The organism is Pseudomonas sp. 32A, from assembly GCF_052682255.1.
In genome coordinates this window covers 228,193-458,878 of sequence record NZ_JBQYLY010000001.1, presented here as the reverse complement: position 1 = coordinate 458,878, position 230,686 = coordinate 228,193, and the positions used below count along the sequence as shown (strand labels likewise).

187 protein-coding genes, 2 tRNA genes, 4 pseudogenes and 1 riboswitch (2 of these 194 running past the window's edge) are annotated in these 230,686 nt (G+C 61.2%); of the genes and pseudogenes, 77 read left to right on the top strand and 116 right to left on the bottom strand.

The genetic code is table 11. From position 1 onward, the window contains the following. A protein-coding gene (locus tag ACUN0G_RS02000) for a dermonecrotic toxin domain-containing protein (RefSeq protein WP_445572577.1) crosses the window boundary here: on the bottom strand, positions 1–4,605 show its 5' portion. It extends 555 nt beyond the left edge of the window; the window shows 4,605 of its 5,160 coding nt (coding positions 1–4,605); the start codon lies at positions 4,603–4,605; the stop codon falls past the left edge of the window. A 283-nt stretch (positions 4,606–4,888) separates the two neighbouring features. Between ACUN0G_RS02000 and ACUN0G_RS01995 the strand changes: the two genes are divergently transcribed. Next, the gene (locus ACUN0G_RS01995) at positions 4,889–10,801 is read left to right on the top strand and encodes an NEL-type E3 ubiquitin ligase domain-containing protein (RefSeq protein WP_445572576.1); all 5,913 of its coding nucleotides are present in this window, start codon (positions 4,889–4,891) and stop codon (positions 10,799–10,801) included. Positions 10,802–10,806: 5 nt separating this feature from the next. On the opposite strand, the gene ACUN0G_RS01990 is transcribed toward ACUN0G_RS01995, so the two are convergent. Together ACUN0G_RS01990 and ACUN0G_RS01985 are read right to left on the bottom strand one after the other, a co-directional pair. Further along, positions 10,807–11,115, bottom strand: a complete 309-nt coding sequence (locus tag ACUN0G_RS01990; RefSeq protein WP_003217397.1) for a chaperone modulator CbpM — start codon at positions 11,113–11,115, stop codon at positions 10,807–10,809. Between the two features lie 2 nt (positions 11,116–11,117). Further along, positions 11,118–12,065 (bottom strand): DnaJ C-terminal domain-containing protein, encoded by a 948-nt coding sequence (locus ACUN0G_RS01985; protein WP_445572575.1) that lies wholly within the window; start codon positions 12,063–12,065, stop codon positions 11,118–11,120. 288 nt (positions 12,066–12,353) lie between these two features. On the opposite strand from ACUN0G_RS01985, the gene ACUN0G_RS01980 reads away from it, so the two are divergent. Beyond that, the gene (locus tag ACUN0G_RS01980; RefSeq protein ID WP_093202293.1) at positions 12,354–13,622 is read left to right on the top strand and encodes an Hsp70 family protein; all 1,269 of its coding nucleotides are present in this window, start codon (positions 12,354–12,356) and stop codon (positions 13,620–13,622) included. Between the two features lie 118 nt (positions 13,623–13,740). Here the strand turns inward: ACUN0G_RS01980 and ACUN0G_RS01975 are convergent, their stop codons facing one another. The 3 genes from ACUN0G_RS01975 to ACUN0G_RS01965 form a co-directional block, all read right to left on the bottom strand. After that, positions 13,741–14,754 (bottom strand): AI-2E family transporter, encoded by a 1,014-nt coding sequence (locus tag ACUN0G_RS01975; protein WP_076018014.1) that lies wholly within the window; start codon positions 14,752–14,754, stop codon positions 13,741–13,743. A gap of 190 nt (positions 14,755–14,944) precedes the next feature. Next, positions 14,945–15,259 (bottom strand): PsiF family protein, encoded by a 315-nt coding sequence (locus ACUN0G_RS01970; RefSeq protein WP_010173948.1) that lies wholly within the window; start codon positions 15,257–15,259, stop codon positions 14,945–14,947. 71 nt (positions 15,260–15,330) lie between these two features. After that, the gene (locus ACUN0G_RS01965) at positions 15,331–16,119 is read right to left on the bottom strand and encodes an AraC family transcriptional regulator (RefSeq protein ID WP_445572574.1); all 789 of its coding nucleotides are present in this window, start codon (positions 16,117–16,119) and stop codon (positions 15,331–15,333) included. A gap of 97 nt (positions 16,120–16,216) precedes the next feature. Here ACUN0G_RS01965 and ACUN0G_RS01960 point away from each other — a divergent pair, with 97 nt between their 5' ends. Continuing rightward, positions 16,217–17,113 carry a DMT family transporter gene (locus ACUN0G_RS01960; protein ID WP_177025926.1) on the top strand — a complete coding sequence of 299 codons (897 nt, stop codon included), beginning with the start codon at positions 16,217–16,219 and terminating at the stop codon, positions 17,111–17,113. Here the strand turns inward: ACUN0G_RS01960 and ACUN0G_RS01955 are convergent. Together ACUN0G_RS01955 and ACUN0G_RS01950 are read right to left on the bottom strand one after the other, a co-directional pair. After that, entirely contained in the window at positions 17,106–17,411 is a 306-nt protein-coding gene (locus ACUN0G_RS01955) for a DMT family transporter (RefSeq protein WP_177025925.1), read from the bottom strand. The two genes, ACUN0G_RS01960 and ACUN0G_RS01955, sit on opposite strands and share 8 nt — an antisense overlap. A 1-nt stretch (position 17,412) precedes the next feature. Then, positions 17,413–18,054: an FMN-dependent NADH-azoreductase gene (locus ACUN0G_RS01950; RefSeq protein WP_445572573.1), complete on the bottom strand. Its 642-nt coding sequence runs from the start codon at positions 18,052–18,054 to the stop codon at positions 17,413–17,415. Between the two features lie 124 nt (positions 18,055–18,178). Between ACUN0G_RS01950 and ACUN0G_RS01945 the strand changes: the two genes are divergently transcribed. Both ACUN0G_RS01945 and ACUN0G_RS01940 read left to right on the top strand, forming a co-directional pair. After that, positions 18,179–19,090: a LysR substrate-binding domain-containing protein gene (locus tag ACUN0G_RS01945; RefSeq protein ID WP_445572572.1), complete on the top strand. Its 912-nt coding sequence runs from the start codon at positions 18,179–18,181 to the stop codon at positions 19,088–19,090. A gap of 98 nt (positions 19,091–19,188) precedes the next feature. Then, the gene (locus tag ACUN0G_RS01940; protein ID WP_003217418.1) at positions 19,189–19,719 is read left to right on the top strand and encodes a ferritin-like domain-containing protein; all 531 of its coding nucleotides are present in this window, start codon (positions 19,189–19,191) and stop codon (positions 19,717–19,719) included. Between the two features lie 137 nt (positions 19,720–19,856). Here ACUN0G_RS01940 and ACUN0G_RS01935 read toward each other — a convergent pair whose 3' ends face one another. Then, positions 19,857–21,926, bottom strand: a complete 2,070-nt coding sequence (locus tag ACUN0G_RS01935) for an AsmA family protein (RefSeq protein ID WP_445572571.1) — start codon at positions 21,924–21,926, stop codon at positions 19,857–19,859. Positions 21,927–22,294: 368 nt separating this feature from the next. Between ACUN0G_RS01935 and ACUN0G_RS01930 the strand changes: the two genes are divergently transcribed. Together ACUN0G_RS01930 and ACUN0G_RS01925 are read left to right on the top strand one after the other, a co-directional pair. After that, complete coding sequence (locus tag ACUN0G_RS01930) at positions 22,295–22,744, top strand: hypothetical protein (RefSeq protein ID WP_258343446.1); 450 nt, start codon at positions 22,295–22,297, stop codon at positions 22,742–22,744. A gap of 151 nt (positions 22,745–22,895) precedes the next feature. After that, complete coding sequence (locus ACUN0G_RS01925) at positions 22,896–23,528, top strand: TetR family transcriptional regulator (RefSeq protein ID WP_017478372.1); 633 nt, start codon at positions 22,896–22,898, stop codon at positions 23,526–23,528. A gap of 1 nt (position 23,529) precedes the next feature. Here the strand turns inward: ACUN0G_RS01925 and ACUN0G_RS01920 are convergent, their stop codons facing one another. Further along, positions 23,530–24,018, bottom strand: a complete 489-nt coding sequence (locus ACUN0G_RS01920) for a C40 family peptidase (protein ID WP_177025921.1) — start codon at positions 24,016–24,018, stop codon at positions 23,530–23,532. A gap of 338 nt (positions 24,019–24,356) precedes the next feature. Here ACUN0G_RS01920 and ureE point away from each other — a divergent pair, with 338 nt between their 5' ends. From ureE to ACUN0G_RS01895, 5 genes and pseudogenes are all read left to right on the top strand, one after another. Then, positions 24,357–24,857: an urease accessory protein UreE gene (gene ureE / locus ACUN0G_RS01915; RefSeq protein ID WP_076018025.1), complete on the top strand. Its 501-nt coding sequence runs from the start codon at positions 24,357–24,359 to the stop codon at positions 24,855–24,857. Then, on the top strand, positions 24,854–25,528 hold the full coding sequence (locus tag ACUN0G_RS01910) for an urease accessory protein UreF (protein WP_445572570.1): 675 nt from the start codon (positions 24,854–24,856) through the stop codon (positions 25,526–25,528). The genes ureE and ACUN0G_RS01910 overlap by 4 nt, the downstream gene beginning before the upstream one ends. A 23-nt stretch (positions 25,529–25,551) precedes the next feature. Continuing rightward, positions 25,552–26,166 (top strand): urease accessory protein UreG, encoded by a 615-nt coding sequence (gene ureG / locus ACUN0G_RS01905; RefSeq protein ID WP_003217431.1) that lies wholly within the window; start codon positions 25,552–25,554, stop codon positions 26,164–26,166. A 24-nt stretch (positions 26,167–26,190) separates the two neighbouring features. Further along, the gene (locus ACUN0G_RS01900) at positions 26,191–26,763 is read left to right on the top strand and encodes a HupE/UreJ family protein (protein WP_421551947.1); all 573 of its coding nucleotides are present in this window, start codon (positions 26,191–26,193) and stop codon (positions 26,761–26,763) included. A 184-nt stretch (positions 26,764–26,947) separates the two neighbouring features. After that, positions 26,948–28,077, top strand: a pseudogene (locus tag ACUN0G_RS01895) (AGE family epimerase/isomerase). Here the strand turns inward: ACUN0G_RS01895 and ACUN0G_RS01890 are convergent. The 9 genes from ACUN0G_RS01890 to amaB form a co-directional block, all read right to left on the bottom strand. Then, positions 28,049–28,954: a cation diffusion facilitator family transporter gene (locus ACUN0G_RS01890; protein WP_258343436.1), complete on the bottom strand. Its 906-nt coding sequence runs from the start codon at positions 28,952–28,954 to the stop codon at positions 28,049–28,051. The pseudogene ACUN0G_RS01895 and the gene ACUN0G_RS01890 sit on opposite strands and share 29 nt — an antisense overlap. Positions 28,955–29,178: 224 nt before the next feature. Then, positions 29,179–29,946, bottom strand: coding sequence for an SDR family oxidoreductase (locus ACUN0G_RS01885; protein ID WP_003217437.1), 768 nt, complete (start codon positions 29,944–29,946; stop codon positions 29,179–29,181). 805 nt (positions 29,947–30,751) lie between these two features. Beyond that, the gene (locus ACUN0G_RS01880; protein ID WP_445572569.1) at positions 30,752–31,468 is read right to left on the bottom strand and encodes an ABC transporter ATP-binding protein; all 717 of its coding nucleotides are present in this window, start codon (positions 31,466–31,468) and stop codon (positions 30,752–30,754) included. Beyond that, the gene (locus tag ACUN0G_RS01875) at positions 31,465–32,340 is read right to left on the bottom strand and encodes an ABC transporter ATP-binding protein (RefSeq protein WP_063033375.1); all 876 of its coding nucleotides are present in this window, start codon (positions 32,338–32,340) and stop codon (positions 31,465–31,467) included. The genes ACUN0G_RS01880 and ACUN0G_RS01875 overlap by 4 nt, the downstream gene beginning before the upstream one ends. Beyond that, positions 32,337–33,614 (bottom strand): high-affinity branched-chain amino acid ABC transporter permease LivM, encoded by a 1,278-nt coding sequence (gene livM / locus ACUN0G_RS01870; RefSeq protein ID WP_167664835.1) that lies wholly within the window; start codon positions 33,612–33,614, stop codon positions 32,337–32,339. Before livM ends, ACUN0G_RS01875 begins: the two co-directional genes overlap by 4 nt. Before the next feature lie 2 nt (positions 33,615–33,616). Next, the gene (locus ACUN0G_RS01865) at positions 33,617–34,531 is read right to left on the bottom strand and encodes an ABC transporter permease subunit (RefSeq protein WP_003217447.1); all 915 of its coding nucleotides are present in this window, start codon (positions 34,529–34,531) and stop codon (positions 33,617–33,619) included. 209 nt (positions 34,532–34,740) lie between these two features. Next, a complete protein-coding gene (locus ACUN0G_RS01860; protein WP_421551950.1) occupies positions 34,741–35,877 on the bottom strand; it encodes a branched-chain amino acid ABC transporter substrate-binding protein in 1,137 nt (378 codons plus the stop codon). A gap of 387 nt (positions 35,878–36,264) precedes the next feature. Then, the gene (gene amaA / locus ACUN0G_RS01855) at positions 36,265–37,548 is read right to left on the bottom strand and encodes an L-pipecolate oxidase (RefSeq protein ID WP_445572568.1); all 1,284 of its coding nucleotides are present in this window, start codon (positions 37,546–37,548) and stop codon (positions 36,265–36,267) included. Positions 37,549–37,716: 168 nt separating this feature from the next. After that, complete coding sequence (gene amaB, locus ACUN0G_RS01850; protein ID WP_226475853.1) at positions 37,717–39,207, bottom strand: L-piperidine-6-carboxylate dehydrogenase; 1,491 nt, start codon at positions 39,205–39,207, stop codon at positions 37,717–37,719. A 154-nt stretch (positions 39,208–39,361) separates the two neighbouring features. On the opposite strand from amaB, the gene ACUN0G_RS01845 reads away from it, so the two are divergent. The 3 genes from ACUN0G_RS01845 (at position 39,362) to nadE (ending at position 42,518) form a co-directional block, all read left to right on the top strand. Next, positions 39,362–40,258: a LysR family transcriptional regulator gene (locus tag ACUN0G_RS01845; protein ID WP_218263935.1), complete on the top strand. Its 897-nt coding sequence runs from the start codon at positions 39,362–39,364 to the stop codon at positions 40,256–40,258. Positions 40,259–40,472: 214 nt separating this feature from the next. Beyond that, positions 40,473–41,687 (top strand): nicotinate phosphoribosyltransferase, encoded by a 1,215-nt coding sequence (pncB, locus tag ACUN0G_RS01840; protein WP_076018037.1) that lies wholly within the window; start codon positions 40,473–40,475, stop codon positions 41,685–41,687. A 3-nt stretch (positions 41,688–41,690) separates the two neighbouring features. Continuing rightward, positions 41,691–42,518 (top strand): ammonia-dependent NAD(+) synthetase, encoded by an 828-nt coding sequence (gene nadE, locus ACUN0G_RS01835; RefSeq protein ID WP_177025915.1) that lies wholly within the window; start codon positions 41,691–41,693, stop codon positions 42,516–42,518. Positions 42,519–42,629: 111 nt separating this feature from the next. On the opposite strand, the gene azu is transcribed toward nadE, so the two are convergent. Further along, positions 42,630–43,076, bottom strand: a complete 447-nt coding sequence (azu, locus tag ACUN0G_RS01830) for an azurin (RefSeq protein WP_445572567.1) — start codon at positions 43,074–43,076, stop codon at positions 42,630–42,632. 336 nt (positions 43,077–43,412) lie between these two features. On the opposite strand from azu, the gene ACUN0G_RS01825 reads away from it, so the two are divergent. Together ACUN0G_RS01825 and ACUN0G_RS01820 are read left to right on the top strand one after the other, a co-directional pair. After that, complete coding sequence (locus tag ACUN0G_RS01825; protein ID WP_177069980.1) at positions 43,413–44,000, top strand: LOG family protein; 588 nt, start codon at positions 43,413–43,415, stop codon at positions 43,998–44,000. A gap of 68 nt (positions 44,001–44,068) precedes the next feature. Continuing rightward, positions 44,069–44,248, top strand: a complete 180-nt coding sequence (locus ACUN0G_RS01820) for a hypothetical protein (RefSeq protein ID WP_017478355.1) — start codon at positions 44,069–44,071, stop codon at positions 44,246–44,248. A gap of 130 nt (positions 44,249–44,378) precedes the next feature. Here ACUN0G_RS01820 and ACUN0G_RS01815 read toward each other — a convergent pair whose 3' ends face one another. The 13 genes and pseudogenes from ACUN0G_RS01815 to rnr all read right to left on the bottom strand — a co-directional run bounded on the left by ACUN0G_RS01815 (position 44,379) and on the right by rnr (position 62,675). Beyond that, positions 44,379–45,269 (bottom strand): transglutaminase family protein, encoded by an 891-nt coding sequence (locus tag ACUN0G_RS01815; RefSeq protein WP_017478354.1) that lies wholly within the window; start codon positions 45,267–45,269, stop codon positions 44,379–44,381. Next, entirely contained in the window at positions 45,269–47,755 is a 2,487-nt protein-coding gene (locus ACUN0G_RS01810; RefSeq protein ID WP_421551955.1) for a circularly permuted type 2 ATP-grasp protein, read from the bottom strand. The genes ACUN0G_RS01815 and ACUN0G_RS01810 overlap by 1 nt, the downstream gene beginning before the upstream one ends. Before the next feature lie 152 nt (positions 47,756–47,907). Continuing rightward, entirely contained in the window at positions 47,908–51,201 is a 3,294-nt protein-coding gene (locus tag ACUN0G_RS01805; RefSeq protein WP_445572566.1) for a transglutaminase family protein, read from the bottom strand. A gap of 187 nt (positions 51,202–51,388) precedes the next feature. After that, entirely contained in the window at positions 51,389–51,838 is a 450-nt protein-coding gene (locus ACUN0G_RS01800) for a hypothetical protein (RefSeq protein WP_445572565.1), read from the bottom strand. Continuing rightward, a complete protein-coding gene (locus ACUN0G_RS01795) occupies positions 51,835–52,767 on the bottom strand; it encodes an NAD synthetase (protein ID WP_445572564.1) in 933 nt (310 codons plus the stop codon). The genes ACUN0G_RS01800 and ACUN0G_RS01795 overlap by 4 nt, the downstream gene beginning before the upstream one ends. Positions 52,768–52,988: 221 nt before the next feature. Continuing rightward, a complete protein-coding gene (locus ACUN0G_RS01790) occupies positions 52,989–55,292 on the bottom strand; it encodes a YgiQ family radical SAM protein (protein WP_008439091.1) in 2,304 nt (767 codons plus the stop codon). A 99-nt stretch (positions 55,293–55,391) separates the two neighbouring features. Beyond that, on the bottom strand, positions 55,392–56,786 hold the full coding sequence (gene dnaB, locus ACUN0G_RS01785; protein WP_003217484.1) for a replicative DNA helicase: 1,395 nt from the start codon (positions 56,784–56,786) through the stop codon (positions 55,392–55,394). Between the two features lie 120 nt (positions 56,787–56,906). After that, positions 56,907–57,353: a 50S ribosomal protein L9 gene (gene rplI, locus ACUN0G_RS01780; protein WP_003171376.1), complete on the bottom strand. Its 447-nt coding sequence runs from the start codon at positions 57,351–57,353 to the stop codon at positions 56,907–56,909. 18 nt (positions 57,354–57,371) lie between these two features. Further along, positions 57,372–58,259, bottom strand: a complete 888-nt coding sequence (locus tag ACUN0G_RS01775; RefSeq protein WP_445572563.1) for a hypothetical protein — start codon at positions 58,257–58,259, stop codon at positions 57,372–57,374. A 36-nt stretch (positions 58,260–58,295) separates the two neighbouring features. Next, positions 58,296–58,526 (bottom strand): 30S ribosomal protein S18, encoded by a 231-nt coding sequence (gene rpsR, locus ACUN0G_RS01770; protein ID WP_002551829.1) that lies wholly within the window; start codon positions 58,524–58,526, stop codon positions 58,296–58,298. Positions 58,527–58,554: 28 nt separating this feature from the next. Further along, positions 58,555–58,977, bottom strand: coding sequence for a 30S ribosomal protein S6 (gene rpsF, locus ACUN0G_RS01765; protein ID WP_003217491.1), 423 nt, complete (start codon positions 58,975–58,977; stop codon positions 58,555–58,557). Between the two features lie 314 nt (positions 58,978–59,291). Then, positions 59,292–60,047: a 23S rRNA (guanosine(2251)-2'-O)-methyltransferase RlmB gene (rlmB, locus tag ACUN0G_RS01760; protein WP_003217493.1), complete on the bottom strand. Its 756-nt coding sequence runs from the start codon at positions 60,045–60,047 to the stop codon at positions 59,292–59,294. Continuing rightward, positions 60,044–62,675 (bottom strand): annotated as a pseudogene (gene rnr / locus ACUN0G_RS01755) (ribonuclease R). The gene rlmB and the pseudogene rnr overlap by 4 nt, the downstream one beginning before the upstream one ends. A gap of 224 nt (positions 62,676–62,899) precedes the next feature. Here rnr and ACUN0G_RS01750 point away from each other — a divergent pair. The 4 genes from ACUN0G_RS01750 (at position 62,900) to ACUN0G_RS01735 (ending at position 66,012) form a co-directional block, all read left to right on the top strand. Then, a tRNA-Leu gene (locus ACUN0G_RS01750) sits at positions 62,900–62,986 on the top strand. Between the two features lie 178 nt (positions 62,987–63,164). Beyond that, positions 63,165–63,251: transfer RNA gene (locus ACUN0G_RS01745), tRNA-Leu, on the top strand. 170 nt (positions 63,252–63,421) lie between these two features. Then, positions 63,422–64,447 (top strand): extracellular solute-binding protein, encoded by a 1,026-nt coding sequence (locus ACUN0G_RS01740; protein WP_445572562.1) that lies wholly within the window; start codon positions 63,422–63,424, stop codon positions 64,445–64,447. After that, on the top strand, positions 64,447–66,012 hold the full coding sequence (locus tag ACUN0G_RS01735; RefSeq protein WP_445572561.1) for an ABC transporter permease: 1,566 nt from the start codon (positions 64,447–64,449) through the stop codon (positions 66,010–66,012). The genes ACUN0G_RS01740 and ACUN0G_RS01735 overlap by 1 nt, the downstream gene beginning before the upstream one ends. Positions 66,013–66,120: 108 nt before the next feature. On the opposite strand, the gene ACUN0G_RS01730 is transcribed toward ACUN0G_RS01735, so the two are convergent. The 12 genes from ACUN0G_RS01730 to ACUN0G_RS01675 form a co-directional block, all read right to left on the bottom strand. After that, positions 66,121–68,055, bottom strand: coding sequence for a methyl-accepting chemotaxis protein (locus ACUN0G_RS01730; protein ID WP_445572560.1), 1,935 nt, complete (start codon positions 68,053–68,055; stop codon positions 66,121–66,123). A gap of 139 nt (positions 68,056–68,194) precedes the next feature. Beyond that, positions 68,195–69,484 carry an adenylosuccinate synthase gene (locus tag ACUN0G_RS01725; protein WP_258343426.1) on the bottom strand — a complete coding sequence of 430 codons (1,290 nt, stop codon included), beginning with the start codon at positions 69,482–69,484 and terminating at the stop codon, positions 68,195–68,197. A 54-nt stretch (positions 69,485–69,538) separates the two neighbouring features. Next, on the bottom strand, positions 69,539–70,726 hold the full coding sequence (locus ACUN0G_RS01720) for an ATP phosphoribosyltransferase regulatory subunit (protein WP_258343425.1): 1,188 nt from the start codon (positions 70,724–70,726) through the stop codon (positions 69,539–69,541). A 301-nt stretch (positions 70,727–71,027) separates the two neighbouring features. After that, on the bottom strand, positions 71,028–71,894 hold the full coding sequence (gene hflC, locus ACUN0G_RS01715; RefSeq protein ID WP_017478342.1) for a protease modulator HflC: 867 nt from the start codon (positions 71,892–71,894) through the stop codon (positions 71,028–71,030). Beyond that, positions 71,894–73,072: an FtsH protease activity modulator HflK gene (gene hflK / locus ACUN0G_RS01710; RefSeq protein WP_421525268.1), complete on the bottom strand. Its 1,179-nt coding sequence runs from the start codon at positions 73,070–73,072 to the stop codon at positions 71,894–71,896. Before hflK ends, hflC begins: the two co-directional genes overlap by 1 nt. Positions 73,073–73,168: 96 nt before the next feature. Then, on the bottom strand, positions 73,169–74,470 hold the full coding sequence (gene hflX, locus ACUN0G_RS01705) for a ribosome rescue GTPase HflX (RefSeq protein WP_258343423.1): 1,302 nt from the start codon (positions 74,468–74,470) through the stop codon (positions 73,169–73,171). A 12-nt stretch (positions 74,471–74,482) separates the two neighbouring features. Then, a complete protein-coding gene (gene hfq, locus ACUN0G_RS01700) occupies positions 74,483–74,746 on the bottom strand; it encodes an RNA chaperone Hfq (RefSeq protein WP_003217515.1) in 264 nt (87 codons plus the stop codon). A 94-nt stretch (positions 74,747–74,840) separates the two neighbouring features. Further along, positions 74,841–75,812, bottom strand: a complete 972-nt coding sequence (miaA, locus tag ACUN0G_RS01695) for a tRNA (adenosine(37)-N6)-dimethylallyltransferase MiaA (protein WP_258343422.1) — start codon at positions 75,810–75,812, stop codon at positions 74,841–74,843. Beyond that, positions 75,812–77,710 (bottom strand): DNA mismatch repair endonuclease MutL, encoded by a 1,899-nt coding sequence (gene mutL / locus ACUN0G_RS01690; protein ID WP_258348720.1) that lies wholly within the window; start codon positions 77,708–77,710, stop codon positions 75,812–75,814. The genes miaA and mutL overlap by 1 nt, the downstream gene beginning before the upstream one ends. A 14-nt stretch (positions 77,711–77,724) precedes the next feature. After that, the gene (locus tag ACUN0G_RS01685; protein ID WP_201264131.1) at positions 77,725–79,158 is read right to left on the bottom strand and encodes an N-acetylmuramoyl-L-alanine amidase; all 1,434 of its coding nucleotides are present in this window, start codon (positions 79,156–79,158) and stop codon (positions 77,725–77,727) included. A 3-nt stretch (positions 79,159–79,161) separates the two neighbouring features. Beyond that, positions 79,162–79,632: a tRNA (adenosine(37)-N6)-threonylcarbamoyltransferase complex ATPase subunit type 1 TsaE gene (gene tsaE, locus ACUN0G_RS01680; protein WP_258343421.1), complete on the bottom strand. Its 471-nt coding sequence runs from the start codon at positions 79,630–79,632 to the stop codon at positions 79,162–79,164. Further along, positions 79,620–80,480, bottom strand: a complete 861-nt coding sequence (locus ACUN0G_RS01675) for an NAD(P)H-hydrate dehydratase (RefSeq protein ID WP_445572559.1) — start codon at positions 80,478–80,480, stop codon at positions 79,620–79,622. The genes tsaE and ACUN0G_RS01675 overlap by 13 nt, the downstream gene beginning before the upstream one ends. 62 nt (positions 80,481–80,542) lie before the next feature. Here ACUN0G_RS01675 and queG point away from each other — a divergent pair, with 62 nt between their 5' ends. After that, positions 80,543–81,625, top strand: coding sequence for a tRNA epoxyqueuosine(34) reductase QueG (queG, locus tag ACUN0G_RS01670; RefSeq protein WP_421551959.1), 1,083 nt, complete (start codon positions 80,543–80,545; stop codon positions 81,623–81,625). Here the strand turns inward: queG and ACUN0G_RS01665 are convergent. Together ACUN0G_RS01665 and orn are read right to left on the bottom strand one after the other, a co-directional pair. Continuing rightward, positions 81,604–82,221, bottom strand: a complete 618-nt coding sequence (locus tag ACUN0G_RS01665) for a trimeric intracellular cation channel family protein (RefSeq protein ID WP_173860422.1) — start codon at positions 82,219–82,221, stop codon at positions 81,604–81,606. The genes queG and ACUN0G_RS01665 overlap by 22 nt on opposite strands. A 198-nt stretch (positions 82,222–82,419) precedes the next feature. After that, positions 82,420–82,962 carry an oligoribonuclease gene (orn, locus tag ACUN0G_RS01660; RefSeq protein ID WP_003217529.1) on the bottom strand — a complete coding sequence of 181 codons (543 nt, stop codon included), beginning with the start codon at positions 82,960–82,962 and terminating at the stop codon, positions 82,420–82,422. A 106-nt stretch (positions 82,963–83,068) separates the two neighbouring features. On the opposite strand from orn, the gene rsgA reads away from it, so the two are divergent. Both rsgA and ACUN0G_RS01650 read left to right on the top strand, forming a co-directional pair. Beyond that, on the top strand, positions 83,069–84,100 hold the full coding sequence (gene rsgA, locus ACUN0G_RS01655; RefSeq protein ID WP_258343418.1) for a small ribosomal subunit biogenesis GTPase RsgA: 1,032 nt from the start codon (positions 83,069–83,071) through the stop codon (positions 84,098–84,100). A gap of 300 nt (positions 84,101–84,400) precedes the next feature. Further along, positions 84,401–84,796 (top strand): type II toxin-antitoxin system PemK/MazF family toxin, encoded by a 396-nt coding sequence (locus ACUN0G_RS01650; protein WP_445572558.1) that lies wholly within the window; start codon positions 84,401–84,403, stop codon positions 84,794–84,796. 60 nt (positions 84,797–84,856) lie between these two features. Here the strand turns inward: ACUN0G_RS01650 and motB are convergent, their stop codons facing one another. Further along, a complete protein-coding gene (gene motB / locus ACUN0G_RS01645) occupies positions 84,857–85,879 on the bottom strand; it encodes a flagellar motor protein MotB (RefSeq protein WP_258343416.1) in 1,023 nt (340 codons plus the stop codon). 3 nt (positions 85,880–85,882) lie between these two features. After that, on the bottom strand, positions 85,883–86,734 hold the full coding sequence (gene motA, locus ACUN0G_RS01640) for a flagellar motor stator protein MotA (RefSeq protein ID WP_258343415.1): 852 nt from the start codon (positions 86,732–86,734) through the stop codon (positions 85,883–85,885). A gap of 166 nt (positions 86,735–86,900) precedes the next feature. Between motA and ACUN0G_RS01635 the strand changes: the two genes are divergently transcribed. Genes ACUN0G_RS01635 through asd form a run of 3 tightly spaced genes read left to right on the top strand, consistent with a single transcriptional unit; the run spans position 86,901 to position 90,187 of the window. Further along, complete coding sequence (locus tag ACUN0G_RS01635) at positions 86,901–88,436, top strand: HDOD domain-containing protein (RefSeq protein WP_421525265.1); 1,536 nt, start codon at positions 86,901–86,903, stop codon at positions 88,434–88,436. Between the two features lie 58 nt (positions 88,437–88,494). Continuing rightward, positions 88,495–89,310 carry a rhodanese-like domain-containing protein gene (locus ACUN0G_RS01630; protein WP_102367974.1) on the top strand — a complete coding sequence of 272 codons (816 nt, stop codon included), beginning with the start codon at positions 88,495–88,497 and terminating at the stop codon, positions 89,308–89,310. 16 nt (positions 89,311–89,326) lie between these two features. Then, positions 89,327–90,187, top strand: coding sequence for an archaetidylserine decarboxylase (gene asd / locus ACUN0G_RS01625; protein ID WP_445572557.1), 861 nt, complete (start codon positions 89,327–89,329; stop codon positions 90,185–90,187). 120 nt (positions 90,188–90,307) lie between these two features. On the opposite strand, the gene serB is transcribed toward asd, so the two are convergent. Further along, positions 90,308–91,522, bottom strand: coding sequence for a phosphoserine phosphatase SerB (serB, locus tag ACUN0G_RS01620; protein WP_003217536.1), 1,215 nt, complete (start codon positions 91,520–91,522; stop codon positions 90,308–90,310). Between the two features lie 134 nt (positions 91,523–91,656). On the opposite strand from serB, the gene ACUN0G_RS01615 reads away from it, so the two are divergent. Then, on the top strand, positions 91,657–93,189 hold the full coding sequence (locus tag ACUN0G_RS01615; protein WP_063033400.1) for an AhpA/YtjB family protein: 1,533 nt from the start codon (positions 91,657–91,659) through the stop codon (positions 93,187–93,189). Between the two features lie 188 nt (positions 93,190–93,377). On the opposite strand, the gene ACUN0G_RS01610 is transcribed toward ACUN0G_RS01615, so the two are convergent. The 9 genes from ACUN0G_RS01610 to ACUN0G_RS01570 all read right to left on the bottom strand — a co-directional run bounded on the left by ACUN0G_RS01610 (position 93,378) and on the right by ACUN0G_RS01570 (position 102,943). Next, a complete protein-coding gene (locus ACUN0G_RS01610; RefSeq protein ID WP_026078082.1) occupies positions 93,378–94,085 on the bottom strand; it encodes a PqiC family protein in 708 nt (235 codons plus the stop codon). A gap of 177 nt (positions 94,086–94,262) precedes the next feature. Further along, a complete protein-coding gene (parC, locus tag ACUN0G_RS01605; protein WP_003217539.1) occupies positions 94,263–96,527 on the bottom strand; it encodes a DNA topoisomerase IV subunit A in 2,265 nt (754 codons plus the stop codon). Between the two features lie 10 nt (positions 96,528–96,537). Further along, positions 96,538–97,059 carry a retropepsin-like aspartic protease family protein gene (locus tag ACUN0G_RS01600; protein ID WP_076018074.1) on the bottom strand — a complete coding sequence of 174 codons (522 nt, stop codon included), beginning with the start codon at positions 97,057–97,059 and terminating at the stop codon, positions 96,538–96,540. After that, entirely contained in the window at positions 97,056–98,060 is a 1,005-nt protein-coding gene (locus ACUN0G_RS01595) for an esterase-like activity of phytase family protein (RefSeq protein ID WP_445572556.1), read from the bottom strand. The genes ACUN0G_RS01600 and ACUN0G_RS01595 overlap by 4 nt, the downstream gene beginning before the upstream one ends. Next, positions 98,060–99,964 carry a DNA topoisomerase IV subunit B gene (gene parE / locus ACUN0G_RS01590; RefSeq protein ID WP_003209518.1) on the bottom strand — a complete coding sequence of 635 codons (1,905 nt, stop codon included), beginning with the start codon at positions 99,962–99,964 and terminating at the stop codon, positions 98,060–98,062. Before parE ends, ACUN0G_RS01595 begins: the two co-directional genes overlap by 1 nt. Positions 99,965–100,008: 44 nt before the next feature. Beyond that, positions 100,009–100,617, bottom strand: coding sequence for a YqiA/YcfP family alpha/beta fold hydrolase (locus ACUN0G_RS01585; RefSeq protein WP_177071121.1), 609 nt, complete (start codon positions 100,615–100,617; stop codon positions 100,009–100,011). A gap of 353 nt (positions 100,618–100,970) precedes the next feature. After that, positions 100,971–101,786, bottom strand: coding sequence for a 3',5'-cyclic-AMP phosphodiesterase (cpdA, locus tag ACUN0G_RS01580; protein WP_445575507.1), 816 nt, complete (start codon positions 101,784–101,786; stop codon positions 100,971–100,973). Between the two features lie 99 nt (positions 101,787–101,885). Continuing rightward, on the bottom strand, positions 101,886–102,335 hold the full coding sequence (locus tag ACUN0G_RS01575) for a DUF1249 domain-containing protein (protein WP_003209507.1): 450 nt from the start codon (positions 102,333–102,335) through the stop codon (positions 101,886–101,888). Then, a complete protein-coding gene (locus ACUN0G_RS01570; RefSeq protein ID WP_421526067.1) occupies positions 102,326–102,943 on the bottom strand; it encodes an NUDIX domain-containing protein in 618 nt (205 codons plus the stop codon). The genes ACUN0G_RS01575 and ACUN0G_RS01570 overlap by 10 nt, the downstream gene beginning before the upstream one ends. Positions 102,944–103,154: 211 nt before the next feature. Between ACUN0G_RS01570 and ACUN0G_RS01565 the strand changes: the two genes are divergently transcribed. Next, complete coding sequence (locus ACUN0G_RS01565) at positions 103,155–103,901, top strand: RsiV family protein (RefSeq protein ID WP_063033406.1); 747 nt, start codon at positions 103,155–103,157, stop codon at positions 103,899–103,901. Here the strand turns inward: ACUN0G_RS01565 and cytX are convergent. Continuing rightward, positions 103,870–105,159 carry a putative hydroxymethylpyrimidine transporter CytX gene (gene cytX, locus ACUN0G_RS01560; protein ID WP_445572555.1) on the bottom strand — a complete coding sequence of 430 codons (1,290 nt, stop codon included), beginning with the start codon at positions 105,157–105,159 and terminating at the stop codon, positions 103,870–103,872. The two genes, ACUN0G_RS01565 and cytX, sit on opposite strands and share 32 nt — an antisense overlap. 136 nt (positions 105,160–105,295) lie before the next feature. Beyond that, positions 105,296–107,200 carry a phosphomethylpyrimidine synthase ThiC gene (gene thiC, locus ACUN0G_RS01555; RefSeq protein ID WP_445572554.1) on the bottom strand — a complete coding sequence of 635 codons (1,905 nt, stop codon included), beginning with the start codon at positions 107,198–107,200 and terminating at the stop codon, positions 105,296–105,298. Between the two features lie 145 nt (positions 107,201–107,345). After that, a riboswitch (TPP riboswitch) is annotated at positions 107,346–107,451 on the bottom strand. Between the two features lie 196 nt (positions 107,452–107,647). On the opposite strand from thiC, the gene ACUN0G_RS01550 reads away from it, so the two are divergent. Then, positions 107,648–109,087, top strand: coding sequence for a TolC family outer membrane protein (locus ACUN0G_RS01550; protein WP_258343403.1), 1,440 nt, complete (start codon positions 107,648–107,650; stop codon positions 109,085–109,087). 122 nt (positions 109,088–109,209) lie between these two features. Here ACUN0G_RS01550 and waaA read toward each other — a convergent pair whose 3' ends face one another. Further along, on the bottom strand, positions 109,210–110,487 hold the full coding sequence (gene waaA, locus ACUN0G_RS01545; RefSeq protein WP_258343402.1) for a lipid IV(A) 3-deoxy-D-manno-octulosonic acid transferase: 1,278 nt from the start codon (positions 110,485–110,487) through the stop codon (positions 109,210–109,212). 23 nt (positions 110,488–110,510) lie between these two features. Continuing rightward, positions 110,511–111,401, bottom strand: coding sequence for a LysR family transcriptional regulator (locus tag ACUN0G_RS01540; RefSeq protein WP_076015520.1), 891 nt, complete (start codon positions 111,399–111,401; stop codon positions 110,511–110,513). Between the two features lie 199 nt (positions 111,402–111,600). Between ACUN0G_RS01540 and ACUN0G_RS01535 the strand changes: the two genes are divergently transcribed. The 4 genes from ACUN0G_RS01535 (at position 111,601) to ACUN0G_RS01520 (ending at position 115,084) form a co-directional block, all read left to right on the top strand. Further along, a complete protein-coding gene (locus tag ACUN0G_RS01535) occupies positions 111,601–111,936 on the top strand; it encodes a DMT family transporter (protein ID WP_003209492.1) in 336 nt (111 codons plus the stop codon). 153 nt (positions 111,937–112,089) lie between these two features. Then, complete coding sequence (locus ACUN0G_RS01530) at positions 112,090–113,265, top strand: NAD(P)/FAD-dependent oxidoreductase (RefSeq protein WP_258343398.1); 1,176 nt, start codon at positions 112,090–112,092, stop codon at positions 113,263–113,265. After that, positions 113,262–114,074: an aldo/keto reductase gene (locus ACUN0G_RS01525; protein ID WP_421524154.1), complete on the top strand. Its 813-nt coding sequence runs from the start codon at positions 113,262–113,264 to the stop codon at positions 114,072–114,074. Before ACUN0G_RS01530 ends, ACUN0G_RS01525 begins: the two co-directional genes overlap by 4 nt. 41 nt (positions 114,075–114,115) lie before the next feature. Further along, a complete protein-coding gene (locus ACUN0G_RS01520; RefSeq protein WP_258343395.1) occupies positions 114,116–115,084 on the top strand; it encodes a metal ABC transporter ATPase in 969 nt (322 codons plus the stop codon). 132 nt (positions 115,085–115,216) lie between these two features. Here the strand turns inward: ACUN0G_RS01520 and hldE are convergent, their stop codons facing one another. Together hldE and msbA are read right to left on the bottom strand one after the other, a co-directional pair. Further along, positions 115,217–116,638: a bifunctional D-glycero-beta-D-manno-heptose-7-phosphate kinase/D-glycero-beta-D-manno-heptose 1-phosphate adenylyltransferase HldE gene (hldE, locus tag ACUN0G_RS01515; RefSeq protein WP_445572553.1), complete on the bottom strand. Its 1,422-nt coding sequence runs from the start codon at positions 116,636–116,638 to the stop codon at positions 115,217–115,219. A 129-nt stretch (positions 116,639–116,767) separates the two neighbouring features. After that, a complete protein-coding gene (gene msbA / locus ACUN0G_RS01510; RefSeq protein WP_026078079.1) occupies positions 116,768–118,573 on the bottom strand; it encodes a lipid A export permease/ATP-binding protein MsbA in 1,806 nt (601 codons plus the stop codon). 160 nt (positions 118,574–118,733) lie between these two features. Between msbA and ACUN0G_RS01505 the strand changes: the two genes are divergently transcribed. Then, positions 118,734–120,611: an O-antigen ligase family protein gene (locus ACUN0G_RS01505; RefSeq protein WP_445572552.1), complete on the top strand. Its 1,878-nt coding sequence runs from the start codon at positions 118,734–118,736 to the stop codon at positions 120,609–120,611. Between the two features lie 66 nt (positions 120,612–120,677). Here ACUN0G_RS01505 and ACUN0G_RS01500 read toward each other — a convergent pair whose 3' ends face one another. The 7 genes from ACUN0G_RS01500 to ACUN0G_RS01470 form a co-directional block, all read right to left on the bottom strand. Next, a complete protein-coding gene (locus tag ACUN0G_RS01500; RefSeq protein ID WP_167662919.1) occupies positions 120,678–121,562 on the bottom strand; it encodes a glycosyltransferase in 885 nt (294 codons plus the stop codon). Beyond that, positions 121,559–122,707 (bottom strand): glycosyltransferase family 4 protein, encoded by a 1,149-nt coding sequence (locus ACUN0G_RS01495; protein ID WP_093202426.1) that lies wholly within the window; start codon positions 122,705–122,707, stop codon positions 121,559–121,561. Before ACUN0G_RS01495 ends, ACUN0G_RS01500 begins: the two co-directional genes overlap by 4 nt. 86 nt (positions 122,708–122,793) lie before the next feature. Then, positions 122,794–124,200 carry a PIG-L deacetylase family protein gene (locus tag ACUN0G_RS01490; protein ID WP_445572551.1) on the bottom strand — a complete coding sequence of 469 codons (1,407 nt, stop codon included), beginning with the start codon at positions 124,198–124,200 and terminating at the stop codon, positions 122,794–122,796. After that, positions 124,197–125,093 carry a GNAT family N-acetyltransferase gene (locus ACUN0G_RS01485; RefSeq protein WP_017478306.1) on the bottom strand — a complete coding sequence of 299 codons (897 nt, stop codon included), beginning with the start codon at positions 125,091–125,093 and terminating at the stop codon, positions 124,197–124,199. Before ACUN0G_RS01485 ends, ACUN0G_RS01490 begins: the two co-directional genes overlap by 4 nt. Continuing rightward, complete coding sequence (locus ACUN0G_RS01480) at positions 125,094–126,851, bottom strand: carbamoyltransferase family protein (protein WP_445572550.1); 1,758 nt, start codon at positions 126,849–126,851, stop codon at positions 125,094–125,096. A 154-nt stretch (positions 126,852–127,005) separates the two neighbouring features. Next, positions 127,006–127,359 carry a YceK/YidQ family lipoprotein gene (locus tag ACUN0G_RS01475; protein ID WP_258343385.1) on the bottom strand — a complete coding sequence of 118 codons (354 nt, stop codon included), beginning with the start codon at positions 127,357–127,359 and terminating at the stop codon, positions 127,006–127,008. A 53-nt stretch (positions 127,360–127,412) separates the two neighbouring features. Next, entirely contained in the window at positions 127,413–127,745 is a 333-nt protein-coding gene (locus ACUN0G_RS01470) for a YceK/YidQ family lipoprotein (RefSeq protein WP_445572549.1), read from the bottom strand. Between the two features lie 157 nt (positions 127,746–127,902). Between ACUN0G_RS01470 and ACUN0G_RS01465 the strand changes: the two genes are divergently transcribed. Continuing rightward, positions 127,903–129,993 carry a TonB-dependent receptor family protein gene (locus ACUN0G_RS01465; protein ID WP_445572548.1) on the top strand — a complete coding sequence of 697 codons (2,091 nt, stop codon included), beginning with the start codon at positions 127,903–127,905 and terminating at the stop codon, positions 129,991–129,993. Positions 129,994–130,050: 57 nt separating this feature from the next. Here the strand turns inward: ACUN0G_RS01465 and ACUN0G_RS01460 are convergent, their stop codons facing one another. From ACUN0G_RS01460 to glnE, 8 genes are read right to left on the bottom strand one after another with little or no spacing between them, the layout of a single operon-like run. After that, entirely contained in the window at positions 130,051–131,502 is a 1,452-nt protein-coding gene (locus ACUN0G_RS01460; RefSeq protein WP_445572547.1) for a lipopolysaccharide kinase InaA family protein, read from the bottom strand. Beyond that, on the bottom strand, positions 131,502–132,254 hold the full coding sequence (locus ACUN0G_RS01455; protein ID WP_445572546.1) for a lipopolysaccharide kinase InaA family protein: 753 nt from the start codon (positions 132,252–132,254) through the stop codon (positions 131,502–131,504). The genes ACUN0G_RS01460 and ACUN0G_RS01455 overlap by 1 nt, the downstream gene beginning before the upstream one ends. Then, the gene (locus ACUN0G_RS01450; RefSeq protein ID WP_258343379.1) at positions 132,251–132,985 is read right to left on the bottom strand and encodes a lipopolysaccharide kinase InaA family protein; all 735 of its coding nucleotides are present in this window, start codon (positions 132,983–132,985) and stop codon (positions 132,251–132,253) included. Before ACUN0G_RS01450 ends, ACUN0G_RS01455 begins: the two co-directional genes overlap by 4 nt. After that, positions 132,985–133,791 carry a lipopolysaccharide core heptose(I) kinase RfaP gene (rfaP, locus tag ACUN0G_RS01445; RefSeq protein ID WP_076015502.1) on the bottom strand — a complete coding sequence of 269 codons (807 nt, stop codon included), beginning with the start codon at positions 133,789–133,791 and terminating at the stop codon, positions 132,985–132,987. The genes ACUN0G_RS01450 and rfaP overlap by 1 nt, the downstream gene beginning before the upstream one ends. Then, positions 133,788–134,912, bottom strand: a complete 1,125-nt coding sequence (locus ACUN0G_RS01440; RefSeq protein ID WP_063033426.1) for a glycosyltransferase family 4 protein — start codon at positions 134,910–134,912, stop codon at positions 133,788–133,790. The genes rfaP and ACUN0G_RS01440 overlap by 4 nt, the downstream gene beginning before the upstream one ends. Then, positions 134,912–135,970: a lipopolysaccharide heptosyltransferase I gene (gene waaC, locus ACUN0G_RS01435; RefSeq protein ID WP_445572545.1), complete on the bottom strand. Its 1,059-nt coding sequence runs from the start codon at positions 135,968–135,970 to the stop codon at positions 134,912–134,914. Before waaC ends, ACUN0G_RS01440 begins: the two co-directional genes overlap by 1 nt. A 1-nt stretch (position 135,971) precedes the next feature. After that, positions 135,972–137,006, bottom strand: coding sequence for a lipopolysaccharide heptosyltransferase II (waaF, locus tag ACUN0G_RS01430; protein ID WP_258343375.1), 1,035 nt, complete (start codon positions 137,004–137,006; stop codon positions 135,972–135,974). Positions 137,007–137,060: 54 nt separating this feature from the next. Continuing rightward, positions 137,061–140,000, bottom strand: coding sequence for a bifunctional [glutamate--ammonia ligase]-adenylyl-L-tyrosine phosphorylase/[glutamate--ammonia-ligase] adenylyltransferase (gene glnE, locus ACUN0G_RS01425; protein ID WP_445572544.1), 2,940 nt, complete (start codon positions 139,998–140,000; stop codon positions 137,061–137,063). Positions 140,001–140,383: 383 nt separating this feature from the next. Here glnE and aceE point away from each other — a divergent pair, with 383 nt between their 5' ends. The 4 genes from aceE (at position 140,384) to msrA (ending at position 148,525) form a co-directional block, all read left to right on the top strand. Continuing rightward, positions 140,384–143,029 (top strand): pyruvate dehydrogenase (acetyl-transferring), homodimeric type, encoded by a 2,646-nt coding sequence (gene aceE, locus ACUN0G_RS01420; RefSeq protein ID WP_258343371.1) that lies wholly within the window; start codon positions 140,384–140,386, stop codon positions 143,027–143,029. 11 nt (positions 143,030–143,040) lie between these two features. Further along, positions 143,041–144,696, top strand: coding sequence for a dihydrolipoyllysine-residue acetyltransferase (aceF, locus tag ACUN0G_RS01415; RefSeq protein WP_445572543.1), 1,656 nt, complete (start codon positions 143,041–143,043; stop codon positions 144,694–144,696). A 417-nt stretch (positions 144,697–145,113) separates the two neighbouring features. Continuing rightward, positions 145,114–147,804, top strand: coding sequence for a putative bifunctional diguanylate cyclase/phosphodiesterase (locus ACUN0G_RS01410; RefSeq protein ID WP_258343368.1), 2,691 nt, complete (start codon positions 145,114–145,116; stop codon positions 147,802–147,804). 73 nt (positions 147,805–147,877) lie between these two features. Next, positions 147,878–148,525, top strand: coding sequence for a peptide-methionine (S)-S-oxide reductase MsrA (gene msrA, locus ACUN0G_RS01405; protein WP_017478291.1), 648 nt, complete (start codon positions 147,878–147,880; stop codon positions 148,523–148,525). 123 nt (positions 148,526–148,648) lie between these two features. On the opposite strand, the gene ACUN0G_RS01400 is transcribed toward msrA, so the two are convergent. After that, a complete protein-coding gene (locus ACUN0G_RS01400; RefSeq protein WP_093202466.1) occupies positions 148,649–149,485 on the bottom strand; it encodes a 23S rRNA (adenine(2030)-N(6))-methyltransferase RlmJ in 837 nt (278 codons plus the stop codon). Positions 149,486–149,659: 174 nt separating this feature from the next. On the opposite strand from ACUN0G_RS01400, the gene ACUN0G_RS01395 reads away from it, so the two are divergent. Further along, positions 149,660–150,937 (top strand): O-acetylhomoserine aminocarboxypropyltransferase/cysteine synthase family protein, encoded by a 1,278-nt coding sequence (locus tag ACUN0G_RS01395; RefSeq protein WP_167662934.1) that lies wholly within the window; start codon positions 149,660–149,662, stop codon positions 150,935–150,937. On the opposite strand, the gene ACUN0G_RS01390 is transcribed toward ACUN0G_RS01395, so the two are convergent. Continuing rightward, on the bottom strand, positions 150,923–151,636 hold the full coding sequence (locus tag ACUN0G_RS01390; protein WP_445572542.1) for a DUF4123 domain-containing protein: 714 nt from the start codon (positions 151,634–151,636) through the stop codon (positions 150,923–150,925). The two genes, ACUN0G_RS01395 and ACUN0G_RS01390, sit on opposite strands and share 15 nt — an antisense overlap. Then, a complete protein-coding gene (locus tag ACUN0G_RS01385; protein ID WP_445572541.1) occupies positions 151,633–153,666 on the bottom strand; it encodes a type VI secretion system Vgr family protein in 2,034 nt (677 codons plus the stop codon). Before ACUN0G_RS01385 ends, ACUN0G_RS01390 begins: the two co-directional genes overlap by 4 nt. Before the next feature lie 189 nt (positions 153,667–153,855). On the opposite strand from ACUN0G_RS01385, the gene ACUN0G_RS01380 reads away from it, so the two are divergent. From ACUN0G_RS01380 to ACUN0G_RS01370, 3 genes are all read left to right on the top strand, one after another. After that, positions 153,856–154,350: a DUF2165 family protein gene (locus ACUN0G_RS01380; RefSeq protein ID WP_421524137.1), complete on the top strand. Its 495-nt coding sequence runs from the start codon at positions 153,856–153,858 to the stop codon at positions 154,348–154,350. Positions 154,351–154,590: 240 nt separating this feature from the next. Continuing rightward, the gene (locus ACUN0G_RS01375) at positions 154,591–155,538 is read left to right on the top strand and encodes a hypothetical protein (RefSeq protein ID WP_445572540.1); all 948 of its coding nucleotides are present in this window, start codon (positions 154,591–154,593) and stop codon (positions 155,536–155,538) included. After that, positions 155,528–155,917, top strand: a complete 390-nt coding sequence (locus tag ACUN0G_RS01370) for a hypothetical protein (RefSeq protein ID WP_445572539.1) — start codon at positions 155,528–155,530, stop codon at positions 155,915–155,917. The genes ACUN0G_RS01375 and ACUN0G_RS01370 overlap by 11 nt, the downstream gene beginning before the upstream one ends. 89 nt (positions 155,918–156,006) lie before the next feature. On the opposite strand, the gene putP is transcribed toward ACUN0G_RS01370, so the two are convergent. Together putP and ACUN0G_RS01360 are read right to left on the bottom strand one after the other, a co-directional pair. Continuing rightward, positions 156,007–157,491: a sodium/proline symporter PutP gene (putP, locus tag ACUN0G_RS01365; RefSeq protein ID WP_258343358.1), complete on the bottom strand. Its 1,485-nt coding sequence runs from the start codon at positions 157,489–157,491 to the stop codon at positions 156,007–156,009. A 173-nt stretch (positions 157,492–157,664) separates the two neighbouring features. After that, a complete protein-coding gene (locus ACUN0G_RS01360) occupies positions 157,665–157,868 on the bottom strand; it encodes a hypothetical protein (protein ID WP_445572538.1) in 204 nt (67 codons plus the stop codon). An 81-nt stretch (positions 157,869–157,949) separates the two neighbouring features. Here ACUN0G_RS01360 and putA point away from each other — a divergent pair, with 81 nt between their 5' ends. Then, positions 157,950–161,903, top strand: coding sequence for a trifunctional transcriptional regulator/proline dehydrogenase/L-glutamate gamma-semialdehyde dehydrogenase (putA, locus tag ACUN0G_RS01355; RefSeq protein ID WP_445572537.1), 3,954 nt, complete (start codon positions 157,950–157,952; stop codon positions 161,901–161,903). A gap of 226 nt (positions 161,904–162,129) precedes the next feature. After that, the gene (locus tag ACUN0G_RS01350) at positions 162,130–163,932 is read left to right on the top strand and encodes an acyl-CoA dehydrogenase (RefSeq protein WP_445572536.1); all 1,803 of its coding nucleotides are present in this window, start codon (positions 162,130–162,132) and stop codon (positions 163,930–163,932) included. Here the strand turns inward: ACUN0G_RS01350 and ACUN0G_RS01345 are convergent. Beyond that, the gene (locus ACUN0G_RS01345; protein WP_017478279.1) at positions 163,929–164,222 is read right to left on the bottom strand and encodes a cell division protein ZapA; all 294 of its coding nucleotides are present in this window, start codon (positions 164,220–164,222) and stop codon (positions 163,929–163,931) included. The two genes, ACUN0G_RS01350 and ACUN0G_RS01345, sit on opposite strands and share 4 nt — an antisense overlap. Further along, positions 164,219–164,449: a hypothetical protein gene (locus ACUN0G_RS01340; protein ID WP_003209413.1), complete on the bottom strand. Its 231-nt coding sequence runs from the start codon at positions 164,447–164,449 to the stop codon at positions 164,219–164,221. Before ACUN0G_RS01340 ends, ACUN0G_RS01345 begins: the two co-directional genes overlap by 4 nt. A 223-nt stretch (positions 164,450–164,672) precedes the next feature. Between ACUN0G_RS01340 and ACUN0G_RS01335 the strand changes: the two are divergent. From ACUN0G_RS01335 to ACUN0G_RS01305, 7 genes and pseudogenes are all read left to right on the top strand, one after another. Further along, positions 164,673–165,446 (top strand): annotated as a pseudogene (locus ACUN0G_RS01335) (MCP four helix bundle domain-containing protein); the annotation flags it as partial. 33 nt (positions 165,447–165,479) lie between these two features. Then, on the top strand, positions 165,480–166,352 hold the full coding sequence (locus ACUN0G_RS01330; RefSeq protein WP_375378951.1) for a methyl-accepting chemotaxis protein: 873 nt from the start codon (positions 165,480–165,482) through the stop codon (positions 166,350–166,352). A 232-nt stretch (positions 166,353–166,584) separates the two neighbouring features. Beyond that, positions 166,585–168,326: pseudogene (locus ACUN0G_RS01325) on the top strand (potassium/proton antiporter). Positions 168,327–168,396: 70 nt separating this feature from the next. Then, positions 168,397–171,747: a mechanosensitive channel MscK gene (gene mscK / locus ACUN0G_RS01320; RefSeq protein ID WP_421524133.1), complete on the top strand. Its 3,351-nt coding sequence runs from the start codon at positions 168,397–168,399 to the stop codon at positions 171,745–171,747. A gap of 49 nt (positions 171,748–171,796) precedes the next feature. Further along, a complete protein-coding gene (gene selO / locus ACUN0G_RS01315) occupies positions 171,797–173,260 on the top strand; it encodes a protein adenylyltransferase SelO (protein ID WP_445572535.1) in 1,464 nt (487 codons plus the stop codon). 132 nt (positions 173,261–173,392) lie between these two features. Continuing rightward, on the top strand, positions 173,393–173,668 hold the full coding sequence (locus tag ACUN0G_RS01310) for a hypothetical protein (protein WP_177049102.1): 276 nt from the start codon (positions 173,393–173,395) through the stop codon (positions 173,666–173,668). A gap of 32 nt (positions 173,669–173,700) precedes the next feature. Further along, a complete protein-coding gene (locus tag ACUN0G_RS01305) occupies positions 173,701–174,852 on the top strand; it encodes an MFS transporter (protein ID WP_445572534.1) in 1,152 nt (383 codons plus the stop codon). A 19-nt stretch (positions 174,853–174,871) separates the two neighbouring features. Here ACUN0G_RS01305 and ACUN0G_RS01300 read toward each other — a convergent pair whose 3' ends face one another. After that, positions 174,872–175,099 (bottom strand): hypothetical protein, encoded by a 228-nt coding sequence (locus ACUN0G_RS01300; RefSeq protein WP_421524131.1) that lies wholly within the window; start codon positions 175,097–175,099, stop codon positions 174,872–174,874. Between the two features lie 84 nt (positions 175,100–175,183). Between ACUN0G_RS01300 and trxC the strand changes: the two genes are divergently transcribed. Further along, positions 175,184–175,618, top strand: coding sequence for a thioredoxin TrxC (gene trxC / locus ACUN0G_RS01295; RefSeq protein ID WP_003209402.1), 435 nt, complete (start codon positions 175,184–175,186; stop codon positions 175,616–175,618). On the opposite strand, the gene ACUN0G_RS01290 is transcribed toward trxC, so the two are convergent. Next, positions 175,606–175,854 (bottom strand): DUF6124 family protein, encoded by a 249-nt coding sequence (locus tag ACUN0G_RS01290; RefSeq protein ID WP_445572533.1) that lies wholly within the window; start codon positions 175,852–175,854, stop codon positions 175,606–175,608. The genes trxC and ACUN0G_RS01290 overlap by 13 nt on opposite strands. A gap of 429 nt (positions 175,855–176,283) precedes the next feature. Next, positions 176,284–177,054 carry a ParA family protein gene (locus ACUN0G_RS01285; protein WP_003209397.1) on the bottom strand — a complete coding sequence of 257 codons (771 nt, stop codon included), beginning with the start codon at positions 177,052–177,054 and terminating at the stop codon, positions 176,284–176,286. A gap of 347 nt (positions 177,055–177,401) precedes the next feature. On the opposite strand from ACUN0G_RS01285, the gene ACUN0G_RS01280 reads away from it, so the two are divergent. The 19 genes from ACUN0G_RS01280 to ACUN0G_RS01190 all read left to right on the top strand — a co-directional run bounded on the left by ACUN0G_RS01280 (position 177,402) and on the right by ACUN0G_RS01190 (position 193,684). Further along, a complete protein-coding gene (locus ACUN0G_RS01280) occupies positions 177,402–178,124 on the top strand; it encodes a beta-ketoacyl synthase chain length factor (RefSeq protein ID WP_421524128.1) in 723 nt (240 codons plus the stop codon). Next, positions 178,100–178,912 (top strand): lysophospholipid acyltransferase family protein, encoded by an 813-nt coding sequence (locus ACUN0G_RS01275; RefSeq protein ID WP_178902872.1) that lies wholly within the window; start codon positions 178,100–178,102, stop codon positions 178,910–178,912. The genes ACUN0G_RS01280 and ACUN0G_RS01275 overlap by 25 nt, the downstream gene beginning before the upstream one ends. Next, positions 178,890–179,159 carry a phosphopantetheine-binding protein gene (locus tag ACUN0G_RS01270; protein ID WP_003209392.1) on the top strand — a complete coding sequence of 90 codons (270 nt, stop codon included), beginning with the start codon at positions 178,890–178,892 and terminating at the stop codon, positions 179,157–179,159. The genes ACUN0G_RS01275 and ACUN0G_RS01270 overlap by 23 nt, the downstream gene beginning before the upstream one ends. Before the next feature lie 9 nt (positions 179,160–179,168). Further along, entirely contained in the window at positions 179,169–179,423 is a 255-nt protein-coding gene (locus tag ACUN0G_RS01265) for an acyl carrier protein (protein WP_003209389.1), read from the top strand. Then, positions 179,420–179,965, top strand: coding sequence for a COG4648 family protein (locus ACUN0G_RS01260; RefSeq protein ID WP_076015477.1), 546 nt, complete (start codon positions 179,420–179,422; stop codon positions 179,963–179,965). Before ACUN0G_RS01265 ends, ACUN0G_RS01260 begins: the two co-directional genes overlap by 4 nt. Then, complete coding sequence (locus ACUN0G_RS01255; protein ID WP_445572532.1) at positions 179,962–181,632, top strand: ApeI family dehydratase; 1,671 nt, start codon at positions 179,962–179,964, stop codon at positions 181,630–181,632. The genes ACUN0G_RS01260 and ACUN0G_RS01255 overlap by 4 nt, the downstream gene beginning before the upstream one ends. 170 nt (positions 181,633–181,802) lie before the next feature. Further along, positions 181,803–182,537 (top strand): glycosyltransferase family 2 protein, encoded by a 735-nt coding sequence (locus ACUN0G_RS01250; protein ID WP_258343345.1) that lies wholly within the window; start codon positions 181,803–181,805, stop codon positions 182,535–182,537. After that, on the top strand, positions 182,534–183,469 hold the full coding sequence (locus ACUN0G_RS01245; protein WP_177071100.1) for an LpxL/LpxP family acyltransferase: 936 nt from the start codon (positions 182,534–182,536) through the stop codon (positions 183,467–183,469). The genes ACUN0G_RS01250 and ACUN0G_RS01245 overlap by 4 nt, the downstream gene beginning before the upstream one ends. Further along, complete coding sequence (locus ACUN0G_RS01240) at positions 183,453–184,994, top strand: HAL/PAL/TAL family ammonia-lyase (protein WP_177071099.1); 1,542 nt, start codon at positions 183,453–183,455, stop codon at positions 184,992–184,994. The genes ACUN0G_RS01245 and ACUN0G_RS01240 overlap by 17 nt, the downstream gene beginning before the upstream one ends. Then, the gene (locus ACUN0G_RS01235; RefSeq protein ID WP_421524126.1) at positions 184,987–185,412 is read left to right on the top strand and encodes an acyl-CoA thioesterase; all 426 of its coding nucleotides are present in this window, start codon (positions 184,987–184,989) and stop codon (positions 185,410–185,412) included. The genes ACUN0G_RS01240 and ACUN0G_RS01235 overlap by 8 nt, the downstream gene beginning before the upstream one ends. Beyond that, positions 185,409–186,119 (top strand): outer membrane lipoprotein carrier protein LolA, encoded by a 711-nt coding sequence (locus ACUN0G_RS01230; protein ID WP_445572531.1) that lies wholly within the window; start codon positions 185,409–185,411, stop codon positions 186,117–186,119. The genes ACUN0G_RS01235 and ACUN0G_RS01230 overlap by 4 nt, the downstream gene beginning before the upstream one ends. Next, a complete protein-coding gene (locus ACUN0G_RS01225; protein ID WP_445572530.1) occupies positions 186,109–188,427 on the top strand; it encodes an MMPL family transporter in 2,319 nt (772 codons plus the stop codon). Before ACUN0G_RS01230 ends, ACUN0G_RS01225 begins: the two co-directional genes overlap by 11 nt. Continuing rightward, on the top strand, positions 188,424–189,158 hold the full coding sequence (locus ACUN0G_RS01220) for a class I SAM-dependent methyltransferase (RefSeq protein ID WP_003209370.1): 735 nt from the start codon (positions 188,424–188,426) through the stop codon (positions 189,156–189,158). Before ACUN0G_RS01225 ends, ACUN0G_RS01220 begins: the two co-directional genes overlap by 4 nt. Beyond that, positions 189,155–189,637 (top strand): hypothetical protein, encoded by a 483-nt coding sequence (locus ACUN0G_RS01215; RefSeq protein WP_445572529.1) that lies wholly within the window; start codon positions 189,155–189,157, stop codon positions 189,635–189,637. The genes ACUN0G_RS01220 and ACUN0G_RS01215 overlap by 4 nt, the downstream gene beginning before the upstream one ends. Next, positions 189,634–190,800 carry a beta-ketoacyl-[acyl-carrier-protein] synthase family protein gene (locus ACUN0G_RS01210; RefSeq protein WP_445572528.1) on the top strand — a complete coding sequence of 389 codons (1,167 nt, stop codon included), beginning with the start codon at positions 189,634–189,636 and terminating at the stop codon, positions 190,798–190,800. The genes ACUN0G_RS01215 and ACUN0G_RS01210 overlap by 4 nt, the downstream gene beginning before the upstream one ends. Further along, the gene (locus tag ACUN0G_RS01205) at positions 190,797–191,258 is read left to right on the top strand and encodes an ApeP family dehydratase (protein WP_445572527.1); all 462 of its coding nucleotides are present in this window, start codon (positions 190,797–190,799) and stop codon (positions 191,256–191,258) included. The genes ACUN0G_RS01210 and ACUN0G_RS01205 overlap by 4 nt, the downstream gene beginning before the upstream one ends. Continuing rightward, the gene (fabG, locus tag ACUN0G_RS01200) at positions 191,255–191,983 is read left to right on the top strand and encodes a 3-oxoacyl-ACP reductase FabG (RefSeq protein WP_258343333.1); all 729 of its coding nucleotides are present in this window, start codon (positions 191,255–191,257) and stop codon (positions 191,981–191,983) included. The genes ACUN0G_RS01205 and fabG overlap by 4 nt, the downstream gene beginning before the upstream one ends. After that, positions 191,983–193,209, top strand: coding sequence for a beta-ketoacyl-ACP synthase (locus tag ACUN0G_RS01195; protein ID WP_445572526.1), 1,227 nt, complete (start codon positions 191,983–191,985; stop codon positions 193,207–193,209). The genes fabG and ACUN0G_RS01195 overlap by 1 nt, the downstream gene beginning before the upstream one ends. A gap of 25 nt (positions 193,210–193,234) precedes the next feature. Continuing rightward, a complete protein-coding gene (locus ACUN0G_RS01190) occupies positions 193,235–193,684 on the top strand; it encodes a hypothetical protein (protein WP_445572525.1) in 450 nt (149 codons plus the stop codon). Positions 193,685–193,844: 160 nt separating this feature from the next. On the opposite strand, the gene ACUN0G_RS01185 is transcribed toward ACUN0G_RS01190, so the two are convergent. After that, positions 193,845–194,738, bottom strand: a complete 894-nt coding sequence (locus ACUN0G_RS01185; RefSeq protein ID WP_076015463.1) for a LysR family transcriptional regulator — start codon at positions 194,736–194,738, stop codon at positions 193,845–193,847. Positions 194,739–194,862: 124 nt separating this feature from the next. On the opposite strand from ACUN0G_RS01185, the gene ACUN0G_RS01180 reads away from it, so the two are divergent. Further along, positions 194,863–196,131, top strand: coding sequence for an MFS transporter (locus tag ACUN0G_RS01180; RefSeq protein ID WP_445572524.1), 1,269 nt, complete (start codon positions 194,863–194,865; stop codon positions 196,129–196,131). Here the strand turns inward: ACUN0G_RS01180 and gspM are convergent. From gspM to pilM, 22 genes are all read right to left on the bottom strand, one after another. Beyond that, on the bottom strand, positions 196,128–196,577 hold the full coding sequence (gene gspM / locus ACUN0G_RS01175) for a type II secretion system protein GspM (RefSeq protein WP_445572523.1): 450 nt from the start codon (positions 196,575–196,577) through the stop codon (positions 196,128–196,130). The genes ACUN0G_RS01180 and gspM overlap by 4 nt on opposite strands. After that, on the bottom strand, positions 196,574–197,674 hold the full coding sequence (gene gspL, locus ACUN0G_RS01170) for a type II secretion system protein GspL (protein ID WP_445572522.1): 1,101 nt from the start codon (positions 197,672–197,674) through the stop codon (positions 196,574–196,576). The genes gspM and gspL overlap by 4 nt, the downstream gene beginning before the upstream one ends. After that, positions 197,674–198,522 (bottom strand): type II secretion system protein GspK, encoded by an 849-nt coding sequence (locus ACUN0G_RS01165; RefSeq protein WP_445572521.1) that lies wholly within the window; start codon positions 198,520–198,522, stop codon positions 197,674–197,676. The genes gspL and ACUN0G_RS01165 overlap by 1 nt, the downstream gene beginning before the upstream one ends. Continuing rightward, entirely contained in the window at positions 198,519–199,067 is a 549-nt protein-coding gene (locus tag ACUN0G_RS01160; protein ID WP_445572520.1) for a type II secretion system protein GspJ, read from the bottom strand. Before ACUN0G_RS01160 ends, ACUN0G_RS01165 begins: the two co-directional genes overlap by 4 nt. Further along, positions 199,060–199,452, bottom strand: coding sequence for a type II secretion system minor pseudopilin GspI (gene gspI / locus ACUN0G_RS01155; protein WP_445572519.1), 393 nt, complete (start codon positions 199,450–199,452; stop codon positions 199,060–199,062). The genes ACUN0G_RS01160 and gspI overlap by 8 nt, the downstream gene beginning before the upstream one ends. Next, positions 199,445–199,912: a type II secretion system minor pseudopilin GspH gene (gene gspH, locus ACUN0G_RS01150; protein WP_445572518.1), complete on the bottom strand. Its 468-nt coding sequence runs from the start codon at positions 199,910–199,912 to the stop codon at positions 199,445–199,447. The genes gspI and gspH overlap by 8 nt, the downstream gene beginning before the upstream one ends. Positions 199,913–199,916: 4 nt before the next feature. Then, positions 199,917–200,375, bottom strand: coding sequence for a type II secretion system major pseudopilin GspG (gene gspG / locus ACUN0G_RS01145; protein WP_445572517.1), 459 nt, complete (start codon positions 200,373–200,375; stop codon positions 199,917–199,919). Further along, positions 200,376–201,581, bottom strand: a complete 1,206-nt coding sequence (gspF, locus tag ACUN0G_RS01140; protein ID WP_445572516.1) for a type II secretion system inner membrane protein GspF — start codon at positions 201,579–201,581, stop codon at positions 200,376–200,378. A 2-nt stretch (positions 201,582–201,583) separates the two neighbouring features. Continuing rightward, positions 201,584–203,044, bottom strand: a complete 1,461-nt coding sequence (gspE, locus tag ACUN0G_RS01135) for a type II secretion system ATPase GspE (RefSeq protein ID WP_445572515.1) — start codon at positions 203,042–203,044, stop codon at positions 201,584–201,586. After that, positions 203,041–204,939, bottom strand: coding sequence for a type II secretion system secretin GspD (gspD, locus tag ACUN0G_RS01130; RefSeq protein WP_445572514.1), 1,899 nt, complete (start codon positions 204,937–204,939; stop codon positions 203,041–203,043). Before gspD ends, gspE begins: the two co-directional genes overlap by 4 nt. A 4-nt stretch (positions 204,940–204,943) precedes the next feature. Then, positions 204,944–205,462: a type II secretion system protein N gene (locus tag ACUN0G_RS01125; RefSeq protein ID WP_445572513.1), complete on the bottom strand. Its 519-nt coding sequence runs from the start codon at positions 205,460–205,462 to the stop codon at positions 204,944–204,946. Positions 205,463–205,915: 453 nt separating this feature from the next. After that, positions 205,916–207,376 (bottom strand): N-acetylglucosamine-binding protein GbpA, encoded by a 1,461-nt coding sequence (gbpA, locus tag ACUN0G_RS01120; RefSeq protein ID WP_445572512.1) that lies wholly within the window; start codon positions 207,374–207,376, stop codon positions 205,916–205,918. Between the two features lie 343 nt (positions 207,377–207,719). After that, positions 207,720–208,787, bottom strand: a complete 1,068-nt coding sequence (gene hemE, locus ACUN0G_RS01115; protein ID WP_177071096.1) for a uroporphyrinogen decarboxylase — start codon at positions 208,785–208,787, stop codon at positions 207,720–207,722. 252 nt (positions 208,788–209,039) lie between these two features. Further along, positions 209,040–210,458: an FAD-dependent oxidoreductase gene (locus ACUN0G_RS01110; protein ID WP_003209353.1), complete on the bottom strand. Its 1,419-nt coding sequence runs from the start codon at positions 210,456–210,458 to the stop codon at positions 209,040–209,042. Between the two features lie 32 nt (positions 210,459–210,490). After that, complete coding sequence (gene gltB / locus ACUN0G_RS01105) at positions 210,491–214,936, bottom strand: glutamate synthase large subunit (RefSeq protein ID WP_445572511.1); 4,446 nt, start codon at positions 214,934–214,936, stop codon at positions 210,491–210,493. Between the two features lie 352 nt (positions 214,937–215,288). Then, positions 215,289–216,854, bottom strand: a complete 1,566-nt coding sequence (locus ACUN0G_RS01100) for an SPOR domain-containing protein (protein WP_445572510.1) — start codon at positions 216,852–216,854, stop codon at positions 215,289–215,291. Positions 216,855–216,864: 10 nt separating this feature from the next. Then, positions 216,865–217,965: a 3-dehydroquinate synthase gene (gene aroB / locus ACUN0G_RS01095; protein ID WP_167662966.1), complete on the bottom strand. Its 1,101-nt coding sequence runs from the start codon at positions 217,963–217,965 to the stop codon at positions 216,865–216,867. A gap of 147 nt (positions 217,966–218,112) precedes the next feature. After that, on the bottom strand, positions 218,113–218,631 hold the full coding sequence (gene aroK, locus ACUN0G_RS01090) for a shikimate kinase AroK (protein WP_003209345.1): 519 nt from the start codon (positions 218,629–218,631) through the stop codon (positions 218,113–218,115). A gap of 4 nt (positions 218,632–218,635) precedes the next feature. Beyond that, entirely contained in the window at positions 218,636–219,973 is a 1,338-nt protein-coding gene (locus tag ACUN0G_RS01085; RefSeq protein WP_445575506.1) for a type IV pilus secretin PilQ, read from the bottom strand. A 69-nt stretch (positions 219,974–220,042) separates the two neighbouring features. After that, on the bottom strand, positions 220,043–221,056 hold the full coding sequence (locus ACUN0G_RS01080; protein WP_445572509.1) for a pilus assembly protein PilP: 1,014 nt from the start codon (positions 221,054–221,056) through the stop codon (positions 220,043–220,045). Beyond that, positions 221,053–221,604 (bottom strand): PilN domain-containing protein, encoded by a 552-nt coding sequence (locus ACUN0G_RS01075; protein WP_445572508.1) that lies wholly within the window; start codon positions 221,602–221,604, stop codon positions 221,053–221,055. Before ACUN0G_RS01075 ends, ACUN0G_RS01080 begins: the two co-directional genes overlap by 4 nt. Next, complete coding sequence (gene pilM, locus ACUN0G_RS01070; RefSeq protein ID WP_445575505.1) at positions 221,604–222,257, bottom strand: type IV pilus biogenesis protein PilM; 654 nt, start codon at positions 222,255–222,257, stop codon at positions 221,604–221,606. Before pilM ends, ACUN0G_RS01075 begins: the two co-directional genes overlap by 1 nt. Before the next feature lie 220 nt (positions 222,258–222,477). Between pilM and ACUN0G_RS01065 the strand changes: the two genes are divergently transcribed. After that, complete coding sequence (locus ACUN0G_RS01065) at positions 222,478–224,943, top strand: penicillin-binding protein 1A (protein WP_445575504.1); 2,466 nt, start codon at positions 222,478–222,480, stop codon at positions 224,941–224,943. Between the two features lie 195 nt (positions 224,944–225,138). Here the strand turns inward: ACUN0G_RS01065 and ACUN0G_RS01060 are convergent, their stop codons facing one another. The 3 genes from ACUN0G_RS01060 to rpmE all read right to left on the bottom strand — a co-directional run bounded on the left by ACUN0G_RS01060 (position 225,139) and on the right by rpmE (position 227,650). Continuing rightward, on the bottom strand, positions 225,139–226,407 hold the full coding sequence (locus ACUN0G_RS01060) for a malic enzyme-like NAD(P)-binding protein (RefSeq protein WP_017478238.1): 1,269 nt from the start codon (positions 226,405–226,407) through the stop codon (positions 225,139–225,141). Positions 226,408–226,589: 182 nt separating this feature from the next. Next, a complete protein-coding gene (locus ACUN0G_RS01055) occupies positions 226,590–227,378 on the bottom strand; it encodes a thermonuclease family protein (RefSeq protein WP_445575503.1) in 789 nt (262 codons plus the stop codon). 41 nt (positions 227,379–227,419) lie between these two features. Further along, a complete protein-coding gene (rpmE, locus tag ACUN0G_RS01050) occupies positions 227,420–227,650 on the bottom strand; it encodes a 50S ribosomal protein L31 (RefSeq protein ID WP_003209330.1) in 231 nt (76 codons plus the stop codon). A 306-nt stretch (positions 227,651–227,956) separates the two neighbouring features. On the opposite strand from rpmE, the gene ACUN0G_RS01045 reads away from it, so the two are divergent. After that, positions 227,957–230,176, top strand: coding sequence for a primosomal protein N' (locus tag ACUN0G_RS01045; protein WP_218263227.1), 2,220 nt, complete (start codon positions 227,957–227,959; stop codon positions 230,174–230,176). Between the two features lie 151 nt (positions 230,177–230,327). After that, positions 230,328–230,686: the beginning of an arginine--tRNA ligase gene (argS, locus tag ACUN0G_RS01040; protein ID WP_177028678.1), read on the top strand. The gene runs 1,378 nt beyond the window's last position; the window shows 359 of its 1,737 coding nt (coding positions 1–359); its start codon is at positions 230,328–230,330; its stop codon lies beyond the right edge, outside the window.

Genomic DNA, 230,686 nt, shown 5'->3' with positions numbered 1-230,686 from the left:
GCCCTGTTGGTCATACTCCGTATACCTGGCGCCTTGACTGATCAGTTCTGCCACGCGCTCATGAGCGATCCGCCCCAACTCATCCAGCCGCCACTTGCCCCTGGCCAGCTTGAGCACGCTGCGTCTCACCACATTGATGTCCTCGCTGGCATAGGCCGAGCGCAACAACACTTCAACCCCCATGGCATTGAACAACTGTGCGCCCGCATCCACGCAGGCGGTGGGGAATTGCGCCATGCGAAACAGCTCCTCTCGCAACTCGGCGTCTTCGCCCATGGCCTCCAGCATGCGCCACACTTTCGCAGTCAGCTCCGGCAGGTAGCGCTTACCCTCGATCACGGCATCCCCTGATTTGGACAGGTTGCGAATCTCTTTGAAAAACGCTTCGGAACCGAAGGCGTCCTCCAGCATTTGCCACAGTCGCTGCTTGGATTGCCATTCATCTTCGGTCAATCCTGTTTTCCAGAGCTTGCTATCGGCCTGACCTTTGGCAGGAAGCTCACGATCCGGATCATTACCGGCCGCCTCGATGTACAACCTGAAGCTGTTCAATTCTTCAGCATCCAGCAACTCACGGGAGAGCGTGGTGCGCGCGATGATCCGAGCGTTATCAGAACCCGGCGCAAATACGGGCACGCGGATAAGGGCGTTGTCACGCAAATCCAGAATGAAGCGCCGTGGTCGCGGCAGGCGAAACACACTGGCAGGCCACTCCTCCAAATCTGTTTCAGCCAGCCACAGCTGGCTCAAATGAGGCATGCGACTCACGTCCGGCGCCAGACCCAACGGATTGCTTTCAAGCGACAGCTCCCTGAGCTGTTTCAGGTTGCTCAAAACCATGACGCTTTGCGGATTCAGGACTATTTCATTGCCTCCCAGATACAACTCGGTCAGGTGCGGCATGGTGGCAACGGCCGGCGGCAACCGCGTCAGCCGGCAGGCTTGCACGGCCAAGCGGCGCAGGCCGCGGAAGTTGGAAACAAACCCGTCGACGTCGTCACTGGTCAAGGCCATGCTGCGCAGGGTCAGCTTGCTGACGTGACCAAAGTCGGCCTGCAATGGCGGCAGGGTGCGCAACTGCTGACGCAATTCAACCTCCGCCCACTCGATGGCCTGGCCGCGATATTGACCGTTGTGGTCAATATCCCGAGGGCCGATTCTGCGCCAGGCCTTATCGATGGCCTTGACGATCCGCCCCCTGGCCCGGTAGATCCGGTCGGCAGCGGGGCCGCTCGTCAACTCACCTTCGCGGGCGCTGATCTGCCAGGTCCGCAATGTCTGGGTCAGGTTGCTGAATTCGCTTTCGAGCGCCCTCAGCCAGCTGTCGTTGAGTGGATTGCCGAAGGGGCGCAACTGGGCAATTTCGTCGGAGGTGATGTCCGGATACAAGTAACGAATACGTGCTTGCAACTCCCGCTCAAACGCCCACCCACCGCGTACGCTTAAAGGATACCCACGCCTGCCACCCGACAGCTGGGATAACGGTTTGAAAAACGGTTGAGCGGATTGCATTTTCAACACCTTGCGCAAGGCACTGCGAGACAGGGCGTGGTCCTGCAGTTTCACTCTTAACTGCGCGCCTTGTCCGACATGGGGCAACCCAATGGACTGCCGGTAGGCATCCGGCAGTGCGTGCTGTAAGGAATCGTACAAGCTATCGACCCCGTGCAACTCGTTGCCTTGGGTGTCCAACGCCTGATACTGACCCTCACCCACTCGCACCAGCAGCCTGACGTTAGTGGCCTCAGGTGAGCCATAGCTGGCACGCAAGCGTCCGCTTACCGAGCCTTCATGCACTTCAATGCGCAGGTTGTCCCGCCAACCGGGAAGGCGCTCCAGGGTATTGAGCACCAGGGCTTCAGTGTCCGCATTGGCCAATGCATCCAGGTACAGCCCCTCATACGCCCGGGCCAGGCGCAATTCGCCGAGTTTGCGGCGCGCTTGCTGCGCCAGCTCCAGGGGAATCTTGCCTTTGGTAACCAAGGCCGCCCGCTGCTTGACGGTGGCACCGTCCAACAGCTCCTGCACCATCAATGTGGGCAAGCTTTTGAAGTCGCGTGCAAACAGTTGCAGTTCAGCGCTGCCAGGTGATGACCGTCCGAGGTAAAGGCTGTCGAAGACCCGCCGCAGCGACTGTTTTGCATGGTTCCCCAGCCGAGTCTGCAACGCTTGGCTACGCAGCCCGGCCCCGTAAGGCATGTTCTGACCGAGCAGCGCTTTAAGTTGCTCCTCGGACAAACTCTCGACGACCAACGCGGGCAGCTTGCCGCCGAACAGGTCTATGCGGCTGATGCTGATCAACTCCGTCCCGGGTGCATGAGGTTGGCCGTACAGGGCAGCCGTCCTGCTTGCGCCCTGGCCTTCAAATACTTCGATGGTCCTGCCGGAGGGCCAGCCGGGCATTTCCACCATCAACGACGCCGCGTAGCTGCCCAGCTCCATCGACATCGACCCCGCAAGAATCTGCCGGCTCAAACTTTCGGCACGCTCGTAAGCCCGCAGGCGTACTGCCGTATCGAGTGTGATTGCTGGAGTAGGCTCGCTTTCCACGTGCAGCCGGCGCAGCACGCTTTCGTCGGTGTCACTGATCTTGCGCACCTGCTCCAACTGCGTATCGCTCAGGCCTTCCATCACATGGCCCAGTCTCCGCATCAGCGGGGCGCCTTGCCACGTCAGGGGCTCATCGGCCTCATGAGTCCAGGCGCCTGAGCCGTTGTTGACGATTTGAGGTTCATACGCACCAGGCCTGTTGGGGTGCCGGACCCGATATACGCCCGGGTCGTCTTGGGCGCTCACAACGTAGCGATTGCCATCCACCGACACCACCTGCCGCCCGTTGACAGTATGCAAGCCCGCCGAGTCGGGAATCGAGCCCGCAGGCAGTCGGATGTCCTGCACATAGGGCGCGAGGTCCGGCTTCCACAAGCGTGCCTTTCCCGACGGCAGCCTGACCGCCTTGAGCCCTTCAATAAACGGCGACACGCTGAAATGCAAGACCGCGCCGCCCACTGCCAACTGAGCAAGGTTTTCCATGACATCACCGATATGCGCCCAGCCCGCCTCGCGGTCACCCTGGCCGAGTTCAACCACGCCCTCCAGCACTTCGTACAGCAGTTGCCCGGCCGTGACCACCGCCATCAATGCCCCCAAGGGCGGAATGAACATCGACACCAGGTTCAAGGTGAACAGGCCGATGTTCATCAGATGCGCCATCCGCCGCTCGCCGCCAGCCGCATCGGCTTGAGCGGTAGGTATCGCCATGCTCAACGCATCGTCGAGTGCGCGTTTGCGCATGTCCACATACAGCTCGTCCCACAGGTCGACATCGATCCACAGGCCCCTGATCGGGTGGGCGTTGAGATTCAGGTTGGGCTGGTCCTGCGGTGTGCGGCTGATATGTCGCGGGGACTTTATGACGGCATTGATCGCCTGGAGCTCAGCAACCGACCTTCTTGCGTAGTACCTTCGCCATTCCGGATCAGGACCAAGGGCCACGCGCCTGAGTGGTTCATCGGCGCGTTTTTCGGTGAAACGTCCGTAATAGTAAGCGAGGGATTTGTGGCCGATAAACCGCGAGAAAAACTGTTGGTGCGCCGTAACCTGAACGCCTCGGCTATCCCAGTAATCCTCGGTTTTATAAGTAGTCAGCTCGCGAGTGGTTTCTTCTGCATAGTCGGCAAAGGTTTCGTAGCGTTTGATGGGGTGCTCGGGGTGGTCGGGGATGTAGACGATAAGCCAGCTCCCATAGCGGTGCTCCACGCTCGGGTCGATCATGAGGCAGCCGTGCATTTGCAGTTCCATGATACTGGGCCAGCGGTGCCAGACCTGCTTGTCGCCGAGCTTGATGCGCCGCTCGCCATTGGCGATGCGCATGAGTAGCGCGTGGTCGTCGCTGCCAATATCCCCCTTGAGCAACGCCACGTAGGCGGCGGCCCTGAAGGCGTCCTTTTGCCGGTTGATAAAGCGCTCACGCAGCAGGTTCCTGGACACGGTTTGCAACGGCAGCAGGTAGGTAGTGAGGTGTTCCTGGTACAGCCTGCCCAGGTCAAGGTCGCGGCATAACCGGGCAAAGGCCTCGATCGTCAGGGTCGTGGTATAGCGTTCGAAACGACCATCCGCGCCGGGAGCGGTGATAAACCCTGAATCGCTGCTGAAGAACCCGGCGCCGGTCTCGCGCGCTTCAAAATTGTTCAAGGCCGCTTGCAACAGGGACAAGGTCTTGGTCCGGTAGCCTGTCGCGAGTCCTTCGACCGGAACATAGAGGCGCAGATGCACCTGGTTGACGTCCAGCTCAAACCCGGCGGCCTTCAACGCGGCTTCAAGCAATGGCCGGGCGAAGGCGTTGACCTCTTGCACCTTGCCGGTCGCTTGCTCCAGTGCAGTGTGGGATTTGATGCTCGCCTCCAACAGGTTTTGCAGCGCGGCCTTCTGTGCCGGGGTGGTGGCCGCATACCAGGCGGGGATCTCTGGCTTGGCCTGCGTGATGGCTGCACGCAGGGCAGGAGATGCGCTGATCAGGCTTTCGGGGATGGCGGCTTTGATCTGTGCATAGTGACGCCCTTCGCCGCCCGGCAGGAGCGAGGCGGAAGCTTGAGGTGCTGGCATAAACGAGTACCGATAGGGAAATTAAGGCAATGACCTTAATCAGTCGCCCCCGGCACTCGGCGGTAGCTATTTGAATGGATTTGCCCATGGGCAAGCACTCAAAAAGCGCTGACAGCGCTGGATGCACACGGGGGGATTTCCATGGGGTAATTAAGTCGTCGATCCATAGGTAATCCGCGGCTGATGCGTTAACTATTGCGTGCTATCCAGCGGCTTTTCGACTTATTAATCCACAGCGGTTTTCAGTAGCCTTTTTCCTTTGCTTACCCAAAGGAATGCCCCCATGCAGGATGCCCCCTCCGTTACTCCCCTCTCATCTTCCGACGACAACAGTGCGTTGATTCGCCAGGCCATTCCGGATTGGCTGGTGCAGGCGCCGGCCCACCGCATTGAAGCGTTGAAACAGGCCAGGCTCGAACAGGCGCAGTGGATGGACAGGTTGTCGCCGCTGCAGCGAAGAACGTTGAAGGCGTTCAATGAAACCAGTTTCAAATCCCAACATGCGGTGGATCAACACCTGGCCAGCGTCCAGGCACTCAAGCCCTTCGCCATAGGCCTGCTCAGCGGCGCGCTGAAAGAACAGTTCAACCTCACCGTGGATGTCGAAGGCACCTCTCTTCGTTTGTATGAGCCGCTGAGGCTCGGCACCCTGGGGATCAAGGCCGGCGAATACAAAGTACTGGAGGTGTCGCTGGTGCAGGCTGCCCTGCATAACTTTGAAGCCAGTGAGGGTGAAGACGGCGCATTCGACCCCGCCTCCGGGTTCACCCAATACCCGGACCGGGAAGGCGCCTCTCCCAGAATCGGCCCGGCGCTGACCGTACCCGCCTTTATCAGGCTGTGCCGTACGCTGGACGTGGGTGCCCGCTACCAGGCGCACCTCAAGGAAACATTACTGCCCACCGACGAGACTGCCGCCACCCGGTTGCGCGACGCGGTGATCACCAGCCAGAAGGATGCCCTCAGGGCTGCGGCGTACCTGGCGCTGCTCAAGCAGGACATTCTCCCGGATGACTTCACCATGGTGCTCAAGGTGGTCGACGGCGAACGCAACCCGACGCTGGGCGGCAAACCGGTGTGGTTCAGTTGCCTGAGCGTGATAGACCGCGCGCTCATGGGGAGCGTGGTGTTTACACCGGTGGAAAAATATCGCTATGCCACCGACTTCATCGTCTACCTGCCCCACGATCCGGAGCACCCGCTCAAGCGCTACAACAGCCTTGATGCGCTGAAAACCGAACTGAACCGCCAGTGGGTGGCGCGCGACAAAGCGCCAAGCGAATCCGGCAATAACAACCGCCCGACGCCCACGAGCTACCAGCATTTTTTCAGCCAGTTTCTCAATGAGCATGACAAGCCGGCGTTCTTCAACCGGTTTACCGAACCCGCTGCGGACGCCACCGCCGCCGTCGACGCAGTGGTGCGCTCGCCGGTGACCCAGACGATGCTGCAACTGGCCTTCCCGGCATTGACGGCGACGGTCGTGCCCCAGACGCTTCCCCCCCCGAAAACCGGCTGCAGGGTGGTGAAGACGGACGCTCCCGACCTGTACCTGATGGTTGTATCAAGAGGCGCCCTGTGGGCAGACAACGTCGACCTGTGGACCAACCTGTTCGAGCATGGCCGCGACAAGGCCCTCGACGATGCGCGCGACCAGGCAGTGCCCACGGCCGATGTCGACGCCCGGGTGCGCGCGCAAAAAATCGCCCGTTGGCTGGAGGCCGGCGCTACCGTGCTCGGCCTGGGACTGGCGTTCGTCCCGGTGCTCGGCGAAATCATGCTGGCGGCCATGGCGGGCCAATTGCTCTACGAAACCTTCGAAGGCGTGATCGACTGGGGCGAAGGCGACCGGGACACGGCCAAGGCGCACTGGTTCGACGTCGCCCAAAACCTGGCCGCCATGGCGCTGCTGGCCGGCGCGGGGAAAGGTCTGCAAAAGCTCGCTGCACCGCCAACACCCGCGTTGGTACAAGGGCTCAAGCCGGTTCGTTTGCCAAGTGGCGAGCAACGGCTGTGGAAGCCCGACCTGGCCCCTTATCACAGCCCCGTCGTATTGCCCAAGGACGCCACGTTTGATGACCTGGGCTTGCACAGCCACGACCAGCAGCCGCTGCTGCCCCTCGACGATCAACTCTATGCCGTCAAATCCGAGCCCGACGGCGACACCTATCGCATACAACACCCCACGCGCACCGACGCTTATGCCCCGCAGGTGGCGCATAACGGCGCGGGCGCCTGGCTGCATGAAGGTGAAGAGCCGCTGACGTGGGACGGCCCGACGCTGATGCGTCGCCTGGGTTACCGCACCCGAGGCTTGAGCGACGCGCAACTGGAACAGGTGCGCCTGGCCAGTGGCACTCGCGCCGATCAACTGCGCCAACTGCATGTAGACCTGCAACCGCCGCCCGCCCTGTTGAGCGACAGCCTGGCGCGCTTTGGCATCCATCAGCGGATCGAGACGTTTATCGAGAAGATGGGCAGTGACGACCCGCTGGATTACGCGCTGGCCGACCCGGCGATCACCGAGCGCGTGCTGGCGCACCGAGGCTTGACCTATCCGGCGGTCCTCGACCCGACTCCCCGGGTACTGGACGAACAGACGCTGCTGTGGCGCCGCGAAGTTGCCCAGGCCGCCCGGGACAGCCGGACCTCGCTGTTCGACGCGGATTACCGCGCCCATAACCTGACCCGCTCGCCCCCGGTACAGCAGCTCATGGACAGGTTTTCCGGCCTGCCGGCGGAGGTTGCCAGACAGTTGCTGGAAACCGCCACGGACGCGGATTTAACCGCGCTGAGTGGCCATCAGCCGTTGTCACCAAGGCTCACCGCCCTGGCGCGCGAAAGCCAGCAGCAAGTGCGCATGGCACGGGCCTATGAAGGCTTGTTCCTCGACACCCTGCAGAGCCCGGACAGTCGGCGTCTGGCCCTGCATACCCTGCCCAGCTTGCCGGGTTGGGACCCGAGCCTGCGGGTGGAAATCCGCTTGGGCAGCGAACAGGGCCCACTGATCGACGCCGTCGGTCCAGAGGCCGACGCACCGCCGCTGGTGCTGGCGATGGGTGAAGACGGATCGTTCGGCGCCACCGACCTGTATGGCGCCGTTCTGGCGCGACTCGAGCAAGGCCAGCGCCGAGCCCTGGGCGAAGCGGCATGGGACGCCGACACCCTGAAGCAGCGAGTGCGACAAACGCCATTGGCCCGGGATGAGCTGCGCTCGGTGCTGCTGGAACACCCGGTATTGCGCAAACCCTTGGCGGGAAACCTGCGCCTGCGGGGCGGCTCCCCGCTGCACAAACTCAATCAGTTGCGCAGCCCGCATACGCGGGTGCGCAAGCTGTATCCGGGTTTCAGCGACGAACAAGCCAGCGCCTTCATTGAGACTCTCGGGAGCGATGTGCGCAGTGAGTTAACGCGCCGGGAAAACCAATACGCCGCCCTCGACCGCGCACTCAAGGACTGGGTGAAACGCAGTGCCCGTGAAGATACGAGCCGGCGTCCATTTGAAGTAAACCCGGGAGGCCGAGAGCAGTCGGTGGCCGATGCGTTGAGAGCCTGCTGGCGCCGACAGACCGTGGACCGTGCTGGGGCATTTACCGGGCACCGACTGGAAATCAGTGCCCAGGTGAACCTGCCCAAACTGAACGCCGACTTTGGCCATGTCGAGGAGTTGGTTCTCGACTACGTGAATTTCACCGAAAACCCCGAGCAGTTCCTTGGAAACTTCCCCCATCTGAAACGGTTGAAGCTCATGCAAATCGGCGGTTTCGGACGCCAGACACTGACCGAACTGCCCGAAGCCATCACCGCAATGAAGGAGCTGACGCACCTGGACCTGTCCGCCAATGCCATCCGCCTGACCGAAACCAGCGCCGGCCAACTGGCCGCCCTGAGCCGCCTGGAAGAACTGTGCCTGAACGACAACCCCTTGGGCACCCTGCCCGATTTCAGCCCGCTGCTGCGATTGCGCAAGCTGGAGCTGCGTAACACCCGGATCAACCAGTGGCCCTCGGGCCTGCTGGAATTGCCGGAGCTGAGGGAGGTCGACCTGTCCGGCAATTACCTGAGCGCGGTGCCCGACAGCCTGCTCAACCCAGCCCCCGAAAATGTGGAAGCCAGCATCCGTCTCAACCGCATGACCCGCCTGCGCGACAACCCGTTCACCCCGCAAGCCAACCGGCAGATGCGGGCGTACATCGCTCGCCTTTCACAAACTCGCCCGGGCTGGCGCAACGGCGGCCAACCTGGCGCCTTTGAAGTCCCCCTGAGCCACACCGACGAAATGCTGCGGGCAAGGGAGCTTTTCCCCGGATTCAGCGAGGAAGAAAACGAGCGACTCGTACTGAATGCAGGTGACGGGGCGTCGGCCGAACTGACGCGTCTGGAAGGCCAATGGCACACCTTGAACACCCAACTGGACGCCTGGGCCACACAAAGGTTCCTGGTATCCGCCGACGACGCCAACCTTCGCGTAGGGGATGCCAGCCACCGCAGGCAATTCGCCCGGAACCTCAAAGAATGCTGGCGGCGCATGACACCCAAAGCCCTGGCCAGTGATGGTTCTCCCTTCGGTTACACGCTTGAAGCACTCGGCTTGAGCATCGGTGACTTGCCTGCGCTGGAAGCGGATTTCAGCCACGTAGGGTCAATCAAACTGCAGGGCATGCGATCCCTGTACAGCCTGGATGAGTTTCTCGGCCATTTCAGCCACACCCGCTGGCTCGAACTGTCGAACGACGAGTTGCGTTCAATCCCGTCCAGCGTTGCCCGGATGAACCGGCTCACCCGTCTTGACCTCAAGGGCAACCGGCTGTCTCTGACCGAGGCCGACACGGATGTGCTTGACGGACTCACCTCACTCAAGATGATCAGACTGGACGGCAACCCCCTGGGGCGCACCCCCAACTTCAGTACCCTGCCAAACCTGCGCGGGGTGTGGTTGAGAAACACCGGGATCACCGAATGGCCGCAGGGGCTGGAGCCGCGCCAGGCATTGGATATCATCGACCTGAGCGATAATCGCATCACGCAGCTGCCCGCCGCCCTCGTCAACCCGGCGCCCGAGCACGCCGTCTCTACCATCCGCACCAATAACGTCACATTTATCGTAGGAAACCCGTTGACCGTGGAAGCCCGGGGGCAACTGGCTGAATATTGGCTCAATGTTGCCTCACGCTACCCCGAGACAGAAGAACGCCGACACCCACTCGCGATGCGCTATCGGGCGCCCCGGCCCGCGGCGGGAGTCAGGGCACCGCAAGTACAGGTCGTGGACAATATTCCGGAGCCGGCCTTCCAGCACTGGATGGTTAAGCTATCCCCCGGGGAAATCGCCGAAAAGCGCACGTTGTGGGAATCGATCGCCGAAAAACCCGGCTCGCAAGCCTTCCTCGACATACTCAACAACCTCAAAGAATCGGCGGATTACCGCAGGCACTATGCCGGCCTGCAAACGCGTCTGTGGCAACTACTCGATGCGGCCCAGGACGATGGCTTGCGTGAAGAGCTGTTCAACCTGGCAAGTGACCCGCGCTGCGGCGATCGGGCGGCCCTGGTGTTCAGTGACATGGAAATCAAGGTGCTGACGTGGCGAGCCATACAAGGGGCCAGCGATGGCGAGGCGGGGCCGGCACTCTACAAATTGGCCAAAGGCCTTTTCCGCCTGGACGAGGTGGAAAAGTCGGCCAGCGGCGACATTCGGGTTCGAGAAGGTGCGATTCGCATGTCGGCCATGAGTCCGGCACAAAAAGTCGCCGCCCTGGAAAAACTGGAGGATATTGAAATCCGCCTGGCCTACCGCATTGGCTTGACCCAGCGCCTTGACCTACCCGGTCAGCCCATCGAGGCTCGCTACCTCGCATCCGGAGACGTGACTGAGCAGATGCTGGAAAACACCGCTGTCAGAATCAAACGGCTGGACGACTCAAAGGAGTTCGTCCAATCACTGTTGGGACGCGAATTCTGGCAGGCCTTTATTCGCAACCGTTATGACGATGAGTTCAGCGCCCTGAGGGAGCCCTATCACGTGCGCTTGAATGCGTTATCCGAGGAACACGATGCGGGCGCCCTGGGCGATGAGGCCTACGCAACCCAGGCTGAAAATGTGCAGCTGCAACTGGCCGTGGACGACGCACAGCTGATTCGCTCGCTGACCCAGCGCGACTGGGTGCCGTGCAAGGAGCGCTGCAGCATCACCTGATGGATTCAGGGCGTTTGCACCAACCGCCCCAGCCGTTGCTTGAGCATCTGGTTCTCGGCCCGCAGTTGCTGGACTTCTTCCAGCAGGTCGAGCGCCAGGGCGACGCCTTCCCATTCCAGCTCCAGGTCCTTTTGCAGCGCCGAGGCGCGCTTGGCCAGGGCCAGTTCGTAATCGGTGAAGCGCCAGGACTCGGGACTGGTCCCCACCGGTTCAACGATGCCGTGCTCGACGATTTCGATCACGTAGGCCACCGACAAATCGGTGGCCTCACAGAATTCTGCCATGTTCACTTGAACCAAACGGGGACTGCTCATCGTTAGCTACTCCATGATTCTCTTGGATCGAAGGCGGCTTTTTGTGCCAGTTCCTGCCACAACGCCTTGACCTCGTCGTCGGTGTTTTTCGGCATCACCGCCTTGAGTTGCACAAACAGGTAACCGCGCTGCCCGGCCTTGTTCAACAAGCCGTGGCCCTTGGCGCGCATGCGCTGGCCGTTCTGGCTGCCGGCCGGCACCTTGAGGTTGATCTTGCCGGTGAGGGTCGGCACCGCCACTTCCGTGCCCAACGCCAGTTCCCACGGGGCCAGCGGGAGGGTGATGATCAGGTTCTCACCTTCCACATCGAATTTTGGGTGTGGCGCAAACTTGATGATCAAGTACAGATCACCATTGGCACCACCGCCAATCCCCGGCGCGCCCTGGCCCTTGAGGCGAACGCGCTCGCCGTCGGCCACACCGGCCGGGATCTTCACGTTCAGGCTCTTGGTGGTGTTGCTGACGTGCTGGCCGGCCGCGTTGTATTGCGGCACCTGGAAGTTGACCTGCTTGGACTCGTTGGACAGGGTCTCCTCAAGGAAGACCGGCAGTTCCATTTCCACATCTTGCCCCCGGCGCCCGGCGCTACGGCCCTGGGCACCACCAAAACCATTGCCGCGCGAACCGAAGATCGAGCTGAAGAAGTCCGAGAAGTCGCCGGTGTCCTGGCCACCGCCACCGTAGCCGCCACGGCTCTGCCAGCCTGGCGGGCCCTGGAACGGCTGGCCATGCTGGCCGTATTTGCGCAGATCGTCGTATTCGGCGCGTTTGTCGGCGCTTTTCAGCGCTTCATAGGCTTCGGACGCGTCCTTGAACTTGGCTTCGGCGTCCTTTTCCTTGCTCACGTCCGGGTGATATTTGCGCGCCAGCTTGCGATAGGCGGCCTTGATCGTTTTGTCGTCGGCAGTCGGCTCGACGCCGAGAATCTTGTAATAGTCTTTGAAGTCCATCGGGAGTATCACCGTCCGTTATCGATATCGCACTGCCAGCGTCACAGCATGCGCCTGTTTGCGGCGTCTGGATTGACCGATCTCAATCTTGTGACCGAAGGGTGCGTCAGAAGTTTATCGGCGCTGCGGGCAGAATCCTGCAGCCACCAACCGTATGGGGAGGATTTGGGGGCAAACACCGGGCTTTCAAGGTAACAAGTCCGTTGTATTTAGCGGATAGTCGGCCTACGCATCTGCACGCGGGTGGCATACACTGCGCGGCCGTTTTTCAACCGGAACCCGATTGACATGAAAAACCCATCCCCAGCCCGTGCCTGCGGTATCGACTTCGGCACGTCCAACTCCACCGTCGGCTGGATTCGTCCCGGCATGGAAACGCTTATCGCGCTGGAGGACGACAAGATCACGCTGCCGTCGGTGGTGTTCTTCAACTTCGAAGAACGCCGCCCGGTGTACGGTCGCCTGGCCCTGCACGAGTACCTGGAAAACTACGAAGGCCGGCTGATGCGCTCGCTCAAGAGCCTGCTGGGTTCCAAGCTGATCAAGCACGACACCAGTGTATTGGGCACGGCCATGCCGTTCACCGACCTGCTGGCGCTGTTTATCGGCCAACTCAAGAGCCGTGCCGAAACCACCGCCGGGCGTGAGTTCGACGAAGTGGTGCTGGGCCGGCCGGTGTTCTTCGTCGACGACGACCCGATGGCCGACCAGGAAGCCGAAAACACCCTGGTGGACGTGGCTCGCAAGATCGGCTTCAAGGACATCTCGTTCCAGTACGAACCGATTGCCGCGGCTTTCGACTACGAGTCCACCATCGAGAAAGAAGAGCTGGTGCTGATTGTCGACATCGGCGGTGGTACCTCCGACTTCTCCCTGGTGCGCCTGTCGCCCGAGCGCCGCCAGATCGATAACCGCCACGACGACATCCTCGCCACCGGCGGTGTGCATATCGGCGGTACCGACTTCGACAAGCAACTCTCCCTGGCCGGCATGATGCCGCTGTTCGGCTACGGCAGCCGCATGAAAAGCGGCGCCTACATGCCCACCAGCCACCACATGAACCTGGCGACCTGGCACACCATCAACTCGGTGTACTCGCAGAAATCCAAGCTGGCGCTGGGCAGCATGCGCTACGACATCGAGGACACCGGCGGCATCGACCGCTTGTTCAACCTGATCGAACAGCGCGCCGGGCACTGGTTGGCGATGGAAGTGGAAGAAACCAAGATCCAGCTGACCCAACAGGACAGCCGCCATGTGCTGCTGGACCGGGTTGAGCCAGGGTTGAGCGTGGAATTGAGTCGGGCATTGTTCGAGTCAGCCATCGATGGCTTGCTGGAGCGGGTGCGCAACAGCGTGACCCAGTTGCTCAACGATGCCTCGGTGGACGTGGCTCAGGTGGACACAGTGTTCTTTACCGGGGGTTCCAGCGGGATTCCGGCGCTGCGCCACAGCATCTCGGCGATGCTGCCGAATGCGCAGCATGTGGAAGGGAATATCTTTGGCAGTATTGGCAGTGGTCTGGCGATTGAGGCCAGCAAGCGCTACGGCTACTGATTACAGGGCTTGTGTGGCGAGGGAGCTTGCTCCCGTTGGACTGCGTAGCAGGCCCGGTTTTTTGGGGCCGCTTCGCGCCCCAGCGGGAGCGAGCTCCCTCGCCACAAAAAGCGGATCCCTAAACCATCCCCGCCAGCTTCAACTCACTCTTCAAGTACGCATAATAAATCGGCCCCGCCACCACCCCCGGCAGGCCGAACGCGGCTTCGAACACCAGCATCGCCAACAGCAATTCCCACGATTTGGCACTGATCTGCCCGCCGACAATCCGCGCGTTGAGGAAGTACTCGACCTTGTGGATCACGATCAGGTAGCCCAACGCCGCCACCGCCACCCAGATCGACAGCGACAAGGCCACGATGGTGATCAGGGTGTTGGACATCAGGTTGCCGATCACCGGCAGCAGGCCCAGCAGGAACGTCAGCACGATCAACGTCTTGGTCAGCGGCAGGTGAATCCCGCACAGCGGCAGCACCACCGCGAGGAAGATCGCGGTGAACGCAGTGTTCAGCGCGGCGATCTTGATCTGGGCGAAGACGATGTTGCGAAAGGCCTGGACCAGCAAATGCAAGCGATCGAACAGCGCAGCAGCCAAGGGTTTACGCTTGGTGACGTCCGGTACCCGCTGCAGGGCGATGATCGCGCCCAGCACCATGCCGATCAGCAAGGTCACGAACATGTGCGCAGCGTCTTTGCCCACCAACTGCAATTCGCTGAGGTGCTTGCTCAGCCATTCGCCGATGGCCACGCGGAACTCGGCGGCGCTGGCCGGCAGGTAGGCATCGAGGAACGGCGGCAACTGGCCGCGGGCACGGTCGACCACGCCCATGAATTTATCCAGGGAAGCCCCGGGGTTTTCCGCTTCGTGCAGCAGGAAGCTGATGGCCCCGGCGAAGATCAGGGTCAGGATGCTGACGATCAAAGTCCCCAGCAACGCCACTGCCAACCAGCGCGCACGCCGGCCTTCTATCAGCCGCTGCAACTGCGGGGTGAGCATGTTGACCAGCTCATACACCAGCAGCCCGGCCAACAGGCTCGGCAGCAACTTCAACGGCAAAACCAGCAGCAGCCCGCCAAAAATCAGCACGCAACTGACCAACAACAACACGTGACGCTGAGAAAACGTTGGCATACAGCCTCAAAACGAACGGCGTTAAAGGATGCTGTTACTTGTAGGCGCGAGCTTGCTCGCGAAAAACGCAAGGAAGCCACGTTTATTCAGGATGAACGCGTTTTCGTTGACGTTCTTCGCGAGCAAGCTCGCGCCTACAGATAACAGAGGGCTGTGTACGAGTGTCGCAGCCTTCTATGGCACCCGGCTATTATTTCTTCAGGCAGGTGCTCATAAACGTTTTACGTGCATCGCCAGTCAGCGCCTGGGTTTTCGCCGTGGCGTTGCAGTCTTTCATTTTTTGCTGCTGGGGCGTGAGGGTCTTGGCGTCGTTGGCCGCCGGGGCCGCCTTGAGGCAGGTGCTCATGAATGCCTTGCGTTCATCACCGGTTTTGCCACTGGTCTTGGCTTCGGCGTTGCAAGTGGTCATTTTTTGTTGCTGAGCCGTCTGTGCAGCAGTTGCGGCAAAGCCTTGGGAACACAACAGCAAGCCCATCATCAACAGCGGAATACGCAGCATCTTCATGGAGTTTTCTCCCTGTTACCGTGCCGAGGGGCACGGCCTCCCCAGCAGTGTAGTCAAACCCTGTTACACGTTCACCTGCTACGAATATTCGTCCGACGGTACTGCTCCGGGGTGCAGCCGGCCTGGCGCTGAAACATCGCAATAAACGCCGAGGCGGTGCTGTAGCCCAGGTCAAACGCTACTTCCTGGACGCTGCGCGGGCTGTCCAACGCTTCGATGGACGCAAGGAAACGCAGGCGTTGGCGCCATTCGCCGAAACTCATCCCCAGCTCACGCACAAATTGCCGCGCCAGGGTGCGCTCGCTGACATGTACCTGCCCCGCCCACCGGGCCAGCGCGCGGTTATCCCCGGGATCGGCCTGCATACCCTCCAGCACGCTGAGTAACCCGGGATGGCTGGCGTACGGCAGGAAACAATCATGCACCGGGGCCTGCCGAAGCTGGTCCACCAGCACCTGGGCCAAGCGCACATCGGCTTCATTCTCGGGAATGTTGACGTCACGTTCGGCGAAATCACTGAGGATCGCCTTGAGGATATCGCTGATGGTCAGGGTGCACGGCTGCGCTGGCAATTGCTCGCACAGCGCGGGCGCCAGGTACACCGAGCGATAGACAATCGCCTGGGCATTGTAGGAACTGTGTTGGGTATTCGGCGGGATCCACACCGCGTATTGCGGCGGCGACATGAAGCGGCTGCCGGCCACTTCAAAGCGCATCACGCCTCGGGCCGAGTAGTCCAGAGAACCCCAGGCATGCTGGTGCGCACTGGCATGGGTGTCGGCTTCGAATTCCGAATAGCGGAAATACACCGGGGACGGCAACTGGTCGAAATCGGGAAGGTTGATGTACTTCTTCGGCATATTGTCTGGATACAAAGGTCGGATGGCTGGATCGAAGTATAGGCTTCGATCCAGACAAAGGATAATCGCCGCTCATAGACGCAACAGGCTCCTTTCGATGCAATACGCTTATCCGTTACTGGCCATTTTTATCTGGGCCGGCAATACCGTGGTCAACAAACTCGCGGTGGGGACGATTTTCCCTGCCGAGATCGGCTTTTATCGCTGGCTGCTGGCCGGCGTGCTGTTTACCCCGTTCATGCTCAAACCCGTCATCGCCAATTGGTCGCTGATTCGCCCCAACCTGGGCAAGATCTTCATCCTCGGCGTGCTGGGCATGGCGGTGTATCAGAGCCTGGCGTATTACGCCGCGAACCTGACCTCGGCCACCAACATGGGCATCATCCTGTCGCTGATGCCGCTGATGGCCCTCACCGCCGCCATCATCAGCCTCGGCCAACGCCTGACCTTCGGCGCCCTGACCGGTGCCGTGCTGTCGTTCGCCGGCGTGGTGGTGGTGGTTTCCGCCGGCAGTCTCAGCGCGCTGCTGCAACACGGGCTGAACATGGGTGATGCGATGATGCTGGTGGCCACGCTGGCCTACGCGGTCTACAGCACCCTGCTGAAAAAATGGCAGCTGCGTTTGCCGCCGCTGGTGTTGCTGTATTTGCAGGTGCTGGTGGCAGTGGTGGTGCTGTTTCCACTGTTCCTGCTCTCCGACAAAGCCGGCCTTGGCTGGTCGAATATCCCGCTGGTGCTGTACGCCTGCCTGTTGGCCTCGATGCTCGCGCCGTTGGCGTGGATGCATTCGGTGAAGACCCTCGGCCCGAGCCGCACCACGCTGTTTTTCAATTTGCTGCCGCTGATCACCGCGTTGATTGCCTCAGTGGTGTTGAAGGAGCAACTGGCGATGTACCACTTGGTGGGCGGCTTGCTGACCTTGGGCGGGGTGATTTTGTCGGAGCGCTGGACGACACCGGTTCGCAGCAATGTCGGCGCGCCTGAAGCTACTTAAGGCCGACCACGCCGGCGACGATCAAGCCCACCGACACCAGCTTGATCAGCGTCAGGCTCTCGCCCAGCAGCGCAAACCCGAGAAACACCGTGCCCAGTGAACCAATGGCGGTCCAGATCGGGTAGGCCACGCTCACCGGCAGTTCACGCATGGCCAAGGTCAGGAAATAGATCCCGCCCACCGCCGCGATGACGGTGATCAGCGATGGCCACAGCCGGGTGAAACCGTCGGCGTACTTCATGCCCATGGCGAACGTCACCTCAAACCCGGCAGCGATCAGCAGGAAGAGCCAGGACACCTCAAAAGCTCCCGGCCAGATCGCGCAGTTGGCCTTCGACCGCATCGCAGGAGCGACGGAAAACACTCGGGTCGGACTCCTCGCCCTCTGCGGCGATCACTGTGACGTCTTCAATGCCGATGAACCCCAGCGCGGTCCGCAGGTGCGGATCGGCGTGGTTCATCGCCTCGTTTTCCCCGCCCGGGCCAAAGCCACTGCCGCCGCGGCTGGTGATGATCAGCGCCTTTTTGCCCAACAGCAACGGCTGGTAGTGGGCGATGCCCTGGCTGTCCTGAGTGATATCTACGGTGTGGCCCATGCGCACGATCTGGTCGATCCAGGCCTTGAGGCCGCTGGGAATCCCGAAGTTGTACATCGGCACGGAAATCACCAGCAGTTCGTGCTCGACCAGCTCGGCCACCAGTTCATTGCTCAGTTGCAAATCAGCGTGCATGGACAAGGGCATCGACTGCGGCTCGGGGTGAAAACTGGCGGCAATAAACGCTTCGCTGACATGGGGAATCGATGCACGGCCGACTTCGCGGCGGCTCAGGTGTGCGTCAGGGTTAGCGGCGTGCCAGGCGGCCAGGAACACCTCGGCCAGGCGCCGGGAATGGGAACGTTCACCGCGGGGACTGGAATGGATAACAAGCATTTTTTTCATCTGTAGGCCTTCACACGCTAGACTCAGGCAACCTGACTGGCCGCCTCTCTTGCCCACAAATCTAGAGATGCCAGGCTAACCTCACAAATGAGCAATAGTTGTTCTGGATGATTTTAATTCATCCATGGAGCCTCATATGTTTGCCTCGCTGCCCCTGACCGCCCTGCGCGCCTTTGAATCGGCGTCGCGCCTGCTGAGCTTCAAGGCCGCCGCCAAGGAGCTGTCGGTAACGCCAACGGCCGTGTCCCACCAGATTCGCTCACTGGAAACCTGGCTCGGCGTGCCACTGTTCGAGCGCCTTCCGCGCCAGGTGCGCCTGACGGAACGCGGCGAGCGCTTGTTCCACAGCCTGCACGGCGCCCTGCTGGACGTCGCGCAAAGCCTCGACACCCTTCGCCCGCAGCGCAGCGCCAGCAATCTCACGCTCTCCACTACGCCGGCGTTCGCCGCTCTGTGGCTGGTGCCGCGACTCGGGCGCTTCTATGCCGCCCATCCGGATATCAGCCTGCGCCTGGACACCAACTGCGCCGTGGTCGATTTGCAGCAGGACGCCAGCGTCGACCTGGTGATCCGCTACAGCATCGACGACTACACGAACCTGTACGGTTTGTGCCTGTTCGACGAATGTTTCGCCGTGTATGGCTCCCCCGAACAAGTCGCCCTGGCGAGCGAACGCACCCCGACCCTGATCAGCGTGCGCTGGCACAACTCCAAGCTGTACGCCCTGGGCTGGCAGGCCTGGTGCGAAAAGGCCGGGGAAGATTGGTTGCAACCCGCCTCGCCACTGCGCGAATACGACGAAGAACACTATGCCCTGCAAGCAGCCATCGCCGGCCAGGGCCTGGTGTTGGCCAGCAATATCCTGGTCTCGGAAAGCATCGCCAGCGGGTTGCTGGTGCAATACCGGCCACAGATACGCGTCAACGGCGCCGGCTACAGCGCCCTGTGCGTACCGGGCCGTGAACGGCACCCGCCAGTCCGCGCGTTTTTTGAATGGCTGCAGGAGGAAGCGCGGCTGTCGGGGCACGCTCTGTAAAATCCGATAAAACTTTTTGCGTTGCCTGGGACTCACAACTTGGAGCGATCACGCCAGCAGAGCGTGGCGCAAAACCGGATTAGTACCAGGAGAATGAGATGACTGACTCACATTTGTCTGACGTAGCCACTTTACGTGACCGCGCCCGCAAGAACGTCGAAAACGGTGCCGTGACTGAAGGCTATGACGCCGACCGCCAGGAAATCCTGCGTCTGCTCAACGAATCACTGGCCACCGAACTGGTGTGCGTGCTGCGCTACAAGCGCCATTACTTCATGGCCAATGGCGTCAAGGCGCATGTCGCCGCCGAGGAATTCCTCGAGCACGCCACCCAGGAAGCCGAACACGCCGACAAGTTGGCCGAGCGTATCGTGCAGTTGGGTGGCGAGCCGGAGTTCAACCCCGACCTGCTGTCGAAGAATTCCCACGCGCAGTACGTGGCCGGCAATACGCTGAAGGAGATGGTCTACGAAGACCTGGTGGCCGAGCGCATCGCGGTAGACAGCTATCGCGAGATCATCCAGTACATCGGCGACAAAGACCCGACCACTCGCCGGATCTTCGAAGACATCCTGGCCCAGGAAGAAGAACACGCTGACGACATGGCGGATATTCTGAAGGACCTGTAACTAACACAGCTAACACCGCAAAACCCATGTGGGAGCGGGCTTGCTCGCGAAGGCGGTGGATCAGTCGGCACATTCTTGACTGGTCCACCGCCTTCACGAGCAAGCCCGCTCCCACATTTGGTTCCCGGTTTTGTCAGCTAGCCCTTCACTGTTTTTGGTGCCTTGCCTTCCTTCATCTGTTGCAGCAACGGCGCACACTGGTTCGGCTCATCGCCGCTCGGCGCCACCAGCGCCAGTAAACCTGCTGCCGGGCCGGCAATCACACCCAAGGCAACCATGCCCGCACCACGCAGCATCAGCGGCACCGCCTTCACGCCAGCGTTCGGCTTGATAAACGGCCCGTTGACGTACAACGGCGAGCGCAGGGAAAACAGGCGGAAGCCTTTGGACTCTGGGGTAATCGTCAGGTCGAGTTGCTCGCTGGCCATGTTCGCGGTGCCATCGATGTAGATGATCGCGTTCTCGGTATCGAACACAAACAGACGAGTCGTCGCCAGGCCGGACTTGATGCCAAAGTCCGCCGCCGCGCAGTTGATCTTCACTTCCTTGTCGCCAAACAGACGGCCTACCACGTAGTTGCCGACGTTGAGCCCAGCGATTTCCATCAGGCCACGGCTGATAGCGCCGTCGTTGATCAACATCTTCAGATCGCCATTCGACGTGCCCAACAGCGCTGCGACGGAGTTGCCGCGTCCGGAAATGTCGGCGTCACCGTTGAGTTCACCAAAGCTGGTTTTCATCGGCTCAAAGGTTGGGAACAACTGCTTGAGCTTGAAGTTACGTGCGGTGAGTTTGGCCTGGCCTTCCATCGGCGTGGTCCGCCCGTTAAGGCGAATCTGCGCGTCGAGCTTGCCACCGGCCACCCCGAAACGCAGGGGCTCGAGGCTCAACTGGCCGTCGTTCAACACCAGGTGGGTGTAAAGGTCGGTGAACGGCAATTCGGCACTGTGGACGATGCGCTTGCCGGTGAATTCAACGTCGGCATCCATGTCGCGCCAGCGCTCGGTGCGAAACTCTTCCACCGGCAGCACCTTGGTTGCCGGCTGCTTGCTTTCGCCGCCACGGGCTTTTTGCTTGGCGTTGGAATCGGCACCGATCAGCGGCGCCAGGTCGGCCATCAACAGCTGGTTGGAGACCAGCGCGCCGGTGAGTTTGGGCCGCGGCTGACTCGCGACGTAGCCAAGGTTGCCGTGGATGTCGCTGTTGCCGATCTTGCCGTTGAAGTTTTCATACTGGAACGACGCGCCACTGGCCTCATGCAGCTTGGCGATCAGGTGGCCGTCGGTGGAATAGGCGGGCGAGTCCGGCAGGGTCACGCCGGTGAGTGGGTAGAGGTTGCCCAGGCTGCTGCCGGAGAGCTTGAGGCGCAGGTCAAGGGCGCCGAGGTTCATCGGGTCGGTCAGGGTGCCAGCCAGCGCGATGCTGGTGTCGCCGATCCTGGCCTGGGCTTGCAGCGGGAACGGCTTGGCCGCGTCCTGCAACGCCAGCAGGCCACCGATCTTGCCGGTGCCATCGAGCTTCTGGCCGTGGTATTGGCCTTTGACCTTGAGGCCGAACGCGTAATCCTGCGGCGCCGAGCCTTTTTCCAGGGCCTTCTTGGCGTCGGCGTCCCCGACTATTTCGCCGAAGGGAATTGGCTTGCCGAGCAAATCAATCACTACGTCGAGTTGGGTCTTGAGGGTTTGGTCGTCGAGGGTCACATGGCCTTTATCGAAGCCGATGGCGCCGATGTCCACCACCCAGTTGGAGGGTTCGGCATTCGGGTCCTTGGGGTCGAACTTGAAGGTCCAGTTGGCGCGGCCGTCGGCCAGGCGCTGCAACTGCGCACTCGGTTCGGTGAGGTCGATACGCGGGATCACCACACGCTGGGCCAGCAACGCCAGGGGCGAGACACGCAATTCCACGCGTTTGAGGGTGACCATCTGCGGGGTTTTCGACCAGTCGGGGTTGCCCAGGGTCAGGTCTTCGGCAATCACGTGGGGCCACGGAACCCAGGCGCGCCAGCCGCCTTCATCGGGCTCGCGCTGCCACACCACGGCCAGGTTGCCATTGATGGCAAACGGTCGATGCAGCTCCTCGGAGACCTTGGCGTTGAGCGGCGGCTTGATCCGGTTCCAGTCAAAGAACACCAAAACCAACACCACAATGGCGATTAACAAAACGAAGCTGGCGCAGCTCCAGGCGAGAATTTTACGAGTGCGCGTCATTGCACAGGACTCCAGGTTACGACTGAGCGGGCGCATTGCGGCGCACGTTTTGACTACAGCTTATATGGCTACGACTGACAAACGGCACGGGGGTTTAACCCCATTGATGAATTAGCGCTAAAAACCGCCTTTCCTGACCAATCAGACAATTTCAATCATCAACCACGCACCGTTGTTACCCACGATCGTGTCGAAAATACCCACCACGGTGCAAAAGCGCGGGCTTGAGACCTGCGAGATAGAGCCTTCGCCGAGAACAATCAATTCTGTTGATTATTACCATTGTGTTTATGAACTTTTATATCGACTTATCAAGAGTAGCATTAGCCCTGTACCCAATTTATCGCCCTCCCAAGGAGCAACCCATCATGAAACGCCAATTACTCGCAAGCTTTGTACTTTCCGTCCTGGCCACCAGCGCATTTGCCCTGCCAGCTGCTGAACAGGCCACCCCACAAGTGAAAGCCGATGCTTCCCACGTCAGCCAAACCCTGGCGCGCAGCGGTGCTTCGGACAAGAACAACACCGACTACAACGGCAGCATCACTGAAAACGGTTCGGAACAAGCCAACAAACGCGCTTACACCGAAGGCGTTGCTGAAGGTGGCCGTGATCGTCTGGAACAGAAAGGTCTGGTTGAAGGTGGCGCTGATCGCCTGATGGAACGCAACGCTGTTGCCGAAGGTGGCCGTGATCGCCTGGAACAGAAAGGTCTGGTTGAAGGCGGTGCTGAACAAGCCAACGAACGCGCCTATGCCGGTTCCGTAGCTGAAGGCGGTGCTGACCGTCTGCAAGAACTGCATCAAGCACAGAGCTAAGCCCGTGCTGGCCCTGGAAAAAAGCCCGATCACCCGATCGGGCTTTGACTTTGTGTGAACCGCAACGCCCTTCTCCCTTTTGAAGTTCGACGCTGGCAAAGCTGATTTGCTAGAGTGCGTCGCTGTCCTTGTCCACAAAGCCCGCCTGCCAATGCTGCCCCGTGCCGAACAGAAGCAACAGACCCGACTCGCCCTGATGGACGCAGCCCGCCATCTGATGGAGTGTGGCCGTGGGTTCGGCAGCCTGAGCCTGCGCGAAGTGGCCAAGACCGCCGGCATCGTGCCCACCGGTTTCTACCGTCACTTTGCCGATATGGATCAGTTGGGCCTGGTATTGGTCAGTGAAGTCGGCCAGACCTTTCGCGCGACGATTCGCCTGGTGCGCCACAATGAATTCGTAATGGGCGGCATCATTGATGCCTCGGTACGGATTTTCCTGGATGTGGTCGCCGCCAACCGTTCACAATTCCTGTTCCTGGCCCGCGAGCAATACGGTGGCAGCCTCGCCGTGCGCCAAGCCATTGGTGCCCTGCGCGAAGACATCACCAGCGACCTCGCCGCCGACCTGACCCTGATGCCCAAGCTCCAGCACCTGGATGCCGACGGTTTGCACGTAATGGCCGACCTGATCGTCAAGAGCGTGTTCGCCACCCTGCCCGACATCATCGACCCGCCCGCCGAAGCGCTGCCTGCGCACCTCACGCCTCAAGCCAAGATCACCCAGCAACTGCGCTTTATCTTCATTGGCCTCAAGCATTGGCAAGGCTTGGGCAGCACTGAATAAATCAGCGCACGGCGTGGAAACGCTTGGCGGTGGTGTAGTTCTTGTTCCAGTAACTGTTGGCCAGTGAATCGATGCGCACGCTTTTGCCGGTGCGGGGCGAGTGAATGAATTTGCCCTCGCCTATATAGAGACCGACATGGCTGACCTGGCCGCGCCCGTTGCCCCTGAAAAACACGGCATCACCCGGTTGCAATGCATCGCGCTTGATCGTGGCCGCAGTTGAGCGGTGCATCTCAGACGTCGTGCGGGGCAGATGAATGTTAGCTTCGGTCTTGAACAGGTACACCAGAAAGCTGCTGCAATCGAAGCCCTGCCGTACCGAGGTGCCGCCCCACTTGTAGGGCGTGCCCAGCAGCGCATGGGCACGATCGATCACGTTGTCGATAGAAGGCCGCGGGGCAAATGCCGGGGCCCGATGGAGATTGGCCGAAGCGGATGAAAGGGTGAGCGACAAGCTGACAATGATTAAACAGAAAAATGACTTGTACATGATGGAACCGCTGAGAATTAAACACGGAGCGGAATCCTAATGAAACAGCGCGTAACCCGATGACCGCCTAATCCTGTAACTGCGTGGGAAAAATCCGAAACAACTCGCCACCCTCCCAAAGATGAAAGAAATTTCATGCGGCGAGCCATGGAATTCAACGCTCAGCGCCCGAATCCGGTGCTATAAATCCACTCACGCACCAAAATGAAACATTTTGGAATAATTCCCTGCGCCATCAGGTGGCACACACCGCCTGCCTACAGGGAATTCCTACTCCCCGCGTGGTTGGCAAGACCCTTGCTCTAGCTTGCTTATCGCTCATAGCTGGAAGCTTTCTGATGCTGGTGATCCACCGCCGAATCGCCCCCGAACCCGTCTGGGCCGCCGAGTTGCTGCTGAACTTCGAAGCCCGCAGCAAAAGCCGTCTGCGCTGTTTCAGTGCCGACGGAGAAGACGTCGGCCTGTTCCTGGAGCGCGGCCAATCGCCGCTGCACGATGGTGAATTCCTACAAGCCGAAGACGGACGTGTCGTACGCGTATGCGCCCGCCCTGAACAACTGTTGCACGTCACCTGCAGCAGTGCCTTTGAACTGACCCGCGCGGCCTATCACCTGGGCAATCGCCATGTCGCCCTGCAAGTGGGTGATGGTTGGTTGCGCCTGCTGGATGACTACGTGCTCAAGGCCATGCTTGATCAGTTGGGTGCGACGACTGAAACCATCGAGGCCCCCTTCCAGCCGGAACACGGCGCCTATGGCGGCGGCCACCACCACTCCCGCCATGGTGACGAAGACTTCAACTACCCGCCCAAGTTGCACCAGTTCGGCGTACGTCTATGAACCCAGCCTGGGCGCTGTTGCGTCTGGCCAGTCCGCAGCTGCCGATTGGCGGCTACAGCTATTCCCAAGGCCTGGAAATGGCCGTGGAGCAAGACCGCGTGACCGACCCGGCGAGTGCCGGGCGCTGGATCAGCGATCAACTGTTGCTCAACCTGGCGCGCTTCGAAGCGCCGCTGCTGCTCGCCCACTGCAAGGCCGCCGCTGAACAGGATTGGCCGCGCCTCGCGCAGTTGTGTGAGGAACACCGCGCCAGCCGCGAAACCCGCGAGCTGTACCAGGAAAGCCGGCAGATGGGTTATTCGCTGCATCAACTGCTCAACGGTTTGCCGGAGCTGGATGATCACGCGCGGGCGTTTCTCGCGCAGCGACCCGAACCGCACCTGGCCCTGGGCTGGGCGCTGGCCGCCCGCGCCTGGCAGATCAGCCCCGACGACGCCCTGGCCGCGTGGCTGTGGAGCTGGCTGGAAAACCAGCTGGCGGTGCTGATGAAAACCTTGCCACTGGGCCAGCAAGCCGCCCAGCGCCTGACCAGTGAACTGCTGCCGCTGCTGCAACAAGCCCAGCAGAGCGCCAGCCAACTCGACCCCAATCACTACGGCAGCGCCGCCTTTGGCCTGTCCCTGGCGTGCATGGCCCATGAGCGCCAGTACAGCCGCCTGTTCCGTTCCTAGGGCACTTTATCTTGGAGAATCATATGAACACCCAACCCCTGCGCGTCGGCATCGGCGGGCCGGTCGGCTCCGGCAAGACCGCCCTGACCCTGGCCCTGTGCCTGGCCCTGCGTGATCGCTACAACCTGGCGGTGGTCACCAACGATATCTACACCCGTGAAGATGCCGACTTCCTGGTGCGCAACCAGGCCCTGGCGCCCGAGCGCATCATCGGCGTGGAAACCGGCGGCTGCCCCCACACCGCGATTCGCGAAGACGCCTCGATCAACCTCGAAGCGGTAGACCAGTTGAACCGGCGCTTTCCCGGCCTGGACCTGATCCTGGTGGAATCCGGCGGCGACAACCTGTCGGCCACCTTCAGCCCGGAACTGTCGGACCTGACCATCTACGTGATCGATGTGTCGGCCGGCGACAAGCTGCCGCGCAAAGGCGGGCCGGGGATCTGCAAATCCGACCTGCTGGTGATCAACAAGATCGACCTGGCGCCGCTGGTGGGCGCGTCCCTGGAGCTGATGAACAGCGACACCCAGCGCATGCGCGGCGGTAAACCTTTCGTCTTCAGCAATCAGAAAACCGGCGTCGGCCTGGAAGAAATCGTCGCCTTTATCGAACGCCAGGGCTTGCTGACCGCAGCCTGATCAACCTCAACAAGGAGCCTGTCCATGCGCCTCAATACACTTTTTGCCGCCGCAGCGTTGCTGCTCACTCCCGCCCTCGCCTTTGCCCACCCCGGCCATGGCGACAACGGCCTGGTGGCCGGTATCAGCCACCCGCTGGGCGGCATCGACCACTTGCTGGCGATGGTCGCCGTGGGCCTGTGGGCCGCACAACAGAAAGGCGCCGCACGCTGGGCGCTGCCGTGCACCTTTGTCGGCACCATGCTGATCGGCGGAATGCTGGGCTTTGAAGGCCTGGCATTGCCGGCGCTGGAAAGCGGGATTGCCGCGTCGGTGCTGGCGCTGGGCCTGGCGGTGGCGCTGGCGGTGCGTCCACCGTTGTTCGTGGCAGTGGCGGCCACTGCACTGTTTGCGCTGTTCCATGGCGTGGCGCATGGTTTGGAGCTGCCGGACATGTCCAGCCCTTGGGCGTATGCCGTAGGGTTTGTGGGTGCGACGGCGGCTTTGCATGCGGCGGGTTATGCCGTGGTGCGTTTCCTGCCGGCGGCGGCAGCGCCGTTGGTGCGGGTGGCGGGTGCGGTTTCGGCGGCGACTGGGGTTTGGTTGCTCGCCGCCTGAGATTTTCAGCGCTCCTGAGGGCCTCTTCGCGAGCAAGCCCGCTCCCACATTCGACTGCATTCCAACAATGGAACTCGATCGAATGTGGGAGCGGGCTTGCTCGCGAAGGCGGCAGTAAAGACAACACCGATCCCAAGCCTGATACCATGTCGCGCAAACACCCCTGCCGTGACGACGCCAGCCGATGCCCATCGCTCCAAGCTCCGCCCTCAAGCCTCAATTGACCGCTGTGTTGACGCACTTCCACGACCTGATCGTGCCGCTCTGGCATGGCCCGGGCTGGAATGCCGACCTGGCGCTGCCCTATGAGGCCCTGGACGCCGACCATCGGCCTTTGCCCCCGCAACGCTACCGCGCCATGGCCTGCGCACGGCAGTTGTACCTGTTCGCCAGCCTGATCGGCGAGCCCGGCGCCGCCTTTGCCGAGGAGCGCGCCGCCGCGCTGTTCCGTTCCCTGCAACGGCACTTCCACGACGCCGAGCACGGCGGCTGGTTCTACAGCATCGACGCCCACGGCAAGCCGCTGGATAAACGCAAGGACCTCTACACCCACGCCTTCATCATCTTCGCCTGCGCCCACTATTGGGCCAAGGTGCGTGAATCGCTGGTGGAGTCGGTGCTCGATGCCGCCCTGGAAGTGGTCGCCGAACGCTTCGCCACCGGCGACGGCCTGTACGAAGCGGTGCTGGAACGTAACTGGTCATCCCTCAAGTCCGGCCCTCTGCAAAACCCGTTGATGCACCTGGCCGAAGGCTTCCTTGCCACGCTGGCCGTGCGTGAAGACGCCGTCACCCAGGACGCATTGCTGGACCTGGCCAACGCCATGCAGAAGCGCTTCATCGACCGCCAGCACGGCGTGATGATGGAAAAACCCCTGGGCGCTGTGGATAACTGGTTTGAGCCGGGACATCAGTTCGAATGGTTCTTCCTGCTGGAGTCTTCGGACTTGTTGCGGGGCACACCGCTGCACGCATCGTTGAACAAAGCGTTCAGCTATGCCGAGCAAAAGGGTGTGGATAACCTGACTGGCGCGGTCAGCGGCATGCTTGCCCTGGACGGCAGCGTACGCGACGGCACCCAGCGTATCTGGGCCCAGGCCGAATACCTGCGGGCGCTGCCTTGCGGCCCAGCAGTGAAGCCGTGCTGCACCGCCAATTGCTGGCGTTGCAGCAGCGCTTCCTGCACGACAAAGGCTGGAATGAATGCCTGGATGCCAAGGGGCAAGTCAGCCGACGGGATATGCCGTCGACCACGCCTTACCACTTGGCGACGTGCTACCTGGGCCTTACGCAATCCATTTGCGATCCCCGGTAAAACTGATCGTCAGCCAGCGCGCCGCGTCCGGCTTGCCCAGCCCTGTGGATATTTCTTCGCGCAGCCCGTCCAGGGTGGCGACGTTATCCACCGGGTAATCCGCCGGCAGCACCACATGAATCTCGATAAACCGCGCCCGCCCGTGCTTCTGTACGTAGGACACGTAATCATCGAAACCATGCTTGGCCACCACCGCCTCCATCACTTCGCGGACCTTGCCGTCCAGTTGGTCCGGCACAATCCCCAGCACATCCCGCAGCGCCGGGCGCAGGATCTTGAAGGCCGGTGCCAGCATGCTCAGCGCCAGCAGAATCAGGATCAACGGGTCGACGTATACCGCCCACTGCCCATAGCCCTGGGACTTGAGCAACAGCGCCGCCAGGAAGCTCACCAGCAGCCCCACCGACAGCATCGCGTCCACCAGCCAGCTGATGTTGTCGAACTGGATCAGCGACGACTTGAGCGTGCGATTGCGGTAACGCACATAGAAGAAATAGGCGAACTCGACGACGGTAAATACCGCCGCGTAGATGATCACCAGGCCCAACTCGATATCGCGCCCGCCATTGATAATGCCGAACACACCGTTGAGAAACGCATAGATGGCGATCAACAGCAGGAAACTGCCTTCGATCAGCAGCACCATGGGTTCCAGGTGCCAGTAGCCGAACTGGAAACGTTCGTTGCTTTTCTTGGCGATCAGCTTGGCCGTGATCAGCATCAGCACCTTGATGGCGGTGGCGATCAGCGAGAAAAAGCCGTCGAATAAGATCGATTGGGCGCCCGACACCACACCCGTGACAATCCCGGCGATCGCCACGGCGAACATCAGGATGGTCGATTGTTTGAGCAGCGACTGCTCACCTCGGTTACTCACATATCCTCCTGTCAAAACCTTTGAACCGCACAGCGCGGCGGGGTTTTCAGGGGTGGAGTGTACCTTATGTCCTGTTTTGGCCGATTTGCCGCATATTCAAGGCTGACAAAAACCTGTGGCGAGGGAGCCTGCTCCCGCTGGGGCGCGGAGCGGCCCTGGCATTTTTTGGGGCCGCTTCGCAGCCCAGCGGGAGCAAGCTCCCTCGCCACACCAGCTCGACGAACTTAAGCCTTGGCGCCACGCTCAATCGCAAACCCGGCCCAGGTCTGGCTGACCGGCATCAGTTCCAGACGGTTGATGTTCACGTGTGCCGGGGTGTTCAGCACCCAGAAGATCGTGTCCGCAATGTCCTGCGGCTGGATCGGCTCGGCGCCGGCATAGGTCGCGTCATAACGCGCCTGGTCACCGGCAAACCGCACCAGGGAGAACTCGCTTTCGCACAGGCCGGGCTCAATGTTGGTCACGCGCACGCCGGTGCCCTGCAAGTCGCACCGCAGGTTCAGCGAGAATTGTTTGACGAAGGCCTTGGTGCCGCCATACACGTGGCTGCCCGGGTACGGGTAGCTGCCGGCGATGGAACCAAGGTTGATGATGCCGGCGCCACGGCCGTGGGCGATCAGGCGCGGCAACAGCAGGCTGGTGGTGGTCAGCAGGCCTTTAATGTTGGTGTCGACCATGGTTTCCCAATCGTCGAGGCTGCATTTGGGCGCAGGGTCGGTGCCCACCGCCAGGCCGGCGTTGTTGATCAGCCCGCGCAGCGTGGCAAAGGACGGCGGCAGGTTGGCGATTGCCTCTTCCATGGCCTTGCGGTCACGTACGTCCACCACCAGGCCGAGTACTTCGGTCTGCTTGGAGAGCTCGGCGCACAGGGCGTTCAGACGCTCTGCGCGGCGGCCGGTGAGCACCAGTTTCCAGCCGGCTTCGGCAAAACGGCGGGCACAGGCTTCGCCGAAACCGGAGGTCGCGCCAGTAATAAACAGCGTATTGGACATGGTGTTCTCCTTGCAGGGCTACGAGGTAAAAAATCAGCCAGCAGAATGCCCGGCTGCCGGGCTGGCGGCAACTGATACGCGCTGTGGACAGCGGTGAAGGCGGCTCATACTGTACGAAATTCAACCAATCCCTTGGGAGCCATACAGGCTGTGGCGTGCAGCCATGTGCGCGCACCTTATCCACAGCCCCGTCCACAGTCTTTGGGGGCAAGTACAAAAGCTGAAAGCCACGGTGTACAAGGCTTTCAGCGCGATTCAAAAAGTTTTTTGCTTGACCTGGACCCAGCCATATGTAGCCCGGTTCAAAACAGTGCACTCAGGACGATGGCTACAGGCCAGTCATTCCGGCCTCTGCGGCACTCTTTCCAGAGTTTAGTCACAGACTTATCCACAGGCCGAAGTGACATATTCCGGTCATATACCTGTGTCTTTAAACAGGTTGACAAAACCCTCGGGTGGTCGCGAAAAACTCACTGATCAATAAACAACCACCGCGCTACAAGCCACGGAAACAAAGGCCTCCAGCCAGCTACTCCCACGTTACCCACAGCCGGTTCCACAGTGGTTGGGGACAAGTCAAAACTGTGACAAAACAGGGATTTGCGGCGGCTATATGTCGCGCTTTGGCAGGTGTCTGGATTTGTTGTCCACAATTTCAGGAAAGCGCTGTGGATGATCGTTCCCACGCTGATCGTTCCCACGCTCTGCGTGGGAATGCAGGCCGGGACGCTCCGCGTCCCAAAGCGTGACGCAGAGCGTCACAAGAGGCGTTCCCACGCGGAGCGTGGGAACGATCAGAGTTACATCAGTGCCCGCCGAGGTAGGCGTTGCGCACCTCTTCATTCACCAGCAGCTCCTTGCCGGTGCCTGTAAGGCGAATCTCGCCGTTGACCATCACGTACGCCCGGTCCGACAAGCGCAGCGCATGGTTGGCGTTCTGCTCCACCAGGAAGATGGTCATGCCGGTAGACGCCAGCTCCCGCAGCGTGGAAAAGATCTGCTTCACCACAATCGGCGCCAGCCCCAGGCTCGGCTCGTCCAGGAGCAACAGCTTGGGTCGACTCATCAGCGCACGGGCGATGGCGAGCATCTGCTGCTCACCACCGGACATGGTCATTGCCCGCTGGTTACGCCGCTCCTTGAGCCGCGGAAACAGCTCGAACATCCGCTGCATGTCCTCGGTAGCGAACTTGTCGCCAATCGGGATAGTGCCCATCAGCAGGTTTTCCTCGACGGTCATGTCGGGGAACACCCGCCGCCCTTCCGGCGACTGCGCAATGCCGTTGGAGGCGATGTAGTGGGACGACTTGTGGGTAATGTCGACGCCGCGATAGATGATCTGCCCGGACTCGGCCCGTGGCTGGCCAAAGATCGACATCAGCAGCGTGGATTTACCCGCGCCGTTGGAGCCGATCAGGCTGACGGTTTCGCCTTCGTTGACGTGCAACGAGACTTTTTTCAAGGCCTGGATCGGGCCGTAGTACACGTCCAGGTCTTTCAGTTCGAGGATTGGCTCACTCATACCAGCTCCTCTTCATCAGCGCCCAGGTAAGCCGCGATCACTTTAGGATCGTTGCGGATTGCTTCAGGGCCGCCCTCGGCAATCACGTTGCCGTGGTCCAGCACCACGATGTGGTCGGAAATACTCATCACCATGCCCATGTCGTGTTCGATCAGCACCACCGTCAGGTCGTGCTCGTCCCGCAGCAGGCGAATCATCGCGCTGAGGGCTTCGGTTTCCTGGGGGTTGAGGCCGGCAGCCGGTTCGTCGAGGCAGATGATCTGCGGCCGGGTGCACATGGCGCGGGCGATTTCCAGGCGGCGTTGTTGGCCGTAGGACAACTCGCCGGCCAGGCGGTTGGCGCAGTCCACCAGGTCCACCACTTCCAGCCAGTAGAAGGCATGGTCAAGGGCATCGCTTTCAGCCTTGCGGTAACCCTTGGTGTTGAGGATGCCCGCGAGCATGTTGCGGTTGACCCACATGTGCTGGGCCACCAGCAGGTTCTCCACCACCGACATTTCCTTGAACAGGCGAATGTTCTGGAAGGTGCGCGCCAAACCGGCACGGTTCACCAGGTGGGTGCCGCCGAACATCTTGTAGAACACCCGGCTGACGAAGCTTTTCGGTGAAACAAAGTCGGTGGCCTTGAAGCGCTCGCCCAGCAGCTGGATCACGTTGGTCTGCTTGCCACGCACATTGAGTTCGATCTTGCCGCCGGAGGCTTTGTAAAAACCGGTGAGGCAGTTGAACACCGTGGTCTTGCCGGCACCGTTGGGGCCGATCAACGCGAAGATCGAGTTGCGTTCGACCTTGAGACTCACATCGCTCAAGGCCTTGATGCCACCGAAGTGCATCATCAGGTGTTCCACGGAGAGGACGACTTCCTTGCTCATGGCGCCACTCCTTTACGTGGGACTACACCGGTACGGCTGATACGAATCAGGCCTCGTGGTCGCCAGATCATCATCACCACCATCAACACGCCGAACAGCAGCACGCGGTATTCAGAGAAGCTGCGCAGCAGTTCCGGCGCCACGGTCAGCACGAACGCGGCAATCACTACGCCGACGGTCGAGCCCATGCCGCCCAACACCACGATGGCCAGGATCAGCGCCGACTCGAAGAAGGTGAACGACGACGGGTTGACGAAGCCCTGGTAGCTGGCGAAAAACACCCCGGCCAAGCCGGCAGTGGACGCGCCGATGGTGAAGGCCGAGAGCTTCACCAGCACGTGGTTGAGGCCCATGGAACGGCAGGCGATTTCATCTTCTCGCAAGGCTTCCCAGGCGCGGCCCACCGGCATGCGGGTCAGGCGGTGCTTGATATACAGCACCAGCAGCACCACCAGGAACAGCACGATGTAGATGAACAGGAATTTGAAGTTGGGGTTGTAGTCGATGCCGAAGAACTCGTGGAACGGCACCCCACCATCCTTCGCCTTACGCACGAACTCCAGGCCGAAAAAGGTTGGCGACGGCACCGGCATGCCATTCGGGCCACCGGTAAACGACAGCCAGTTGTTCAGTACCAGGCGGATGATTTCACCGAAGCCCAGGGTAACGATCGCCAGGTAGTCACCGTGCATTCGCAACACCGGGAACCCGAGTATGCATCCCGCCAACGCCGCACAGATCGCCGCCAGCGGCAGCACCGTCCAGAAGCCCAGGCCGAGGTATTGATAACCCAGCGCCAGGCCGTAGGCACCGATGGCGTAGAACGCCACGTAACCCAGGTCGAGCAGCCCGGCCAGGCCCACCACGATGTTCAGGCCCAGGCCCAATAGCACGTAGATCAGCCCGAGAATGACCACGGTCAGCAGGTATTTGTTGGCAAAGAACGGGAACACGATGGCAATCACGATCAACGCCGGGATGATCCAGCGCAGGCGCGATTTGTAGTCGGGCTTGAGTACATGCACACCGGAGCCGGTGCTTTCAAAACCCTGCAGAATCCGCAGGCCCTTGGGGGTTTGCAGGAACAGGCTCATGGCGAACCGGCCAACCATCACGATGGCCACCAGGATGCCGACACGCGCCGGTTGCAGGTTGAAGCTGTAGCCGTCGAGGACCACGCCGACGATCGGACCGAACACGATCAGCGAAATCAGCCCGGCGAGTACCGCATCGACGACACTTTTCTTGATATCGATAGAGTAGGCAGCAGACATAGTTATACCTTCGCCACGAGTGGGCGACCGAGCAGGCCCTGGGGACGGAAAATCAGGATCACCACCAGCAGGGAGAAACTGAACACGTCTTTGTAGTCAGAGTTGATCAACCCCGAGAACAGCGACTCGGAAATACCCAGGATGATCCCGCCGAGCATGGCCCCAGGCAGGGAACCGATGCCGCCGAGTACCGCTGCGGTAAATGCCTTGATGCCGATGATGAAGCCGGCATAGAAGTCGAACGTGCCGTAGTTCAGGGTGATCAGCACACCGGCCAAGGCGGCCATGGCGGCACCAATCACGAATACGTAGGAGATGACCCGGTCGGTGTTGATGCCGAGGATCGACGCCATCTTGCGGTCTTGCTGGGTTGCGCGGCACATGCGGCCGAGCTTGGTGTACTTGATGATGTAGGTCAGCAGGCCCATGCCGACAAACGCGGCCACCAGGATGAACACCTTGGTGTAGGTCAACTGCACGAAGCCGGTGCCGATATCGACTCTCCAGGCGCCGGCCAGCAGCGTCGGGATGCCTTGTTGCTTGGCGCCCTGGGCGATCTGCGCGTAGTTCTGCAGGATCAGCGAAATACCGATGGCGCTGATCAGCGGTGCCAGTCGGGTGGAGTTACGCAGCGGTTTGTAGGCGACACGCTCGATAACCCAGCCGTAAACGCCGGTGACGACGACGGTGAAGATCAAGGTGCCAAGAATGAGCAGCGGGAAGGATTCGATGCCGAAGTAAGCCAGCAGTGCCAGACTGATCGCCGCGAGGTAAGCGGAAATCATATAAACCTCGCCATGGGCGAAGTTGATCATGCCAATGATGCCATAGACCATTGTGTAGCCGATGGCGATCAAGCCATAGACCGACCCGAGGGTCAGCCCATTGACCAGTTGCTGCAGGAAAATACCATCCATAACGCAATCTCACGCAGTGAGAGCCTGCACACGGGTGGGTGTGCGGATCTTCTAGGAGGAAAACAGAGGCTCGGCACTCGCCCACTGCAGGAGCGAGCTTGCTCGCGAAAAACCCGAGAGCGACGCATGCATCCAGGATGCCCGCGTCATCGTTGACGTTCTTCGCGAGCAAGCTCGCTCCTACAGAGAGGTCATGCAGTCAGTTCGGATTACTTCTGCTTTTCCAGCTGGTGATACTTGCCGTCCTTGTCCCACTGGTAAACCACGTAGTCGGAGATTTTCAGGTCGCCCTTGGTGTCCCAGTTCTTCTCGCCCATAACGGTTTTGACCGGGTGGGCCTTCAGCCACTTGGCAGCGTCTTCGCCCTTGTCGGACTTGGCGCCGTTGAAAGCAGCCGCCAGGGCCTGGACCGACGCGTAGGCGTACAGCGTGTAGCCTTCAGGCTCGGTGCCATTTTTGCGGAACTCTTCCACGACGGTCTTGCTGTCTGGCAGCAGGCGCGGGTCGGCGCCGAAGGTCATGTACACGCCATCCACATACTGCGCACCACCGGCGGTCGCCACCAGTTCGTCGGTGACCACGCCGTCATCGGACATGAACTTGACGTCTTTCAGGCCGGCTTCACGAATCTGGCGAACCAGTGGACCTGCTTCCGGGTGCAGGCCGCCGAAGTACACGACGTCAGCCCCGGTGGAGCGGATCTTGGTGACCAGCGCGCTGAAGTCTTTCTCGCCACGGGTCAGGCCTTCTTCCAGCACCGGCTTGACGCCACGCTTGGTCAGCTGAGCCGCAGTGGCGTCAGCCAGGCCTTTGCCGTAGGTGTCCTTGTCGTTGATAACCGCGATTTTCTTGCCCTTGAGCACGTCGACGATGTAGTCGCCGGCCACGATGCCTTGCTGGTCGTCACGACCACACATGCGGAACACAGCCGACAGGCCGCGCTCGGTCACCTGTGGGTTGGTGGAGCCCGGGGTGATCATGATCACGCCCGCATCGGCATACACCTCGGAGGCTGGAATGGTGTTGGACGAGCAGAAGTGCCCGACCACGCCAATCACTTTGTCCTGGTCAACCAGGCGGTTGGCGACGGCCACGGCCTGCTTGGGTTCGCAGGCGTCATCACCGGCCACCAGCTTGATCTGCTCGCCGTTGATGCCGCCGGCCTTGTTGATGACATCGGCTGCCGCCTGGGCACCTTTCATGTACTGCTCACCAAATGCCGCGTTGGCGCCGGTCATCGGCCCCGCTACGCCAATCTTCACATCAGCTTGAGCAAACGCAGAAACACCCAGCGCCGCAGCAACGGCGAGGGCTAGAAAACCTTTCTTGTAAAACGTCTGGGACATGAGTGGTGCTCCGAGGTTTTTGTTGAATTGGCATTCTTTTAACAACAGCCGGCTTCACTTCAAAAGCTTTCGGAAAGCCCAGAGCAAGCGGCGTGCCATTACGTTTTTATTATTCAAAAAGACACGGTGTCATTGTTATTACAGGTTTTTGGGCGCCTTTTGATTGGACGTGCAACCGTCTATCTCAACCGGGTGCAACCATTGGACCCACAAAGTGCAACCCGACCAATCAAGCACTGCAACCCGGCCATTAAACGGCCACCCTTGAACCTGTAACAGCGTGCGTAACGGAAGTGCACATTTACAGTGCGTTACTGCTACGACTCGCACCAATACAGATTAGTAGCCTGCTAAGAAAATGCAGGCTTCTGAGCGGTATTTCGTTGATCAGATCACGATCCGCAGGCATTGGCCCGCGTGATACAGCGAGAATCCCGCCTCATACAAACAGCTGCGCAGGCCCACACCGGCCAGCGGCTGCATGGGTGCAAAGGGGATCGGCAACGCCTGTGGATCCTGGTGACACAGGTAATCCGCGAAGGCTTTACCCACGACACTGCCGGTCGTCACGCCGCGCCCGTTGTAACCGGTGACGGCCACCAGCCCAGGCGCTGGCTCGAACAGGCGCATCAGGTGGTCCGGCGTGAAGGCGATGCAGCCGGTCCAGGTGCATTCCCACTGCACCGGCTTGAGGTACGGGAAGTAGTGCTGCTGCACCCGATCGGCCCAGGCCTTGAGGAACCAGGCGGGTTTCTGGTTGCCATTGCCCAGGCTGCCGAGTAGCAGCCGGCCCTCGGCGTCGCGGCGGATGCTGCTGAGTACCTGGCGGGTGTCCCAGGAGCCTTGGCCGCCGGGGAGGATTTGTTGTGCGGCTTCGTCGGTCAGCGGGGCCGATGCCACCTGATAGTAATAACCGGGGAAAAAGTTGCGGCGCAGCTCGGTCCACTCGCCTTCGGTATAGGCGTTGGAAGCGATCACCACCTGTTCGGCCTGCACCGAGCCCTGGGCAGTTTGCACAGACCAGTGCTGGCCCTGGCGTTCCAGTTGGGTGACTGGGGAGTGATCGAACAACTGTCCGCCGAGCCCGACTGCGGCATTGGCCAAACCACTGGTGTAGGCCATCGGGTTCAAGGTGCCGGCACGCCGGTCGAGCAAGGCGGCAGCAATCTTTTTGGTACCGGTGGCTTGCTCGCAGGCCGCGCCGGTCAATAGCTCCACCGGTGCGCCGCGACGCTTCCATTGTTCTTCACGACTGAGCAGATCCGCCTCGCCACGGGCGTTATGCGCCATGTGCAACGTGCCCTCGCGGCGCAGTTGGCAATCGATGTTGTATTTGTCGATCAGGCTGAACACCAGAGACGGTGCCGCGCCGAGCATGCGGTTGAGCTGGCTGCCTACCGCTTCGCCGAAACCGGCTTCGATCTCGTCCGGGGGTATCCACATCCCGGCGTTGACCAGCCCCACGTTGCGCCCCGAACCACCGTGGCCGGTGCGATGGGCTTCGAGTACGGCGACGCTTTTACCTTGTTCCAGCAGGTGAATGGCCGCCGACAAACCGGTGATCCCGGCGCCGATCACGCACACATCCACCTTGACCTCGCCCTTGAGCGCAGCGCGGTCCGGCCGGCCAGGGGTGAGTTGTTCCCACAAACATGCTTCGCGTAATGCCATTGCCAGACTCCGATGAGACCTAACAAACCACTTTTGTTGATGTGCGAACCCGATCAAATGTGGGAGCTGGCTTGCCTGCGATGCAGGCACCTCGGTGCATCAGTTACACCGGGGTGATGCTATCGCAGGCAAGCCAGCTCCCACATTGACCGCACTCCGAGCAGAGATTTAGTCGAAGGTAATGCCCTGGGCCAGCGGCAGTTCCAGCGAGTAGTTCACGGTGTTGGTCTGGCGACGCATGTACCCGCGCCATGCATCCGAACCCGATTCACGCCCGCCACCGGTTTCTTTCTCACCGCCAAACGCGCCACCAATCTCCGCGCCGCTTGGGCCGATGTTGACGTTGGCGATCCCGCAATCACTGCCCACCGCCGACATGAACTGCTCAGCTTCACGCACGTCAGTGGTAAAGATGCACGAAGACAGGCCTTGTGGCACGGCATTGTTCAGGCGCAGCGCCTCAGCAAAATCGGTGTAGCCGACCACGTACAGAATCGGTGCAAACGTCTCGGTGCACACCACATCACTCTGCTCCGGCATTTCCACAATGGCCGGCGACACGTAGTAAGCGTTGGGGAACGTGTCTTCCAACTGACGCTTGCCGCCAAACACCCGGCCGCCTTCGCTCAAGGCTTGCTCCAGGGCGTCCTGCATGTTTTCGAAGCTGTGTTTGTCGATCAGCGGGCCGATCAGGTTGCCTTCCAGCGGATGGCCGATGCGCACTTTGGAATACGCGGCCTTGAGGCGGGTGACGATTTCCTCTTTCACCGACTCATGGGCGATCAAGCGGCGCAGGCTGGTGCAGCGCTGCCCGGCGGTACCGACGGCGCTGAACAGGATGGCGCGCACGGCCATGTCCAGGTCGGCGCTTGGGCCGAGGATCATCGCGTTATTGCCGCCCAGCTCGAGAATGCTGCGGGCAAAACGTGCGGCGACTTTCGGTGCCACTTCGCGGCCCATGCGGGTGCTGCCGGTGGCGCTGATCAGCGCGACACGCGGGTCATCCACCAGTGCGGCGCCGGCGTCGCGGCCACCGATGATCACTTGGCTGAGGTACGGCGGCGCATCGCTGAAATTCTTCAGCACACGCTCGAAGAGCGCCTGGCAGGCCAGGGCGGTGAGCGGAGTCTTTTCCGACGGTTTCCAGATCACCGCGTTGCCGCATACCAGCGCCAGCGCGGTGTTCCACGCCCATACCGCGACCGGGAAGTTGAACGCGCTGATCACGCCGACCACGCCCAGCGGGTGCCAGGTTTCACGCATGTGGTGGCCCGGGCGCTCGGAGGCAATGGTCAAGCCGTACAGTTGGCGCGACAGGCCGACGGCGAAGTCGCAGATGTCGATCATTTCCTGCACTTCACCCAAACCTTCCTGGGTGATCTTGCCGGCTTCCCACGACACCAGCTCGCCGAGGTCGGCCTTGTACTCGCGCAACACGTCGCCGAACTGGCGCACCAGCTCACCACGACGGGGGGCCGGCACCTTGCGCCAGGCGTCGAATGCATGCTCGGCGCGACTGACCTGCTGCTCCACCTCGGCGGCGCCTTCCCAGTGCACACTGGCAATCCGGCTGCCATCAATGGGCGAATGCACGGGTTGTTTACCCGACTGGTACAGCGCCGGGTTTACCCCGAGACGATCAAGCAATGCGGCAACCATGGGTCACTCCTTCAATCCACAAACAGAAATATGCGCCGCCAGTTCACACGGCGATCCAGACCTTATTTGTAGCTGGCCCAAGACTTGCCAACAAACGACGATTAGGCGAGATATCATTCCGTTTATTCATGCTAAGAACAAAAAGAGGCGTGCCGTGCTGAATAAAAGACATTTGCCCTCGATCACCGCCTTGCAGTGTTTCGAAGCGGTTACCCGCCACCTGAGTTTTACCCGCGCCGCCGAGGAGCTGAACCTCACCCAGAGCGCCGTCAGCAAACAGGTCGCGCAGCTGGAAGAACTGCTGCAGCACCTGCTGTTTCGCCGGGTGCGCCGCCGCTTGCAGATGACCCCGGCGGGCGATCTGTACCTGGTGGAAGTCCGAAAAATCCTCACCCAGGTGGAGATGTCCACCCATTACCTGCGCTCCTACGGCGGCGAGACTGAAGTGCTGCGGGTGTCCACGCCCTACACCTTCGGCGCGCGCTGGCTGGTGCCGCGCCTCAAGGGCTGGCGACTGCGGCATCCGCAGATTCACCTGGACCTGTGCAACGAACAGGAGCCCGACGAGCTGCTGCAAGGCAAGGCCGACCTGGCCTTCTACTTCGGCCAGGGCTCACGGCCCGGCACCGAGAGCCTCAAGCTGTTCAGCGAAGAACTGGTGCCCGTGTGCTCGCCCGACAGCCTGCCGGCGCAACCATTTACCGACCCCACGCAACTCAGCGAACTGGTGCTGCTGCAAAACGCCTCGCGCCCCCAGGGCTGGCACGACTGGTTCGCTGCACAGGGCCATCACACCGAACACAGCTATCACGGGCCGCGCTTCGAAACCTTTTATATGTGCATCCGCGCCGCACAAGTCGGCTGCGGCGTGGCGCTATTGCCCAGGTTTCTGGTGGAAGAAGAGTTGGCCGAAGGCAAGCTGGTGATCCCTTGGCAGCATGCGATGCCGAGCCAGGATGCCTATTACCTGGCCTACCCCGAGCACTCGGCGGAAGTGCCCAAGGTGCGGGATTTTGTGAAGTGGATGATGGAGCAGGTTGAGTCTGATTGACCTTTTTTGCCTGCAATACCGCTATCGCAGGCAAGCCAGCTCCCACATTTTGGAATGCATTCACCTGTGGGAGCTGGCTTGCCTGCGATGGCGCCGGTAGCCATCCTCAAAAAAATCACTGGCAAAACAGCACAGGTCTATGCGCCACTAGCGCCATTCCTTAATTGTGCGTAAAGGTCGGCGCCCATCGCCGACCCGTCTGGAGATTCCCGTTATGAGCGAGAGTGTGTTTGCCGATCGCATCGTGCAGAACCTGCTCGACACCGACTTCTACAAGCTGACCATGATGCAGGCGGTGCTGCACAACTACCCGAACGTGGAAGTTGAATGGGAGTTTCGTTGCCGTAACAGTGAAGACCTGCGCCCGTACCTGGCGGAGATCCGCTACCAGATCGAGCGCCTCGCCGAGCTGAGCCTGAGCCCCGACCAACTGGGCTTCCTGGAACGCATCAGCTTCATGAAACCGGACTTTCTGCGCTTCCTCGGGCTGTTTCGCTTCAACCTGCGCTACGTCCAGACCGGCATCGAAAACGGCGAGCTGTTTATCCGCCTGCGCGGGCCCTGGCTGCATGTGATTCTGTTTGAAGTGCCGATGCTGGCCATCGTCAGCGAAGTGCGTAACCGCTATCGCTACCAGACCGTGATCCTCGAACAGGCCCGCGAGCAGCTGTATCGCAAGTTCGACTGGCTGACGGCGAATGCCAGCGTCGAAGAACTTTCCGAATTGCAGGTGGCGGATTTCGGCACGCGCCGACGCTTCTCCTACCGCGTGCAGGAAGAAGTGGTGAGCGTGCTCAAGCACGACTTCCCCGGGCGTTTTGTCGGCACCAGCAACGTGCACCTGGCCCGTGAGTTTGATATGAAGCCGCTGGGCACCATGGCCCACGAATGGATCATGGCCCACCAGCAACTCGGCCCGCGGCTGATCGACAGCCAGATCGCCGCCCTCGATTGCTGGGTACGCGAGTACCGTGGACTGTTGGGTATCGCCCTGACCGATTGCATCACCACCGATGCGTTCCTCGGCGATTTCGACCTGTACTTCGCCAAGCTCTTCGACGGCCTGCGCCACGACTCCGGTGACCCGGTGCAATGGGCCGAAAAGGCAATCGCCCACTATCACAAACTGGGGATCGAGCCGATGAGCAAGACCCTGGTGTTCTCCGACAGCCTGTCGCTGCCCAAGGCGCTGGAGATTTTCCGCGCGCTGCGTGGTCGGATCAATGTGAGCTTCGGCATCGGCACCAACCTGACCTGTGATATTCCAGGTGTGGAACCGATGAGCATCGTGCTTAAAATGACCGCCTGTAATGGCCAGCCCGTCGCAAAGATCTCTGATGAAGCGGGCAAGACCCACTGCACCGATCCGAACTTCGTCGCTTATTTGCGCCACGTTTTCAAAGTACCTGCCCTACCCAGCAAGGAGTGAATCATGCAAGCCGTACAGCGCGAGATTGCTGAACAGCTCAAGGTCCAACCACCGTTCAAGGACCAGGCCGCCCTTGAGGCGGAGGTCGCCCGGCGCGTTACCTTTATCCAGGACTGCCTGCTCAATTCAGGCCTCAAGACGTTGGTGCTGGGCATCAGCGGCGGCGTCGATTCCCTGACCGCCGGCCTGCTGGCCCAACGTGCGATGCAAGAGTTGCGGGCCGCCAAGGGTGACGACGCCTACCGCTTTATCGCGGTGCGCCTGCCCTACGAAACCCAGTTCGACGAACACGACGCCCAGGCGTCCGTGGACTTTATCGAACCCGACGAGCGTCATACGGTAAACATCGGCCCGGCGGTGAAATCCCTGGCCAATGAAGTGGCAGCGTTTGAAGGCAAGGCTGCGGTCTCCCGGGACTTCGTGCTGGGCAACACCAAGGCGCGCATGCGCATGGTGGCGCAGTACACCATCGCCGGCGCGGCCAGTGGTTTGGTGATTGGTACCGACCATGCGGCGGAAGCGGTGATGGGCTTTTTCACCAAGTTCGGTGATGGCGCCTGCGACCTGGCGCCGCTGAGCGGGCTGGTGAAGAACCAGGTGCGCGCGATTGCCCGGCACTTTGGTGCACCGGAATCGTTGGTGGAGAAAATCCCGACGGCCGACCTGGAAGACCTCTCGCCGGGCAAGCCGGACGAAGCGTCCCATGGCGTGACCTATGCCGAGATCGATGCGTTCCTGCACGGCGAGCCGGTGCGCGAGGAAGCCTTCAAGATCATCTGCGACACCTATCGCAAGACCGAGCACAAGCGGGTGATGCCGTTTGCACCCTGAGCACTGTAAGAGCGAGCTTGCTCGCGAAGATCGTCAACGAAAACGCGCCCATCCTGGATGAGCGCGGTGCCTTTGAGGTTTTCGCGAGCAAGCTCGCTCCTACAAGAGTGTTTACTTCAGGGTCACAGTGCCTTTCATCATCGAGATGTGGCCTGGGAACGAGCAAAAGAACGCATAGTCAGTGCCTGCCGCCAGCTTCGACACATCGAAGGTCACGGAGTATTTCTCGCCAGCACCGATGATCTTGGTGTGGGCGACGATGCGGGTGTCGCCGTCTTTCAGGTAGTTCTTGTCGATACCGGCGGCCATGCCGTCGCTGGCGATGCCAGGCATGTCGGCGGCGGAGCTCAGCACCCAGTTATGGCCCATGACGTTTTTCGGCAAGCTGCCGGAGTGGGTCAACTCAACGGTGAACGTCTTGCAGCTCTTGTCGATTTCGATGGCCTTGGTGTTGAAGGACATCTGGTCAGTGGAGTCGACAGTGACCTTGCACTCTGCAGCAAGCAACTGGCCGCTAGCCAGAGTCAGCAGGGAAACAGCAACGAGTTTGGCAAACATGTGAATCTCCAGGGCAGGGTTTAAAAACGCATATTGCGACAAGGGTGCCTGAGTCAGGCAGGACTTCATATGATCTGTATCAACAGATTGTATACAACTTTAGGCTATCAGACTCATCGACACAATCTACCGGCCAACGCGCTGGTACCGGCCTATGATCGGCTCATCACCCTTCCGGAGTCCGAGCCATGCACCTCAATAGCCTGTTCCGCAGCCTGCTTGCCGCCTATGCCTGTGGCGCCAGCGGCACCTGCGAAACGCCTCGACGCGAGGTTTAATCCTTTGAGAGACGCACGCCAGCCTTTACTCTTTAGCCACAACTGAGTGGAGTCAGGTATGTCTTTGAAGTCTGTCTGTGTGTTTTGCGGTGCCAGCAGCGGCACCAACCCGGCCTACCGTGAAGCAGCCGTGGCCCTCGGGCGCGCGCTGGCCCAGCGCAAGCTGACCCTGGTGTACGGCGGCGGCGCCGTGGGCCTGATGGGCATCGTCGCCGATGCCGCCCTGGAAGCCGGCGGTGAAGTGATCGGGATCATTCCCGAAAGCCTGAAAGTCCTGGAAATCGGCCACAAAGGCCTGACCCGCCTCGAAGTGGTCGACGGCATGCACGCCCGCAAGGCCCGCATGGCCGAGCTGAGCGACGCCTTTATTGCACTGCCGGGCGGCCTGGGCACCCTGGAAGAACTGTTCGAGGTCTGGACCTGGGGCCAGCTCGGTTACCACGGAAAACCGCTGGGTTTGCTCGAAGTGAATGGTTTTTACCGCAAGCTGACCGATTTTCTTGATCATATCGTCGGCGAAGGTTTCGTCCGTGCACCGCATCGTGCCATGCTGCAAATGAGCGAATCGCCGGCTGAGCTGCTTGACGTACTGGATGCCTGGCAACCGCTGGTCCTGCCCAAATGGGTGGACCAAAAACCCGATTAACCCTTGGGACGCGATTAAAGGCAGAATACGCGCCGCTCAACCTCACCTTCGACCCCAGAGGATCGCCCATGGCAAAACCTAATTACTCCTTCGCCAAACGTCAGAGAGACTTGGCCAAAGAGCAGAAGAAAGAGGAAAAGCTGCAGCGCAAGAAAATTGCAGCCGACGAAGAAGCCGGTGCACTGAACCCGGATGCTGAAGGTACAGTGGCTACAGACGACACCGAAGCACCGAAAGACGCTGAATAGGTGATCGTTCCCACGCTCTGCGTGGGAATGCATCCTGGGGCGCTCCGCGTCCCGATTTGAGATATGTGCAGGGTGACGCAGAGCGTCACAACAGGCATTCCCACGCGGAGCGCGGGAACGATCTTGTGCATTACTCCAGCGGCATCACCGTCACCCGCACTTCCGGGTCATGGCTCCCTCCCCCCAGAATCACCCCCCGCAACGGCGAAACATCGGAAAAATCCCGGCCCCAGGCCAGGGTGATGTGTTCCAGTGCCGGCTGCACATTGTTGGTCGGGTCAAAATCCACCCAGCCCGACACCGGGCAAAACACCGACACCCACGCGTGGGACGCATCCGCGCCGATCAACCGTGGCTGGCCGGGCGGTGGCTGGGTCAGCAGGTAACCGCTGATATACCGCGCCGCCAGGCCCCGGGAGCGCAGGCACGCGAGCATCAGGTGGGCGAAGTCCTGGCACACGCCGCGCCGGCGCTCCAGCACTTCCACCAGCGGCGTGGCAACCTGGGTGGCTTCGGCATCGAAGGTGAACTCGCTGAAAATCTTTTCCATCAGCGCCTGCACACCCAGCAGCAAAGGGCGACCTGCCGGGAAACAGTCTTCGGAGAACTCGACGAAGCTTTTCTTCAGATGCACGTAGGGCGATTCGAACCGATAGCGGCAGGCCTCGATCACTTCGGCCGACAGCGGCTGGCTGCTGTAGGTCAGGCCGTTGCGGGTCTGGTCCCAGGCCGGCGACAGGCTGAAATCCAGCACCGGCCGGGCCAGAACTTCCACCGTCAGCCCGGCGTTGACCAACAGCTCATCGTGGGGCCGCTCGAACGCGAGCCGGGTGATCGGGTTACCAAACACGTCCAGCTCATCCCGGCGCGAGGTCGGTTCGGGGCTGATCTCCAGTTGCTGCGAGCTGCAGCGCTGCCAGGCGCAAGGCCGCGGCCACAGGTGCGCCAGCTGCTGGGCCAGGGACACCGGGCTGTCGTAGTGGTAATGGGTATCGTGGAAAATCTGGTAGCGGGCACTCATCACACAGACACCGTTTGCTGGCTGACATCGTCCACATGGGCAAAATGGCGCAGGGCCAGACGGTCGGAGACTTGCCCGCTTTCATCGGCCACCGCTTGCAACAGGTCGGCCAGGCCGTCCAGCGCAGCGCGCACACTGGACTCGCCGAACAGCGGATTCTCCAGGCAGCCCAGGTCAAAGCGCGCCAGGCGCTCCACCAACGGCGCCAACCCGGTTTCCCGGGGCACGCTGAAATCGTCATTCAAGCGACGCAAGGTGCGGCTCACCAGTTTCAGCTGGAACAGCACCGCGTGGGGGTTTTGCTCATCCAGCAGCAACAGGTCCAGCACCGGAATCAATTGCGGTACCGCGAGGTAGCGCGAACGATAGGTGATGCTGCTGTTGCCCAGCTCCAGCAACCATTCCAGCCCGGCCTGATCGAACACCGCCACGCCGCGCAGGAAGGCGGCCAGGCTGCTGCTGAGAAATTGCAGGCGCTCGATGCGTCGGCCCATCATCAAGAAACGCCAGCCTTCGTCGCGGGTCATGTCATCAAGGGCAAAGCCCGACAGTGCCGCGAGGGACATCACCAGGCGGTTGAGGAAATCCAGCAGTTCGCCGAAGTCCGGTTCTTCGCTTTCCAGCTCCAGGGCTTCGCGCTGCAACTCCACCAGCGCCTGCCAGTTTTCCCGGGACAACTTGCCGCGCACCTGGGACGCCGCCCACTGCAAGCGCTGCAAGTTGGCCCGCAGGCTCGACGGCCAGTCGTCACCGAGCAGCGCCGCCTGAAGCCGCTCAGGCAACTCGCCCTCCTCCGGCAACAGTCGCAGGTTCTCACCCAGTTCAACCGCCGCCTGCAGCGCCAGCGGGTCGTCTCCGTCGACATAGCGGGCGAGGACGATCCGCAGCCAGCGCGCACTGTCATCACAGCGCTCGCAATAGCGGCCAAACCAGAACAGGTTTTCCACCACCCGCGACGGCAGGTACGGATCGCGCCGCACCAGGTCATGGGCACCGATGGCCCGCTGGGCGCGCCATTGCTCGGTGCCTAGGGTGCGTTCGCCGAGCACCCAGGTGTCCTTGCTCGCACCGCCGCGCTGCATCGACACCACTTCGGCATCGGCTTCCGCTGCCACGCGGGTCAAACCACCGGGCAATACCCGGTAACCGTCGGCGCTGGCCACGGCGTACACACGCATGCCGATGGCGCGGTGTTGCAGGTGATCGTCGACGGTGTGCCAGACCGGCGCCTGAGACAACTGCGCGAGTTCCTGGGCGACGTAGGCGTAAGGCCGCGCGCGCATGCGTTCGGCCAGGGCCTCGCGCTGTTCGTCGTTCAAGTCGCGACCAAACACCGGGGTGAAACTTTGCGAAGGGAACGCTGGCTTGATCAGCAGCTCCGGCAGTTTTTCCAAGGCTTCGGCCAGCACCGGCGCCTCACCGCACCACCAGGTGGCGATGGACGGCAGGATCAGTTCTTCGCCAAACAGGAATTGATTGATCTTCGGCAAAAAGCCCAGCAGGCCGGGGGACTCCAGTACACCACTGCCCAGGGCGTTGGCCACCAGCACATTGCCTTGGCGCACAGCGTCCAACAGGCCGGGCACGCCGAGGGCCGAGTCGGTGCGCAGCTCCAGCGGGTCGCAGAAGTCGTCGTCCAGGCGGCGCATGATCGCGTGCACCCGACGCAGGCCGCTGAGGGTCTTGAGGTACACCGTGGCGTCGCGCACGGTCAGATCGCCGCCTTCCACCAGCGGGTAGCCAAGCTGGCGGGCGAGGTACAAATGCTCGAAATAGCTTTCGTTGAAACGGCCCGGGGTCAGCAGCACGATCAGCGGTGGCTGGTCGTCGCTCGGCGCCTGGCGGGCCAGGGTTTCCTGCAAGGTGCGGAAAAACCCGGTGAGGTGCTGCACCTGCAAGTCGCGGTACAGGTCCGGGAAGGCGCGGGACACGATGGTGCGGTTTTCCAGGGCGTAGCCGGCGCCGGATGGGGCCTGGGTACGGTCGGCGGTGACCCACCAGCGGCCATCCGGCGTGCGCGCCAGGTCCACGGCGTACAGGTGCAGAAACGCGCCGTCGGGCGGTTGGATGCCCTGGCACGGCCACAGGAAATTGTTGTGGCCGAATACCAGTTCTGCCGGCAGCAACCCTTCGGCGATCAAGCGTTGCGGGCCGTAGAGGTCCGCCAGTACCGCATTCAGCAGGCGTGCGCGCTGGGCGATGCCGGCGGCAAGTTGCTTCCATTCATCGGCCGCCAGCACGTGGGGCAACAGGTCCAGTTCCCAGGGGCGATCGGCGCCCTTGGGGTCGGCGTAGACGTTGTAGGTCACGCCGTTTTCCTGGATCTGCCGGGTCAGCAAGGCCTGGCGCTGGGCCAGTTGCGCCGGGGTGCTGCGTTGCAGGTGATCGAGCAGGCGCTGCCAATGGGCGCGAACCGCGCCGCTGTCGTCCAGCAGTTCGTGATAAGTGCCCGCAGTCAGCGGGTAACGGTCGAGCAAATCGGGCATGGAACGCTCGGCAGGGCAAGGGAAGTCAGTATGTGGGAGCCGGGCTTGCCCGCGATGCAGGCACCTCGGTGTATCTGGTGTACCGAGGTGATGCTATCGCAGGCAAGCCAGCTCCCACATTAGAGATTTGTCGCTTTCGGGATTATGTACATTCAATCCTCTGTCTTTTTTGCAAAGCGCCGCAAATCCAGGGTCATCGGCAATTCATCATTGATCACCACACTCGGCACCGGCAATTTCCCGGGGCTGTGTCCCAAACGGAAAAACCGCGCCATTCGCCGGCTTTCAGCTTCATTGGCATTCACCGGCAGGCTGTCGTAATTGCGACCGCCCGGGTGGGCGACATGGTACTGGCAACCACCCAGCGAACGCTGCATCCACGTGTCCAAAAGATCAAACACCAGCGGCGCATGCACCGGGATGGTCGGCTGCAAACAGTTGGCCGGCTGCCACGCGCGATAACGCACGCCAGCCACAAACTCGCCGACACGCCCGGTGGGTTGCAGCGGCACCGGGATGCCGTTGCAGGTCAGCAGGTAACGCTGGGGCGGCAGGCCGCTCAACTTGACCTGCAAGCGCTCCAGGGACGAGTCCACGTAACGCACCGTGCCGCCCACCGCGCCCTCCTCGCCCAGCACATGCCAGGGCTCCAGGGCCTGGCGCAGTTCCAGTTCGATACCGCTGACGGCATAGTCACCCACCTTGGGAAAACGGAATTCCAGGTGCGCGGCAAACCATTCAGCCCGCAGCGGATAACCGGCCGCGTTCAGCTCGACGATCACGTCGGCAAAATCCTGCTCGATAAAGTGCGGCAGCAGGAAGCGGTCGTGCAGTTCCGTGCCCCAGCGCGCCAGCTTCGGCGGCGCATAGGGTTCACGCCAGAAGCGCGCGACCAGCGCCCGCAACAGCAGTTGCTGGGTCAGGCTCATGCGCGCGTGGGGTGGCATTTCAAAGGCACGCAATTCCAGCAGGCCCAGGCGGCCGGTGGCGCCGTCCGGCGAGTAGAGCTTGTCGATGCAGAACTCGGCGCGGTGGGTGTTGCCAGTGACGTCGATCAGCAGGTTGCGCAGCAGGCGGTCCACCAACCAGGGCGGGCATTCTTCACCCACTTCGGGCATCTGCGCGAAGGCGATTTCCAACTCGTACAACGCATCGTTACGCGCTTCGTCGACCCGTGGCGCCTGGGAAGTCGGGCCGATGAACAAGCCGGAAAACAGGTAGGACAACGACGGGTGGTTATGCCAGTAGCTGATCAAACTGCGCAGCAGATCGGGACGCCGCAGGAACGGCGAATCCTTCGGCGTGGCGCCACCGAGCACAAAATGGTTGCCGCCGCCGGTGCCGGTGTGGCGGCCGTCGATCATGAATTTTTCTGTGGTGAGACGGGTTTGCCGGGCTTCCTCGTAGAGAAACTCGGTGCGCTCCACCAACTCGTCCCAGGTGGCGGACGGCTGCACGTTGACCTCGATCACGCCCGGGTCCGGTGTCACCCGGAAGTTGCTCAGGCGCGGGTCGCTCGGCGGCTCATAACCTTCCAGCAGCACCGGGCAATGCAGTTCTTCGGCAGTGGCTTCGATGGCCGCCACCAACTCCAGATAATCCTCGACCCGCTCCAGCGGCGGCATGAACAGGTACAGCCGGCCTTCCCGCGCTTCGGCACACAGGGCGGTACGGGTCAGCCAGTCGGCGGATTCGTCGATTTTCGGAATGCGGTCTTTGCTCTCGGCCGCCTCCCCGTGGCTTTGCAACTGTGAGGGGGTCGGCAGGTCGGCCAGGTCCTGGTTGGGATCGGTGGGATGCACGAACGGATAGTCCGCCGCCGTCACCCACGGCTGCGAGGCCAGTGGCAGACGATAACCCAGGGGCGAATCACCCGGCACCAGGCGGCAATGGTTGTCCCGCAGGTACCAGCGGCCGCTCTGCCAGCGGTCATTGGCCGCCGTGCGTGCCAGCGGCAGCACCTGGCCGATGACTTTATCCAGGCCCTGGCTGAAGACTTTGCGCAGGCGTTCGCGCTCAAGCTTGTCCTCCAGGCGTGGATCTTCGGCGCTGACGTTTTGCGGCAAGGCGCCTTCGCGCCACAGGTAATAGAAATTGTCTTCGTAGGCCGGGAATACAAACTGCGCAGGCAGTTTCAGGCGTTCGGCGACGCTGGCCAGAAAACGCCCGGCCATCACGCCGTCGGCGCCATAGCTTTGCTGCTCATCGGCGATCAGCGCGCTGTTGTGCCAGATCGGCACGCCGTCGCGGCGCCAGTAGCAGTTGAGGGACCAGCGCGGCAGTTGCTCGCCGGGGTACCACTTGCCCTGGCCAAAATGCACCAGGCCCTTGGGCGCGTAGTGCTTGCGCATGCGCTGGAACAGCTCGGCAGACAGGCGGCGTTTGTCCGGGCCCAAAGCGGCGGTGTTCCATTCCGCACCGTCGGGGTCGTCAATGGAAACGAAGGTGGGTTCGCCGCCCATGGTCAGGCGCACGTCGTCCTTGAGCAGGTCACCGTCGATCTGCCGGCCCAGGGCCTGGATCGCCAGCCACTGCTCTTCGGTGTAGGGCTTGGTAACCCGCGGGGCCTCCCAAATGCGCTCCACGGACATCTCGTGGGTAAATTCGCACTCGCAGGGTTCCACCAGGCCACTGATGGGCGCTGCTGAGGATGGATCAGGACTACAAGCCAACGGGATATGCCCTTCACCGGCGAACAAGCCGGAGGTGGCATCTAGACCGATCCAACCGGCGCCGGGCAAATACACTTCGCACCAGGCATGCAGGTCGGTGAAATCCACTTCGGTGCCGGACGGGCCGTCGAGGGCTTTGACGTCGGCGGTCAGCTGGATCAGATAACCGGACACAAACCGCGCCGCCAACCCGAGATTGCGCAGCAGTTGCACCAGCAACCACGCTGAATCCCGGCAGGAACCGGAGGCGTTTTCGAGGGTGAACTCCGGGGTCTGTACGCCCGGTTCCATGCGGATCAGGTAGCCGATGTCGGCCGCCAGACGCTGGTTGAGGCCCACCAGGAAATCCACCGCCGGCAACGGCGTGCGGTCGATACCCGCCAGATACGCGGCGAATCGCGGGGTCAGCGGCAATGTTTCCAGGTACGGCGCCAGCTCGCGCTGCTCATCGGCGGCGTAGCTGAACGGGATTTTTTCGGCGTAGGGCTCCAGGAAAAAGTCGAACGGGTTGAACACCGCCATCTCGGCGACCAGGTCGACTTCAATGCGCAACTCGTCAGTTTTTTCCGGGAACACCAGACGCGCCAGGTAATTGCCCTGGGGGTCTTGCTGCCAATTGATGAAGTGCTGTTCCGGCAACACCTTCAACGCGTAGGAAAGAATCCGCGTGCGGCTATGGGCCGCCGGACGCAGGCGAACAATCTGTGGGCCGAGTTCGACCGCGCGGTCGTAGCGGTAATGCGTAACGTGGTGCAACGCGACATGAATCGACACGGCGGCCTCCTGCGAGCCAGGGCATGAAAACAAAGCGCGCAAGACTTATGCCAGAGCAGCAGTCATTGCGCTTTATCGTGGGACCCGGTGCAGTACAGCACCAAAACGGCGCGATGGCTGCCGTCGTGGTGCGAGGGTTGCACATATTTGTGGCGGGAGTGTGAGGGTGGGTGGTGAATCTACCCAGTCAACGGGCTTTGTGCTTGGCGATCACGGCTTCGCGCAGGTGGCGCACTTCGAGCAGTTTCTGGCGCATTTCGCGGTGGCGGTTACTGTTGAGCAGCAATAACCCCAACAACGGGAAGAGGACAGCCGAGCCATAGACCAGCACGTGAGAGGTGTATTGAATCATCGGCAATACGAACAGCAGGCAACATCCCAGGTAACCCGCCATCAAGCCGGTGGCCCACGAGCGTCCGCGCGCGATCATTACGTTGCCAAACACTATCACCGTGACCAACACCAGAATGGCAATCCCGGAGTAGCTGGATTTGAGCCCCGGATCAACGCCACGTAAATAAGTCACGCCCGCCAGGGATACAGCAGACGCCCCGGAAAAGATCGCCATGAAGATCGTGCCCATGAACACCGGGAAATAGCGTGCGAGAAAACTGCTCATGTCGGGAAAACCGTTCATTCCGTCAGGTCCTCGTACAAGCCAATTGCAAGGGTGCTGGCGGCGCCAACATTACCGGTACGGTAACTGCCGGTGAGGCCTAATATGCCACCCAGCGCATCTTTCATTTGGGTCAGGGTTGCGTGGCGAATTTCGGTGGAGCTGAAACTCTTCGTCAGCTTACCTGTGCGCTGCTGCAACTTGAGCAACTTGGGCGTCAGGCTGGGATCCCTCAGGCTTAGCAGTTCCTTGGTCAACTTCTTGCGTTCCTGGCGGCTCAAGCCCTTGAGCAGTTCGTACCAACTCTTGCCCAACGCGGCGGCCTTGTTGGCCTTGAGCAATCTCACCGTCGTCAGAGCGCCGGTGCCGATACCCACCAAAGAAGCGGCATCAAGGACTGGGGAAACAGCGCCGTACCATTCGGCGTCATCCATACGGTCATTGGCATCGGGGTCAAGGATTTCGTTGTAGGTACGCGCTACGCCAAACCCACATTGCGCGCTGCTGGCCAGCGCCGCCGTAACACCAATGCCGACCACAAAGGCACTGGCACCCGCCGTAAACGGTACGGCAACACTGCCGCTGAAGACAACGATCCAGCCGATCACTGCAGCGGAGCATGACAACCCCATATCGAACGTCTCGCTCATGAGGCGCCCTTCCCGAGGGTTGGTCTTCACCTGCTCCACAAACTGTGCGGGGGCTATGTATTTTTGCGCCTCACGCAAAATGATGCGCTTGGGCCTGATGCTGCAAATCGGTTTGAATTCGCGCAGGGTGACGACATTGAAGTCAGCATCGATATACACCACGCCCGCCCCCACAATGCCGGGGTCGGCGTCGATGGCAGCAAACAGGCGTGGCAGGTTGATCTGGCTTTCGATGCGCTGGCGGGCCATGAACTGGGAGCGGTTGGAGTCCATGCCGATGCCAAGCAGGGGGCTGCTCATGGGGGTGTTCTTCCTTGAAATGGGTGGTGTCTGAACTGGCGCTTTCGCGAGCAAGCCCGCTCCCACATTCGACCGCATTCTCATGCTGAAACCCGGTCAAGTGTGGGAGCTGGCTTGCCTGCGATGGCGCTCGAATGGGCGCCACCTTAGCAAACAGGCTACCCACCCGCTAGAAAGCAAAACGCCAGCACGAGGCTGGCGTTTTGCGTTTCAGGCTGCGATCAACGCGGCACGACCGGCTTGCGGGCTGGCTTCTTGCCTTTGCCCTTGGCGGCGTCGGTGCGCTCCTTGGCGGCCTGCTTGTTGCGCGCCATGGCCGCGGCCTTGGCTTGCTCACGCTTGTCCCACGGGTTGCTGCCGTCACTGCCACGGGGCGGCAAGCCGGTATGCTGGGTGAGGATCCTGGTGGTGGTTTCCTTCGCAACCTTGTGGCTGCCAGCCGGCGTCGAGTTCTTGCGACGAGCGCTCTGGTAGCTGTCGGTGGACGGCTGATGCAACGGGATCAGTTGCTCCTTGCCCGGCCCGATCAGGTCGGCACGGCCCATTCGGGTCAAGGCTTCACGCAGCATCGGCCAGCCTTTGGGGTCGTGGTAGCGCAGGAAGGCCTTGTGCAGACGGCGCTGTTCTTCGCTCTTGACGATGGTCACCGCGTCGCTCTTGTAGGTGACCTTGCGCAGCGGGTTCTTGCCCGAGTGGTACATCGCCGTGGCGGTGGCCATTGGCGACGGGTAGAACGCCTGCACCTGGTCGGCGCGGAAGCCATTGCCCTTGAGCCACAGAGCCAGGTTCATCATGTCTTCATCGGTGGTGCCCGGGTGGGCGGCGATGAAGTAAGGAATCAGGTACTGCTCCTTGCCCGCTTCCTTGGTGTACTTCTCGAACATGCGCTTGAACTTGTCATAGCTGCCGATGCCCGGTTTCATCATCTGGTTGAGCGGACCTTCCTCGGTGTGTTCCGGGGCGATCTTCAGGTAGCCACCAACGTGGTGGGTCACCAGCTCTTTCACGTATTCCGGCGACTCGACCGCGAGGTCGTAGCGCAGGCCGGAAGCGATCAGGATCTTCTTCACACCCGGCAACGCACGGGCGCTGCGGTACAGCTGGATCAACGACGAGTGGTCAGTGTTCAGGTTCGGGCAGATGCCCGGGAACACGCAGGACGGCTTGCGGCACGCGGATTCGATTTCCGGGCTCTTGCAGGCGATGCGGTACATGTTCGCGGTCGGGCCGCCGAGGTCGGAGATGACGCCGGTGAAGCCTGGAACCTTGTCGCGGATCTCTTCGATTTCGCGAATGATCGACTCTTCGGAACGGTTCTGGATGATCCGGCCTTCGTGCTCGGTGATCGAGCAGAAGGTGCAGCCGCCGAAGCAGCCACGCATGATGTTCACCGAGAAGCGGATCATGTCGTAGGCCGGGATCTTTTCCTTGCCGTACGCCGGGTGTGGAACACGGGCGTAAGGCATGCCGAACACGTAGTCCATTTCTTCGGTGGTCATGGGAATGGGCGGCGGATTGAACCACACGTCCACTTCGCCGTGCTTCTGTACCAGGGCGCGGGCGTTGCCCGGGTTGGTTTCCAGGTGGAGCACGCGGTTGGCGTGGGCATACAGCACCGAGTCGCCACGGACTTTTTCCACGGACGGCAGACGAATGACCGTCTTGTCACGGGTCATGCGCGGGCTGGCCAGGATCTGTACGACCTTGGCCTCTTCCGGGTCTTCAACCGGGCCCTTTTCCTGCTCGATGGCGCAGGCCTGGGTGTCCTGGGTGTTCACGTACGGGTTGATGATCTTGTCGATCTTGCCCGGACGGTCGATACGAGTGGAGTCCACCTCGTACCAGCCTTCAGGCGTGTCACGGCGAATGAACGCAGTGCCGCGCACGTCGGTGATGTCTTCGATCTTGTGGCCCCACGACAGGCGCTGGGCAACTTCGACAATGGCCCGCTCGGCGTTGCCGTACAGCAGGATATCGGCGCAGGCGTCGATCAGGATCGAGTTGCGTACACGGTCCTGCCAGTAGTCGTAGTGGGCGATGCGGCGCAGGGACGCTTCGATGCCGCCGAGCACGATCGGCACGTGCTTGTAGGCTTCCTTGCAGCGCTGGCTGTAGACCAGGCTCGCGCGGTCCGGACGTTTGCCGGCCATGCCACCGGGGGTGTAGGCGTCATCGGAACGGATTTTCTTGTCGGCGGTGTAGCGGTTGATCATCGAGTCCATGTTGCCGGCCGCGACGCCGAAGAACAGGTTCGGCTCGCCGAGCTTCATGAAGTCGTCTTTGGACTGCCAGTTGGGCTGGGCAATGATCCCGACGCGGAAGCCCTGGGACTCCAGCAGCCGGCCGATGATTGCCATGCCGAACGACGGATGGTCCACGTACGCATCACCGGTGACGATGATGATGTCGCATGAATCCCAGCCAAGCTGATCCATCTCCTCCCTGCTCATCGGCAGGAATGGCGCAGGACCGAAACATTCGGCCCAGTACTTGGGATAGTCAAATAACGGCTTGGCTGTTTGCATGACGGTGACCGGTGTTGAGATGAAAAATCGCGGGCGCGGAATATAGCACAAATTTTGACCAATTCCGACCTTTGCAGTCGGAATTGGCGGGACGGCTTTTTACTCGTCTTCGAAGTTGTAGCTGCCCGGCGCCAGGTTTTCGAAGCGGGTGTATTTGCCGATAAAGGCCAGGCGCGTGGTGCCGATTGGCCCGTTACGCTGTTTACCGATGATGATTTCGGCGATGCCTTTATGCTCGGTTTCCGGGTGATACACCTCGTCCCGGTATACGAACATGATCACGTCAGCATCCTGCTCGATCGCGCCGGATTCCCGCAAGTCGGAGTTGATCGGGCGTTTGTTCGGGCGTTGCTCCAGGGACCGGTTGAGCTGCGACAGGGCAACCACCGGGCAGTTGAATTCCTTGGCCAGGGCTTTCAACGAGCGGGAAATCTCGGAAATCTCGTTGGTCCGGCTATCACCGCTGGAGCCCGGGATCTGCATCAGCTGCAGGTAGTCGATCATGATCAGGGCGATGTCGCCATGCTCACGCACCAGGCGTCGGGTACGCGCGCGCATTTCCGACGGACTGATGCCCGCGGTGTCATCGATAAACAGCTTGCGGTCGTTGAGCAGATTGACCGCCGAGGTCAGGCGCGGCCAGTCGTCGTCTTCCAGGCGGCCGGCACGCACCTTGGTCTGGTCGATGCGGCCCAGGGACGACAACATACGCATGATCAGCGATTCACCTGGCATCTCCAGGGAGTACACCAGGACAGCCTTGTCGCTGCGCAACACGGCGTTTTCCACCAGGTTCATGGCGAAGGTGGTTTTACCCATGGACGGACGGCCGGCGACGATGATCAAGTCGGCAGGCTGCAGGCCGCTGGTCATGCCGTCGAGGTCGGTGTAGCCGGTGGACAGGCCGGTGATGGCGTTGTCGGTGTTGAACAGGGTATCGATACGGTCGATAGCCTTGGTCAGCAGGTCGTTGACGCTGACCGGGCCGCCGGTTTTCGGACGGGCTTCGGCGATCTGGAAGATCTGCCGCTCGGCTTCGTCGAGGATTTCTTCAGCGGTACGGCCTTCCGGGTTGAAGGCACTGTCGGCGATCTCGGTGGCGATACCGATCAGCTGGCGCAACGTGGCCCGCGCACGGACGATCTGCGCATAGGCCTTGATGTTGGCGACCGATGGCGTGTTTTTCGCCAGCTCGCCCAGGTAACCCAGTCCGCCCACTTGGGACGTCTGGCCTTCCTTGTCCAATTGCTCGGCCAGGGTCACCACGTCGATCGGTGAGTTCTGGTCGGCCAGCTTGGCAATGGCGCGGAAGATCAGGCGGTGGTCATGACGGTAGAAATCGCCGTCCGAGACTTGATCCAGCACGCGTTCCCAGGCGTTGTTGTCCAGCATCAAGCCACCGAGCACGGCCTGCTCGGCCTCGATGGAATGCGGCGGCACCTTCAGGGCAGCAGTTTGCAGATCATATTGCTCAGGAGCGGAGATATCGTTCATGGCCACTTGGAATAGTTGGAGAATCAGGAGCTACAGAAAAACAAAAGGCACGACCTGTGAACAGGATCGTGCCCGATGTTAACTGCCTGGCACGCGAGGTGCCAGTCAGTTAGGTGCTGCTTAAGCTGCTACCACAACAACGCGTACGGTTGCTTCGACTTCAGCGTGCAGGTGCACGGCTACATCGAATTCGCCAACGTTGCGGATGGTGCCGTTCGGCAGACGAACTTCGCTCTTCTGCACTTCAACGCCGGAGGCGGTCAGTGCATCAGCGATGTCGTGGGTGCCGATCGAACCGAACAGCTTGCCTTCGTCACCGGCGGTGGCAGTGATAGTCACTTCCAGCTCAGCCAGTTGGGCAGCGCGAGTTTCGGCCGAAGCTTTTTTGTCTGCTGCTGCTTTTTCCAGCTCAGCACGACGCTCTTCAAACGCAGCCAGGTTGGCAGCGGTTGCAGCGGTGGCTTTGCCGTATGGCAGCAGGTAGTTACGACCGTAGCCGGCCTTAACGTTCACTTTGTCGCCCAGGTTGCCCAGGTTGGCGACTTTTTCCAGAAGGATCAGTTGCATGTGAAAATCCTCTAACTTTTAACCTTCACCGTTCGCGTTATCGGCGTCTTTCGGCGCCAGACGACCGCGAAAATCAATCAGGCCGTCGACAATGGCCAAGACCACGAGTAACGGATAGATCAGCTGCATGAACAGCAACAGCGTCACGTACAACCCCACCAGCCAGAATCTGCCCAGTCGCTTTTGCGCCACCAGCCCATGAATCAGGGATAGCCCGGCGAATACCAGCGGTACGCTGCACAACGGCACCAACAGCGCCAGGCCAAACGTCGGCCCGACCACCATGAACGCCAGCAGCAACATCGCCGGTCCAGCGGGGATTCTGATACTGCGAAACTCGCGACCAAAACCACCCGGGTTATACAACAACGCCTGCCAGTAACGCCCAAGAATCAGGCTCAGCACGCTGACGATCTGCAACAGTGCCGCTATCAGGCCGGTCAGCATCGGTGCAACCACTGACGCAAAGCGCGCTCGCCCCTCTACCGATAACTGCTGGTAGAGATCCCCGAGGGCCAGCGGCAGGATCTTTATGATCTCCTGCGCCAGCGCCTCGATTTGCGGGCGGAAAGCCGCGCCAAGCGCCAGTGAATACACCAACCCCAATGCCACGCTGACCAGCAGCGTACGGACCCAGGACTCACTTGCGCGTAAAACCAACGCAAGGGCCGATGAACCGAGCAGTACCAGAAGTACCCGTGGATCATCGAATTTCAACCACCAGACCAAGGCCGGCAGTATTCCCAGGGCAAGAACGCCAAGGGCGTCCTTCAAACCGCGCCGCAGGAGCACGAGGCAACCTGCAGCAGCACCCAACCAATACAACAGCGGCAACGCTGCACATCCAGCCACTACCAGAGTGGCCTGCACACGACCGCGCATGATGAACTCAGCTAAGGCGCGCATGCATTCAATCCCTTACTACTTGTCGACTGCCCGGTCTCAGCGGCCGTGGCTGTCGGTGTAGGCCAGCAGGGCCAGGAAGCGGGCGCGCTTGATAGCGGTGGCCAGCTGACGCTGATAACGAGCTTTGGTACCGGTGATGCGGCTTGGAACAATTTTGCCGGTCTCGGATACGTAGGCTTTCAGAGTGTTGAGATCTTTGTAATCGATCTCCTTCACGTCTTCAGCGGTGAAGCGGCAGAATTTACGACGACGGAAGAAACGTGCCATTTGATAGGCTCCTTAAAAGGTCCGTGGATTACTCGTCAGCGTTATCGCTGTTGTCGCTGTCATCACTATCAGCGCTTTCAGCGCCTTCGTGCTCAGGACGGTCGCGACGCTCACGGCGCTCACTGCGGTTTTCTTCAGCCTTGAGCATCTCGGATTGGCCGGTAACGGCTTCTTCGCGACGGATGACCAGGTTACGGATCACTGCATCGTTGTAGCGGAAGTTGTCTTCCAGCTCGGCCAGGGCCTTGCCAGTGCACTCAACGTTCAGCATCACGTAGTGAGCCTTGTGAACATTGTTGATTGCGTAGGCCAGTTGACGACGGCCCCAATCTTCCAGACGGTGGATTTTGCCGCCGTCTTCTTCGATCAGCTTGGTGTAACGCTCTACCATGCCGCCGACTTGCTCGCTTTGATCCGGGTGGACCAAAAAGATGATTTCGTAATGACGCATGAATGCTCCTTACGGGTTGTAGCCTGCCGCTCAAAAACGGTCAGACAAGGAGTGAATGACACTTATGGATCTTGCCGAAGGGAGGCACATGCGTGCCTGCCATGAAGGCAAGGGGCGCAATTGTAGAGAAGGGGGAGAAAGGGCGCAAGGTGATTGGTGATTATTTGAACAACGCAGAATCAAGGCAAACACAAAACAAATGTGGGAGCTGGCTTGCCTGCGATGACAATGGCACAGACAACATCTCTGCTGACTGACACACCGTCATCGCGGGCAAGCCCGACTCCCACAGGGTCTTGCGTCGCTCTTAAGCCTTATTTCTTGGCTTTAGCCTTGGCGCCACGCTGGCGCTGGGCTTCGAACAGGCAGACGCCCGTTGCGACTGAAACGTTGAGGCTGCTGACGCTACCGGCCATCGGCAGGTGCACCAGGTAGTCGCAATGCTCGCGGGTCAGGCGGCGCATGCCCTTGCCTTCGGCTCCCATGATCAGGATGGTCGGGCCGGTGAGGTCCTGGTCATAAATGCTGACCTCAGCCTCCCCCGCCGTACCCACAACCCACAGGCCGCGCTGCTGGAGTTTCTCCAGGGTACGCGCCAGGTTGGTCACGGCCACCAGCGGAATCACTTCCGCCGCACCGCAGGCGACTTTACGCACGACAGGCGTCAAGGTTGCCGACTTGTCTTTGGGCACAATCACCGCCAACGCACCGGCAGCATCCGCCGAACGCAGGCAGGCGCCGAGGTTGTGCGGATCGGTCACGCCGTCGAGCACCAGCAACAGCGGCGCGCCTTCGGTGCGATCGAGCAGCTCGTCGAGCATCGCTTCGCCCCAGACCTGGCTCGGGCTTACGTCCGCCACCACGCCTTGGTGAACGCCTTCGACCCAGACGTCCATCTCACGACGCTCGGCCTGGCCGATGGCAACCTTGTTCTGATTGGCCAGTTCGACCAGCGCTTGAACACGCGGCTCACTGCGGCCTTCTGCCAACCACACCTGCTTGACGCGTTTCGGGTGGTGACGCAGCAATGCTTCTACGGCGTGTACGCCGTAGATTTTTTCCAGACTCATGACTTGGCCTTAGGTTTGCGCGACCCGCTGCTTTTCGCAGGGGCCGAACCCGCTTTTGGCGGGCCTTTACGGTGTTTACTCGGCTTGCTCGACGGTTTTTCCGCCTCGCGGGACTTTCCCCCAGACGCCGCTTTACCACCGCTTTTGGCTTCGTTGAGCAACTGCTGCTTTAATTCGCGGCTCTTGCGCAGCTCGGCGTTTTTCGCCGCAGCATCGCTTGGGCGGTAGGCTTCGGGGGCCTTGTCCTTGGCAGACGAACGACGAGCAGGCTTGGCTGGCGCAGGCTCGGCGACCGCTGCTTTCGCAGGAGTACCTTTGCCTTTGCTGGCCGGCGCAGTCGTTTCGCCGCCACGTTTTTTACGGCCAGTCGGCTCGGCTGGCTTGTCGGGCATGCCGAAGTCAATCTTGCGCTCGTCGAGGTCGACGCGCATGACCTGCACTTCCACGGTGTCACCCAGACGGAAGCTGCGACCGGTGCGCTCGCCCGCCAGGCGGTGATGCACAGGGTCGAAGTGGTAGTAGTCACCCGGCAAGGCGGTGACGTGCACCAGACCCTCGACGTAGATATCGGTCAACTCGACGAACAGGCCAAAGCCGGTCACGGCGGTGATCACACCCGGGAACGACTCGCCCACGCGGTCTTTCATGAACTCGCACTTGAGCCAGTTCACTACGTCGCGGGTCGCTTCGTCGGCACGGCGCTCGCTCATGGAGCACTGCTCGCCCAGCTGTTCCAGGGCCGCTTCGTCGTACGGATAGATCCGTGCCTTCGGAATGGTCATGGCACCGGCGCGCTTGACGTGCGGGGTGTTCTGCTTGGAATGGATCACGCTGCGGATCGCCCGGTGCGTGAGCAAGTCCGGGTAACGGCGAATCGGCGAGGTGAAGTGGGTGTACGCCTCGTAATTCAGGCCGAAGTGGCCCTGGTTATCAGCGCTGTACACCGCCTGGCTCAGGGAGCGCAGCATGACGGTCTGGATCACGTGGTAATCCGGACGGTCCTTGATGCTCGCAAGCAGAGCCTGGTAGTCCTTCGGCGTCGGGCCGTCCTTGCCTTTGTGCAGGGACAGGCCGAGTTCACCGAGGAACGCGCGCAACTTCTCCAGACGCTCCGGCGGCGGGCCGTCGTGCACCCGGTACAACGCAGGAATCTCGTGCTTTTTCAGGAATTCTGCAGTGGCCACGTTGGCCGCCAGCATGCATTCCTCGATCAGCTTGTGAGCATCATTACGAGTGGTCGGGGTGATCGCGGCGATCTTGCGCTCGGAACCGAAGACAATCCGGGTTTCCTGAGTTTCAAAGTCGATCGCGCCACGCACGTGACGAGCGCCCAGCAGCACTTTGTACAGCGCATAGAGCTGCTTGAGGTGCGGCACGACATGGCCGTACTCACCGCGCAAGGCTTTGGCTTCGCTGGTTTTCGGCTGTTCCAGGATGGTGCTGACCTTGTTGTAGGTCAGTCGAGCCTGGGAGTGGATCACCGCTTCATAGAACTGGTAGTCGGTCATTTCGCCGGTTTTCGAGATGGTCATCTCGCACACCATGGCCAAACGGTCGACTTTCGGGTTCAGGGAGCACAGGCCATTGGACAACTGCTCAGGCAGCATCGGGATAACGCGCTCGGGGAAGTACACCGAGTTGCCGCGCACCTGGGCTTCGTTGTCCAGGGCCGAACCGATCTTCACGTAGCTGGACACGTCGGCAATCGCGACGAACAACTTCCAGCCGCCCGAGAACAGGCGCAGCTTGCCAGGCTTGGCTTCGCAGTAGACCGCATCGTCGAAGTCGCGAGCATCTTCGCCGTCAATGGTGACGAACGGCAGATGACGCAGGTCGATGCGCTTCTCTTTGTCTTTTTCTTCAACTTCCGGCTTGAGCTTGGCGGCTTCTTTGAGCACAGCCTCAGGCCACACGTGAGGGATATCGTAGGTGCGCAGCGCAACATCGATTTCCATGCCCGGCGCCATGTAGTTGCCGACCACTTCGACGATATCGCCCTGTGGCTGGAAGCGCGCAGTTGGCCAGTGGGTGATTTTCACCTCGACGAACTGGCCGACCTTGGCAGCGCCATTGCGGCCCGGGGTGATCAGCACTTCCTGCTGGACCTTCGGGTTATCCGGCACGACAAAACCGATGCCGCCTTCTTCGAAGTAGCGACCAACGATGGACTCGTGGGCACGGGACACCACTTCGACGATCACGCCTTCGCGGCGACCGCGACGGTCGAGGCCGGAAACGCGCGCCAGGGCACGGTCGCCATCGAACACCAGGCGCATTTGCGCCGGGCTCATGAACAGGTCGTCGCTGCCGTCGTCCGGGATCAGAAAGCCAACCGTCACGGTGGCCGGCAATGCGACCGAGGATCAGGTCGAGCTTGTCCACCGGCGCATAGGTGCCTCGGCGGGTGTAGATCAACTGGGCATCGCGCTCCATGGCGCGCAGGCGGCGACGCAGGGCTTCGAGTTGGTCTTCGGTGGTCAGACCGAATTCTTCAACCAGCTGCTCGCGGCTAGCAGGCGAACCCCGATCGGCGAGATGCGCCAGGATCAGTTCGCGGCTAGGAATAGGGTTTTCATATTTTTCCGCTTCACGAGCGGCCTCGGGATCGAGGGACTGCCAATCGGCCATTAGAGAGTTTTCACCTTGTCTATATGCGGGTTAGTTTGGCATACGCGTATTGAAACGGGAAATTTCAGGTGTCGACAAGCCCGTAAAAGCACTTTGTAGCCCTCGGAATGCACCTTGCGCGACCGCCTGCGAAATTTTCCAGACTTTTTTGATAACTGGGCTTTACAGCGCAAAAAGTGGTCCGTATAGTGCGCGCCATCGACGACGGCAACGTTGACGATGCTGCCCAGATGGTGAAATTGGTAGACACGCCAGCTTCAGGTGCTGGTGACCGCAAGGTCGTGGAAGTTCGAGTCTTCTTCTGGGCACCAATTCCAAACTTGAGGTTTTAACCTTGAGTCTCACAAAAACCCGCGAAAGCGGGTTTTTGCGTTTCAGGCCTTTGATTTTTAACCATAAAGTTGATTTATAAAATCAAATCAGGGGTTTACAGATCAAAAAGCCCTCCGTATAGTTCGCTCCATCAACAGCGGCAACGTTGCTGATGCTGCCCAGATGGTGAAATTGGTAGACACGCCAGCTTCAGGTGCTGGTGACCGCAAGGTCGTGGAAGTTCGAGTCTTCTTCTGGGCACCAATTCCAAACTTGAGGTTTTAACCTTGAGTCTCACAAAAACCCGCGAAAGCGGGTTTTTGCGTTTCCGGGGTTTGAAAACTTCCAGACCGATTTGCCCCATGACCGCACCTGAGAAACTTTATCGTTTATCCTAGTAACGATTTGTTGCACTCAAGTGAGGAACACCCCGGATGATGATCCGCGATACCCGTCTCAAGACATCCCTTCTGCGTGGCCTGACCATCACTCTGCTCGGCCTGACCCTGCTCTCGCCCGCTGCCTATTCTGCCGACAAGGTTGCGCTGACCTTGTACAACGGCCAACACAAGGAGGTCGGCGATGAACTTGCCAAGGCCTTCGAAGCCAAGACCGGCATCCACGTCAATGTGCGCAAGGGCAGCAGCAACCAGCTGGCCAGCCAGGTCGTCGAAGAAGGCGACCGCTCCCCTGCCGACGTGATCTACACCGAAGAATCACCGCCGCTGAATAAACTCGGCGAGCAAGGCCTGCTGGCGACCATCGACGTCAGCACCCTCGACGTTCTGCCCAAGGAATACGTGGCCGCCAACGGTGCCTGGATGGGCGTGACCGCACGCACCCGCGTCGTGGCGTTCAACCCGAAACTGATCGCCGAGAAAGACCTGCCCAAGTCAGTACTGGATTTCGCCGGACCTGAATGGCAAGGCAAGGTCGGTTTCGTACCCACCAGCGGCGCATTCCAGGAACAGGCCGTGGCGATCATCAAGCTGCACGGTCGCGAAGCCGCTGAAGAATGGCTGACCGGCCTGCGCGCCTTCGGCAAGGTCTATAGCAACAACATGGTTGCGCTCAAGGCCGTGGAAAGTGGCGAAGTCGCCACCGTCCTGGTGAACAACTACTACTGGTTCGCCCTGAAGAAAGAAAAAACCAACCTGGATTCGCAGCTTCACTACTTCACCGACGGTGATGCCGGCGGCCTGATCACCGTGTCTGCCGCTGCGGCGCTGAAATCCAGCAAGCATCCAAAGGAAGCCCAGCAATTGTTGGCCTTCATGGCCAGCGAAGAAGGCCAGCGGGTGATCACCAACACCTCCGCCGAATACCCGTTGCGCAAGGGCATGGAGTCCAACCGCGGCCTCAAGCCTTTCAGCGAGCTGCAACCGCCGAAAGTCACCCCTGCCGACCTGGGCAACGCCGAAGAAGCCCTGGAACTGGAACGTGACGTTGGCTTGAACTGATGAACCCATCGCTCCCCGCCCCCGCCTTGCGCGGGGGTTTTACGCCGAGACGCAAACGTCCTTCAATCTGGTTGCTGCTGCCGGTCCTGCTGCTGGTAGGCCTGAGTCTGTTGCCGCTGGCGTATGTCGGCCTCAAGGCCTGGCAAGCGGGTTGGGCCGAGGCGGTGCATTTGCTGTGGCGGCCTTATGTGTTCGGGTTGCTGCGCAACACCCTGGCACTGATGGTCGGCGTGACCGTGGCCTGCGGCGTGATCGGCTTGTCCCTGGCCTGGCTGCTGGAACGCAGCAACTTGCCGGGACGGCGAGTCTGGGGAGTGATCCTGTGCCTGCCGTTTGCGGTGCCCGCATTTGTCAGCAGCTTCACCTGGGTTTCGTTGAGCGCCAATTTCGAGGGGCTGGGCGGGGCGATCCTAGTGATGACCCTGTCCAAATACCCGCTGGTGTTTCTGCCGGTGGCGGCGACCCTGCGCAATCTTGATCCATCCCTGGAAGAATCGGCCCGCACCCTGGGACTGAATCGCTGGGGCGTGTTCTTTCGCATCACGTTGCCGCTGCTGTGGCCATCGCTACTGGCGGGGGCGCTGTTGATTGCCCTGCATATGCTGGTTGAATTCGGCGCGCTGTCGATCATCGGCCTGCAGACGTTTACCACCGCGATCTATCAGCAATTCGAGCTGGAATTCAGCAACGCCAATGCGGCGATGCTCTCGGCGGTGCTGCTGGTGATGTGCCTGACGCTGCTCTGGCTGGAGTTGCGGGTACGCGGCAAAGGCCGGCATGTGCGCACCGGCCAGGGCGCGGCGCGACATGCCGAGCAGGTCCGGCTCGGTAAATGGGCACCACTGGGGCAGTTGTATTGCCTGCTTCTGGCAATCATTGGCAGCGGCATTCCACTGGGCATGCTCGGTTACTGGCTGGCAGTGGGCAGTTCGGCGGCGTTTCCGGTTGCAGAGATCAGCGAGGCGCTGCTTTCTTCCTTGGCGTTGTCCTTGGGCGGCGCTGCGCTTTGCCTGTTGTTCGCAGTGCCGGTGGGCTTGCTGGTGGTGCGCTACAAGGGTCAGCTCGCGCTGTGGGCCGAACGCCTGCCGTACCTGCTGCATGCCCTGCCCGGTCTGGTGATTGCGCTGACACTGGTGTACTTCGCGCTGCATTACGTACCGGCGCTGTATCAGACGTCGGCGTTGTTGCTGATCGCTTACGCGTTGCTGTTTTTGCCGCTGGCCCAGGCGCCGATCCGCACGGCACTGAATAAGGCGGCACCCCAGCTGGAAGAGGCCGCGAGAACGCTGGGAGCTTCGTCGTTCAGTGCGTTTTGCCGGGTGACACTGCCGATTATTTTCCCGGCATTGGGCGCGGCGTTTGCGCTGGTGTTTCTGGATGCGATGAAGGAATTGACGGCGACGCTGCTGCTTAGTCCTACAGGGTTGAACACACTGGCGACTGCCGTGTGGGCGCATACCTCGAATGTGGAATTTGCGGCAGCGGCGCCTTATGCGGCGTTGTTGATTCTGGTGTCGGGGTTACCGGTGTATCTGCTTACGACGCGGATGTATCTGAGCCGCTGAATCCGCCATCGCAGGCAAGCCAGCTCCCACATTCGACCGCATTCCAGAGCTGGAACTCGGTCGAATGTGGGAGCTGGCTTGCCTGCGATGAGGCCGGAACAGCCAACATCAAGCCCTGAACTGCCCCAGGCTCGCCTTCAACTGCGCTGCCAACCCATCCAGCACCTTGCCACTGGCGGTGGTCTCCACCACTGCCTGAGCCGCGCGCTCGGCCTGGGCATGAATGATCTCCACCCGCCCACGCACCGCATGCGCGCCTTGCGCCTGATGCTCAGCTGCACGCGTCGCCAGGCCAATCGCTGCATGCACCTGCTCTACCGAGGCTTGCACGGACTGCTGCAGCCGCACACTATCGCGCAACACCAGCAAACCTTCGCTGGCCTGACGCCCGGCCTTGCCGATGGTTTCCACCGCTTCACGGGCGCCTTGTTGCAAGGCCACGATGTGCGCCTGGATATCACCGGTAGAACTCTGGGTTTTGCTGGCCAGGGCACGAACCTCGTCCGCCACCACCGCAAAACCGCGACCGGTCTCGCCGGCTCTCGCCGCCTCAATCGCCGCGTTGAGTGCCAGCAAGTTGGTTTGCTCGGCAATCCCGTGGATCACCGTCAACACCACCTCAATCTGCTCGCTCTGCTGCGCCAGACGCTCGATCACCTTGGACCCCGCCTGCACCTGCCCCGCCAACGCCTCGATCAGGCTGCCGACTTCGGCTGAAGTACGTGAGTTCTCATCAGTGGCCTGGCGAATATCCACCACCTGCTGCAAGGCCGCCTGCATCGCATGGCTTTCTGCCTGGGCCTCGTCGGCCATTTGCGACAGCGCCCGCAGGCTTTCGGCAACCTCATCACGCTGCAGGCCGGCGGCGGCATCGGCCCCCGCATTGCGCAGGGTCATAGCACCGATTTCCACGCCGGTACGCTGGGCCACGTCACCCGCTTCGCGCACGATGGGCTGCAACTTATCCACAAAGCGATTGACCGCCGAGGCCATGTCGCCGATTTCGTCCCGGCTGTTGATCTGCACGCGCTTGGTCAGGTCGCCCTCGCCTGCCGCCAGGTCGTCCATCGCTGCAATCAGCAGCTTCAGGCGATTGACCACCCGACGCCCGAGCACCACGGCAATCAACAACAGCACGCCAAAACCTACAATCGCCAGGCCCATGCCGATGCGCCAGCGCAAGGTACCTGCCGCCTCTTGCACGGCATTGGTGGTATTGGCGGTCATCTGGGTGGCCGTTGCTTGTGCCGACTGCAAACGCGCGCCCATGGCGGCAGCACTGTCAGCGGCGGCACCTTTGAGGCTGTCGCCCACCAGTTGATCACTGCTGGCGATCAACGCGGCGAAGCGCTTATCCAGCGCCGCCAGATCAACGTCTACCGAAGCGGTCGAAACGCCCATGATGACCTTGCCGATTTCCACGCCATTGGGGCTGATAGACGCCTCGAGGTAGTAGACCGCCGGATCGCTTTTCGCCGCATCCAACACCTTATCCAGGGCTCGCTCACCCTGCCCTTTCTCGAGCAACGCTGCGTTAATCGGGTTATCCCGGTTCAGGTAGCGCGTCAGGTGCTGGCCCGTGGCATCGTCGTAGACCACGAACAACACATTGGGATTGCGCTGGGCCCGCCGAGCAAATTCCGACAGCGTCGGCACGTCACTGTCCCACATGGCGCGGGGCGCCACCGAGGCCAGCAGTTGCGCCATATCGTTGGCGGAGTCCTTCAGGTCTTTTTCCAGGGTCGCACGCAGTTGCTTCTGCTCGTCCTGCAGGCGCGTGGAAAGCCCCGCGGTCAGACGCTGGCGAGTGCTGGAAGACAGGCTGTCCAGACTGGAGGTGACTTCCTTGCCGGCCTGGGCCAGTTCACCGGAAAGCTTTTGGCTGTCAACACCCAGCCGATTGTCTAAATCGGCTTCCAGGGCGGTGACCGTGCTCCGGGTCAGAGCGACAGCCACCAGTACTTGCACCAAAAGAGCGATACCTAGGGTAACGAACACCGGCCGCAACAGCCGGCTTTGTAACAATGAGAGAACGGCAGACACTGGGAATCCCTCCACCACGGGTGCCATTAATTTGATAGCACCGCGAAAGAAAGAACCATAGCAAGGGCCGTGCCGTTTACCAGCCGGAAACGACAAAGGGCTCCCGAAGGAGCCCTTTGCTTTTTACATCAACAGCTTATTAAGCGAACGGGTGACGCAGAACGATGGTCTCGTTGCGGTCCGGGCCCGTCGAAATAATGTCGATTGGCGCACCGATCAGCTCTTCAACGCGCTTGATGTAAGCACGAGCGTTGGCTGGCAGTTCTTCCAGGGTCTTGGCGCCCACGGTCGATTCGGTCCAGCCCGGCACTTCTTCGTACACAGGCTGCAGGCCTACGTAGCTGTCAGCGTCGGTTGGGGCAACGTCTTTGCCTTCCGCATCTTTGTAGCCGATGCAGATGTTGATGGCTTCCAGGCCGTCGAGTACGTCCAGCTTGGTCAGGCAGATGCCCGAGATGCTGTTCACATCGATAGCGCGACGCAGGATAACGGCGTCGAACCAGCCACAACGACGAGCACGGCCGGTAGTTGCGCCGAACTCGTGACCTTGTTTGGCCAAGTGCGCACCAACGTCGTCGAACAGTTCAGTCGGGAATGGACCCGAACCCACACGCGTGGTGTACGCCTTGGTGATGCCGAGGATGTAGTCCAGGAACATCGGGCCAACGCCCGAACCGGTCGCAACGCCGCCAGCGGTGGTGTTGGAGCTGGTGACGTACGGGTAGGTGCCGTGGTCGATGTCCAGCAACGAACCCTGGGCGCCTTCGAACATGATGTCTTTGCCCGCACGACGCAGGTCGTGCAGCTCGGCAGTCACGTCCAGCATCAGCGGCTTGAGCAGCTCAGCGTATTCCTTGCACTCAGCCAGGGTCTTTTCAAACTCGATGGCCGGCTCTTTGTAGTAACCCACCAGCATGAAGTTGTGGTAATCCACCAGTTCACGCAGCTTGTCTTCGAAGCGCGGCATGTTGAGCAGGTCGCCCACACGCAGGCCACGACGTGCAACCTTGTCTTCGTACGCCGGGCCGATACCGCGACCGGTCGTGCCGATCTTCAGCTCGCCGCGGGCCTTTTCACGGGCCTGGTCCAGCGCAACGTGGAAGGACAGGATCAGCGGGCAGGAAGGGCTGATACGCAGGCGCTCGCGCACTGGCACGCCTTTCTCTTCCAGCTTGGTGATCTCGCGCAGCAGGGCGTCAGGTGCAACCACCACGCCGTTGCCGATCAGGCACTGCACGCCTTCGCGCAGTACACCCGACGGGATCAGGTGCAAGACGGTTTTTTCGCCATCGATGACCAGGGTGTGGCCAGCGTTGTGGCCACCTTGGTAGCGCACTACGGCGGCAGCATGTTCGGTCAGCAGATCAACGATCTTGCCTTTGCCCTCATCACCCCATTGGGTGCCCAGGACTACGACATTCTTACCCATAACACTTGTCCTCATTCGCGCAAACTTGGTGCCGGCAGCGGCCGGCAGGAAAACTCAAGAAGCCAGTGGCGATACTTGCCAAAGCCCGTTCTGCTGAATCAATTGCCGGTCGCAGTCCGCTTCACGGGCGGCGGCCAATGGCTGCCCAGGCAGGGCCTGGACCACACGTTGACCCTCACTGCGCAACTGGCAAACCTGCTGCCAGAGTGCTGCGTCCGTACTGTCGGGCATCCAGATACCACCAGACGGCAGCACGACCTCAGCACGCCCCAGGGTCACCAGGGTTTTCAAATCGGTGGAAAAGCCGGTCGCCGGACGGGCGCGACCGAAGTCGGCGCCGATATCGTCATAACGACCGCCCTGGGCAATGGCTTGGCCAACACCCGGGACAAACACCGCAAACACCACACCGGTGTGGTAGTGGTAGCCGCGCAGCTCACCCAAATCGAAATACAGCGGCAACTGCGGGAAGCGCGCAGACAACTGCTCGGCAATCGCCACCACATCGTCCAGGGCCGCCAATACATCAGCTGGCGCGTTCGCCAGGCGATCACGGGCGGCGGTCAGTACTTCACGGCCGCCACACAGATCCACCAGCGCACGCAGCATGCCGGCCAGGTCAGCAGGCACGCCCGCCGTCAGGGCGATCACTTCATCGATGGCCTTGCGTTGCAGGGCATCGAACAACTGTTGTTCCACTTCACCCGACAGACCGGCCGCACGGGCCAGGCCGCGGTAGATGCCGACATGCCCGAGGTCCATGTGCACATCCGGCACATCGGCCAATTGCAGCATGGCCAGCATCAGGCTGATGACTTCCACGTCGCTGCTCGGGCTCGCATCGCCGTACAACTCGGCGCCCAACTGGATCGGGCTACGGGAAGACGACAAGGCACGCGGCTGAGCATGCAGCACGCTGCCGGCGTAGCACAGGCGGCTTGGCCCTTCGCGACGCAGGGTGTGCGCATCAATGCGCGCGACTTGCGGCGTGATGTCGGCACGAAAGCCCATTTGCCGGCCCGATTGCGGGTCGATGACCTTGAAGGTGCGCAGATCCAGGTCCTGGCCCGCGCCGGTCAGCAGGGATTCCAGGTACTCGATATGGGGGGTCACGACAAACTCGTAACCCCAGCTCTGGAACAGATCCAACACCTGGCGGCGCGCGATTTCAATGCGCGCAGCTTCTGGTGGCAGTACTTCTTCGATGCCATCTGGCAGCAGCCAGCGGTCTACCGTTGCCATTACGCCATTCCCCTATGATCCGGGCGGCCAGCCCTCGGGCGAGCCTTGAGTGAAGCAGAAAATACCCGGCCCCTGCATAAACCACGCGCAAGAGCGACGTGACGAACGACCAACAATCGGCCTCGTCGGGCACTTTCCTCGAAAAACCTGTGGCGCCTGCGGAGCAAAACCACAATCAAACATGCAGACGCAAAAAAGCCGGGAATTTCCCGGCTGCCGCATCATACACCCGTTTTCTGAAAGGATCACCCCGCCCGGCATTTTAGCCGCCCGACGGAGTGATTCTCAGACTACATGCGGGTTACTTGGACTTTTCCAGGTAGCGGAAGAAATCGCTACTTGGGTCCAGCACCATGACGTCGGTTTTGTTCGCGAAGCTTTCACGGTAGGCACGCAGGCTACGGTAGAACGCGTAGAACTCCTGATCCTGGCCGTAGGCCTTGGCGTAGATCGAAGCGGCTTGAGCATCACCATCACCACGAGCCTCTTCAGACTCGCGATAGGCTTCTGCCAACAGTACGCGACGCTGACGGTCGGCATCCGCACGGATCCCTTCTGCCAGTTCGTTACCCTTGGCGCGGTGCTCACGAGCCTCGCGCTCACGCTCGGTGCTCATACGCTCGAACACGCTGCGGTTCACTTCCTTCGGAAGGTCGATAGCCTTGACCCGAACATCGATCACTTCGATGCCCAGTTCTTTTTCCGCCATCGTGTTCAACGAACGCGTGATGTCAGCCATCAGCGCATCACGTTCACCCGATACCACCTCGTGCAGGGTGCGCTTACCAAACTGGTCACGCAGGCCCGATTCCAGACGGCGCGACAAACGCTCGTCGGCAATCTGCTTGAGGCCGGAGGTCGCGGTATAGAAACGCTCGGCATCCTTGACGCGCCACTTGGCGTAGGCGTCAACCATCACGGCTTTCTTTTCCAGGGTCAGGAAGCGCTGTGTCGGTGCATCCAGGGTCATCAGGCGGCCGTCGAACTTGCGTACCTGGTTGACGTAGGGGACTTTCACATGCAGGCCCGGCTGGACATCTGCCTGGACCACGCGACCGAATTGCAGCAACACCGCGCGCTCGGTCTGAGACACGATATAGAAGCAGTTCCAGGCAGCGATGACCACGACGACGCCCACAATCAGGGCGGTCAGCGATTTATTGCTCATCAACGACTCTCCCTGGTACGTGTTTGCTGTTGCAGCAAGTCAGCGGCCGCACGGGCGCTCGCTTCGTTGGCAGCGGCAGTTGAGCCGGAGGCCGGTGCGCTGGTGCTGCTACGACCACCTTCGATCATCTTGTCCAGCGGCAGGTACAGCAGATTGTTCTGCCCGCCCTTGCTGCCGGTCACGAGAACCTTGCTGGTGTTGCTGAAGACTTCCTGCATGGTGTCCAGGTACAGACGCTCACGGGTGACTTCCGGTGCCTTGCGGTACTCGGCCACCAGCTTGGTGAAGCGATCTGCCTCACCCTTGGCACGGGAGACCACTTCGTCGCGGTAACCGTTGGCATCTTCAAGGATACGCTGGGCCTGACCACGGGCTTCCGGCACCACGCCGTTGGCGTAGGTTTCAGCCTGGTTGCGTGAACGCTGCTCGTCTTCACGGGCACGGATCACGTCATCGAACGCTTCCTGTACTTCACGCGGTGCGGCTGCGCTCTGTATGTTGACCTGGGTTACGGTGATACCGGTGCGATAGGTATCGAGGAACCGTTGCAGGCGCTCCTTGATCTCGCTGGCCATCAATTCACGACCTTCGGTCAACACCTGATCCATTGCGGTGGAACCCACCACGTGGCGCAGGGCACTTTCGGTCGCTTGTTGCAGGCTGATTTCCGGCTGATCGACGTTCAGCACGAAGTCCTGCAGGTTGCTGATCTTGTACTGCACGGTCAGCGGCACTTCGACGATGTTCTCGTCTTCAGTCAGCATCTGGCCCTGCTTGGTGTAGGCACGCTCACGCGTGACGTTTTCCATGTACTTCTTGTCGATCGGCGGGAAGTAGATGTTCAGGCCGGGGCCGACGGTCTCGTAGTACTTGCCGAAGCGCAGCACCACGGCTTGCTCCTGCTCGTCCACCACATAGACGGCGCTGTACAGCCAGACGGCCGCCAGCACAACGAGGCCGATGCCGAGCAGGCCGTAACCACCGCCCTTGCTCGTACGACCGCCTTCGTCACCACCACCACGTTTTTTTCCACCACCGAACAACCCATTCAGGCTTTCCTGCAGCTTTCGGAAGGCCTCGTCGAGATCTGGTGGCCCCTTGCGGTCGCCATTATTGCGGCGCTTACCACCCCAAGGATCCTGATTATTCGAGTTGCCACCCGGCTCATTCCAAGCCATAGCGCTCTCCATCTGATAAAGCAAAGACGCACCCACGGCGCGCCGACCAATGCTACAGAATGCCTGTCACAGCGGCACAACCGCTTTCTCAGGCTTTTATTGCAAAGTGTGTTGTTCGATGAACTCCGCCGGCACAACACCTTCCCGACTGACCAGCCGATTCAGCTCCGTGCGCGGCAATCGAACGGCCAGCAAGCTGACACCTTCTTCGTCGTGTTCTTCTTTCTGTACCGCGCCCAGCTCGAAAAACTGTGCACGCAGTCGAGCAAAACGCTGAGGCAAGCGCAAGGTGCCAACAAACAAATCGCTGCCCAACAACTCGGCAATGGCTTGTTCAAGCAATTCCAGACCACTGCCATCACGCGCCGACAGCCAGACCCGCTGGGGCTTGCCGTTTTCGTCGCGCTGGATTTGTGGCTCAACGCCTTCAAGCAAATCGAGTTTGTTATAGACCTCGAGTATCGGCAAGTCCTGGGCACCAATCTCGCCCAGTACCACCATGACCTGTTCAATCTGCAACATGCGATCCGGTTCAGCCGCATCGATCACGTGCAGCAGCAGGTCGGAATTGCTCGACTCTTCGAGCGTAGACCGAAATGCCTCGACCAGCTTGTGGGGCAAGTGACGAATGAAACCCACGGTATCGGCCAGGACAATCGGCCCCAGGTCGTCCAGTTCCAGACGGCGCAAGGTCGGGTCGAGGGTCGCGAACAGTTGGTCGGCCGCGTACACGTCCGATTTCGTCACGTTGTTGAAGAGCGTAGATTTGCCGGCGTTGGTATAGCCCACCAGGGAAACGGTAGGGATATCCGCACGCATTCGGCCACGTCGCGATTGTTCGCGCTGGCTGCGCACCTTCTCCAGGCGGCCCTTGATCTGTCGCAGGCGCACCCGCAGCAGACGCCGGTCGGTTTCCAGCTGGGTTTCACCCGGGCCACGCATGCCGATACCGCCACCCTGACGCTCAAGGTGAGTCCAGCCACGAACCAGCCGGGTGCTCATGTGGTCAAGCTGGGCCAGTTCTACCTGGAGCTTGCCTTCATGGGTACGGGCGCGTTGAGCGAAAATATCGAGAATCAGACCCGTGCGGTCGATCACGCGACACTCGAAGACTCGTTCGAGGTTACGTTCCTGACTGGGCGTGAGGATGTGATTGAAAATCACCAGATCGGCCTTTTCGGCATGGACTAGGTCGCGCAGTTCCTCGACCTTGCCGCTGCCAATCAGGAATTTGGCGGTTGGCCGATGACGCGGCACGTTAAAAAACGCGACGGTCTCGGCGCCGGCCGAATTTGCCAACTCCTGAAACTCCTGCGGATCTTCGCGCGCCTCAGGGTCCTGTCCATCCAAGTGAACGAGGATTACTCGCTCACCACCACCGTGGCGCTCAAAGAACAAAGGAGACTCCTATCAGGCGTTACCCGGTGCAGGCTCGGCGTCACCCTGTTCTTCGGTTGCGCTAGGCAGACGAATCGGACGAACCGGCACTACGGTCGAGATAGCGTGTTTGTAAACCATCTGGCTTACGGTGTTTTTCAGCAGGATCACGAACTGGTCGAACGACTCGATCGTACCTTGCAGCTTGATACCGTTGACCAGATAGATGGAAACCCCCACTTTCTCTTTACGTAAAGTATTCAAGTAAGGGTCTTGTAGCGAATGCCCTTTTGACATGTGCCGCACTCCTTTAAGGATCAATAATAAAAAATCGGAAAATAGATAGCTTATGGCCGTCACACCCCCAAGGATAGACGGCAATTGCAAGGACTCAGCTCAATATGGAGACCGTTCCCAAGTATTTCAAGGCGCGTGACAGATTGTCGCAATCCAGACTGTCCAACCAGTGTAAATCAGTCCAGCTGCGTAGCCATGTGAACTGGCGCTTTGCCAATTGGCGCGTGGCAATGATGCCGCGCTCCTGCATTTCGGCTGACGTCAGCTTGCCATCCAGATGATCCCAGACTTGGCGGTAGCCTACAGCACGTATCGAAGGCAACCCCGGATGCAGATCACCTCTTGAACGCAGTGCTACGACCTCCTCCACAAACCCCTGTTCCAACATAATTGTGAATCTTTGTGCAATTCGTTCATGCAGCACCTGGCGATCCGTCGGAGCGATGGCCAGATTCGCCACAGTATAGGGTAATTGTGAGTGTCCCGAAGCGCCTGCTTCAGCACTTTGCGCAGTTTGTTTCAGCCTGTGTTCAGTCATGGTCTGGCCACTGACCCGCCAGACTTCCAACGCCCGCGTCAGCCGCTGGGGGTCATTGGGATGAATCCGCGCGGCCGAAACCGGATCCACAGCCGCCAACTGGTCGTGCAGGGCTTGCCAGCCAAGGCGCGCAGCCTCTTCTTCAAGTTCGGCGCGCACCTGTGGATCAGCCGGCGGCATATCAGCCAGCCCTTCCTGCAACGCCTTGTAGTAGAGCATCGTGCCGCCTACCAACAGCGGAATCTTGCCACGCGCGGTGATATCGGCCATGGCTGCCAGGGCATCGGTACGAAAATCCGCCGCCGAATAGCTCTCGCTGGGATCGATGATGTCGATCAACCGATGCGGATACTGGGCCAGCAGCTCTTTTGAAGGTTTGGCAGTGCCGATGTCCATGTCCCGGTAAACCAGTGCAGAGTCGACACTGATCAGTTCGCACGGCAAAACCTTGGTCAGCTCGATGGCCAGGTCGGTCTTGCCGGCGGCCGTCGGGCCCATCAGGAAGATTGCGGGGGGCAAGGCACTCATCAACGACCGCGCAAGAACAGTTTGTCGAGGTCGTCCAGGCCCATCTGGGTCCAGGTCGGTCGGCCATGGTTGCATTGGCCGCTGCGCTCGGTGTTTTCCATGTCCCGCAGCAAACCGTTCATTTCCGGCAAAGCCAGCCGGCGGTTGGCGCGGATGGCGCCGTGGCAGGCCATGGTGCCGAGCAGTTCATTGATGTGGGCCTGGATGCGGTCACTGGTGCCGTACTCCATCAGGTCCGCCAGTACGTCGGCCACCAGCCGGTTGGCCTCGGCCTGCTTGAGCAAAGCCGGGATCTGGCGGATAGCCAGGGTTTCCGGGCCCAGGCGTTGCAGCTCAAAGCCCAGTTTCTGGAACACGCTGATGTGCTCTTCGGCACAATCGGCCTCGCGCTGGCTGACCGCCAGGGATTCCGGCACCAGCAGCGGCTGGCCACTAAGGCCTTCGCTGGCCATGGCGATCTTCAAACGCTCGTACATGATCCGCTCGTGAGCAGCGTGCATGTCCACCAGCACCAGGCCATGGGCATTTTCCGCAAGGATGTAGATGCCCTTGAGCTGAGCCAGTGCGTAACCCAGCGGCGGCACATCGCCCTGGCCTTCCGGCAAGGCGGCCGCCCCTGAGTCGGCTCCGGGCAGCGGCGCGAAAAACTCGCGATAGGCTGCCTGGGCTTCGGCCACCGGCAGCGCTGATTGCGGGCGCGGCGTGTATTGGTATTGATAGCCGGCGCCAGAACCTGAGCCAGGCGCGGTATAGCTCGGCTGGGCTTGCGGCGATTGCAGCAAGTTGGCCGCCAGGCTCATTTCGCCCTGAGGCCCGAACTCACCGGCTTCCGGCCCCGTAGGACGGACGATGGCCGTGACAATCGGCGCCGCCAGTTGATCATCCGGGCGCACATCGCCCAAGGCGCGGTGCAAGGTGCCATAGAGAAAATCGTGAACCATACGGCCGTCACGGAAGCGCACTTCGTGCTTGGTCGGGTGCACGTTAACGTCCACCACCGACGGGTCGACCTCGAAAAACAGCACAAACGTCGGATGCCGCCCATTGAACAGCACGTCGCGATACGCCTGACGCACCGCGTGGGCCACCAGTTTGTCGCGCACCGCCCGGCCGTTCACAAAGAAGTACTGCAAGTCTGCCTGGCTGCGGGAGAAGGTCGGCAACCCGACCCAACCCCAAAGGCGAAGGCCATTGCGCTCGATCTCGATCGGCAGCGCCTGCTCCAGGAACCCCGCGCCGCAGATAGCCGAGACGCGCCGGGCACGGGCCGCATCATCATGGGCCTCATGCAGGCTGAGGATGGTCTTGCCGTTGTGGCGCAGGTGGAAAGCCACATCAAACCGGGCCAGGGCCAGGCGCTTGATGACTTCCTGCAGGTGATCGAATTCGGTTTTTTCGGCCTTGAGGAATTTGCGCCGGGCCGGGGTGTTGAAGAACAGGTCGCGCACTTCCACCGAGGTGCCCACCGGATGTGCCGCCGGCTGGACCCGGGGCGCCATGTCGCGGCCTTCGGTTTCAACCTGCCAGGCCTGATCGGCGTCGCGGGTGCGGGACGTCAGGGTCAGGCGAGCCACCGAGCTGATGGAAGCCAGGGCCTCACCACGAAACCCGAGGCTCATCACCCGCTCAAGGTCTTCCAGATCGCGAATCTTGCTGGTGGCGTGACGGGCCAGGGCCAGCGGCAGGTCATCGGAGGAAATCCCGCTGCCGTCGTCGCGCACCCGCAGCAGCTTGACGCCGCCCTGCTCAACGTCGACGTCGATGCGCTTGGCGCCGGAGTCGATGCTGTTTTCCAGCAGTTCCTTGATCACCGACGCTGGCCGCTCGACCACCTCGCCCGCCGCGATCTGGTTGGCGAGGCGCGGGCTTAGCAGCTCAATGCGCGAGGTGTTGCTCAAGACTGTTTCGCTCATTATTGCGCCGCCAGTTCAGTGCCCGGGATGGTCAACACCTGGCCGACCTTCAATTCATCGGTCTTCAGGTTATTGGCACTGCGCAAGGTTGCCGCAGACACCTGGAAGCGCACCGCCAGCATTGCCAGGGTGTCGCCCGGCTGCACGCGATGGTCACGCGGGCCTTGGGCGATCTTCCCGGAATCACGCAGCCAGGCGATGTAGGTGCCCGGCGGCGGGTTCTGCTGGAAGAACTGCCGAACACCGGCGCTGATGGAACGCGCCAACGCCTGCTGGTGGCTGGAAGAGGCCAGTTTCGAGGCTTCGTTGGAGTTCGAGATAAACCCGGTCTCCACCAGGATCGACGGAATATCCGGCGACTTGAGCACCATGAACCCGGCCTGTTCCACCCGCTGCTTGTGCAGCGAGGTGACGCGACCGATATTGCTCAGGACTTTCTGCCCGACGTTCAGGCTGGAGGTCAGCGAGGCGGTCATCGACAGGTCGAGCAATACGCCAGCGAGCATTTTGTCCTTGTCGTCGAGGGACACGTTGCCGGCCCCGCCGATCAAGTCGGAACGGTTTTCACTGTCCGCCAGCCAGCGAGCGGTCTCGGAAGTGGCGCCGCGATCAGACAGGGCGAACACCGAAGCACCAAACGCAGCCGCCGAAGGAGCGGCGTCGGCGTGGATCGAGACGAACAGGTCGGCGCCCTTCTTGCGGGCGATTTCGGTACGGCCACGCAGCGGAATAAAGTAGTCGCCGGTACGGGTCAGCTCGGCGCGATAGCCTTTCATGCCATTGATCTGGCGCTGCAGTTCGCGAGCGATGGCCAGTACCACGTCTTTTTCATGCTGGCCGCGCGAGCCGGAGGCTCCCGGGTCTTCGCCGCCGTGACCGGCATCGATAACCACAATAATGTCACGCTTGCCCGCAGGAGCCGGTGGCAACGGCGGCAATTTGACCTGGGGTTGCGACTGGTTGACCGGCACCGCCGGTATCGTCGCGACGCTTGGAGTTGGCGCAGGCGGCGGCGCGGCATCGGCGGCGTTGTCGAACAGGTCGACCACCAGCCGGTTGCCATACTGCGCGTTGGGCGCCAGCACGAAACTTTTCGGGGTCACGGCCTTTTTCAGGTCAATGACCACCCGCAGATCGGTCGGCGTACGTTGGGCCGAGCGCATCGCGGTAATCGGGGTATTGGCCATGGCGACTTTCAACGGCGCGGCCAGGGTCGCACCGTTGATATCAATCACCAGGCGATCGGGCGCCGTGAGGGTGAAGACGCTGTGCTGAACCGGGCCAGACAGGTCGAATACCAGTCGCGTGTTATCCGGCGCCCGCCACAGGCGAACACTTTTCACCTGTGAGGCCGCCAGTGCATTGAAAGTCATTGCCGCAAGCAACACCCCTACGACAGTAACCAACGCGCGAAAGCGCATACCTAACCCCATCAATTATTTGAATTCCAATGCCAAAGCGGCGCACCACGACTCGCCGCGCGCGCTCTGGGACAACAACTTCAGCTGACGTCCGTGCTTATGCGGGGTAATGGTAATGGTCAGGTCCGGCTTTGGCAAAAAGCCTGTGCCTTTATCCGGCCACTCGATCAGGCATAACGCGTCTTCATCGAAGTAATCGCGGATGCCCATGTATTCCAGCTCTTCGGGATCCACCAGGCGATACAGGTCGAAGTGAAACGCTCGTACCTCGCCAATTTCGTACGGTTCTACCAAAGTGAACGTAGGGCTTTTCACAGCACCTTGATGCCCCAACCCGCGAATGATGCCTCGGGACAAGGTGGTTTTCCCGGCCCCCAAATCGCCTTCCAGAAAGATCAAGCCCGAGCCTTTCGTCACCTGGGCAATACGGTTGCCCAGCGCGACCATGGCATCTTCATCGGACAGGAAAAGGACTACTTCAGACACGGCGATTGCTCCTCCAGCAACTGACGAATGGCAGGAATCAGGTCACTGGCGGCCAGCCCGCGACCGTAGGTGCCCTGACGATCTCCGGCAGTGGCATGCAGCCAGACCGCCAGGCAGGCGGCATCAAATGCCGACATGCCTTGAGCCAACAAAGCACCGACCAGGCCAGCCAACACGTCGCCCAGGCCGGCCGTCGCCATCGCCGGATGGCCCTGATCGCAGCGGGCAATGCGGCCGTCCGGGCTGGCGATCAAGCTGCCTGCGCCCTTGAGGATCGCCACTGCATTGAATTTCTGACTCAACGCGCGCGCTACGTTAAGGCGGTCGGCCTGAACCTCGGCTGTCGAAATGCCCATCAAGCGGGCGGCTTCGCCAGGATGTGGAGTGATCACACAATTGGCCGGCAAACTGACGCTGCCCGTCGCCAGCAGGTTCAAGGCGTCAGCATCCCAGACCTGCGGCTGCCTGGCGTTGGCCGCGACCGACAGCAGGCTTTTGCCCCAAGAGGCTTCGCCCAGGCCCGGGCCGATGACGATCACGGAAATCTTTTCCAGCAAGCCCATCAACTGATTGGCCGAGTGCACGCCCACCGTCATGACTTCCGGCAACCGCGCCAGCGCCGCGCCGACGTGCTCGCTGCGGGTCGCCAGGGAAACCATGCCTGCGCCGCTGCGCAGGGCACTTTCGGCGCTGAGCAAGGCGGCGCCGCCAAAACCACGGTCGCCGCCGATCAGCAATACATGGCCGAACTGGCCTTTATGGGCGTCCGGGGAACGCGCAGCGAGTTGCGGCAATTGGCCGGGCAACAGGTGCTGAACGTCGGGTATTTCGTGTTTTGTCTGCGGCATGCGTCTTCAAGCTCCGATGTCTGGCAGAATTATACGCATCTAACCTGCGGTTTCTCTTGTTCATGCCTGCTATTACCTACGACCTGCCCGCCCTCGCCCAATCGATCAAAGACTGGGGACGCGAGCTGGGCTTTCAACAAGTGGGCATCAGCGGCCTCGACCTCGCCGAGCATGAGCAGCACCTGCAACGCTGGCTCGAGGCCGGCTACCACGGTGAAATGGACTACATGGGCGCCCACGGCAGCAAGCGCTCACACCCGGAAGAACTGGTACCCGGCACCTTGCGCGTGGTCTCCCTGCGCATGGACTACCTGCCCGGCGACACTCAAATGGCCCAATTGCTGGCCAAACCCGAAAAAGCCTACATCTCCCGTTATGCCCTCGGCCGCGACTACCACAAGCTGATCCGCAAGCGCGTGCAGCAACTGGCCGACCGGATTCAGGCACAGATCGGCCCGTTCGGCTTCCGCGCGTTTGTCGACAGCGCCCCCGTGCTGGAAAAAGCCATCGCCGAAAAAGCCGGGCTGGGCTGGATCGGCAAAAACACCCTGGTACTCAATCGCAAGGCGGGCAGCTACTTCTTCCTGAGCGAGTTGTTTGTCGACCTGCCATTGCCGGTCGACCCACCGCACACCACCGAACACTGTGGCCGTTGCACCGCCTGCCTGGACATCTGCCCGACCAACGCCTTCGTCGGCCCCTACGTGCTGGACGCCCGACGCTGCATTTCCTACCTGACCATCGAGCTGAAAAGCGCGATCCCCGAAGACTTGCGCCCACTGATCGGCAACCGGGTATTCGGCTGCGATGACTGTCAGATCGTTTGCCCGTGGAATCGTTTCGCCCGGCCTACCGACGAAGGTGATTTCAAGCCACGGCACAATCTGGATAATGCAGAGCTGGCCGAATTGTTCATGTGGGACGAGGACAAATTCCTCAGCAGCACCGAAGGCTCGCCCCTGCGCCGCGCCGGCTATGAGCGCTGGCTGCGTAACCTGGCGGTGGGCCTGGGGAATGCGCCATCCAGCATTCCGGTGCTGGAAGCGCTGAAGGCGCGCCGGGAATATCCGTCGGAACTGGTGCGCGAACATGTGGAATGGGCGCTGAACCAGCACGCCGAGCGTCAGTGCACGTCGTCGTTGTAGACGAACTTGGGCATTTCCCAATGGAAGCGGATCGCCAACAGGCGCAATAGAAAGCCGCTGAACAGCGTCAGCAGGATCGATTGCTCGCTGGGCAGTTCCAGATAGATGCACAGCATGTAGAACCAGGCGGCCAGGAACGACACGCTGGCGTACAGCTCGCGGCGGAAGATCAGCGGGATGTCGTTGCAGAAGATATCCCGCAGGATGCCGCCGAATACCCCGGTGATCACCCCGCTGACCGACGCCACCAGCATGCCGTGGCCCATTTCCAGGGCAGTCATGCAACCGATCAGGGTAAAGGCCACCAGACCGACGGCGTCCAGCGCGAGGAACAGCGAGCGCAGGTGGCGCATGAGTGGGGCGATGAAGATTGTCACCAGAGCTGCGATGGAGGTCAGCACCAGGTATTCCGGGTGTTTGACCCAGGTCAGCGGGTAGTGGCCGAGCAACACGTCACGCACCGAACCGCCGCCCAGCGCCGTCACACAGGCGATCAGCACCACACCGAACCAATCCATGCCCCGCCGCCCGGCAGACAGGGCGCCCGTCATGGCTTCGGCGGTAATGGCGACGAGGTAGAGCATCAACAGCATGATGGCGATCCTTGCAAAGTTGTGGCGAGGGGGCTTGTCCCCCGTTGGGGTGCGAAGCAGCCCCTTTTAAAGGCAATAGAGTTTTCAGGTAGATCGGGATGTCAGATTTTAGGGCCGCTTCGCAGCCCAACGGGGGACAAGCCCCCTCGCCACAGACAAGCCCCTCGCCACAAAAGCCCGCTGGGCTCAGGTATTACCGCTTTAGAACTTGATGAAATGCTTGCGGTAATGCTGCAGCTCGGCAATCGACTCGCGAATATCGTCCAGTGCCAGGTGGGTGCTGCCCTTGTGGAAGCTGTCTTTGACTTCCGGTGCCCAGCGCGCGGCCAGTTCCTTCAAGGTCGACACGTCCAGGTTGCGGTAGTGGAAGTAGCTTTCCAGCGCCTTCATGTGGGTATAAAGAAAACGGCGGTCCTGGCAAATGCTGTTGCCGCAGATCGGCGACTTGCCCTTGGGCACCCACTTTTCCAGGAAGGCGATGGTTTCCGCTTCAGCCTCGGCCATGCTCACGCGGCTATCGCGCACACGCTGGGTCAGGCCCGAGTTGCCGTGGGTGCGGGTGTTCCACTCGTCCATGGTGGCCAACACCGCATCGCTGTGGTGAATGGCAATCACCGGACCTTCGGCCAAGGTGTTGAGGTTGCTGTCGGTGACAATGGTCGCCATCTCGATGATGACGTCGGTGTCAGGGTTCAGACCGGTCATTTCCAGATCGATCCAAATCAGGTTCTGTGGGTTTTGCATGTCGTGGTTCCTTGGCACCTTGGCGTAGCTGCGCAGTTTAGCAGGCAGGGCGTGCTAGACTCGCGACCGTTTTACCTAACCTTTGCATTATCGACACGGAACACCAATGGCCAAACGCCAGCTTAACCGTCGCCAAAACTGGCGCATCGAAAAGATTCAGGGTGAACGCGCTGCCCGCGCCGCCAAACGTGAATCCTCCGCCGTGGAAGCGCTTGAGGGCGGCGACCTGGGCCCCGAGCAAACGGGCCTGGTGATCGCGCACTTCGGTGTGCAGGTCGAAGTCGAGGCCACCGAAGGCGATCACGCCGGCCAGGTGTTCCGTTGCCACCTGCGCGCCAACCTGCCTGCGCTGGTGACCGGCGACAAGGTGGTATGGCGTGCCGGCAACCAGGGCATCGGCGTCATCGTCGCCCAGCTGCCGCGCACCACCGAACTGCGTCGCCCCGACAGCCGTGGCCAGCTCAAGCCGGTAGCGGCCAACGTCGACATGATCGTCATCGTCTTCGCGCCACTGCCCGAGCCCCATGCCAACCTGATCGACCGCTACCTGGTAGCGGCCGAACACGCCGGCATTCGCCCGCTGTTGCTGCTGAACAAATTCGACCTGATTGACGAGCAGAACGCCCCGGCGCTCAACGCGCTGCTGGCGGTGTACCGCACCCTCGGCTACCCGGTGCTGGAAGTCTCGGCGCATCACGGCAATGGCATGGAACAGTTACAGACCGAACTGGATGGACGCATCAGCGTGTTCGTCGGCCAGTCGGGTGTGGGCAAGTCGTCCCTGGTCAACAGCCTGTTGCCGGAAGTCGAAACCCGTGTGGGTCCACTGTCGGAGCTGTCCGGCCAGGGCACCCACACCACCACCACTGCACGGTTGTTCCACTTCCCGGGCGGCGGTGAACTGATCGACTCCCCAGGCATTCGTGAATTCGGCCTGGGCCATGTGAGCCGTGCCGATGTTGAAGCGGGCTTTATCGAGTTCAACGACCTGATCGGCACCTGCCGCTTCCGCGACTGCAAACATGACCGCGAGCCGGGTTGCGCCCTGCTCAAGGCCCTGGAAGACGGCCGCGTGCAGCAGCAGCGAATGAACAGCTATCGCTCGATCATCGCCAGCTTGCCCGAGACCACTTACTAAGCTGCGAATCGGTGCCGTGCCATGCCTTGAAACACATAAAGCATGGCACGGAACCCCCGCCCCCATTGATTAAATCAAGTCAGCCATCAAGAATCCGCTGCAACTGGGCGGCCCATGATGCAAGCCAGCTTGAATTCGATTTTCCCAATGCTCATACTCGCTCCGTCACCAGCGCAAGCTGGCAGGAGTCTGGATCCTTTTCGGGGTTGATCCAGCGGCGCAGAAGGGGCGAAGCAAGCTCCACTGCGTGTCGAATGAAGCCGCCTTCGGGCGGCTTTGCTTTTTCCGGGGAATCGACGATTGCCTCTCTACTACCATCCTAAACAAGGCGATGTTCTTCTATGCGACTTCACACGGGGCTTTGTGGCTCCTGAAATGCTGAAGATCCGCAAAGTCGTCGTCATATTGCCTACTGCCACACACAAGCGCAAACTGTGCACAGTGGTCCCGATCTCCTCCACTGCTCCCGACATTCAGTACGACTGGCACCATTTGTTGCGGATCAATCCACTGCACACCGATGGCTATAAAGCGCTATGGGTGAAATGCGACATGATCTACACCGTCAGTTTCGAGCGACTGGACAAGCTGCACAGAAAGACCAGGACTACAGGGCGAGAGTATTTTGTACCGCGTCTGGGCGCAGAGGATATGCGAGGCGTGATTGACGGCGTGAAAGCTTATCTCCCGATCTGATACATCGATCAAAAAAATGCCCCGAGAGTTCGGGGCATTTATTAATGGTCGAAACAACACTCATGAACCCGTCGCAGGCTGAGTCGGATCCTTCACACCGCCATCGTCAAACAGGTTCAGCTTCTGCCGCAGCTCATGGGCTGGCAGCGGCTCCTGCTCGGGCGGCAGTGCGTTCGGGTCTGCCGGCACTTCGCCCGGCGCGCCTTCACCCTGAGTCGGCGCCGGTGGCGTCGCAGGCGGGTCACCTTCAATCGCCCGCTGGGCCTTTTTGGTCAGCACGACGATATCGATGCGTCGGTTGATCGGGTTGAACGGATCCTTGGGATCAAACAGCTGCGAGGAAGCAAACCCCACCACCCGCGCCACTTGCGGGTCCGGATAGCTGCCAGCAACCAGTGCACGGCGCGCGGCATTGGCCCGGTTGGCCGAGAGCTCCCAGTTGCCGAAGTCGCCCTGCCCTGCATACGGCTTGGCGTCGGTGTGGCCACTGATGCTGATCTTGTTCGGCACCGCCTTGATGGTGTCGGCCATGGCCAACAGGATGTCTTCAAAGTACGGCTTCAACCGCGCGCTGCCAGAGTCGAACATCGGCCGGTTGGCGGCGTCCGTGATCTGGATGCGCAGGCCATCGGGCGTGATCTCGAAGGAAATCTGGTCCTTGAACTTCAGCAGTTGCGGGTTTTCCTCAACCTTGGTCTGCAGCTCTTGCAGCAGCAATTCCAGGCGCTCCTGCTCGACCTGTTCGGCCATGCTCTCAACGGTATCGCGCTCGATCGGAATTTTTTCCTGGGGCGAATCGGTCTTGACCTCAGGATTGATGGTGCGCTCTGGCGCCAGTTGCGGCGAACCACCGAGGTCGATCACAAAAGGCGTGCCGCTCTCGGAGAAACCGATGGGGTCCTTGAAGTACCCGGCGATGGCGATCTTCTGTTCCGGCGTAGCGGTGGACATCAGCCACAGCACCAGGAAGAACGCCATCATCGCCGTCGCAAAGTCGGCGAAGGCGATTTTCCAGGCGCCGCCATGGTGCCCCGCAGCGAAGCGCTTGACGCGCTTGATGATGATCGGCTGGTTGTTTTCCATGGCTTAGCGACCGCGAACCGCTTGTTCCAACTCAGCGAAGCTTGGACGGTGCTTCGGATACAGCACCTTGCGCCCGAACTCCACCGCCAGCGATGGCGGCATGCCGGAAGCCGATGCCACCAGGCACGCCTTGATGGCTTCGTACAGATTCACTTCTTCCTTGGCATCGTGGGCCAGGGACGTGGCCAGCGGGCCGAAGAAACCGTAGGCCGCGAGAATACCGAAGAAGGTACCTACCAGCGCCGCACCTACGTGCATGCCGATGGCAGCCTGATCGCCTTCGCCGAGGGAGGCCATGGTCACTACGATCCCGAGAACCGCCGCAACAATACCGAAACCGGGCATGCCGTCAGCGATACCGGTCACGGCGTGGGACGGGTGCTCCAGCTCTTCCTTGAGGCTGAACAGCTCCATGTCGAACAAGCCTTCCAGCTCATGGGGCGCCATGTTGCCGGACGACATGATGCGCAGGTAATCACAGATGTAGGCAGTCATGCGCTCGTCTTTGAGCACCGCCGGGTACTTGGCGAAAATCGGGCTCGCCGAAGCGTCCTCGATATCACCTTCAATGGCCATCATGCCTTCGCGGCGGCTCTTGTTGAGGATCTCGTAGATCAGCCCCAGCACTTCCAGGTAGAAGGTGTGGGAGAAGCGCGAGCTGAACATACCCAGCGACTTCTTGATCACGTGCATGGTCATGTAGCCAGGGTTGGCTTGCAGGAATGCACCGAACGCCGCACCGCCGATAATCAGCACTTCGAAGGGCTGGATCAGCGCCGCAATCTTGCCGTGGGAAAGGACGTATCCGCCGAGCACGCTCGCGATGACGACGATGATGCCGATAATTTTAGCCATAGGGGATGAGTACTTGCGCCGTCGGGTTCAGGGTCATATTCGCCAGAGTTGAAAACTCTTGTTCTACTTATCGGCAAATCTGCGCCAGACTATAGCTCGTTATGGCGAAAAACCAGTTCGGCCCGTCCCGGGCGTGTTGACCGCAAGTGATGATCGCGCCCCAATCATGGCAAATGAAACGACAGTCCCAACTCAAAAACCCACGACGCTGGCCGCTTGGATAAAGCGTCTGGACGATGTGCTCTTGCCTGTTCCACAGGCAAGCCACGACCGTGTCTGCAAGGCCATCGCCGACAACCGCAGTTCGTTGCGCGATATTGCGGATCTGATGCAGAACAGCCCGGCACTGGTGCTCAGCGTGATGCGCGAGGCGAATAACCAGGCCCATGGCAGCCTGGCGGAGCCCGCAGAAAACCTCGAAGTGGCGATCAATCGCCTCGGCCTCAAACGCACCGAGGAACTGCTGTCGCGCCTGCCTTCAGTGCCACTGAATGAAATCCCCGTGGCCCTTCGCCAGTTGCAGATGATCAGCCAGCACGCCTCGCAACAAGCCAGCGGCCTGTTCGCCAGCCGCCTGGCGCGCCTGTGGCAAGACATTCATTGGGGCAGCCTGCTGTTTCTTTCGCCGCTGTGGCCGATGGCGATTGCCTATCCCAAGCTGCTGGAAGCATGGGAACTGCGAGTGATCCACAAGGGTGAATCGGCCCGCATAGTCGAACAGGAACTGTTCGGTGTGCGCCTGCTGGACCTGTGCCTGGGATTGACCGAAGCCTGGCGCCTGCCGATCTGGGTGTCCCAGGGTTATACCTTGCTGTTGAAGGAAAAGCGTTTGCTGGCCAAGGCGCTGCGCATCGCCCGCGCAGACGAACCCTTGCGTCAACAGCAGTTGCTGGATGCCGACCCGAACCTGCGCCGCTGGCTGAATCAGCCGGCGAATACCGTGCTGTTGGCCAACGGCCTGGCGCTGGCGGCGCAGGAGTCGTGGACCTGCCCGCACACCCAACGCTGGCAATACCTGACCGCGCTTTACCTGCAACAACCGCTGGCCGAGGTGCAACAACAGTCTCACCAACACGCAGCGATCAGTGCCCGCAACACTCTCATGCGCGACCTGTGGCACCCGGCGTTGTCGTTGCTCTGGCCCTGGGATGTGCAGCGCGTTCACCATGGGTTGCTGCCGGCACCACCGCCCACCGCCGAATCCCTGGCAATCTGGCGCAAGCGCTGCACCGAATTGCTGGTAGAGCCGAACCGCTTTGCCAACGCCATGCACCTGACCACCTGCGCCAAGGAAGCCCTGGTGGCCTGCGGCATGCAACGGGTGATGCTGCTGATGGCGGACAAAACCCTGAGCACCTTGCGCGTGCATCAAGTCGACGGCCTCCCCAAAGACGCCGACCACATGAGCCTCGACGCGACACAAAGCACCCTGCTGCAACGCCTGCTGGCCAAGTCCGCTCAGGTGCGCCTCAACCCCGACAACCATGCTCAGTTCTCGGCACTCCTGCCTGCGCAACTGCGCCGCCTGTTCAAGGGCGAGCATCTGCTGCTGCGCTCTCTGAGTTGTAATGGCCGGGTGGTGATGCTGATGGTGGCCGACCAGGGCGGCGGGCCGTTCTCGGAAACCACCGTGCAAGCCTTCGGCAAAACCGCCCAATGCATCGAAAAGGCCCTGCACAGCTTTACCAACCGCAGCGCCTGAAGCTTGCGCTACAATCGCCCTCCTTTAGCGCCCAACTTTTATGCCCAGGAGACCTCACATGCCTGACTTCTCTGGCTTGCCGCTGGTTATCGAGGCCAGTGACCTGCTCGGTCGCCTTGATGCCGAACACCTGATCCTGGTGGACCTCACCAGCGCCGCACGTTATGCCGAAGGGCATATCCCCGGCGCACGCTTTGTCGACCCCAAGCGCACCCAACTGGGCCAGCCACCAGCGCCGGGCCTGCTGCCGGGCAAGGCTGATCTGGAAAAGCTGTTCGGCGAACTGGGCCACACCCCGGATGCCACTTACGTGGTGTACGACGACGAAGGCGGCGGCTGGGCCGGGCGATTCATCTGGATGCTCGACGTCATCGGCCACAAGAAATACCACTACCTCGACGGCGGCCTGCTGGCGTGGCTGGAAGAAAAACACCCAGTGTCCACCGAGGTACCGGCCAGCGCCGGCGGCCCGGTCAGCCTGACGTTGCATGAAGAACCCACCGCCACCCGCGAGTACCTGCAAAGCCGCCTCGGCGCTGCCGACCTGGGCATCTGGGATGCCCGCGGCCCGCTGGAATACTCCGGGGAGAAAGTCCTCGCGGCCAAGGGTGGACATATCCCGGGCGCGGTGAACTTCGAATGGACCGCCGGCATGGACAAGGCGCGCCAACTGCGCATCCGCCGCGACATGCCGCAGATCCTCGAAGACCTCGGGCTGACCCGCGACAAAGAAATCATCACCCACTGCCAGACTCACCACCGTTCTGGCTTCACCTACCTGGTGGCCAAGGCGCTCGGTTATCCGCGAGTCAAAGGTTATGCCGGTTCCTGGGGCGAATGGGGCAACCACCCCGACACCCCCGTTGAGATTTAAGGTTTAAGGACAGTTAATGAAAAAGCAGTTGTTCATCCTCAGCCAGTACTTGCTGCCCCACCACCTGCTGTCGCGTCTGGCCGGTTGCATTGCCGAATGCCGCGTACGCTGGTTCAAGAATGCGTTCACCACCTGGTTCGCCAAGCGCTATCAAGTGGACATGTCCCAGGCCCTGGTTGAAGACGTGACCGCTTACGAGCACTTCAACGCCTTCTTCACCCGCGCCCTGAAAGACGGTGCACGGCCGCTGGATCAAACTCCAGGCGCGGTGCTGAGCCCGGCCGACGGCGCTGTCAGCCAGTTGGGCCCGATTGAACATGGCCGGGTGTTCCAGGCCAAGGGCCACAGCTTCAGCGTGCTGGAATTGCTCGGTGGCGATTCGGCGGTGGCTGCGCCATTCATGGGCGGTGATTTCGCCACGGTCTACCTGTCGCCGAAGGACTACCACCGGGTGCACATGCCACTGGCCGGCACCCTGCGGGAAATGGTCTACATCCCTGGCCGCATCTTCTCGGTAAACCAGACCACCGCCGAAAACGTGCCGGAGTTGTTTGCACGTAACGAGCGTGTTGCCTGCATTTTCGACACCGAACGTGGCCCGATGGCCGTGGTGCTGGTGGGTGCAATGATCGTGGCGTCGATTGAAACCGTATGGGCCGGCCTGGTTACACCGCCGAAGCGCGAACTGAAAACCTTCCGCTACGACGAAGCTGCCCGCGGGCCGATCCATCTGGAAAAAGGCGCGGAACTGGGACGTTTCAAGCTGGGTTCGACGGCGATCGTGCTGTTTGGGCCGGACCAGGTGACATGGTCGGCAGAAATGCGCGCGGGGACGCTGGTGCAGATGGGCCAGGGCATGGGTTTACCGAAAGCCTGACCTAACGATCATTCCCACGCTCCGCGTGGGAATGCATCCCGGGACGCTCCGCGTCCCAACCTCAAAATCGGACGCGGAGCGTCCAGGGCGGCGTTCCCACGCAGAGCGTGGGAACGATCTTCAGAGCTGACCGTCGCGGTCACGGAAGCCCAACAGGTACAACACCCCATCCAGCCCCAAAGTCGAAATCGCCTGTTTGGCCGATTGCTTGACCAGCGGCTTGGCACGAAACGCCACACCCAACCCGGCAATCGCCAGCATCGGCAAGTCATTCGCCCCGTCGCCGACCGCAATGGTCTGCTCCAGACGCAATCCTTCCTTGTGTGCCAATTCCCGCAGCAGGTCAGCCTTACGCTGCGCGTCGACAATCGGCTCTACCGCCACGCCCGTCACCTTGCCGTCCACCACTTCCAGCTCGTTGGCGAACACGTAGTCGATACCCAGCTTGGCTTGCAGTTGCTTGGCGAAGTAGGTGAAGCCGCCAGAAAGGATCGCGGTCTTGTAGCCCAGGCGCTTGAGTTCGGCGAACAGGGTTTCGGCGCCTTCGGTCAGGCGCAGGGAGGCACCGATGGAGTCCAGCACGCTCACATCCAGGCCCTTGAGCAGCGCCAGGCGCTCCTTGAAGCTGGCACGGAAATCCAGCTCACCGGCCATGGCGCGCTCGGTGATTTCCGAGACTTGCTCGCCCACACCCGCAGCCTTGGCCAATTCGTCGATGACTTCGGCTTCGATCAGCGTCGAATCCATGTCGAACACCGCCAGGCGGCGATTGCGGCGGAACAGCGAGTCTTCCTGGAAGGCGATATCGACGTTCAGCTCCTGGGCAACGCTCAGGAATTCGGCACGCAGGGCCTGAGGATCTGCCGGCTCACCGCGTACGGAGAACTCAATGCAGCCCTTGCCCTTGTCCGCTGGCGTGTCCAACGGCATGCGACCCGACAGACGGTCAATATGGTCGATATTCAAACCGTACTGAGCCGTGATCGAACTGACACGCTGCAATTGCTCGGCTGTCACCTTGCGGGTCAACAGCGTCACGATGTGGCGTTTCTTGCCCTGGCCGGCCACCCAGCTCTGGTAATCCTCTTCGGACACCGGCGTGAAACGCACCTGCTGATCGAGCTTATACGCCGTAAACAGGATGTCCTTGAGCACGGACGAGGCCTGCTCGGTGCTGGGAATTTCCACCAGGATGCCGAACGACAGCGTGTCGTGAATCACCGCCTGGCCGATGTCGAGAATGTTCACACCACCCTGGGCCAGAACACCGGTAATGGCTGCGGTGAGACCCGGACGGTCTTCACCGGTGATGTTAATCAGGACAATTTCGCGCAAAGCGCACCCCCGAGCTGGAAAAAAACCGCATTCTACCCACTTTCAGTGACCATCGGGCACAGCCAGCGCTTTGCCGGTCTTGGGCCTGTCGCTATACTGCGCGTCAACTTCACGGACTAAAGAGCCGAGCTTAAGTGAACCGGCCCACGCCAGTAAAAACCGACAACTTCTTCCTGCTGATCTTCCGGGCACTGCGCCACCGCCGTGTACCGATCGCATTACGCATCGCCAGCCATAACGTGATCCTGGTCGCCCTGGCCCTGGTCATCTACGCCTGCGTGATGGGTTTGCAGTTCAAGCAGGCCATGCATGAGCAAGCCGACGCCCTGGGCGAGAGCCTGACCACCCAGACCGCCACCTCGGCGACTGAGTTGTTGGTGTCCAACGACATCCTCAGCCTCAACGTGCTGCTCAACAACCTGACCAAGAACCCGCTGGTGGCCCACGCCGCTATCTATAGTGTGGACAACCGGATCATGGCCGAAGCCGGGCAACGCCCGAAAAACGGCCTGCTGGGTGAAGCCGAAGGTCTGTACCAGAGCAATATCACGTTTCAGGACGTGAAGGCCGGCCAACTGCGCATCAGCCTGGACATGCAACAGTTCCAGCAGCCGATGACCATCAGCCTGCAAAGCATGGGTATCTTGAGTGCGATCCTGCTGGCACTGTCCCTGGCCTTGAGCCTGCGCCTGGGCCGGCATATCTCCACGCCACTGATGCAACTGCGCATCTGGCTGCGGGATATCGACGAGCACACCCCGGCCACCGACCGCCAGGACGAAATCGGCGACCTCGCCCGCCAGCTGCACACCAGCTTCGCGCCGGAGCCCGTGGTGCCCGAGGTCGAACCCGAGCCCGAGTTCGACGACACCGAGTACGAAGACGACGAGCCCGAGTTTGAGGTGCGCAACCTGCGCGACCCGAGCTTCGACGAGTCCGCGCCTGTGGCCGGTCTCAAGCCCGCAGCCCGTCATGTGATCAAGGCCGAAGAAGACGAACTGGACGAAGAAGACCCGTTCGCCGATCTTCGCGACAACTCAGCCCCAACGACCACCGTGCCGCAGCCGGCCCCCGTGCGCAGCACCCAGCCCCAGCACAGCGCCGTATTGGCCGTGCAGTTGGGCGCACAGGACCAACTGCGCCGCTTGCCGCGGGCACGCCTGACGGAGTTGCTGGAGCGCTATCGTGATTGCCTCGACCAGGCGGCCTCGCTGTATCAGAGCGAGCTGCACACCCTGAACGATGGCAGCACGCTGATGCTGTTCCACAGCGAAGACAGCGGCGAAGACTACCTGACCAACGCCATCTGCTGCGGTGAGCTGCTGCGGGCCCTGGGCCATGCGCTGCAGATCGAAGTGGCCGACAGCGGCATCACCTTGCAGCTGCAATTGGGCCTGACGGTGGGCGACGATCTGTATGGCATGAGCCAGATTGATCTGCTGCTGACCGAGATTGCCCAGGACGCCCTGGCCTTGTCGCAACACAGCCGCAACCTGCTGCTGGTGGAACGCAAGATCAGTGACGACGTGCTGATTCGCCAGCGTGCGCGGATCCGCCCGATTGCCAGCCCTGAGGGTGCGTGCTGTGTGGAGCGGCTGATGGAGCCTTACCCGTCGATGCTGGAGCGCCAGCTGGCGCGGATGCATGAGACGCGGGCGAAGAACTGAAGAACAACGCTGAACCCCTGTGGGAGCGGGCTTGCTCGCGAAAGCGGTGTATCAGAAACACATTTGGTGACTGACACTCCGCTTTCGCGAGCAAGCCCGCTCCCACACTTGATCTGCGAACGACTCAGATCCCGCATAAACAAAAAGGCCCGCTCATCAGCGGGCCTTTTTGTTGGTCTGTATTCAGGTCAGAACCTGAACACTTCCATATCCGTACGAATCGGCACGGCCATCGGCATCTTCGGCTTCTCCGGTGCCGCAGCCTTGGGCTGCGCCGGGGCCTGTTTGCGTGGCGCCTCTGCAACCGCCGGCTGATTGGCCAGTGGCTTGAGAGCGACGGACAACTGCTCAGCCAAACGCTGCAGCAACACACCCTGGGCCTGGACCTGGGACGCGGTGCTGCCGGCGTGTTCTTCCTGCAAGTGCACGATGCGGTTATCCCGCACCTGGCCACGGCGGTCGATCAAGCGCCACTGCGCGTCGAGGATCGCGGGTTGCGAAACGCCCGAGTCCAGCCGCGTAATGGTCAGCAGCACCTGTACGTCCGGGGCAAAACCCAACGGCGCCGGGGCCAACACAACACGCTGGCTGTCCAGATGGCCCGCCACCTGGCGCAACATCAACTGATTGATGTCGGACGACAGGCTACCGGCCCAGCGGCCATCGGTGGAACCTTGCAGGCTGCCGTCGTTCTGACGTTGCAGCAGGGTTTCACGTTGCAGGTAGTCGGCCACCACAACCGGGCCAAGCAATACGGCCATGCCGGCACTTTGTGCAGGCTGAGCCGGACTTCCACTGTCCAGCTGATACAGCGACACAGGTTGATGTGTGCTGCAACCCGCCAGGCCCAAAACGCCAGCGAGCAACAAAAATAAAGGAAGGCGCGGAGCAGTCATCATCCCATCCAGGTGGCTGCCACAAGGCGAACCACAATGTAATACTCAAAAATAACCTAAACGCGCTCAGCCACGCCGGCGCTGGAAAGGCCATATCATCCGTGAATATGCGCCATGACTCCAGCGCGAAAGCGTCGATCTACGGGTTAAATCGTAGATCGGGTGCTCTATATCGCGTTAAACCGGCGTTTCCACCAGTAAAGCGTCCACTCGCTGGAAGCCGCGCGGCAGTTTATTGCCGCGACGACCCCGCTCACCCTTGTAGTGCTCAAGGTCGTCAGGGCGCAGTGACAACGTGCGCTTGCCGGCCTGCAACACCAGGGTCGAGCCTTCCGGGATCACGGCGATGTCGGTCACGTACTCTTCGCGACTGGCCACCCGCTCCCCGGGGATACCAATGATCTTGTTGCCCTTGCCTTTGCCCAACTGCGGCAAATCGCTGATCTTGAACACCAGCAGGCGCCCCTCGGTGGTCACCGATGCCAGCCAATTGCCTTCACGGTCTTCCACCGGACGCGGCAGGATCACCTTGGCGTTGTTCGGCAGGCTCAACAACGCCTTGCCCGCCTTGTTCTTGGCCTGCAGGTCTTCACCCTTGACCACGAACCCGTAGCCCGCATCGGAGGCGATGACGTACAGCGAATCATCGTCCGGCAGCAGCACGCATTCAAAATTCGCACCCGGTGGCGGTGTCAGGCGCCCGGTCAACGGTTCGCCCTGCCCCCGCGCCGACGGCAACGTATGCGCCGGCACCGAATAACTGCGACCGGTGGAGTCGATAAACACCGCAAACTGGTTGGAACGCCCCGCCGCAGCGGTTTTGAAACCGTCACCCGCCTTGTACGACAGGCCGGTGGCGTCAATATCATGCCCCTTGGCCGAGCGAACCCAACCCTTTTCCGACAGAACGACGGTAATTTTCTCGTTGGGCAGCAGCTCGGTTTCGGTCAGGGCCTTGGCTTCGGCACGCTCGACAATCGGCGAACGGCGATCGTCGCCATAGGTTTCGGCATCCTTGATCAGCTCGGTGCGCACCAGCTTCTTCAGCTTGGCTTCGCTGCCCAGCAGGGCCTGGAGCTTGGCTTGTTCCTTGAGCAGCGCGTCCTGTTCGTCACGCAGCTTCATCTCTTCCAGACGCGCCAACTGGCGCAGACGCGTGTCGAGAATGTAGTCAGCCTGGATTTCGCTGAGCTCGAAGCGCGCGATCAGCTCGGCCTTCGGGTGTTCGGCAGTACGGATGATGTGGATCACTTCATCCAGGTTGAGGTAGGCAATCAACAAACCGTCCAACAGGTGCAGGCGGCGCTCGACCTTGTCCAGGCGAAATTGCAGGCGGCGACGCACGGTCTGTACCCGGAACTCCAGCCATTCCACCAGCAATGCCCGCAGGTTCTTCAACTGCGGCTTGCCGTCCAGGCCAATGATGTTGATGTTGACGCGGTAGCTGGACTCCAGCTCGGTGCTGGCGAACAGATGCTGCATCAGCACTTCGTGGTCGACCCGGCTGTTGGTCGGGATGATCACGATGCGGCACGGGTTCTCGTGGTCGGACTCGTCACGCAGGTCGGCGACTTGCGGCAGCTTCGACGGCTTGGCCTGCATCAACGCGGCAATCTGCTCCAGCACCTTGGCGCCGGATACCTGATGCGGCAGCGCGGTGACGATGATATCGCCGTCTTCGATGTGGTACACGGCGCGCATGCGCACCGAGCCTTTACCGGTCTGGTAGATTTTCAGCAGATCGGCGCGCGGCGTGATGATTTCCGCTTCGGTCGGATAGTCCGGGCCCTGAATGTGCTCGCACAACTGCTCGACCGTAGCCTTCGGCTCGTCCAGCAGGCGCACGCACGCGCTGGCCACTTCCCGCAGGTTGTGGGGCGGTACGTCAGTGGCCATGCCCACGGCGATGCCGGTGGTGCCATTGAGCAGGATGTTCGGCAAACGTGCCGGCAATACCAACGGTTCGTCGAGGGTGCCGTCAAAGTTCGGGCCCCAGTTGGCCGTGCCCTGGCCCAGCTCGCTGAGCAGTACTTCCGAATACCGCGACAAGCGCGCTTCGGTGTAACGCATGGCGGCGAAGGACTTGGGATCATCCGGCGCACCCCAGTTACCCTGGCCATCCACCAGCGTGTAGCGATAGCTGAACGGCTGGGCCATCAGCACCATGGCCTCGTAGCACGCCGAGTCGCCATGGGGGTGGAATTTACCGAGCACGTCACCGACGGTACGCGCCGACTTCTTGTGCTTGGAGTCAGCGTCCAGGCCCAACTCACTCATCGCATAGATAATGCGCCGCTGTACGGGCTTCAGGCCGTCGCCGATATGCGGCAAGGCACGGTCCATGATCACGTACATGGAGTAGTTGAGGTAGGCATTTTCGGTGAAGTCAGCCAGCGACCGGCGTTCAACGCCGTCTAAGCTGTCTGCAAGGATGTCACTCATGCGGGCCTCATCATTGTTTGGTCTGGCGCAGCAGCAAGGTGCCGCTGCGCTGGGTAAATTCAAGTTGTTTCAATGCACTCATGCCCAGCAATACCTGTTCATCGCCCAAACCCGGTACCACGATGGCGCGCACGTCCTGAAGGACGATATCGCCCAGTTGCAGGCGGCCCAGCTCGGTCCGGAAGCCCTGGGTTCGCCCGTTGGCCGTACTCACGCCAACCGGCATGCCGCGTTTAAGCCCGAGACGGTCGGCCAATTCGGCCGGAACCGCCACGTCGGTGGCCCCGGTGTCGAGCATGAACTGCACCGGCTGGCCGTTGATCTGGCCAGTGGCGACGAAATGCCCTTGGCCGTTGCCCAGCAATTTTACTTCGACATAACCCTCGTGTTGCTCCGAGGTCACCACGGCATTGGGATTTTCCTGTCGCGCTTCCCACTGTCCAAAAAATCGTGTCGCCAAAAACAGGCCGGCGCCCCACGCGACGAACATCAACACACGGCCGGCGCGCTTGCCCGGTGGTTGCACACTCATGGCTTGGCGCTCCAGCCACCCGCAGGGGCGGCGAAACGATAGACCATCGGCCGTTTCTCGCCATCGGCGCGGGCGCCGAAGTTGTTGTCGATACCGATCCAGGCACCGTCAGCGTCCACCACCAAGGCTTCGGCCAATCCATAGGCCTGGGCATAACGCCGATTCGGCGTCAGCGCTTCATCGGCAAACGACCAGCACAACTCCACCTGGGCCGTGACCGCATCCCGGCGACACACCTGAAACGCATTGCGCTCCAGGGTAAACAGCTTGCCATTGAACAGCGCCAGGTCGGCAAAGTCCTTGGACACCGCCTTGGCGCCCGGGAACTGCGCCGGCTGCATCTCCTGGCCGGCCTCGCTCAGCAGTACACAAGGGCCGTCACAATCCCAGAGGGTTTGCGGGCGCTTGATGGAGATCAACCCGCGCCGCTCGCGTTCGGCCGCAAGCCAGATTTGATTGCCTTCCGGGTTCACCACGATGCCTTCAAACAGCGCATTGAAGTGCAGCAACATGCCACTGGCCCGAGCTTCGCGAACCATGCCCGGGGCGATCTTCAGCCACTCCGTATCACCGTGTTCTGAGGAGAAAGGCACCCTGAGAACCGCCGCGTGAGCCTCACTGACGATGTAACGGTTGCCCACCGCATCGCAGCTGATGCCTTCAAAATCCAGATCACCACCGCGAATCAACGAAGCCGCCTTTGTGCGCGAACGCAAGCCAAAGGGCAAACCCGACTCCGGCACCGGCGGCACGTCAATCCCGTACTTCTCTGCCTTCCAGACGTCACCGGCGGTATCGAGCCGGTAGATCTGGTCGTCATCGCGATCGGAGACTGTCCACAATTCGTTACCGCATAAGGCCAGGCCCGACAGGTTTCCGCCGCGCATGCCTTCCACCGGGTGTTCCGACAACAGCTTCAGCTCAGCCACAGGCGCCGCGACCACCGAAGTGGTCGCCAACCCGCTCAACAACAGTATCGCCAGGGCGAAACCGCTGCGCATCAGCCCAGAACCTCGGCCAGGTTGCCCTTGGACTCCAGCCAGTTCTTGCGGTCCGGCGCGCGTTTCTTCGCCAGCAACATGTCCATCATTTCCGAGGTAGCGGCGAAATCTTCCAGGGTCAATTGCACCAGGCGCCGGGTGTTCGGGTCCATGGTGGTTTCCCGCAATTGCGGCGGGTTCATCTCACCCAGGCCTTTGAATCGAGTGACCTGAGGTTTGCCGCGCTTCTTCTCGGCCACCAGGCGATCGAGGATGCCATCGCGCTCGGCTTCGTCCAGGGCGTAGAAAATCTCTTTGCCCAAGTCGATGCGGTACAGCGGCGGCATGGCGACATAGACGTGACCGGCATCCACCAACGGGCGGAAGTGCTGGACGAACAGCGCGCAGAGCAAGGTCGCAATGTGCAAACCGTCGGAGTCGGCGTCGGCGAGGATGCAGATCTTGCCGTAACGCAGCTGACTCATGTCCGCCGCGCCCGGGTCGACACCGATGGCCACGGCGATGTTGTGCACTTCCTGGCTGGCCAGCACTTCGCTGCCGTCGACTTCCCAGGTGTTGAGGATCTTGCCGCGCAGGGGCAGGATCGCCTGGAATTCCTTGTCCCGCGCTTGCTTGGCCGAACCGCCGGCGGAATCACCTTCCACCAGGAACAGCTCGGAACGCATCGGGTCTTGCCCGGCGCAGTCCGCCAGCTTGCCCGGGAGTGCCGGGCCCTGGGTAATGCGCTTGCGTTCGACTTTCTTGCTGGCCTTCAGGCGGCGGCCGGCGTTGTTGATCGCCAGCTCTGCCAGGGCCAGGCCCAATTCAGGGTGTTCGTTGAGCCACAGGCTGAAAGCGTCCTTGACCACACCGGAAACAAACGCCGCAGCCTCGCGGGACGACAGGCGTTCCTTGGTCTGGCCGGAGAATTGCGGCTCCTGCATCTTCATCGACAGGACGAACGCGATCCGCTCCCAGACGTCTTCCGGCGCCAGCTTCACGCCGCGCGGCAGCAGGCTGCGGTATTCGCAGAATTCGCGCATGGCATCCAGCAGCCCCTGGCGCAAACCGTTGACGTGGGTACCACCCTGGGCGGTCGGGATCAGGTTGACGTAGCTTTCCTGAACGCTGTCGCCACCTTCCGGCAGCCACAGCAGGGCCCAGTCCACCGCTTCTTTATTACCCGCCAGGCTGCCGCAAAACGGCTCGTTGGGCAGGCGTTCGAATTCGCTGACGGAGTCTTCCAGGTAGGAGCGCAGCCCGTCTTCGTAATGCCACTCGACCTTTTCGCCGGTGCCTTTGTCTTCAAAGCTGACCAGCAGGCCCGGGCACAGCACAGCCTTGGCCTTGAGCACATGCTTGAGGCGGCTGATGGAGAATTTGGGCGAATCGAAGTATTTCGGGTCCGGCGCGAAGTACACGCTGGTGCCGGTGTTGCGCTTGCCGACGGTGCCGATCACTTCCAGGTCGGTGGCTTTGTAGCCATCGGCGAAGGTCATCTGGTACTCGTTGCCGTCCCGCTTGACCTTGACCCGCACATGGTTCGACAGGGCGTTGACCACGGAAATACCCACACCGTGCAAGCCACCGGAGAACTGGTAGTTCTTGTTGGAGAACTTGCCGCCGGCGTGCAGCTTGGTGAGGATCAGCTCGACGCCCGACACCCCCTCTTCCGGGTGAATGTCCACCGGCATGCCGCGACCGTCGTCGGACACTTCCAGGGAATGGTCGGCGTGAAGGATGACTTGTACCGACTTGGCGTGCCCGGCCAAGGCTTCGTCGACACTGTTGTCGATGACTTCCTGGGCAAGGTGGTTCGGCCGACTGGTGTCGGTGTACATGCCGGGGCGTTTGCGCACCGGGTCGAGGCCCGAGAGGACTTCGATGGCGTCGGCGTTATAAGAGCTAGCGCTGGGAGTGGCCATGGGGTCTCGTCGTGAGTCGTTCGATTAAAAAGTAACCTGCGGTTTCACAATGCGGTGAAATCGAAGGATTGGTACTGATCTGCGCCAATGCCGGCAAAACTCAACAGCGCCGGTAACTGCTGGGCAAAACCTTGGTAACCGTGGTCGCCACCGGCCTGGATGCGCAAGGCACAGGCCCGGTAATACTGCTGGGCGAGCCGATAATCCAGTGTTTCATCGCCGGTCTGCAACCACACCTGATAACGCTGGGGGTCCTGAGGCGCCGGTACTTCCAGCTCGGCCAGGGCTGCAACGTGATCGTGAGTCAATTCCCAGGTTTCATCGGTGTAGAGGTTCTTCTGGGTGCCCAGGTATCCGTCGAACATCCGATGAGGGCTGACTGCCGGGTTGACCAGCAAGGCGTTGAGGCCATGGCGTTCGGCAAGATGGGTTGCATAGTAGCCGCCGAGGGAGCTGCCTACCAGCAGTGGCCTTCCGAGGTCACGGATAGCCGCCTCCAACTGGGGGATCGCCTGGCGGGGGTGATGATGCAGGGCCGGCACGCGCAACTGGTCGGCCAGACCGAGGCTGCCCATCACGGTGATCAACTGGCTGGCCTTGTTGGAGGCGGGAGCGCTGTTGAAGCCGTGGATATACAAGATCGATGCGGACATTCCGGGTCCTCTGTGGGTCAGCTCAAAGAGGGGGCAGTTTACAGGGAACTTGAGGGCTAGGCTCTAGCGGGGTTTCTGGGTGCATATCCGTTATTAGGGTGAGGGCTGATAGCACAGCGGCCTACCGGCCGGCTTGAGTGTGGTGAAGCAAAAGCAACAGCAAAACCAGAAGCGGGCACGGTCCAAAATGTGGGAGCGGGCTTGCTCGCGAAGGTCGTTAACGATGACGTGGGCATTCTGATTCAACGCGGCGCCCTTACGTTTTTCGCGAGCAAGCTCGCTCCTACAGAAAAGCAGCTTTGCTTTCGCTTTTAACACTCAAGCCGGCCGGTAGGCCGCCGCCCCCAAAGCCGTCAGTACCCGCTGCTACCGTAATCCACCTGAAACGCAAAGCCCTGCACCCGCTCCACGCCGGTTTCCAACCGTCCGTCGGCATGCAGGCGCAGCCAGCGATAACCGGGCGCTTCCTCGCTCACCTTGAAGTCCTCGCTGCCGGGGGCGAACTGGATGCAGGTGGACGGCGAAGCCAGCAGACGCACGCCGTTGCGTTCGCGGTCGATTTCCTGATGCACATGCCCCCAAAGCACCGCCCGCACCTGAGGAAACCGATCCAGTACCGCAAACAGCGCCTCAGGATTACGCAAACCGATGGGCTCCATCCAAGCACACCCAATCGACACCGGATGATGGTGAAAACACACCAGATGATGCCGAGTCGGCGCCTCACTCAACGATTGCGCCAACAGTTGCAGTTGCTGGTCCTGCAAATACCCCGGCACCGAGCCCGGCACCGCCGAGTCCAGCAGGGTAATCCGCCAGTTACCCACATCCACCACCGGTTCCAGCAACGCACTGTTGATCGCCGCTTGCAGCATCACCTGCGGCTCATCGTGATTCCCCGGAATCCACCGCGCCGGCGCTTCAATCTGTCGGGTCATGTCACGAAACGCCTGATACGACTCCAGCGTACCGTCCTGGGACAAATCCCCGGTGGCCAGCACCAGATCAATCTGCGGCTGCTGCGCCAGCACCAACTCGATCACCCGTTGCAGGCTCTCGCGGGTTTTCATGCCCAGCAGCCCGCCGTCCGCCTCGGCAAACAGGTGGCTATCGGACAACTGCACCAGCAACGCCGAAGCGTCAGGGTTCAAGGCGGATACGCTCGGCAAGGCGTTCTCCCAGGGCGTGATCACAGGAATGGACATTTGAGGCGATTATGCTGGGGCAGGACACAAAGAGGAAACCCGTGAAGCGGACACAGTTCACATCTATCGAACGACTTCGAACTCGTGGCCCAGGGCCAGGCAGTGGCTCAACCATTCGCCGAGGAACACATTGAGCTGTGCTTTCTCATCGGGCTGGTGCATGAACACATTGGGGTAAGGATAGATGCTGCGAAAGCGTCGTGCATGTTCGGCGCTGATCACTTCGGCCATGCGCGCGTCGTGGTACACCTGCACTTCCAACTGCGGCACCGGCAGCCACGGCAGGCTGTGCTCCTGGCGCACCCGCAGGGTGGTGGTGTACGGGCAGTTCACGATCACTTCCAGGGTCAGCACACCGAGCATCTGGTCGCCGTGGGTCACGGCAATGCGCCGCGCCTCGGGGGTGTGGCGCATGTCCGGCAGCAGCCGCATGAGCCGTGCATAGTTGGCCTCGCAGGCTGCTTGCAGCCCGATCAGGTCAACCCGATATCGCTCCCGTGCCTTTACTGCCATAACCCCCTCACTTCCGCGCGATTAAGCGCAAGCCATTGCAGGGCAATAATGCTCGCTGCGTTGGAAATTTTACCGTCACGTACCGCTTGCAGGGCGTCTTCAAAGGCCCAGACGGTGACGCGGATATCTTCAGCTTCCTCTTCCAGTCCATGGACGCCACCGGCCCCGGCGCTTTCGCAACGGCCCAGGAACAAGTGGACAAATTCGGTGCTGCCACCCGGCGACGGAAAGTACTTCGTGATCGGCCAGAGTGCAGAGAAGGTAAGGCCAGCTTCCTCTTCGGCTTCGCGGTGTGCAACCTCCTCCGGTTGCTCATCTTTATCGATCAGGCCGGCGACCATTTCGATCAGCCACGGGTTGTCGGTACGGCCCATGGCGCCGACGCGAAACTGCTCGATCAGCACCACTTCGTCGCGCTGCGGGTCGTAGGGCAGCACACACACGGCGTCATGACGAACAAAGACTTCGCGATTGATCTCACGGCTCATGCCGCCATCAAACTTCTCGTGCCGCAGTTTCAGCCGATCCAGTTTGTAGAAGCCCTTGTAGGCATTGTCGCGCTGAACAATCTCAACCTTGCTCGGCGTCGATTTCGCTGTGTCCGTCATATCAACCCTCGTTTTTTGCCTTGCGGTATCGAGGCGGCCTCGACATCGCGCCATCCTAACGCGCTCGTGCCCCTTGATGCAGCCCCTTTCCGGTTGCCGGGATAGACGGCGGGCGTCAAACTCACTCTAATCAGCTTAGTGGCGAACTGACTGCCTTGTCGGGAGTCGAAGCTCCACATTTTCACCTTTCCTCGATTTATGAAGGACACACATGTCGCTTTTAAAAATCGCCTCCGTGGCCTGTATCGCCTTGACCCTGGGTGCTTGCCAGAGCCTGTTCCAACCGAGCTATCTCAAGCCGCTGGACACCACCGCCGACGCCTCCGAGCAGATCAAACCCGGCTGCAGCAGCCCGGATTGCCCGTTGGTAAACATCGACACCGTGCACTTCCCGTCAGAGCCACAGCTGGACCAGATCATCGAACAGCGCCTGCTGCAGATGGCCCGCACCTCGCCAGGCCAGAGCATGCCCGCTACCCTGAACGCCTACCGCGACAAGTTTTTGCGTGAGTCGCCTGACCGCAACAGCATGTACTTGCAGGCCAAGGTACGTGAGCAGCATGACGGACTGGTGATCATCGAAGTGTCCAGCTACCTGGACACCGGCACCGCCCACGGCGAGCCGGGCCGTGGCTTCATCAACTATTCACGCCTGCTGCACAAAGAGCTGAGCCTGACCGACATGCTGTTGCCGGGCCAGGAAGATGCGTTCTGGAAGACCGCGAAAGTCGCCCACAACAACTGGCTGATCAACTCGCAGATGGACCGTGACCCGGAGTTCGTGAAGAACTGGCCGTTCCAGAAAACCCCGAATGTGGCGCTGACCAGCAATGGCGTGGTGCTCAAGTACAACGTGACCACCATCGCGCCCTACGCATTGGGGCTGATCGAAATGACCATCCCCTATGCGCGCCTGACCGGCGTGATCAAGCCTGAGCTGGTGCCCGCACGCCACTGAAGGCCCGGCCCAGGATGAAGTGCAACAGCCCTGCCAGCACCAGCGCCGGCAGGGTCGCGCCGACATCCGGGTACAGATTCGCCAGCAAGTGATAAGTACTGACGCCACCGAGCCAGGCCAACAGCGCCGGCCAGCGCAGATTGGCAGCGACGCCAAGGCCACGGCGGCGCAGGAGGAAGTGATCCACCAGCACCACGCCGAACAGCGGCGCGAACACAGAACCGATCAGCAGCAGGAAGTTCTGGTACTGCGCCAACGGCGCGAAGCAGGCGATCAGCGTGCAGATAACGCCGATGGCCAACGCCAGGTGCTCGACTTTCAAGCGCAACAGAATCCCGCTGGACACCGCCGCCGAGTGAATATCGGCGAAGGCGTTTTCTGATTCATCCAGCAGAATCAGCAGCAGCGGAATCCCCAGGCCCGCCCCGGCCAATGCCAGCAGCAACGCATTCACTTCACCGCTCGGCGCAAACGCCAGGGTGTAGGCCACGCCCAGGCTCATCAGCCAGAAGTTACCGATGAAGAAACCCAGCGCCGTGCCGCCGAACACGTTTTTCGCGCGTTTGCCGAAGCGTGAGTAGTCGGCAATCAGTGGCAGCCAGGACAGCGGCATGGCGATGGCGATATCGAAGCCCACGGCGAATGGCATCGAACCGTCACCGGCCTGAGCCCAGAGTGCAGCCAGGTCGGCTTTGGCGAACAGGTTCCAGGTCAGCCACAGGCAGGCGGCCAGCAACAGCCAGATGCCCCACTTGCGCAGGATCTGCCGTACGAAGGTCAGCGGACCGCTGACGGCGAGCAAGGTCGCGAGGGCGCCGAATACCAGGGTCCAGAACAATGGGCTGGTCAGCAGGCTGCCTTCGCTGAACGCGCGAGCGCCCAGCAGGCTGGCGGCGTCGCGCATCACGATGATTTCGAACGAGCCCCAGCCAATCAGCTGCAGCAGGTTCAGCAGCGCCGGCAGGCTTGCGCCCTTGATGCCGAGACTGAGTTTGAGGGCGGCCATGGAGGACAGCCCGGTGTCGCTGCCAATCACGCCAACGGCGGCCAGCAGCAGGACGCCGACCAGGGTGCCGAGGAAGATCGCCAGCAACGAGCCGGACAGGCCCAGTCCCGGCGCCAACAGCGCGCCGGTTTGCAGGACCATCAGGCCGATGCCCAGGGAGAACCACAGGGAAAAGAGATCGCGGGCGCCGAAGACGCGTTTGTCCAAGGGGACTGCGATGTCTGGGGAATAGGTGCTGGGTTGAATGCTCAAGGGTGCTATCTCAGAGGGACATGATCGTTCCCACGCTCTGCGTGGGAATGCCGCTTTGGACGCTCTGCGTCCGCTTTTGTGACGCGGAGCGTCACGAGATGCATTCCCACGCAGAGCGTGGGAACGATCATCGGGTTCAGACCTTTTTGTACAGCTGACTACCTTCCTGTTTGAACCGCTCCGCCTGCTCCGCCAGTCCCTTGGCCACGTCCACATCCACCGCTTCAATGCGCTGGTTGGCGGCATACTCACGCACTTCATGAGTGACTTTCATCGAACAGAATTTCGGTCCGCACATTGAGCAGAAGTGCGCGACCTTAGCCGACTCCTTGGGCAAGGTTTCGTCGTGATAAGCCCGTGCCGTGTCCGGATCAAGCCCCAGGTTGAACTGGTCCTCCCAACGGAATTCAAAGCGCGCCTTGCTCAACGCGTTGTCACGAATCTGCGCCCCCGGATGCCCCTTGGCCAAGTCCGCCGCATGGGCCGCGATCTTGTAAGTGATGATCCCGGTCTTCACGTCGTCCTTGTTCGGCAGGCCCAAGTGCTCCTTCGGCGTGACGTAGCAGAGCATCGCGCAACCGAACCAGCCGATCATCGCCGCCCCGATGCCCGAGGTGATGTGGTCATAACCCGGCGCGATGTCGGTGGTCAGTGGGCCGAGGGTGTAGAACGGCGCCTCGTCGCAGCACTCCAGCTGCTTGTCCATGTTCTCCTTGATCAACTGCATCGGCACGTGGCCCGGACCTTCGATCATGGTTTGCACGTCGTGCTTCCAGGCAATCTTGGTCAGTTCGCCGAGGGTTTCCAGCTCGCCGAATTGTGCGGCGTCGTTGGCGTCGGCAATCGAGCCCGGGCGCAGGCCGTCTCCCAGGGAGAAGCTGACATCGTAGGCCTTCATGATTTCGCAGATTTCTTCGAAATGGGTGTAGGCAAAGTTTTCCTTATGGTGCGCCAGACACCACTTGGCCATGATCGCACCACCGCGGCTGACGATCCCCGTGACACGATTGGCGGTCAGCGGCACATAACGCAGCAACACGCCAGCGTGGATCGTGAAGTAGTCGACGCCCTGCTCGGCCTGTTCGATCAGGGTGTCGCGGAACAGCTCCCAGGTCAGGTCTTCGGCAACCCCGTCGACTTTTTCCAGGGCCTGGTAGATCGGTACAGTGCCAATCGGCACCGGCGAGTTGCGGATGATCCACTCGCGGGTTTCGTGGATGTGCTTGCCGGTGGAAAGATCCATGATGTTGTCCGACCCCCAGCGAATCCCCCAGGTCATCTTCGCGACCTCTTCTTCGATGGACGAACCCAGGGCGCTGTTGCCGATGTTGCCGTTGATTTTCACCAGGAAGTTGCGACCGATGATCATCGGTTCCAGCTCGGTGTGATTGATGTTGGCCGGAATGATCGCGCGGCCACGGGCGATTTCTTCGCGCACGAACTCAGGGGTAATGACCTTCGGAATACTCGCGCCGAAGCTGTGCCCCGGGTGTTGCTGCTTGAGCAACCCGGCCGAACGCGCCTCTTCCAGCTTCATGTTTTCACGGATGGCGACGTATTCCATTTCCGGAGTGATGATGCCTTTGCGCGCATAGTGCATCTGGCTGACATTGGCCCCGGCCTTGGCGCGACGCGGGTTTTGCAGGTGGGCAAAGCGCAGGTAGGCCAGGTCCGGATTATCGAGGCGCTCCTGACCGTAGCTTGAGCTCAGGCAAGCCAGTCGCTCGGTATCACCCCGAGCCTCAATCCACGGCGAACGGACATCCGCCAACCCCTTGCGCACGTCAATGATGACGTTGGGATCGGTGTAGGGGCCGGAGGTGTCGTAGACCACGACAGGCGCGTTGATTTCACCGCCGAATTCGGTAGGCGTGACATCAAGACTGATCTCACGCATCGGCACGCGGATATCAGGACGCGAGCCCTGGACGTAGATTTTTTGCGAGCGGGTAAACGGCTGTACGGAACCGGAGTCGACCTTGGCCGATTCACTCAGGTGCACGGTGTTTTTTGATTTTTGGCTTTTTAATTCGGTGCTCATCACGGGCTCTCCAACTATCCAGGCGGTGGATTTTTGTCGGAGTGAACCTGTGACGGATGGACGCACTGTGACAGTGCTGTGCTTGGCGCACGGGCTGTTCGATTGTCGAACAACATCCCGGACGAAGCACAAGAGGACTCGCCGGGTGACGAGAAATCTTGTTCCCTACGCAGGCGCTAACCTGATCAGGTTCAACGGGATCCGGTATTTACCGATCTCAGCCTTCCAACAAGGCACCCCGACAAGAACGCGGCCAGTCTAGACCATGGAGCAGGCAAATTGCCAACGGCGGTGCATTCATCGTGATGAATGGCGTAATTACAGGATTGTTGTGCCGTGATAGCGCCACTACACTCGGTGACTGCTTGAGGTCTTGACGCCAGGAATGGGTCGCCTTAGCCTTGGGCTCCAAATTATCGCCGTAATATTTACTCTAGGGATCGCCTCATGCTGCGCAAACTTTCACTGGCTCTCGCCGTGTCTTGTGCGACCAACGGACTGGTCTGGGCAGCTGAAGCGCCCCTGACGACCAAAACCGACCTGGTCAGCGTCTACCAGGAAGCGGTGGACAACAACGCCGACCTGGCCGCCGCCCGCGCCCAATACGGCGCGCAGAAAGAAGTGGTGCCCCAGGCACGCGCCGGCTTGCTGCCGAACCTGTCGGCCGGTGCCGACATCAATAATGTGCGCACCCAGCTCGATCAACCTGCGGCCACGGTCAACCGCGATGCGCATTCCTGGCGCGCGACCTTGAGCCAGCCACTGTTTCGCGCTGATCGCTGGTTCCAGCTGCAAGCCGCTGAAGCCGTCAACGAGCAGGCTTCGCTGCAACTCTCGGCCACCGAACAAAACCTGATCCTGCAAAGCGCCGAAAACTACTTCGCCGTGCTGCGGGCCCAGGACAACCTGGCGTCCACCAAGGCCGAAGAAGCCGCCTTCAAACGCCAGCTGGACCAGTCCAACGAGCGCTTTGACGTGGGCCTGTCGGACAAGACCGACGTGCTGCAATCCCAGGCCAGCTACGACACCGCCCGCGCCAACCGGATCCTGGCCCAGCGCCAGGTGGACGACGCCTTTGAAGCGCTGATCACCCTGACCAACCGCCAGTACAACTCGATCCAGGGCATCGTGCACACGCTGCCGGTGCTGCCGCCGTCGCCGAACGACGCCAAGGCCTGGGTCGAAACCGCCGGACGCCAGAACCTGAACCTGCTGGCCAGCAACTACGCGGTCACCGCCGCCGAAGAAACCCTCAAGCAACGCAAAGCCGGCCACGCCCCGACCCTGGATGCCGTGGCGCAATATGAAAAAGGTGACAACGATGCCCTGGGTTTCAGTAACCCGAGCGCCTTCGGCCAGCCGTATCACGGTGACGTGTCGCAACGCACCGTAGGCTTGCAGTTGAGGATCCCGCTGTACAGCGGCGGCCTGACCAGCTCGCAAGTGCGCGAATCCTATTCCCGCCTGGGGCAGACTGAGCAGCAGCGCGAAGGCCTGCGTCGCCAGGTGGTGGAAAACACCCGCAACCTGCACCGCGCGGTGAACACCGATGTGGAGCAGGTGCAGGCGCGCCGCCAGTCGATCATCTCCAACCAGAGCGCGGTGGAAGCCACGGAAATCGGTTACCAGGTGGGTACGCGCAACATCGTCGATGTGCTGGACGCCCAGCGCCAGCTCTACACCTCGGTGCGCAACTACAACAACAGCCGCTACGACTACATCCTCGATAACCTGCGCTTGAAGCAGGCGGCGGGCACATTGAACCCGGGGGATCTGCAGGATCTGGCGCGGTACCTGAAGGCCGACTACAACCCGGACAAGGATTTCCTGCCGCCGGATCTGGCCAAGGCAGCTGCGGCGCAGTTGAAGGCTAACCCGGGTTACTAAGACTGCCGAATATCCCAATGTGGGAGCGGGCTTGCTCGCGAAAGCGGTGTATCAGTCGACTTATTCGCTGACTGACACTACGCATTCGCGAGCAAGCCCGCTCCCACATTTGATTTGTGTTGTTAGACGTTAAGCAGTCTGCCCAACCCATCCAGCAAACGCTTCAACGCCCCCTGATTGGCGCGCATCACCGCCAGACCCGCCTGCCCCATTCTCTGCGCGTCACGCGGCAGCTCGAACAAACGCTGCACCGCCACCGCCAAACCCTCGGCATCGTCCACTTCCTGCAACGCGCCGGCGTCACGCATCATTGCGCTGATTTCAAGGAAGTTGAACACATGGGGCCCGCAGATAACCGGCTTGGCCAAGGCCGCCGGTTCCAGCGGGTTATGCCCGCCCGTGGCGACCAGACTGCCGCCGACGAAGGCGCTGTCGGCCAGGGCATAAAGAAACAGCAGCTCGCCCATGGTGTCGCCCAGCAACACGGATGTCTGCGCCGTCACCGCCTCGCCGCTGGAGCGACGCACCGTGGCGAAACCCTGTTGCTGGCACAGCTCAAACATCGGGTTGAAGCGCTCTTGATGGCGCGGCACCAGAATCAGCAAGGCATTGGGATAGCTGGCGAGCAACTGGCGATGGGCGGCGAGCACCACTTCATCTTCGCCTTCGTGGGTGCTGGCGGCGATCCATACCGGGCGTTCGCTGGCGTGCCATTGATCACGCAAGGCGGCGGCGCGCTCCAGCAGTTGCGGGTCGATGGTCAGGTCGAACTTGATCGAACCGGTGACCTCGACGGTCTCGGGCCGTGCACCCAGGCTGCGAAAACGCTCGGCCTCGGTTTCGGTCTGGACGGCGAACAGGCTCATTTCCGCCAGCATCGGCGCGGTCAACTTGGCGAAACGTCCGTAGCCCTTGGCCGACCGGGCCGACAGCCGGGCGTTGGCCAATGCCACGGGGATCCCGCGCTTGGCGCATTGATGAATATGGTTGGGCCACAGCTCGGTCTCCATGATCACCGCCAGTTTGGGCTGCACACGATCGAGAAACCGCTTGGCCGCACAGGGCAAATCGTACGGCAGGTAGCAGTGCTGGATGCGCGGCTCGTTGGCGAACAACGCCTGGATGCGCTCGGAACCGGTGGGCGTCATGCAGGTGACGGTGATCGGCAGCTGTGGATAACGTTCCAGCAGCCCGCGAATCATCGGCGCAGCGGCGATGCTTTCGCCCACCGACACGGCATGCACCCAGATCCCGCCAGGCTGCATCACCGGCAAGCCATAGGAAAAGCGTTCACCCACGCGCTTCGCGTAAGCCGGCGCCTTGCGGGCCCGCAGCCACAGACGTAAAGCCACCAACGGCAGCGCCAGGTAAAACAGACAGCTGTAGAGAGTTCTATTCATGGCGGCGGAGTTTATCGGCTTTTTCAGTCGATCGCCTGCAAGCACTCGGCAAAACGTTCTGCGAGGAAACGCGCGGCCGGGCCGAGGGGTTCGTCGCGGCGCCAGACCAACTCCACCACCAGCGCCGGCGGGGTCCATTCGCTGTTCAGTTCGACCATCTGGTTCTGATAGGCCGGATACTGCACCACATGCCGCGGCAACCAGGCCCAACCCAGGCCGCGCGCCAGCCATTCGGCCAGCACGTAGAAGCTGTCAGCCCGCCACACTTGCGGGCTGGCGGCCTCGCTGCCGGGATACACACTGGTCTGGGTCGCCATCAGCAATTGGCGAAACTGTGCCAGGCGCTGGCAATCCACGAACTGTTCCTTGGCCATGGGATGACCGATACCGCACACGGTCACCATCTCCACACTGCCCAGCACCCGGCGCTCCAGCGCTTCGGGGATTTGATCGTGATAGAACAGCAGGCCCAGATCGGCCTTGCGCTCCACCAGTTTGCGTGCGACATCGCCTTGGGCCGCGCTGGACAACTGCACTTCCAGGCTGGGAAATTTTCCCGCCAGCGCTTCGAGGCTATCAAGCACCGGCTGATAGAGCATGGCTTCATCCTGGGCCAGGCGCAGGCGCGCCTCTTCGCCGCGCATCAACGACAAGGCGCGGCCATTCAGGCGCTCGCACTGGCGCAAGACTTCCCGTGCCTCTTCAAGCAATGCCGTACCGGCCTCGGTCAAACGGGGCTGGCGGCCGCTGCTGCGATCAAACAGGCACAGGCCCAGGTCCGCCTCCAGCAAGGCAATCCCATTGCTGACCGCCGACTGCGCCCTGCGCTGGTCCCGTGCCACCGCCGAAAACGAACGCTGCTCGGCGACGCTGACAAACAGGCGCATCTGCTCAAGACTCCATTGCACGCTCATGGCTCAACCCATCTTTAATTCGGATAGGTAATGACTTTACCGCATCTGACAATTCTCTAAAATGCCGACCTTTGCAGGAGCGAGCTTGCTCGCGAAAAACCTCAGCACGCCGCGTTAAACCAGATGCGCTGCGTTATCGTTGACGATTTTCGTGAGCAAGCTCGCTCCTACGGTTGCCCCCTGTACCGAGGATTTACCCATGAACGCCGCCTACTATTACCTGGCCATTGCCATCTGCTCGGAAGTGATCGCCACCGTTTCCATGAAAGCGATCAAGGGTTTCAGCACGCCGATCCCGCTGTTGCTGGTGATCGTCGGTTACGGCGTGGCCTTCTGGATGCTGACGCTGGTGGTGCGCACCGTGCCCGTGGGTGTCGCGTATGCAGTGTGGGCCGGGATGGGCATCGTGATGGTCAGCATCGCCGCGCTGTTTATCTATGGGCAGAAACTGGATATCCCGGCAATGCTCGGGATGGGCCTGATTGTGCTGGGGGTGGTGGTGATTCAGTTGTTCTCGAAAACGGCCGGGCACTGAGCGCTCACGTGAGACTCAACTGAGGCTGAAACTCGCAGCCTCTTTTCACTCGACAGCTCCTACGGTGCGCCTGTCATTAGGGAGCGTTGGGGCGAAGATTCATTGCATGAGCCTGTATACTGCGCAGCCTGTCTTGAACACTGAGGTCGCTGCATGCCATCCGTTATTTCCACCGACGTTCTGATTGTCGGCGCCGGGGTTGCCGGCCTCTGGCTCAATGCGCGCCTGCGCCGCCAGGGCTTTTCCACGGTGCTGGTGGAAAGCGCCACCCTCGGCGGCGGGCAAAGCGTGAAGTCCCAGGGGATCATCCACGGCGGTGCGAAATACGCACTGCATGGTGCCCTGACCGGCGCCTCCGAAGCCATCGCCGACATGCCCCGCCGCTGGCGCGAAGCCTTGGCGGGCAACGGCGAGCTGGACCTTTCGGGCGTACGCCTGCTGTCCGAAGCCCACTATTTGTGGTCGCCGGGGACTATCGCCGGCAACCTCACCAGCTTCTTCGCCAGCAAGGCCGTGCGTGGCCGTGTGGATCAAGTGAAGGGCGACGACCTGCCACCGGCCCTGCAGGACCGCCGCTTCAAGGGCAAGGTCTATCGCCTGGCCGAACTGGTGATCGACGTTCCGAGCCTGATCGAACGCCTGGCGCAACTGGCCGGTGATGGCTTGCTCGCCGGGGAGAAGATCGAACCGTTAATGGAAGACGGCACGCTGGCAGGCCTGAAGGTCGATGGCCGCGAGATCCGCGCCCAGCGTATCGTCCTCAGCGCCGGTGGCGGCACCGCGGATTTGCTCAGCGCCCTGGGCCTGAGCCAACCCGCCATGCAACGTCGACCGCTGCACATGATCATCGCCAAGGGCCCCGGCCTGAAGCCGCTCTACGCCCATTGCCTGGGTGGCGGCACCAAGCCGCGCATCACCGTGACCACACACCCCGCCGCCGATGGCAATTGGGTGTGGTACCTGGGCGGCGATATCGCCGAGGCCGAAGGTGTGGCCCGCACCCCGGAGCAACAAATCGCCACCGCACAAAAGGAGTTGGCGCAGCTGCTGCCCTGGATCGATATGAGCCAGACCCAGTGGGCCACCCTGCGCGTGGACCGCGCCGAGCCGTTGCAGTCAGGCCTGACCCGCCCGGACAACGCCTTCCTCGCCGAGCAGGATCGCCTGCTGGTGGGCTGGCCGACCAAGCTGGCATTGGCGCCGGACTTCGCTGATCGGGTGATCAACGCACTGGAACGTGACGGTATCAAGCCAAGTGTCACGGAAACGCTCCCCGACCTGCCAAAACCCGCCATCGCCCAACCTGCCTGGGAGCAACTGCTGCCATGACCCTGCCGACCCTGCATGACCTTCATCGCCCGTTGGGCAGTACCGGCCTGCTGGTTTCGCCGCTGGGTTTGGGTACCGTCAAGCTGGGCCGCGACCAAGGGGTGAAATACCCCAGCGGCTTCCAGATTCCCGATGATGACGCCGCGCGGATGCTGCTGCGCCAGGCCCGGCAATTGGGCATCAACCTGATCGACACCGCGCCGGCCTATGGCCGCAGCGAAGAACGCCTGGGCCCGCTGTTGCGCGGCCAGCGCCAGGAATGGGTGATCGTCAGCAAGGTGGGTGAGGAGTTCGCCGAGGGCGTGTCCCACCACGATTTCAGCGCGGCCCACACCCGGCTTTCAGTGGAGCGCAGTCTGAAACGACTTGAAACGGATTTTATCGACCTGGTGCTGGTGCACTCCGACGGCAATGACCTGCATATCCTCAACGACTGCGAGGTGTATCAAACCCTGGAGGACCTCAAGCGCGAGGGCAAGATCCGTGGTTTCGGCTTCTCGGGCAAAACCGTCGAGGGCGGTGTGAAGGCTCTGGAACAAGGCGATTGCGCCATGGTTACCTACAATCTGAACGAACAGGCCGAGAAAGCCGTCATTGATTATGCTGCCGCCCATGGCAAAGGCATCCTGGTGAAAAAGGCACTAGCCAGTGGCCATGTCTGCCTGGAATCAGGAGTGGATCCAATTTACGCCAGTTTCATGTTGTTGTTTGCGCAAACCGGCGTGGCCAGTGCTATTGTCGGGACCATCAATCCGCTGCACCTCGCCCATAACGTAGCGACCGCTGCCAAGGTCATTCGCCAACTCTGATGCCGCCGACGCGGCCGACCCCGACGCAAGAAGGAGCCGACATGGCGCGAACGCTCATTAGAAAAAACCCGAGTAACTTTAAAACACTGCCGCTGCATGTCGAAGCCACGCCCGAAGGCTTGAGTTACCAGAGCGTCGGCATGCCGCTCAACTTCGCCCAGACCCTGCAACGGCGCAAGCCGGTGGAGGTGAAAGACACTGAGCGTTTCGTGCTGGAACTGGCCAACCTTGGTGTCTCGGTGCGCCTGACGCTGCATTGGCAGAATCGTGATTACTGGGTGCTGGTGCGCCAGCGTCGGCAAGACCGTGGCGACGTTGTGCTCAAGCTGATCTCCGGTTATGTGCCGGCCCACGAGCTGAACCTGCCACTGCACACCGCCATCCAGGAAATCGCCGAGGAATGCCTGCTGGAAACCCCGGAAGGCTGGCTGGGCGGGCGCTTCAACGACACCTGGCTACCGGCACCCTACTCGTCTGCCCTGCACTACCGCGAAGCGTTGCCGTTTCGTCTCTCACCGCTGTCCGGGGCCGCGCGCCCGGTGCGCTGCGCCACCATGCAATTGATTGAACGGCCACGCGCTTACGTGCACCTGCCGACGGCTTCGCTGCAGTTGATTTATGACTTGCGCCTGGAAGTACCCAAGGAAGCAAAGTCCCTGAGTCTGTTTCATGTGGACGAGCGCCTGGAAGGCGATCAACTGGTGGCCCGCCTGGACCGCCAGCGCCCGGACCTATACCTGATGCCGCTGAAGGACGGGCAGCCGTGTGCGGAGCTGTATACCTTGAAGAAGGATCAGCTGTATCCGGCGAGTACGCGAGGGTTATATCTGGCTGAGAGCTTTGCACAGCAGGAAGGCTGGGTGGTGCGTGATGAGCGGATCCGCTGGAAGGATTGGCTTCGGCAGCAGGGGCTGAGCGCGCCAGAAAAAGAGTCGAAATTGAAGCGGTTGACCGGCAAGGCGCGGCAGATCTTGCGCAAGATCGTGCCGAAGAAAAAAGCCAACCGGTAACCGGACGTCAGGTCGCGGCGGTCGAATGTGGGAGCAGGCTTGCTCGCGAATGCGGTGTGTCAGTCACTGCATCTACCAGCTGATCCACCGCTTTCGCGAGCAAGCCCGCTCCCACACAAGCTGCTCCCACCATCAGTTATTGCGGATCTTCTCGACAATCGCCGTGGTCGAGCTGTTTTCAACCAGCCCCAACACTTTGACCTTGCCGCCATAAGCACTGACGATATCGGCACCGACCACCTGGTCGACCGAATAATCACCGCCCTTGACCAGTACGTCCGGCTTGACCTGGGCCAACAGGTTTTCCGGCGTCCCCTCGGCAAAGCTGATCACCCAGTCCACCGCCCCCAGGCCCGCCAGTACCGCCATGCGACGGTCGACACTGTTGATCGGGCGGCCAGGCCCTTTCAGGCGGCTGACCGACGCATCGTCGTTGACCGCCACGATCAAGCGATCGCCTTGGGCCCGCGCCTGCTCCAGGTAGGTCACGTGACCGGCGTGGAGGATGTCGAAGCAACCATTGGTGAAGACAATGCTCTCTTTATGGGCACGGGCATCGTCAATCGCCAACAGCAGTTGCTCAAGGCTCAACACACCACGCTCCGAACCTTCCTCACGCTGGATAGCACGACGCAGTTCAGGGGCGCTGATGGCCGCCGTACCGAGCTTGCCGACCACGATACCTGCCGCCAGGTTAGCCAGGGCAACCGCGTGGGGCAGCTCCTCGCCTGCCGCGATTGCCGCGGCCAGGGTAGAAATTACCGTGTCGCCGGCACCGGTCACGTCGAACACTTCACGGGCTCGCGCTGGCAGGTGCATCGCCGGGTGATCAGGGCGCAGCAAGGTCATGCCGTGTTCGCCACGGGTTACCAGCAAGGCGCCCAGGTCGAGGTCCGCCATGAGCTTGGCGCCCTTGGTCACCAACTCGTGCTCATCGACGCAACCGCCGACGATGGTTTCAAATTCGCTGAGGTTCGGCGTGATCAGGCTGGCGCCCCGATAAATCGAGAAGTCCTTGCCCTTGGGATCCGCCAGTACCGGAATGCCCCGGGCCTTGGCGGCCTGGATCAGCATCTGGTGGTTTCTCAAGGCGCCTTTGCCGTAATCGGACAGCACCAGCACCTTGATGCCTTCGAGCAACTCGTCGACCTGGGCACTGAGGGCCAGGGCGTCGGTGGCGAAGGGTTCTTCAAAATCGATACGCAGCAATTGCTGGTGCCGGCTCATGACCCGCAGCTTGACGATGGTCGGCTGGTGGGGAATACGCTGGAACAACGCACGCACACCAGCGCCACGCAGGCTGTTGGCCAGGCTGTCGGCGGCTTCGTCGTCGCCGGTCACACCCACCAGGGAGGCCGGGGCGCCGAGAGCGGCAATATTGAGGGCAACGTTGGCAGCGCCACCTGGACGGTCTTCGATTTGCTCGACCTTGACTACCGGTACCGGTGCCTCAGGGGAAATCCGTGAGGTACCGCCATGCCAGTAACGGTCGAGCATGACATCGCCGACCACCAAGACAGGGGCTTGATCGAATCGCGGCATGGACAACTTCATGGAGCAACCCACATACAAAATGAACAGGGGCGCGATATTACCACAGGGTTGTCAAAGGCTTGTCGGGGTGTGCAGAGAAGATGTTGCGAGGGCAATCGCGTGAGGGGCCAGGCCCCTCACGCCGGTACATCAGGTGATGTCGGCCGGGATCGGCGCGTCCAGGCCCATGGCGTGCAGGCGGGCGTAATAACCGTTTTGCGCCAGCAGTTCCCCGTGGGTACCGCGCTCGACAATCCGGCCATCGTCCATCACCAGGATCAGGTCGGCCTTCTCGATGGTCGACAGGCGGTGGGCGATCACCAGGGTCGTACGGCCTTGCATGACCTTGTCCAGGGCTGCCTGGATATGGCGCTCCGACTCGGTATCCAGCGCCGAAGTCGCCTCGTCAAGGATCAGCAGCGGAGCGTTCTTGAGCAAGGCCCGGGCAATGGCCAGGCGCTGGCGTTGGCCACCGGACAGCAGCACGCCGTTTTCGCCGACCTGGGTATCGAAGCCTTTGGGCAACTGGTCGATGAAGTCCTTGGCATAGGCATCGGCCGCCGCCGCCTCGACATCGGCCCGCGGTGCGCCGGCCAGGTCACCGTAGGCGATGTTGTTGGTCACGGTGTCGCTGAACAGGGTCACGTGCTGAGTCACCTGGGCGATGTGCCGACGCAGGTTGAGCAGGCGATAGTCTTCGATTTCCACGCCATCCAGCAGAATCTCACCGCTCTCGTGGTGGTAGAAACGCGGGATCAGGCTGGCCAGGGTCGACTTGCCGCTACCCGAACGGCCCACCAGGGCAACCATCTGCCCGGGCTCTGCGGTAAAGGTGATGTCCTTGAGCACATGGCGATCGGTGCCCGGGTAGGTGAAGTTCAGGTTGCGCACTTCCAGGCGGCCGCTGACCTTGTCGCGCTCGATGGTGCCGCGATCGATTTCCACGTCTTCGTCCAGTTGCTCGAAAATGCTTTCGGCACCGGCCACGCCTTTCTGGATGGTCGAGCTGACTTCAGAGAGCTGGCGAATCGGCTTGGGCAACAGGCCGGCCAAGGTGATGTAGGCCACCATGTCACCTGCAGAAGCATCGCCGCGAAGGTACAGAACCAGGAACATCAGCACCGCCATGGCGCTGTAGATCACCAGTTGCAGCGCCGGCGTGTAGATCGCGCCGGTACGGGTCATGCGCAGTTGCTTGTTGGTGTTGCTCAGGCTGGCCTTGAGGAAGCGCTTCTGCTCATACACCTCACCGCCGAAGCTGCGCACCACGCGGTAGCCCTGGATGGTTTCCGAAGCAACGTGGGTGACGTCACCCATTGCAACCTGGATCTTCTTGCTCTGCTTGCGAAATTTCTTGCTCGCGGTGCTGACCATCACTGCAATCAACGGCAGGATCGCGATCATCACCAGGGTCAGGCGCCAGTTCATATACAGCAGCGAGGCGAACAGGAAGATCACTGTCATGCCTTCGCGAATCACTACCTTGATGGCATCGGTCGCCGCACCGGTGACCATGGTCACGTTAAAGGTGATGCGGGAAATCAGGTGCCCGGAGTTGTGATTGTCGAAATAGCGATTCGGCAAGGTCAGCAGGTTGTTGAACAGTTGCACCCGCAAGTCATGCACCAGGCCCAGGGAAACCTTGGCCAGCAGGTAGTTGCCCAGGAACGAGCCGAGGCCCTGCCACGCGGCGATCAGGATGATCAGCAGCGGCACGGCCTGCAGCAGTTGCAGGTCCCGCAGGACAGGGACCGTGGGGAACAACACCGCTTCAGGGTTGGACAGGCCGTCGACAAAGTACTTGAGGATGTAGCCCAGCATCGGCTGGGTCGACGCGAAAATCAGAAAGCCGACGATACTCAGCGCGAACAAGCCGGCATAAGGCTTAACGTAGCTGAGCAGACGGAAGTATATTTTCAAGCTCGAAGGGCTTGCGCTCGGACTGGAGTCGGTCATATCACGCGGCGGTTTTGAAAAAGGAGGCTGACTTTAGCACAGCTTCTCTGTTGTACTTGCACGCAGCACAACCGCGGCCCCGTTGGACCCCAACGGGCGACATTGTATAGCCACTACTTTAGTATGGTCGGCTTTCTTTATTCTGGAACGGCTTTTCTGTATGCAATCCAAGCGCCTTACATATGGCTCAAACCGCGTTTTCGACTTCCTCTGTCTGTGGATTCTGCCCATTGGCTTGTTGCTGCTCCTGAGTGCGCTGTTCTTCGTGACCAATCGAAATGTGCTGCACAGGTTTTACTACCTGCTGTTCGCCGCGCCGACACTGTTGCTGCTGTGCCTGCGCCCGACGGAACTCAAGCAGGTATTGCGCGAGCCCCTGGCGATTGCCTTCCTGGTTTTCTCGGGCTGGGCGCTCACCAGCCTGCTCTGGAGCCCTGAGGCCACGACAGATTCCGACCTGTTCAAGCGGCCACCGAATACCTTCACGCTGTTTGCCGGTTTCGGACTGTTGCTGCATTACCGCAACGAACTGTTCAAACCGATCTTCTTCTGCGCTGCGCTGATTGCGCTGGTCTCCAGTGCCTGCAGCCTGGTGGCTTTTGCTCCCCACTTCGCAGAGGGCGCGCGAATGATCGGCGGGCGTGGGGCTCTTGATAATGCGCTATTGAGCTCTCACGTATTCGGATTCTTCTGCGTCTACTGGCTGTACGTATGCATGACCACCAAGCGTGCGCACGTACTCTGGTTCAGCGTTCCGGCACTGGCAATCATGGCTGCTGCAGTGCTGGCCACCGGCTCGAGAACGCCGCTGGTTGCCCTGGTCCTCGCCGTACTCTGGATGAGTTTTACCACTCGCAATCGGCGCGCGGCCCTGCTGATCGCCTGTATGACGCTGGGGGCTGCGGCGCTTCTGCTGCTCTATCCCGAACTGATCACCAATCGTGGCAGCTCGTTCCGCTTCGAAATCTGGGGCATGTCGCTTGAGCGTATCGCCGAACACCCCTGGATCGGCCACAGCTACGACTCAGAGCTGTACCTGACGCTTGCCGACGGCTATCAGCTGCGCGAGCCCCACAACTTTGCTCTGGGTGTGCTGTATTACGTCGGCATCATCGGCTTCATCCCGTGGGCCTTCATGCTCGGCTGGGGCCTGTATAAAAGCCTCAAGGAACGTGCACAGCCGTTGTTCATCCTGGCCTCCTCCCTGCTGGCCTACGGCATCGGTGCCGGCCTGACCGAAGGCGGCGGCATTCTCTCGCGGCCAAAAGAGCACTGGTTTCTGCTGTGGATTCCGCTCGCGCTGATCGCCGGCCTGAGCATCGCCCAGCGTCGCCGCAGCCTGCTGCGCATGCCGGTTCAACGCCTGAAACCTCAAAACTTCGAACAGCTGTGCGCCAACGCCCACGTGATCGAAGCCGATGGCCTGGGGCCCAAGGTCCTGCGCCTGGAGGATGGCAGCTTCCTCAAGCTGTTCCGCCCTCGTCGCTGGTACACCTCCGGCAGCTTCAATCCCTATTCGGAGCGCTTTGCCAGCAATAGCGAGCAGCTGCGCGCATTGGGGATTCCATCCCCGGTCATCCTCAATCTCTACCAGTTAAAGGATGCCAGCAGCGCCGTACGTTATCAGCCACTGCCCGGCCTGACCCTGCGCCAGGCCCTGCAAAGCCTGGACAGCAGCCTGCGGGAATCGTTGATTGAGCGTTTCGGCCGGTTCATGGCCCAGCTTCACGAGCGCGGGGTGTACTTCCGCTCCCTGCATTTGGGCAACGTGCTGTTGATGGATGACGGCGAGTTCGGCTTGATTGACGTGGCCGACATGCGCATCTACCCATCGGCCCTGCGTAACGCCCTGCGCCAGCGCAACCTGCGGCACATGCAGCGTTATCCACAGGATCGCAATTGGTTGTTCGAAACCCATTTCGAGCAATTGGCCAAGGGCTATGCCTCGGTTGCCTCGCCAAGCGCCACGGCGAAGATCCGTGAACAGGTGCTGAAGCTCAATAGTCCGGTCACGCAGGTCGCGAGCCCGGCCAAGTGATGGTGTGAACCGCTGAGGTTCCAAGCCCCTGGCCATTGCGGTGTACGCAATGGCCAGGCCAAAGCCCTATGAGCTGCGCTGCGGCGCCAGATACAGCCGCACCAACCCACGCAAGGTCTTGCGCCCCCAGAACTTCAAGGGAATCTGCTTGAGGATCTCCCGCGCCAGCGGGCGGTCGCGGTCGGCGGTCTTGAGGAACATCGAGTTCAGGAAGTTGTAGCGAACCTGATCATAGGCCGGGTGATCGCTGAACAACCCGTAAGTCTTGAGGATGTTCTGGATCATGTAGCGGTGATTCTTGTACGTATTGGTCGCGTGCTGGCGATAGCGCGCCATCACCACGCTCAACACGTCGATGGTGTAGCCGGCGTGGGCAATCTTCAATTCGATCAGCAAGTCTTCCAGCGGAATCAGCGGATCGAACCCCCCGACCTCTTCCAGCGCCTGCCGGCGGATCATCAGGGTCGGTGCCGGAGGAAAGGGCTTGCGGTCCAGGAAAAGGTCATCGAAATCCAGGCTGCGAAACGGCAAATCGCGGCGCTGCTTCTTCTCCGGGTACGGCTTGCCGTCGCCATCGATCAACTCGATATTGCCGGCACAGATGCCCACTTTCGGCTTGCCTTCCATGTAGGCAACCTGAGTGGCAATACGCTCGGGCAGCATGATGTCATCGGAACCGAACGGCGCGATCAGGCTGCCTTTGGCGCGGGCGATGGCGCCATTCAGGGTGTTGGTCAGGCCCTGGTTCTGCTGAACCTGGAAGTCAAACCCGTGCTCGGCCTGCAAGCGCTGGATGCGCTCCACGCTGTCATCCTTGGAACCGTCGTCCACCACCAGTAATTCGATATTGGCGTAGGTCTGGCCAAGCACACTGAGGATGCTCTGCTCGATGTACGGCCCGTGGTTGTACGAGGCGATGATCACAGTGACCAGGGGTTGCTGCAGACTCATGCTTTACCTACTTCACGCAGACCGGTTTCGATCAGGTTCAAATACTTGTGCCGGAACTCGTCCAGGGTGTGGTTTTCTTCCAGGTAGCGGAACACTTGCTCGCCCTTGGCACGCAACTGCTCGTCGCTCAACGCCAGGTAAGTGTCCAGCGCCGCCGCCAGTTGCTCGACGCTGCCCGGGTCATGGGACAGGCCGCCTGCACCTTCCACCAACGGCAACATTGCCGGGCCGTTGGAGGCGATGACCGGCAAATGGCCGCTCATGCCTTCCAGCAGCGCCAGGCCCAGGCCCTCGAACAGCGACGGCATGGTCCAGATGTCGAAACCGCGCACGTACTTCATGCCATCTTCGCGAAAGCCCAGCAGGTGCGCACGACCGGTCAGGCCCAGGCGCTCGATGTCGGCGCGCAGGTCTGCTTCGGCGCGGCCAGAGCCGATGATGCCCACCTGAGCCTCAGGGTATTTGTCCTTGAGGGTGGCGAAGGCTTGCAGCAAATGAGTGTGGCCCTTGATCGGCACCAGGCGGCCCAGAGCGCCAATCATCCGCGCATCCAGCGGCAGGCCCAGGGCCTTGCGCGCTTCATCCCGTGGCAACTGCAAGGCTTCGGCCTGGGGGATGTCGATGGCATTGGTGACGAAGGTGGTGTTTTCACGGGTGAACCCACAGTTGAGGTCCACCAGGTAATCCCTGACCGCTGCCGACACCCCGACAAATCGCCACGCCGGGCTGACCCACTTCTGGGTCTGGCGCCGGCGGTAGCCACGGGCGTACTCGCCGAAACCGTGGGAGATGCCGATGCAAAGTGGAATCTTCAACCAGCGGTTGAGTGACAGCATCATGTTCACCGACTTGAAGCGGTTACAGATGACCACGTCGAATTTCTGCTCGCGGCAATATTTGTAGATCTGCCACATGGCGCCGAAACGGATGCCTTTGAGGGACTTTTCCGGCAGCTCGAAGTAATGGGAGTGTTCAGCCACGCTCAGGGGCTGGCCGGGCAGCGGACGGCCGCTGAGGAACCCGGATGTGACCTCGAAACGTTCAGCCGGCAAGGCCTTGACGATCTGCTCGCCGAGGTCGGCGAAGTCGTGGGTCTTGACGTTGTAGTCCGGCTGTAACTGCAAAACCTTGAAACGAGGTTTCATAACTCTCCATGCTGCAATCTGGCTGCGGGCACGCAGCCCGGCGAAAAAGGGGCGGCAGGCCCTGCAAGCCTGCCTTCAATAAGGTCTCAATCCTGCTTTAAAACCCAGAGCAATTCATGGCGGCGCACCGCCTTGCGGAAGAATTCATTCTCTCCGTAAGGCGATGGACTACGGCCCGCCAATAATTGCTGCAACCACCTGCGCACGCGGCGCTTGAACGGCGCCCGCGGCTGCAAGTCGTGCATCATGCCCAGGGCCATGGCCTTGTCTTGCTGCTGGTTCAGCGTCAGCGGCACGCTGCAAGGCACCAGTTCATGCGCGGCATCAAAGCGTGGCGGCAAGGCCACGCCAGCGCCCGAGTCGCCCATGGGCCAACGATCATTATCATGCAGGTGGTTGGCGTAGCCGAGCAATGTACCCGGCTGCCACTCCAGGCCTTGCAAGGCTTCGAGGATCGCGGCGTGGGCGCAGATGTGATCCGGGTGCGGATCCAGCAGCGGCGTTGGCAACACGATGACCTGAGGGCGCGCCTTGAGCAACAACGCCCGGAGGTCGGCAATCAGGTTGTTCCAGGTCGGGGCACCGTCCACATCCCCGGGCAAGGCCAGGGCATTGAACTGGCGAAACAGCCGCGTATCGTCCAACTGGGCTTCCCGGGAGGCCTGGGGCTGATCCGGCGCAGCCTGCATCGCCGGCAGTTGCATGCAGAAGTAGCCCAACTGCACGCACTGCGCCTCGGGTACGCCCGCCCAACGCGGCACGGTGACGCTGTCCCAGGCACGCAGGCGGCCTTTAAGCCGTGCGGCATCGGCCCTGGGCATGCCCATTTGTTGATAGTGATCGGCTTCGATTTCGCCCGCCGTCAGGGTGACGATCCAGCTCTCATCGGCTTGGCTGTAGAGGCTAAAGGCGGCCAGCTCGGCATCGTCGGCATGGGGCGCAATGACCATCACGCGCTGGTGACGGTAATCCGGCTGGCGGAACAACCACAGCGTCGGTTGCCCCTTGATCCGGCAGAAGCGCCCGCGCAAGCGCAGCTTACCGCTGGTCAGCGCTTCGCCCATGCCTGTCAGGTTGAGATAGCGCCGGCCTGCGACACCCCGCTCGAAGACTTGCCGGTCTGGTGCATCCAGGCCTAGCACTTCCACCGCCGGGTCGAGAAAACGCCCCAGCCACGAGCTTTTGAGTTCAACCCCTACGATCAGGGTTTCATCGCCCACCAAGGGCACGTCCAACAGCAGGCGTCCTGCTTCAAGACGCAGCCCCGCGCACTCGCTCCCTTCAGGAAACGCGTACTCATAGTCGTCTTTAGGCGAGTAGAACAGATGGTCGGCAAACCAGGCTTCATGCGTGGCCCACAGCACCACCGCCAGCAGCAGCGGCAACCACCAGGCCACCAGTACACCGACGGCCACCAACAGCAACAGACCCACCAACAACGCAATACGCTTGTTGCGCCGATGCTGCTTAAGCAGTTGCTGTTTGCGACTCATACGCTGAACACCGGCACTGGATTACACCAGCGCTCCTTGTATTCACGATCGGAACGCCCGAAGGAGAAACGCAGCGGCTTGTCACTGGCCCGCGCTTGCTCCCAGGCACTTTGGGTATTCAGGAAGCTCAGCACGCTGCCAGGGCTGAATGCCTTGGTTTCCGGGTCGACACCACCGTTGACGTACTCGGCGCTGACCCATTCCGGCGCCTGCACCTGATACACCAGTTGCACGGCAATCGCAGCGTCATTGAGAAACAGCACCGAGCCGAACAGGAATTCCTTGAGCAACTCCAGCACTTCAGCCAGACGCTCGGCCCCCGCGGCCGGGAAGCCCCAGCGCCGCTGGAACAGGTCGCAATAAATCGCGGCCAGTTCGCTGCTGGAAAACTCTCCGACCGCCCGCACCACGCCGCCCGCCTCTTCCAGCAACCGCAGTTCGCGGCGCTGGTTGTAGCGAAACTTCTTCGACAGCTCTTCCGGTGTGCGCGCCATGGCCAACTGCTCAGCCTGGGGCTTAAGGGTGCTTACGCGCCCCTCATTCAGTGCAGAGAGATAACGCGCGCGATGGCGCAATGGCACCTGCGCATCGGCGGCAATTGGCAGAATGATCTCGGCATTACCCAGATCAAACAGGCCTTTTTTGCCTTTGCGCTTGAGCACGTCCTTGGACAGGGCCAGGTCGCGCCCCCAGGTAGCAATTGCACCCTTCAGCTCGCCGTCCTGCTCCCAGCCCAGGTAACGTACCGGAATCTGCGCCAGGTGCGCCAGACGCTCGACGATCTGCGGATGGGTTGCCACGCTGCCACCAAAACGCTGCCAGGCCTGGGCGTAAACCTCGGCCTCGACAGGCGTCCAGCCACGTTCACGCCAGCCCTGGAAGCGGTTCAGCATTTAAACCACAGCGTCATAAGGGTCCACGCCGTCCTTGACCACCAGGATGTCTTCCATGATCAAGTACTGCAGGTCGGAACCGAAGAACATGTTCAGCGCATCAGTCGGCGAGCAGATCATCGCTTCACCACGACGGTTGAGCGAGGTGTTCAGCGACACGCCATTGCCGGTCAGCACTTCCAGCTCTTTCATCATGTCGTAGTAGCGCGGGTTGTATTCGCGCTTGAGCACCTGGGCACGGGAGGTACCATCTTCATGGACCACTTCCGGCACGCGGGTCTTCCACTCTTCCGACACTTCAAAGGTGAAGGTCATGAACGGCGCCGGGTGATCGACCTTGATCATCTGTGGCGCAACGGTGTCGAGCATCGACGGGCAGAAAGGCCTCCAACGCTCGCGGAACTTGATCTGGTGGTTGATCCGGTCAGCCACGCCGGTGGCGCTTGGGCAACCGATGATCGAACGACCGCCCAAGGCACGTGGGCCAAACTCCATGCGGCCCTGGAACCAGGCCACCGGGTTGCCGTCGACCATGATCCTGGCGATGCGTTTCGGGGTATTTTCGATCTGGCGCCATACCGGCTTGCTTGGGTGCTTGGCGCACGCGGCGATCACGTCTTCGTTGCTGTAGGAGGGGCCGAGATAGACGTGTTCCATCTTCTCAACCGGTACGCCACGGGCGTGGGACACGTAGGCGGCTGCACCCACCGCAGTGCCGGCATCGCCGGACGCCGGCTGCACGAACAGCTCCTTGACGTCGTCACGGGCGATGATCTTCTGGTTCAGCTTGACGTTCAGCGCACAGCCGCCGGCGAAGGCCAGCTTGCCGGTATCTTTAAGGATGTCGCCCAGGTAATGGTCGATCATCTGCAACGCCAGCTTCTCGAACAGCGCTTGCATGCTGGCCGCGTAGTGGATGTACGGCTCGTCGGCGATATCGCCTTCGCGCTTCGGACCCAGCCACTCGATCAGCTTCGGCGAGAAGTAGAACCCCTTGCCCTTCTCTTTGTAGCGGCGCAGGCCGATGACGTTGGCGTAGTCGGTGTTGATCACCAGCTCGCCGTTTTCAAAGGACGCCAGGCGCGAGAAATCGTACTTGCTGGCATCGCCATACGGCGCCATGCCCATGACCTTGAACTCACCGTCGAGCATCTCGAAACCGAGGAACTCGGTGATCGCGCCATACAGGCCGCCGAGGGAGTCCGGATCGTAGAATTCCTTGATCTTGTGGATCTTGCCGTTTTCGCCGTAGCCGAAGAAGGTGGTGGCGTACTCGCCCTTGCCGTCGATCCCGAGGATCGCGGTCTTCTCCTGGAAACCCGAGCAGTGGTAGGCGCTGGAAGCGTGGGCCAGGTGGTGTTCAACCGGTTCGATCTTGATTTTCTTCGGATCGAAGCCCAGTTGCTCCAGGCACCAGACGATCTTGTTGCGATAGCGCTTGTAGCGACGGTTGCCCATCAGGATCGCATCGAGGGCGCGGTCCGGGGCGTACCAGTAACGCTTGGCATAGTGCCAGCGGGCCTCGCCGAACAGGCTGATGGGAGCGAACGGGATCGCGACCACGTCAACGTCGGAAGGCTTGATACCGGCTTGTTCCAGGCAGAACTTCGCCGACTCGTAGGGCATGCGGTTCTTTGCATGTTTGTCGCGTACGAAGCGCTCTTCTTCGGCGGCAGCGATCAGCTTGCCGTCGATATACAAGGCTGCGGAAGGATCATGGCTAAGGGCGCCGGACAGGCCAAGAATCGTCAATGCCACAGGGGTCTAGCCTCTTTTAGTCTGCATGCAGGCGCGTCACGCCTGAAAAAAGTGTGCTTCCCGCCTGGGCGAGAAACAGCTAAAGGGCGGGATTATAGCGTAAACACGACGCGGGATGATCTAGGGATTGTGGCGACCGGTTGTCACTGCAGGCCTAGCGGAATATCTCGATGCTGCCGTCCCTGTTCTGACGGTAGACCGTGTAGGGCAGCACAAGGGTGTCGAGCAAGCCGGAGCCCACGAGCTCGGCGGCGAAGATCGGCAGGGAGCCGGAGGCATCGCGGGTGTGCTCCTTGGTGGTGTCGGGAGCGCCATTCAATGTGCAAAAACCGTAGATCACCCCACTGTAGATACGCGGCACGTTTTCACAATAACTGCGCGATTCCTTGAGGTTTTGGCTGGCAACGGCGTCCGGGCGAAACACCGTGTTGATGGTGCCGCAACCGGTGGTGGATACCAGTACAGCGGCGAGAAGAAATCTGGTTGCAAGACTCACGGACAACTCCATTTGGCATAAGTGTGGGCATTCATCCCTGGCCCATACACCCCTACTGAATCCGCTTATGAACCCGGGCGCCAATAAATACTGATGTTGCCATCGGTACCTTGGCGATAAACCGTGTAGGGCAGGACCACTGTATCAACAATGCCCGAGACCGTTATATCCAATAGAACGAACGGCACCAGTATTCCAGTAGGGTCCGGCACGGCATGCAGCAGGCAGAAATCGAAGGCGACGCCACTGTAGACACGAGGAATCGACTGGCAATAGGTTTTTTGCTTTCTGAGTTCACGCGCCGCTGCCGCATCCTCGCGCAATACCGTATTGACCGTTCCACAGCCGCTCAACACAAGGATTCCAATGCTTAGCGCAGCAGTCATTTTTAGCGTCATGGCCAGCCCTCTGAATGGTCAGCAACGCTAACATCGGCCCTGTTCGTGCCGCAGACCCCGTGCACCGCCGCGCCATGTAGGAGGATTCCGAAATGGTAAAAGCTGGCTGAATCGTTAAACTCGCGCACTTTTGTGCGTCATGGATGCTGGTTTACTCATGAAAGTTGTTGCCCCCAAACGCTTCGCCCTGTTGCTTCCCGGCCTTCTGGGCCTGTGTAACGGCGCCCAGGCCGACGAGGCTCCGCTGATCCTCGACCCCAGCGTGGTCACCGGCTCGCGCAGCGCCAGCCCGTCGTTTGACCTGCCTTATTCCGTGGACAGCATCAGCCGCGAGCAAATCAGCGACGGCCAACTGGGCATCAATGCCTCCGAAGCCTTGTCCCGCGTGCCTGGCCTGGTGGTTCAAAACCGCCAGAACTACGCCCAGGACTTGCAGATTTCCTCCCGTGGCTTCGGTGCCCGCTCGGCGTTTGGGGTGCGCGGTATCAAGCTGATCGCCGACGGCATCCCCGCCAGCACCCCGGACGGCCAGGGCCAGGCCGCCACGTTCAACCTTGACACTGCCGAGCGCATCGAGGTCCTGCGCGGCCCGGCCGCTACGCTGTATGGCAGCAATGCGGGCGGCGTAATCCAGATGTTTTCCCGCAACGGCGAAGGCCCGCCGCGCATCGGCGCCGAGACGCTGGTGGGCAGTGACGGCCTGAGCAAGAACCATCTGACCGCCGAAGGCGCGACAGACGGCGCAGGCTTTGTGCTGGATGCGTCACGCATGGACACCGACGGTTATCGCGACCATAGCAGCGCCCGCCGCGACCAGACCTTTGCCAAGCTCAATTTCGAGCCCGACGAAGACAGCAAACTGGCGCTGATCTACAGCAGCCTGGAACAGAACGGCACCCAGGATCCGCTGGGGCAGGCGTGGGATGCATACAAGGCTGACCCGCGCTCGGTCAGTACCGCAGCAGAGCTGTACAACACCCGCAAAAGCATCGACCACCAGCAACTGGGGATGAACTACGAGCGGTATTTTGGTGAGGCAACGCTGCAGGTAAATGCCTACACCGGGCGGCGGAGTGTGATTCAGTATTTGTCGATTCCCAAGGGAACGCCCGCCAACGAACGCGGCGGCGGCGTGGTGCAGTTCGACCGCAAGTTCTACGGCGGCTCCGTGCGCTGGATGCAACCAATCGACAGCGTGCCGGGCGAACTGATGATCATCACCGGCCTGGATTTCGACCAGAGCGAAGACAGCCGCCACGGCTACCAGAACTACAGCGGCAACACTCTTGGCGTAAAAGGCCAGCTACGCCGGGATGAAATCGACACCGCCCGCAGCCTCGACCCCTACATCCAGGCCAACTGGGCCATCGACCGCTGGACCCTGCAAGCCGGGGTGCGCCACAGCACCATGGAACTGGACGTCGACGACCAGTTCCTGAGCAACGGCGACTCCAGCGGCAACAAGACCTACCAGAAGAACACGCCGTCCGTGAGCGTGATGTACGCCTTCACGCCCGACCTGCACGCCTACGTCAGTGCCGGCAAGGGTTTCGAGACGCCGACCCAGGCGGAACTGGCGTATGCGCCGGGCAGTATCGAAGGGTTTAACTTCGGCCTGAAGCCGTCTGAAAGCACCCAATATGAAGTGGGCCTGAAGGCACAGCTGAACGATACCCGGGTCAACGCCGCCGTCTTCCAGATCACCACCGAGGATGAGTTGGTGGTGGATCAATCGAACGGCGGCCGCACCAGCTACCAGAACGCCGGTCGCACTCTGCGTCGCGGCTTCGAACTGGGCATCGAAAGCCAGCTCAGCGAACAGTGGAGCACCAACATCGCCTACACCCGCCTGCAAGCCATCTACGACAGCGACTTCGTCGGCGGCGGCAAACCCGTGGACAAAGGCAACTACCTCCCCGGCGTACCGCAAACCACACTATTCGCCGAACTCAACTGGAAGCCTCGGGACTGGGTCAGCACCGCCCTGGAAGGCATGTACCGCAGCAAGGTCTACGTCGAAGACACCAACCAGCAGCACGCGGCACCGGGCTACAGCGTATTCAACTGGCGCGCGCGGTTTGAGCAGAAGGTGGAGCACTGGACCTTTCACCAGACCTTGCGCCTGGATAACTTGCTGGATCGCCAGTACGTAGGGTCGGTCATCGTCGGAGACGGCAACGGCCGCTATTACGAAGCAGCGCCGGGACGTTCGTGGTACGCCGGCGCAGGCGCCGAGTACACTTTTTAGAAACTGACATCGAACTTGTGGCGAGGGAGCTTGCTCCCGTTGGGCCGCGCAGCGGCCCTAAACCCCTAACCCACTGCTTTTTGGCAACCGCTGATCAATCACCCGATACAACGCACTGCTCTCAGGCCAGTTACGCATAAACCTTGCCCGATCCCTGGCATATGCCGGAGCGAAGCTGCTCAAGGATGTGTGCTGACACATCGAATCCAGGTCGATCAGTGCCCAGCGATCCTCATGCCAGAACAGGTTATGCCCCTTGAAATCCCCATGGCTGATGCGCTCGCGAATCAGCTCTGCAAACAAGTAATCCAGGGCCTGTAATTCGGCCTCGGGCGCCTCGCCACTTTCAACGTATGGCGCAAACCGCTCGATGATGTCCGGCCCTGGCAAGTATTCGGTCACCAGGTAAGCCCGGCCGCGCAGCCACAGGAAGCGCTTTTCCAGCAACGCCAGGGGCTTGGGCGTGGCGATGCCGAGGAAGGCCAGGCGATTGCCTTCGCGCCACGAATGCCAGGCCCGGCTCGGGCGCCAGAAGCGCTTGAGCCAATGGGCAAACCCCTTGATGTTGTAGCGCTTGATCACCAGCGGCCGACCACCCACCTCGACCTTGGCGACACTGGCCGCCCCACCGGTTTTATACAGGTGGCCCTGATCCAGCAGCGCGTCAGCCTGCTCCAGCACCGGCAGCATGGCCGCTTCTTCCTCACGACGAGTCGCGCGCAAGGCGAACGGCCCGCGCACTACGCTGAACAGCGTGCACTCCCGGCCAACCTTGCTCAGGAAATCCTTCAAGCGCCAGACGCTGACCTTGCGTACCTGCTTCTGCAACGCTTCGAGCGGCAACGCGTGTTCGCCATTGCTCAGCAGGTAATACACCAGCAACTCTTCGGTAAACGGCTCGAGGTTTTTCGGCAACTGCGCGAAAAACACCCCAAGGTTTTCCAGCACCCGGTTACGCGACAGCGGCTTACCCGCCTCTTCAACGCAGATCCCGGCGCCATCGATCAAATACAGTTTGCCGTCCTGGCGCAGCAGGTTGTCCAGGTGCAGGTCTTCCTGCCACAGGCCCTTGGCGTGCATCTGCGCAATCGCACCCAGCGCCTCGGCGAGCACCGCTTGCTGTTCGTCAGCCAGCGGCGGCAAGTGTTCAACAGCCTGCCACGCATCAGCCAGGCTATCGGCGCCTTCCAGAAACTCGAACAGCAGCCAACCACCCTCACCCTCTTGCAGACCATCGGCCAGCAACAGCGGTGTGGTCAGGCCTTGTTCGGCCAACAATCGCACGCCCCTGAGTTCACGCTGAAAATGCCGCGCCGCCTTGCTGCCTACCAAAAGTTTGGCCAGCACCGGGCGCCCGCGCCACACGGCTGCGCCGACATAGCGCTGGCCCGGCAATACCCGCAGCAAACTGAGCAATTGCAACTGCCCAGGCCCGGCAGCGTCCGCCAACTCGATGCTCAAGGGCAAGCTGGGTGTACGGCCGGCATTTTTCAGTTCGGACAAACGCATCAGCGGTTCTCCTTGTGACTGCGGCGGGCCGCCAGGCGCTGGTGCCAGGTAGCGACCAACGCGCTGTCCTGCGGCTGATCCAGATACGCCGCCAACAGCTGGCGCACCTGATCGTCCGACCATTGCGGCGCACGGCGCAGCAGCGGCTCCAGATCCTTGACCCGGTCACGCCACCCGAACAGCAGCGGGCGGGTTTTCTCCAGGTCGATCAACTGTGCCGCATACCCGTCGCCGGTGGCCTGCAGGAAAATATGCTTGGGATAAAAACAGCCATGCACCTGGCCCACGCTGTGCAACTGACGAGCAAGCCGACCGCAGGCCAGCAGGATTGCCCGCTGCTGCACGTCGCTCAACTCAGACCATTGCTCCAGCAATGAATCCAGGTCATTCCAACCATCCAGCGCCCGGGTCAGCAACATCGCCCGATGCTCTCCGGCCACTTTGCGCTCACCGAAAAACGCCGCCTGCAATGCCGGAATACCCAATTGCCGATAGCGGCTGATATTACGAAATTCGCGAGCAAAGCTCGGCTCGCCAAACGGGCGATGCAAGGTGCGCGTCAGGTAGTTGCTCTGGCGCTTGAGGTAGTAGCCCTGGCCTTCAAGTTCGAGGCGAAACACGCTGCTCCAGCCGCCACGACTGGTATTGGGCTCGTCCACCGCGTCCAGTTGCTTGGCCCACAGCGCGTCGAAAGTGCCGAGGCCGTGGCGCTCAAGCAATGCTCGATCTTCGGCCGCCAGGAAATCACTCATTCTCGCCCCTCGAAAAACTTCACCACGTGGCGAATTCGCTGTTTGTCCGCCGCGCTCAGGTGCTTGCGCTGACGGTATTGCATGTAGAAGCGCAGGCGCTGGGTGGCCGACAAGTGATACTTGGCGACCTTGTCCAGGCAGGCCAGGTCCTTGGTGATACGGTATTTGAGCCAGAACCCGCGCCAGAAATCGCCGTTGGGGCAATCGATCAGGTACAGGGTTTGCTGGTCGTCCACCAACAAGTTGCGCCACTTCAAATCGTTGTGGGTAAACCGGTTGTCGTGCATGGTCCGCGTGTATTCAGCGAGCTGGCGACTGATCTTGTTGACCCACACCGGGTCGGACAGTTGCGGGTCATTGCGCTCGGCCAATGCCGACAAATCTTCGGTCTTGGGCAGCTCGCGCGTGATCATCGCCCCACGGTGATAAGCCAGGCCTTTGCGTTCCAGGCCCCAGGCGATCACGTCGGCGGTGGGAATGCCCCACTTGGCGAAGCGCTTGAGGTTCTGCCATTCAGACTTGACCCGTGGCTTGCCCAGGTAGCGGCGCAACCCCTTGCCCGCGCCGACGTAGCGCTTGACGTAATAGTTGACCCCGCCGCGCTCCACGCGAATCACTTCGGACAGTGGATCACGGGTCAGCCGCTCGCCTTGCAGGGCGAATACGGCTTCCAGGCTACCAAAGTCATCCGCCAGGGCGGCGTAAGCGGGTTCCAGGTTCCAACCCGCCATCAGAGCGCATCCCCGTAGCGTTGCTTGCGGTCGTAGAGCTTGGCCGCCTTGCGTTCCAGCCAGCCCAGCAACGCGGCTTCTTCAGCGAGAATCTGGCGCAGTGGCTGCTGGAAGTAACCCTTTAGGAAGCGCAGTTTGTCGCGGCGGGTCAGGCCAATGTCCAAGGCCGAGAAGTACAGCGCGGCCAGGTCCTTGTTGCGCCAGCGCAACGGAATCTTCGAGCGCACCTGGGCGCGATGCAGGTCGATCACCGACAACTTGAAGTCATCGGCTACCAGCGGTTTGTCGGTGTGCAGCAGGAAATGGCAGATGTAGCAGTCGCGGTGGTTGACCCCGGCGCGGTGCATCATGCCGGTCATGCGCGCCACTTCGGCGATCAGCGCATGCTTGATCACAGGCACCGGCGGCTGCTTGACCCAGTCCATGCTCAGGTCTTCGAGGCTGACGGTCGGCGCCAGCTCTTCGGTGACGATGAACGAGTGCTGGTCCGCCGGGTTGCTGCCCTTTTCGCCGTACGCAACGGCGGTCATGGTCGGCACGCCCACTTCCTGCAAGCGCTGGATCGCCAGCCATTCCTGGCCCGCGCCCAACACCGGCAACTTGGCGGTGATCAGGTTCTTGAGGATTTCGGCCCAGCCGATCCCCCGGTGGATCTTCACGAAAAAGCCGTGGCCATCCACCTCCGTACGCAAGGTACGGCGGGCATCCAGTTCACGGTACACCTGGCCGTCCAGCTTCTCGACTTCGGCGAACGCATCGCGTCCGGCCCACAGGGTCTTGAACGGTTCGGCAAGAATCAACTTCATCGGTTTGGCTCCGCCAGAATCAGGTCCGCAGCGTACTGCGGCATGCTATAGAGGTCGGCCGTCTCAGCGAAGGCCAGACCATTGCGGCTCCAGGCCGCGCGCGCTTGTGGATCGTCGAGCATATCCACCAGGTACTGGTTGAGCTGGGCCTGCTCGAACGGCTCGTCCAACACCCGGCCATTCTGGGCCTTGTCGATGTAAAACGCGTAACCGCAGACCTTGCTCACCAGTACCGGGAGGCCGGCGACCACCGCTTCGATCAGCACCATGCCGGCCGCCTCGTTGTACGCGGGGTGAATCAACAAGTCCGCGCCCAGCAGAAAACGCGGGATATCGCTGCGCCCCTTGAAGAACTGCACCTGGTCGCCCAGGCCCAGCGCAGCACTCTGCAATTGGAATACTTTGGGGTCGTCCTGGCCGATTACAAATAGCCGGGTGCGTTTCTTCAGGTTCGACGGCAGCGCGGCCACGGCTTTGAGGCTGCGATCGACGCCCTTGGTCTTGAAGCCCGAGCCGATCTGCACCAGCAGCAAATCATCTTCGGCCAGGCCGAATTCGCGACGAAACTCAGCGCGGATCTCGGCAGCGTTGGGCGGCGCGCGGCGGTCGCGGGCGATACCCGGCGGCAACAAGTGAAAACGCTCGGCCTGGGTCCCGTAATACTGGGTGAACAGCTGCTGCTGATGCTCGGACAGCACCATGATCTGCGTCTTGGCGTGCTTGTCGAACACCGCGCGCTCGTATTCGGCAAAGTGCTTGTATCGGCCAAACCAGCGGTACATCGGGTTGCGCAGGGTCTGTGCCTTGTCTTCGAACACACCGTCGGCGGCGAAGTACAGGTCCAATCCCGGCATCTTGTTGAAGCCCACCACGCGGTCCACCGGGCGCTTGGCCAGGTCGGCCTGGATCCAGGCGTAGAGCTTTTCATTGCGCCGATGGTTGACCAACGCCTTGACCGGCGCCACCAGCACTTCGAAGCCCGGCGGCACGTCACCTTCCCAGATCAGGGTGTAGACGCGGATCTTGTGGCCGCGCTGCTGGCACTCGAGGGCAATGCGCATGAAGTCGCGCTGCAGGCCACCAAAGGGGAAATACTTGTAGAGGACAAAAGCCAGTTGCATCAGTGTTCCTCAGCCAATAACAACGTGCTTAATCGCGTTGCGACACGCTCAGGGTTCAGGCGAGTGAAGCACAGGGGCCACTCGCGCTTGAGATCAAACCGGCGCTGGTCTTCGGCAGTCGGTTGATAAGTGCATTTCTTTTGCAGGCACGGCGCACACGGGAAATCGCTGGCCAGGTGGACCTGCGCCTTGCCGTAGGCGCCGGTCAGGCCGGGATTGGTAGGGCCGAACAGGGAAATCGTCGGTACATCCAGCGCGGCCGCCAGGTGACCAAGGCCGGTGTCGACTGCGACACACGCCTTGGCACTCGCCAGCACTCGCGCCACGCCCGCCAGGTTCAGCTTGGGCAGCACTTCAGCGTTCTTCAGGTCGCTGGCCAAGCGTTCAGCCCGGGCCTTTTCGGCGGCATTGCCCCACGGCAACTTCACGTCCACGCCGAAGCGGTCCATGCGTTCGGCCAGGTCGCGCCAGTAGGCTTCCGGCCAGTGCTTGGTGTCCCAGGTGGTGCCGTGCAGCAGCAATACAAACGGTTTTTTCGGCGGCAGGCCCAGCAGCTTGTCGACGCTGAGGCCGTAGTCGCCCAAGCCCTTGGGAAGGTCGTAGCCCAGTGCGACGGCAAACAGCTGGCGCAAACGCTCCACCGCATGCTGCCCACGGGCCACGGCCAAACGGCGGGAATAGAAGTGCGCCGCCAACGGTTCGCGAGCCGACTGCTTGTCGAAACCGGCCACCGGGGCGCGTACGTAGCGGGTCAGCCAGGCACTTTTCAGCAGGCCCTGGGCATCGATCACCAAGTCGTATTTGGTCGACTGCACGCTCTTTTTGAAGCGCCGCCATTCGCCACTCTTGAAGGTCTGCCAGAGGTTCTTGCGCCAGCGGCGGATCGCCACCGGGATCACCTTGTCCACCGCTGGGTGCCAGGTGGGAATCTCGGCGAAGCCTTCTTCCACCACCCAGTCAAAACGAATGCCCGGGATCGCCCGCGCCGCGTCGGTCAACGCCGGCAAGGCATGAATCACGTCGCCCAGGGATGAGGTCTTGATTACCAGAACCCGCAACTCAGTGAACCTCGACCACGTCGCCCTGCAACCGCTGCAACGCGTCGCTGACAGGTTGCGGCAACAATTGGCGCAGGCAGTTGTAGTGGCCGAAGCGGCAGGTGCGGTCGAAACACGGGCTGCAATCCAGGCCCAGGCGCACCACTTCGACCTTGTCGGCCAACGGCGGGGTAAACCCGGGAGAGGTCGAGCCGTACACCGCCACCAGCGGGCGATTCAGCGCCGCGGCCACGTGCATCAGGCCGGAGTCGTTGGACACCACCGAGTCGGCGCAGGACAGCAAGTCGATGGCCTCGGCCAGGGACGTGTCGCCGCTGAGGTTGACGGCTTCTTCCCGCAGGCCCGGGATCAGGCGCTGGCGAATATCCTCGCCCACCGAATGATCGTTTTTCGAGCCGAACAGCCAGACTTGCCAGCCCTCGCGAATCTTCATCTCCGCGACCTTGGCGTAATGCTCCGACGGCCAGCGCTTGGACTCGCCAAACTCGGCGCCAGGGCAAAGCGCCAGCACCGGACGGTCCAGCTCCAGGCCGAACTTCGCCAGGGCCGCATCGCGGGTGACCGGGTCGATTTGCAGGCTCGGGCGCGGATAAGGCGTCGGCAACTCGGCACCCGGCGCGTAGGCCAGGGCCATGAAGCGCTCGATCATCAACGGGTAACGGGCCTTGTCGAGCTTGCGAACGTCGTTGAGCAGGCCATAGCGAAACTCGCCACGCCAGCCGGTGCGCTTGGGAATACCGGCGAAGAACGGCACCAGTGCCGACTTCATTGAGTTGGGCAACAGGATCGCCTGATCGTACTGGCCGGCCAGGGACTTGCCGATACGTCGACGGGTCGCCAGCTCCAGCGCGCCGTGGCCGAGCGGGAAGCTCAAAGCCTGACGCACCTCGGGCATACGCTCAAGAATCGGCCGGCTCCACTCGGGGGCGAGCACGTCGATTTGGCAGTCGGGATGGCGTTGTTTCAGGCACTGGAACAGTGTCTGTGCCATCACCATGTCACCGACCCAACTGGGCCCAACGATCAGAATATTCATGTAGTTTCCACAAACGATACGGGGAGGCTCATGCCTCCCCGCCTTATATAATGTTCAGCTTAACCCCAGTTCATGCCAGATTCGCTGCACCTGGCGCCGTTCGTCAGCGAACTGGTCCCCGGCAACTGTGCCGGCCTCGTTCTGCAAGGCCTGGCGGTGAGCGGCGGAACGGTAGGCTTTATACACCTCGCGCAGCAAATGGGCATCGGCGGCGGGCATCAGCCCGACCTGCTCCAGCCCTTCCAGAATGCGGATATTGTCGGTGTAGCGCAGCAACGTTGGATGTTGCGCAGACCACGCCAAAGCCGCGTATTGCACCATAAATTCAATATCGACGATACCTCCGGCGTCCTGCTTGAGGTCGAACGCCACCGTGGGTTCGAAGGCATTCGCCGCCGTTCCCGCCGCTGTGGACTTGGTGCCGAGGTTGTCGCGCATCTTGGCGCGCATCTCGCTGACCTCCTGGCGCAGCTTGTCCAGGTCCTGCGCGCGGCCCAGCACTTGCGCCCGAACCTGCTCGAAAGCACGACCGACATCCTGACTGCCCACCAGCACCCGCGCACGTACCAGCGCCTGGTGCTCCCAGGTCCAGGCTTCGTTTTCCTGATAGCGCGCAAAGGCGCCCAGGGAACTCACCAGCAAACCGGATGCGCCCGAAGGCCGCAGGCGCATGTCCACCTCATACAACTGCCCGGAGTTGGTCTGGGTGGTCAGCAGGTGAATGATCCGCTGGCCCAGCCGGGTAAAGAACTGCGCGCCGTCAATCGGCTTGGCGCCGTCGGTTTCGGCTTGGGGATCACCGTCATGGATAAACACCAGGTCCAGGTCCGAACCATGCCCCAATTCAATGCCGCCGACTTTCCCATAACCGACAATGATGAAGCCAGGATCGCACAAGGTGCCGTCCACCCGTTGCGGCGAGCCGTGACGGGCGACGGTCTGGCGCCAGGCCAAGGCCAGCACTTGCTCGAGGATGGCTTCGGCGAGCCAGGTCAGGTAGTCGCTGACTTTCATCAGCGGCAGGCTGCCGGCGATTTCCGAAGCGGCCACCCGCAGGCGGTGGGCCAGTTTGAAGTGACGCAGGGCTTCCATCTGCTGTTCAAGGTCGTCTTCGGGAATACGCGTCAGGCGCTCGCGCAATTCGGCGGCCAGTTCCGGCGCCAGCGGCGGCTTGAACAGGCGGCCTTCGTTGAGCAATTCGTCCAGCAGCAACGGGAACCGGGTGATCTGTTCGGCAATCCACGGGCTGGCGGCGCACAGGGTCAGGAGGCGACGCAGGGCGTCGGGGTTTTCCGTCAGCAGCACCAGATAAGCGGAACGCCGGGCGACGGCTTCGACCAAGGGCAGGACGCGTTCCAAGACCAGATCCGGGTTGGCGTGCTCGACAGCCTGGGCCAGCAGACGTGGGATAAACGCATCCAGGCGCTCGCGACCCAATCGCTGCATGGCACGCAACTGTGGACTGCTGCGCAGGCCGGCCAAGGCTTTCAAGGCCTTGGGCGCGTCGGCAAAACCACCTTCCTGCAACTGTCGGCAAGCCGCTTCTTCGTCCTGGGACTCCTCCCACAACGGCAACCACTCGCCGCCCACCACGAACTCGCTCTCTTCGCCCTCTTCTTCATCCGGGTCGGCAATCACCTGGCGGAAATGCCAGTCAACTCGCCCACGCCAGTACATCAGGCGCTCATGGAACGCGGTCCAGTCCGGGAAGCCCATCATGAAAGCAATCCGCGCCTGGTCTTCGGTGCCGTCCGGGAGCATTTGCGTCTGGCGATCGGCAATCGCCTGGATCGCGTGCTCGGTATAGCGCAGGAATTCATAGCCATCGCGCAGCTCGGCAATCACCGCCGGTGGCAGGTAACCCTGGCCTTCCAGGGTGCCCAGCACTTTTAACAGCGGGCGTTGTTGCAGGCTCAGGTCGCGGCCCCCGTGGATCAGCTGGAACGCCTGGGCGATAAATTCGACTTCACGGATGCCGCCCGAGCCCAGCTTGATGTTCTCGGCCATGCCCTTGCGCCGCACTTCCTGCTGGATCAACTGCTTCATGGTGCGCAGCGCTTCGATGGCAGAGAAGTCCAGGTAACGCCGGTAGACAAACGGTCGCAGCATGTCGAGCAGTTGCGCGCCGGCCACTTGGTCACCGGCCACCACCCGCGCCTTGATCATGGCGTAGCGTTCCCAATCGCGGCCCTGGTCCTGGTAGTACTGCTCCAGCGCATTGAAGCTGAGCACCAGCGCCCCGGCTGAGCCGTAGGGCCGCAGGCGCATGTCGACGCGGAACACAAAGCCGTCGACGGTCATCGGGTCCAGGGCCTTGATCAGTTTTTGACCAAGGCGGATGAAGAACTCCTGGTTGTCCAGCGAGCGCTTCACGCCGACCGTGTCGCCGCCTTCGGGGTAGGCAAAGATCAGGTCGATATCGGACGACAGGTTCAACTCCACGGCGCCGAGCTTGCCCATGCCGAGGATGACCATGTGCTGCGGTTCGCCACTGCGACGGCCGGTGGGCGTGCCGAACAATGTGCAGTGGCGCTGGTACAACCACTGATACGCCTGGTCGATGCTGGCGTCGGCCATGTCCGATAGATCACGGCAGGTTTGCACCAGGTCCGCCTGTCGGGTCAGGTCGCGCCAGATGATCCGCACTTGCTGGCGGGTGCGCTGGCGGCGCAGAACCCGGCCCAGTTCGTCTTCTGTCTCGGCTTGCTGCACCGCAACGGCAATCTGCCCGCACAGCTCGCCGGGGGCAAAGCCGCGGTCCAGCTCGCCCCAGGCCACCAGTTCGAGCAACATCAAAGGGTCACGAACACTCTGTTCAATGACAAAATCACTGGCGGCGCACACACGGGCGAAGTCAGCCCAACGTTGCGGCGTCCACTCAGAAAGGCCATTATCGCCGTCCAATCCGGCCACGGCGTCACGAAATGACTGCTCGGCCCGCTTGGCAAATGGAAGCAGGATGGCCGGTAGTTCGGCCTGCATTGGAAGGCTCATGGTCTATCCTTGATCGGCGCGTAAAGGGCTTGTAGCTGTGAACGCAAGAACCACGCTCGGTGAAGGACTGTCGAACAAAGGTTAGAAATAGCTGAAAATTTTTCTTTTTTGGCAGTCAACATCAAATCTCTACCCTTTCTTGTTCGCAAAAGATCAACAATAACGATTATGCTCGCCAGCTAGACCGAGCAATCCGCTCAGTCTTGTGTAGTTTTACTACTCGTATATACATTCGAAAGGCTGAAATGGCCGACGATTTGTAGTAAAACTACAGGACGCCGAAGCAACCTTCGGCCATCCAAGAATTTATGTCGTCTGCCCACAAGGCCAGTCGCAAACTTCAGGCAACCGATTCTGGTAGCCTTTCCGCCCTGGAGCAAGCCATGCAAGACCTCGATCCCGTCGAAACCCAGGAATGGCTGGACGCCCTGGAATCGGTTCTCGACAAAGAAGGCGAAGACCGTGCTCACTACCTGATGACCCGTATGGGCGAACTCGCGACCCGCAGCGGCTCGCAACTGCCCTACGCCATCACCACGCCGTACCGCAACACCATCCCGGTAACCCACGAAGCACGCATGCCTGGCGACCTGTTCATGGAACGCCGCATTCGCTCGTTGGTACGCTGGAACGCCATGGCGATGGTAATGCGCACGAACTTGAAAGATTCTGACCTGGGCGGTCACATCTCCAGCTTCGCTTCCAGCGCAACCCTGTATGACATCGGCTTCAACTACTTCTTCCAGGCCCCGACCGAAGAACACGGCGGCGACCTGATCTACTTCCAGGGCCACACCTCGCCAGGCGTCTACGCCCGTGCGTTCATGGAAGGCCGCATCACCGAAGAACAAATGAACAACTTCCGCCAGGAAGTCGACGGCCAGGGCCTCTCGTCCTATCCGCACCCTTGGCTGATGCCTGATTTCTGGCAGTTCCCGACGGTATCCATGGGCTTGGGCCCGATCCAGGCGATCTACCAGGCACGCTTCATGAAGTACCTGGAAGCCCGTGGCTTCATCCCTGAAGGCAAGCAGAAAGTCTGGTGCTTCCTGGGCGACGGCGAGTGTGACGAGCCGGAATCCCTGGGCGCCATCTCCCTGGCCGGCCGCGAGAAGCTGGACAACCTGATCTTCGTCATCAACTGCAACCTGCAGCGCCTCGACGGCCCGGTTCGCGGCAACGGCAAGATCATCCAGGAACTCGAAGGCGTGTTCCGTGGTGCTCACTGGAACGTGACCAAAGTCATCTGGGGCCGTTTCTGGGACCCACTGCTGGCCAAAGACGTCGACGGCATCCTGCAACGCCGCATGGACGAAGTCATCGACGGCGAGTACCAGAACTACAAAGCCAAAGACGGCGCGTTCGTACGTGAACACTTCTTCAACACGCCAGAACTCAAGGCGATGGTTGCTGATCTGTCCGACGACGAAATCTGGAAACTCAACCGTGGCGGCCACGACCCGTACAAGGTCTACGCGGCGTACCACGAAGCGGTCAACCACAAAGAACAACCGACCGTCATCCTGGCCAAGACCATCAAGGGTTATGGCACCGGTGCCGGCGAAGCGAAAAACACTGCGCACAACACCAAGAAAGTCGATGTCGACAGCCTGAAGTTGTTCCGCGACCGCTTCGACATCCCGGTCAAGGACGAAGAGCTGGAGAACCTGCCGTTCTTCAAGCCGGAGCCAAACAGCGCCGAAGCCCGCTACCTCAGCGAGCGTCGCACTGCACTGGGCGGTTTCGTGCCACAGCGCCGCGCCAAGAGCTTCAACATCCCGACTCCGCCACTGGATACCCTCAAGGCTATCCTGGACGGCTCGGGCGACCGTGAAATCTCCACCACCATGGCCTTCGTGCGGATCCTCGCGCAGCTGGTCAAGGACAAGGAAATCGGCTCGCGTATCGTGCCGATCATCCCGGACGAAGCCCGTACCTTCGGTATGGAAGGCATGTTCCGTCAGTTGGGCATCTACTCCTCCGTCGGCCAGCTCTACGAGCCAGTCGATAAAGACCAGGTGATGTTCTACAAGGAAGACAAGAAGGGCCAGATCCTCGAAGAAGGCATCAACGAAGCGGGCGCCATGAGCTCCTTCATCGCTGCCGGTACGTCGTACTCCAGCCACAACCAGCCGATGCTGCCGTTCTACATCTTCTACTCGATGTTCGGTTTCCAGCGTATTGGCGACCTGGCTTGGGCAGCAGGCGACAGCCGTACCCGTGGCTTCCTGATCGGCGGTACTGCCGGCCGGACCACGCTGAACGGCGAAGGCCTGCAACACGAAGACGGCCACAGCCACATCCTGGCGGGCACCATCCCGAACTGCCGCACCTTTGATCCAACCTACGGCTATGAGCTGGCGGTGATCATCCAGGACGGCATGAAGAAGATGACCGAAGAGCAGCAGGACGTTTTCTACTACATCACCGTGATGAACGAGTCCTACCAGCAGCCAGCCATGCCGGCCGGTGTCGAGGAAGGCATCATCAAGGGCATGTACCTGCTCGAAGAAGACACCAAGGAAGCCGCTCACCACGTGCAACTGATGGGCTCCGGCACCATCCTGCGCGAAGTGCGTGAAGCTGCAAAAATCCTGCGTGAAGAGTTCAACGTCGGTGCTGACGTATGGAGCGTTACCAGCTTCAACGAACTGCGTCGCGACGGCCTGGCCGTAGAGCGCAGCAACCGTCTGCACCCAGGCCAGAAGCCTGCGCTGACCTACGTCGAAGAGTGCCTGGCTGGCCGTAAAGGTCCGGTTATCGCCTCTACCGACTACATGAAACTGTTTGCTGAACAAATTCGTCAGTGGGTACCGTCCAAGGAATTCAAAGTCCTGGGCACCGACGGTTTCGGCCGTAGTGACAGCCGTAAAAAGCTGCGTCACTTCTTCGAAGTCGACCGTCACTTCGTGGTGTTGGCAGCCCTGGAAGCCTTGGCTGACCGTGGTGAAATCGAACCCAAGGTGGTAGCAGACGCTATCGTCAAGTTCGGGATCAACCCGGAAAAACGCAACCCACTGGACTGCTGAGGAGACTTTCTGTGAGCGAACTCATTCGCGTACCTGACATCGGCAGCGGTGAAGGTGAAGTAATTGAACTGTTTGTGAAGGTCGGCGACACCGTCGAAGCCGACCAGAGCATCCTGACCCTGGAATCGGACAAGGCGAGCATGGAAATCCCTGCTCCCAAAGCCGGCGTGGTCAAAAGCCTGAAAGTGAAGCTGGGCGATCGCCTGAAAGAAGGCGACGAACTGCTTGAGCTGGAAATCGAAGGTGCCGCTGATGCGGCCCCTGCGGCGGCCGCTCCTGCTGCTGCCCCGGCTCCTGCCGCCGAGAAGCCTGCCGCTGCTGCCGAGGCCCCTGCGGCTCCGGCGGCTGCACCTGCCGCCGAAACAGTCCAGGACATTCATGTTCCGGACATCGGTTCGTCGGGCAAGGCCAAGATCATCGAGCTGCTGGTCAAGGTCGGCGACACCGTCGAAGCTGACCAGTCGCTGATCACCCTGGAGTCCGACAAGGCCTCCATGGAAATCCCTTCGCCGGCTGCCGGCGTGGTGGAAAGCATCGCCGTGAAGCTGGAAGACGAAGTCGGCACTGGTGACTTCATCCTCAAGCTGAAAGTAGCAGGCGCTTCGGCTCCTGCTGCCGCACCCGCTCCAGCCGCCGCCGCTCCGGCCGCCAAGGCTGAAGCCGCACCTGCTGCTGCCGCGCCTGCGCCTGCGCCTGCTGCAAAAGCCGAGGCCGCACCGGCTCCGGCGGCTGCACCTGCGCCAAGCGGTGCCAAGGTTCATGCCGGCCCTGCCGTGCGCCAACTGGCCCGTGAATTCGGCGTCGAGCTGAGCGCGGTAACCGCCAGCGGTCCTCACGGTCGCGTGCTGAAGGAAGACGTGCAGGTTTACGTCAAATCCATGATGCAGAAGGCCAAGGAAGCTCCGGCTGCCGGCGCTGCTACCGGTGGCTCGGGCATTCCGCCGATCCGCACTGTCGACTTCAGCCGCTTCGGCGAAATCGAAGAAGTGCCGATGACCCGCCTGATGCAAATCGGCGCGGCCGGCCTGCACGCCAGCTGGCTGAACATTCCGCACGTGACCCAGTTCGACCAAGCCGACATCACCGACCTGGAAGCTTTCCGCGTTGCGCAGAAAGCCGTGGCCGAGAAGGCCGGCGTGAAGCTGACCGTGCTGCCTCTGCTGCTCAAGGCGTGCGCGCACCTGCTCAAGGAACTGCCGGACTTCAACAGTTCGCTGGCGCCAAGCGGCAAGGCGATCATTCGCAAGAAGTACGTGCACATCGGCTTTGCCGTCGACACTCCGGATGGCCTGCTGGTACCGGTCATCAAGAACGTCGACCAGAAGAGCCTGCTGCAGCTTGCCGCTGAGGCTGCTGCACTGGCTGCCAAGGCCCGTGACAAGAAGCTCACCCCGGACGACATGCAGGGCGCGTGCTTCACCATCTCCAGCCTCGGCCACATTGGCGGTACTGGCTTCACGCCAATCGTCAACGCGCCGGAAGTGGCGATCCTGGGTGTTTCCAAGGCCACTATCCAGCCTGTGTGGGACGGTAAAGCGTTCCAGCCGAAGCTGATGCTGCCACTGTCGCTGTCCTACGATCACCGTGTGATCAACGGCGCGGCTGCCGCACGCTTCACCCAGCGCCTGAGCCAGTTGCTGAACGACATCCGCACCATTCTGCTTTAAGCCTCAACAGGTCTCCTGCACACGCAGGAGACCTGGCTTCACCGATTTCCGAGCGCCACGCTCGTACCTCAACCCCGCCAATTGGCGGGGCTTTTTTTGCCTGCTTTTCCTGTTCCTCTGTAGGAGCGAGCTTGCTCGCGAAAATCCTTAACATTAACGCTGGCACCCTGAATGAACGCGGTGCCTGGACGTTTTTCGCGAGCAAGCTCGCTCCTACAGTTGGGGTCGTATCTGGCGTTGAAAAAGCCATCGGTCACCCCGGTTGTAGAAAACCGTTCGCTGGCCGATAACCCACTTATAGCACTTAGCCTTCATCCTCTCTTGTCAGCCCGTGCCGCATGATGCAACCTTGCCGCAGGCAACAGTAAAGAGGGCGTGAGCCCGGCGCGAAGCGCATTTTTCCAAGCGAGTTCCCCCATGAAAAGCCAACCCGATGTCGCCCGTACGGCGGCCGAGGTAGTGACGCAATTACCGGTGCCTTCGCGCCTCGGTATGCTGCGTTTCGAGCGGCTTAATGAGGCAAGCTGGGCCCTGCTGTACCTCGACCCCAATTGCGAACGCCAATTCGGCCTGTCCGCCGTTGAACTGTGCGCCCTGATCGGCTCGCCCTACGCCAGCCTGATGGAGCCCCAGGCACGCTACCAGTTGCATGATGCGATCCAGCAACAGCTGACCATCAGCCCACACTACCTGGTGCGCTACACGCTGCACACCAATGACGGCCCGTTAAGCCTGCTGGAGCTGGGTGAGGCCTACAAACAGCACAATCGCCACCTGCTGCGTGGCTACCTGATGGTGGTCGATGGCCTTTTCAGTGATATTTCGCTGGCCCCTGCCGTGGATCTCGAAAGCCAGAACAGCCGCTTGCAGATCGCCCTGGAACTCAACCAGCGCGCCCAGCAGGAACAACTGCAACACCTTGAGCGGGTGCGCGCCCAGCAGGAACTGATTCTGTTGCTGGCCCGTCAGCGCTACAGCACCAACAACTCCCTGCAAGAAGCCGCCGAGCTGATCACCCGCAGTGCCTGCGATATCTATCAGATCGACTGCGCCAGTATCTGGAACCTCGAAAACCAGCACCTGGTGCCGATTTCCGCCTATCACCGCGCCGATCAGCAGCACCACCTGCCAGAGCCTATCGATGCCAGCGGCTTCCCGGATTACCTGGAAGCCCTGCAAACCAGCCGCGCCATCGATGCCAACAACGCCCTGCGCGACCCACGCACCCGGGAAATGGTCGAGAGCCTGCGCCCGCGGGACATCCACGCGATGCTCGACGCCAGCATCCGGGTCGATGGCAACGTGGTCGGGGTGTTGTGCCTGGAGCAAAGTGGCAGCACCCGCGTCTGGCAGTCCGACGAGATCGCCTTTGCCGGCGAGCTGGCCGACCAGTTCGCCCAGGTGATCAACAACCACAACCGCCGCACCGCCACCAGCGCCCTGCACTTGTTCCAGCGGGCCGTGGAGCAAAGCGCCAATGCGTTCCTGTTGGTCAATTGCGACGGCGTGGTGGAATACGTCAACCCCAGCTTTACCGCGATCACCCAGTACAGCACCGATGAAGTCCACGGCCACCAGCTGTCGGAACTGCCGGCGCTGGAGAACCTCAGCGAGCTGCTGTTCGACGCGCCGTCGAGCCTGGCCAAGAGCAACAGTTGGCAAGGCGAGTTCAAGAGCCGGCGCAAAAACCTCGAACCCTACTGGGGCCAGTTGTCGATCTCCAAGGTCTATGGCGACAACCGTGAGCTGACGCATTACATCGGCATCTACGAAGACATCACCCAGACCAAGCTGGCCCAGCAGCGCATCGAGCGCCTGGCCTACACCGATAACCTGACCAACCTGGGCAACCGCCCGGCGTTCATCCGCAACCTGGACGAACGCTTTGCCCGGGACAGCGACAGCCCCATCAGCCTGCTGCTGGTGGACATCGACAACTTCAAGCGGATCAACGACAGCCTCGGCCACCAGACCGGCGACAAGCTGCTGATCAGCCTGGCCCGGCGCCTGCGCAACAGCCTGACGGCCAGCGGTAGCCTGGCGCGGTTTGCCAGTAACGAATTTGCCGTGCTACTGGACGATACCGACCTTGAAACCGGCCAGCAGGTCGCCAGCCAATTGCTGGCCACCCTCGACAAGCCGATGTTCGTCGACAACCAGCTGATCAGCGTCACCGGCTCCGTGGGCCTTGCCTGCGCGCCGCTGCATGGCCGCGACCCGCAGACCCTGATGCGCAACGCGGGCCTGGCGCTGCACAAGGCAAAGGCCAACGGCAAACACCAGGTCCAGGTATTTACCGAGGCGCTGAACGCCGAGGCCAGCTACAAGCTGTTCGTGGAAAACAACCTGCGGCGAGCCCTGACCCAGAACGAACTGGACGTGTTCTATCAGCCCAAGCTGTGCCTGCGCAGCGGCCGCCTGCTGGGAATGGAAGCACTGTTGCGCTGGAACCATCCGGAAAAGGGCATGATCCGCCCCGACCAATTCATCAGCGTGGCTGAAGAGACCGGGCTGATCATCCCCATCGGCAAATGGATCGCCCGCCAGGCCTGCCGCATGAGCCGACAACTGACCGCTGCGGGCCTGGGCAAACTGCAAGTGGCAATCAACCTGTCGCCCAAGCAGTTTTCCGACCCGGACCTGGTGGCCTCGATTGCCACGATCCTCAAGGAAGAACAGCTGCCAGCCAACCTGTTGGAACTGGAGCTGACCGAAGGCCTGCTGCTGGAAGCCACCGAGGACACCCGCCTGCAACTCGACCAACTGAAGAGTTTTGGCCTGACCCTGGCCATGGATGACTTCGGCACCGGTTACTCGTCGCTCAGCTACCTGAAAAAATTCCCGATCGACATCATCAAGATTGATCGCAGCTTTATTCATGAAATCCCGGACAACCAGGACGACATGGAAATCACCTCGGCGGTGATCGCCATGGCTCACAACCTGAAGCTCAAGGTGGTGGCCGAAGGCATCGAGACCGCCGAACAGCTGGCGTTCCTGCGCCGTCACCGTTGCGACGTCGGCCAGGGCTACCTGTTCGACCGGCCAATCCCGGGGTCCGAGCTGATCGAGAAGCTTAAACGCTACCCTCGCGGGCCAATCGCCTGACAGCGCGGTAACACTCGGGCAAACTGGCAGTCTGAATGCTTACTTGTAACTCAATCTGACTGAGAGGACTGATATGGTCTTGCGCTCGGAAATTCTGGTGAACAAAAACGTGCTTCCTACTCAAGAACAAGCTTTACCTGGCCGTGAAACCCCGATGTCCCTGCCCGAGACTCACTTCGTCAACGGCAACCCACTGCTCGGCCCGTTTGTCGACAACGTAGAGTTTGCGATCTTCGGCCTGGGTTGCTTCTGGGGCGCAGAGCGCCGCTTCTGGCAGCGCGAAGGCATCGTCAGCACCGTGGTGGGTTATGCCGGCGGCTACACGCCGAACCCGACTTATGAAGAAGTCTGCTCGGGCCTGACCGGCCACAGCGAAGTGGTGCTGGTGGTGTTCGACCAGGACAAGATCAGCTACGAAGAACTGCTGAAGATGTTCTGGGAACTGCACAACCCAACCCAGGGCATGCGCCAGGGCAATGACATCGGCAGCCAGTACCGGTCGGTGATCTATGCGGTCAAGCCGGAGCACCTGGAGGCGGCGAAAGCCAGTGCACAGGCTTATCAGACTGAACTGACCAAGGCCGGCCTGGGCACCATCACAACTGAAATCGAAGAAGCACCCACGGTGTACTTCGCCGAGGCGTATCACCAGCAGTACCTGGCGAAGAATCCGCAGGGCTATTGCGGGATTGGCGGCACCGGCGTGACCTGCCCGATCTGATTGCACAAGATCGTTCCCACGCTCTGCGTGGGAATGCCGCTCTGGACGCTCCGCGTCCGCTCTGAAGTTCGTGACGCAGAGCGTCACAGGATGCATTCCCACGCAGAGCGTGGGAACGATCAGTTACTCGGCGATAAGCCAATCCATCTGCCAGCCACCCTGGGTTTGCCCAAGCTGCTTGGACAACCACGGCAGCAGCTCGCGCAACTCTTCCTCCAAACCCCACGGCGGATTGGCAATCGCCAGGCCCGAGCCGGTCAGGGTGTTCGGCGTATCCAGCGGATGCACCAGCAATTCCACCCGCAGCAACTTCGGCGCACCGGTACCGGCCAAGTCCTGGTAGAAGCGGCGCAACATGCGCTGGTCCTTCACCGGGTACCAGATCGCGGCCACTGTCTGGCGCATCCGGCTCACGGCTTCCTTGAGGGACGCGGCGCAGCGCTGCATCTCGTCGAGCTTTTCGAATGGCGGGTCAATCAGCATCAGTGCGCGCTTTTCCGGCACCGGCAGCAATGCGCGGGGCACGTGCCAGCCTTCGCCAAGGTGCACTTTCACCCGACGGTCGCCCTTCATGTTGTCCTTGAGCAGCAGGCCGTCTTCCGGGTGCTTCTCGTTGAGCAACACGCGGTCCTGAGGGCGAGTCAGGCGTCGCGCCAGCTCCGGCGAACCCGGGTAGTAGCGCAACTCGCCATCCGGGTTCATCTCGTGCAGCACGCGCATGTAGTCGGCGGTCAGCGGCGGCAGGTCGGTCTGGCCCCACAGGCGGGCGATGCCCTCCAGGTACTCACCGGTGCGGTTCGCCTGGTCGCCCTGCAGGTCGTACAGACCAATGCCGGCGTGGGTGTCGAGATAGGCAAACGGCTGTTCCTTGCGCGACATCAAGGCGATGAGGCGGGTCAGGGTCAGGTGTTTGAAGACATCGGCGTGGTTGCCGGCGTGAAAGGCGTGACGATAATTCATGGTTGCTCCTGCGCAGGGGGCGAAGTTTACCTTTTACGCAGGCAAAGGTGCAGGGCTGCGCGTCAGGTGGTGCTTATGCCGCAAACACAGGGGCGCCGCCGAAAATAGTCTAATCGCCGGCGCGAAAGCGGATTTATTGTGGCGAGCAATTATCCATGGAGGTCATAACAACTCATGAAAGACGCCACCATCGCCCTGCACCACGGCTTCAAGTCGGACCCGACCACCAAGGCCGTCGCCGTGCCGATCTACCAGAACGTCGCTTTCGAATTCGATAACGCCCAGCACGGCGCCGACCTGTTCAACCTCGACGTGCCCGGCAATATCTACACACGCATCATGAACCCCACCAATGACGTGCTGGAGCAACGCATCGCGGCACTGGAAGGCGGCATCGCGGCCCTGGCGGTGTCGGCCGGCAGCGCGGCAATTCACTATGCAATCCAGACCTTGACCCGTGCCGGTGACAACATCGTCACCACTCCGCAACTGTACGGTGGCACCTACACCCTGTTCGCCCATTTGCTGCCGAGTTTCGGCGTCGACGTGCGCTTCGCCCGTGACGACTCTGCCGCAGCCATCGCCGAGCTGATCGATGACAACACCAAGCTGGTGTACTGCGAAAGCATCGGCAACCCGGCAGGCAATATCATCGACATCGAAGCCCTCGCCGACGTCGCCCACGCTCGAGGTGTTCCGCTGATGGTGGACAACACCGTGGCCACGCCGATCCTGTGCAAGCCGATCCAGTTCGGCGCGGACATCGTCGTGCACTCGGTGACCAAATACGTCGGCGGCCATGGCAACTCGCTGGGTGGTGTAATCGTCGACAGCGGCACCTTTCCCTGGACTCAATACCCGGAGAAATTCCCCGGCCTCAACCAGCCCGAGCCGGCCTATCACGGTGTGGTCTACACCGAAAAATTCGGCCCCGCGGCGTTCATTGCTCGCGCCCGCACTGTGCCCCTGCGCAACACCGGCGCGGCCTTGGCGCCGATGAATGCATTCCTGCTGCTGCAAGGCCTGGAAACCCTGGCCCTGCGCATGGAGCGCCACACCGAAAACGCCTTGAAGATTGCCCACTTCCTGCAAGACCACGAGCTGGTGGAGTGGGTCAGCTACGCCGGCCTGCCGGATCACCCACACCATCATCTGGCGCAGAAATACATGCAGGGCAAACCGTCGGCGATCCTGTCCTTCGGCCTGAAGGGCGGTTATGAGGCGGGCGTACGTTTCTATGACTCACTGCAAATCTTCAAGCGCCTGGTGAACATCGGCGATGCCAAGTCCCTGGCCTGTCATCCGGCGTCCACCACCCACCGTCAGATGAATGAACAAGAGCAGGCGAAAGCCGGGGTGAAGCCGGAGATGATTCGCCTGTCAGTCGGCATTGAGGCGATTGAGGACCTGATCGAGGACTTGCAGCAGTCTTTGGCTTCAACCCAACTCTGAGCCCAGCCAGGCAGCCAGCGCCTGATGACTGACATCCGGCCGGTGCACGAAGTGAGCGACCTTGTGCTTCAAGGTCGCCGGCGCAAAGGCACTGTGCAAGTCCGGGCGCTGTTCTTCCAGCCATTGCAGCAGGTTATCCACCAGCGTAACGCTCGATTGCTCACTCAAGTGCTGGAGAACCTGCGGCGGCACTTGCCACCACGGGCTTGGCTTTGCCGCTCCCGCCGTTGTAACTGCTACCTCATGCTGGCGACCATTGATCCAGTAGCGACTGAATACCGGGAGCAACGCCTTCGCCTGCGGTCCCAGCGCCTGCAAGACAGGCAGGACATAAGCACCGTCCCAGAAACGAAAGAACACCGCCTGCCCTTCCGGCAAGATGACCTTGGTCAGGCTGCGCAGGTGCTCGACGACGGTTTGCACAGAACAAGACGACACGGCCAGCCATCCCCAATCGGTACCTTCGCATTCGGCGGCCCATTTCAGAAAAGCACTTTCAACCGCAACCACCGCAACGCAGGGCATGACCTCATCCCATGCCGCATACTCGCTGCCCGCCCAGATAGGACTGAGCGAGCCACCATTGGTACGACGCCAGGCTTCAAGCGGCCTGCAGTCACTGGCGTTGCCCAACACTGCAAACAACTGCTCGCCCTCCTGCAAGGGTGCAGCCTCAAGCCACTGCCCGGGGGAAGTCATGGCGTGCCTCCGGCCAGTGATGCGTTGCGGTGCAGACGCGTATTACACACGCCATTCCTGCAGCGTTCGCACTCTTCGCAAAAGGGCGCACTGCGTTTCAGGCTGGACACCTGCACAGCACTCAACGGTGCCGGTATGACAGCCAGCAACTTTTCTTGCAGCCCCGGCATCAGCAGCGCTCCGGCCGATGCCGGCGAGCCGCCAAGCTGGACCTCCGTGCTGCTGAAAATCCCGTCCGCTGAAACATTGATCCAGTGCCCGCCTGCCTGAAGGGTCACGCTGGCGCCTGCATCGATAACAATGCTTTGCCCGGCGCCGATGTGAACGGTGAACCCGGCACGCACATGCTGGGAGCCGGTGATCGTCAGGTGATCGTCCTGCTTGAGTTCGGTCAGGCGGTTGCCGTGGGTGGTGCGCTGTTCTTCGCCCTGAAGCTCGTGACGATCAAGGCCTTTGACGATCACGTTGCGCTGGTTGTCGACCTGCACATGCTGGTCGTGCAGCACATGCTGGGTCCAGTTGCGCTGGGCACGCAGGTAGATTTCCTCGGCGCCCTTACGGTCCTCGATGCGCAGCTCGTTGTAGCCACCGCCGCCGGGGCTGGTCTGGCTGCGGAAGATGCTGCGGGTCTTGTCCGCCGGCAGGTCCAACGGCACTGGCGTCGCCGCATTGGCCAGGCAGCCGACCACCAGCGGCGTGTCGGCGTCGCCATCGACAAAGCCCACCAGCACTTCCATGCCCACCCGCGGAATCAGCACCGCGCCGTAATGTTCATGGGCCCAGCCACTGGCCACTCGCAGCCAGCAGCTGGAATGCTCATTGTTTTCCCCGACGCGATCCCAGGCCAGTTGCACCTTGACCCGGCCGTATTCGTCGCAATGGATTTCGCTGTCGACGGGGCCGGTGACAACTGCGTTCTGGTAGCCGCACATCGGCGGCCGAGGCACCAGCAACGGCGTTCGAAACGGCACGTCCCATGGTGTTACAACAAAGTCATTGCTATAGCCCTGAGACAATTCATCACTGGCGGCGTCAGCGGCTGACTCCTCCAGCGCCTGAGGTTGGCGCCCTACATGCGTCACTTGGGTGACCAGCCACAAATCATTCCATTCCTGACGAGGATGCCCGGCCATCTTCAGGAAGCGGCCGCTGAGCAGAGCCGGCTGATCGCTATGACCGTTGGCCTGGCGAAAGTCGCCGCGGTGACGCTCCAAAACACGTTGCGCCAGGTATTTACCATGAGCGCGATCCGTAAAATGCCCGGGATAACGCTGGTCTTCCAGAGTGGGAAGCTGACCACCGGATGCCACGCTTTCCAGCGCCAGACGGGGTTTTCTGAAGTCGTAATCCCGCAGGTTCACACCGGTGGTACGGGTCTTCAGCCGCACAATAAAACGCTTGATCACCGGTGTGTCGGCAACCATCCCGGAACCTGCAGCGTACTGGGTTGCTTGATCAGGCTGGACGAACACGGTCTGGTCATCGCCGAACACCAAAAGATGGCGCTCCGGATGGTGCTGGAAGTGATAGTGGATGCCCGACTCGGCGCACAACCGCTGAATGAACTCCAGATCGGTTTCGCCAAACTGAACGCAGTACTCACGCTTGGGGTACACCCCGCTCAGTTGAAACGAGAAGGCATCCCCCTGGATGCCCTGCCCTTCCAGCACCAGTGCAAGGATCTGCGGCACCGTCCGGTTCTGGAAAATCCGCTGGTGAGTGCTGTGCTCAAGATAAGCCAACTGCGGAACCAGCGTGATCTGATAACGCGTCAGGCGCTTGCCCGAGTCGCCTTGCGCCACCCGATAGACCTGACCATGGATACCATGGCCATGCGCATCAAACCCCAGGAACGCCTGGCGATGCATCAAGCTTTCCAGGTCAAGGTCGGGTTGCTCGCTGACCAGCTCAAGGTCAAAACGATAGGGCAGGCTGATGAATTCATCACCCGTGAACTCACGTACCTTGAGATCACTGGGCACGCCGTCGAGGGTCAGGGTAAAGGCACTTTGATTGGCAGGAGCGAACATCCGGTGTTTCTCTGCGAGTAGTGGGTGGCCGATTCTGCACCAGCTGTTTGCCGAGCTGAGTGCGCTGCCGGCAAATCAGTAAATCCTTACATCCCAGGTGCCCAATTCTTCATGTCTCAAACGTCGAGCAACCGTCATGAGCGTGCTAGCGTTACGACCCACCTCATCGGCATCACAACGGAAAAAAACATGGCCACCCGCTACGCAAAAATCGTTCTGACCCTTGCCCTGGCAGCCTTCGCCACACTCGTCGCCTTCAACAACATCACTGACTACGGCTCCAACTTCGCCTTCGTCAAACATGTGCTGAGCATGGACACCACCTTCCCCGGCAACGCCGCGATGTATCGCGCCATCACCACCCCATGGCTGTGGCACGGTGCATATTGGCTGATCATCGCCGGTGAAGCCCTGACGGCCGTGCTGCTGGCGCGTGGCGCACTGGCCTTGTGGCGGGCTCGTCGTGCTACTGGCACCGAATTCAACCTCGCAAAGAAATGCGCAGTTGCAGGACTGACCCTCGGTTTTGTCGTGTGGTTCTTCGGATTTATGGTGATCGGCGGCGAGTGGTTCCTGATGTGGCAATCCCATCAGTGGAACGGCCAGGAAGCTGCGTTCAAGTTTTATATGGCGATCCTGGGTGTGCTGATTTTTCTCAACCAGCCGGACACTGATCACGACTGAAAAACCACGAATTCGAAATCGGTGGATGCCCTTTCACAGACTACTGTCAGATAGCTGACGGTAGCTTGTGGCCCGTTTCCCAAAGTATAAAAACCGCCTCACATTCAACGCTCACAGTCACAAGGCGAGCCCTTAAATTGCGGTGCCATCTCCCTTCGGAAAGGACCGCATACATGGCATGCAACAACCATCACGCCCTGAATACCCCCATCATCCATAAAGACTGCTGAGGACGCCCCAATGCCTCAGCCCTATGCATTCATCAATGAACGGCAACAAACCTCAGTGGAGCTCAAGACCAGGCTGCGCTTGGGCAAACACGCGCAGGCCAAGTTCGACGTACTTAACAGTCACATTCGCAATGTTGTTGTTCTACCCGGCCAGTTGGTGATCATAGGCGATGACTCGACGGCGGCCTGCACCCTGGAAGAGTCCCGCCTGATGAGCGCCGCCTGGAATATTCGACATAGCGTTATGGCCGAAGGCAGCGATACCTTCGCCCTGCACAACTACGACCTGCTGCAAAAAATACTGGGCTACGCCTCGCTCGGAATAGGCACGGCGGGTGATGCCTGGAGTCGGCATTTGCAGGACATTGGTAAAACGCTCGAAGACATTGATGCGCTGCATAAACAGTCGCTGCGCCAAGGTGGCGGCGTCGTACGGAACGACTTTCTGGCTCGACGCCAAACCCTGTTCGCCAAACTGGAAGCACAAATGCGCGGCTTTGCACGTTACGGCACTCACTTGCGCAATGAGGGATCGATCAAGAAAATGCTCGGGATATCCACCCGAAGCTATCTGCATACCGGGGAAATCAACCGATATGCCGAAACGATTGCTCGGGTTTCAAAGACCGCCAAGCTGCTGAAAAATGGAACGCCACTGGGAATTGCACTGAGCACTACGGCGTCGGCGCTGGAAATCAGGGAGGCTTGCTCTACAGGGAGGGAAGAGCAGTGCAGGAAGGCGAAATATGTGGAGGTGGGGAAGTTGGCAGGAGGGGTGGCAGGTGGAATTCTAGGCGGCTCCGCTGGCTCCGGGCTGTGCTTTCTCGTATTGGCTCCCACAACGGGTCCTGGGTCATTAGGTTGCCTATTGATAGCTGGCGGTATAGGAGGAGCTGCCGGAGGAAGTCTGCTTGGGATGGCTGGCGAAGAAATGGGAGATGTTTTGTATGAACATTGATTACGTCCTCCAGCAACCCTTGAAAGACCTGATACTAATAGGCTCCTCCTTGTTGATGATTGCCTACGGCATTTTCGGATTTTTCCTTGCGTATCGAAAACTTGAGGTAATGGAGCGCCATCTAAACAAGTGTCGCCTTGTGGAATTCCATAGTGGCTTCTGGGGAAGCTCGCCGCGAGGCAGAATGCTAAGACTCAGCGCGGTTTATGCGGCACTCGTGTTTACCAAACGAAACGCAAGACGCGGCATCATCGATGTACAGCAAGTACGAGACTTTCCGAAAGGCATGAAATGCCTACTTCACTGCACAGCTATTTTCGGACTGATGTGGATAATATCGGCGTTAACCTTCTACCTTTACTACTACCTGAAACTGTAAAAACTGCGATTTTTTAACCCCATAGAAAAGGCCCGTCATCCAAAGATGCGGGCCGTTTTCACTTCAGCGGGCATTCAAGCCCCCGCCGATTACTTGTTGAGGTTGTAATCCGCCTCGGCCGCGTCAAACCGCTGAAGCATGCCAGCCGTCGGAGCGCCCATCTTGCTCACGAAGTAGATCGCCAGGCTGGCAAAGATGAAGCCCGGGATGATTTCGTACAGGCCCAGCAGGTTGAAGTGCTTCCACACGATCACGGTAATCGCCCCCACCAGGATGCCGGCCAGTGCGCCATTACGCGTCATGCCTTTCCACAGGACCGAGATCAGCACCACAGGACCGAATGCAGCACCGAATCCAGCCCAGGCGTAGCTCACCAGGCCCAGTACGCGGTTTTCCGGGTTGGCGGCCATGGCGATGGCGATCAGCGCCACCAACAGCACCATGGCACGACCGACCCACACCAGCTCAACCTGGGAGGCGTTTTTACGCAGGAAAGTTTTGTAGAAGTCTTCGGTCAGGGCGCTGGAGCACACCAGCAACTGGCAGCTCAGGGTACTCATCACGGCAGCCAGGATGGCCGACAGCAGCACACCGGCAATCCATGGGTTGAACAGCAGCTTGGCCAGTTCGATGAACACACGCTCGTGGTTCTCGGTCACGGGACCGGCGACTTCCGGGTGCGCCGAGAAGTAGGCGATACCGAAGAAGCCCACCGCTACGGTGCCGCCCAGGCACAGGATCATCCAGGTCATGGAGATGCGACGTGCGTTGGCAATCGATTTCACCGAATCCGCCGCCATGAAACGCGCGAGGATGTGCGGCTGGCCGAAGTAACCCAGGCCCCAGCCCATCAGCGAAATGATGCCGATGAAGGTGGTGTTTTTCAGCATGTTGAAGTTGTCAGGGTTCTGCGCTTCGATCGCCAGGAAGGTGGTGTCGACGCCACCGGTGGCCAGCAGCACGATGATCGGCGTGAGCAGCAGGGCGAAGATCATCAGCGTGGCTTGTACGGTGTCAGTCCAGCTCACCGCCAGGAAACCACCCACGAAGGTGTAGGCAATCGTCGCGGCAGCACCGGCCCACAGCGCAGTCTCGTAGGACATGCCGAAGGTGCTTTCAAACAGGCGGGCGCCGGCAACGATGCCGGAAGCGCAGTAGATGGTGAAGAACACCAGGATCACCACCGCAGAGATGATCCGCAGCAGGCCGCTTTTATCTTCGAAACGGCTGGAGAAGTAATCCGGCAGGGTCAGGGCGTCGCCGTTGTGCTCGGTCTGCACCCGCAGGCGACCGGCAACAAACAGCCAGTTCAGGTAGGCACCGACGATCAGGCCGATGGCGATCCAGCTTTCCGACAGGCCAGACATGTAGATCGCGCCGGGCAAGCCCATCAGCAACCAGCCGCTCATGTCCGAGGCGCCGGCCGAGAGCGCGGTGACCACGCTGCCGAGGCTGCGACCGCCGAGGATGTAGTCGGAAAGGTTGTTGGTGGAGCGATAGGCCATGAAGCCGATCAGCACCATGGCAGCGATATAGATCACAAATGTGATCAGGGTAGGATTACTTACGCTCATTGAGTTACGCCCTGGCATTGTTTTTATGTAGCGGCGGTCTGTCCGGACGGCCACCCACTTGGCTAGTGGATAGACGAAGCCTGGCGCCGCGCATTTATGACTGACGTTTCCCCAGGAAAGCCATCAGCCGATGAACCGTCCGTAAGAGGTTGCACCTTGGGCGCGAATGCTATTCAACAAAGCAAATAAGGTGCAACCAGTTTCTTGAGAATAAGTTGCACCTTGATGTTTTTTGCGAGAAACACCGTGTTTTTGCTCCTTTTCGGAGCAAGCGCAGCCAAAGTCAGAAGCAAATGCACCAAGGCGCAGCCGATTCGGCTGCGCCGATAATTTTTCCCGATCAGCATCAAAAATTTCATGGATAAAAAGGGTTGCACCCGGTTGCACCTCTCACGGCGCAAAGCTAATCTTGCCGCCAGCTGATGCCACGCAGTAGTGGCACCCATGAGGATAAAAAGATGGCTACGACCACCCTTGGGGTCAAACTTGACGACCCGACCCGCGAGCGCCTGAAGGCGGCCGCGACCTCCATTGATCGCACGCCGCACTGGCTGATCAAGCAGGCGATTTTCAATTACCTGGAGAAACTCGAGGGTGGTGCAACCCTGGCCGAGCTCAACGGCCTGGGCAGCAAGGACGCAGAAGAAGCCGGCGAGGTCCAGACCGACCACGCCCACCAGTGCTTCCTGGAGTTCGCCGAGAGCATCCTGCCGCAATCGGTACTGCGCGCGTCGATCACCGCCGCTTACCGTCGCCCGGAACCGGAAGTGGTACCGATGCTGATCGAGCAGGCCCGTCTGCCCGCGGCAATGGCCGAAGCCACCAACAAGCTCGCCTCTTCGATTGCCGAGAAACTGCGCAATCAGAAAAGCGCCGGCGGCCGTGCAGGCATCGTCCAGGGCTTGCTGCAAGAATTTTCCCTGTCGTCCCAGGAAGGCGTAGCGCTGATGTGCCTCGCCGAAGCGCTGCTGCGCATCCCCGACAAAGGCACCCGCGACGCGTTGATCCGCGACAAGATCAGCACCGGCAACTGGCACCCGCACTTGGGCAACAGCCCGTCGCTGTTCGTTAACGCCGCCACTTGGGGCTTGCTGCTGACCGGCAAACTGGTCGCCACCCATAACGAAGCCGGCCTGACGTCGTCCCTGAGCCGCATCATTGGCAAAAGCGGCGAGCCGATGATCCGCAAGGGCGTCGACATGGCCATGCGCCTGATGGGCGAGCAGTTCGTCACCGGCGAAACCATCGCCGAGGCCTTGGCCAACGCGAGCAAGTTCGAAGCCAAGGGTTTCCGCTATTCCTACGACATGCTCGGTGAAGCCGCACTCACCGAACACGACGCCCAGAAGTACCTGGCCTCGTACGAACAAGCCATCCACTCGATCGGCAAAGCGTCCCACGGTCGTGGGATTTATGAAGGTCCGGGCATCTCCATCAAGCTTTCGGCCCTGCACCCGCGTTACAGCCGTGCGCAGTACGAGCGCGTGATGGACGAGCTGTACCCGCGCCTGCTGTCGCTGACCCTGCTGGCCAAGCAATACGACATCGGTTTGAACATCGACGCCGAAGAAGCCGATCGCCTGGAGCTGTCGCTCGACCTACTGGAACGCCTGTGCTTCGAGCCGCAACTGACCGGCTGGAACGGTATCGGTTTTGTGATCCAGGCTTACCAGAAGCGTTGCCCGTATGTGATCGACTATGTGATCGACCTGGCACGCCGCAGCCGCCATCGCCTGATGATCCGCCTGGTGAAAGGCGCGTACTGGGACAGCGAAATCAAGCGCGCCCAGGTCGAAGGCCTGGAAGGCTATCCGGTGTACACCCGCAAGGTGTACACCGACGTTTCCTACATTGCCTGTGCACGCAAACTGCTCTCGGTTCCGGAAGTTATCTACCCGCAGTTCGCTACCCACAACGCTCACACCTTGTCGGCGATTTACCATATTGCCGGTCAGAACTATTACCCCGGCCAGTACGAGTTCCAATGCCTGCACGGCATGGGCGAACCTCTGTACGAGCAGGTTGTAGGCAAGGTCTCCGAAGGCAAGCTGAACCGTCCGTGCCGCGTGTACGCACCGGTCGGCACTCACGAAACGCTGCTGGCTTACCTGGTACGTCGTCTGCTGGAAAACGGCGCCAACACTTCGTTCGTCAACCGCATCGCCGACCAATCCATCTCGATCCAGGAGCTGGTGGCCGATCCAGTGGCCAGCATCGAGCAGATGGCGACGCAGGAAGGCGGCTTCGGCCTGCCGCACCCGCGTATCCCGCTGCCCCGCGACCTGTATGGTGCCGAGCGCGCCAACTCCGCCGGTATCGACTTGGCCAACGAACACCGTCTGGCGTCGCTGTCCTGCGCCTTGCTGGCCACCGCTCACAACAACTGGAAAGCCGCGCCGATGCTCGGTTGCGCTTCCAGCAATGAAGCCGCTGCACCGGTGTTGAACCCGTCGGATCTGCGTGACGTGGTCGGCCATGTGCAGGAAGCGACGGTCGAAGACGTCGACAACGCGATCCAGTGCGCCCTGAACGCTGCGCCAATCTGGCAGGCCACCCCGCCCGCCGAACGCGCCGCGATCCTGGAACGTGCCGCCGACCTGATGGAAGGCGAGATCCAGCCACTGATGGGCCTGCTGGCCCGTGAAGCCGGCAAGACCTTCGCCAACGCCATCGCCGAAGTGCGCGAAGCCGTGGACTTCCTGCGTTACTACGCAGTGCAGGCCCGCAACGATTTCACCAACGACGCTCACCGCCCGCTGGGACCGGTGGTGTGCATCAGCCCGTGGAACTTCCCGCTGGCGATCTTCAGTGGCCAGGTCGCTGCTGCACTGGCCGCCGGTAACCCGGTGCTGGCCAAGCCTGCCGAGCAAACACCATTGGTGGCCGCACAAGCCGTGCGCCTCTTGCTGGAAGCCGGGATTCCGGAAGGCGTGCTGCAACTGCTGCCGGGCCAGGGCGAAACCGTCGGTGCTCGCCTGGTGGGTGATGATCGCGTCAAGGGCGTGATGTTCACCGGCTCCACCGAAGTCGCGCGTCTGCTGCAACGCAACGTCGCCGGCCGCCTGGATGCACAGGGTCGTCCGATTCCGCTGATCGCCGAAACCGGTGGCCAGAACGCGATGATCGTCGACTCCTCGGCACTCACCGAACAAGTGGTGATCGACGTAGTTTCCTCGGCCTTCGACAGTGCCGGCCAACGTTGCTCGGCCCTGCGCGTGCTGTGCTTGCAGGAAGATTCTGCTGATCGTGTCATCGAAATGCTTAAAGGTGCCATGGCTGAATGCCGCCTCGGCAACCCGGAGCGTCTGTCGGTGGACATTGGCCCGGTGATCGACGCCGAAGCCAAGGCTGGCATCGAGAAACATACCCAGGCCATGCGCGACAAAGGCCGCAACGTTTACCAGGTCGCGATTGCCGATAGCGAAGAGATCAAGCGTGGCACGTTCGTGATGCCAACCCTGATCGAACTGGAAAGCTTCGACGAACTGCAACGGGAGATCTTCGGCCCGGTGCTGCACGTGGTGCGCTACAAGCGCAAAGAGATCGACCAGCTTATCGGCCAGATCAATGCCTCCGGCTACGGCCTGACCCTGGGCGTGCACACCCGAATCGACGAGACCATCGCCAAGGTGATCGACAACGTCCACGCCGGTAACGTCTACGTTAACCGCAACATTGTGGGTGCCGTGGTGGGCGTGCAGCCTTTCGGCGGCGAAGGTTTGTCGGGTACCGGTCCCAAAGCCGGCGGTCCGCTGTACCTGTACCGTCTGCTGTCGACCCGTCCTACGGATGCCATCGAGCAATCCTTCGTTCGCGGTGATGCCCTGACAGCACCGGATGTTCGCCTGCGGGATGCCATGAGCAAGCCTCTGACTGCCCTGCAAGCCTGGGCCGACAGCAACAAGCTCAGCGACTTGAGCGCCCTGTGCGTGCAGTTCGCCGCGCAATCCCAAAGCGGTATCACCCGCCAACTGGCCGGCCCGACCGGCGAGCGCAACAGCTACGCCATCCTGCCCCGCGAGCACGTGTTGTGCCTGGCGGAAGTGGAAGGCGACCTGCTGACGCAACTGGCAGCGGTACTCGCAGTCGGCGGCTCGGCGGTATGGCCGGAAACTGAATTGACCAAGGCCGTGTTCGCACGTTTGCCGAAGGAGCTTCAGGCGAAGATCAAGTTGGTGGCTGACTGGACCAAGGATGAAACCGTATTTGATGCCGTGCTGCATCACGGCGATTCCGACCAACTGCGCGGGGTTTGCCAGCAAGTGGCCAAGCGTGGCGGGGCGATTGTCGGGGTTCACGGTTTGTCTTCGGGCGAAACCGGGATTGCCCTGGAGCGTCTGGTGATCGAACGTGCGTTGAGCGTCAACACCGCTGCGGCGGGCGGCAACGCCAGCCTGATGACCATCGGCTAACTGAAGAAACGCGGTAAAACTGTGGGAGCGGGCTTGCTCGCGAATGCGGAGTGTCAGTCACCGGATGTACCGACTGATCCACCGCATTCGCGAGCAAGCCCGCTCCCACATTAACCGCGTTCCACCTTCGAGCCGCGTTTTGCCCCTCCATCACCCAGATCAATCTTGCTATCCAGCCTCTATTTGCGCACTTAGACTCGGCCCATTCCCACACAGGTAAGCCGCCATGTCCGAGACGCTGCTCAGTTCCCGCAATCTGGCTTTCGAGCTGTACGAAGTCCTCGATGCCGAGGGCCTGACCCAGCGCGAGCGGTTTGCCGAACACAACCGTGAAACCTTCGACGCCGCCATCGGCACCGCCCGCAGCATTGCCGAAAAGTTCTTCGCCCCGCATAACCGCAAGGGGGACGAGAACGAGCCACGCTACGAAAACGGTCAGGCGATTCTGATTCCCGAGGTGAAACCGGCGGTAGATGCCTTCCTCGAAGCCGGTTTTCTCAACGCCGCCCGCAGCTTCGAAGCCGGCGGCATGCAACTGCCCACCCTGCTCTCCCAGGCGTGTTTCGCCCACTTCCAGTCGGCCAACGCCGCATCCACGTCCTACCCGTTCCTGACCATGGGCGCCGCCAACCTGATCGAGAGCTTCGGCACCGAGGAGCAGAAACAACGCTTCCTGCAACCCATGATCGAAGGCCGCTTCTTCGGCACCATGGCCTTGACCGAGCCCCACGCGGGTTCGTCGCTGTCGGATATTCGTACCCGCGCAGAGCCGGCAACTGACGGCAGCTATCGCCTCAAGGGCAACAAGATCTTCATCTCCGGCGGCGATCACCCGCTGTCGGAAAACATCGTGCACATGGCGCTGGCCAAGCTGCCGGACGCGCCTGCCGGGGTGAAGGGCATTTCGCTGTTTATCGTGCCCAAATTCCTGGTCAACGACGACGGCAGCCTGGGCAAGCGCAACGATGTGCTGCTGGCCGGGCTGTTTCACAAGATGGGTTGGCGCGGCACCACCTCGACTGCGCTGAATTTCGGCGATAACGGCGAGTGTGTCGGCTACCTGGTGGGCAAACCGCACCAAGGCCTGAGCTGCATGTTCCAGATGATGAACGAAGCGCGGATCGGCGTGGGCATGGGCGCGGTGATGCTCGGTTACGCCGGCTACCTGTACTCCCTGGAATACGCCCGCGAGCGCCCGCAAGGCCGCCTGCCGGACAGCAAGGACCCGAACACTGCGCCGGTGTCGATCATTCAGCACGCCGATATCAAGCGCATGCTGTTGACCCAAAAAGCCTACGTGGAAGGTGCCTTCGACCTTGGCCTGTACGCCGCACGCCTGTTCGATGACACCACCACCCTGGATACCGAAGCGGCGCGCAAACAGGCCCACGAACTGCTGGACCTGCTGACGCCTATCGTCAAATCCTGGCCGTCGGAGTTTTGCCTTAAAGCCAACGAACTGGCGATCCAGATTCTCGGCGGCCATGGCTACACCCGTGAATACCCGGTGGAACAGTACTACCGCGACAACCGCCTGAACCCGATCCATGAAGGCACCCACGGCATTCAGTCGCTGGATTTGCTCGGGCGCAAGCTGGCGCAGAACGGCGGTGCGGGCTTGAAACAACTGATTCGCCTGATCGCCGAGACCGGCGCGCGGGCACAGGCATACCCGTCGCTGACGGCCCTGCGGGAACCGCTGGAACAACTGGTAACGCGCCTGCAAGCAGTCACCCTCGGCCTGCTGACGGATCTCGCCCAAGGCAAGGTCAACAGCAGCCTGGCGAATTCGGCGCTGTACCTGAAAGTGTTCGGGCATACGGTGATTGGCTGGCGCTGGCTGGAACAGGCGATTCGCGCCGAGGAAGGGCTGGCCAAGGGCAATGCTGCCGATGTCGCCTTCTATAAGGGCAAGCTCCAGGCCGCCCGGTACTTCCTGACGTGGGAAATACCGGGCTGCCATCATGAACTGGCGATTCTCGAGGCACGCGATGACACGTGCCTGGGGATGCAGGATGAGTGGTTCTAAGGCTGTCCGATCGCCTTGGAAATCACTTCGACCGTGGCGCTGACTTGCTCTTGGTAACGGTCGAGTTCCTGCTGATGGTGCTTTTGCATTTCGATCTGCTCGGCGCACAGGTTCAGCGCCGCCAGCACCAATAGCTTGTCACCGATCAGCGTCGGGTACTTTTTCTTGGTGGTGGCCAGGGATGCCTTGAGCATCGTCACGGCGCTCATCAGGGTGTTGTCTTCCCCTTCCGGAGCCTTGATCGAGTAATCCTCACCGAGAATCGAAACGACCTTTATCCCTTCATTCATGCGCTGACAGGACCTGCGCTCACACGCTCAACCAACGCCTGGATACGAGCTGCAGTGGCGCCCTGCTTCTCTTCCTGTTCCATCAGGTTCAGTTGCAGGCTGTCGTTTTCATCCTTGGCGCGAGCCAGTTCGGCCTTGAGGGATTCGTTGGTGCCCAGCAGATCCTGATTCTGCTGTACCAGGTCACTGACCAGTTGTTCCAATTGGCTGAGGGATGCTTCTAACATTTTGATTTCTCGGGCTTTTTCAAAGGGCGGTGACGATAAAGAAAAATCACCTCGGATGCCAGGGTTATCCCCGGCGCGGGGCCTTGATTTTACAGGGCAGGCCACGCTTTCGAGCCTTAGTGACTGCATTTATGGCATCTGGTTCCTGAATCCCGTCGGACCGTCCCGCTCTGCGACAAAAGCGCGCACCCCCTCAAGACTTTAGTCGTATGACCGATAGGTCATGGACACCCCGCCCAAACCCCGCATGGATCGCGCTTCTCCCCAGGATCACAGCATGTCTCTTCGTAATATGAATATCGCGCCGCGGGCCTTCCTCGGCTTCGCGTTGATTGGCGCGCTGATGTTGTTTCTCGGCGTGTTCGCGTTGAACCAGATGAGCAAGATTCGCGCGGCGACGGAAGACATCACCCTGAGCAGCGTGCCGAGCATTCGCGCCCTGGACGAGTTCACCCAGCTGACCCTGCGCCTGCGGGTGCTGTCCTATCGACTGCTGACCAACCGCGAGCCCGACGTCCAGCAAAAGACCCTCGAAGCGTTTGATGTGCGCAATCAGCAGATTCGTACCGCCCAGGCGGTCTACGAGAAGCTGATCGACAGCAGCGAAGAGCGTGCTGCCTATGACGAGTACGTGCGTCTTTTGGGCCAGTACCACCAGATCGAAGAGCGCATGAAGAGCCTGTCCCGGGCCAACCAGATGGACGAGCTGCGCACCCTGTTGAACACCGAACTGCTGAGCAACTCGGAGCAGGTCAACGCCGTGCTGAACCGCCTGCTGGACATCAATAACAAGATGGCCACCGCCACCAACCAGCAAGCCGCCGACCAATACGAGATGGCGTTTGAGCTGGTGGTGATCCTGCTGATCCTGGCCACGGCGCTGACCATGCTGTTCGCCTGGTTGCTGACCCGCAGCATCACCCTGCCGATTGCCCAGGCCCTCGACGCCGCCGAAGAAATTGCCGAAGGCAACCTGACGCGTCCGATCAAGGTCGAAGGCAACGACGAAGCCGGCCGACTGCTGTTGGCGATGGCCAAGATGCAGGACAAGTTGAAGGACACTTTGCAACGCATCGCCGGCTCGGCCACCCAGCTGGCTTCCGCAGCGGAAGAGCTGAACGCCGTGACCGACGAAAGTGCCCGTGGCCTGACCCAGCAAAACAACGAAATCGAACAAGCCGCCACGGCGGTGAACGAGATGACCAGTGCGGTTGAAGAAGTGGCCCGCAACGCGGTCAGCACCTCCGAAGCTTCGAAAAACGCCACCTCCTCGGCCGGCGATGGCCGTGACCTGGTGCAGGAAACCGTCGGCGCCATCGAGCGCATGAGCAGTGACGTGCAAGCCACCGCGACCTTGATCGGCAACCTGGCGGAAGAGTCCCGGGACATCGGCAAGGTGCTGGACGTGATTCGTGGCCTGGCCGACCAGACCAACCTGCTGGCCTTGAACGCGGCGATTGAAGCGGCGCGTGCCGGTGAAGCCGGGCGTGGTTTTGCGGTGGTGGCGGATGAAGTACGGGCCCTGGCCCATCGCACCCAGCAGTCCACCAGCGAGATCGAGCGGATGATCGGCAGCATTCAGGCCGGTACCGAGCATGCGGTGAATTCGATGCGTAACAGCACCGAACGCGCAGAGTCGACGCTGAATATCGCCAAGGGTGCGGGGATGTCGCTGGATACCATCAATACCGCCATCGTTGAAATCAACGAGCGCAACCTGGTGATCGCCAGTGCCGCTGAAGAGCAGGCGCAGGTGGCGCGGGAAGTGGATCGCAACCTGGTGAACATTCGTGATTTGTCGGTGCAATCGGCGACCGGCGCCAGCCAAACCAGTGCGGCGAGCGGCGAGCTGTCGCGATTGGCGGTGGATTTGAACGGGATGGTGGGGCGGTTCAGGCTTTAACTGACACCGGCGATCCCTTGTGGGAGCTGGCTTGCCTGCGATAGCAATCTGACAGTCACGATCTCCAGTGACTGACACACCGCAATCGCAGGCAAGCCAGCTCCCACATTTGACCTGTGTACATCCCCAACACCTTTTTTGACAGCACAGCAATTCAACAGGTTAGAATCGCTGGCACGCAGACTGCATGGTCAGTTTGCGCCTCGTCTTTCCCGCTCATGGAGTACTGCCTTTGAATGCGACGACCATCAACAGCCTGTTCTTGATCGGCGCGTTGCTGGTAGGTGCGAGCATTCTGGTGAGTTCTCTTTCGTCCCGCCTGGGCATCCCGATCCTGGTGATCATCCTGGCCGTGGGCATGATTGCCGGCGTCGACGGCGGCGGCATCATCTTCGACAACTACCCGACCGCCTACCTCGTGGGCAACCTCGCCCTGGCGGTGATCCTGCTCGATGGCGGCTTGCGAACACGGGTGGCGAGTTTTCGCGTGGCTCTCTGGCCCGCGCTGTCATTGGCGACGGTCGGGGTACTGATCACCACCGGTCTCACCGGCATGGCAGCCGCCTGGCTGTTCAACCTCAACATTATTCAAGGCCTGCTGATCGGCGCCATCGTCGGCTCCACGGACGCCGCGGCGGTGTTCTCGCTGCTGGGCGGCAAGGGCCTGAACGAACGGGTCACCGCCAGCCTGGAAATCGAATCCGGCAGCAACGACCCGATGGCGGTGTTCCTCACCGTCACCCTGATCGACATGCTCGCCAGCGGCCAGACCGGCCTGCACTGGAGCCTGCTGGGCCACCTGATCCGCGAGTTCGGCATCGGCGGCATCATTGGCCTGGGCGGCGGCTGGTTGATGCTGCAGATGGTCAACCGGATCAACCTGGCCAACGGCCTGTACCCGATCCTGGTGATTTCCGGCGGCCTGTTCGTGTTTGCCCTGACCAACGCCTTGCACGGCAGCGGCTTCCTCGCGGTGTACCTGTGCGGTTTGGTGATCGGCAACCGCCCGGTGCGCAGCCGGCATGGCATTTTGCATATGCTCGACGGCATGGCCTGGCTCGCGCAGATCGGCATGTTCCTGGTGCTGGGCCTGCTGGTCACGCCCCACGATCTGCTGCCCATCGCGCTGCCAGCCCTGGGCCTGGCGCTGTGGATGATTCTCTTCGCACGGCCACTGTCGGTGATCGTCGGCCTGCTGCCGTTCAAGGCCTTCCACGGTCGAGAGAAAGCCTTTATCGCCTGGGTCGGCCTGCGCGGCGCGGTCCCGATCATTCTGGCGGTGTTCCCGCTGATGGCCGGCCTGCCCCACGCACAGCTGTACTTCAACCTGGCGTTCTTTATCGTGCTGGTGTCGCTGCTGGTGCAGGGTACGAGCCTGCCATGGGTGGCCAAACTGTTGAAGGTGACAGTACCGCCCGAGCCTGCGCCAATCTCCCGGGCGGCCCTGGAAGTACACGTCACCAGCGAGTGGGAGCTGTTCGTCTACCGCCTGGGCGCCGAGAAATGGTGCATCGGCGCCGCCCTTGGGAGCTGAAAATGCCCGAGGGCACACGGATCGCTGCGCTGTTTCGTGGCCAGCAACTGCTCCATCCGTCGGGTAGTACGGTGCTGGAAGTCGATGATTTGCTCTGCGTGATCGGCCATGAACACAACTTGCCGGCCCTCGGCAAACTGTTCAGCCAGGCACCCCAACGGGGCCTCGACCTGCGCTTCTTCGGCGACTTCGTTCTGGAAGGCGACGCCCAGCTGGGCGCGGTTTCGGCGCTGTACGGGCTCAAGCTCGAGGGCATCGACCCGGACATGCCACTGAGTCGTTTCATCACCCAGAAAGTCGGCGGGGCACCCGTGGTCGGCGACCAGGTGGAATGGAACAACACCATTTGGACCGTCGCGGTCATGGACGGGAACAAGATCGGCAAAGTCGGCGTCAGATTCCCCGAAGGAAGTCGCCCGGGCCCCGGACTCTTCCTCTAAACTGCGGGGCGACGGCGCGCCAGTCGATGTCGGGACGCCCCCTATTTATCACCTTGCTCGACCGGTCTCTATGACAACCCTGCGCACTTTTCTCGCTACTGCCCTGCTTGGCCTGACTCTCTGCGTCGGCACCGTACACGCTGCCGACCCGCCCAGCATCGACTCCGTCCAGCAAACCCTGGACAAGCTGCCAGACCGCAAGCTGCCCGACGCCGACATGAAAGCGCTGCAAAGCATCCTGCAGCAGACCCTCACCTTCCTCGGCAACCAGCAGGATTACCAACAGCGCCTGGTCGACCTCAAGCGCCAGTTGGAAAACGCGCCGCGCCAGAGCGCCGAGAACCAGCGCGAGCTGACCCGGCTCAAAGCTACCAAGGTGATTCCGGTCGCCCAACGCTACGCCACCTTGCCGGTGCCGCAGCTTGAACAACTGCTGGTGCAGCGCACCACCCAGCAAGGCGACCTGCAAAAGGAACTGGCCGACGCCAACAGCCTGAGCATCGCCGCCCAGACCCGCCCGGAACGCGCCCAGACCGAAATCAGCAGCAGCCAGACGCGCATCCAGCAAATCAACTCGATCCTCAAGGCCGGCAAAGACAATGGCAAGGCCCTCAGCGGTGACCAGCGCAACCAGCTGAACGCCGAGCTGGCCGCCCTCAACGCGCTGATTCCATTGCGCCGCCAGGAGCTGGCCGGCAACAGCCAACTGCAAGACCTGGGCAACAGCCAACACGATCTGGTATTGGAAAAAACCGCGCGCCTGGAGCAGGAGATCCAGGACCTGCAAACCCTGATCAACCAGAAACGCCTGGCCCAGTCCCAGGAAACCGTGACCCAGCAGTCCATCGAAGCCCAAAAGGCCGGTGGCAGCAGCCTGCTCGCCACGGAAAGCGCCGCCAACCTGAAACTGTCCGACTACCTGCTCAAAAGCACCGACCGGCTCAACGAACTGACCCAGAAAAACCTGCAAACCAAGCAGCAACTGGACAGCGTGACCCAAAGCGACTCGGCGCTGGACGAACAGATCAACGTACTCAAGGGCAGCCTGCTGCTGTCCAAGATCCTCTACAAACAGAAGCAGGCCCTCCCGCGCCTGACCGTGGACCGCGACCTGGCAGATGACATCGCCAACATTCGCCTGTACCAGTTCGAGGTCAATCAACAGCGCGAACTGATCAGCACTCCGAGCACCTACGTCGACAACCTGCTGGCCAGTCAACCGGCCGACCAGATCACACCCCAACTGCGCCGCACCCTGCTGGAACTGGCGATCACCCGCAGCGACTTGCTGGAACGCCTCAGCCGCGAGCTGAGCGCACTGCTCAACGAATCCATCACCCTGCAGCTGAACCAGAAACAACTGCTGAGTACCGCCAGCACGTTGCGGGCGACCCTCGACGAGCAGATGTTCTGGATTCCCAGCAACAAGCCGCTGGACACCGAATGGCTGGAAACCGTACCGGCGCACCTGAGCAAGCAGGTCACGACCCTGCCTTGGGCTTCCAGCGTCAGCGAACTGTATGACGGCCTGACCCAGCGCCCGCTGCTGTTCCTGCCCCTGCTGCTGTTGATCGGCGCGCTGCTGTGGCGTCGTAGCTACCTGTATGAGCGCCTGAAAAAAATCCACCAGGACATCGGCCACTTCAAACGCGACAGCCAATGGCACACGCCGGTGGCGATCCTGGTGAATATCGCCCTGGCGATGCCGGTGGCCCTGGGCCTGGCGCTGTGCGGTTATGCGTTGCAGATCGATGCCCGCGGGCAAAACGCCAACCTCGGCGCCGCCTTGCTGCAGATCGCCCAGGCGTGGCTGGTGTTCTACACCGCCTATCGGATCCTCGCGCCCGGCGGCGTCGCCGAACTGCATTTCCGTTGGGAAAAACCCCAGGTCGAATTCCTCCAGGGCTGGATACGCAAGCTCGGGCTGGTGGTGCTGGCACTGGTGGCCGTGGTGGCCATCGCCGAGCATCAGCCAGCGGCACTGGCAGACGACGTACTGGGTATCGGCGTGGTACTGACCTGCTACGCACTGATGGCGTGGCTGCTCGGGCGCCTGCTGCTCAATAGCCCGACCCACGAAAAAGCCTCGCTGTTTCGCAAAGCCGTCGGCCTGATGTTTACCGCGCTGCCGGTCGCGCTGTTTATTGCCGTGTGCTTTGGCTACTACTACACCGCCCTCAAGCTCAGCGACCGGTTGATCAACACCCTGTACCTGCTGATGTTCTGGCTGGTGATCGAAGCCACCTTCGTCCGTGGCCTGGGGGTTGCCGCACGGCGCCTGGCCTACGCGCGGGCCCTGGCCAAACGCCAGGCCGCCAAGGAAGCGGGTGATGGCGAAGCGGTGATCGAAGAACCGACCCTGGACATCGAACAGGTCAACGAGCAGTCGATGCGCCTGATTCGCCTGGCGCTGCTCGGCGGCTTTATCGCCGCGCTGTATTGGGTGTGGTCTGACCTGATCTCGGTATTTTCCTACCTGGACAACGTCACCCTCTACGAATACACCAGCGGCACCGGCGCCAATATCAGCATGGTGCCCATCAGCATCGGCGACTTGCTGGGGGCGCTGATTATCATCGGCATTACCTTTGCCCTGGCGCGCAACCTGCCCGGGTTATTGGAAGTGTTGGTGTTGTCGAAACTGGACCTGGCCCAGGGCAGCGCCTACGCCACCACCACCTTGCTGTCCTACGTGATTGCCGGTGTGGGCTTTGTTTCCACCCTGTCGACCCTCGGCGTGAGCTGGGACAAGTTGCAATGGCTGGTGGCCGCGCTCTCGGTGGGATTGGGCTTCGGGATGCAGGAAATCTTCGCCAACTTCATCTCCGGCATCATGATCCTGTTCGAGCGCCCGGTACGGATCGGCGACACCATCACCATCGGCAACCTGTCGGGCACGGTGAGCAAGATCCGCATCCGCGCCACCACCATCACTGACTTCGATCGCAAGGACATCATTGTCCCGAACAAGACGTTCATCACCGGGCAATTGATCAACTGGTCGCTGACCGACACCATCACCCGGGTCACCCTGAAACTGGGCGTGGACTACGGCTCGGACCTGGATCGGGTGAAGGAATTGCTGCTCAAGGCCGCCCGGGAAAACCCCCGCGTGCTGAAAGACCCGGAACCCCATGTGTACTTCCTCAACTTCGGCGAGAGCACCCTGGACCACGAACTGCGCATGCACGTACGCGACCTGGGCGACCGCAACCCGGTGATCGATGAGGTCAACCGCTTCATCAATCGCGAGTTCAAGAAAGAGCACATCAACATCTCGTTCCGGCAGATGGAGGTGTACTTGAAGAACCTGCATGGCCAGGAATACAAACTGGTTCCGGTAGAAGAAGAAAACAAAACCATCCTGCCCCTCGCCAAGGACCAGGACCTGCCCGAGCCGCCGCCCGCCAAACTCGACTAAACGCGCTATCCCCAGCAGAATGGTCGGACATTCTGCTGGGAGATGGCCGTTGAAAGCCCTCGACGAACTGACCTTCGACAACCGCTTCGCCCGCCTGGGCGACGGCTTCTCAACCCACGTGCTGCCCGAACCCATCGACGAACCGCGTTTAGTGGTCGCGAGCGAAGCGGCCATGGCGCTGCTGGATCTCGACCCTGCCGTGGCCGAAACGCCGGTATTTGCCGAGCTGTTCGGCGGGCACAAGCTATGGGCCGAGGCCGAGCCGCGGGCGATGATCTATTCCGGGCATCAGTTCGGCTCCTACAACCCGCAACTGGGTGATGGACGTGGATTGCTGCTGGGCGAGGTTTACAACGAAGCGGGCGAACATTGGGACCTGCACCTCAAGGGCGCCGGGCAAACCCCGTATTCGCGCATGGGCGATGGGCGTGCGGTGCTGCGGTCGTCGATTCGCGAGTTTCTGGCGTCCGAAGCGTTGCATGCACTGGGCATTCCCAGCAGCCGTGCACTGTGTGTAATCGGTTCCACCACGCCGGTATGGCGCGAGAAACAGGAGCGCGCCGCCATGGTGCTGCGCCTGGCCCACAGCCACGTGCGCTTTGGGCATTTCGAATATTTCTACTACACCAAAAAGCCCGAACTGCAGAAGCAATTGGCGGAGCACGTGCTGTCCCTGCACTTCCCGGAATGCATGGAACAGCCAGAGCCTTACCTGGCAATGTTCCGTGAAATCGTCGAGCGTAATGCCGAGTTGATCGCCAAGTGGCAGGCCTATGGGTTCTGCCACGGAGTGATGAACACCGACAACATGTCGATCCTCGGCATCACCTTCGACTTCGGGCCGTTTGCGTTCCTGGATGATTTCGACGCGCAGTTCATCTGCAACCACTCGGACCATGAAGGGCGTTATTCCTTCAGCAACCAGGTGCCGATCGGGCAGTGGAACCTGAGCGCACTGGCCCAGGCGTTGACGCCGTTTATCAGCGTCGAGGCGCTGCGGGAAACGCTGGGGCTGTATCTGCCGTTGTTCCAGGCCCACTACCTGGACCTGATGCGCCGCCGGTTGGGCCTCACCACCGCCGAAGATGACGATCAAAAACTGGTGGAGCGCCTGCTGCAACTGATGCAAAACAGCGGCGTCGACTACACCCTGTTCTTCCGCCGGCTGGGGGATGAATCAGCCGCATTGGCCGTGGCGCGGTTGCGCGACGACTTTGTCGACCTCAAGGGGTTTGATGAGTGGGCGGACCTGTACAAAACCCGTGTAGAGTGCGACGCCAGCGGCACAGAAGAACAGCGACGTGAGCGGATGCATGGGGTGAATCCGCTTTATATCCTGCGCAACTATTTGGCGCAGAACGCCATCCAGGCGGCGGAGCTTGGGGATTACAGCGAAGTGCGCCGGCTGCATGAAGTGCTGACCAAACCGTTTGAAGAGCAGCCGGGGATGGAGCAATACGCCCAGCGGCCGCCGGATTGGGGGAAGCATTTGGAGATTAGTTGTTCGTCGTAGGAGTTAAACCCGAGCGACATATAAAGAAATAAATACCGGACGCGCCTGACATCATTAAACATCTCTTCGGCCTAGGGTTGGCCTGTTGCAATCACGCAACAAACCTAAGCAGATATGAAATGGAGGTGCGTCATGGGCGTCGATGTTCCAAACCTGGAATCGGTGTGCGATCACGCTACACCCGAGAAATATTCCGCTGTCCGTCTACACATGGACTTGTCCTTCCCTCACCACGACCTTTCCCAGGTCAATGCCTGGCTGGAAAAGCGGGCATGGAAGCCACTTGAGCTGTTTTTGGTTGAGCGATATCCACAGCACAAGGAAGTAATAGCGCTGTGGCTCCAAGGGAGCCAAGCCAGGGCCGAGGCGAATGAGCCTGTCGCCACTCTGCGCGCAGTGAATACGTAAGCAGTGGTACAGAGGAGCCGGAGCATCAGGCCGTGACCCCAGGCCTTAGGGTCGTGGTGGCCAGGACGCTGGTCAGTGCGGTTGTTTTCGACGCTCTTGTTCCTCTTTCTCCGTTAATCGCTCAGGACTTGAGTGTTTCTCCGGCATTCTTTCAAGGCATGCTCGGCTTTTGCCTGATGGCTTTCGCATTCAGCCAGTTGTTTTCAACGCCGCTGGTCAACCGACTGGGAACCAGCGTCAGCCTGGCCGGTGCATCGGTGCTGATCGCGCTGCTATGTGCCGCAGTGGCGTTATCAACAAGCGCCCTCATGCTATCGATCATCTTTACTTTCATGTTCATCGCCAACGCGGTGGCAGCAACCTCTTCACGCCTTTGGCTACGTCAACGACTCGGGCAAACAACCTTCCAAAGCGCAACAGCTTATCTCTTGAGTGCTATTAGCGTCCTTACGGTACTAAGCCCGCCGACTCTGCTGGCGGCAGCCTCGTTTTGGGGGTGGAGATGGGTTTTTGGCGTACTCGGTTGCCTGCTTTTTATAATCGGCCTGGGACTTCTGGCCACTCATCACGGCAAGGCAACCGACCAAGGCCAACAGGCTGCAACTGAAACCCAATCTTTACTAGGGAAACACCCGAAATTCATCTGCGGTTTACTGCTTGCACTCCTGATACAGAGCGCCTTCACACAGCTGAACCTCAGCAAGGCGTTTGCCCTGCAGGGAGTTTTTCATCTCTCATCACAAGCAACAGGCATGATCCTTTCAGGTTGGGCGGCGCTGGTAGCGGCAGGTTTTTTCTTTTCAGGGAAAGCCGTCACACGATTCAGTGACGCCCAACGCCTAAATGCTGGATCGGTCTCTCAGTGCCTCGCCGCGCTCTTGATGGTAGCGGCATGGCTACATGTCGATATCTACCTTTACTTGGCAGCTGCAGCAGCAACCAGTATTGCCTTCTGCATTTTGTTGCCCCTTGCGACCGGCTGGGCACTGGATATCGACGCGTCTCACCAAGCCAAAGCTTCTGCGGTTTTCGGATGCATCACTGTGGCCGGGGCAGGATTATTAACCTGGCTAGGGTCTCAATGGAATGCACCACTGCTTTTCACTCTGATGCTGGTGATTGGGGGTTGTGCTGTGGGCAACGTGTTTGCCTGCCAACTGGCACGAAAGAAGATTGGGCACTGATGGCTTATGACTAACGCTATTAGCCATTTACAGGCATCGGACGATGCTCAAGGTCATAACCTTCGATCCAATCACCGATGATATCTAACATCCCAATCAGCGCGTGGCTTTCGTCCTCCTCAACCTCATCCAACAACTCGTCGAGCGCCATAACCAAAATATCGTAATCCTTCTCGGTCTTGGGCTTACGCAAGAGAGCAGAAACAAAAGGCCAATGTTCGATAGCCTGCTTGACGATTTCGCTCATGTTGCCCTCTCTATCAGTTGTTCCTTGATAAACCAAGTCGTCGGCTCCAAATAGAACCCATTGGCCACTTTCACGGAGCCCAGTATGTCCGACTCTCTAGTAATCCCCTGCCCCCACTGCAACGGTCTCAATCGCATCCCCAACGAACGCCTGGGTGATGCGCCGAAGTGCGGGCGCTGCAAGCAACCGGTGCTGCTGAGCAAACCCTTTGAACTGAAACAGGGCGATTACGCCAGCCAGATCAAAGGCGATTTACCCCTGTTGGTGGATGTGTGGGCCGAATGGTGCGGGCCGTGCAAGTCGTTTGCGCCGGTGTTTGAGCAGGCCGCCGGGCAACTGGCCGGGAAATGCCGGCTGGCCAAGCTCGATAGCGAGGCCAATCAGCAGTTATCCGCTCAGTTGGGGATTCGCTCGATTCCCAGCCTGATCCTGTTCAAGAATGGCCGGGAAGTGGCGCGTCAGAGCGGTGCGTTTCCGTTACCGCAGTTGATGAGCTGGCTGCGCAGTCAGGGCGTTTGAGGTAACGGGGCACCCCGGTCCATCACTTGCCCCATCAGCAATACGCCCAATTCGCTCAACTGATGAATGGCCAACGCGACATCGCGTTGCTTGCCGGTGAGGTCGTCGGAAAGGTCGAGCAAGAGGGTAGTGACTGAGGAGAAGGTTTCGTAGGTGTTGAGGATCAGGGTTTCGGTGGCTTGGCCGGGGCTGACTGTAAAAAGGTACGACGGGGGATTTGGAGTAGCTTTAAACATGGTCGACATTCCTGATTGGAGCCGCCATCTGATCGCTACTAAACGAATTAGGGTGGCAGCTGTACGCAGGTTAGTAGACCGGGAAATGTCGAAGCCGGCGCGCCCGAAGACGCCCTACGCACAGCTACCATCAAGCACAGACTCAGCGCCTGAAAGATGAAGCTTATGCACTTAACGACAAACACTCGGGCTACTAAACCCGATCACTGAGAATTCAGCGACCGAGCAACCTTAGAGACGCCCATCCAGACGCACAAGCCGGCGGATTCTGGCGTAACTGTAGGCAACGGCGCAAGACGATAGGCTATTTGTAGGAGCGAGCTTGCTCGCGAAGAACCCGAGAGCGCCGCGTTCATCCAGGCAGCCCGCGTAATCGTTGACGTCTTTCGCGAGCAAGCTCGCTCCTACAGGGGGCGAACGACTGCTGGATCACGCGTTTTCCAGCAGGTTATGCAACTCCACAAACTGCTGTGTCAGCTTGTGCCGTGGGTCCAGGTGGATCAGCGGCATGTTCGCCTGGTGCGATTCACGCATGCGCACCGAGCTGGTCAGGTACACCGGCAGTACCGGCAACCCTTCGGCAATCAATTCATCCAGCATCTGCTGCGGCAGGCTCGCCCGGGCCTGGAACTGATTGACGACGATCCCTTCCACTTCCAGCCCTTCGTTGTGGTCTTCCTTCAATTCTTCAATCTCTGCCAGCAGGCCATACAGCGCCTGGCGGGAGAAACTGTCGCAATCGAAGGGGATCAATACACGATCAGCGGCAATCAGCGCTGAAACGGCATAGAAGTTCAACGCCGGCGGGGTATCCAGGTAGATCCGGTCGTAGTCCTCACTCAATTCATCCAGCAGCTTTCGCAGCTTGTTGATCTTGTGCTTGGCCTCGAGCTTGGGCTGTAAGTCGGCCAGTTCTGCGGTAGCGGTGATGACGTGCAGGTTGTCGAACGGGGTTTCGTAGATATCCACCTGGTTCTTCTTCGAAAACGGCCCGGATGACAGGGTTTGCTTGAAGAAATCGGCGATTCCCATAGGGATATCGTCGCCGGTCAACCCGGTGAGGTACTGGGTTGAATTGGCCTGGGCATCGAGGTCCACCAACAGGGTTCGATAGCCTTCGCTGGCGCTGACCGCCGCCAGGTTGCAGGCAATGCTGGATTTGCCAACACCGCCTTTTTGGTTGAACACCACGCGCCGCATGGAAAAACCTCCGTGTATCAATGAATGACCGAGTGTAGAGGGCAAAAGCGCCGGTTCGCTACCTCGTTCGCTTCTGTACTACAGCATCAGAGGCTCTATCTCGCACAAGAATTTCCCACCAACCTGACAAAGTAGGAAATACCTGACACCCGGTGCCCCACTCCCACGACGGACAATCAGTAATTCATTTCAACGAATTTGTAATCAGTCGTGAACAATTCTTTACCAAAGTTTGCTAGAACCCCGCAGCACCGGGATAATGCGCGCCACTCGGCGATTGCTCCCTGTCCCGGAATTCGGGGCCAATGGCCGCACAAGGAAGCCCGCAGGGGCGGGATAACTTCTCAGTGATCAATTTCAACATTGCCCAATGGCGTGCCTGGGCTCCCGGGCTCGAAAGCGCGGACGACTGGCGCACCTGGTGCCAGCAGCCGACCGTGCTCCCCCGAAGCGAGTCGGCCCCCGACGTGTCGTTCCTGCCGGCCATGCAGCGCCGACGCCTGAGCCGCCTGGCGCGCATGGCCTTCAGCGTGGGCTGGCCCCTGGCCGAAGGCCTGCAACAGCTTCCGCTGGTGTTTGTCTCCCGTCACGGCGAAACCCCGCGCACCCTCGATATTCTCAGCGACCTGGCTAATGACGAGCCACTGTCGCCGACCCAGTTCAGCCTGTCGGTGCATAACGCGGTGATTGGCCTGTGGTCGATCCTGCGCAATGAAACCAGCGAAATGACCGCCCTCGCCGCCGCCGGCGACGGCCTGGAACACGGCATGCTCGAAGCCGCCGCCCTTCTGAATGAAGGCGCACCGGCTGTGTTGCTGATCATTACCGAGGAACAGCCGCCCGAGGCGTATGCGCGCTGGATCGATGACGTGCCCTTCCCCTACGCCCTCGGCCTGCTGCTGACACCGGGCGACGAGTGGCAACTGGAACTGAATACAGCCGCTGTCCAACCCACCACCAAAGCCCAGTGGCCCCACGCCCTGAACCTGCTGCGCACCCTGCTGAACGAACAGGGGGCCTGCCAACATGCCTGGAAGAACCGAGTATGGAACTGGCAACGCAAGTCCTGACCGAAAAGCCTCGGAAGGCCTACTACTGGCGCCTGTTCGCCACTGCCACCGCCTTCGCCCTGTTTGGCCTCGGCGGCCTGTGCCTGCGTGTGCTGGTGTTTCCGCTGCTCAGTTGCCTGCCGGGTGATGCCAAACAGCATCAGCGACGCGCCCGCCACACCATCAGCTGCCTGTTCTGGTTGTTTATCCGCATGATGATGCGCCTGGGCATCCTGACCTACAGCGTCGAAGGCGCGGAAAAGCTCGGCCGCCCGGGCCAGATGATCATCGCCAACCACCCATCGCTGGTGGACGTGGTGTTCCTGATCGCCCAGATGCGCCAGACCAACTGCGTGGTCAAGCAGAGCCTGTGGCAGAACCCGTTCACCCGGGGCCCGGTGCGCGACGCCGGCTACATCAGCAACGATGGCAGCGCCGACATGCTCGATGCCGCTGCCGACGCCCTGCGAGACGGTCAGACCCTGATCATTTTCCCGGAAGGCACCCGCACCTCACCGGGCCAGGCACCGACCTTTCATCGCGGCGCCGCCGCCATTGCCCTGCGCGGTGCGAGCATCATCACGCCGGTGGTGATCAAGGTCAGCCCCACCACCCTGACCAAGGCCGAACCCTGGTATCGCATCCCGAATCGCCGCTTTCACTTCAGTTTGCGGGTGGGTGCCGATATAGAACCACAGGCGTTTGCCGCACAAGGGCCCGCGCCCCAGGCTTCACGCAAGCTCAACGATTACCTGCACCAGTATTTTATTAAGGAGCTCGCCGAAGATGAGCAACCCACACAGCCTTGAGCACGACATAAAAACGCTGATCATCGAGGCCCTGGGCCTGGAGGACATCAGCGAGAGCGACATCGGCAACGAGCAAACCCTGTTCGGCGAAGGCCTTGGCCTGGATTCAGTCGACGCCCTGGAATTGGGCCTGGCGATCCAGAAAAAGTACGGCATCAAGATCGATGCCGACGCCAAGGACACCCGTAATCACTTCACCAACGTGGCCAGCCTCGCGGCGTTCGTCACGGCCCGACAGGCAGCTTGAGACCGTACCATGCAAACTCGTGACGATATTTTCAACACCTTGCGCGACGCCCTGGTGGAACTGTTTGAACTGGAACCGGAACGCGTCACGCTCGACGCCAACCTGTACCAGGACCTGGAAATCGACAGCATTGATGCGGTGGACCTGATCGACCACATCAAGCGCCAGACCGGCAAGAAAATCGCTGCCGAAGAGTTCAAGGCCGTGCGCACCGTGAACGACGTGGTTGAGGCGGTGTACCGTCTGGTTCAACCGGCCGCATGAGCCGGCTGATCGGCCTTGGCCTGTTGCTGGCGGGGCTGCTGTACCCTTTTGCGGTGTATTACGGCACGGAACATTTTGCCCCGTGGCAATTTGGCCTGCTGCTGGGCAGCCTGTGGCTGTTGCGCGCCCTGACCGGCGCCAGGCGCCCGGGCAGCCGCTGGATGGCGGCGGCGATCATCGTCTTTTGCCTGTTGCTCGCCTGGTTCGATAACCCGCAGATGCTGCGCTGGTACCCGAGCCTGGTCAGCGCGTTCATGCTGGCCCTGTTCGGCTTGAGCCTGAAATACGGGCCGCCGATGGTTGAGCGCCTGGCACGCATGACCGAGCCGCAACTGCCCGAAAAAGCCGTTGTGTACACCCGAAAGGTCACCGTGGTGTGGAGTGTGTTTTTCCTGTGTAACGGCCTGCTCGCCGCCGCCCTCACCCTGTGGGCGCCGTTGAGCTGGTGGACGTTGTACAACGGCATGATCGCCTACGGGCTGATGGGGCTGTTGTTTGCCGTGGAATGGCTGGTACGACAAAGGGTTCGAGGCCGCGTATGAATTGGTTGAATCTTGAGCACTTGCTGCTTGAGCCTGTAGAGCAGCGTTGGGTGACCACCGAACCTGCCCTGGATCACCCACAGCTGTGGGAGAAGTCCCTGAGCCTGGCCGCCGGGTTGCAAGCCCGGGGCATCCAGCGCCTGGCGGTGCACCTTGAGGATGCAGGCGTGCTGGCGATCGCCCTGCTGGGCGCGTGGCGTGCAGGCGTCAGCGTGTTGTTGCCCGCTGACCTGCAACCGCAAACGCGCCAACGCTGGGATGATGCCGTCGACGCCTGGCTGACCGAAGCCGGCGACCTGGATGCGCTGTATCAAGCGCCATTAAGCGCCGCGGCCCTGGACCTGGACGCCAGCTGCCTGAGCCTGTGCACCTCCGGCTCCAGCGGCGAGCCCAAGCGCATCGACAAAACCCTGCGCCAGATGGCCAACGAGGTCCAGGCGCTGGAAACCCTGTGGGGCACCGACCTGGGCGAGGCTTGCATCATCGGCAGCGTCGCCACCCAGCATATCTATGGCTTGCTGTTCCGGGTGCTGTGGCCGTTGTGTGCGGGGCGTACCTTTGTGCGCCAGCAGTTGGCATTCCCCGAAGACTTGCAGCGCGCCAGCCGTGAGCATTCGCAATTCGCCTGGGTCGCCAGCCCGGCGTTGCTCAAGCGCATGGGCGACAACCTCGACTGGCCAGCGCTCACGCCGGTCAAACGGGTGTTCTCCTCCGGCGGCGCCTTGCCCCTTGAAGCCGCCGGCAGCCTGCATCAGCGCCTGCAACAGTGGCCGACGGAAATCCTCGGCAGCTCGGAAACCGGTGGCATCGCCTGGCGCCAGGGCGAACAACCGTGGAAGCCGTTTGCCGACGTGCAACTGAGCCAGGACGCCGACGGAGCGCTGCGCATCGCCTCGCCGTACTTGCCCGCCGGCCATATCGAACAGACCGCCGACGCCGCCAACATCCACGCCGACGGCCGTTTCGAATTGCTGGGCCGCCTGGACCGCATCGTCAAACTGGAAGAAAAACGCATCTCCCTGCCGATGCTCGAACAAGCGCTGATGAACCATGCCTGGGTCGCCGAAACGCGCCTCGGCGTGGTGCAGGAAAACCGCGCCTCCCTCGGCGCCCTCGTGGTGCTCAGCGCTGAAGGTTTGCACGCGCTGCGCAACCAGGGCCGGCGCACCGTCACCCAAACCCTGCGCCAGCACTTGAGCCAACACTGCGAAGCCCTGGCCCTGCCCCGCCGCTGGCGGCTGTTGCGCCAGTTGCCGCTGAACACCCAAGGCAAGCTGCCCCAGGCCGACGTCGAAGCCCTGCTGCTGGCATCGCGCCCGAAAGCCCCGGAAGTACTGGAACAAGTCGAAGCCAACGGTGAATGGACCCTGCACCTGGCGATCCCGCCGGACCTCGCCTACTTCAGCGGCCACTTCCCGCAAACCCCGGTGCTGCCGGGCGTGGTGCAAGTGGATTGGGCGCTGAACCTGGGCCAGCAACTGCTCAACCTGCCGGGGCAGTTCGCCGGGATGGAGGTGCTCAAGTTCCAGCAACTGGTACGCCCGGATGACCGGATCGAACTGCACCTGCGGTTCGATCAGGAGCGTGGCAAGCTGTACTTCGCCTACCGCAATGAGGCGGCAGCCTGCTCCAGTGGGCGCATTCTTTTGGAGCTGGCGAGTGAATAAGCTTCTGTTGTGGCGAGGGAGCTTGCTCCCGCTGGAGTGCGCAGCACTCCCAACCCAGGCACTGTGGTTTATCAGGCAAATCGGTGTCGCCTGTATTGGGGCCGCTTCGCAGCCCAGCGGGAGCAAGCTCCCTCGCCACAAAAAGCGCTTCTGCCAATGGGGTGCCTGGTATGCATAACCCCTGCGCCCTGATCCCGGTCTACAACCACGAAGCCGCCGTGCCCGCCGTGGTTCATAGCGTGCTGTCCAGCGGCCTGCCATGCCTGCTGGTAGACGATGGCAGCAGCGCAGCCTGCGCCGCTGTCCTGGCGCAACTGGCAACCCTCGACAACGTGTCCCTGCTGACCCTGCCCACCAACCAGGGCAAAGGCGCGGCCGTCATGGCCGGCTTTCGCGAAGCCGCGCGCCTGGGCTTCACCCATGCCCTGCAAGTGGACGCCGACGGCCAGCACGACCTGCGGGAAGTCAGCACCTTCCTCGACGCCTCCCGCGCCCACCCGAATGCAGTGATCTGTGGCTATCCGGAATACGACGAAAGCGTACCCAAGGGCCGTCTATACGCGCGCTACCTGACCCACGTGTGGGTATGGATCAATACCTTGTCGCTGCAAATCCGCGACTCCATGTGCGGCTTTCGCGTGTACCCACTGCCACCGACCCTGGCCTTGATGGACTCGGCCAACATCGGCAAACGCATGGATTTCGACTCCGACATTCTGGTGCGCCTCGCCTGGCGCAACCAGCCGATGCGCTGGCTGCCGACCAAGGTGCACTACCCCGCCGACGGCCTGTCGCACTTTCGCCTGTTCCACGACAACGCGCTGATTTCCTCGATGCACACCCGGCTGTTCTTCGGCATGTTGGTGCGCGCGCCGATGATCCTCTGGCGCCGGTGGCAGGCATGACCCAAGACACCAAGCACTGGGCCGACCGCGAAGAACGCGGCAGCTTCTGGCTGATGAAATTCACCGCCTTCGCCGCCAAGGTCCTCGGGCGCCGGCTGCTGAGCCCGCTGCTCTACGGCATCGTTTTCTACTTCTTTCTGTTCGGCCGCACGGCCCGCCAAAGCGCCTGGCAGTACCAGCAGCGCCTGGCCGACTGGAGCCAGCGCGACGACCTGCGCCCTACCCATAGAAGGGTCTTCGGCCAGTTCATGGCGTTCGCCGACGCCCTGCTGGACAAGCTCGACGTATGGAACGGCAAGTTGCGCCTGGAGCAGATCGAAATCATCGACCCGGCTCAACTGCGCGGCCAGCTGCGCAGCGAGCGCGGGCAGATGCTGGTGGGCGCGCACCTGGGCAACCTTGAAGTGTGCCGCGCCCTCGCCGAGCTGGGCGAAAAGGTCACGATGAACGTGCTGGTGCACACCAAGCACGCCGAACGCTTCAACCGCATATTGGGCGAAGCCGGGGCGACCAATTTGCGCCTGATTCAAGTGAGCGAACTCGACCCGGCGGTGATGATGATGCTCAGCCAGCGCCTCGACGACGGCGAGTGGCTGGCGATTGCCGGCGACCGCGTACCGCTGCATGGCGGGCGTACGGTGCGCGTGGATTTCCTCGGCCATGACGCCGCCTTCCCCCAAGGCCCGTGGCTGCTGGCCGGCTTGCTGAAATGCCCGGTCAACCTGCTGATGTGCTTGAAGCATCAAGGCCGTTATCGCCTGATCATTGAGCCGTTCGCCCGGTTGATCGAATGGAAACGCAGCGATCGCCAGCAGGTGATCGCTCAATGGACCGCCCGCTACGCCGAGCGCCTGGGCCAGTTCTGCCTGGAAGCGCCCCAACAATGGTTCAACTTTTACCCTTTCTGGAAGACCGATGACGACGCATCTTGAGCCGGTAACCTTCGGCGAACTCCCCCTGCGCATCGAAGACGTGCTGGCCCTGGCCAACCGTCAGGCGCCGACTCAATTGCAAGCCGATGCCAAGTACCGCCAGCGTATCGCCAAGGGCGCGCAGTTCCTCGATTCGTTGCTGGACAAGGAAGGCGTGATCTACGGCGTGACCACCGGCTATGGCGACTCGTGCGTGGTGGCGGTGCCGCTGGAGCACGTCGAAGCGCTGCCCCGCCACCTCTACACGTTCCACGGCTGCGGCCTGGGCAAGTTGCTGGATGCGCAAGCCACCCGCGCGGTGCTGGCGGCGCGGTTGCAGTCGCTGTGCCACGGCGTATCTGGCGTGCGCGTGGAGTTGCTGGAGCGCCTGCATGCGTTCCTGGAATTCGACGTGCTGCCGCTGATTCCGGAAGAAGGCTCGGTGGGCGCCAGCGGTGATTTGACGCCGCTGTCCTACGTGGCCGCGACCTTGTCCGGCGAGCGCGAAGTGCTGTTCCGTGGCGAACGTCGCCAGGCCGCCGACGTACACCGTGAGCTGGGTTGGGACCCGCTGGTACTGCGCCCGAAAGAAGCCTTGGCGCTGATGAACGGCACCGCCGTGATGACCGGCCTCGCCTGCCTGGCCTTCGCCCGCGCCGACTACCTGCTGCAACTGGCCACGCGCATCACCGCGCTGAACGTGGTGGCGCTGCAAGGCAACCCGGAGCATTTCGACGAGCGCCTGTTTGCCGCCAAACCGCATCCGGGGCAGATGCAAGTCGCCGCCTGGCTGCGCAAGGATCTGGCCATCGACGCACCGACCGCGCCGCTGCATCGCCTGCAAGACCGTTACTCGCTGCGTTGCGCGCCCCACGTCTTGGGCGTGTTGGCCGACAGCCTGAACTGGCTGCGTTCGTTCATCGAGATCGAACTCAACAGCGCCAACGACAACCCGATCATCGACGCGGAAGAAGAGCGCGTGCTGCACGGCGGCCACTTCTACGGCGGCCACATCGCCTTCGCCATGGACAGCCTCAAGACCCTGGTGGCCAACGTCGCCGATCTGCTGGACCGCCAGCTCGCCCTGCTGGTGGACGTGCGTTACAACCACGGCCTGCCGAGCAATTTGTCGGGTGCGCCAGCCGAGCGGGCGATGATCAACCACGGCTTCAAAGCCGTGCAGATCGGCACCAGCGCCTGGACCGCCGAAGCCCTGAAAAACACCATGCCGGCCAGCGTGTTCTCGCGCTCCACCGAGTGCCACAACCAGGACAAGGTGAGCATGGGCACCATCGCCGCCCGCGATGCGATTCGTGTGCTGGAACTGACCGAACAAGTCGCCGCCGCCACCTTGCTCGCCGCTAATCAGGGCGTATGGTTGCGGGCCCAGGCTGAAGACGCGCGCCCGCTGCCCCCGGCGCTGGCCGCCATGCACATCGAACTGGCCAAAGACTTCCCGCCGGTCATCGAAGACCGCGCCCTGGAAGGCGAACTGCGCCTGTGCCTCAAGCGTATCGCCGAGCAACACTGGAGGCTGCATGCGTAGCCCCGGCGTGTTGCACTGCGACACTGAAATCCTCGTGCCGTTTTTCGATATCGACACCATGAACGTGGTGTGGCACGGGCACTACGTGAAGTACCTGGAAATCGCTCGCTGCGCCTTGCTGGACAAGCTCGGCCACAACTACACGGCGATGCTGGAAGCGGGCTACGCCTGGCCGGTGATCGATATGCAGCTGCGCTATGTGCGCGGTGCGACCTTCGGCCAGACTATCAACGTGCGCGCCAGCCTGGTGGAGTGGGAGAACCGATTGAAGGTCAATTACCTGATCAGCGACAAGGCCACGGGCGAACGTCTGACCCGCGCCAGCACCGTGCAAGTGGCGGTGGAAATTGCCAGTCGCGAAATGCAGTTGGCCTCGCCGAAAGTATTCACAGACGCCGTAGAGAGAGCCTTGAAATGAGATTCCCTGTGGGAGCGGCGGTGCGACGATTCGACTTGCTCGCGAAGATCGTCAACGATAACGCAGGCCGCCTGACACCCCGCGGCGCCCTCTGGTTCTTCGCGAGCAAGCTCGCTCCTACAAGGGTCGCGTTGATGCTGTTGTTAGGCATTCCAGGCCTGGCCCATGCTTTCGACCTGCAACAACTCAGCGATCAGCTTGCAAAGCCAACGGTGATCCACGGCAACTTCATCCAGGAAAAACACTTGCGCGCCCTGCCGCAGCCGCTGACCAGCAAGGGCACGTTTGTCCTGGCCAAGGATCACGGCTTGCTGTGGCTGCTGAAAACCCCGCTGCAACAGGACTACCGCATCAGCGCCAACGGCATTGCCCGGCGTGATGCCAACGGCTGGCAATTGTTGCCGAACAAGAGTGCCGGTGCCGAACAAAATCGTTTGTTCCTCGCCGTGTTGCAGGGCGACAGCAGCGGCTTGCAGCGTGACTTTGAACTGCAGCTGCAAGGCGAAGCCACGCAGTGGAAACTCACGTTGATCCCCCGCTCGCTGCTGCTCAAGCAGGTGTTCACCCAGATCAATATCGACGGCGGCGAGCTGGTGCAAAAAATCGAGCTGCTGGAAACCCAGGGCGACAGCACCGTACTGCGCATGCAGGACAGCACCAGCAGCCAACCTTTGAGCGACGCGGAGCAACACGACTTTGCCGAGTGAACGCTGGTTGCCGCGCCTGTTCCTGATCCTGCTGGTGGCCGTGTTGGCCCTGGCGGGTTGGCAATGGCGCCATGGCGCACCGCTGTCGGCGAACCTGATGGAACTGGTGCCCGGCACCGCACCGGATGCGCTGGAACTGCGCGCCGAACAGCGCATGCAGGAACCACTGAACCGCGAAATGCTGGTGCTGGTGGGGCATGCCGACCGGCAACAAGCCGTGGCCATGGCGACGCAATTGGGCGAAGCCTGGCAAGCCAGCGGCCTGTTTGAGAAGGTTCAGTGGAACCTCCAAGCCGACCTGCCGGCCCTGCGTCAGCAGTTGCTGCAAGGCCGCCTCGCGATGCTCTCGGCCAAGGACCGCGAGCAACTGATCGACGAGCCCCAGGCGTTTATCCAGCAACGGGTTCAGGCGCTGTTCGACCCGTTCACCGGTTTCAGCCTGGTGCCGAGCCAGGACGATTGGCTGGGCCTCACCGGGCGTATTCAGAACAGCCAGCCGCAGCACGGTTCGGTGCAGCTGGATATCGGCAGCGGCGCGTTGATCGCCGACGCCGACGGCAAAAGCTGGGTGCTGCTGCGGGCGCGCACCACTGGCAATGCCTTCGACATGAAACTGCCGCTGCAAGTGGCTGAGCTACTCAAGGCCAGCCGCGAGCAGGCCGACCAGCAAGGCGCGCAATTGCTCGCCGCCAGCGGCCTGTTGTACGCGGCCAATGGTCAGCAGCAGGCGACACGGGAAATCACCTGGGTCGGCGGCGGCGCGACTGCCGGGATCCTGTTATTGCTGCTGTTGGCATTCCGCCGCTGGCGTGTGCTGTTGGCGTTTGTGCCGGTGCTGGTGGGCATGTTGTTTGGTGCGGTGGCCTGTGTGGCGCTGTTCGGGCATATGCATGTAATCACGTTGGTGTTGGGCTCGAGCCTGATCGGCGTGGCGGTGGATTACCCGCTGCATTACCTGTCCAAGAGCTGGAGCATGAGCCCTTGGCGCAGCTGGCCGGCCTTGCGCATGACCTTGCCGGGCTTGAGCCTGAGCCTGGCCACCAGTTGCATCGGTTACCTGGCCCTGGCGTGGACGCCGTTCCCGGCGCTGACGCAAATCGCGGTGTTCTCGGCGGCGGGCCTGGTGGGTGCTTACCTGTCGGCCGTGTGCCTGCTGCCGGCCTTGCTCAAGGGCGTCGAATTGCGCCCGGCGCAGTGGCCATTGCGCATTGCCGAGTTTCTGCTGAGCGTGCGTGAGTCGCTGCTCAAGCGCCTGCCCAGTCCGGTGTTATTGGTACTGGTGTTGGTGTTTTGCGCAGGCGGCCTATGGCACCTGAACAGCAAAAACGATATCCGCCAGTGGATCGGTGCGCCGCCGCAGTTGCTGCAGGAAGCCCAGGCCGTTGCGCGGATTACCGGGTTCCAGCCCACCAGCCAGTTCTTTCTGGTACGGGCGGACAATCAACCGCAATTGCTGGAGCGCCAGGCTGCGCTGAGTCAGCGTCTGGATCAGTTGGTGAACATGGACAAGCTCCAGGGCTACCTGGCGCTCAACCAGTTGGTCAGCGCGCCGGCGGAGCAACAGCAACTGCGTGAAGCCCTGAACCAACTGCCGCAGTACTGGCAGCCATTGCTGGACCTCGGCGTACCGGCCGTCGCGCTGCAAGCCGAGTTGGCCCAGTTGCAGGCCCTACCCACCGAAGACATCGACGCGGCGCTGATCGGCCCACTGGCGGAGCCGTGGCGCACACTGTGGCTGGGGAATGTCGACGGTGGCGTGGCGGCGATGGTGAGCCTGCAAGGGTTGAACAACCCGGCTTTGCTGCGGGTACAGGCCCTGGATCTGCCCGGCGTGCAGTTGGTGGATCGCCTGGGCGACTTGAACCAGGTGTTTGCCGCAACGCAAATCAGCGCCGCCGAATTGAAATTGATGTCGTGCGTGTTGATCGTACTGTTACTGATCCTGCCGTTCGGCTTCGGCGGTGCCCTGCGCATCGTCGCCCTGCCGCTGCTGGCGGCGCTGTGCAGCCTGGCCAGCCTGGGTTGGCTGGGGCAGCCGCTGACGTTGTTCAGCCTGTTCGGCCTGCTGTTGGTAACCGCCATCAGCGTCGACTACGCGATCCTGATGCGTGAACAAATTGGCGGCGCCGCGGTGAGCCTGTTGGGCACACTGTTGGCGGCCGTGACTACTTGGCTATCGTTCGGCCTGCTGGCCATTTCCAGCACGCCGGCGGTGAGTAATTTTGGGCTATCGGTGAGCTTGGGGCTGGCATTCAGCTTCATGCTGGCACCGTGGGCCGCCCCGTCCGGGACAAGGAAGAAACGATGAGCAGCCAATACCTCAGCAAGAACTACGTCGAAGAAACCAAATTCGGCTTCTGGTTCCTGCGCAGCCACACCTGGCAGCACCATGTGCTGCGCGTGGCCATCAACGACCTGCGCAGCCTGTTCAGCGACCCGCTGCCGGTTGCTCCGGTGCTGCTGGACGCTGGCTGCGGCCAGGGCAAGTCGTTCCAGTACTTGCAGCAGGTGTTCGCCCCCGAGCGCCTGATCGGCCTCGACGCCGACCCACACAGCCTCGACCTGAGCCGCGCCGAAGCCGCGCGCCAAGGCATCGCCATCGAGTTGATCGGCAGCGATTGCGCGACCCTCGACGTGGCCGACGCCAGTGTCGATGTGCTGTTCTGTCACCAGACTTTCCATCATCTGGTAGAACAACATCGAGCCCTGAAAGAGTTCTATCGCGTACTCAAGCCGGGCGGCTATCTGCTGTTTGCCGAGTCCACCGAGGCCTATATCGACACCTGGGTAATCCGCTGGCTGTTTCGTCACCCGATGCATGTGCAGAAAAGCGCAGAAGAGTACCTTGAGATGATTCGCGAGCAGGGCTTTGAGTTCGGCCCGCAGAACGTCTCGTACCCGTACCTGTGGTGGAGCCGCGCCACCGATTTCGGCCTGCTTGAGCGCTGGGGCCTGCGCCAGCCAAAACCGGCCGGCCAGCGCGAAGAAACCTTGGTCAACGTGGTTGCCCGCAAACCTCTGGCGAGCGCTGAAACATGATCCGAATGCTGTTGATCGGTTGCCTGTTGCTGCTGAGTGCCTGCGCCAGCCAGCCGCCGTTGCCGTCGAAAACCCCGGTGCTGAGCCTGCCGTTGCAACTGCATGTGCAGCGCGAACAGGATGGCCAACGTCAAGACTGGCTGCTGGTGATGCAGCGCGAAGCCGGCGGGATTCGCTGGTCGATGATGGACCCGTTGGGCATTCCCCAGGCTCGGCAGAAGTTGATCAACGGCGCCTGGCAGGCCGACGGTCTGCTGCCGCCCAATCCCCAGGCACGAGAGTTGTTCGCCGCGCTGTTGTTCGCCCTCACCTCGGCGGATGAAGTCTCCAAGCTGTACCCCGACACCCAGGAAATGGACTTGATCCGCACCCTGCCGTCCCGCTGGAAGATCACCTATCACTCCTCCCTGGTGTTTCGCGTGGACGTGATCGGGCAACACCTGACCTACCGCATCTCGCCGCTTGAGGCCACCCGATGACCGCCTACCTCAATGCCCTCGGCGTGATCTGCGCCCTGGGCCGCGACAAGCGCGAAGTCAGCCGCAACCTGTTTGCCGGCGACTGTTCCGGCATGGGCGCCGAAAGCGGCTGGGTGCCGGAGCGTGTGTTGCCGGTGGCGGGCGTGCACGGTGAACTCGCGGCGATCCCGCCCGGGCTGGAATCCCACCACAGCCGTAATAATCAGCTGTTGCTGGAAGCGGCGTTGCAGATTGACGGCGAGATCCGGCAAGCGATTCAGACGTTCGGTGCGTCGCGCATTGGCATCGTGCTCGGCACCAGCACCTCGGGCATTGATGAAGCCAGTCGTGGCATCGCCCACTACCTGCGGGAAAAAAACTTCCCCGGCGACTACGACTACCTGCAACAGGAACTCGGCGCCCCGGCCAATTTCCTCGCCGACTGGCTGCAACTGAGCGGCCCGGCCTACGTGATTTCCACCGCCTGCACCTCCAGTGCGCGGGCGCTGATGAGTGCCCAACGCCTGTTGGACCTGGGCGTGTGTGATGCGGTGATTTGCGGTGGCGTCGACACCTTGTGCAAGCTGACCCTCAATGGTTTTTCGTCCCTGGAAGCGGTGTCGGCACAGCGCTGTAATCCGTTCTCGGCGAACCGCAACGGCATCAATATCGGCGAAGCCGCCGTGCTGTTCCTGATGAGCAAAACCCCGGCGCCGGTCGCACTGCTGGGCAGTGGCGCCAGTTGCGACGCCCACCATATTTCCGCGCCCGAGCCCACCGGCAAGGGTGCGTTGCAAGCGATGCGCAAGGCCCTGGCCAGCGCAAAACTGACGCCCGGGCAGATCGGTTACCTGAACCTGCACGGCACCGCCACGCAACACAATGACGCCATGGAAAGCCTGGCGGTCGCGGCCCTGTTCCCGGGCGGCGTAACCTGCTCCTCGACCAAACCCATGACCGGCCACACCCTGGGTGCCGCCGGCGCCCTGGAAGCGGCGTTCTGCTGGCTGAGCCTGGCAGAAGGCGTGGTGCCGCCCCATGTCTGGGATGGCCAGGCCGACCCCGACCTGCCCGTACTGAAGTGGGCGTCGCCCGGCGACACCCTGGAAAAACGCTGCCTGATGAGCAACTCGTTTGCCTTCGGCGGCAACAACGTCAGCCTGATTATCGGAGACGCCCCATGACTGATTGGCCGCTCGCCGAACTGCTGCCCCACGCCGGTGACATGATCCTGATCGATCAGGTCCTGAGCTTTGATGAAGAACAGATTCAGACCCGCCTGACGGTCAAGCCCGGCGGGCTTTTCAACCGCGCCGACGGCAGCCTGCCCGCCTGGGTCGGCATTGAGTTGATGGCGCAAAGCGTCGCGGCCTACGCCGGTTGTCGCGCACGCCAGAAGGGTGAAGCCGTGGAGTTGGGCTTCCTGCTGGGCACGCGCAAATTCGAGTGCAACGTCGAGCACTTTCCCGCAGGCGCCGAGCTGACCATCCACGGCCTGCGCTCCCTGGAAGACGACAACGGCATGGGTGTGTTCGAATGCCACCTCACCGGCGACGGTATCCAGGCGAGTGCACGCTTGAACGTATTTCGACCGCCCCAGGCGGCCAACTATTTAGATGAATCGAAGGACACCACGCCATGACTGAATCCGTACTGGTTACCGGCTCCAGCCGTGGCATCGGCCGCGCTATCGCATTGCGCCTGGCCCAGGCCGGGCACGACATCGTGCTGCATTGCCGCAGCGGGCGAGCAGAGGCGGATGCGGTGCAGGTCGAAATCGAAGCCCTGGGGCGCAAGGCCCGGGTGTTGCAATTTGATGTGGTGGATCGCGCCAGCTGCAAGGAGATTCTGGAAGCCGACGTAGAAGCACATGGCGCGTATTACGGCGTGGTGCTCAATGCCGGGCTGACTCGCGACGGTGCGTTTCCGGCACTCTCGGAAGACGATTGGGACGTGGTGATGCGTACCAACCTCGACGGGTTCTACAACGTGCTGCACCCGGTGATGATGCCTATGATTCGGCGCCGCGCCGCCGGGCGGATCGTGTGCATTACCTCGGTATCCGGGCTGATCGGCAACCGTGGCCAGGTCAACTACAGCGCGTCCAAGGCCGGTTTGATCGGCGCCGCCAAGGCCCTGGCCATCGAGCTGGGCAAGCGCAAGATCACCGTCAACTGCGTGGCTCCCGGGCTGATCGACACCGCGATGCTGGATGAAAACGTACCGGTGGAAGAATTGATGAAAATGATCCCGGCCCAACGCATGGGCACCCCGGAGGAAGTCGCCGGGGCGGTGAATTTCCTGATGTCGGCCGAAGCCGGTTACATCACCCGCCAAGTGCTGGCCGTGAATGGAGGCCTGTGCTGATGAAACGCGTGGTGGTCACCGGCATGGCCGGCGTTACGTCCCTGGGCAGCGATTGGGCAACCATCGCCGCCAACTTCCGCGCCAACCGCAGCGGCATTCGGCGCATGGACGAGTGGGAGCGCTTCACCGAACTGAACACGCGGCTGGCCGGGCCGATCGATGATTTCGTGGTGCCCGCCCACTGGACCCGCAAGCAATTGCGCAGCATGGGCCGGGTTTCCCGGCTGGCGGTATGGGCAGCGGAACAGGCGCTCAAAGACGCTGGCTTGCTGGGCGACGAGTCGATCAAGGACGGGCGCATGGGCGTGGCCTGCGGCTCGTCCACCGGCAGCACCGACGAGATCAAGGCCTTCGGCAATATGCTGCTGAACTCGGTGGCCGAGGGGCTGAATGCCAACTCCTACGTGCGCATGATGCCCCATACCACGGCGGCGAATATCAGCATCTTCTTCGGCCTTACTGGCCGACTGATCCCGACGTCCAGCGCCTGCACCAGCGGTAGCCAGGGCATTGGCTACGCCTATGAGGCCATCAAGTTCGGCCGCCTGCCGCTGATGTTGGCAGGTGGCGCCGAAGAGCTGTGCCCGACCGAAGCCATGGTGTTCGATGCGCTGTACGCCACCAGCCTGAAAAACGATGCACCACAAACCAGCCCACGCCCCTACGACAGTGGCCGCGACGGCCTGGTGATCGGCGAAGGCGGCGGCATCCTGGTGCTCGAAGAACTGGAACACGCACTGGCCCGTGGCGCACACATCCACGCCGAAATCGTCGGTTTCGGCAGCAACGCCGACGGCCAGCACACCACCCGCCCGGAACAGGCCACCATGCGCCGCGCCATGGAGCTGGCCCTGGAAGATGCCGGGCTTTCGCCCGACGCCATCGGCTATGTGAACGGCCATGGCACCGCCACCGACCAGGGCGACATCGCCGAAACCCTGGCCACCAACAGCCTGTTCGGCAGCCGCATGCCCATCAGTTCGCAGAAGAGTTTCCTTGGGCACACCCTGGGCGCATGCGGCGCGCTGGAGTCGTGGTTCAGCATCGAAATGATGAACCGCAACCAGTACGTACACACCTTCAACCTCGACGAAGTCGACCCGCGCTGCGGCGAGCTGGACTACCTGCAAGGCGAGTTCCGCGAGCTGCACAACGACTACGTGATGAACAACAATTTTGCCTTTGGCGGCGTCAACACTTCGCTGATTTTCCGCCGCTGGGCGTGAGTTTTTTACTGACTGGAGAAATGGAATGTCTTCCCTGCTACGCGCAACACTGGTCGTTTTGGCCCTGCTCACCACCGCTGGCTGCACCAACAAACCGGTGCTCAACACCCAGCACGACTTGCCGGCAAACCCGCAGGTCAACGAAGAAAAAATGAAGCAGACCATTATCGCGGCCTTGAACAAACGCGAATGGGTCGTACAGCGCCTGAGCCCGCAGCTGGTGCAGGCCGAGATCAACGTGCGCAACAAATTCCACGCTGAAATCGACATCCGCTACACCGCCACCCGCTACGCCATCACCTACCGCGACAGCCGCGACCTGGGCTACAAGGACGGCAAGATCCACCGCAACTACAACCGCTGGGTGAGCATGCTGGACCGGGATATTCTGGCGGCGTTGCGCACCAATGGTGTGAGTGACAACGGGTCTGCCGCGCAGTTGTTCCAGCAGACCGGGACTTCGAAGCAGAACTGAAACGCCCGCTCCCTGTGGCGAGGGAGCTTGCTCCCGTTGGGGCGCGAAGCGCCCCTGAAACCTGCGATTGAGGGTTGTCTGGTAAAACTCAGTCGTCGGGTTTTGGGGCTGCTGCGCAGCCCAGCGGGAGCAAGCTCCCTCGCCACAGGTTATGCGTCGGTCATACCAACGCTTTACGGGTCAGTAACTCGACAAACGCCTTGGCCATCGGCGTTTGCTGGCCCTTACGCTGCACCAGCCACACCGCCGTCACCGCTTCCTGATCCAACAGCGTGCGATACACCACGCCATCAATGCGTATCCGCTGATACGACGCCGGCAACACCGAGACACCCAACCCCGCTGCAACCAGGCCAATAATGGTCATCGCCTCCCCGGCCTCCTGAGCGAAGTGCGGGCTGAAGCCGGCATCGCGCGCCAGGTTCAGCAACTGGGCATACAAGCCGCTGCCATAAGTCCGCGGAAAAAATACAAACGGCTCTTCAGCCAATTGCGCCAGGTGCAAACCACGCTCACTGCCCTCCACCAACGGATGCCCGGCGTTCAGCACGGCCACCAAGGGCTCGCGCATCAGTTCCACGACGCTCAGGGAATCAGGCAACGGCAACGGTCGCATCAACCCCACCTGTATCGACTCGTCCACCAGCGACTCGGCCACTTCCGTACTGCTCATCTCCTGCAAATTCAGATGCACCGCCGGGAACGCCTGGCGAAAGGCGAAGATCGCCTGTGGGATGCTGGAGTTGAATGGCGCGGAAGAAGTGAAGCCAATTTTCAACTCCCCCAGTTCACCCAGCTGTGCCCGGCGCGCCACGTCCGCCGCTTTATCCACCTGCGCCAGCACCAGACGCGCCTCTTGCAGGAACAACCGGCCCGCCTCGCTCAGCTCGACCCGACGATTGGTACGCTCGAACAACCGCGCCCCAATCTCCTGCTCCAGTGCCTGGATCTGCTGGCTCAGCGGCGGCTGGGAGATGCCCAGCACCTGCGCGGCGCGGCCAAAGTGCAGCTCTTCAGCCACGGCGATGAAGTAACGCAGGTGGCGCAATTCCATGAAAACCTCATTAGGTCGTAAAAGCTCTTAAACAGGTCGAACAATATATTGGAAAGAATCATTAGCGAGCTATATTCTTTTTTGCATTGCCAGCCCTGGCAGTCTTTCCTCCCCGAGGTCCCGCGTGAAATCTGCTGTCGCTCCACTTGCTCAAGAAGCACCGCCCACCGCCCTCGATGAAGTGGTGGCACAACTCAACGAGCAGTACATCGAAAAAGGCACCCCGATGTTCATGCGCACGGTGCTGGCGCTGTTTTCCGGCGGTTTCGCCACCTTTGCCCTGCTCTACTGCGTACAGCCGATGATGCCGGCGCTGTCCCACGAATTTTCCATCAATGCTGCGCAAAGCAGCCTGATCCTCTCGGTAGCCACCGGCATGCTCGCCATTGGCCTGCTGATCACCGGTCCGATTTCCGACACCCTGGGGCGCAAGCCGGTCATGGTTGCCGCGCTGTTCTGCGCCGCGCTGGCCACCATCGCCAGCGGCCTGATGCCGACCTGGGAAGGCATCCTGCTGATGCGCGCACTGGTAGGCCTGTCCCTCAGTGGCCTGGCGGCGGTGGCCATGACCTACCTGAGCGAAGAGATCCACCCGCAACACATCGGCCTGGCCATGGGCCTGTATATCGGCGGTAACGCCATTGGTGGCATGAGCGGGCGCTTGATCATCGGTGTGCTGATCGACTTCGTCAGCTGGCACACGGCGATGCTGATCATCGGCGCCCTGGCACTGATCGCGGCCACGGTGTTCTGGAAGATCCTGCCGCCGTCGCGCAATTTTCGCTCAAGCCGCTTGAACCCGCGCAGCTTGCTTGACGGCTTCACGATGCACTTCAAGGATGCCGGACTGCCCTGGCTGTTCCTCGAAGCTTTCGTGCTGATGGGCGCCTTTGTGACGATGTTCAACTACATCGGCTATCGCCTGTTGGCCTCGCCCTACGAATTGAGCCAGGCCGTGGTAGGCCTGCTGTCGCTGGTCTACCTCTCCGGGATCTACAGCTCGGCGAAAATCGGCTCCCTGGCCGACCGCCTGGGCCGCCGTCGCGTACTGTGGGCAACCATCGTGTTGATGCTCGGCGGCATCGCCCTGACCTTCTTCACCCCGCTGTGGCTGGTAGTGCCAGGCATGCTGATCTTCACCTTCGGCTTCTTCGGTGCCCACTCGGTGGCCAGTAGCTGGATTGGCCGCCGCGCACTGAAAGCCAAGGGCCAGGCGTCGTCGCTGTACCTGTTCAGTTATTACGTCGGGTCGAGTATTGCGGGGACGGCGGGTGGTTTCTTTTGGCACTACGCCGGGTGGAACGGGATTGGCGGGTTTATCGTCGCGCTGTTGATCGTCGCGTTGCTGGTGGCGTTGAAACTGGCGAAATTGCCGCCGTTGGCCAAAGGCTAGAGCATCACCAACCGCGCCTCCAGCAAGCTGCCGCGCTTTTCCAGGGTCAGCATCTGCAAGGTGCCGGCCTCCCGTTCCAGGTTCGCCAGCCACATCAACAGCGTTTGCGCCTCGCCGCTGATGGTCAGGCGCAGCTGTTCGTCTTCAACCTCTATCTGCTGCAAGTCCAGGCCCGCCGCCGCTGCGCTGGCACTGACCCTTGAAGACAAAGATTGCGCGGTCATCGTCTGGGCCTGTTGCGGTTGGGCGCTTTGCACCTGGCGCGCCAGGGTCAGTTGCTGCTGGTAGTGGCGCTCGGCGTTGGCCAGCCGCTGATGCGCGGGCTGCCAAAGGAGCTGGTAGGCCAGCGCCGTCGATAAAAACACCGCCAAACCCTTGAGTAAAAATCGGTCGCGCGCAGGTATCGCCTGCCAGGTGTTGAGCGCTGACTGGATCCTGATGTTCATAGCGACTCCTCCAGCATCAGCACCGCCTGCACCCGACGCCCCTCTTTGCTCGCATTGCCGATACGTACCGGCATCCCGCTCTGCTGGCCACGCTCGCGCAACTGCTCCAACTCACTGAAACTGCTGGCCGTCAGCTGGATCTTCCAGCCGTCACCGGCCCGAAACTCCAGGCGCTGCACGTCGACATCGCCGCCGCCAATTACCTGTTCAGTCAGGCTGACCAGACGCGACAGCGGTGTCGATGCGTGGCTGACACCCTGGCCCTGTATGGCCTTGAGTTGCGCGGCAAGGTCGACGATTCGAGTCTGTTGCGGATACAACGCCTGGAATCGCTCTACGCTTTGCCGGTAAAGCTGCTGCGCCTGCCCTTCGAGATACTGAATACGGACTTCTTTGAAGCACCAATCCAGCATGAACAACACACCTGCCGCGATGGCAAAAATCGACCATGGCCAGGCACGCTTGCCCTGGCGAAACTCGCCTTGCAGCAAATCAATCGGCGGGCTCTTGCGCGCCCATAAGGCGTGCTCGATGACGGCCTGACTGGCCGACTCATCCAGCCATCGCAGTGGCTCGCCCAGCAGCGCTTCAACCGCCTTCAAGGCCGGGTCAGGCATCGCCAGGCGCGTCTCGCCGCCCAGCACTCGGCGCCCGAACCACTCCACCGCGCCCGGGTTGTCAGCGGGCAGCAGGTCGGCATCCACCTGCACACTGCTCACCTTGATTCCCAGCGTCGCCAACAGTTGCAGCAATACCTTGAAGCGTTCCTTGTGCGTGACCAACACCGGGTAACATCCCAGCCGGTCGCGAGCCCCTGCACAGACATGCAAGGCATCCAGGTCCTCGGCCAATTGGTCCTCGATGGCGAAGGCAATCGCCTGTGGGCTCGGCCGACGCCTTGAGGGCCATTTTTCACTGCGAAAGCCGCTGCACATTTCCATCGGCAGCAGCAGATGAATCGACTGTCCCGCCAGCAATTGGGCAGCCTCACCCAGCAGCAATTCCTGGCTGTCGCCAGGCGCCCGCCAGACACAACAAGGCCATTGGGCCGACGGTGCAGCCAGGCCATCGGCGCTCAAATGAAGCCAGGTTTTCATCACGGAAATGCACTCAAGAGAGGAGGAAGGAAACGCCGCTGCACCACCTGCAGACGCCGGGACTTACGATCGCGTTCAACCTCACTGGCCAGGCGCAGGCGGCTGGTGCCAAGGCTGACGTCAACGTTGATCCGAAACCAGCGACTGCTGACACCCAGCCCATGGCCGCTCAGTTCCAGCCCGGCAATCAAAGGGTCACGCATGAAGGCCTGGACGCTGGCATAACCATCAGCAGGCCGTTGGCTGACCAACGCTTGCGCCACCGGCAACGACACACCTTCAAGCATCGCCAGTACCGGCGCGGTGGCGGTGTTGATGTTCAAGCTGGCCTCTCTCGGCAACACGGCGACCCAAGGTTCCAGACGCCGCAACGTTTCACCGTCGATGCCCGGCAGCAGCCGTAACTGGCTGAGCTCGCGCAACGGGCCTGTGCCCGCCAACGGCAATGGCTCCAGACCCTGGGACGCCAGCAACCGGGACCAGCGCTGTCGGCTGACCTGATCAACCTGCCCGTCAGCCAACAGCACATTGAGATTGAAGCGTCCCGACAGGTCTTCGACCTGGATGCCGATGTGCGCACCGTCCGCGTCAAAAGGCCAGGCAAGCCGCGCCCACGCCTGCGCCAGGTGCACCATCTGTTGCTCATCGTTACCGACCTCCTTGAGCGCCAACAGGGCCCAGGCTTCTGCCGACAACGCCAACTGGCGCAGTTGCACTTGATGCACCTGTCGGGCGCTGCTTTGCAGCATCAAGTAATGGCTGCGCAGCATGCCTGCCGTCAGCAGCAGCGCCAGGCTCATGATCAACAACACACTGAGCAGTGCGACCCCACGCTGGCGGTCTTTCACGGCCGAACCTGCGGCAATGGCACGACCCGTCGAATCTGCTGGAAGCGCCCGGCAGACAGCACGACTTCAAGCGCCTGCGGCGGTGCATTGGCTGCGCCCTTGCCGACCGGCCAGACGCTGCTCCAGCCGTGTTCACCGCCATACAAGCGCCAGCTCAAGAAGCCGACATCGTCGAGCACCTTCTGCCGCACCATCGTCGGCGATTCCAGGCCACGGCTTTCACGCCACAGCACTCGGTTGTCCACCCGGTAGGACACTTGCTGACGCTCACTGCGCGGCAGGTCTTGCGGGTTACGCCAGTGGGTGCGCACCAGTTGCAGCGCCGTGGGGCTAAGCACGATGACCGATGAATCCACTTGCAGCGCATCCCGCTCTATCACCCCGACCGCCCGTTGCAATCTGCGCAGGTCCTGTTCATGGCCTGCCGTGCTGCGCTGCACACGCACCACCGTGTCAAACAGGCGCCAGCTGGCCAGCCCTAATAAAGCGAAGATGGCCAGGGCGATGACCAATTCCAGCAAGGTGAATCCGGACTGCTTATTCATCCCGGGCCGTTACCCAACCAGTGGTGTGATAGACCGGCTGTTCACCGTCACTGCGGCTGACGCTGATATCGACCTGGAGCATGCGCGGGTCGGCGGCGGGTGTGATGGTCTGCTCGATAACCCAGTCACGTCGGTCGAAATGCCGCAGCAGTTGCTGCCGCCCAGGCGACGCGGGCAGCAACCGCAGTTCACTCAGTTGATTGTCAGCCACCCACGCACACTGCACCTGCTCTTGCAGCCTGGCGTTCTGGCGCAACGCGTATTGGCTGGCCGCTATCACCGCGCCCGCCAGCGTGGCGAAAATAATCAGGGCGATCATGACTTCCAGCAAGGTAAAACCCCGGTTTTTCAGCGGGCGATTACGCGCGCGGCGTTTTTTAGCCATCGATCAACAACTCCCCGACACCGTCACTGACAAGGCTCAACCAGGACTGCTCTACGGACACGAAAGACAGCACAAACTGGCTGATTTCATCGCTGCTGAGCATGAGCAACTGCGGCGCCGCAATGGCCCCGTCGAGACTCAGGCGCTGGCCTTCCTGCTCCAGGCGCATCCGCAAACCATTGGGCAACGAATGCGCTGACCCGGCGGGCCGCCAGCCCAGTGGCTCAAGCCGGAACACTTGATATTCGGCCCCCGACAGGCGCACGCCGTATTCACGCCCCTCCATCACCGCCTGCTCGCGCAGTTGATGGATCAGTTGCAGCAACTGGCCGGCCTCCTGCCGGGCCTCTCGCCCCGGACTCTTCCCGGTCGCCAGCCCCACGGCACCGAGCACGATGCCGGTCAGCGCAATCACCACCATCAGCTCCAGCAAGGTAAATCCACGGCAACGCCTGGGCACGCCCTTACTCCGCCCAGTTGCCGATATCGCCAGCATGGCCTTCGCCCCCCGGCACGCCATCGGAGCCCAGGGAATAGAGGTCATAACCCCCATTGCCGGACCGTAAGCCGGGGTTCAGGTATTGATACGGTGTGCCCCAGGGGTCCACCGGGACACTTTTCAGGTAGCCCTGGGGGTTCCAGTTTTTCGCCGTCGGGGTTCCCGCCGGGCGTTTGCTCAGTGCCTCCAGGCCCTGCAAGGTAGAGGGGTAATGCGTGTTGTCGAGGCGATACATCTCCAGGCTGGTGGCGATCGCCTGGATGTCGGTCCTGGCTGCCGTGACCTTGGCCTGGTCCGGCCGACTCATGAATTGCGGGACGACAATCGCCCCCAGCACGCCGATGATCACTACGACCACCATGATCTCGATCAGCGTGAAACCACGTTGGCTATTGGGCCTTTTTGCAGGAGCGGATTTGCGCACTCAGTTCACCAATTGATTAAGGCTAAGGATCGGCAAAAGAATGGCCATGACAATCAGCAACACCACGCCGCCCATGACCACCAGCATCGCCGGTTCGAACAAACTCACCACCAGCGCGATCCGCGCAGCGAGGCTTTTTTCCTGTTGCTCGGCAGCGCGCGCCAACATCGCGTCCAGCTCGCCGGCACGCTCGCCACTGGCGATCATGTGCAGCATCAGCGGAGGAATATCGCCACCGGCTTCCAGGCCACGGGTCAGGGTCCCGCCTTCGCGCACAGAACGTGCGACCTCTCTCATGCGTGCGCGGATGGTCACGTTGCCAATCACGGCAGCGGCAATTTCCAGGGCGTCCACCAAAGGCACGGCGCTTTTGCCGAGGATCGCCAGAGTGCTCGCGAACCGCGCCGCTTCCATGGCGCGAAACACGCCCCCCAACAGCGGGACGCGCAACGCCAGGCGGTGCCAATGCCAGCGCCAACGCGGCTGGCGAAGGCTCCAGTGCAGCAACGCGACGGCCCCGAGCACCATCAGCAACAGGACCAGGCCATAGGCTCGCAAGCCATGACTCAGTGCGATCATTACCTGCGTCAGCACCGGCAGTGGCTGCCCACTGTCGACGAAGATTTTCACCACGTCCGGCACCACGTAACCCAGCAGGAAACCGACAATCACCACGCAGGCAAACATCAGCAACGCCGGGTAGACCAGTGCCAGCTGAATCCGCTGGCGCGACGCCTGGCGTGCTTCGGTGTACGCGGCCAATTGCTCAAGCACTTGGCCCAAGTGGCCCGAGCGCTCACCGGCGGCCACGGTGGCCTGGAACAATTCCGGAAATGCTCGCGGAAAAGTGCCGAGTGCGGCCGCCAGCGACTGCCCTTCCATCACACGTCCGCGAACCTGTGAGAGCAGGCTGGTGATACGACGTTTCTGGCTTTGCTGCGCGACAGCTTCCAGCGCTTCCTCAAGGGGCAACCCTGCCTGAACCAACGTCGACAACTGCAAAGTCAGCAATGCCAGCTCACCGGCACTCAAACCGGCCCTGCGGCCCTGCCCCTGAGCGCTGCGCTCGGCCGTCACCTGCACGTGGCTCGGCAACAAGCCACGCTCGCGCAACAGTTGCCTGGCGTGACGCGGGCTGTCGGCCTCTTGCTGGCCCTTGCACCGGCGGCCATGGCGGTCCTGGGCGCGGTAGTCATAAGTGGGCATGCCTAATTCTCCTGGGTGACCCGCAGCAGTTCATCGACGCTGGTCAGCCCGTCAAGCACCAGCCGGCGGCCATCCTGAAACAGACTGGGAGACGCAAGGCGCGCCTCGGCCAACAGCGCTTGCTCGCTGGCGCCCTGATGAATCAGCGCGGACAGCGCCGGTGTCACGCTGACCAGTTCATAGATGCCAATGCGCCCGCGATACCCTTGCTGGCAATCCCCGCAGCCTCCGGGCCTGAACAGCTGGGGCGACTGCCCGGCATCGAGCCCCAGGCGCTGGCACACAGCAGCGTCCGCCATAACCGGAACCTTGCAGGCCGGGCACAGTGTGCGCAGCAGCCGCTGGGCCAACACCCCCACCAGGGATGAAGCGAGCAAGTAGGCATCAACGCCCATGTCCACCAGCCGGGTGACGGCGCCGATGGCGCTGTTGGTATGCAGGGTCGACAGCACCAAGTGACCGGTGAGCGAGGCCTGGACCGCAATTTCAGCGGTTTCGCTGTCGCGAATTTCGCCGACCATCACCACATCCGGATCCTGGCGCAGGATCGCGCGCAGGCCACGGGCAAACGTCATCTCGACCTTCGGATTGACCGGTGTCTGGCCTATGCCCGGCAAGTGATACTCGATCGGATCTTCGACGGTGAGGATGTTACGAGTCTGGTCATTGAGGTGGGTCAGCGCGGCATACAGGCTGGTGGTTTTGCCCGACCCGGTGGGGCCGGTCACCAGAAAGATGCCATGGGGTTTGCCCAGCAGAGAATGCAGCCCGGCCAGGGTCTGCGGCGACATGCCCAAACGGGTCAACTGCAGGCGGCCGGCGTGCTTGTCCAGCAGGCGCAACACCACCCGTTCACCGTGGGCCGAGGGCAACGTGGAAACCCGCACATCCACTTCGTGGCCCGCCAGGCGCAGGGCCATCCGGCCGTCCTGGGGGACGCGCTTTTCGGCGATATCCAGGCGCGCCATGACCTTGATCCGCGACACCAGCAGCGTCGCCAGCTCGCGCCTTGGGCGAAGCATTTCCCGCAGTTGCCCATCCACTCGCATGCGCACCGACAACGTGTGCTCGAAGGTTTCCAGGTGCACGTCCGAGGCCTTTTCTCGCACCGCCTCGCTGAGCAAGGCGTTGATCAGCCGGATAATCGGCGCGTCGCCTTGCTGCTCGAGCAAGTCGGCGGTCTGCGGCACCTGGTCCACCAGGCTGAGCAAGTCCAGCTCATCATCGAGCCCTTGGGCGACTTGCTCGGCGGCGCTCTGCCCCTCGCTGTAAACCTCGGCCAGGCGTATCGCAAACGCTTCGGCGGTGATGACCTGCAGCGGCAGCTCGCGCCCCATCAGGCGACGGACTTCGGCCAGGGCCGACAACGGCGCGTCATTGCGAACCAACAGGCGCTGTTGCGGCACCACACCTTCGAGCAATACGCCGAAGCGCCGGGCAAAGCCGAAGGGCAACGGCTTCATTGCTCCGCAGCTTCCTGCTGACGCAGGTCGAATAATTGCCCGGCGTCGTCGGGCAACTGCAGCGAATGATTTTGCCGTGGCGTCGGCCGGCTCAGTTCCCGCAGGTCCTGATAACGCTGCTGGCTGATGCCGGAAAGGTCCTGCCCACTGCGCACGATGGTCGGGCGCAGGAATACCATCAAGTTGCTTTTCGTCTGGGTGTCCCTGCTCCAGCGAAACAACGCCCCCAGATACGGAATATCGCGCAGCAACGGCACGCCGCTTTGCTGGGTGCGCACGCTGTCCTTGATCAAGCCACCGATCACGATGATCTCGCCATCATCGGCCAGGATCGTGCTCTTGAGCGCGCGCTTGTTGGTGATCAGGTCCGAGGAGTCGACACCGGAGACCGCCGGTGCAATATCGGAGACTTCCTGCTCGACCTCCAGGCGCAGGGTCGAGCCTTCATTGATATAGGGCTTGATCTTGAGGCTGATGCCAACATCCTTGCGCTCGACCGTGGTAAAGGGATTGTCTGCACCGTTGCTGTTGGTGGCATAGGAGCCCGTCTTGAACGGGACGTTCTGGCCGACGATGATTTCCGCCTGCTGGTTGTCCAGAGTCAGCAGGCTGGGGGTCGACAATAGGTTGCTGCGGCTGTTGCTCGCCAGGGCAGTCACCAATGCACTGAAATGATCGCCTCCCAGCTTGAGCACGGCGCCTTCGGGAACGACGGTTTTTTCGTCAAACTTGAGGCCCCCTGCAACCGGCAATCCGGTACCGGGAAAGTTGATAAACCCCGAGGATTTGTTGCCGTTCAATGCCCATTGCACGCCGAGTGCTTCGGAAATATCCCCGGAGATTTCGACGATGGCCGCGTGAATCAGCACCTGGGCCCGTGGCTGGTCCAGTTCTCGAACGATCCCCTCAAGGGTACGCAACTGCGCAGGCTCGGCAACGATAACCAGGGCATTCTGGTTTTCATCGGCGCGCACCATAAAGGGCATGGCACCGGCGCTGTCTTTCAGGCTGGTAGAAGTGGGTTGCTTCATGCCTTGGCCCAGGGTGTCGAGCACGTCGGCCAATTGTTTGGCGTCGCTGTAGCGCAGGCGGATCACCCCGGCATTGTCCAGCCGCGCCGGAGCCAAGGTGTCCAGGCTGCGGGCCAGTTGCACCAGGCGTTGGCGCACAACCGGCGGGCCGACGATCACCAGTCGGTTGCTGCGAGTATCGGCCAGCACCTGAATCCCGCTGTCGGCATTTTGCTTGCCGATGGACGCCTCCATCAGCTGTGCGATGTCTGCCGCCACGCCGTGGCGCACCTCCACCAGCTCATGGGTATTCCTCGCGCCCGAGTCCAGTTGCCGGACGACCTCACCAATGCGACGCACGTTAAATGCTGTGTCGGTGACCACCAGTGCATTGGCCGATACCGACGGGCCAACATAGCCGTTGGGTGAGATCAGCGGTCGCACCAGGCCGGCCAAATCAGAGGCATTGCTGATGCCCAGCGGCATAACCTGCGTGATGAACTGCGCAGAGGCAGGTGTGCGTCCATTCTCAGTCCCGGATCGCGACTTGGCGTGTACGACCGGGACAATAAGGATCTGGTCACCCTGATCGATCACGCTGAAGTCATGGGCATCCAGCACGCTGTAGAACAGCCGCCGCACGCCTTCGCGGTCCAGCGCCTGACGGGACATGACGGTAATTCGACCCTGGACTTTCGGGTCGAGGATCACCGTCGTGCCGAGAATGCTGGATATTTCCTCGACCACGTCGCGCAATTCGGCATTGTTCATCGTCAACTGCCAGCGTTGCTCCTGTGCCTGCACTGCGCCCAGGTTGAACAAGGTGGCGATACAGGCCACGCCGACAATGCAGCGCATGACGTGACACCTCAAGGTGTTGTTCATGGGCTTAATCACTCCTGGGTTGTTCGGCCACTGGCCTTAGATGACGTGCAGAGGGGTCCGGGAGTGCCTCTGCAGGCGGCGACTCGAGGACCTGGAGAAAACGCTCGCCAACCGGCCGCAGCCTCAACACCTCTTCACGCCCCTGCCGCCAAAGCACTACGTGCCCCGGCTCAACGCGGCGCAACAGACTGCCTCCGGGCAACCGCTCGCCGGCCCGGTAAAAACGTTCACTCTCGGGCCCGGCCAGCAACGCACGGGACTCGCTGTCACTGGCTATCAAAGTGGCGCGCAAGGTCAGCGGTTCGGCGCTGTTCAAAAGGTTGCCGTGGGCTGTCAGGCCCAGCACAGTCGCTACGGCCAGGGTGTTGAGGGGTGCGGGCACCCGAACCGTATCTACGGACACAGGCGCCTGGACGACCGCCACCTGCCCTTGTCGAAACTGCCATTCCTGCCACGCCAACATCAGCCCGTAGCCGAAGGTCAGGGCCATGGCGAGCACCTTGAGCAGAGGAAAACGTGACACTGAATGCTTCACCACGTTGTCACTTGCAGCTCGACTGACGAAAAGCCATGTTTCTGAGCACCCGAAGACCGAACAGGGCGTGCTTGATCACCCCACCAATGTGCACCACCAAGATCAACAGCACGGGAGCGTTTGCTGCCAGGACTCGAGCCGCCTTGAAAAAAACAGCAGTAAAGCCCCACAACTATTGGAATATATAATGTAGCCAACGCCCCATTAACAAACCCTGCCCACTGCGCAGTTAAGCATTCAACTGTAAGTTGCGAGATATAAAGCCCGAAAAACAATAGCCATACGATAACAACAGCCGACAGCCAATGAAGTGCAGTCTGAGCCTTTGAACAACTAAAACTCTTCATCTGCTGAAACCCAATACTCATCAACTACCTGTCCAGCAAAAACTGCCCAGGGCAAGTTCAAATCAACTTGCCCTGGGCCTGTTCAGCACAACGTTTAGATGGGGTCCCAGGCGGTTTGCCAGTGATGGCCTACACCCGGTTCAAAACCATTTGCGGTTGGAAGGTATTGCTTGCAATAGCCCGATGCCGGGAACGGCTTGCACTCATAGACTTCACCGGTTTGCGGGTGCAACACACGGGTGCCGGCTTCATAACTGGCCAGGCCGTCAGGGAATACAAAGTGATAGTCCTTCGCGCCACCCTCACCTGTCAGGTTCACCGGCTGGGTGTCTTGGCGAGTGGTGCGGCCATCTTCGGTAGTACCCAGCAGTGTCATGTGGTGAATGCCAGGCTCACTGCGCACATCCATTTCAAGCCAGTTGCTGTTGCCCTTCGCCAGGGTCTTGATCGTGCCTACGGGCTTGTTGCTGGTATTGAACAAGGTGGCTTCGATATTCATGTCGCGGTTGGCGATCATGGCAAAGCGCATCTTTGTCAGACCCTTTTCCAGGACGTACTCGCTGGCAATCGCCGACAATGCCATACGGGCTTCGGTGTCTTCCTTAACGTCCAGCGCCAGCTCGTAGCGGACTACGCCACTGTCTTTCTGTGCGAACAGATTATTCTGACCTTTGACCGGGGCAATGCCGCCCTGCTCGTCGCGTATACCCGCTTGAATCAGGGTCTGGGTGGCGTTGATTTTTTCAGCCAACTTGAACGCCCAGTTCTGCGGTAGGCCTTCCTGCGCATTGTCGATGCCGATTTCCACGGTGTGCGCAGCGCTCTCGCCATTGGCCGAGAACGCCCGCGCCTTGACCTTGTCGCCTGGGAGCAATATAGCCGAGGGACTGATGCTGCCCACGTTCGTCCAGCCACCTGGCAACTCTGGCTCGGCGAGGATATTCACGTCGACCACGTTGTAAAACGCAGCATCGGTGTCGCCAACGGTCCAGACCCCCAGGATCACGTGTGACCCGTTCTTGTCTTGCGGGATTACACACGCTTGCCTCTCACCGGAAACCGGCAGGACGTTGCCGCCATCCTTGGTGCAGAAAGGTGTGCTCTCGAACGAAGCACGCTTGAGCGATTCGTTCGGGTTCCAGCCATTTTTTGTGATGAAGTACTCGTGCTTGGTGGCCGGATGGGCTGCGGTGTAGTGCCAGGAGAACGTAATGTTTCGGTCTTTTATCTCGGTCTGGTGCCAGCGGGTTGCGGACTGCGCGTCCATGGCCGAAAACAGGCCGATGCCGCCGCTGGCGATCTTGCCGTCAACCGGACCCTGCAAGGGCGCCCCGCCTGCACCGGCTGGAAAGCCCTTGAAGGTTTCACCGACGCTTTGCGGTTCGTACTGAGCACCGCCGCAGTCCTTGTTCAAGCCTTTCTGGCACAGAAACGCCCGCGACGGAGGATCATTCAAGTAACCATGAGCCAACGCGGTTTGCGCGGGCATCAGCAATACACTCAGCAAGGCCAACGAGGATAAACCACCCCACTGCAACACGTTTTTTTCATTCATACAATTCATAAAATTCATACTCTTCATCACTATTCAACAAAACCCGTGTTAAATAAAACGGACTGCGTTTTCTTAATACTGATTGATCGAGGCCGAATTTTACGGAGCACAAATAAAACTTATGTAGGACAAATCTATTTAAACCGTTTGAAAGCTCCTAAAACTAACAATGTATTACTTATCCGAAAGATAACTCTTACAACACCCTGCATTTATAATCGAAAAACACACGCACAAAACTCCGAAAAGAATAACTTCCCGAAGAATAACGCAATAGATAAATATTGATTCTGAAAGATCACCCTCTTGCTAAAAAGAGGGTGATCTCATTCATGCGGGGAGATTACTCGTGATATTGCGCCGACAGCTCATGCACCGCCCGCAGGAATGCGCCTGCGTGCTCTGGATCAACCTCCGGGGTGATGCCATGGCCGAGGTTGAATACGTGACCGCTGCCTTTGCCGTAGCTGGCGAGGATGCGGCCCACTTCAGTGCGGATGGCTTCCGGCTTGGCGTACAGCACGGTGGGGTCCATGTTGCCTTGCAGCGCGACCTTGCTGCCCACGCGGCGACGGGCTTCGCCGATGTCGCAGGTCCAGTCCAGGCCGAGCGCGTCGGCGCCAGCGTCGGCGATGCTTTCCAGCCACAGGCCGCCGCCCTTGGTGAATAGGATGACCGGCACTTTGCGGCCTTCGTGTTCGCGGATCAGGCCGCTGACGATTTTGCGCATGTAGGCCAGGGAGAATTCCTGATACGCCGCCGCCGAGAGGTTGCCGCCCCAGGTATCGAAGATCTGCACCGCTTGGGCGCCGGCCATGATCTGGCCGTTCAGGTACGAGGTGACCGACTGCGCCAGCTTGTCCAGCAGCAGGTGCATGGCTTGCGGGTTGTCGTAGAGCATGGCCTTGGTCTTGCGGAAGTCTTTCGACGAGCCGCCTTCGACCATGTAGGTGGCCAGGGTCCACGGGCTGCCGGAGAAGCCGATCAGCGGCACGCGGCCATTGAGCTCGCGGCGGATAGTGCTGACCGCGTCCATGACGTAGCCCAGGTCCTTGTGGGGATCGGGGATCGGCAGGGCTTCGATGTCGGCCAGGGTGCTGACGACTTTCTTGAAACGCGGGCCTTCGCCGGTTTCGAAGTACAGGCCTTGGCCCATGGCATCAGGGATGGTCAGGATATCGGAGAACAGGATGGCCGCATCCAGCTGTGGATAGCGGTCCAGGGGTTGCATGGTGACTTCGCAGGCGAACTCCGGGTTCATGCACAGGCTCATGAAGTCGCCGGCGTGGGCGCGACTGGCGCGGTATTCCGGCAGGTAGCGACCGGCCTGGCGCATCATCCACACAGGGGTGACGTCCACGGGTTGCTTGAGCAGGGCACGAAGGAAACGGTCGTTCTTGAGGGCAGTCATGTCGGCATCCGCAAAAAAAGTGCGGGCATTTTCTCAGAGCGCGACGCAAAAGGCACGGCAAGAGCCGTGCCTTTTGTCTATCGGGTCAATTTGTCGCAATGAGTGGCGACACAAACCTCAATGTGAAATGAGGTTTGTGTGGGAGCTGGCTTGCCTGCGATAGCATCAACCGGGTCTGGTTGACAGACCGAGTTGCCTGCATCGCAGGCAAGCCAGCTCCCACATTTGATCGCATTTCAAACTGAAATTTGATCAGACCTGCAGGTAATCCAGGATACCTTCGGCGGCGTTGCGGCCTTCGAAGATGGCCGTCACTACCAGGTCAGAACCGCGCACCATGTCGCCACCGGCGAAGATTTTCGGGTTGCTGGTCTGGTGTTTGTACTGGCCTTGTTCCGGGGCTACAACGCGGCCCTGGCTGTCGGTCTGGATTTCGAACTGCTCGAACCACGGCGCCGGGCTTGGGCGGAAACCGAAGGCGATGACCACGGCGTCTGCCGGGATGATCTCTTCGGAACCCGGGATCGGCTCAGGGCTGCGACGGCCACGGGCGTCCGGCTCGCCGAGACGGGTCTCGACCACTTTCACGCCTTCAACACGGTCCTCGCCAACGATAGCGATCGGCTGGCGGTTATAGAGGAATTTCACGCCTTCTTCCTTGGCGTTTTTCACCTCTTTTCGCGAGCCTGGCATGTTGGCTTCGTCACGACGGTAGGCACAGGTCACCGACTTGGCACCCTGGCGAATCGAAGTACGGTTGCAGTCCATCGCGGTGTCACCACCGCCCAGCACCACGACCTTCTTGCCTTTCATGTCGACGAAATCTTCCGGCGACTTTTCAAAGCCCAGGTTGCGGTTGACGTTGGCGATCAGGAAGTCCAGAGCGTCGTACACGCCCGGCAGGTCCTCACCGGCAAAGCCGCCCTTCATGTAGGTGTAGGTGCCCATGCCCATGAACACGGCATCGTATTCTTCGAGCAGTTGTTCCATGGTCACGTCTTTGCCGATTTCGGTATTGAGGCGGAACTCGATACCCATGCCGGTGAAGACTTCGCGACGATGGCTCAGTACGGTTTTTTCCAGCTTGAACTCAGGAATGCCGAAGGTCAGCAGGCCACCGATTTCCGGGTTCTTGTCGAACACCACCGGGGTCACGCCGCCACGTACCAGCACGTCGGCACAGCCCAGGCCCGCAGGGCCCGCGCCGATGATCGCGACGCGCTTGCCGGTCGGCTTGACCTTGGACATGTCCGGGCGCCAGCCCATGGCGAACGCGGTGTCGGTGATGTACTTCTCCACCGAACCGATGGTCACCGCGCCGAAGCCGTCGTTGAGGGTGCACGCACCCTCGCACAGACGGTCCTGCGGGCACACCCGGCCGCACACTTCCGGCAGGGTGTTGGTCTGGTGCGACAGCTCGGCGGCGGCGAGGATGTTGCCCTCGGCCACCAGCTTCAGCCAGTTCGGAATGAAGTTGTGCACCGGGCACTTCCATTCGCAATACGGATTACCGCAACCCAGGCAGCGGTGGGCCTGGTCGGCCGAGTGCTGGGGTTTGAAGGGTTCGTAGATTTCCACGAACTCTTTCTTGCGTTGACGCAACAGTTTCTTCTTCGGATCTTTGCGCCCGACATCGATGAACTGGAAGTCGTTATTCAGACGTTCAGCCATGTTAAAACCTCATCAAACTCTTCAGGCGCATATCACTGCGGGTTGGCACGGATGCTGGAAAGCAACGATTTCAGGTTGGCAGCCTTGGGCTTGACCAGCCAGAAACGACGCAGGTAGTCATCGAGGTTTTCAGCGAGGTTACGACCCCATTCGCTGTTGGTTTCCTCGACGTATTCGTCCAGCACATGCTGCAAGTGGTTGCGATAGGATTCCATCGCTTCGCCGCTGATCCGCTGGATCTCCACCAACTCGTGGTTCACCTTGTCGACGAAGGTGTTGTCCTGGTCCAGCACGTAGGCGAAACCGCCGGTCATGCCCGAACCGAAGTTGTAGCCAGTCTTGCCCAGCACCGCGACAAAACCACCGGTCATGTATTCGCAGCAGTGATCGCCGGTGCCTTCAACCACGGTGTGGGCACCGGAGTTACGCACCGCGAACCGCTCACCGGCCGTACCGGCGGCGAACAGCTTGCCGCCGGTTGCGCCGTACAGGCAGGTGTTGCCGATGATGGCACTGTCTTGAGTCTTGTAGACGCTGCCGACCGGCGGAACGATGACCAGCTTGCCGCCGGTCATGCCCTTGCCCACGTAGTCGTTGGCGTCGCCTTCGAGGTACATGTTCAGGCCACCGGCGTTCCACACACCGAAGCTCTGGCCAGCGGTGCCCTTGAAGCGGAAGGTGATCGGCGCCTTGGACATGCCCTGGTTGCCGTGCTTGCGCGCGATTTCGCCGGAGATGCGTGCGCCGATGGAACGGTCGCAGTTGCAGATATCCAGGGCGAATTCGCCGCCGCTTGCGTCGTTGATCGACGAACTGGCCATCTCGACCATCTTCTCGGCCAGCAGGCCCTTGTCGAACGGCGGGTTGCGGTCAACCTGGCAGAACTGTGGCTTGTCGGCCGGGATGTGATCACTGCCCAACAGCGGCGTCAGGTCCAGGTGCTGTTGCTTGGCGGTCTGGCCTTCGAGGATGTCCAGCAGGTCGGTACGGCCGATCAGCTCTTCCAGCGAACGCACGCCCAGCTTGGCCAGCCACTCACGGGTTTCTTCGGCGACGTAGGTGAAGAAATTCACCACCATGTCGACGGTACCGATGTAGTGGTCCTTGCGCAGCTTCTCGTTCTGGGTCGCCACGCCGGTGGCGCAGTTGTTCAGGTGGCAGATGCGCAGGTATTTGCAGCCCAGGGCGATCATGGGCGCGGTGCCGAAGCCGAAGCTTTCGGCGCCGAGGATCGCGGCCTTGATCACGTCGAGGCCGGTCTTCAGGCCACCGTCGGTCTGCACCCGGACTTTGCCGCGCAGGTCGTTGCCGCGCAGGGTCTGGTGGGTTTCAGCCAGGCCCAGTTCCCACGGTGCGCCGGCGTACTTGATGGAGGTCAGCGGCGAAGCGCCGGTGCCGCCGTCGTAGCCGGAGATGGTGATCAGGTCGGCATAGGCCTTGGCCACACCGGCGGCGATGGTGCCCACGCCGGCTTCTGCGACCAGTTTCACCGAGACCAGGGCCTGCGGGTTGACTTGTTTCAAGTCGAAAATCAGCTGCGACAAATCCTCGATGGAGTAGATGTCGTGGTGCGGCGGTGGCGAAATCAGGGTCACGCCCGGCACCGCATAACGCAGCTTGGCGATCAGGCCGTTGACCTTGCCGCCTGGCAGCTGTCCGCCCTCACCCGGTTTGGCGCCCTGGGCAACCTTGATCTGCAGCACTTCGGCGTTGACCAGGTATTCCGGGGTTACACCAAAACGGCCGGTGGCAACCTGCTTGATTTTCGAGCTCTTGATGGTGCCATAGCGGGCCGGGTCTTCACCGCCTTCGCCGGAGTTGGAACGCGCACCCAGGCGGTTCATGGCTTCGGCCAGGGCTTCGTGAGCCTCAGGCGACAAGGCGCCCAGGGAAATACCGGCGGAGTCGAAACGCTTGAGGATCGATTCCAGCGGTTCGATCTCGCTGATGGCCAACGGCGTATCCAGGGTCTTCACCTTGAACAGGTCGCGGATCATCGACACCGGACGGTTATCCACCAGCGCGGTGTATTCCTTGAACTTGGCGTAGTCGCCCTGCTGCACGGCAGCTTGCAGGGTGCTGACCACATCCGGGTTGTAGGCGTGGTATTCACCACCGTGGACGAACTTCAGCAGGCCGCCTTGCTGGATCGGCTTGCGCGCGCTCCAGGCTTCGGCTGCCAGGGCTTTCTGTTCGGCTTCGATGTCGACGAAACGCGCGCCCTTGATGCGGCTTGGCACGCCACGGAAGCTCATGTCGCAGACTTCTTCCGACAGGCCGATGGCTTCGAACAGCTGTGCGCCACGGTACGACGTGACGGTGGAGATGCCCATCTTCGACAGGATCTTCAACAGGCCCTTGGTGATGCCTTTCCGGTAGTTCTTGAACACCTCGTAGAGGTCGCCCAGGACTTCACCGGTACGGATCAGGTCGCCGAGTACTTCGTACGCGAGGAACGGGTACACCGCCGAAGCGCCGAAGCCGATCAACACCGCAAAGTGATGCGGGTCGCGGGCTGTGGCGGTTTCAACCAGGATGTTGGAGTCGCAACGCAGGCCCTTTTCGGTCAGGCGATGGTGCACTGCGCCGGTGGCCAGGGAGGCGTGGATCGGCAGCTTGCCCGGGGCAATATGACGGTCGGTCAGCACGATCTGGGTACGGCCGGCGCGCACGGCTTCTTCAGCCTGATCGGCGACGTTGCGCACAGCGGCTTCAAGGCCGAGGCTCTCGTCGTAGTTCAGGTCGATGATCTGCCGGTCGAAGCCCGGGCGGTCCAGGGTCATCAACGAACGCCACTTGGCCGGAGAAATGACCGGCGAGCTGAGGATCACGCGGGAAGCGTGCTCAGGCGATTCCTGGAAAATGTTGCGCTCGGCACCGAGGCACACTTCCAGGGACATCACGATGGCTTCGCGCAGCGGGTCGATCGGCGGGTTGGTCACCTGGGCGAACTGCTGGCGGAAATAGTCGTACGGCGTGCGCACGCGCTGGGACAGCACGGCCATTGGCGTGTCATCGCCCATGGAACCGACGGCTTCGTAGCCTTGCTCGCCCAGTGGGCGCAGTACCTGGTCACGTTCTTCGAAGGTGACCTGGTACATTTTCATGTACTGCTTGAGCTGGTCGACGTCGTAGAAAGCCGAGCCGTGGTCGTTGTCTTCCATGGTCGCCTGGATGCGCAGGGCATTCTTGCGCAGCCATTGCTTGTACGGATGACGAGACTTCAAGCGGTTGTCGATGGCATCGGTGTCAAGGATCTGACCGGTTTCGGTGTCCACGGCGAGGATCTGGCCCGGGCCGACACGGCCCTTGGCGATCACATCTTCCGGCTTGTAGTTCCACACGCCGATTTCCGACGCCAGGGTGATAAAGCCGTTGGTGGTGGTCACCCAACGCGCCGGGCGCAGGCCGTTACGGTCGAGCAGGCACACGGCGTAGCGACCGTCGGTCATCACCACGCCGGCCGGGCCGTCCCACGGCTCCATGTGCATCGAGTTGTACTCATAGAACGCCCGCAGGTCGGGGTCCATGGTCTCAACGTTCTGCCACGCAGGTGGAATGATCATGCGCACGCCACGGAACAGGTCGATGCCGCCGGTGACCATCAGTTCGAGCATGTTGTCCATGCTGGAGGAGTCGGAACCCACGCGGTTGACCAGCGGGCCGAGCTCTTCCAGGTCCATCAGGTCGTTGGCGAACTTGGTGCGACGGGCTACAGCCCAGTTGCGGTTGCCGGTGATGGTGTTGATCTCGCCGTTGTGGGCGAGGAAGCGGAATGGCTGGGCCAGCGGCCATTTCGGCAGGGTGTTGGTGGAGAAGCGCTGGTGGAACACGCAGATTGCGGTTTGCAGGCGCTCATCGCTCAGGTCTGGATAGAAGGCGGTCAAGTCCGCCGGCATCATCAGGCCTTTATAAATGATGGTCTTGTGGGAAAAGCTGCAGATGTAGTGGTCGGTGTCGGCGGCGTTGGCCACGGACGAACGACGACGCGATGTGAACAGCTTGATCGCCATGTCCTGGTCGCTCAGGCCATCGCCGGCGATGAACACTTGTTCGATCTGGGGCAGGCGCTCCAGGGCCAGGCGGCCGAGTACGCTGGTGTCGATCGGCACTTTGCGCCAGCCGACCAGTTGCAGGCCAGCGGCCAGGATCTCGCGGTTCATGTTCTCGCGAGCGGCTTCGGCTTTTACCGGGTCCTGGTTGAAGAACACCATGCCCACGGCGTATTGCTTGGGCAAATCAGCGCCGAAATGCTCCTTGGCGACTGCGCGCAGGAACTGGTCGGGCTTTTGAATCAGCAAGCCGCAACCGTCACCGGTCTTGCCGTCGGCGTTGATCCCACCGCGGTGGGTCATGCAGGTCAGGGCCTCGATGGCCGTTTGCAAAAGGGTATGACTGGGCTCGCCCTGCATATGGGCTATCAGGCCGAAACCGCAGTTATCCTTGAATTCATCGGGTTGGTACAGACCTGCTTTCATAGACACTTTCTCACCAGGCTGCCTCTTATTTCGAGGCAAATTTCTTTTCAATTCAACCGGTTACCTTCCACGCCGAACGTACGCCGGCTTAGCGGGGGCAAAAGGGAGGTCATTGTACACACCGACACAGACGCTCACAAATTTAGCGACGAAATGTCGCAAATCTATGTCGCATTTATGAAAGGTTTAAAGCGATATGCTGTGCTAGTCAAAACTTTTTTAATTCTGACCGCTACGACTCAAAAGCTACTGTGACGCAGACACCACAAAGCGCGCGACCTGGAAGGCAGCACGCACTTGCGGATTTTTTTGAGGTGCCGGGAGAGGCGGCCTGGGTAAGGCCGCCGAATCTTCAGCGAGTTGTTGCCAGTTCCTGTTGGACGCTGGCGACAGTGCGAGGCCAAGGTTTACCAGCCTGAACCTTCGCTGGCAAGGCCTTGATAGCGGATTCAGCTGCTGCGCGGCTGGAGAAGTTGCCGTAAGTGATCACGAAGAGAGGCTTGCCGTTGAGCACTTTCTTGAAATAACGGTACTCGCCGCCCTGCTCTTTCACGAACGCCTGAGCGTTGGCTTCGGAGCTGGTGCCCAGGATCTGCACCACGAAGTTACCGGTAGGCTGGCTGGTGTACCAGCTGCTGCCAGCAGCGCCGGCCTTGGCCACGGTCACCGGTTTTTCAGCAGGCTTGGTGGCAGGCGCGGGTTTGGCCACCGGCGCCGGGGCTACTGGCTTCGCAGCTGGCGCTGGCTTGGCGGTAGCGACCTGAGCAGGCGCAGGCGTCGGTGCCGGTGCCGGCTTGGCAGCTGGCTGACCCGCCGGCACGCCCGCAGGTGGCGCGGTGGTGGTCACGGTCGGTGGCGTGGCGCTGGAGCCCTCTACCGGCACGCCATCGTCGCCTTCGGAAATCCCGCCGGCTTCTTCGGCGAGCGGGCCGCGCATCACTGGCTGGCCGACCATCGGCAGGTTGGTGGGTTGGCCGGAGTTGGCGAACTCAACGTTCGGTGTTGGTTTGCCCAGTGGCAACTGCGCCTGTTCGGTTGGCGCGCCAGCGGTGGTCGGGGCCTTGTTGCGACCTGGAATCAACCAGGCGGCGGCGACAGCGACCACGACAACGGCAGAAATTGCCAATACGTGCTTCTTAGGCATAGTGAACCCCATCTTTGGACGCTTGACCGCAGAGCGGCTGGCAATCATGGCTTCGATCATGGCATCGCGGGCAACCTGGTTGATGGTGCCAGGCCAGCCGTCGGAGCTTTCGTGAATATCAGAGATCTGCGAAGCAGAGAAAAGTTCGATGCCCTGCCCTGCGCCTTCCAGCCGTTGGGCGAGGTATTCGCGGGTTTCTTCTTCTTCGTAAGGCTGCAATTCGATGACGTGGAACAGTTCCTGCTCGCCGCTGATCTGCTCAAGTTCGGCAATCAGCGAAGACTCGCCGAACAGGAACACATGCGGACGACCTTCAGGCGTACCGGCCGCCAGGGCCAGCAACGCTTCCAGGGCGGATTCGTCGAGCTGCTCGGCGTCGTCCACCAGCAGGTAGACTTCCTGGCCGGTCAGGCCCAGTTGCACCACTTGCTTGAGGATCGCATTCGGCTCGGCAGTGGACACGTCCAGGGCCTGTGCCACTTGGCGCAACACGCCCGCCGCATCACCGGCACCACGGGCGGAAACCACCACGCTCTGTACCGACTGCTTGTTGGTGCTGGCCACCAGCGCCTGACGCAGCAAAGTCTTGCCGCTGCCCAGAGGGCCGGTAACCACCAGCAACAGCTGGCTGTAGCGCGCGAGGTGGTGCAACTGCCCGAGCACCGGCTTGCGTTGCGCAGGGAAAAATTTGAAACCAGGCACCCGCGGAGCAAAAGGGTCGTGGCTTAACTGGTAATGGCCGAGGAACGCCTCGTCGGCATGCAAACTAGTCATCGGGATCTTATTAACCTTTAAGCTGGGCCAGGGCGCGGTAATCCGCTCCCAGCGTGGCCTGTAAAATCTCTTTCGGATAATCGTCGGTCACTACCGCTTCGCCCATTCGGCGCAACAGCACCAGTCGCAGTCGACCGTCGATCACTTTCTTGTCTATTGCCATATGTTCGAGAAAATCTGCCTCAGTCATCTCCTCGGGAGGAATGACCGGTAACCCGGCGCGCTGGAACAGGCGGATCCCGCGATCACGCTCCTGGGCGCTGATCCAGCCCAGGCGTTGCGACATCTCCAATGCCATCACAGTGCCAGCCGCTACGGCCTCTCCATGCAACCACACACCATAGCCCATGTGAGTCTCGATCGCATGGCCGAAGGTGTGGCCGAGGTTCAACGTGGCGCGCACACCGGACTCACGTTCGTCGGCATTCACCACCAACGCCTTGGCAGCGCAGGAGCGGGAAATCGCTTCGGTCAGCGCCACCTGGTCGAGAGAGCGCAGCGCGTCGACATGCTCTTCAAGCCAGGTCAGGAACGGCTCGTCGCAGATCAGGCCGTACTTGATGACTTCCGCCAGGCCCGCCGACAGCTCGCGGGGCGGCAAGGTATTGAGGGTGGCGGTGTCGATCAGCACGACATTCGGCTGATAGAACGCGCCGACCATGTTCTTGCCCAGCGGATGGTTGATACCGGTCTTGCCGCCCACCGACGAATCGACCTGGGACAGCAACGTGGTCGGCACCTGGATAAAGTCCACGCCGCGCTGGTAGCAGGCGGCCGCAAAGCCGGCCATATCGCCGATCACGCCGCCGCCCAGCGCCACCACGGTGGTGCGACGGTCATGACGGGCAGTCAGCAGGCCATCAAAGATCAGTTGCAGGGTTTCCCAGGTTTTGAAGGCCTCGCCGTCGGGCAACACCACCGAGATCACCGAGTACGCCGCGAGGCTGCGGCTCAGACGCTCAAGATACAGCGGCGCAACCGTTTCATTGGAGATGATCGCCACTTGCCGCCCGGCAATATGCGGTGCGAGCAACTCGGGCTGGTCCAACAAACCTTCGCCAATATGGATCGGGTAGCTGCGCTCGCCAAGATCGACCTTAAGTGTCTGCATGTGTCCCCGCGTTGAAGATGAAAGCAGGCGTCCTGCCCTACATTAACGTTGTCGGCATCGTCGGGATCTGACGTCGCCTGATGGCTCTACGCCACAACTCGGACGGTCATGACGCGCCGCCGAGGATAGCGCATTTCGGCTCGGGCTTTAACGGGGTGGCAACTGCGCCAGGCGCTCAAGAATGTCGAGAACGACCATTCGCGGCGGCCGCTCATCGGTTTCCACCACCAGATCGGCGATTTCCCGATACAGCGGGTCGCGCAGCGTCAGCAGGTCCCGCAGGGTTTTTGCCGGGTCGGCGGTACGCAACAACGGGCGATTGCGATCGCGAGCGGTGCGGCCCACCTGCTGCTCGACAGAAGCATGCAGATAAACCACGCGACCGCCGGCGTGCAGCGCCCGACGATTCTCATCGCGCATCACCGCGCCGCCGCCGGTGGCCAATACCACGCCGTCACAGCCGCACAGCTCGGCAATCATCGCTTGCTCGCGGTCGCGAAAGCCCAGTTCGCCTTCCTTATCGAAGATCCACGGGATATTGGCGCCCGTGCGCAATTCAATTTCCTTATCGGAGTCTTTGAATGGCAGGCGCAGCTCTTTGGCCAGCAAACGGCCGATGGTGCTTTTTCCAGCCCCCATCGGTCCAACAAGAATCAAATTTCGCACAGAATCAACGACTCACAGCAATCGCCTGGTTATTCATAATACGCGGAGTCAGGAATACCAGCAGCTCGGATTTTTTCTCCGAAACCACATCCCGCCGGAAAAGGCGGCCAAGATACGGCACCTCGCCCAAAAATGGCACTTTATCTACCACTTTGCTTTGAGTATTGGAGAAAACCCCGCCAATCACGATGGTCTCGCCGTCCCTCACCAGCACCTTGGCGTTGACCTCGTTTTTCTTGATCGGCGGCACGTCATTGAGCTTGTTCAGGTAGTCGGGCTCATCCTTGGTGACCTTGACCTCCATGTTCACCCAGCCGTCCGGGGTGATTTGCGGCGTTACCTCCAATGACAGCGAGGCTTCCTTGAACGACACCGAGGTGGCGCCGGTGGAGCTGGATTCCTGATAGGGAATCTCGGTGCCCTTGAGGATTCGTGCGGTTTCCTTGTCGGAAGTGACGACCTTGGGCTGCGAGACGATTTCACCGTTACCGGTTTTTTCCATGGCGCTAAGCTCCAGGTCCAGCAACAGGTTGTCGGTGATAAAGGCGATCCCCAGGCCGGCACTGCCGTTGACCGTGCCCATATCAACAAAGGGCGAGCTGGGCGGGTTTTCAGGCGGCTCGGCGCCCTCGGCCAGCGGTTTCCTGATCCCGCCAGCGCTCCAGTTACCCCGATTCATCTGCCCGCCCCAGCGCACCCCCAGGCTTTTGTCGTAATCCACATTGGCCTCAACGATCCGCGCCTCGATCATCACCTGTCTTACCGGAATATCCAGTTGCGCCACAATCTTGCGCAGCTCCTCCAGCCGCTCCTGGGTCTGGTAGGCGATGATGTTGTTGGTGCGATCATCCACCGCCACCGAGCCGCGCTCATCGGTGGCACCTTCCAGGCCCACGGCCGACTGAAACAACTTGGCCAGGTCCGAAGCCTTGGCGTAATTCACTTGCAGCAGCTCGCGGCGCAGCGGCGCCAGCTCGGTCATTTGCTTGCGCGACTCCAGCACCAGCAGCTCCCGGGCAGCCAGTTCTTCGGCCGGCGCGACCAGCAGCACATTGGCCGTCACACGCTTATCCAACCCCTTGGTTTGCAGCACCAGGTCCAGCGCCTGGTCCCAAGGCACGTCCTTGAGCCGCAAGGTGATCGCCCCCTGCACGTCGTCGCTGGCCACCAGGTTGAGGCCGGCAACGTCGGCAATCTGCTGCAACACCGCGCGCAGTTCGATGTTCTGGAAGTTGAGGGACAGCTTGTCGCCGGTAAATGCCACGCGCTCGGTACTCAGAGGCGTATTGCCAGGTGGCGGCAGGTGAATCAGGTCGATTCGATTGGGCACAGCCATGACCATCGGTGCCGTGAACGCTATCCATAGCGCCACACCGAAGGACGAAAAAGTCCTTTTCATTGTTTGTTTCCGTTATGAGTTAGCGTTCAGTGCAAGGGTTTGCGAGCGTTCCAGCCAAGCGCCCTGGCCATCCGGGAAAAGCTCGGCCAGTTCGACATGGGAGTCGTGGATTGCCGTGATGCGCCCATGGTCCGGCCCCAGGTAATCGCCGATTGCCAACCGATGGACAGACGACGCGCCGCGCAGCAGTGCGAAGGTTTGTGTACCCAGGGACAAGGTTCCAACCATTTCAAACTGATCCAGCGCAACGCTTTCAAGTACTCCGCGCGGCCTGGCGAAGTCAGGTCCCGCGGCCGGTCGCCCGACGGGCCGCACCCGTTGACGAGAGGGCGACTGAAAAGGATCGCGCAAGGATGAAAAATCGTAGGCAACCGGCTCGGCGAGCGCCGGCGACGGTTGGTGCAAATCAGCCTCCAGATCATCACCCGCTTGACGGTTGTAGCGATAAGTCTTCGCCACCAGACTGAGGCGCAACCCCGAGGGATCAACATGGCTGAACGCCAAGTCATGCACCGTGACGATCCTTGGCATGCCAGCCATGCCGCTGATGAACGCCGCCAGATCGTGAAAAGTCCCGGTCACGTCAATCCGCATGGGCGACTCGATGTACAGGGTGCGAGGCTGGTCATCCAGCAGGTCGATGGCTTCCAGCGCCAGGCCATTGGCGGCACTCAGGCGCCCAATGTCTTCAAGCAGGCCGGGCACTTCGGTATCGGCAGGCAACTGCCGCAACAGATTGGTGAAACGGCCTTGCATCGTTTTGAAGTCGCGGGCCTGAGACTCCAGCCCGGCCACCTGAACGGTCTTCAGCGCAACCTGCTGCTCAAGCGCCACTTCCTGCGCCTCCAGCTGGCGCAATTGCTCTCGCGCCCCGCTCAAGTAGAAGCTGTTGCCCGCTATCCACAGCAGGCAAACCACCGCACCACCCAGCAAAGCCTTGCCCGGCAGCGGCCAGTCGGCGGCGTTTCGGTAGAGCTGGGCGATGTCGAGTTCCGTCAGCCTTCGCAGGCCTGACGCCCCCCTCATTGGCCTACCTCATCCGAATGACCATGGCGAACCGTCAACTGAAAGCCATTGCCGTCGCCCACTTGCGCGCCACGAACCCGTTGAAGCCGGGGCGACTGCAAGTCGTCGGCAGCCTCGAGACCACGCATGAACTGAGCAACGTCCTGGTTCGATTCGGCAGTGCCGCTGATCGAGACAGAACCACCATCAACGCTGACTTCACGCAATTGCACACCCTCCGGCACGGCACGGGCCAGTTGATCCAGCAACTGAGCACCGGCCGAACGGTCGTCCTGCAAACCCTGGACAACTTTCATCCGCTCCATCAGCTGCTGGCGTTGCTCATGCAACTCGTCGATCGCTTTCATTCGCGAGTCGAGCCCGGTCACGCCCTGGCTCAACTGGCTGTTGCGGGCCAATTGCCGGTCAATTGCGCGATCGATCACCTGGTCTGCCAGCCATACCGCAACCAGCGCCACAGCCGCAGCAACCAGCAAGAACACCAGAAAATACTTGCGCCGCCGCTCATTCCGTTCTGCGCGCCACGGCAGCAGGTTGATTCGTGTCATCAGTCGAAACTCCTCAGGGCCAACCCGCAGGCCACTCCCATTCCCTGGGCATCCACGGCCCATTGCGCGCCATCGACACGACGGCCCGGCGTGATGCTGTCCGAAGCCTGCCTGCCCGCGCGAGCCAATGCAAATGCTTCGACATCCACGATGCGCGCCCCCAGGCCCGCCAGGGCCAAAACCGCCTCGCGGGCCTCGACCTGTTCCTTGAGGCAGGCAACCAGCAGCACATCGACGCTTTGCGAGTCATGGGCCGACGGGCCCTGCACCTGAAAGTCGATGGCCACATCCTCCAGCGGATAAGGAATGTACTGGTCCGCTTCCCCGTGGATTCGTTGCACCATTTCTGCATCAGAGAGCCCGGCGTCCATCTCGAGCACACGGGTGATCACCGAAGGCCCGGCGACGGCCACGGCGGCCTGTCGGAGCGAGGTATGCACCTGTGCCAGTGCTCTGGAAAGGGCCTGCGCGACGGCATCAAAATCCACCACGTTACTGTCGACCACCGCATGGGCCGGCAGCGGCTGCATGGCGTAGCCGCGGACGCTGTAGCCGCTGCCTGAAACCTCGAGTTCCACCAGCTTGACGCCGGCGTCATTGATGTCGATACCCAGGACGGCATCGGCTTTTCGCCTGAAAAATCCCTTTATCATAAAACTCCCCAAAACTTTCCCTGTCTTACGGACTGATTGTTGCCAGGCTTCCTGCATTCGGTCGGCTTGTATGAGCGGCACGAATGACGCCCGAAGCCGAAAAATGCTTTAATGCCCAGCGTTTTTTCCCGCGTTTATCTGCTGGCCGGGTCGATCCACCGCTTGCCGTGCATGCCCCGACGCCTAACCCATTCTTTTCCTTGGAAATCCAAAAGCCTTGATTCGTCTGCTGAAGTTTTTCGGGTACTCCATTGTCGCGATCGTCTGCGGGCTGATGCTCGTGCTCAGCGGGGCCTATCTCTACCTTAGTCCGGGTTTGCCCTCCGTAGAGGCCCTGAGAAGTATCCAGTTGCAGATTCCTTTGCGGGTCTACAGCAGCGATGAAAAACTGATCGCGGAGTTCGGCGAAATGCGCCGTACACCGATCCGTTTCGCCGACATTCCACCCAATTTCATCAACGCCCTGCTGTCGGCTGAAGACGATAATTTCGCCAACCACTATGGCGTTGACCCAAGCAGCCTGGTGCGGGCGGCCACGCAGCTGGTAAAAAGCGGACACATTCAGTCCGGTGGCAGCACCATTACCATGCAGGTCGCGAAGAACTTCTTCCTCACCAGCGAACGCAGCTTTTCCCGCAAGGCCACGGAAATTCTCCTGGCGCTGCAGATCGAACGTCAGCTGACCAAGGACGAGATCCTTGAGCTGTACGTCAACAAGATCTACCTCGGCAACCGCGCCTACGGCATCGAGGCGGCTTCGCAGGTTTACTACGGCAAGTCGATTCGTGACGCCAGCCTGGCGCAGATGGCGATGATTGCCGGCCTGCCCAAGGCCCCTTCGCGCTTCAACCCGCTGGCCAACCCGGCGCGCAGTAAAGAGCGCCGCGACTGGATCCTGGGCCGCATGTACAAGCTGGGCAAAATCGACCAGGCCGCATACGAAAGTGCGGTGGCCGAGCCGTTGAACGCCAGCTATCACGTGCCGACGCCGGAAGTGAATGCCCCGTATATCGCCGAAATGGCCCGTGCCGAGATGGTCGGCCGTTATGGCAGCGAGGCGTACACTGAAGGTTTCCGCGTGACCACGACGATTCCTAGCAACCTGCAGGAAATCGCCAACAAGTCGGTACACGATGGCCTGGTCGCCTACGACCAGCGTCACGGCTACCGCGGCCCCGAATCGCGCCTGCCGGGCAAGACCCTCAGCGCCTGGACCGTCGAACTGGGCAAACAACGCCCGATCAGCGGCCTTGAGCCCGCCATCGTCACTCAGGTGAAGAAAGATGGCCTGCAGGTACTGACCCGCACCGGCGAAGAACATGTGTCGTGGGACAGCATGAAATGGGCTCGCCCGCTCCTGAACACCAACAGCATGGGGGCGATGCCCAAGCAGCCGTCGGACGTGGCGCAGGTCGGTGACCTGATTCGTGTGCAGCGCCAGAAGGACGACAGTCTGAAATTCAGCCAGGTGCCGGTGGCACAGGGCGCCCTGGTGTCGCTTGACCCGCAGAACGGTGCGATTCGCGCCCTGGTCGGTGGGTTTGCCTTCGAGCAGAGCAACTACAACCGCGCCACCCAGGCCAAGCGCCAGCCGGGCTCCAGCTTCAAGCCGTTCATCTACAGCGCCGCCCTGGATAACGGCTACACCGCCGCCAGCCTGGTCAACGATGCGCCGATCGTGTTTGTCGACGAGTACCTGGACAAGGTCTGGCGTCCGAAGAACGACACCAACACCTTCCTCGGCCCGATCCGCGTCCGCGAAGCGCTGTACAAGTCGCGTAACCTGGTGTCGATCCGCTTGCTGCAGGCGATGGGCGTAGGCAAGACCATCGACTACATCACCCGCTTCGGCTTCAACAAATCGGACCTGCCGCCCAACCTGTCCCTGGCACTGGGTACCGCCACGCTGACGCCGATGGAAATCGCCACCGGCTGGAGCACCTTTGCCAACGGCGGCTACAAGATCACCCCGTACCTGATCGACAAGATCGAAAGCCGTAGCGGCGAAACCCTGTTCACCGCCAACCCGCCACGGGTACCGGGCGATGTGGTCAATGGAATTGCAGCCACTGACGGCCAGGCAGCTCCGACCAACGGCGGCATCACCATCGAGCCGACGCCAGGCGAAGCCCCGGCAGCGGACGCACCTGCCACACCTGCCGCGCCGCAAGCGCCTGCCGTGGCCGAGCGTATCGTGGATGGCCGCACCACCTACATCCTCAACAGCATCCTGGAAGACGTGATCAAGAAAGGTACGGGGCGTCGCGCCCTGGCCCTGGGCCGCTCCGACATCGCCGGCAAGACCGGTACCACCAACGACTCCAAGGATGCATGGTTCTCGGGCTACAACGCCGACTACGTGACCACCGTATGGACCGGTTACGACCAGCCGGAAAGCCTCGGTCGCCGGGAGTTCGGCGGCACCGTCGCGCTGCCGATCTGGATGAGCTACATGGGGGCTGCGCTGAAGGATATGCCGCCGCATACCCAGCCGGAGCCGGAAGGCATACTCAGCCTGCGAATCGACCCGGTCAGCGGTCGTGCGGCAGCGCCGAGCACGCCGAATGCGTACTTTGAGCTGTTCAAGAGCGAGGACACGCCGCCGTCGGTCAACGAACTGGGCAACGGCGTTGCACCGGGCAGCCCGCTGCCGGCGGATGAGGCGGCACCGATCGACTTGTTCTAACACGCAGATCCAATGTGGGAGCGGGCTTGCTCGCGAAAGCGGAGTATCAGGCTCAGATGGGCCGACTGACACACCGTCTTCGCGAGCAAGCCCGCTCCCACAGTTGGATCACCGCCAGGCTCGAGCCAATTGCCAGCCACAAAAAAAGCCCCGACTCGCAAGAGCCGGGGCTTTTTGTTGGTGCGCTACAACGGCTTAGCCGTTGAACACATCGTCCACGCTTTTCAGCGGGTAGTTCTTCGGATACGGCAGGGTAGCCACGCCAGTCTCGATCGCAGCTTTAGCCACGGCATCGGAGATCAGGGTGATCAGGCGCTTATCCATTGGTTTCGGGATGATGTACTCACGACCGAATTCCAGTTTCGCACCGCCGTAGGCGTCACAAACGTCCTGCGGTACCGGCAGCTTGGCCAGTTCGCGCAGGGCGTTGGCGGCAGCCACTTTCATTTCTTCGTTGATGCGCTTGGCGCGAACGTCCAGGGCACCACGGAAGATGAACGGGAAGCCCAGTACGTTGTTGACCTGGTTCGGGTAGTCCGAACGGCCGGTGGCCATGATCACGTCGTTACGGGTAGCGTGGGCCAGTTCCGGGGAGATTTCCGGATCAGGGTTGGAGCACGCGAACACGATCGGGTTGGCAGCCATGGACTTGAGGCCTTCGGCGCTCAGCAGGTTCGGGCCGGACAGGCCAACGAACACGTCTGCACCGTCAAGGGCGTCAGCCAGGGTACGCTTGGAGGACGGATGCGCGAACATCGCCTTGTACTGGTTCAGGTCGGTACGCTCGGACTGCACAACGCCCTTGCTGTCGACCATGTAGATGTTTTCCAGCTTGGCGCCCATGCTCACCAGCAACTTCATGCAGGAGATGGCCGCAGCGCCGGCGCCCAGGCAAACGATCTTGGCTTCGCCGAGGGTTTTGCCAGCGATTTCCAGGGCGTTGATCATGCCGGCCGCGGTAACGATCGCGGTGCCGTGCTGGTCATCGTGGAATACCGGGATGTCGCACTGTTCGATCAGGGCCTTTTCGATCTCGAAGCACTCAGGTGCCTTGATGTCTTCCAGGTTGATGCCACCGAAGGTGATGGAGATGCGCTTGACGGTGTCGATGAAAGCCTGCGGGCTTTCGGAATCCACTTCGATATCGAATACGTCAATGCCGGCGAAGCGCTTGAACAGCACGCCTTTACCTTCCATGACTGGCTTGGACGCCAATGGGCCGAGGTTACCCAGGCCGAGGATCGCGGTGCCATCAGAGATCACTGCAACCAGGTTGCCTTTGCCGGTGTACTTGTAGGCCAGTTCAGGATCCCGGGCGATTTCACGTACGGGCTCGGCAACGCCAGGGCTGTAGGCCAGCGACAGGTCGCGGGCGGTGGCAGTGGCTTTGGTGAGCTCTACACTCAGCTTTCCTGGACGAGGATGGGCATGATATTCGAGAGCGGCAGTTTTCAAATCAGACATATCGGCATTCCGCTTTTACTGTTGGTCGACGGACCGCCGAGGATACGCGTGTCGCAAAGTCCCCACAAGACTGGGCAGTCACAGGTGTCAAGGGCCCTGCCCTACGACTTTTGGCCAAGAGCCACGAGATACAAGGGCTCAACTGTTCACAATCGCGCTAAAAAATGTCTACAATTTTTTTCTTACGGCACCCGCTGAAGCATGCCGGGATCGGTCAGTGGCAGCAGCCAGCGCGCCTGGCCTTTTTTCAGGCCGCCGCGTCGGGAACGGTCCAGCACCCAGCCGCGTGCCTCGATGGATTGGCCCTGCAAACCCTTCAACAGCACACTGTCGAACGTGGCCACCTGATTGGGCGCAATGTGTAATACCAGCGAGCCCTGCAACTCGATCCAGACTCTGCCGCGATTGCGTTCGATTTTGCTCACCTGACCGCTGACCACCGCAAAGCCCGAACGCCGGATCTTCGCCGCATCTACCACCGGTGACTGGCGCCACAGCCCCAGCCGGGCCTGGCGGGCGCTGCGTTCGGCGGCTTGCTGGCAGGCCACCAGCTCCACATTCGGCGCGACGGCCACCTGGAATCCGAGGCCTTCGGCGAGCAACTGCGCCTCCAGGTTTTCGCCATTGGCGCCGTAAAGATGGGCCAGGGTGCGACCGTAGCGGTCCTTGCTCTCCCGTCCGGGCACCACGCCAACGCGCCCACCACTCGTATCCACCAGGCTTTGCAGGCGCTCGCGAGCGGCCACGGCGAAGGGCTCGTCAGTGCGGCCCTTCTTGCCGGTTTCCGGGGCATTGACGCCGATCATGCGCACGCTGCGGCCGTCCTTGAGGCGCACCGTGTCGCCATCCACCACCCGCTGCACGCCGAAGATAGCAACATTGCCGGGCGCCGGGCAGAACACCTCGGCCTGGGCGGGCGCCAGCCAAATCGCAGACACAAAAAAGGCGCCCACAAGGGACGCCTTTTTCATCAGCGAGGACAAGCCATACAGGCCATCCAAGCGGACCAGCCTTACTCGGCTTTAGGAGCAGCTTTAGCGCCGAAAGCACCGAAGCGGGTCTTGAAGCGGTCAACACGGCCGCCAACATCCAGAGTCTTCTGCTTACCGGTGTAGAACGGGTGGCACTCGTTGCACACGTCGATTGGCAGAGCTTTGCCGAAAGTCGAACGGGTTTCGAACTTGTTACCGCAGCTGCAGGTAACGTCGATGGCAACATAGTTTGGATGGATATCGGCTTTCATGGTGTATTCCTCAGGCTAGCGTGCCGCCAATCAACACTATTGTTGAATACCGCACGTAATTAGGCCGCGGATTCTACCAGACCTTTTTAAACGCGCAAGAAGCACTACGGCCCCTTTCATCAGAAAAGCGCGGCATACACAAGGCCCTGTGGGAGCGGGCTTGCTCGCGAAGGCGGCGGGTCAGCCCCCCTATCTGTCACTGATACACCGTTTTCGCGAGCAAGCCCGCTCCCACACAGGACACCTCCACCGCTGGTCTGCTAGGCTCCCGCCCTTCTTCGCCGCCCGTCATATGAGAACCCCCGCGTGCCCGACGCCATTTTGCGCCTCGCCCTGCCCTCGCCCCTGCGCCGCCTGTTCGATTATCGGGCCCCTGCCGGTGTATTGCGGTCGCAGCTGCAGCCCGGCATGCGTGTGCGCGTGCCGTTTGGCCGGCGGGAGATGATCGGCATCCTGGTGGAAGTCGCCGATCACAGCGAAGTGCCCGCCGAGAAGCTCAAGCCCGCCGTGGCGATCCTCGACGCCACGCCGCCGTTGCCGCCTGCGCTGTTCAAGCTGTGCCTGTGGACCTCGCAGTATTACCAACACAGCCTGGGTGACACCCTGAGCTGGGCGCTGCCGGTGCTGTTGCGCCAGGGCGAGTTGGCCGAGGCTCGCCAGGAGCGTTTCTGGTCGATGGTCCCGGGTGCGCGCATGGACGACCCGCGCATCGCCCGCGCCCCGCGCCAGCGTGAAGCCCTGGCAACCCTGGCCCAGCATCCCCATGGCGTCGCCCATCAGCTGTTAAGCAAGCTGATGCTGAGCAAGGACAGCCTGGATTTGCTACTCGCCAAAGGCCTGGTGCAGGTGGAGATCCGCAAGCACGCCCCCGGCGAGCGCCACGAACACTGGCTGGCTCAGCCGGAATTGCCGCTCAACCCCGAACAACGCGCCGCCTATGAAGCGATTCGCGCCGGCTTCGACAGCTTCCACGCGTTCCTGCTGGCCGGCGTCACCGGCAGCGGCAAGACCGAAGTCTATTTACAGTTGATCCGCGAAACCCTCGAGGCCGGCAAACAGGCGTTGGTGTTGATCCCCGAGATCAACCTCGGCCCGCAAACCCTGGCGCGCTTCGAGCAGCGCTTCAACGCGCGCATCGCCCTGGTGCACTCGGCGGTCAACGACCGCGAGCGCCTGGAATCCTGGCTCGCCGCACGGGACGGCGAGGCCGACATTATTATTGGTACCCGCTCGGCGCTGTTCACCCCGATGAAAAATCCCGGGCTGATCATCATCGACGAAGAACACGACGGCTCCTATAAACAGCAGGAAGGCTTGCGCTACCACGCCCGCGACCTGGCACTGGTGCGGGCCCGCCAGGAAAATATCCCGATTGTGCTGGGTTCGGCCACGCCCTCCCTGGAAAGCCTGCACAACGCCTACACCGGTCGCTACGGCCTGCTGCGTCTCAACGAGCGGGCCGGCGGCGCCAAGCAGCCACGCTTCCTGCGCCTGGACGTGAAAAGTCGCCCGCTGGACAGCGGCATTTCCGGGCCGATGCAACAAGCCATCGGCCAGACCCTCGCGGCGGGCCAGCAAGTGCTGGTGTTCCTCAACCGCCGGGGTTTTGCGCCGACGCTGCTGTGCCATGACTGCGGCTGGATGTCCGAGTGCAATCGCTGCGATGCGCGAATGACCGTACACCAGCGCTCCGGCGAGTTGCGCTGTCATCACTGCGGCCATGTGGAACGGGTGCCGCGTCACTGCCCGCAGTGCGGCAAGGTCGATTTGCGACCGGTGGGCGCAGGCACCGAGCGCGCCGAGGAGCGGCTGGGCATTCTGTTCCCGGATTACCCGGTGCTACGGGTCGACCGTGACAGCACGTCGCGCAAGGACGCGATGAATCAGCTGTTCGCCACGATCCAGAAGGGCCAGCCGTGCATTTTGGTGGGCACGCAGATGCTCGCCAAAGGGCATCACTTCCCGCGGGTGACCCTGGTGTCGATCCTGGATGCTGACGGCGGGCTGTTCTCCGGGGATTTTCGTGCCAGCGAACGCATGGCGCAGCTGATCGTACAGGTCGCAGGCCGTGCCGGTCGGGCTGAAGAGCCCGGCAAGGTGATCATCCAGACGCACCTGGCCGACCATCCGCTGCTGATCCAACTGACAGAACAAGGCTACTTTGCCTTCGCCGAACAGGCCTTGAGCGAGCGGCGCTCGGCCGGCTTGCCGCCGTTTGCGCATTTGGCGCTGCTGCGGGCCGAGGCGCACAAGCCAGGGCAGGCCGAAGGTTTCCTGGATGAAGCGTGCAGCGAGGCTGAACGTTTGCTGGGGGAGCTGGGTCTGACCGGCATCGAGCTATTGGGCCCGGTGCCAGCACCGATGGAACGCCGCGCCGGGCGTTACCGAGCCCAGCTACTCTTGCAAGCCAGTGCCCGCGCCCCGCTGCATCGTTTATTAAGCAGCTGGTTACTTGCCCTGGAGCAAATGCCCAGCGGGCGACAAGTGAGATGGTCGTTGGACGTGGATCCGGTAGATTTGTACTAAACCCCTGTGGCGAGGGAGCTTGCTCCCTCACCACAGGTTAATCGTCCGTCAAGGTCCAGCGAAGGTTGGCAAGCCCGCCCTCGCCACGGATAATGCCCAGTTTTTCCACCTGCGCATCGCGCGCCACCGCTTGCGGTCGAAAGAGAACACCATGAAAGACACCATTCGCCAGCTGATCCAACAAGCCCTCACCCAACTCGTCAACGAAGGTGTGTTGCCTGAAGGCCTGTCGCCGGCGATCCAGGTGGAAAATACCCGTGACAAGACTCACGGTGATTTCGCCAGCAACATCGCGATGATGCTGGCCAAGCCGGCCGGCCTGAAGCCTCGCGACCTGGCGGAAAAAATCATCGCCGCGCTGCCGGCCGACCCGCAGGTGACCAAGGCTGAAATCGCCGGCCCGGGCTTTATCAACTTCTTCCAGAACACCCAGGCCCTGGCTTCGCGCCTGGACGCGGCCCTGGCGGATGCCAAGATCGGCGTACGCAAGGCCGGCCCGGCACAGCGCGT

Coding starts and splice junctions, on each gene's coding strand:
- ACUN0G_RS01995 (WP_445572576.1), top strand. CDS start 4,889: ATGCAGGATGCCCCCTCCGTTACTCCCCTCTCATCTTCCGACGACAAC.
- ACUN0G_RS01990 (WP_003217397.1), bottom strand. CDS start 11,115: ATGAGCAGTCCCCGTTTGGTTCAAGTGAACATGGCAGAATTCTGTGAG.
- ACUN0G_RS01985 (WP_445572575.1), bottom strand. CDS start 12,065: ATGGACTTCAAAGACTATTACAAGATTCTCGGCGTCGAGCCGACTGCC.
- ACUN0G_RS01980 (WP_093202293.1), top strand. CDS start 12,354: ATGAAAAACCCATCCCCAGCCCGTGCCTGCGGTATCGACTTCGGCACG.
- ACUN0G_RS01975 (WP_076018014.1), bottom strand. CDS start 14,754: ATGCCAACGTTTTCTCAGCGTCACGTGTTGTTGTTGGTCAGTTGCGTG.
- ACUN0G_RS01970 (WP_010173948.1), bottom strand. CDS start 15,259: ATGAAGATGCTGCGTATTCCGCTGTTGATGATGGGCTTGCTGTTGTGT.
- ACUN0G_RS01965 (WP_445572574.1), bottom strand. CDS start 16,119: ATGCCGAAGAAGTACATCAACCTTCCCGATTTCGACCAGTTGCCGTCC.
- ACUN0G_RS01960 (WP_177025926.1), top strand. CDS start 16,217: ATGCAATACGCTTATCCGTTACTGGCCATTTTTATCTGGGCCGGCAAT.
- ACUN0G_RS01950 (WP_445572573.1), bottom strand. CDS start 18,054: ATGAAAAAAATGCTTGTTATCCATTCCAGTCCCCGCGGTGAACGTTCC.
- ACUN0G_RS01945 (WP_445572572.1), top strand. CDS start 18,179: ATGGAGCCTCATATGTTTGCCTCGCTGCCCCTGACCGCCCTGCGCGCC.
- ACUN0G_RS01940 (WP_003217418.1), top strand. CDS start 19,189: ATGACTGACTCACATTTGTCTGACGTAGCCACTTTACGTGACCGCGCC.
- ACUN0G_RS01935 (WP_445572571.1), bottom strand. CDS start 21,926: ATGACGCGCACTCGTAAAATTCTCGCCTGGAGCTGCGCCAGCTTCGTT.
- ACUN0G_RS01930 (WP_258343446.1), top strand. CDS start 22,295: ATGAAACGCCAATTACTCGCAAGCTTTGTACTTTCCGTCCTGGCCACC.
- ACUN0G_RS01925 (WP_017478372.1), top strand. CDS start 22,896: ATGCTGCCCCGTGCCGAACAGAAGCAACAGACCCGACTCGCCCTGATG.
- ACUN0G_RS01920 (WP_177025921.1), bottom strand. CDS start 24,018: ATGTACAAGTCATTTTTCTGTTTAATCATTGTCAGCTTGTCGCTCACC.
- ureE (WP_076018025.1), top strand. CDS start 24,357: ATGCTGGTGATCCACCGCCGAATCGCCCCCGAACCCGTCTGGGCCGCC.
- ACUN0G_RS01910 (WP_445572570.1), top strand. CDS start 24,854: ATGAACCCAGCCTGGGCGCTGTTGCGTCTGGCCAGTCCGCAGCTGCCG.
- ureG (WP_003217431.1), top strand. CDS start 25,552: ATGAACACCCAACCCCTGCGCGTCGGCATCGGCGGGCCGGTCGGCTCC.
- ACUN0G_RS01900 (WP_421551947.1), top strand. CDS start 26,191: ATGCGCCTCAATACACTTTTTGCCGCCGCAGCGTTGCTGCTCACTCCC.
- ACUN0G_RS01885 (WP_003217437.1), bottom strand. CDS start 29,946: ATGTCCAATACGCTGTTTATTACTGGCGCGACCTCCGGTTTCGGCGAA.
- ACUN0G_RS01880 (WP_445572569.1), bottom strand. CDS start 31,468: ATGAGTGAGCCAATCCTCGAACTGAAAGACCTGGACGTGTACTACGGC.
- ACUN0G_RS01875 (WP_063033375.1), bottom strand. CDS start 32,340: ATGAGCAAGGAAGTCGTCCTCTCCGTGGAACACCTGATGATGCACTTC.
- livM (WP_167664835.1), bottom strand. CDS start 33,614: ATGTCTGCTGCCTACTCTATCGATATCAAGAAAAGTGTCGTCGATGCG.
- ACUN0G_RS01865 (WP_003217447.1), bottom strand. CDS start 34,531: ATGGATGGTATTTTCCTGCAGCAACTGGTCAATGGGCTGACCCTCGGG.
- ACUN0G_RS01860 (WP_421551950.1), bottom strand. CDS start 35,877: ATGTCCCAGACGTTTTACAAGAAAGGTTTTCTAGCCCTCGCCGTTGCT.
- amaA (WP_445572568.1), bottom strand. CDS start 37,548: ATGGCATTACGCGAAGCATGTTTGTGGGAACAACTCACCCCTGGCCGG.
- amaB (WP_226475853.1), bottom strand. CDS start 39,207: ATGGTTGCCGCATTGCTTGATCGTCTCGGGGTAAACCCGGCGCTGTAC.
- pncB (WP_076018037.1), top strand. CDS start 40,473: ATGAGCGAGAGTGTGTTTGCCGATCGCATCGTGCAGAACCTGCTCGAC.
- nadE (WP_177025915.1), top strand. CDS start 41,691: ATGCAAGCCGTACAGCGCGAGATTGCTGAACAGCTCAAGGTCCAACCA.
- azu (WP_445572567.1), bottom strand. CDS start 43,076: ATGTTTGCCAAACTCGTTGCTGTTTCCCTGCTGACTCTGGCTAGCGGC.
- ACUN0G_RS01825 (WP_177069980.1), top strand. CDS start 43,413: ATGTCTTTGAAGTCTGTCTGTGTGTTTTGCGGTGCCAGCAGCGGCACC.
- ACUN0G_RS01820 (WP_017478355.1), top strand. CDS start 44,069: ATGGCAAAACCTAATTACTCCTTCGCCAAACGTCAGAGAGACTTGGCC.
- ACUN0G_RS01815 (WP_017478354.1), bottom strand. CDS start 45,269: ATGAGTGCCCGCTACCAGATTTTCCACGATACCCATTACCACTACGAC.
- ACUN0G_RS01810 (WP_421551955.1), bottom strand. CDS start 47,755: ATGCCCGATTTGCTCGACCGTTACCCGCTGACTGCGGGCACTTATCAC.
- ACUN0G_RS01800 (WP_445572565.1), bottom strand. CDS start 51,838: ATGAACGGTTTTCCCGACATGAGCAGTTTTCTCGCACGCTATTTCCCG.
- ACUN0G_RS01795 (WP_445572564.1), bottom strand. CDS start 52,767: ATGAGCAGCCCCCTGCTTGGCATCGGCATGGACTCCAACCGCTCCCAG.
- ACUN0G_RS01790 (WP_008439091.1), bottom strand. CDS start 55,292: ATGCAAACAGCCAAGCCGTTATTTGACTATCCCAAGTACTGGGCCGAA.
- dnaB (WP_003217484.1), bottom strand. CDS start 56,786: ATGAACGATATCTCCGCTCCTGAGCAATATGATCTGCAAACTGCTGCC.
- rplI (WP_003171376.1), bottom strand. CDS start 57,353: ATGCAACTGATCCTTCTGGAAAAAGTCGCCAACCTGGGCAACCTGGGC.
- ACUN0G_RS01775 (WP_445572563.1), bottom strand. CDS start 58,259: ATGCGCGCCTTAGCTGAGTTCATCATGCGCGGTCGTGTGCAGGCCACT.
- rpsR (WP_002551829.1), bottom strand. CDS start 58,526: ATGGCACGTTTCTTCCGTCGTCGTAAATTCTGCCGCTTCACCGCTGAA.
- rpsF (WP_003217491.1), bottom strand. CDS start 58,977: ATGCGTCATTACGAAATCATCTTTTTGGTCCACCCGGATCAAAGCGAG.
- rlmB (WP_003217493.1), bottom strand. CDS start 60,047: ATGAGTCTGGAAAAAATCTACGGCGTACACGCCGTAGAAGCATTGCTG.
- ACUN0G_RS01740 (WP_445572562.1), top strand. CDS start 63,422: ATGATGATCCGCGATACCCGTCTCAAGACATCCCTTCTGCGTGGCCTG.
- ACUN0G_RS01735 (WP_445572561.1), top strand. CDS start 64,447: ATGAACCCATCGCTCCCCGCCCCCGCCTTGCGCGGGGGTTTTACGCCG.
- ACUN0G_RS01725 (WP_258343426.1), bottom strand. CDS start 69,484: ATGGGTAAGAATGTCGTAGTCCTGGGCACCCAATGGGGTGATGAGGGC.
- ACUN0G_RS01720 (WP_258343425.1), bottom strand. CDS start 70,726: ATGGCAACGGTAGACCGCTGGCTGCTGCCAGATGGCATCGAAGAAGTA.
- hflC (WP_017478342.1), bottom strand. CDS start 71,894: ATGAGCAATAAATCGCTGACCGCCCTGATTGTGGGCGTCGTCGTGGTC.
- hflK (WP_421525268.1), bottom strand. CDS start 73,072: ATGGCTTGGAATGAGCCGGGTGGCAACTCGAATAATCAGGATCCTTGG.
- hfq (WP_003217515.1), bottom strand. CDS start 74,746: ATGTCAAAAGGGCATTCGCTACAAGACCCTTACTTGAATACTTTACGT.
- miaA (WP_258343422.1), bottom strand. CDS start 75,812: ATGAGTGCCTTGCCCCCCGCAATCTTCCTGATGGGCCCGACGGCCGCC.
- ACUN0G_RS01685 (WP_201264131.1), bottom strand. CDS start 79,158: ATGGGGTTAGGTATGCGCTTTCGCGCGTTGGTTACTGTCGTAGGGGTG.
- ACUN0G_RS01675 (WP_445572559.1), bottom strand. CDS start 80,480: ATGCCGCAGACAAAACACGAAATACCCGACGTTCAGCACCTGTTGCCC.
- queG (WP_421551959.1), top strand. CDS start 80,543: ATGCCTGCTATTACCTACGACCTGCCCGCCCTCGCCCAATCGATCAAA.
- orn (WP_003217529.1), bottom strand. CDS start 82,962: ATGCAAAACCCACAGAACCTGATTTGGATCGATCTGGAAATGACCGGT.
- rsgA (WP_258343418.1), top strand. CDS start 83,069: ATGGCCAAACGCCAGCTTAACCGTCGCCAAAACTGGCGCATCGAAAAG.
- motB (WP_258343416.1), bottom strand. CDS start 85,879: ATGGAAAACAACCAGCCGATCATCATCAAGCGCGTCAAGCGCTTCGCT.
- motA (WP_258343415.1), bottom strand. CDS start 86,734: ATGGCTAAAATTATCGGCATCATCGTCGTCATCGCGAGCGTGCTCGGC.
- ACUN0G_RS01635 (WP_421525265.1), top strand. CDS start 86,901: ATGGCAAATGAAACGACAGTCCCAACTCAAAAACCCACGACGCTGGCC.
- ACUN0G_RS01630 (WP_102367974.1), top strand. CDS start 88,495: ATGCCTGACTTCTCTGGCTTGCCGCTGGTTATCGAGGCCAGTGACCTG.
- asd (WP_445572557.1), top strand. CDS start 89,327: ATGAAAAAGCAGTTGTTCATCCTCAGCCAGTACTTGCTGCCCCACCAC.
- ACUN0G_RS01610 (WP_026078082.1), bottom strand. CDS start 94,085: ATGACTGCTCCGCGCCTTCCTTTATTTTTGTTGCTCGCTGGCGTTTTG.
- parC (WP_003217539.1), bottom strand. CDS start 96,527: ATGAGTGACATCCTTGCAGACAGCTTAGACGGCGTTGAACGCCGGTCG.
- ACUN0G_RS01600 (WP_076018074.1), bottom strand. CDS start 97,059: ATGAGTGTGCAACCACCGGGCAAGCGCGCCGGCCGTGTGTTGATGTTC.
- ACUN0G_RS01595 (WP_445572556.1), bottom strand. CDS start 98,060: ATGCGCAGCGGTTTCGCCCTGGCGATACTGTTGTTGAGCGGGTTGGCG.
- parE (WP_003209518.1), bottom strand. CDS start 99,964: ATGGCCACTCCCAGCGCTAGCTCTTATAACGCCGACGCCATCGAAGTC.
- ACUN0G_RS01585 (WP_177071121.1), bottom strand. CDS start 100,617: ATGTCCGCATCGATCTTGTATATCCACGGCTTCAACAGCGCTCCCGCC.
- ACUN0G_RS01575 (WP_003209507.1), bottom strand. CDS start 102,335: ATGGCAGTAAAGGCACGGGAGCGATATCGGGTTGACCTGATCGGGCTG.
- ACUN0G_RS01570 (WP_421526067.1), bottom strand. CDS start 102,943: ATGACGGACACAGCGAAATCGACGCCGAGCAAGGTTGAGATTGTTCAG.
- ACUN0G_RS01565 (WP_063033406.1), top strand. CDS start 103,155: ATGTCGCTTTTAAAAATCGCCTCCGTGGCCTGTATCGCCTTGACCCTG.
- thiC (WP_445572554.1), bottom strand. CDS start 107,200: ATGAGCACCGAATTAAAAAGCCAAAAATCAAAAAACACCGTGCACCTG.
- ACUN0G_RS01550 (WP_258343403.1), top strand. CDS start 107,648: ATGCTGCGCAAACTTTCACTGGCTCTCGCCGTGTCTTGTGCGACCAAC.
- waaA (WP_258343402.1), bottom strand. CDS start 110,487: ATGAATAGAACTCTCTACAGCTGTCTGTTTTACCTGGCGCTGCCGTTG.
- ACUN0G_RS01540 (WP_076015520.1), bottom strand. CDS start 111,401: ATGAGCGTGCAATGGAGTCTTGAGCAGATGCGCCTGTTTGTCAGCGTC.
- ACUN0G_RS01535 (WP_003209492.1), top strand. CDS start 111,601: ATGAACGCCGCCTACTATTACCTGGCCATTGCCATCTGCTCGGAAGTG.
- ACUN0G_RS01530 (WP_258343398.1), top strand. CDS start 112,090: ATGCCATCCGTTATTTCCACCGACGTTCTGATTGTCGGCGCCGGGGTT.
- ACUN0G_RS01525 (WP_421524154.1), top strand. CDS start 113,262: ATGACCCTGCCGACCCTGCATGACCTTCATCGCCCGTTGGGCAGTACC.
- ACUN0G_RS01520 (WP_258343395.1), top strand. CDS start 114,116: ATGGCGCGAACGCTCATTAGAAAAAACCCGAGTAACTTTAAAACACTG.
- hldE (WP_445572553.1), bottom strand. CDS start 116,638: ATGAAGTTGTCCATGCCGCGATTCGATCAAGCCCCTGTCTTGGTGGTC.
- msbA (WP_026078079.1), bottom strand. CDS start 118,573: ATGACCGACTCCAGTCCGAGCGCAAGCCCTTCGAGCTTGAAAATATAC.
- ACUN0G_RS01505 (WP_445572552.1), top strand. CDS start 118,734: ATGCAATCCAAGCGCCTTACATATGGCTCAAACCGCGTTTTCGACTTC.
- ACUN0G_RS01500 (WP_167662919.1), bottom strand. CDS start 121,562: ATGAGTCTGCAGCAACCCCTGGTCACTGTGATCATCGCCTCGTACAAC.
- ACUN0G_RS01495 (WP_093202426.1), bottom strand. CDS start 122,707: ATGAAACCTCGTTTCAAGGTTTTGCAGTTACAGCCGGACTACAACGTC.
- ACUN0G_RS01490 (WP_445572551.1), bottom strand. CDS start 124,200: ATGAGTCGCAAACAGCAACTGCTTAAGCAGCATCGGCGCAACAAGCGT.
- ACUN0G_RS01485 (WP_017478306.1), bottom strand. CDS start 125,093: ATGCTGAACCGCTTCCAGGGCTGGCGTGAACGTGGCTGGACGCCTGTC.
- ACUN0G_RS01475 (WP_258343385.1), bottom strand. CDS start 127,359: ATGGAGTTGTCCGTGAGTCTTGCAACCAGATTTCTTCTCGCCGCTGTA.
- ACUN0G_RS01470 (WP_445572549.1), bottom strand. CDS start 127,745: ATGACGCTAAAAATGACTGCTGCGCTAAGCATTGGAATCCTTGTGTTG.
- ACUN0G_RS01465 (WP_445572548.1), top strand. CDS start 127,903: ATGAAAGTTGTTGCCCCCAAACGCTTCGCCCTGTTGCTTCCCGGCCTT.
- ACUN0G_RS01460 (WP_445572547.1), bottom strand. CDS start 131,502: ATGCGTTTGTCCGAACTGAAAAATGCCGGCCGTACACCCAGCTTGCCC.
- ACUN0G_RS01455 (WP_445572546.1), bottom strand. CDS start 132,254: ATGAGTGATTTCCTGGCGGCCGAAGATCGAGCATTGCTTGAGCGCCAC.
- ACUN0G_RS01450 (WP_258343379.1), bottom strand. CDS start 132,985: ATGGCGGGTTGGAACCTGGAACCCGCTTACGCCGCCCTGGCGGATGAC.
- rfaP (WP_076015502.1), bottom strand. CDS start 133,791: ATGAAGTTGATTCTTGCCGAACCGTTCAAGACCCTGTGGGCCGGACGC.
- ACUN0G_RS01440 (WP_063033426.1), bottom strand. CDS start 134,912: ATGCAACTGGCTTTTGTCCTCTACAAGTATTTCCCCTTTGGTGGCCTG.
- waaF (WP_258343375.1), bottom strand. CDS start 137,006: ATGAATATTCTGATCGTTGGGCCCAGTTGGGTCGGTGACATGGTGATG.
- glnE (WP_445572544.1), bottom strand. CDS start 140,000: ATGAGCCTTCCAATGCAGGCCGAACTACCGGCCATCCTGCTTCCATTT.
- aceE (WP_258343371.1), top strand. CDS start 140,384: ATGCAAGACCTCGATCCCGTCGAAACCCAGGAATGGCTGGACGCCCTG.
- ACUN0G_RS01410 (WP_258343368.1), top strand. CDS start 145,114: ATGAAAAGCCAACCCGATGTCGCCCGTACGGCGGCCGAGGTAGTGACG.
- msrA (WP_017478291.1), top strand. CDS start 147,878: ATGGTCTTGCGCTCGGAAATTCTGGTGAACAAAAACGTGCTTCCTACT.
- ACUN0G_RS01400 (WP_093202466.1), bottom strand. CDS start 149,485: ATGAATTATCGTCACGCCTTTCACGCCGGCAACCACGCCGATGTCTTC.
- ACUN0G_RS01395 (WP_167662934.1), top strand. CDS start 149,660: ATGAAAGACGCCACCATCGCCCTGCACCACGGCTTCAAGTCGGACCCG.
- ACUN0G_RS01390 (WP_445572542.1), bottom strand. CDS start 151,636: ATGACTTCCCCCGGGCAGTGGCTTGAGGCTGCACCCTTGCAGGAGGGC.
- ACUN0G_RS01385 (WP_445572541.1), bottom strand. CDS start 153,666: ATGTTCGCTCCTGCCAATCAAAGTGCCTTTACCCTGACCCTCGACGGC.
- ACUN0G_RS01380 (WP_421524137.1), top strand. CDS start 153,856: ATGGCCACCCGCTACGCAAAAATCGTTCTGACCCTTGCCCTGGCAGCC.
- ACUN0G_RS01375 (WP_445572540.1), top strand. CDS start 154,591: ATGCCTCAGCCCTATGCATTCATCAATGAACGGCAACAAACCTCAGTG.
- ACUN0G_RS01370 (WP_445572539.1), top strand. CDS start 155,528: ATGAACATTGATTACGTCCTCCAGCAACCCTTGAAAGACCTGATACTA.
- putP (WP_258343358.1), bottom strand. CDS start 157,491: ATGAGCGTAAGTAATCCTACCCTGATCACATTTGTGATCTATATCGCT.
- putA (WP_445572537.1), top strand. CDS start 157,950: ATGGCTACGACCACCCTTGGGGTCAAACTTGACGACCCGACCCGCGAG.
- ACUN0G_RS01350 (WP_445572536.1), top strand. CDS start 162,130: ATGTCCGAGACGCTGCTCAGTTCCCGCAATCTGGCTTTCGAGCTGTAC.
- ACUN0G_RS01345 (WP_017478279.1), bottom strand. CDS start 164,222: ATGAATGAAGGGATAAAGGTCGTTTCGATTCTCGGTGAGGATTACTCG.
- ACUN0G_RS01340 (WP_003209413.1), bottom strand. CDS start 164,449: ATGTTAGAAGCATCCCTCAGCCAATTGGAACAACTGGTCAGTGACCTG.
- ACUN0G_RS01330 (WP_375378951.1), top strand. CDS start 165,480: ATGGCCAAGATGCAGGACAAGTTGAAGGACACTTTGCAACGCATCGCC.
- mscK (WP_421524133.1), top strand. CDS start 168,397: ATGACAACCCTGCGCACTTTTCTCGCTACTGCCCTGCTTGGCCTGACT.
- ACUN0G_RS01310 (WP_177049102.1), top strand. CDS start 173,393: ATGGGCGTCGATGTTCCAAACCTGGAATCGGTGTGCGATCACGCTACA.
- ACUN0G_RS01300 (WP_421524131.1), bottom strand. CDS start 175,099: ATGAGCGAAATCGTCAAGCAGGCTATCGAACATTGGCCTTTTGTTTCT.
- trxC (WP_003209402.1), top strand. CDS start 175,184: ATGTCCGACTCTCTAGTAATCCCCTGCCCCCACTGCAACGGTCTCAAT.
- ACUN0G_RS01290 (WP_445572533.1), bottom strand. CDS start 175,854: ATGTTTAAAGCTACTCCAAATCCCCCGTCGTACCTTTTTACAGTCAGC.
- ACUN0G_RS01285 (WP_003209397.1), bottom strand. CDS start 177,054: ATGCGGCGCGTGGTGTTCAACCAAAAAGGCGGTGTTGGCAAATCCAGC.
- ACUN0G_RS01275 (WP_178902872.1), top strand. CDS start 178,100: ATGGAACTGGCAACGCAAGTCCTGACCGAAAAGCCTCGGAAGGCCTAC.
- ACUN0G_RS01270 (WP_003209392.1), top strand. CDS start 178,890: ATGAGCAACCCACACAGCCTTGAGCACGACATAAAAACGCTGATCATC.
- ACUN0G_RS01265 (WP_003209389.1), top strand. CDS start 179,169: ATGCAAACTCGTGACGATATTTTCAACACCTTGCGCGACGCCCTGGTG.
- ACUN0G_RS01260 (WP_076015477.1), top strand. CDS start 179,420: ATGAGCCGGCTGATCGGCCTTGGCCTGTTGCTGGCGGGGCTGCTGTAC.
- ACUN0G_RS01255 (WP_445572532.1), top strand. CDS start 179,962: ATGAATTGGTTGAATCTTGAGCACTTGCTGCTTGAGCCTGTAGAGCAG.
- ACUN0G_RS01250 (WP_258343345.1), top strand. CDS start 181,803: ATGCATAACCCCTGCGCCCTGATCCCGGTCTACAACCACGAAGCCGCC.
- ACUN0G_RS01245 (WP_177071100.1), top strand. CDS start 182,534: ATGACCCAAGACACCAAGCACTGGGCCGACCGCGAAGAACGCGGCAGC.
- ACUN0G_RS01240 (WP_177071099.1), top strand. CDS start 183,453: ATGACGACGCATCTTGAGCCGGTAACCTTCGGCGAACTCCCCCTGCGC.
- ACUN0G_RS01235 (WP_421524126.1), top strand. CDS start 184,987: ATGCGTAGCCCCGGCGTGTTGCACTGCGACACTGAAATCCTCGTGCCG.
- ACUN0G_RS01230 (WP_445572531.1), top strand. CDS start 185,409: ATGAGATTCCCTGTGGGAGCGGCGGTGCGACGATTCGACTTGCTCGCG.
- ACUN0G_RS01220 (WP_003209370.1), top strand. CDS start 188,424: ATGAGCAGCCAATACCTCAGCAAGAACTACGTCGAAGAAACCAAATTC.
- ACUN0G_RS01215 (WP_445572529.1), top strand. CDS start 189,155: ATGATCCGAATGCTGTTGATCGGTTGCCTGTTGCTGCTGAGTGCCTGC.
- ACUN0G_RS01210 (WP_445572528.1), top strand. CDS start 189,634: ATGACCGCCTACCTCAATGCCCTCGGCGTGATCTGCGCCCTGGGCCGC.
- ACUN0G_RS01205 (WP_445572527.1), top strand. CDS start 190,797: ATGACTGATTGGCCGCTCGCCGAACTGCTGCCCCACGCCGGTGACATG.
- fabG (WP_258343333.1), top strand. CDS start 191,255: ATGACTGAATCCGTACTGGTTACCGGCTCCAGCCGTGGCATCGGCCGC.
- ACUN0G_RS01195 (WP_445572526.1), top strand. CDS start 191,983: ATGAAACGCGTGGTGGTCACCGGCATGGCCGGCGTTACGTCCCTGGGC.
- ACUN0G_RS01190 (WP_445572525.1), top strand. CDS start 193,235: ATGTCTTCCCTGCTACGCGCAACACTGGTCGTTTTGGCCCTGCTCACC.
- ACUN0G_RS01185 (WP_076015463.1), bottom strand. CDS start 194,738: ATGGAATTGCGCCACCTGCGTTACTTCATCGCCGTGGCTGAAGAGCTG.
- gspM (WP_445572523.1), bottom strand. CDS start 196,577: ATGAACATCAGGATCCAGTCAGCGCTCAACACCTGGCAGGCGATACCT.
- gspL (WP_445572522.1), bottom strand. CDS start 197,674: ATGAAAACCTGGCTTCATTTGAGCGCCGATGGCCTGGCTGCACCGTCG.
- ACUN0G_RS01160 (WP_445572520.1), bottom strand. CDS start 199,067: ATGAATAAGCAGTCCGGATTCACCTTGCTGGAATTGGTCATCGCCCTG.
- gspI (WP_445572519.1), bottom strand. CDS start 199,452: ATGGCTAAAAAACGCCGCGCGCGTAATCGCCCGCTGAAAAACCGGGGT.
- gspF (WP_445572516.1), bottom strand. CDS start 201,581: ATGCCCACTTATGACTACCGCGCCCAGGACCGCCATGGCCGCCGGTGC.
- gspE (WP_445572515.1), bottom strand. CDS start 203,044: ATGAAGCCGTTGCCCTTCGGCTTTGCCCGGCGCTTCGGCGTATTGCTC.
- gspD (WP_445572514.1), bottom strand. CDS start 204,939: ATGAACAACACCTTGAGGTGTCACGTCATGCGCTGCATTGTCGGCGTG.
- gbpA (WP_445572512.1), bottom strand. CDS start 207,376: ATGAATGAAAAAAACGTGTTGCAGTGGGGTGGTTTATCCTCGTTGGCC.
- hemE (WP_177071096.1), bottom strand. CDS start 208,787: ATGACTGCCCTCAAGAACGACCGTTTCCTTCGTGCCCTGCTCAAGCAA.
- ACUN0G_RS01110 (WP_003209353.1), bottom strand. CDS start 210,458: ATGGCTGAACGTCTGAATAACGACTTCCAGTTCATCGATGTCGGGCGC.
- gltB (WP_445572511.1), bottom strand. CDS start 214,936: ATGAAAGCAGGTCTGTACCAACCCGATGAATTCAAGGATAACTGCGGT.
- ACUN0G_RS01100 (WP_445572510.1), bottom strand. CDS start 216,854: ATGACTAGTTTGCATGCCGACGAGGCGTTCCTCGGCCATTACCAGTTA.
- aroB (WP_167662966.1), bottom strand. CDS start 217,965: ATGCAGACACTTAAGGTCGATCTTGGCGAGCGCAGCTACCCGATCCAT.
- ACUN0G_RS01085 (WP_445575506.1), bottom strand. CDS start 219,973: ATGGTCATGGCTGTGCCCAATCGAATCGACCTGATTCACCTGCCGCCA.
- ACUN0G_RS01080 (WP_445572509.1), bottom strand. CDS start 221,056: ATGAGGGGGGCGTCAGGCCTGCGAAGGCTGACGGAACTCGACATCGCC.
- ACUN0G_RS01075 (WP_445572508.1), bottom strand. CDS start 221,604: ATGACACGAATCAACCTGCTGCCGTGGCGCGCAGAACGGAATGAGCGG.
- pilM (WP_445575505.1), bottom strand. CDS start 222,257: ATGATAAAGGGATTTTTCAGGCGAAAAGCCGATGCCGTCCTGGGTATC.
- ACUN0G_RS01060 (WP_017478238.1), bottom strand. CDS start 226,407: ATGTCTGATTTGAAAACTGCCGCTCTCGAATATCATGCCCATCCTCGT.
- ACUN0G_RS01055 (WP_445575503.1), bottom strand. CDS start 227,378: ATGAAAAAGGCGTCCCTTGTGGGCGCCTTTTTTGTGTCTGCGATTTGG.
- rpmE (WP_003209330.1), bottom strand. CDS start 227,650: ATGAAAGCCGATATCCATCCAAACTATGTTGCCATCGACGTTACCTGC.